Genomic DNA, 198,118 nt, shown 5'->3' on the forward strand with positions numbered 1-198,118 from the left:
CCGCCGCGCTACCCGGGGCCGCCGCCCCACACCCCCGAGGGCCCGGACCACTGCCGCAGTGGTCCGGGCCCTCGGGGTTCTCAGTCGGTCACCTCGGGAGCAGGACCGCGTACTCGCGGATCAGCGCCGCAGTGCCGTCCTCGATCCGGGCGAAGACGAACACCTCGTCGAGCGACCCGAAGGAGCCGAGTTCCTGTCGCGCCGCCACGATCCTTTGGGCCGGGGCGGGTTCGATCGAGCAGGCCTCGGCGATGGCGACGGCCGGTGCGTGGTTGAGGTCGATGAGACCGCCGTCGTCGTACTCGCGCGACAGGTCGGGGCGCCCGATGTGGAGGTCGCGGGCCAGCACCGGGTCGGTCTGCGCCAGTGACCGCGCTTCGTCGCGGCGGGCGCGGGCGGCGAGCCGGGCGGCGACCACCGGATCGGCCGTCGCGGGGTGGGCCGGCTGTGCCGGTCCGGCGGCGAGGCCGAAGACCTCGCGGCGGAGCGGCACCAGCTGGTAGCAGGCCGTCACGATCGTGGCGATGAGCAGCAGGACGGAAAGGCCGCTCAGCAGGTTGCCGCCGGCCCCGACCGCGTGGCCCTGGGCGTCCTTCGGGGCCAGTGAGGAGAGCGCTCCGAAGACCACCACGGCGGCGGCGTAGCACCCGGCGCGGACCAACAGGTCCCTGCGCTGGAGCCGGGCGGCCGCGTGGGCGAACGGGACCGCACTGAGCACCCCGGCCGACAGCAGGACGATCAGGAAGTACCAGGCGCCCGGGCGCCGTTGGCGACCCGTCGGGGCGGAGGCCGGGGCGGAGGTCGGGGCGGCCGTCGCGTGCGAGCCGTCCGTCGTCGACCGCGACGTGCCGCCGCTGGTGGTGGAGTGGCGCAGGCCGGTGCCGGGGACGGAGAGGGTCGTCTGTACCCGCCCGTCGCTCCGTCTGGTCACCCGGGCGCCCTTCACGCCGGCCGAGTAGCTGAGGCCCGACTTGGAGGCGGTGACGCGGAACGGGCCCGCCTTGAAGCTCTTGCGGGAGGAGAAGCCCATGCGATTGGTGTCCTTCGATGGTTCGCCGAGGGCGCCAGCCTTCCAGACCGGTCCGGTTCCGTGACGGTCCGTTGTCGAGTTGTGATGGTCGTGTGGCGGCCGTCGGCCGGAGCCGACACGAGTCGGTGTCCGGCGGGGCCGGCGGGGCCGGCGGGGTCCGGTCCCCTGCGGCCTTCCTCCTCCGCTACGCCGCGCCCGTGCGCAGCGTGAGCAGGGTGATCTCGCTCGGCGCGAAGACGCGGAAGGGAGGCCCCCAGAAGCCGGTGCCCCGGCTGGTGTAGAGCTGGGTCCGCTCGCCGTGCCGGCTCAGGCCGTGCACCACCGGCTGGTCGATCCGGACGAGGAAGTTGAACGGCCAGATCTGCCCGCCGTGGGTGTGCCCGGAGATCTGCAGGTCGATGCCGGCGGCCGCGGCCTCGGGCACGTACTTGGGCTGGTGGGCGACCAGCAGGACGGGCAGTGCCGGGTCCGCCCCGGCCAGCGCGTCCGCCAGGTCGGCGCGGTGTCCGGCCAGGCCGGAGTGCGCCGCGGTCACGTCGTCGACGCCGGCCAGGACCAGCTGGTCCCCGCCGCGTTCCACCACGACGTGGCGGTTGTGCAGCGGCTCCCAGCCCAGGTCGGCCATCCGGTCCAGCCAGCCCTGGGCCTCACTGCCGTACTCGTGGTTCCCGGTGACGTAGACCTTGGCCAGCCGGGAGCGGATCGTGCCGAGCGGCGCGGACTGCTCGCGGCGCTGGGCGGGGGTGCCGTCGGCGATGTCCCCGGCGTGGACGACGACGTCGGCGTCCAGCGCGTTGACCGCCTCGGTGACCCGGGCCGACCAGTCGGCCCGGTCGATCGGCCCGTAGTGGGTGTCGGCCAGCACCACGACCCGGGTGCCGTCCAGACCGGCGCCGAGCCGCGGCAGGTGGACGTCCAGCCGCCGCACCCGGGGCACCCGCATCGCCTCGTGGTGCCCCCAGCCCAGCAGCACGGCCGCGACCACGGCCACCGCCAGGGCCACGCCCCTGGCCCGGCCGGTGCCGCCGAGGTCGAGCCCGCCGAGCACCAGGTCCACCAGGCCGCCCAGTACGGACCAGGTGAACAGCACCCAGATCACGCCGAGGCTGGTGTCCGCGATCCGCGCGGCCCGGTCGTTCCGTCGCCGGCCGTGGCCCGCGACCATGAGGAACGGGAACGACACCATCCAGCCGACCAGCACCAGTGCGCCGATCAGGAGCACCGGGGACGGCCAGCCGGCGGCGGCGAACAGCGTCCACCAGGGCGGGAGGCACAGCAGCACGAGGACGAGCACGAGCACGGCCAGCCGCCGCAACGGCAGCCGCCGCCTCGCCCCCGCCCCGGGCGCTGCGCCCGTACCCGGCTCCCCGGAGCCCCCGCCCTCCGGCCGGAGCTCCGGGTCCAACCCGATGGATTCGCTGTCAGCCACTTCGCCGCCCCTCACGTCTGCTCCCCCCATGATGGCCCCTGGGGCGGAGGGACCGGCGGGCGGCTTCGATCAGCGGGCGCTGCCGAGGTTCCGGTCGGCTTCGGCGCCCTGGAGCATCAGGGTGGTCTCCTCGATGCGGCGGAACCGGCCGTCGGCGGCGAGCGCGGCGAACAGGTAGACCTCCATGCGCACGGTGGTGCCGTCGGTCTTGCGGACGTCGACGATGTGGCGGTCGGCGTAGCGGTCGCCCTGGAGGAGTTCGTCCAGGACGCGGATCTCGCCGCCCGCGACGACGGTGCGCAGGTGGGCGATGTGGGTGGTGAACTCCGCGTGGTCGTCCCAGCGGCCGTCGGTGCGCTGGCGGTAGTCGGGGGTGAAGTGCCGGTCGATGGCCTCGGCCAGGTCCAGGCCGGGGGTGAAGAGCAGGTCGGTGAGGGCGGCGGCGATGTCGGGGCGGGCGGTCTCGGTGGTCATGGGTGTCCCCTTGGTCGTGGGTGGTGCGGTCGGTGAAAAAGCGTGCGTTGAGCACGCATCTGCACCGTACTACGAAATGCGTGCGCTGCGCACGCTAAACTGGACCCATGCCGAACGACGCGGAAGTGGGACACGAGATCGCCGACGCCCTGGGGGCACTGCTCAAGCGCGGCACCCGCGCCCAGCTGTACCGGCGCCTGACCGAAGGCCTGGGTCCGGCCGTGGACGAGGCCACCTACCCCGTCCTCAGCGGCCTCGCCCGCACCGGCCCGCTCAGCGCCGCCGACCTGGCCGGTGAGATCGGCCTGGACCGCTCCGGCGTCACCCGCCGCGCCACCCGCCTGGAGGAGGCCGGCCTGCTGCGCCGCGACCCCGACCCCGCCGACCGCCGTGCCACCCTGCTCGCCCTGACCGACACCGGGCGCCGGGCCGTCGACGCCACCCGGGAGCGCCTCGCCGCCCACATCGAGGAGTCCCTCGCCTCCTGGCCGCCCGGCGAGGCTCGGGCGTTCGCCCGCCAGCTCCACCGCTTCGTCGCCACCGGCCCGTTCGCGGAGTCCTGAGCCGTGGAGCCCTGAGCCGTGGAGTCCTGATCTGCGGGCTGTTGCGGGCCGCGGAGTCCTGGGCCCCGGCGCCGCTGCGGGCTGCGGACTACTGCGCCGTCGCCGGCCGTCCCGACGGCGCCGGGCGGAGTCGCGACCGGACGTGCCGCGGCGTCAACAGCCGCTGGTCCGTGAGGACTTCGAGGAGGGCGCCGGTCACCGGATCCGGCGTGGTGCGGGTGTACGCGGTCAGCGGGCGGCTGACCGGTGGCTGCGGCCGCAGGACGGCGCCGGCGAAGTGCGGCGGGATGGTGTTGGCGGGGACGAGGGAGGGGCCGAGGCCGGTGGCGGCGTAGTTGGCCGCCGCCGGGGCCTGCTCGGTGCGGACGGCCACCCGGGGGCGGAAGCCCGCCGCGGCGCAGGCCTGGTCGAGCAGGTCGGCCAGGCCGCTGTCGGGGGTGAAGTGCACCCATTCCCGTTCGGCGAGGTCGGCCAGCCGGACCTCCGGCGCGTGCTCGGAGCGGGCTGCCGGGTCGTCGGCGCGGGTGACGACCAGGAACTCCTCGGTGCCGAGGTGGCGCACCGGCCCCTCCCAGCCGGCCGGCGGCGGCCCGACCGCGACATCGGCCTGACCGGCCGTCATGGCCGCGGCCAGTTCCTCCGCCCGCCGGTGCTCGAACAGCCGGACCCGCACGCCCGGGTGGTGGTCGCGCCAGGCGCCCAGGGCGGCGGGCAGCAGGCCGTAGCTGATCGAGTAGAGGGTGGCGAGGTGCAGCTCACCGGTGGCGAGCCCGGCGGTCCGGCGGGCGGCGGTGGTGGCGCGTTCGGCCTCGGCGAGGGCGGCGCGGGCGTGCGGGAGCATGGCCCGGCCGGCGGGGGTGGGGCGCACGGTGCGGGGGAGGCGCTCCAGCAGGGGGCCGCCGATCTCCCGTTCGAGGGCCTGGAACTGGTGGGAGAGGCCGGGCTGGGTGATGTGCAGGCGCTCGGCCGCCCGGGTGAAGGAGCCCTCGTCGACGATGGTCACCAGGTATTCGAGCTGTCGCAGCGTTGGCATGCGTCCAGCCTATGGGTCGGATAGAAAACAGTCCTTGGACGCATGGGCGGCCGGACGCGCAGGATCGGTGGTGTCGCAGGCGAGGGCGGTTCCGAGTACTCGCCGACTTCCCCCGTACGAGGAGTTACTGCCATGTCGAACGCATCCGGTGCCGCTGTTCTCGCGGTCTTCAGGGCGGCCGAGCACGCCACCGAGGCCGACTTCGCGAAGGTCATCGACGCCGAGCTGGCGCGCGCCGCCGAACTGGTCGAGCAGGGCGTGATCGTGCACGGCTACCACCGCGCGGACCTCGTCGGCGCGGCGCTGGTGCTGGACGCCGCGACGGTCGAGGAGGCGCGCGCGATCTTCGCGACCTTCCCGGCGGTGGCGGCGGGTCTGATCGAGGCCGAATCGGTGATCCCGCTGGTCCCGCTCCAGCTGCCGCAGGCCTGACCACCCGCCGGGCGGGCACCCGGGCGGGCGGCCACAAGTCCGCCCGGCCCGTCCGCCCGCCCGTCCGCCCGGCCCCCGGAGGAACCCCGTGCCCCAGCCACCACCCCACCCACCCGTGCCGGTCCTCGACCCCGCCGCCCGCGCGCTCGTCGAGGAGGCGGCCGCCGGGCCCGACCCCCGCCGGCTGCCGCTGTCCGAGCTCCGCGCCCGGCTGGACCGGGCCCAGTCCGGTCCGGTCGAGCGCCCCGCTGCCCGCATCGAGGACCTCTCCGTCCCCGGCCCCGACGGACCGGTGCGCGTCCGCCTGGTACGACCTCCGGCGCCCGCCGCGCCACCCCGGCCCGCCGCGCCGCTGCCGGTGATCCTCTACCTGCACGGCGGGGGCTGGGTGGCCGGCGGAACGGCGAGCCACGACCGCCTGGTACGGGAGTTGGCGACCCGGGCGGAGGCGGCCGTGGTCTTCGTGGACTACCGGCTCGCCCCGGAGGCCCCCTACCCCGCCGCACTGCGCGAGGCCCGCGCGGTGGCCCGCTGGGTGGCCGACCACGGCGCCGGGCACGGGCTGGACCCGGACCGGACGGCGGTGGCCGGGGACAGCGCGGGCGGCAACCTGGCGGCGGCGCTGACCCTGGAGGCCGGACAGCACGGCGGGTTCTCCTTCCGCCACCAGGTCCTGATCCACCCGCCCCTGTCGGCGGACTGCGACACCCCGTCCTACCGGCAGTTCGCCCGCGGCGGCTTCCAGACCGCCGACTACCTGCGCTGGCTCTGGCAGCAGTACCTGCCCGACCCGGCCCGGCGGAGCGAGCCGGCTGCGGCGCCGCTGAACGCGGAACCCGGTCAACTGGTCGGCCTGCCACCGGCCTTGGTGGTCACCGCCGAGGTCGATCCGCTCCGGGACGAGGGCGAGGCCTACGCGGCCGGGCTCCGTGCGGCCGGCGTGCCGGTGGCCTGCGTGCGCTACCAGGGCACGGTCCACGGCTTCGTCGTCCTCGACGCGCTGCGCGGGACGGCTGCCGCCCGGTCCGCGCTCGACCTGATCGCCTCGACGCTGCGCGGGGCGCTCCACCCCCGATCGGAGACACCGTGAGCACGACGATCACCGTGGGCAACATCGCCCTGTCCTTCCACCGCGCCGCCGCGGCCGTCACCCGTCGGGTGCTGGAGGCGCACGGCCACCGGGTCGAGAGCGTCGAGGCCCCGCACGAGCAGCTCTTCCGGCTCCAGCAGGACGGCCGGGTCGACGTCCTGGTCTCGGCCTGGCTGCCGTCCAGCCACGACACCTACCTCTCCGGCTACCGCGACCGGGTGCACCTGCTGGCCCCGCACTACCACCCGTACTGCGTGTGGGCGGTGCCCCCGTACGTGCCCGCCGACGAGGTGCGCGAGGTCGCCGACCTCACCCGGCCCGAGGTCGCCGCCCGGATGACCCGCACCGTCGACGGCATCAACCCCGGTGCCGGCATCAGCCGCTTCTCCGCCCGGATGATCACCGCCTACGGCCTCGACCGCGCCGGCTACGGCTTCGCCCCGGGAACGGAGGCCGGCTTCATCGCCCGGGTCGAACAGGGACTGGCCGACCGCGAGTGGTTCGTGATCCCGCTGTGGCGCCCCCAGTACCTCAACCGCCGGCACGGCCTGCGACCGCTGGTCGAGCCGAAGGGACTGCTGGGCAGCGTGGACGCCGCCCGCCCGGTCGTCCACCGGGCGAGCCTCGACCGCATCCACCCCGCCGCCCTGGCCCGTCTCGACACGCTCGACCTGGGCAACGACGGCGTCGAGGAACTCGACACCTGGATCAACGCCGACGGCCTCACCCCCCTCCAGGCCGCCGACCGCTACCTCGCCACCCACCACCCGGAGACACCGTGACCACCGACCGCACGCCCGCCGCCCCTGCCCCCGCGCCCGCCACCCCCGCCATCACTCCCACCATGCCCGCCGTCGCCTACCGCACCAGCCTGCCGATCGACGACCCGGCCGCCCTGGAGGACCTCCGGCTCCCCGTCCCCGAGCCCGGCCCGCGCGACCTGCTGGTCCGGGTGGAGGCCGTCGCCGTCAACCCGGTCGACCACAAGGTCCGGCAGAACGCCGACCCGGGCGGCGAGCCCCGTGTGCTCGGCTGGGACGCCGCCGGAACGGTGGTCGCGGTCGGCGAGCAGGTGACCCTCTTCCGGCCCGGCGACCACGTCTACTACGCCGGCGCACTCGACCGCCCGGGCACCAACGCCCGCTTCCACGCGGTCGACGAGCGACTGGTCGGCCCCAAGCCGGCCACCCTCTCCTTCACCGAGGCCGCGGCCCTCCCGCTCACCGCGCTGACCGCCTGGGAGGGCCTGTTCGAACGCCTGGGCCTGCGACCCGACGCCCCGGAGCAGACCGGCACCCTGCTGGTCACCGCCGCCGCGGGCGGCGTCGGGGCCCTCGTCGTCCAACTCGCCCGCGCCCTCACCGGCCTGACCGTGATCGGCACCGCCTCCCGCCCCGAGACCACCGCCTTCGCCCGCCGGATGGGCGCCCACCACGTGATCGACCACCGGCAGCCCCTGCTCCCGCAGTTGGCCGTGACGGCACCGGACGGCGTCGACCACGTCTTCGGCACCGTCGGCACCGACCGCAACCTGCCCGCCTACGCCGAAGCCCTCAGGCCCTTCGGCCGGATCGTCGCCATCGACGACTTCGACACCCTCCCGGTCGGCGCGCTCAAGGCCAAGAGCATCTCCTTCCACTGGGAGTTCATGTTCACCCGCTCGATGTTCGCGACCCCGGACCAGGCGGCGCAGCACCGCATCCTCACCGAGGTCGCCCGGCTGGTCGACGCCGGCCGCCTCACCACCACCGCCACCCGCGACCTCGGCCCGGTCACCGCCGCCAACCTCCGCGAGGCACACCGCCTCCAGGAATCCGGCACCACCATCGGCAAGACCACCCTCACCGGCTTCTGACCGCAGCCCCGACTCCCTGTCCCGCCCCCGAAAACGACGAAGGCCCCGACCGGCGAACCGGTCGGGGCCTTCGAGCTGCCCCGGCGGGCAGAAGGCGGAGGATCCGAGACCCGAACTCGTGAGGGGTCGCCCCCAACGTGCCTTCCCGCGCGCGGGTCTCCCAGCGGATCTCCGGCCCTACGTGCCGTAGTGGTAACGGCATGCGATGACGCACAGGGTGTCGGCCTGCTCGTCAAGGACGTAGACCAGCCGGTGCTCCTGATCGATCCGGCGGGACCACGCCCCGGCTAGCTCGTGTCGCAAGGGCTCGGGTTTCCCGATGCCGTCGTTGCCGTTCCGGCGGACGTCGTCGATCAGCAGGTTGATGCGCTTGAGGAGGCGGCGGTCGTCGGCCTGCCACGACAGGTAGTCGCTCCAGCCGCGCTCGGTGAACTGGACCTTCACGGGCTCTGCTCGGCAAGGTCTTCGGGGTCGATCAGTTCGCGGGCCACTGCCCGGCCCTCCCGGTACTCCTGCAGGGAGCGCCGGAGGTGATCGGCGTTGGCCGGGGAGCGCAGCAGGTAGTCGGTCTCGCGGAGCGAGGCGTACTCGGCCAGGGAGACGACCACCAGCGGCTCGTGGCCGGCGCGAGTGATGACGAGTTCTTCGGCGTCGCTCTCGACGGCATCGAGCGCGGCGGCGAGGTTGCCGCGGAGCTCGGTGGCACTCATCGTCTTCATGACGTACAGAATAACGTACATCCATCGATGCGAGCCAGAGGGCGAACGACGAAGGCCCGGACCGCGTGATGCGGTCCGGGCCTTCTGCCGGCGGAGGATGCGAGATTCGAACTCGTGAGGGGTTGCCCGCAACACGCTTTCCAACTGTCCATCTGGACGTCCGGGGACGACCACAGGCATCCTGACCTGCGGCGGATCGGCGCACTGGCCGGGTTGTGAACGGCGCTGGACAGCGGTGAACGCAACCAGAACTGCAACCGCGCGGCGGCGGCCTCATCGAATTCTCAGGATGCTTCGTCCAGGCTTGTGCACCATGCGAAACGATCTCCGTGAAGCGCCCCCGCCGACCCGCCGCGTGCTCGGGCAGCCGGGCGGGCCGGTGGCGTTCGCCGGGTCCGAGTGCAGGACCGATCGACGCCACACCTCCTCTTCTTGAGCCCTGGGCGAGGAGCGGACCGACCATCACCATCCGTGAAAGGACCAAAGGACCTGATGTCCAGCAGTCACCGACCACGCCCGCGCATGTCGGGCACCGCTCTTCGAGCGGCCGTTGCGGCGGCCCTGGCACTCGGACTTGCCGCCTGCACCGGCCATGAGCTCGGGGCGGCCGCCGACTCGGCCTCGTCGGCAGGACCCAGCCCGTCGTCCTCCTCCGCTTCGTCGGCACAGCCCAGCCCGTCGTCCTCCTCGGTCACGAGCCCCGGAGATCCGGGAAATCCGATCAACCCCGCTCCCAGCGGAGGGACTCCGGCGGGCACGCCGAGCGGCGACGGCCCGAAGCGCACGACACCGGCGCTGGAGGCGTGGGTATACCCGGGCTCGACCGGCGAGCCCACGTGCCAGGCGCCGGCGGAGTACAGGGACGGCCGGCTGCGCGACGGCGTCCTCAAAGCGGAGTACTGGCAGGTCGGCAAGGACGGCGGACTGGTCCAGCAGACCGCCGACAACCTGCCCTGCAACGGCTTCAGCGACGTCGCCGCGGCCGACATCAAGGCGCACTCGGCAGCCCAGTACGTCTCCGTCTCGGCCATGGACCGGCCCACCGTCGCCGCTCTCGTCAACGATCCCGCGCGCCGGACCGAAGCCGTCTCGCAGCTCACGCAGTTCACCCAGAAGATCGGCTTCACCGGCGTGGACATCGACTTCGAGGACTTCTGGAACTGGTCCCAGGACGACGAGCGCGGCTACGAGGCATTCATCTCGGAGCTGGCCCGCAGCCTCCACTCGACCGGGCTGCGCCTCCAGATCGACGGCCCCGTCGAGGTCCGGGACGGCGACTCGCCGTTCAACTACACCGCGCTGATGACGGCCGGGGCCGACCAGTTGGTCATCATGGACTACGGCCGGATGTTCAACACCACCGGCGGCCAGTGCCTGGCCATCTCGCCCCACGACTGGGTCCGCGACGGCGTCAAGTTCGCCCAGTCCAAGGTGCCGGACCCCGACCGGCTGGTCATCGGCCTGGCATCGTACGGTTTCAGCGCGCCCGACCCCTGCGACACCGGCAAGATCAAGGACAGCGTGCCCGTCGCCGACATCCGCAAGCAGGCCGGTTACAGCGACGACCCCGCCACGGTGGCCGCCCGCCGGGACGCCGGCTCCGGCGAGGTCCGCTGGAGTGACCACGGCACGCTCTACGACTACACCGACCAGGCAGGCATGGACGCCAAGCTCGCCGTGCTCAAGGAACTGGGCGTCACCCGCGTGTCGGTGTGGGTCCTCGGCGGCAACCCCTGGTTCTCCGCGGCCGCACTCGGCCGGTGACAAGCCCGGCGGGTCGAACCGATTGCGGGGACCGGCAGGCATGTGCGGCGGTGACGGTGGTCGGAAGGCGGGCTGCTGCCCTCAGTGCGTGCGGGTGCGACGCGAGACCGAGGACACGAAGTCTCGGGCCGGTCGCCGACCGATCCCGCTCCCGGACGAGCTGATCAAGCTGTTCCGTCGAGGCCGCCCGGCCGACGCACCGGAAGGGCGGCCCTGAAAGGGCCGACGGAGACGGAGAATGACGAAGGCCCCGACCGGGAACGGTCGGGGCCTTCGAGCTGCCCTGGCGGGCAGAGGCGGAGGATACGAGATTCGAACTCGTGAGGGGTTGCCCCCAACACGCTTTCCAAGCGTGCGCCCTAGGCCTCTAGGCGAATCCTCCGTGGGAGAGCTTAGTACATGTTTCGGGGTGCTCGCGACCAGCTATCCCGCAGGCCGGAGGGTGGGGGTGGCCTGTGGATCGTCGGGGCCCGGATCCGGTAGTGTGGGGGTCAGCCCCTCGTGTGGCGTCATCTCTCTGAACCCCCCCAGGGCCGGAAGGCAGCAAGGGTAGGAGGGCTCTGGCGGGTGCACGGGGGGTCTTTGCGTTCCCGGGCGCCGTACGGGACCCGCAGCGCCCGCGGTGCCCACAGCGCCCGCAGGGCCCGTGGAGCGGGCGGAGCCGGGGGCCCGGGGTGAAGGGGCGACGCGTTTGTCGGTCCGTCCCGATATCGTCGGGGGTGTGTCCCTAGCCCTGTACCGCCGCTACCGCCCCGAGACCTTCGCGGAGGTCATCGGGCAGGAGCACGTGACCGCCCCGCTCCAGCAGGCCCTGCGCAACAACAGGGTCAACCACGCGTACCTGTTCAGCGGGCCGCGCGGCTGTGGAAAGACGACGAGTGCGCGCATCCTGGCCCGCTGCCTGAACTGTGAGCAGGGGCCGACCCCGACGCCCTGCGGGGAGTGCCAGTCCTGCCAGGACCTCGCGACCGGCGGGCCCGGCTCGATCGACGTGATCGAGATCGACGCCGCCTCGCACGGTGGTGTGGACGACGCGCGCGAGCTGCGCGAGCGGGCCTTCTTCGCGCCGGTGCACAGCCGGTACAAGATCTTCATCCTGGACGAGGCGCACATGGTGACCTCGGCCGGGTTCAACGCGCTGCTCAAGGTGGTCGAGGAGCCGCCGGAGCACCTCAAGTTCATCTTCGCGACCACCGAGCCGGAGAAGGTGATCGGGACGATCCGGTCCCGGACCCACCACTACCCGTTCCGGCTGGTCCCGCCCGGCACGCTGCGCGACTACCTGGCGGACGTCTGCGGCCGTGAGGGCATCCAGGTCGAGGACCCGGTGTTCCCGCTGGTGGTGCGGGCCGGCGCGGGCTCGGTGCGTGACTCGATGTCGGTCATGGACCAGCTGCTGGCCGGTGCCGCCGAGGGCGGCGTGACGTACCAGATGGCGACGGCGCTGCTCGGGTACACCGACTCGGCGCTGCTGGACGAGGTGGTGGACGCCTTCGCCGCGCACGACGGGGCGACGGTGTTCCAGGTGATCGACCGGGTGGTCGAGGGCGGGCACGACCCGCGCCGCTTCGTCACCGACCTGCTGGAGCGGCTGCGCGACCTGGTGATCCTCGCCACCGTGCCGGAGGCGGGGGAGAAGGGGCTGATCGACGCGCCGGCGGACCGGGTCGCGGTGATGCAGGCGCAGGCGGACGCCTTCGGCGCGGCCGAGCTGAGCCGGGCCGCCGACATCGTCAACACCGGGCTGACCGAGATGCGCGGCAACGCGGCGCCGCGGCTCCAGCTGGAGCTGATCTGCGCCCGGGTGATGCTGCCGGGCGCCTACAGCGACGAGCTGTCGCTCCAGGCGCGGCTGGACAAGCTGGAACGCCGGGCGGCCGCGGGCGGCTTCGCCGCGCCGGGCGCTATGGCAGGCACGGCAGGCATGGCCGGGGCGGCGCCGATGGGCGCTCCGGTGGCCGTCCCGGCGGCCCCGCCGATGGAGGCGCCCGCCCCGGTGCCCGCTCCCGTCGCCGCACCGCCTGTCGCCGCACCGCCCGTCGCCGCCCCGGTCGCGGTCGCCCCGGCCCCCGTCCAGGCGGCTCCGCCGGCGGCCCCCGCCGGGCCCGCGCCGGGCGCTTGGCCGATCCCGCGCAGCTTCCCGCCCGCCGGCGGTGCCCCGGCCCCCGCCGCTCCGCAGCCGCAGGCCGCACCGGCTCCGCCGTCGGCCCAGTCCGCCCAGTCCGCCCAGCCCGCCCAGCCCGCCCAGTCGGCCCCACCGGCTCAGCCGGCCCCGCAGCCCGTCGCCGCCACGCCGCCGGCCGCCGCGCCCGGCGGCCAGCCCTCCGCCGCTGCCCAGCAGGGCGCGGGGCAGGTCCGGCAGCTGTGGCCGCAGATCCTGGAGGCGGTGAAGAACCGCCGCCGTTTCACCTGGATCCTGCTGAGCCAGAACGGCCAGGTGGCCGGGTTCGACGGCAGCACGCTCCAGGTCTCGTTCATCAACGCGGGCGCCCGGGACAGCTTCGTCGGCAGCAACAGCGACGACGTGCTGCGCCAGGCGCTGTCCGACGCCTTGGGCGTGGACTGGCGGATCGAGTGCATCGTCGACCCGTCCGGCGGCACGGGCGCGGGGGCCGCTCCGGCCGCCGCCGCCCCGTCCGGCGGCGGCTGGGGTGCCCCGGCCAGGCCGGCGGCCGCCGCGCCGCCGGTGGCCGCGCCCGCCCCGGTGCAGCCGGCTCCGCAGGCCCCGCAGCCCGCCCCGGCCCCGTCGGCGCCCCAGCCCCCCGCCCAGGCCCGGGTGCAGGCCCCGGCCCCCGCGCCGGTGCAGGCCCCGCCGCCGGTGGCGGCGCCCCCGGCCCGGCCGGTGCAGTCGGTGGCTCCGGAGGACGACATCCCGGAGGAGGACGACCCGGACCTCAACGAGGAGGCGTTCTCCGGCCAGGAGCTGATCATCCGCGAGCTGGGTGCCACGGTGCTGGAGGAGATCCACCACCGCGGCAACTGAGCGGGCCCCGGGCCCGTAGGCTCGACGTGACGAACGAACGACCGCGTGACAGCAAGGAGTGAGCCGTGTTCCCCGGTGGTGGTCAGCCCAACATGCAGCAGCTGCTCAAGCAGGCGCAGAAGATGCAGCAGGAGCTCGCGAAGGCCCAGCAGGAGCTGGCCGAGGCGAAGGTGAACGGTACGGCCGGCGGCGGCCTGGTCGAGGCGACGGTGACGGGCTCGGGCGAGCTGGTGGCGCTGTCCATCGCCCCGGCCGCGGTCGACCCCGAGGACACCGAGACGCTGGCCGACCTGATCCTGGCGGCCGTCCGGGACGCCAACCAGGCGGCCCAGAAGATGCAGGCCGAGCGGATGGGTCCGCTCACCCAGGGGATGGGCGGCGGGATCCCCGGTCTGCCGTTCTGACCGCACCGGACCGTTCGGACGGGACCGACGGGTCCTGACCGCACCGGACGGTCTCGACGGGGCCGGACGGTCCCGACGGGGCCGGACGGTCTGGAGTTCAGACGACGGTTCCATGTGATTTCGATGGGAGTCGGGCGTCGGCCGGTGTGTCCGACGCCCGATTCGTTGGATGATGGCACCGGAGCACCACCGACCATCCGAGGGAAGGCGCGACGTTGTACGAGGGCGTGGTTCAGGACCTGATCGACGAACTGGGCAGGCTGCCCGGCGTCGGGCCCAAGAGCGCCCAGCGGATCGCCTTCCACGTGCTGCAGTCCGACCCGGTCGACGTGCGCCGGCTGGCGCACGCGCTGCTGGAGGTCAAGGACAAGGTCCGCTTCTGCGCGGTCTGCGGCAACGTCGCGGAGGCCGAGCAGTGCCGGGTCTGCCTGGACCCGCGTCGCGACCTCGCCGTCATCTGCGTGGTCGAGGAGCCCAAGGACGTCGTCGCCATCGAGCGCACCCGCGAGTTCCGCGGCCGCTACCACGTGCTGGGCGGCGCGATCAGCCCCATCGAGGGCGTCGGCCCGGACGACCTGCGGATCCGCGAGCTGCTCGCACGCCTCGCGGACGGCACGGTCACCGAGCTGATCCTGGCCACCGACCCCAACCTGGAGGGGGAGGCGACCGCCACCTATCTGGCCCGGCTCTGCAAGCCGATGGGCCTGAAGGTGACCCGGCTGGCGAGCGGACTGCCCGTCGGCGGGGACCTGGAGTACGCGGACGAGGTCACCCTCGGTCGCGCCTTCGAAGGGAGACGACTGCTCGATGTCTGACCGGACGATCAACCAGCAGCCCCACGGCCCGCAGTCCCACACGGAGCCCGGGGGCCACGCCCCGCACGGCACCGCCCTGCACGGTGGTGCCCCGCACACCCACGGCCACGGCTCCGAGCCGGACGACTTCGCCGTGCAGATCGCCGACTCGGTGGAGAGCTTCGTGCTCGCCGTCACCGAGGTCGCCAAGGGCGACGAACCGGGCAGCGCGGTCTCGCTGCTGCTCCTGGAGGTCTCGCAGCTGCTGCTGGCCGGCGGCCGGCTGGGCGCCATCGAGGACGTCGTCCCGGAGGACCGCTTCGAGCCCGACGCCGGGCCCGAGCCGGACGGCGAGCAGCTGCGCGAGCGCCTGGCCGGGCTGCTCGCGCCGATCGACGTCTACCACGAGGTCTTCGACCCGTACGGCCCGCCGGAGAAGCCGAACGCCTTCCGGATCTCGGACGACCTGGCCGGTGTGGTCAGCGAGCTCCAGCACGGCCTGACCCACTACCGCGAGGGCCGGGTCAGCGAGGCGCTGTGGTGGTGGCAGTTCTCGTACCTCTCCAACTGGGGCACGACCTGTACGGCGGTGCTGCGGGCGCTGCAATCGTTGATCGCCCACGTCCGGCTGGACAGCCCGCTCGGTGCGGCGCCGGACGGCGCGGACACCGACGACGACGGGCTCACCGACGAGCAGCTGGAGCAGCAGGCGGGCGACCTGATGGCGGCCGAGCTCGGCCTCGGCCGCTAGCCGGACCGCCGGGTCCCCGGCTGAACCCCGGCCTACCCCCGGCCGCGGTGCTGAGCGGTGCTGAGCGGTGCTGAGCGGTGCTCGCCGAACGGCGTCCGCCGCCGGGCGATCGGCGCATGTGACGAATGCCTCAGCAATCCGACCGGAAAAGAAATCCGGCCGCAGCACCGGGCATTCGTCCGGGGATTCTTCGGAACCGCGCCGAAAGCCCCGCAGACCTGCCGGTGGAACCGCCCCCACCGGCTTCCACGTGCTGAAACGCCCGTCTCATCATATGGAAAGCGCCGGTCAGGGCACCCCTGCTCGGTAGACTGGCGCGGACCGCACACCCCTTTCCCCCGGGGGTACGGGGGCCTGACGCCCCCGGAAAACGACACTAGTCGAGGAGCGCACGTGGGCCTTGTCGTGCAGAAGTACGGCGGCTCATCCGTTGCGGATGCCGAAGGCATCAAGCGCGTTGCCCGCCGAATCGTTGATGCCAAGAAGGCCGGCCATGAGGTCGTCGTCGTGGTGTCCGCGATGGGCGACACGACGGACGAGCTCATCGAACTCGCGGAGCAGGTGTCACCGCTTCCTGCCGGCCGTGAGTTCGACATGCTGCTGACCGCTGGAGAGCGCATCTCCATGGCGCTGCTGGCCATGGCGATCAAATCGCTGGGACACGAGGCCCAGTCCTTCACGGGAAGTCAGGCCGGCGTCATCACCGACTCCGTCCACAACAAGGCGCGCATCATCGACGTGACGCCGGGTCGCATCCGGACCGCCCTGGACGAGGGCAACATCGCGATCGTGGCCGGTTTCCAGGGGGTGTCGCAGAGCAGCAAGGACATCACCACGCTGGGTCGCGGCGGCTCGGACACCACCGCCGTCGCGCTGGCCGCCGCGCTCAAGGCCGAGGTCTGCGAGATCTACACCGACGTGGACGGCGTGTTCACCGCCGACCCGCGCGTGGTGAAGAAGGCGCGCAAGATCGACTGGATCGCCTACGAGGACATGCTGGAGCTGGCCTCGTCCGGCTCCAAGGTGCTGCTCGACCGCTGCGTCGAGTACGCGCGGCGCTACAACATCCCGATTCACGTACGCTCGTCCTTCTCGGGTCTTCCCGGGACGATCGTCAGCAACGACAACCCGCACAAGCCCGAAGGGGGCGAGATGGAGCAGGCCATCATCTCCGGGGTCGCCCACGACACCTCCGAAGCCAAGGTCACGGTCGTCGGCGTGCCCGACAAGCCGGGCGAGGCCGCGCGGATCTTCCGCGCCATCGCCGACGCCGAGGTCAACATCGACATGGTGGTGCAGAACGTCTCCGCCGCGTCGACCGGTCTGACCGACATCTCCTTCACGCTGCCGAAGGCCGAGGGCCAGAAGGCCATCGACGCGCTCGGCCGGGTCAAGGAGGGCATCGGCTACGAGTCCCTGCGCTACGACGACGCGATCGGCAAGATCTCGCTGGTCGGCGCGGGCATGCGCTCGAACCCGGGCGTCACCGCCGCCTTCTTCGAGGCGCTGTCCGCCGCGGGCGTCAACATCGAGCTGATCTCCACCTCGGAGATCCGCATCTCGGTCGTCACCCGCGCCGACGACGTGCCGGAGGCGGTCCGCGCCGTCCACAGCGCCTTCGGGCTGGACAGCGAGAGCGACGAGGCCGTCGTCTACGGCGGCACCGGTCGATGACCCGGCAGCCGGGCGGGGGCACCGGGCGATGACCCGGCGTCCCGCCCTCGCCGTCGTCGGCGCCACCGGCGCGGTCGGCGAGGTGCTGCTCGGCCTGCTCTCGCTGCGTCAGGACATCTGGGGCGAGGTCCGACTCGTCGCCTCCCCGCGCTCGGCCGGCCGGACGCCGGTGGTGCGCGGGGAGGCGGTCGAGGTCGTCCCGCTGACCGAGGAGGCCTTCGCCGGGATCGACGTCGCCGTGTTCGCCGTCCCCGACGAGGTCTCCGCCCAGTGGGCGCCGATCGCGGCGGCCAAGGGCATCGTGGTGGTCGACGACTCGGCCGTCTTCCGCACCAGCGGGGACGTCCCGCTGGTCGTGCCCGAGGTCAACGCGGCCGCGCTGCGGATCCGCCCGCGCGGCATCGTGGCCAGCCCGGCCGGGCCCACCCTCGCGCTGGTCACGGCGATCGGCGCGCTGCACGCCGAGTACGGGCTGGAGCAGTTGGTGGTCGCCACCTACCAGGCCGCCAGCGGCGAGGGCCGGGCCGGCGTGGCGGCACTGCGCGAGCAGACCGCGCTGGTGGCCGGCACCGAGGTCGGCCGGCAGACCGGCGACCTGCGCGCGGTGGTCACCGACGAGGGCCCGTTCGCCGCCCCGCTCGCCCTCAACGCCGTCCCCTGGACCGGCGGGCTGCGCGACGGCGGCTGGTCCGCCCAGGAGCTCGGCCTGCGGGACGAGGCCCGCAAGGTGCTCGGCCTGCCCGCCCTGAAGGTCTCCGCGACCTGCGTGCGGATCCCGGTCGTCCGCACCCACGCGCTGTCCGTGCACGCCCGCTTCGAACGCGAGGTCAGCCAGGAGCACGCCCAGGACATCCTGCGCGAGACGCCCGGCGTGGTCCTCTACGACGACCCGGCGGCCGGGGAGTTCCCCACTCCGAACGACGTGGTCGGCACCGACCCGGTCTGGGTCGGGCGGGTGCGCCGGTCGCTGGACGAGCCGGACGCCCTGGACCTCTTCCTCTGCGGCGACAACCTGCGCAAGGGGGCCGCGCTCAACCTGCTGCAGATCGCCGAGCTGGTGGCCGGTGAGCTGACGGTGGGGCAGGAGTAGGGCGGGGCCGGTGAGTCCCTTGTGCCCCTTGTTGTCCGGTCCTGTGTCCGCTCCTCGACACAATCTGTCCGGAATCCCGTGGGAATCCCCTGGAGGCCTCTTCCGCCGATGCGGAAGAATGGCCCCCGGGCTGGGCAACCATGACAGGGGATCGAGTGTCCAACGGGCGTGGCGAACGTGATGGTGGGGGCAAGGACGGGCATCCCGGCGAGGGCCGTGGTGACCTTCCCTTCGCGTACCCCGTGGTCTTCGAGTAGGCCGGAAGACGACCAGATGACGGCGGCCGCACCCGGTGCGGCGGACTCCGGTGCCGGTACCGACGCGGGTACCAGCGAGGACCTGCTCACCGAGACCTACCAGGCGCACTACCGCTCGCTGCTGCGCCTCGCCGCGCTGCTCCTGGACGACCTCTCCACCTGCGAGGACGTCGTGCAGGAGGCCTTCATCCGGGTGCACGCGGCCCGGCGCCGGGTGCGCGAGCCCGAGAAGACCCTGGCCTACCTGCGGCAGACCGTGGTCAACCTGTCCCGCTCCACGCTGCGCCGACGGATCCTCGGTCTGCGACTGCTCCAGAAGCCCATGCCTGACATGGCCAGTGCAGAAGAAGGTGCTTACGATGCCTTGGAGCGCGACCAGCTGAAGGCCGCGCTGAAGGGTCTGCAACGCCGTCAGCGGGAGGTTCTGGTGCTGCGTTACTTCGTGGACATGACGGAGGCGCAGGTCGCCGAGACCCTGGGCATCTCGCTCGGTTCGGTGAAGGCGTACGGCTCGCGCGGACTCGCCGCCCTCCGGGTCCAGATGGAGGCCGGACATGGCTGACGGCGCCCGCCGGCTGCCCGGCGACGACGAGGTCCCGGGCCTCTCCGTCGAGGAACGGGCGCTGCGCGAGCTGATGCGCCACGCGGTGGACGGGATCCAGCCCGGCGTCGGCGCCCTGCCCCGGATCCGCCAGGCCGTGCCCCGGCGGCGGGCCGCCCGACGCGGGGCCTGGACCGGTGCGGCGGCGCTGGCGCTGGCGGTCGCGATCGCCCTGCCCGTCCTGCACGAGGGCGACCGCCTGGGCCTGTCCGGCGGCCCCGGCTCGGCCCAGGCCGCCGGCCCGACCCTGGCGGCCCCCAGCGGCGGCGCCGTCGGCGGAGGGGCCGCCGGCCCGGGCCCGCACGCCGGCCTGCCCGGCGGCGAGGGCACCGCCACCCCGACCGGCTCCGGCAGCGCCTCGCCGAGCCCCGGCGCGGACCCGAGCCGCCCCGGCACCGCCACCCCTCCCGCCGTCCCCGGCGCCGCGGACGGCGGGATCGTCCCGCTGTGCACCCGGACGGACCTCGGACAGGGCACCGCCCAGATCGGCGCGGCCGACGCCCAGGGCCGGATCTACGGCTCCTTCACGGTCTACAACGTCTCCGGGCACAGCTGCCGGGTCGGCGGGCCGGGCGCGGTGGCCGTCACCGGCGTCAGCGGCGCCGACCGCAGCCGGGTCCGCACCGCCGACCACGCGCCGGGCGACCCGGCCGCCGGCCTGCCCGCGATGGACGCCGAGCCGCCGGTGCTCTCCCCGCAGGCCGGCTACAAGGTGCCCTTCGCCTGGATCCCGGACCAGGGCTGCGGCACCGGCGGCTCCACCGGAGCGCCGACCAACGGCGCGAACCAGATCTCCCTGACCACCCAGGCGCCCCCGGTGGGCTCCTCGGGCGCGGCCCCGGACACCGGCACCTCGGCGGCGCCGAGCGCCAACCCGCAGGCCAGCTCCTCGCCCACGTCCGGTCCCACCCCGGCGCCGAGCCCGACCCCCACCCCGTCCGGCAACCCCACCGCCCCCCAGCCCACCGCCACCATCGCCCACACCCCGGCCCCGGGCAGCCCGGCCGCCGCCACCGCCTCGCTGCCGGTCGAGTGCGGCGGGACGCTCTACCGCGGCGGGGTGCAGCCCGCGGGCGGCCCGGCGGCCCAGCCCTCGGGGACGCCCGCGGCGCACTGACGGGTCGGCCCGCCCGCGGGCCGGGCGGCCCGGCGGCCGGCCTTCGGCGGACCCTGTGGTCCGGCCCGGTGTGAGGAGTGGTTACCGTGGGGGGTGTGTACCGGTTCCTCCTGACTCCGCGCTGGCTGGGCGGCACCGCCCTGGCCGTGGCGGCCGTGGCGGTCTGTCTCTGGCTGGGCTCCTGGCAGCTCGGCCGCTTCGAGGACCGGGTCTCCACCCATCAGGAGACCAAACAGTCGCTCACCGCTTCGAGTGAAGCCCGGCCGATCGACGCGCTGCTCGGCACGGCCACCCCGCAGGTGACCACGGAGACCGTCGGCAAGCCCGTCACGGTGACCGGCAGCTACGACACGGAGCACCAACTCCTCGTCCCCAACCGGGTGCTGGACGGCAAGCAGGGCTACTACGTGCTCACCCCGCTGCGCACCGCCGACGGACACGCCGTCGCCGTGGTGCGGGGCTGGGCGCCCGGCAACCCGTCCGATGCCGCCGCCGCGGCCGCCGCCGCGGCCGGGCCGGCGCCCGCCGGACCGGTGACGGTGACCGGCCGGCTGCAGGCCAACGAGTCGGTGGGCAGCAACGGCGCGGTCGCGGGCGGCCTGCCCGCCGGACAGCTCGGCATGATCAACCGGGCCTCGCTGCTGAACGTGCTGGAGTACGACGGCTGGTACGACGGCTGGGTCGCCGCCGACCAGGTGCCCGCGGGACTGACCGCCGTACCGACCGTGCAGCCGCAGGGCGGGGACGGGCTCACCCTGCGGGCGTTCCAGAACCTGGGCTACACGCTGGAGTGGTTCGTCTTCGCGGGCTTCGTGGTCTTCATGTGGTTCCGCCTGGTGCGCCGGGAGGCGGAGGCGGAACAGGACCGGGCCCTCGGACTGGACCCGGTCCTGGACTGACGTCCGGGGCGACCCGGCAGGGTTGTCTACCGGGACGTCCTGCCGGTGGCGGGGGCCTGTGGCACGGTCGGTGCCGGTGTCGGCGTCGCCGTCCCGTCGTCCGCCGACTCCGCGCCGCCGTGGCAGCGGCCGTGACCGCGACCGCCGACCACGTCGTCCGAGCCGTAGCGGTCGATGTGGTGGTGCGTGGTGCGACCGCCCTGGGAACCGGACGACCCCTTCGTGCCGGACGACCCCTTGCCCCCGCTGGAACCGTGCGAGCCGCTCGAACCGTGCGGGCCGCTCGAACCGCCGGCCCCGCCGCGCCGGGCGAGGTCACCGTCCGGGACCGCACTCTCCGCCGGGCCCGCGCTCTCCGCCGGCCCCGAGCCGTAGGCGGCCCGGACCACCAGCGACCCGCGCCCCGGCCCGCCCGGGTCCGGCGCGCTCGCGCCCGTCGCCGAGCCGGTGGGGGCGGGGGCGGGCGTCGCGGCGCCCGGCCCGGCGGCCGACGGGCTCGCCGACCGCGGACCGGCCGGGGGCGGCGGGCAGGCCACCTCGTCGCCGTGCGAGCCCGAGCAGCCGCCGAGCACCAGCACCCCGGCCACCGCCGCCCCCGTGAGCGTCAGCGGACGTCTCACCCAGCCCCTCCGGCGCCGCCGCCCGGAACGCCGAGGTGCCGTCGGACGAAGTCGATCTCCAGCCGCAGCTGCTTGATCCGCTCCTCCACCACCAGCGAGCCGTGCCCGGCGTCGAAGCGGTACACCTCGTGCGGCTTGTCGAGCTGCTCCAGCCGCTCGACGTAGTTGTCGATCTGCCGGATCGGGCAGCGCGGGTCGTTGACCCCGGCGCTGATGTACACCGGCACCCGGACCTGCTCCACGTAGCTGAGCGGCGAGGAGGCGGTGAAACGCTCCGGCACCTCCTCCGGGGTGCCGCCGAACAGCGTGCGGTCCAGGGACTTCAGCGCCTCCATCTCGTCGGCGTACGCGGTGTGGTAGTCCGCGACCGGCACGGCGGCGATGCCCAGCGACCAGCTGTCGGGCTGCACGCCCAGGCCGAGCAGGGTCAGGTAGCCGCCCCAGCTGCCGCCGGTGAGCACCAGCCGCGCGGGATCGGTCAGGCCGTCGGCGACCGCCCACTCCCGGACGGCCGCGATGTCCTCCAGCTCGATCAGGCCGACCCGCTCGTGCAGCGCGTCGGTCCAGGCCTGGCCGTAGCCGGTCGAGCCGCGGTAGTTGACCCGGACCACCGCGAAGCCGTGGTCCAGCCAGGCGGCCGGCCCCGCCGCGAAGGAGTCGCTGTCGTGGTGGGTCGGGCCGCCGTGGATCTCGAAGACGGTCGGGTACGGACCGGGACCGGCCGCCGTCGGGCGCTGCACCAGGGCGTGCACCCGCCCGCCGGGCCCGTCCACCCAGACGTCCTCGACCGGCACCGAGCCGGGCGGCACCGGGCCGGGCGCCCGCAGCACGACCGCGCCCGCCGTGGACCGGACCGCGGACGGCTCGGCGGCGGAGGACCACAGGTACTCGACCGTGCCGTCCGGGCGGGCGGTGGCGCCGCCGACCGTGCCGCGCGGGGTCTCCAGGCGGGTCAGCAGGCCGTCCGCGAGGGAGTACGTGAACAGTTCGCTGCGCGCCTCGTACTCGTGCTCGACCAGCAGCGCCTCCGCGCCGGGGCGCCACTGCGCGGAGACGTCGCCGGGCAGCTCGCGGCCCTGCTCGTCGCGCAGCGGCAGGGCGGTCTCGGTGCCGTTGGCGACGTCCCAGATCATCGGCTCCCAGCGGCCGGTGCGCTGGTGCGCGACCAGCAGCCGGGTGTCGCCCTCGACCGGGGCGAAGCCCAGGCAGGCGACGCCGCGGGGCTCGTCCCGGCCGGTGACCTCGTCCAGCTCGGCGACGGTCTCGACGGCGCCGTCGGTCAGCCGGACCACGCGGATCGCCGAGTGCATCGCGTCGCCGTGCTCGGTGTGGTCGATGGCGAGCAGGGTGGCGTCGTGGCTGAGGTCGCCGACGCCGCCGTACTCCTCGTGCCGGTAGATCTCGACCGGCTCGGCCGCGCCCGGACGCCGCAGGTGCAGGGTGGTGCCGTCCTCGTCGGTGGACCGGCCGACGACCACCGTGCCGTCGCGGCCCAGGGCCAGGCCCGCCGAGTAGGAGGCGGCGAGGCCGGGCACGGCCTCCTCGTCCGGGCCGCCCGCGAAGGGCTGGCGGCGCCAGACCCCGAACTCGTCGCCGTCCTGGTCGTCGAACCACCAGACCCAGGAGCCGTCCGGGGACAGCTCGGCGTCGGTGGTGCCGTTCGGGCGGTCGGTGACCCGGCGGTGGGTGCCGGTGGCCCGGTCCCAGGCGTACACCTCGTAGGTTCCGGTCGAGTTGGACACGTACAGCGCCCGGTCGGGGGCGTCCTCGGCCCAGTCGGGCAGCGACACGCGGGCTGCCCTGAACCGCTGCTCCCACGCCGGTACGGCGCTCTTCTCCTCGCTCATCCGACCATCCAACCCGATCCGGGGGAGCGAACGGAACGGGCGGGTCGGGGTTCACCCCCGCCCGCCCTTCGCGCCCGCGCGCCGTGCTCCTCAGGCGCGGCGTTCTCCAGGGACACCGTTCTTCGGGTACGCCGTTCTTCGGGCACGCCGTTTTCCGGGTACACCGTTCTTCAGGTTCGGCGCGGCAGCAGCCGGACCAGCCCCACCAGCACCAGCTCCAGCACCGCCAGCGCCGTCACGCTCCGGCCGAAGGCCGCGGTCGGGTCGCCGGTGCCGTAGTAGACCAGGCCGATCAGCGCGATCCCGACCGCACCGCCGACCTGCTGCACGGTGGCCACCACCCCGGCCGCCGCGCCGGCCAGCTCCGGCTCGACGGCGGCCAGGGCCACCGCGGTGACCGGGGCGATGACCAGGCCCATGCCCAGGCCGTCGACGAACAGCCCGGGCGCCAGCCACCACACGCTGCCGTCCGCCGTGCCGTACGCGGCGAGCGCGAGCAGGCCCAGCCCGAGGGCCATCAGCAGGCCGCCGACGGTGATCGTGCGGGGCTCGCCGAGGCGGGCGGTGACCCGGTGGGTGGCGTTCGAGGTGAGCAGGTAGCCGAGCCCGATCGCGGTGAACACCAGCCCGGCGCCGAGCGCGTCCAACCCGCGGCCCAACTGCAGGTGCAGGGCGAGCACCAGGAAGAAGGAGGCCTGGCCGAGCCAGAAGACCAGCTGGGCGAGCAGCCCGGTGCCGAAGGCGCGGCCGCGGAACAGCCGGGTGTCGACCAGTGGGGTGCCGGTGGCCGTGGTGCGGTGCTGGTGGACGGCGAAGGCGGTGAGCAGGACGGCCGAGGCGACCAGGCAGAGCACCGTCCACAGCGGCCAGTCGAGGCCCGGGCCCTGGATCAGCGGCAGCACCAGGGCGGTCAGCGCGGCCGTCACCAGCAGCACGCCGGCCGGGTCCAGGCCCGGCCGGTGCGGGGCGCGCGACTCCGGCAGGCAGCGGCGGACGGCGGCCAGCGCGGCCAGGCCGATCGGCAGGTTGATCAGGAAGCAGCTGCGCCAGCCGAGGCCGAAGACGTCCGCCCTGATCAGCAGACCGCCGATCAGCTGGCCGAACACCGCTCCCACCCCCATGGTCAGCCCGTACCGGGCGAACGCCCGGGCCTGGGCGGCGCCGTCGAAGGCCGTCCGCAGGATCGCCAGCACCTGCGGGCCCATCAGCGCCGCCGCCAGGCCCTGCGCGACCCGGGCACCGACCAGTGCGGCGGCGGTGGGGGCGAGCCCGCAGCCCGCCGAGGCGAGGGTGAACAGGGCCAGGCCGAGCGCGAACACCCGGCGGCGGCCGTACCGGTCGCCGAGCCGGCCGGCGGTCACCAGCCCGACGGCGAGGGCCAGGCCGAACCCGGCCATCACCCACTGGACGACCGCCGGGCCGGCGCCCAGATCGGCCTGGACGGAGGGGACCGCGACGTTGACGACGAAGGTGTCGAGGGCGGTCATGAAGGTGGCGGTCAGGACGACCGGCAGCAGGCCCCTGGGGGCGGGTGCCACTTCCGGTAGGGCCGGCCGTCGGGTTTCCACTGCGGTGGTCATCTCTGCTCCTCCTCCGGGGGTGGGGCGCCGCCGTGGGGGTGCGGCGCCCCCGGGACGCGGTTCGGTGCTGGATTGTTCGGCGTCGGGCCCGTACGGTGCGGGGCCGTTCGAGGTCAAGTCCGTTCGGTGCGGGCCCGACGCCGGACGGTCCGTTCGACGTCAAGCCCGTTCTGCGTCGGGCTCAGACGCCCGGCACGCGGTCCAGGAACCCGTGCACGGTGCCGATCCGCCCCTCCGGGGTGGCCGCCAGCACGTCGAAGCCGATCACCACCGGCTCGGCGCCGGCCGGGCCGAGGTTCCAGGTGAACCGGGCGATGTCGTGGTGGGCGTCCACGGGCCCGAGGGTGAACTCCAGCCCCGGGAACTGGGCCTGGGCCGCGCCGATCAGCGCGTCGATCGCGTCCCGGCCGACGACGGCGGCCAGCGGGTCGGTGTAGCGGCCGTCCTCGGCCCACACCTCGTCGATCAGCTTGCGGCGGGCCGCCGGGTCGGTCTCGTTCCAGACCGCGAGGTAACGCTCGGCGAGCTGCTGGAGGGTGGTGGCGGTGATCCCGGTCATGGTCGTCTCCCGTGTTCCGGTGGGTGGTCGGCGGGTCGTTCCCGCTGCTCACCAAGGTAGGGACGGGCGGCCGCAGCCGAATCGGTCATGGATAGGCATCGGCGTACGTAACCGGCCGCCGGGCCCACGGAGGAGGTGTCCGCACGTCCCGCGTGGGCCGTTGCGCCGGAGTGCCGGCGGCCGGCTCGATAGGGTCGGGGCATGCTGTACGGGAGGGAACACGAACAGGCCGCCGTGGACGAGCTGTTGGCGCGGGCGCGGGACGGCCGCAGCGGCGCGCTGCTGCTCCGGGGAGAGGCGGGGATCGGCAAGACCGCCCTGCTGGACGACGCGGTCGACCGGGCCGGGGCGGCGTTCCGGGTGATCCGGGTGGCCGGCGTCGAGTACGAGGCCGAACTGCCCTACGCCGGGCTGAGCCTGCTGCTGGCACCCGCCCTGGACGACGCCTCCCTCCGCTCCCTGCCCGGTCCGCAACGCCGTTCCCTGGAAGGGGCGTTCGGCCTCGGCGATGATCTGGCCGGCGGGTCCCGGCCGACCGAAGCGCCCGCCGACCGGCTGCTGGTCGGCCTCGCCACCCTCGGACTGCTCGCCGAACTCGCCGCCGAACAGCCGCTGTTGTGCGTGCTCGACGACGTGCAGTGGTTGGACCGGGCCTCCCTGGACGCTCTGCTGCTGGCCGCCCGCCGGCTCCAGGCCGAGGGCGTGGCCCTGCTGCTCGCCGCCCGCACCGAACCCGGCAGGCCCGTCGACCGCGGCCTCGGCCTGCCCGAACTGCGGGTGACCGGACTGGCCGAGACCGACGCCACCCTGCTGCTGACCGAACGGGCCGGCACCGACCTGCCCGCCGCCGTCCGCGACCGGCTGCTCGCCGAAGCCGCCGGGAACCCGCTGGCGCTCACCGAACTCCCCGTCACCACCGGCCCGCAGGCGTCCACCGCGGGCGGCCTGCCGCTCACCAGCCGGCTGCTGATCGCCTTCCACGGCCAGGTCACCGCCCTGCCCCCGGCCACCCAGACCCTGCTGCTGGTCGCCGCCGCCGAGGAGAGCGGCGAACTGGACGTCCTGCTGCCCGCCGCGGCCGCGCTCGGCGTCGGTGCCGAACACCTCGCCCCCGCCGAGGAGTCGGGCCTGGTCACGGTCGGCCCCGACCGCCGGATCGCCTTCCGCCACCCACTGCTGCGCTCCGCGATCCTGCAGCGCGCCCCGCACCACCAGCGGTTGACGGTCCACCGGAGCATCGCCGCGGCCCTGCCCGAGGGCGACCGCCGCACCTGGCACCGCGCCCTCGCCGCCACCGCCCCCGACGCCGAGCTCGCCGAGGCGCTCGAGCTCACCGCGGTGCGCACCGGGCGGCGCGGCGGCCACGGCGGCGCGGCCGCGTACGAACGCGCCGCCCGGCTCACCCCGGACCGCGACGGCGTCACCCGGCGCCTCGTGCTGGCCGCCGAAGCCGCCACCGAGGAAGGCGAGTTGGAGCGCGCCGAGACGCTCGCCGACGAGGCCGGGTCCCGTACCGACAGCGTCCTCGCGCACGCCCTGCTGGACGCCGTCCGGGCCACCGCGCACTTCTGGCGCGGTTCCTATCCGACCGCCCACCGGCTGCTGCTCGACGCCGCCGGCGCGCTCGTCGACCACCCCGACGCGGCCGGGGCCGTCGAACCCGCCCACGCCGCCCGGATGCTGTTCCAGGCCTTCCACGCCGCCTGGTACGCGGGGGAGGAGCCGGTGGCCGAGGTGCTCGACCGGCTCGCCGCCGTCCCGCTGGCCGCCGACGACCCCGTCGCCCCGCTCGCCCGCTACCTGCCCGCCGCCGTCCTCCCGGCGCTGGGCCGACCCGTCGCCGCCCCGCCACCGGCCCGGACGGCCGTCGAGGCAGCCCGCCGGGCCGGCGCCGAGAGCCCCGCCGACCTGGTCCAGCTCTGCGGCGCCACCCTCGTCCTCGGCCGCGACGAGGAGACCCTCGACCTCGGCGGCGAACTCGTCGCCGAAGCCCGAGCCAAGGGCACCCTCGGGGTGATGCCCACCCTGCAGTTCTTCCTCGCCGAGGCCGAGCTCTTCCACGGCCGCCACGCCGACGCCGAACTCACCGCCACCGAGGCCCTCGCACTCGCCCAGGACACCGGCCAGCACCAGTGGGTCAGTCAACTCAGCGCGCTGCTCGCCTACCTGGCCGCCCTCGACGGCCGCACCGAACGCTGCACCGAACTGGCCACCACCGCCCTCGCCACCACCGGCCCGCAGACCGCCGCCCCGGCCGCCGGCCGCCCCTGGGCCCACTGGGCGCTCGCCCTGCTCGACCTCGGCCAGGGCCGGGCCGCCGGCGCCGCCGACCGCCTGCACGCCCTCACCACCGGCCCGCACCGCCACCACGTCAGCGCCACCCGGTCCGTCCCCGACCTGGTCGAGGCCGCCGTCCGCCTCGGGGCCCCGGACCGCGCCGCCGAACCCTACGAACGCTTCGCCCGCTGGACCGCCGCCGCCGACCGCCCCTGGGCGGAGGCCCTACGCCTGCGCTGCCAGGCCCTGCTCGGCCCCGACGAGCTCGCCGAACCCGCCTACCGCGCCGCCCTGGACCTCCACGCCACCGCCGACCGCCCCTTCGAACACGCCCGCACGGCCCTCCTCTACGGCGAATGGCTCCGCCGCACCCGCCGCCGCACCGACGCCCGCCCCCACCTCACCGCGGCCCTGGAAACCTTCGACCGCCTCGCCGCCCACCCCTGGTCCGCCCGCGCCCGCACCGAACTCTCCGCCACCGGCACCCCCGCCCCGGCCTGGACCACCCCCACCGCCCCGAACTCCCTCACCCCCCAGGAACTCCAGATCGCCCGCCTCGCGGCCGCCGGCCTCACCAACCGCGACATCGCCGCCCAACTCTTCCTCAGCCCCCGCACCGTCGCCCACCACCTCTACAAGGCCTACCCCAAACTCGGCATCACCTCCCGCACCGCCCTCCCCACGGCCCTCTGAGCGCGCACGACTTGGGCCCCGCCGATTCAATTCCGGCGGGGCCCTGGGTAGCTCAGTTCGTGGTGTCGTGCTTCCAACCCTCTGAGTGGTGGTTCCGGTGGTAGGCCAGGTGAGTCTGGTCCATCCGGTGGTTGGGAGCCTCGTGCAACTTCCCGATCTCCGCACCCGTGGAGTGATCGGTGATCGTGAGATCGTCCGCGATGGTCAGCATGCCGAAGTCGAAGAGCGCGTGGTGGTTGGGGCACAGGCACAGGACGTTCGCCGCGACGTCCGGGCCGTCGTGCGGGCGACCGAGCGCGCGGACGTGCGCCGCTTCTGCGTAGGCGCCCGTGCGGGTGACGAGTCGGATACCGCACACCTGACACGTGAAGTCGTGGGCTCGCTTGACGTGGTTCGCGACCTTGGTGCTTCTGACGATCCGCTGGACCGTGGCTTCCAAGCGGGTCGGGGTGCTCTGCCCGGCTGGTTCCCTGAGCGGTGTCACAGGGGTCTGTGCTTCACCGGTTGAGACCTGCTCCAGACGGTAACGCCAGACCAGGAAGCCGGACTTGCCGCTGGCGTGCCAGTAGTCCACGACCCGAAAGAGCCCGTCATAGCGGTAGTGCATGCTGCCGGCGCGTCCGGAGCCGTCCGGCTCGCCCCGGACGACCCGTACCGGAACACTAGTGGTCCTGCTGGTGACCAAAGCGGCGTTGCCGAGGGTGAGCGGCTGGTCGAAGGTCTGGATGCGTTCGTCCTTCTTCCGACCGCCCTGGCCGGTGTAGACGATCACGTCACCGTAGTCCTCGTCGTCCTCGTAGCCACCGGACACGACGATGGATTGAGCTCCCCGCTCCTCCGTGCCGCAGATTCCTGCTTGGAGCTGTCGATGGACGCGTGCATCGAATGCAGCCCGGCGATTGGCGAAGACGTGTCCGACCGCTACTCCGGGCACGTGTCCGAAGCCGTCGAAATCGGCAAGGGCGTCGAGATGGGTTTCCTGCAGCAAGTCCTCAGGTCTCTCTGTGTCGAAGAAGCGGCTCGCCAGAGCGCGGTCAGCGGGCAGCGCAGCGGCCTTGGGGTGCTAGGTGACTCACCGAGCTTAGACATACGGCTTGCTACTCCCAGACCTTGGCGTCTGCACCTGGCCAAGCGACCACCACCCCAGCCCGTTCGCAGATGCCCAACCAGCGCTCCTCCAGCGGTGTGCGCTCCAACCATAGAACTCCACGAACTTGCGTTGCCCGCGCGCTGAGTTGGTCTACATAGTCAAGCAACTGGCCTATTCCAGTTCGCAGTTGATGAGACTCGTTCTCCGGCCGCAGGGATTTCACCTCGGTCACTGTTAGCGTGTCGCCGTCGTGCCATGCGATATCAAAGGCTGGGTCAGCTGGACTCGGCGACAACGGCTCCATGCCGCGAGCTCGCACCTGTTCGGCGAGTGCGTTCTGGAGCTCTCGATGCTTGCTGAGGTTCCGACCCATCAGTGCTGGGTCCGGAGCACTTGGGATGGCTGGCTTCGGAACCGTGGTCTCGTCCTCGACTCGGTAGGCACTGCCCACGGGCACGCCGGGAGCGGTCACCGCGGCCCCCACCCGGATGAGGTGGAAGTGGATGACCTTTCGCTCTGGTCCGCCGTTCGTGGACTTGGCGCGCCCCCATGAGTACGGCTCTCCAGGATCGAGGATCCACTCGCCCGCGTAGCGGACCGTTCCACGGCTGCCGATGAAGAGGCGAAGGTGTCGACCGTCCTGAAGGTGGTCCCGGATGGCCTTGTTGCCCTTGGTGAAGACTTGATCGGCGGTCTGTCCCTGACCGGTGTAGCGGAAGCGGTCGTCGGATTCCCAGACGTCGTCGTAGCCGTGCTGTTCGCCCGTGCTGGCGTCGGTGAAGATCAGGACGTTCTTTGACTGCACCGACGGACTAATACCTCCTTGGCGGATGCCCCCGTAACGGTCGTGAAGCTCGACTCGGCGAATCTCTTCCCCAGGTTGAAGGTGCCAGTCATCGTCTGCCGGCATCGCACCGCTCGGTCCTGAGGTCACTGTTTGCTGGGCTTCAGCGGCTAGTGCTTCCCATTGTTCGTCCGTCAGCCGGTGGGGGTTTCCGGCGAACGGCTGGGACAGAATCCCAGCACCGGCAAAGGTGTGGTTGCCCCTGAACCACTCCCGTGGGATCGGGGATTCCAACCACCTCTCCACCTTCAGCGGCACGGCCTCCCGCGGCCCAGGCGGTTCGTCCCAGTACTGATCGTCGGCCTCCTCGCCTTCGTCCCAATAAGGCTCTCCGGTGAGCTCGCCAATCGCGACCACACCACCCCCTGGGCCGCTCACCCACAGTGCGAACGGATCGCCCGTCCGCATCTCCTTCAGGTAGCGCCGGACCGTCCACGAGTCCAACTCGCTACCTTCTGCTCGAAGGTCATTGATACGGAACCGTGCCGGGTTGCACACCAGTATCCATGCCGTCAAGGCACCCACCCCTTCCCCTACTGTTGTCGAGCCACAGCGTAGCTACGTGGCGCAAACGGGTTCGGGATGTCAACGGGTCCGGGTGCCCCGGCATTACAAGGATTGACCTGCGATACCTGTCCTGACCTGCCCCGCGTCCACGCCGCCGCTTCCGGGCTGCCTTCCCACTGGCATCCTCGACTGACCGTCACATGCCGCCGGGTCTGGGATGCCTGGGCGCGGTCTTCGGCGCCGGCTGCCAGTGCTCCGAAGAAGCCGGCTCCCACGTAGCCACAGCCACTCGATCACAGCCGGTATCTGCCGGGATCGCACGATTTGCCAGTCGGATTGATAACTTGCCTGCAAGACAAGCGAGTTGTTCGATGGTGACGGCGATCAAGTCGCCGTCTCCCGCATTCGGGAGCTGACAAGTGTCGCCGTCGCCCTCCAGCTGGGTGCTGACACGCAAGGAGAAGGTCATGTCCGCCAAGGACTACAGCTACGGCATCCCGGACCACCCGATCACGTACGACAAGATCGATCCGAGATCCATCAAGTTCGATTCCCGGGCCCAGCGCAACCTCAACAAGGCTCGCGCGATGGCTATCGCCGAGAAGCTGGTTCCCACGGCTCTCGGGACGCCGATCATCTCGCAGCGCGCCGATGGTCAGTATGCCGTCGACGGCATGCACCGGGTTTACGCATGCCAGCTCCTCCTGGCTGGGAAGGTGACGGTCTCGGAGGAAGTCCTCCAAGCCGTCCAGAGCATCACCTGCGAAGTCCACTCCGACTTGTCGATGGCCAACGAGGCATCCCTGTTCATCATCAAGAACAAGGAGTCCTCGAAGGTCGGTCCGAACGACGAGTTCAGAATCGGCGTGCTAGCTGGCCATCCGCTCTTCGTGGACACCAACACCGTTCTGGAAAAGCATGATCTCAAGGTTGGTAGCCGCACCACGAACGGCGTAAGGGGAATCAAGGGAATCCTCGGCATTGTCGAGGAGTATGGCCCGGAGATCCTGGACCAGTCACTTGCCATCGCCGAGGCCGCTTGGGGGCGCACCCCCGACACGTGGCACTCCGTCACCATAGGTGGTATTGCCATCGTGGTGTCCAAGCATCCGGACTTGGTCAAGCCCCAGGAGCTGGCACAAAAGCTCAAGCGTCAGGGCGATCCCCTTTCCTTCAAGGCCAAGATCCAGACCATCGCGACGAACAACAACACCCGAGCCGATGGCACCAAGGGGCGACTGGAGGCAGCTCATCTGGCAGTTGCGTCGGCTTGGAACTCCAGCCGGCGTGTCAACCGCATTCCCGTCCCGAATATCTTCGAGTAGTCCCGCCCGGCAAATACGTTGCCCCGCGCTGGCTCTCCCATGCGGGGCAACGCTGCGCCTTACCACCGCCCCTCCCGAGGCTACGGCTTGAACTGAGCGAGTGGTTCCCCAGTGGTTCAGGAGGCCGGGAACCAACGCCGGATCTCAGGTCTGCCGTCGATGTGCCGTCCCCTGGGCTCGGCCCGTCGCCCCGCCGAGCGGAGCGAGGTCTTGAACCAGTAGCGGAGCTCGTAACAACCACCCTCGCCATCGCTCGGCCAGCTCTCTCCCAACCCCTCCGGGGCGCTGGCTGGACTGGCCCGCCTGGCTGACTCTCCGCGTTCCTGCTGATCGCTACGTGGGCATGCTGGCTTTGGTCAGGGAGGGCGGGCGAAGGGGGACGCGTGATGGAGCTGGTGGTGAAGCCCTGGCGGGTGCCGGGGAAGGAACGGCTTTACGTCAACAAGGCTGGTCCCCGTGGCGAATCGGTGGCCTGGCTGGACTGCAAAACCGGGGTAGTCACGGTGGAAGTCCCCGAGTTCGAGAACTTCGCTCTGGCCAAGATCGAGGAGTGGTGTCGCTCGTCAGGCAGTCACGTACCGCCGCGTACCGTTCAGCGCCGAGGTGAGAGGCAGCCACCGGCGAAGACGGTCCCTGCCTCGGTACCGCAACCTCGGGCGGGGGTCCCGTTCCTTCCTCCGATGCGGGAGGAGGATGACCTCGCTCGTAACCTTCCCGGTGCAGGACTGGAGAGCCTGGTGCGTGAAGGCGAAGAGAGGTACGGGCTACTCGTCCGGCTCGCTGCCAAGGTGTCCGGTCAGCGCCTCGGTGATTCGAGCACGCTTCGAGGCCTGGAGGGCGAGCAGATCGTCGGGGCCCGGCTGGAGCCGCTGAAAGCCGCTGGCTGGAAGGTCCTGCACGGGGTTCCGCTGCCGTCAGGGGCCGACATCGACCACGTGGTGGTCGGCCCGCCAGGCGTCTTCACGATCAACTCGAAGCACCACCCGGGCGCCACGGTCTGGGTCGGCGAGAAGATAGTGAAGATCAACCGGAACAGTTTCCCGTACCTGGAGAACTCGGAGTTCGAGGCGAGCCGTACCGCCAAGCTGCTCACCGAGTGGTGTGGCTTCGAGGTGCCCGTTCATCCAATCATTGCCGTTGTCGGCGCCCAGAAGATCACTCTCGGTGCGACGTCGGGAGTGACGGTCGTTGATGGTGAGCAGATCGCGTCGGCTCTGCCCTCCCGGCCGGCAGTCCTGTCCCCGAACAGGGTGGACCGGGTCTTCACCATCGCCCGCCATCGGCATGTCTGGAGCCAGCTGGGGAAGCGCGGCAAGAAGAGCAGCTGACTCAGCTCGCCTGCGGCGTGTCGATGAGCGTCCGGCCGTCGTGGGGCCGGACGTGCGGAGCTGCGTCGCCCTGAACCGCGTCGAGCAGGCGGATGGCCTAGACCTCGCCCATGCGGTCGGAGATCTCCTCTGGGGTGAGCCACGCAACGGCGGTCGACTCGTCGGGCAGCTGCTCGCTGCCGCCCTCAGGGTGGCACCGGAACACCGGGGCAACGATGCCGCGGGTCACGTTCTTGTAGACCCCGGCGAGCCGTTCCACAGAGGCCTTGGTACCGGTCTCCTCGTACACCTCACGGCGCACGCCGTCCTCGAGCGTCTCCGAGAGCTCCAGCACTCCGCCGGGCGGCTCCCACGTGCCGTTCTCACGCACCACCGCCCCGGCCACGAACACGGGGTGGAGAGGCGTTGAAACCTTCTTTGCGGCGCTGGTACTCATGTACAGAGGAACAGGAGACCTTCCAGCACCATGGTGAGCGGGCGAGGCCGCGCCGACGGCGAAAGCGAGGTTTCAGCGGATTGCGGACGACCCGGCATCGCAGATCCGGACCGGGGTCCTGGCTCCCGGCGGGATAAGGCCCCGATGGCGCTGAGCCCCGGATCCCCGGTGATCCACCTCGTCCGAGACGCCGTGTCCCTTGCCGACCGCGTGGTTGAGACCTGTGACACCGTGATGGCCGCTGGCCAGTTCGTTCTGGACTATCGCCTCCCAGCGCGCGACTGACGCTAGCTCGACTCTCGCAACCGGTCGCACGATTCTTCGGCCAGGGAGGAGGTCTACCGGAAGCAGATCCCGCCCGGTAACCCAGGCAGGCGCCACGGTGCTGGACGACATCTTCAAACAGGGCGCTGAGGCGTAGTCACTCAGTCGGTGGCACAGAACGAGGAAGGGCCCCACCGGATTTCTCCGGCAGGGCCCTTACCTGCAACTACTGGGTCGGGGTGGCGGGATTTGAACCCACGGCCTCTTCGTCCCGAACGAAGCGCGCTACCAAGCTGCGCCACACCCCGGTCTTTCTGTTTGTCGCTCCGTCTCCTTCGCGACGAGTAGAACTCTACCGGACGCTCGCCGAGACACGAAATCCGGTTTCGTGCGGGCGTCCGGTCGGGGTCAGCGGGGGGCCGGGGTGAGGGTGAGGAGGGTGGCTTCCGGGGGGCAGGCGAAGCGGATCGGGGTGTAGCGGTTGGTGCCGCAGCCGGCGGAGACGTGGAGGTAGGAGCGGTGGCCGCCGGCCTGGTGGGTGGAGAGGCCCTTGACCCGGCGGGTGTCGAGGTCGCAGTTGGTGACCAGGGCGCCGTAGAAGGGGATGCAGAGCTGGCCGCCGTGGGTGTGGCCGGCGAGGATCAGCGGGTAGCGGTCGGCGGTGAAGGCGTCGAGGACGCGCAGGTAGGGCGCGTGGACGACGGCGAGGGAGAGGTCGGCGTCGGCGGAGGGGCCGCCGGTGACCGCGGCGTAGCGGTCGCGGCGGATGTGGGGGTCGTCGAGGCCGGTGAACTCGAGGTCGAGGCCGTTGAGGGTGAGGCGGCCGCGGGTGTTGGTGAGGTCGAGCCAGCCGGCCGCGTCGAAGCCGTCGCGGAGCTTCTCCCAGGGGTTGTGCACGGCGCCGCTGATGCCGCGGTTGCCGGTGCCGTCGGGGTTGTTCATGCCGTGCACGCCGGTGCGCAGGGCCTGGAGGTAGCGGGCGGGGTTCTTGCGGGCCGGGCCGTAGTAGTCGTTGGACCCGAAGACGTAGACGCCGGGGAAGTCCATGAGCGGCCCGAGCGCGTCGAGGGTGGCGGGGACGCCGAGCGGGTCGGAGAGGTTGTCGCCGGTGTTGACCACCAGGTCGGGGCGCAGGCCGGCCAGGCTCTGCAGCCAGCGCTGCTTCTTGCCCTGTCCGCTCACCATGTGGATGTCGGAGACCTGGAGGACCCGGAGCGGCTTGGCGCCCGGGGGCAGGACGGGGACCTCGACCCGGCGGAGCCGGAAGGCACGTACCTCGTACCCGACGGAGTAGGCGAGGCAGGCGGCGCCGGCGGCGGCGACACCGAGGGGAACGGAGTACAGCGGTCGCATCGGTCCATGCTCTCAGACGGTGGATCAGGTGGTGAACGTCCGGTGGGGCGGTGCGGTCACGGCCGCCGCGACGTGCGAGGGACGGGCCCTGCGATGATCCGGACCGCGTCACCGGACTGGGCGGTTACGGACCCACCGGGAGCGCTCCGGGCCCGTAAAGGCAAGCGACGGATTGCCGCAGATGGGAGACTCGTGGCCATGACCACGCTCAAGGAGCAGTTGCACGAGGACCTCACGGCTGCCATCAAGGATCGGGACGAGCTGCGCTCGTCCACCATCCGGCTCACGCTGTCCGCCGTCACCAGCGAGGAGGTCGCGGGCAAGCAGAAGCGCGAGCTGTCCGACGACGACGTGCTGAAGGTGATCGCCCGCGAGGCGAAGAAGCGCCGCGAGGCGGCCGAGGCCTTCGACCAGGGCGGCCGGGCCGAGCAGGCCGCGCGGGAGCGCGCCGAGGGCGAGCTGCTGGCGGGGTACCTGCCGAAGCAGCTCTCGGACGAGGAGCTGACCGCGATCGTGGCCGCCGCCGTGGCCGAGAGCGGGGCGAGCGGCCCGCAGGCGATGGGTGCCGTGATGAAGCTGGTGAAGCCGAAGGTGGACGGTCTGGCCGAGGGCGGCCGGGTGGCCGCCGCGGTGAAGGCCGCGCTGGCCTGACCAGGGGGCGGCAGACGCCGCCCTGCGGCGCAGCAGTACCCCAGCGGGGCAGTACCCAGGGCATACGCCGAGGGGCGCCCTCCGGAAGATCCGGAGGGCGCCCCTTCGCCGTGGTACGGGCCCGGTCAGTGCCGGCCGCCGTTGCCGTTCCCGTTGCCGTTCCCACCGCCGCCGATCATGCCCGGCGGGAGGGTGAACCCTCCTCCTATCACCCCACCCGGGCCGTTGCCGTTCCCGTTGCCGTTCCCGCCGGCCGTGGCCGGCGGCGGCGGGTTCTGCCCCGGCTGCTGCTGCGGCTGGGCGTTGGGGTCGGCCGGCGGGGTGGCGCCCGGCGGGGGAGTGGCCGGCTGCGGGTCCGGGATGTTGGTGGTCTGGATGGTCTCGAGCGGCGATCCCTTGAGCGCCTGGTTCATGGCCAGCTGCCAGATCGGGCCGGGGCCGTCGGCGCCGAACACCTCGTCGAAGTGCTTGCCGCCGATGTTGATGTTCTTCATCTTGACGCCGCCGGCCGGGCCGCCGAGCCAGACCGCGGTGGCCAGCGACGGGGTGTAGCCGTCGAACCAGGCGGCCTTCTTCTCGTCGGTGGTGCCGGTCTTGCCGGCGATCTTGCGGCCGTCGTCCAGGCCGAGGGCGGCCGCGGTGCCCTTCTCGGTGACGTTGAGCAGGACGGTGTTGAGCGAGTCCGCGGTCGACTCGGAGAAGGCCTGGCTGCACTGGGACTGCGGGACCTTGAGGTCCTTGCCGTCCACCGTGGTGATCTTGTTGATCGCGATCGGGGTGCAGTACTTGCCGCGGGCGGCGAAGGTGGCGTAGACGTTCGCCATGGTCAGCGGGGAGAGCTCCAGGGTGCCGAGGACCATCGAGGGCACCTCCTGGAACTGGTCGCCCTTGGCGGACTGGGTGATGCCCAGCTTGTTCGCCATCTGCTTCATCGCGCAGAGGCCGACCTGCTGCTCCATCTCCACGAAGTAGGTGTTGACCGAGAGCGCCATGGCCTGCTTGAGCTCGTACGGCCCGACCTCGCTGGCCGACTCGTTCTTCACCGTGGCCTTGGGCTTGTCGGTGTTCTTCCAGGTGCCGTTGCAGGTCGAGATCTGGGGGTAGTCGATCTTGTTCTCGGACGGGAACGACTGGGTGTTCGACATGCCCGACTCCAGCGCCGCCGCGGCGAGGATCGGCTTGAAGGTCGAACCGGTCTGGAAGCCGTTGCCGCCGCCCATCGAGGAGTCGACGTTGAGGTTGACGACGGTCTGGTTCTTGTTCGGGTCCAGGCCGTAGGGGCGGGTCTGGGCCATGGCGAGGATCTTGCCGGTGCCGGGCTCCATCATGGTCGCCGCGGCCGACACCTGGTCGGTCACGTTGACCTTCTTGGTGACGGCGTTCTGGGCGGCGGCCTGCTTGTCCGGGTCCAGCGTGGTGTAGATGTTCAGGCCGCCGGTGTCCCACAGCTTCTTGCGGTCGTCGGCGTTCTTGCCGAAGGCCGGGTCCTGCTTGACCACGTGGCGGACGTAGTCGCAGAAGAAGCCCATGCCGGCCTGGGCGGTGATGCAGCCGTTCTGCGGGTCCTTGTACTTCAGACCCAGCGGGGCGGCCTTCGCCTCCTTCGCCTGGTCGGCGGTGATGTGCTTGTTCTCCAGCATCTTGTCGATGACGACGTTGCGGCGCTTCACCGTGTTGTCCGGGTAGCGCACCGGGTCGTACTGCGACGGGTTCTGGACCACGCCGGCCAGGGTGGCCGCCTCCGCGATGGTCAGGTCCTTGTTGCTCTTGCTGAAGTAGCGCTGGGACGCGGCCTCGACCCCGTAGGCCTGGTGGCCGTAGAAGGTGATGTTGAGGTAGTTGGTGAGGATCTGATCCTTGCTCAGGTCCTCCTCCAGCTTGATCGCGACCTTGAGCTCCTGGATCTTGCGGCCCAGGGTCTTGCGCTGCGCCTCCAGGACGGCGGCCTGGTCGTCGCCGGCCTTCTCCACGTTGACGTTCTTCACGTACTGCTGGGTCAGCGTGGAGGCGCCCTGGGAGGTGGTGCCGCTCTCCGCGTTCTTGCCGACCGCGCGCAGGATGCCCTTGAGGTCGACGGCGCCGTGCTCGTAGAACCGGGCGTCCTCGATGTCGACCTGGGCGTGCCGCATGTACGGCGACATCTGGTCGGCGGTGATGACCGTCCGGTCGCGCTCGTAGACCTTGGCGATCAGCCCGCCCTTGGCGTCGAAGATCTGCGTCGCCTGGGTGAGCGGCGGGGTCTTGAAGTCGTCGGGGATGTTCTGGAAGCTCTCCGCCGTGTCCTTGGCGGTCAGCCCGATGGCGCCGACGGCGGGCAGGGCGAGGCCTGCCAGCAGGACTCCGGAGAGCACGCTGACGCCCAGGAACTTCACGCCGTTGCCGACGTGGTCCATCGGTGATCCGCTGCTCTTGCGGCGCGGAGCCCCGGGGTTGCCTGGGGGCGGGGTTGCCTGAGGGCGCTTCGGTGCCATGGGGAGAACCCTACGTCCCCGATTCCCGCACATAGGGGCAGGTGTTCGCCTAGGCTTGTCACAAGCTTGCGACAGCTTCGGTGCGTCAACATCACTCACTCTTGTGAGTGCGGAGAGTTGCCCGAATTGCCCTCCCTTGTCGGGGTTTTGAGGCGACTGGGGCCTGTTGTGTTCACGTGAATGGTCGCACTCCGTGACGGCGCCTGTGGCGAGAGTGGGGGCCTCGCGGGTGGCAAGGGCTGCGACCTGCGATCACTCCAACGAGTGAGATGACCGATACCCATAGTCCGATCGGGTCATTCGAGATTGAGCCCGAAGGGGCTGTTGCAAGCTGCCCTTCTTCCGTAACGTCCTCAACTGGCAACGGTGAATATGCCGTTGCCGCCGTGGGGGAGCTCCGAATCATCGGGAGAGGACGGCGCCGGCATGGGCTGGGTTGACGACTGGAGTGCGCAGGCCGCCTGCCGCACGAGTGATCCGGACGAACTGTTCGTCCAGGGGGCGGCACAGAACCGGGCGAAGGCGGTGTGCAGCGGCTGCCCCGTGCGGACGGAGTGCCTCGCGGACGCGCTGGACAACCGGGTGGAGTTCGGCGTGTGGGGCGGGATGACGGAGCGCGAGCGCCGGGCGCTGCTGCGCCGCCGCCCGACGGTCATCTCGTGGCGCAGGCTGCTGGAGACGGCCCGCACCGAGTACGAGGAGTCCCTCGCGACCGGCGTGATACTGACGGACTACGCCCAGGCGGGCTGAGCCCGGCCGGGATCACGACCGGCCCGGGGTCAGGACCGCCCGGGATCACGACCGCCCGGAAGCACGACCGGGTCAGAGCCGCAGCCGGGTCAGGACCACGACCGGCCCGGAGCCGACGACCGTCCGGGCACTACGCCGCGCCGCTGAGCCGCTCCCCGATCGCGCGCAGCCCGTCCAGGTCGTGCACGTCACCCGGCAGCGCGGCCACCTCCACGATCGGCACGTCCGGGTAGACCGAGACGAAGCGGTCCCGGGTGCGCCGCTCGCGCCCCATGATCTGCATCCGCTCCGCGTGCAGCCGCAGCAGCCCGGCCGCGAGCAGCTCCGCCTCGGGCGAGGAGTGCTCCGAGCCGTTCTCCTCCAGCGCCTCGGCGGCCGCCAGCGCCCGCTCCGCCGTGAGCTGGGGCGCCCCCGTGCTGTGCACCCGGTTGAGCACCAGCCCGGCCAGCGGCATCCGGTCCGCGGCCAGCCGGTCCACGAAGTACGCCGCCTCGCGCAGCGCGTCCCGCTCCGGCGCCGCGACCACCAGGAACGCCGTGCCCGGCGCCTTCAGCAGCTGGTAGGTGCGGTCGGCGCGCTCGCGGAAGCCGCCGAACATCGAGTCCATCGCGCTGACGAAGGTCTGCACGTCGGTGAGCAGCTGGGCGCCGAAGATCTTGCCCAGGGTGCCGGTGAGCAGGCCCATCCCGGCGTTCAGGAAGCGCATCGCGCTGCGGCCGCCGACCTTGGCGGGCGCGGTCAGGATCCGGATCACCCGGCCGTCCAGGAAGGAGCCGAGCCGGTTGGGGGCGTCCAGGAAGTCCAGCGCGGAGCGGGAGGGCGGGGTGTCCACGACGATGAGGTCCCACGCCTCGGCGTCCCGCAGCTGCCCGAGCTTCTCCATCGCCATGTACTCCTGCGTGCCCGCGAAGCCGGCCGACAGGGACTGGTAGAACGGGTTCTCCATGATCGCCTTGGCCCGTTCGGGCTCGGCGTGGGCCAGCACGACCTCGTCGAAGGTCCGCTTCATGTCGAGCATCATGGCGTGCAGCTCGCCCGCCGGCCGCGCGTCGGCGCCCCCGTCCTCGCCGCCGCCCCCGTCCCCGTCCCGGGTGTGCAGCGGTGCCCCGGCCATCGCGGTGACGCCCTTGACCACCCGAGGGGTGTTGTCGAGTTCGTTCAGGCCCATCGACTGGGCCAGCCGCCGGGCCGGGTCGATGGTCAGCACCACGACCTTGCGGCCGCGCTCGGCGGCCCGCAGGCCGATCGCCGCGGCGGTGGTGGTCTTGCCGACGCCGCCGGAGCCGCAGCAGACGATGATCCTGGTCTTCGGGTCGTCGATCAGCCCGTCCACCGCGAGTCGGCTGCCGGTCCCCCGGACCCCGCCGTGGGCCGGAGCCGTTCCGCCGTGTGCCCGAGCCGCCCCGCTGTTCGCCGAAGTCACGCCGCCCCCTGCCGCTTCAGTTCGCCCGCCAGCCGGTACAGCCCGCCGAGGTCCACGCCCTCGCCCAGCAGCGGCAGTTCGTACGTCGGTAGCTTCAACTGCTGGAGATCGGTGCGCTGTTCGCGTTCCAGCTCGACCCGCTCGGCATGCTCCCGGGCCTGCTCCAGCAGCGGGTCCAGCAGCGGCTCCACCGTGGCCCGGACCGTCTCCGCCTTGCGGGAGCGGCCGCCCAGCCCGGCCTCGCCGAGGGCCAGCGCCACCTCCTCGCGGTGGTCCCCGTCCACTGCGGACACCGCCGCGGCGTCCAGCACCGGCGGCCGCACCATGTTGACCATCACCCCGCCCACCGGGAGCTTCGCCTCGCGCAGCTCCGCGATGCCGTCGACCGTCTCCTGCACCGGCATCTCCTCCAGCAGGGTGACCAGGTGCACGGCGGTCTCCGGGGACCGCAGCACCCGCATCACGGCCTGCGCCTGGGTGTGTATCGGGCCGATCCGGGCCAGCCCGGCGACCTCGGAGTTGACGTTCAGGAAGCGGGTGATCCGCCCGGTCGGCGGGGCGTCCATGACCACCGCGTCGTACCGGCGGCGCCCGTCCGGGCCCTTGCGGCGGGCCGCCTCGCAGGCCTTGCCGGTGAGCAGCACGTCCCGCACGCCGGGGGCGATGGTGGTGGCGAAGTCGACGAAGCCGACCTTCTGCAGCGCCTTGCCCGCCCGGCCGAGCTTGTAGAACATCTCCAGGTACTCGAGCAGCGCCTGCTCGGTGTCGATCGCCAGCGCCAGGACCTCGCCGGGCCCGCCCTCCCCGGCCGGCAGGCCGAGCTGGGGGCGGGAGACCGAGGCGATCCGGCGCTCCTCGTACGGGAGCGCGGCGATCCCGAACAGTTCGGCGATGCCCTGCCGCCCCTCGACCTCGATCAGCAGCACCCGGCCGCCCTCGGCGGCCAGCGCCAGGGCCAGCGCGGCGGCCAGCGTGGTCTTCCCGGTGCCGCCCTTGCCGCTGACCACGTGCAACCGGACCCCCTCCCAGTCGGGGTCGCGCCGGGTCGCCTGGCCGGGGGTGCGTGCCACGCTGCGTCTCCGTCCGTCTCCGTCCCTGCGGGCGTCCCCTCCCACGAGGCGCCCCTCCGAGAGGGCACCCGGTCGTGCGGGTGCCCTCTCGCGAGGGTAACCAGGGAGCGCGCCCGATGCCCGGAGCACCGGGGGTGCCAGGACTGAATCATGCCCCCTTTGTGTCCCACCTCACACGCCGGTCGGCGGGCGGCGGCGATCGCCGGGACGGCTCGTCTAGAGTCTGGCCATGACCAAGTGGGAATACATGACGGCGCCCCTGCTCGTGCACGCCACCAAGCAGATCCTGGACAACTTCGGCGAGGACGGCTGGGAGCTGGTCCAGGTCGTGCCCGGCCCGAACCCGGAGCAGCTGGTGGCCTACTTCAAGCGGGAGAAGAACGCATGAGCCGGGTCGAGTCCAAGCTCACCGAGCTGGGCCTGAGCCTGCCGCCGGTGGCCGCCCCGGTCGCCGCCTACGTGCCGGCCGTGCAGTCCGGCGAGTTCGTGTTCACGTCCGGCCAGCTGCCGGTCGTCGACGGCAAGCTGCTGAACACCGGCAAGGTCGGTGCCGAGGTCTCCCCGGAGGAGGCCAAGGAGCTCGCCCAGCGCTGCGCGCTGAACGCCCTGGCCGCCGTCAAGTCGGTGATCGGCGACCTGGACCGGATCGAGCAGGTCGTGAAGGTCGTCGGCTTCGTCGCCTCCGCCCCCGACTTCACCGGCCAGCCGGCCGTGGTCAACGGTGCCAGCGAGCTGCTCGGCGCGGTGCTGGGCGAGGCCGGTGTGCACGCCCGCAGCGCGGTCGGCGTCGCGGTGCTGCCGCTGGACGCTCCGGTCGAGGTCGAGCTCCAGGTGCGCGTCAAGAGCGCCTGAGCGTGATCGTGAAGGCGGGGTCGGGCCTGTCCAACCCCGCCTTCGTGCGCTTAGCATCCGGGCATGGACCATCGAGCAACGACGCTCCCGATGCCGCCCGGCTGGCCCGCCCGGATCCGGGCGGTCGACTCCGGCCTGCTCACCCCGGTGACGCCCCGGCCCGCCGCGACGGTCGTGCTGCTGCGCGACCGCGCCGACGGGCCGGAGGCCTACCTGCTGCGCCGCCGCACCTCGATGGCCTTCGCGGGCGGGATGTACGCCTACCCGGGCGGCGGGGTGGACCCGCGGGACGCCGAGGTCGAGCCGGGCTGGGCCGGGCCCCCGCCCGAGGAGTGGGCGCGCCGGCTCGGGGTGGACGTCCGGACGGCGCGCGCGGTGGTCTGCGCCGCCGTGCGCGAGACCTTCGAGGAGGCCGGCGTGCTGCTGGCCGGTCCGGACCGGGACAGCGTGGCCGCGCCGCGCGACTGGTCCGCCGAGCGGGCCGCGCTGGAGGCGCACGAGCTGTCCTTCGCCGACTTCCTCCGGGAGCACGGCCTGGTGCTGCGCAGCGACCTGCTGGGCGGCTGGGCCCGGTGGGTCACCCCCGAGTTCGAGGAACGGCGCTACGACACCTGGTTCTTCGTCGCCGCCCTGCCCGCCGGCCAGAGCGCGGCGCTGGAGGTCGGTGAGGCCGACCGGGTCGCCTGGCTGACTCCCGCCGAGGCGGTCCGGGGCCACCGGGAGGGCCGGTTCGGCATGATGCCGCCGACCGTGACGGTGCTGCGCGAACTGTCGTCGGTCCGGAGCGCGGCGGAGGCGCTGGCCGCGGCCGCGGACCGGGCGCTGGCACCCGTACTGGGCCGGGCCGAGGTCCACGGCGACCGGATGACCGTCCGCTGGCCCGGGTACGACGAACTGACCATCGACGGGGAGTTCCCCGCCGACCCCGCCGGCCCCGCCGACCCCGCCGACCCCGCCGCAGGATCCTGACCGCGGCGCCGGAGGACGGCCCACCGGCGCCGCGACCGACCACGCCCGGACCGTCGTCGGCCCGGGACACCGACCGGACCGGATCCGGGAGACCGACCCGACCAGAGAGGACCGACCCCCGATGACCCACGCCGACGTGGTCCGCCGGACGGCCCGCGAGCTGCCCGCCCGCCGAGTGACCCCCCGTTCCGCGGCCTGCGACAGCCCGGTCCCCTTCGTCGAGGTCGCCCAGCGCGCCCTCGTCCGGACGCTGCCGCTGCGGTCCCTGCCGCCGCGGGCCCTGCACCGGGACGGCGAGGGCGACCGGTGAGCGGGTTCCTGCCGGGCGACCCGGCCGGCGCGGTCGGCGGCGAGGCCACCGCTCGGGCGCTGTGCGTGCTGGCCCCGAACCCGTCCCCGATGACGCTGGACGGCACCAACACCTGGCTGCTCGCGGAACCCGGATCGGACCTCGCGGTGGTGATCGACCCGGGCCCGCTGCACGAGGGCCACCTGCGCCGGGTGGTCGAGCTCGCCGAGGAGCGCGGCCAGCGGATCGCGCTCACCCTGCTGACCCACGGCCACGCCGACCACTCCGAGGGCGCGGCCCGCTTCGCCGAGCTGACCGGCAGCGAGGTGCGGGCCCTGGACCCGGCGCACCGGCTGGGCTCCGAGGGCCTGGTGGGCGGCCAGCGCCTGGACGTCGGCGGCCTCGACCTGCGGGTGGTCGCCACGCCCGGCCACACCTCGGACTCGCTGACCTTCCACCTGCCGGACGACGGCGCGGTGCTCACCGGGGACACCGTGCTCGGCCGCGGCACCACGATGGTCGCCCACCCCGACGGCCGGCTCGGGGACTACCTGGACTCGCTGCGCCACCTGCACACGATGGCCTCGGAGCACGGTGTGCGGACGGTGCTGCCCGGCCACGGCCCGGTGCTCGCGGACGCGCTCGGCGCGGTCGACTACTACCTGGCCCACCGGGCCACCCGGCTCGCCCAGGTGGAGACCGCGGTCGAGGCGGGCTGCCGGACGGCCGCCGACGTGGTCGCCCGGGTCTACGCCGACGTGGACCGGGCGCTCTGGCCGGCCGCCGAGCTCTCGGTGCGGGCCCAGCTGGAGTACCTGACGGAGCACGGGCTGATCCCCGAGCGGGACTGATCCGCGACCGGGGCTGATCCGCGCCGGCACGCCGGAGGGCCCGTCGCGGTGATCGCGACGGGCCCTCCGGGCGTACGGGCGTCAGCGGGAGCGGCGGGACAGTCGCTCGACGTCCAGCAGCACCACCGCGCGGGCCTCCAGCTTCAGCCAGCCGCGGCCGGCGAAGTCGGCGAGCGCCTTGTTGACCGTCTCGCGGGAGGCGCCGACCAGCTGGGCCAGCTCCTCCTGGGTGAGGTCGTGGGCGACGTGGATGCCCTCCTCGGACTGCACGCCGAAGCGGCGGGAGAGGTCCAGCAGGGCCTTGGCGACGCGGCCGGGCACGTCGGAGAAGACCAGGTCGGACATCACGTCGTTGGTCCGGCGCAGTCGGCGGGCGATGGCCCGCAGCAGCGCGATGGAGACCTCGGGGCGGGCGTGCAGCCAGGGCTGCAGGTCGCCGTGGCCGAGGCCGAGCAGCTTGACCTCGGTGAGCGCGCTGGCGGTGGCGGTGCGCGGGCCCGGGTCGAACAGCGAAAGCTCGCCGATCATCTCGCTGGGGCCGAGCACGGCGAGCATGTTCTCGCGGCCGTCCGGCGAGGCACGGTGCAGCTTGACCTTGCCCTCGGCGACGACGTACAGCCGGTCGCCCGGGTCGCCCTCGTGGAACAGCGACTCACCACGGGCGAGGGTGACCTCGGTCATGGAAGCGCGCAGCTCGCCGGCCTGTTCGTCGTCGAGTGCCGCGAAGAGTGCGGCGCGCCGCAGAACGTCGTCCACGTGCTTCCTCCTTCTCGGCCGTCCGGCGGGTGGGCCGTCCGGCGCAAGTTCCGTTCAGTGTTCTGCATCACCAAGCATGGCGCATGTCGCTCCGATCATATGAGGAGGGGGTGTGTCGGGGTGTGCCGTGCGGGGCCATTCGTACCGGCGGGTCATGGGTCGGAGGGCCCGGCGACGGTCATCCGGTCGAACTCCTGACCGTCCGGATCGAACAGGGAGTCGCCCAGTGCGGTGCGGGCGGAGAGGACGGCGTGCCCGGCCCGGTGGGCACTGGTCAGGCCCGCCGTACGCAGGGCGGTGAGGTGCTGCGAGACGGCGGCCGGGGACAGCCCGGTCCGGCGGGCCAGCTCGCTGGTCGAGGCCGGGGAGCCCAGCTCGGCCAGCAGCCGGGCCCGGGACCGGCCGAGGACGGCGGCCAGCGCATCGGTGCGCGCCGCCGAGCCCGGCCGCTCCTCCCAGAGCGCGGCCGTGCCGCGCGCCGGGTAGACCAGCTGCGGCGGATCCGGCGGCAGCACCCGGGTGAGCACCCGCGGCCAGGCGAAGACCGACGGTAGGAGCAGCAGCCCGGCCCCGGCGGTCAGCCGGGCGACCCCGCAGTGCCGCTGGTCCAGCCGCAGCGCGGTGCCGTCCCAGCGGACCGTCCCGTGCAGCTCGTCCAGCATCCGCGCGGTGCCGTGCTCGGCGGCCTGCCGCGAGCGGTGGAAGACGTCCGCCGCCAGCAGCGCCCTGATCCGGGCCCAGTGCGGGGCGAGCGCCAGCTCCCAGTAGGCCTCGATCTCGGCGGCCAGCCGGGGCAGCTGGCCGGCCGGGTCGCGGTACAGCGGCGTCAACGCGGCCGGCAGCCGGCCGCCCGCCTCGGCGGCCACCAGATCGAGGTCGGTCCGGACCTGCCGGTCGCCGGTCGCGGTGATCACGGCCAGTTCCTCGGCGAGCCCGGGGGAGAAGCCGGGCGGGGCGGGGTTGAGGAAGTCGGGCAGGTGGCCTTCGGGCGGGACCATCGCGGCCAGCCGGCCGCGGTCCAGCCCGGCGGCGGCCAGCCGCTCGCGGACCCGGCCGGCCCAGCGGCGGTGCAGTGCCGGGACGGGCGAGCGGGCGAGCGCGCGCAGGCTGGTGACCACCTCCTGCATCGGACTGACGGCGAACCGGGTCAGCGCCAAGTCCCGTGCCGAGAAGTGGAGTTCCGTCCGCACCTGAGAGCCCCCTCGGGAAGATTCGGCCCCAGCTTAAACACTGGCGGCCGGTGCGCGGCGCGGCGCAGGATGCCTGCGTCCCCACCGATCCGTACGAAAGCCGGTGACCGAACATGTCCACCACCCCCGAGGCCCGCGAGCGGGCGCTGCGGCTGCGCGGGCTCGTCGCGCAGGGCGTTCTCGTGCTGCCCAACGCCTGGGACGCGGGCAGCGCCGCGGTGATCGCCTCGGCCGGCGCCCGGGCGATCGCCACCACCAGCGGCGGCGTCTCCTGGTCGCTCGGGCACGGGGACGGCCAGCGGATGGACCGGGCCGCGGCCGTCGCGACGGCCGCCCGGATCGTCGCGGCGGTCGACCTGCCGGTCACCGTGGACGCCGAGGGCGGGTACGGGCCGCGACCGGCCGACGTGGCCGCGACCGTGACCGAACTGGTCGGCGTCGGCGTGGCCGGGGTCAACCTGGAGGACTCGACGGCCGTCGGCGGGCCGCTGTTCCCGGTGGCCGACCAGGCCGAGCGGCTGCGGGCGGCCCGTACCGCGGCCGCGGCGGCCGGACTGCCCGAACTGCTGGTCAACGCCCGAACCGACGTGTTCCTGTTCGGGCTGGGCGGGCTCGACGACGTGCTGGCGCGGGCCGAGGCCTACGCCGGGGCGGGCGCCGACGGCCTGTTCGTCCCCGGGCTGCTGGACCTCGACGTCCTCGCCGAGCTGTGCCGGCGCGCTCCGCTGCCGGTGAACGCGATGGCCGGGGCGGGCGGGCCGACCGTCGCCGAGCTGGCCGCCGCCGGGGTGCGGCGGGTGAGCGTCGGCACCGGCCTCGCCCAGGCCGCGTACACGGCGGCGCACCGGGCCGCCGCCGAACTCCTCGGCGCCGGAACGCTGACGGAGCTGGACGGCGCGCTGGGCTTCGGGGAGCTGAACGGGCTGTACCGGTAGCCGGTAGCCGGTAGCCGGTAGCCCGTCCGCCCTCCGGCCGGCCGGAGGGCGGACGGGCGGGCGGTGATCAGCCCTCGAAGCCCAGCTCGGCGAGGTTCTGCTCGATCCGGGCGTGGTGGGCGGCCTCCCAGTCGTCCAGGGTCTCGGCGGCCTCCTTGGCCAGCTTCGCCCGGGCCGCCTCCAGGGCCCGCGCCCGGTCGGCGGCGGGCACCACCACGACGCCCTCCTCGTCGGCCACCACGATGTCGCCGGGGGACACCAGCACCCCGCCGCAGCGCACCGGGACGCCGTGGCTGCCCAGTCGCTTCTTCGACCCGGGGATCGGGATGACGCCGCGGGCGATCACCGGGAAGCCCCGCTCGCGGACCTCGCCGAGGTCGCGGATCAGGCCGTCGGCCACGAAGGCGGCGACGCCCCGGCGCTGGGCCACGGCGCAGACGTTGCCGCCGGCCAGCGCGTAGTCCAGGTCGCCGGACTCCACCACGATCACCGCGCCGGGCTCGGCCCGGTAGATCGCGGCGTGCAGCATCAGGTTGTCGCCGGGCGGGCACTGCACCGTGAAGGCCGGTCCGGCCACCCGGGGCATGCCCGCCCAGAGCGGGCGCAGGCCGGTGTCCATGACCTGGGCGCGGCCCAGGTCCTCGGCCAGCGTGGTGGTGGGAATGTCCGCGAAGTCCTTGAAGTCCCCGTGCATGCTTCCTCTTTCTCCGTTCGTCAGACCACCGGAAGACTAGGGCGAGGACGTGAACGGCGGTTCACCGGCCCGGCGTCCGGGCGCGGGGGTGCTCAGGCGTAGAACTTCAGCAGCTCCGGCACCAGCGCCTCGGCCGCCACCTCGTGGGTCTGGTCGGCCAGCGTCCGGTACTCGGCGCCCGGTACGGCCCCGGCCACCGCGCGGCAGGGCGCGCGCAGCAGTTCCGGGCTGGCGCCGCCGTCCAGGACCAGGGTCGGCACGGTGATCGTGGCCAGCAGCCCGGTCGGCACGGTCGCGCCGGTCTGCGCGCCGAGTGCCGCCGCGTCGTACGCCAGGGTCGGGGCGACCGCCTCGAACACCGGCCACACGGGGGCGGAACGCATCCCCGCCACCATCTCGCCGGGCATCCCGACGAAGGTCATGAAGCTCGCGACGGCGTCCCCGCGCCGCCCCTCGGCGAGCGCCGCCGCCAGGTCGGTGACGTACCCGACGAACCGCTCGCTCTGCTCCTCGTCGGTGCTGAACGGCGGCTCGTAGACGGCGAGTCGGGTCATCCCGACCCCCGCGGCGGCGGCCCGCAGCGCGAGCGCGGCGCCGGAGGAGATGCCGAAGACCGCGGCCGCGCCGCCGGCCGCCGCGATGACGGCGGCCAGGTCCTCGATCTCGCGCTCCACGGCGAAGGGCGCGGTGTCCCCGCTGCCGCCGCGGCCGCGCCGGTCGTAGGCCCACACGGTGTGGTGGGCGGACAACTGCTCGGCCACCGCGACGCCCGGGTCGAAACCGCGGTGGCCGATCGCGCCGTCCACCAGGACGACGGCCGGGCCGGAGCCGGTGACGGTGCAGGCGAGGGTGGTGCCGTCGGTGGAGACCACGGTGCTCATGGGCGGTTCCTTCTGTCTGTCGTCCGAGTCTGTCGTAGGGGTGGACCGCGGTTCGTCGCAGAACTCATCGCTCCGGACGGAACATTCTTCGGCGGATTCCGGGCCGGCGGGGGAGACCGGCGGCGCGGGGCCACTCCGTACCGCTATATGTTTCACGGGTAAATTACCTGCTAATCTTCTCTTCATGGCCACCACCGCCCAGTTCCGACAGGCACTCCGGGTCGGCCCGCCCGGGGACATCTGGCACAAGCCCGCGCTCAGCGCCGTGGCCACCCTCGGCGTCCTCAACCTCACCCTGCTCGCCCTCGGCCGGCTCGACCTCGCCCTCTACACCTCGGCCGGCGGACTCGGCGCGCTGTACGGGCACGGCCTGCCCTACCGGGCCCGGGCCCGCACCCTGGCCGGTGTCCTGCTCGGCACGGTGCTCAGCACCGCCGCGGCCCTCACCGCCGCCGCGCTGACCCACGACGCCGTGCCGCTGGTCGCGGTGGCCGCGGTGCTCGCCGCCCTGCACCGACTCGGCTGCGACGCCGCCCGGATCGGCCCGCCCGGCAGCCTGATCATCACCTTCACCACCGCCAGCTGCGCCTTCGTCCCGCAACGCCCCGCCGACCTCCTGCCACACCTGGCGCTCACCGTGCTCGGCGCCGCACTGGCCTGGCTGGTCTGCATGGCCCCCGCCCTGCTCCGCCCGTACGGGCCCGAGCGGATCGCCACCGCCCGCGCGCTGGAGGCCGCCGCCCGGCTGGTGCGCACCCGGCCCGGCCCGTCGGACGCGGCCGCCCGTACCGCCCTGGTCGGCGCGGTCGACGCGGCCCGGCAGAGCCTCGCGCTGTCCTCCCCGGCCCGTCGGCGCGCCCTCGGCGACGCGCCCGAGCGACTGCTCGTCCACGCCGAGGCCGCCCTGGCCCTCCCCGCCGTTCCCGGTCCCTCCGCCCTCGCCGCCGCCGACCCGGCCGCCCCCGGCCCGGCCGCCGCCGAGCGGTACGCCGGCTGGGCCCGCGACCTGCGCCGGGGCCGTCCGCTGCCGCGGCTCGACCTCACCGAGGCGGAGGCCGCCGAACTGCGCGCCGGCCGCCCCCACCCCCGTCCGCCGCTGCGCCGGGCGCTGCGGCCGGGCTCGGCGCTGCTGCCGATCGCGCTGCGGGTCGCGGTCGGCTGCGCCGCCGCCGGGTGGCTCTCCCTGGCCCTGGGCGTCGGCCGGCCGTACTGGGCGGTGGTCACGGCGGCCTCGGTGTTCCAGGCCAACAGCACGCTCTCCTGGCAGCGCGCGCTGCAACGGGTGCTCGGCAACCTGCTCGGGCTGGCGCTGTTCACCGCCGCCCTGCCCGTCGCCCACTCCGGTCCGGTGGCGCTGATCGGGCTCGGGCTGCTGTGCCAGTTCGGCGCGGAGGCGACCATCGCCCGCAGCTACTGGCTGGCCACCGTCTTCGTCACCCCGATGGCGCTGATGATGACCGAGTTCGCCGGCCGGCAGCCCGCCGCGACCCTGGTCGCCGACCGCTGGCTGGACACCTGCGTGGGCGCGCTCACCGGCCTCGCCGCCTGCCTGCTGGTCACAAACCGCCGCACCGCCACCCGGCTGTCGCACGCCCTCAGCGGGGCCGAGACGGCCGCCAGGGAGGCCCGCGCGGCCGTCGGGGCCGACGGAGCGGTCGGTACCGTCGGAGCGGCCGGAGCGGCCGGAGCCCGCGCGGTGTCCGGGGTCGAGACGGCGGCCCGGACCGGCCTGGCCGCCGCCCTGCTGGAACTGCGCGAGGCCGCCGACGCCGCCACCGGCGAATGGCGCCGCCCCGCCCTCCCGCACCAGCGCGCCGCCGACACCGAACAGCACGCCCACCACCTGCTGGCGACCCTGCTGGAACGGCGCGGCGCCGGAGCACGCGCCGTCTAGGATCGACGGACGGTCGGTCGCGGAACGGGAGCAGCGCACGTGGAGGACGTCGTCGCAGGTGTGCTGCGCCAGTGGGAGCGCGCCTACCCGGGCCTGGACACCGGCCCGATCGCCGTCCTCGGCCGGATCAACCGCTGCGCGGCCCTCCTCCAGCAGACCCCCGACCCGCTCACCCGGGCCGGCCTCACCCGCGCCGAGTTCGACATCCTCGGCGCCCTGCGCCGGGTCGACCGCGAGCTGACCCCCACCCAACTGGCCCGCGAGAGCTTCGCCTCCGGCGCCGCCGTCACCAAGCGGCTGCGGCTGCTGGAGGCGCGCGCCCTGGTCAGCCGCCGCACCGACGCCCGGGACCGCCGGGTCGCCCACCTCTCCCTCACCGACGCCGGACGGGACCTGGTCGACGGCCTCATCCAGGAACTCGTCAGCTACGACCGCGACCTCCTCGCCGGCCTCACCCCGGACGAGCAGACCCGCCTCGCCGACGCCCTGGCCGGCCTGCTCAACACCCTCGAGGGCACCATCGGCCGCCCGCCGCGGTGACCGTCCCCGCCCGGAACGCCGCCCATGACGCGACGGCCGTCCCGGGAGGCCCTGCTTCCCTCCTTGATCGGCCCCGAGCGGTCGGCCGCTCGGCGTAGCCTTCGTGCATGGCAGAGAGCAAGGTCCGGAAGGCGGCGGCGTCGAAGCCGGCCGTGAAGAAGGCGGCGGTGAAGCCGAGGAAGCCGGAGTCGCACCTCGCGATGGTGCGGCGGGCCCGGCGGATCAACCGCGAGCTGGCGGAGCTGTACCCGTACGCGCACCCGGAGCTGGACTTCGATAACCCGTTCCAACTGCTGGTCGCCACCGTGCTGTCGGCGCAGACCACCGACCTGCGGGTGAACCAGACCACCCCGGCGCTGTTCGCGAAGTACCCGACGCCGGAGGACATGGCGGCGGCGAACCCGGAGGAGCTGGAGGAGATCATCCGGCCGACCGGGTTCTTCCGGAACAAGGCGAAGTCGCTGATCGGCCTGTCGACGGCGCTGCGCGACGAGTTCGACGGCGAGGTGCCGGGTCGGCTGGCGGACCTGGTGACGCTGCCCGGGGTCGGCCGCAAGACCGCGAACGTGGTGCTCGGCAACGCCTTCGGAGTCCCCGGCATCACCGTGGACACCCACTTCGGGCGGCTGGCCCGGCGGTTCGGCTGGACCACCGAGGAGGACCCGGTGAAGGTCGAGCTGGCCGTCGCCGAGATCTTCCCGAAGTCCGAGTGGACGATGCTGTCGCACCGGGTGGTCTTCCACGGCCGCCGGATCTGCCACTCCCAGAAGCCCGCGTGCGGCGCCTGCCCGATCGCACCGCTCTGCCCCGCCTACGGGGAGGGCGAGCTGGACCCGGAGAAGGCCCGCAAGCTGCTCAAGTACGAGATGGGCGGCCAGCCCGGCCAGCGGCTGAGGCCGCCGTCGGACTTCCCGGGCGAGGCGGCCGCCCGCGCCGACGCGGCCGCGCACCGGGGGAAGGCCGCCGACCAGGGGGTGGAGGCGTGATCGCGGGGGCCGTCGAGCGGGACGGTCTGCCGGGCTGGCTGGAGCCGGTCCGGGACGCGGCCGAGCGGGTGCTGCCGGAGCAACTGAGCCGCTTCCTGCCGCCGGCCGAGGGCGGCCGGGCGGCGGCCGTGCTGATGCTGTTCGGCGAGGGCCCGGACGGGCCGGACCTGTTGCTGATCGAGCGGGCCCGCTCGCTGCGCTCGCACGCCGGCCAGCCGTCCTTCCCGGGCGGCGCGCTGGACCCGGAGGACGGTGACCCGGACGGCCCCGGCCCGGTCGCGGCGGCGCTGCGCGAGGCCTGGGAGGAGACCGGCCTGGACCCGGCCGGGGTGCAGGTCTTCGCCGCGCTGCCGCGGCTGTACATCCCGGTGAGCCGCTTCGTGGTGACCCCGGTGCTGGGCTGGTGGCGCGAGGAGTCGCCGGTGCGCCCGGTGGACCGGGGCGAGACCGGCGCGGTGTTCCGGGTGACCATCACGGAGCTGGCCGACCCGGCGAACCGGGTCCGGCTGCGGCACCCGTCCGGGCACGTCGGGCCGGCCTTCGCGGTCGCCGGGCGGCTGGTCTGGGGGTTCACCGCCGGGGTGATCGACCGGGTGCTGCACCACAGCGGTCTCGAACTGCCCTGGGACCCGTCCCGGGTCGTGGACCTGTCGGACGACGCGCTCGCGCTCGTCCAGGGCGACCTCGAACACTCCCGTGCCCTGCCGGGCGGCGATGCCGAGGGTTCGTGACGGTCCGTCGGCGCGACACGGTCGCGAAGCGTGGGAGGGTGTCGGAGTGAACGTGCTGGATGTGCTGCTGGTCCTCGCCGCCGTCGGATTCGCCATTTCGGGCTACCGGCAGGGCTTCGTGGTGGGCGTCCTGTCGCTGATCGGCTTCCTCGGCGGCGGCCTGCTGGCCGTCCAGCTGCTGCCGCTGCTGCTCGACCACGTCAGCCCCGGCACCACGGCCTCGGTGGTGGCCGTCGTGGTGGTGATCGTCTGCGCCGCGATCGGCCAGGCGGTCACCGCGCACTACGGCTGGAAACTGCGCGGCCACATCGACCGTCGGCCGGCCCGGGTGCTGGACGCCTCCGGCGGTGCGGTGGTCAACGTGATCTCGATGCTGCTGGTGGCCTGGCTGATCGGTTCCGCGCTGGCCGGGACGTCGCTGCCGACGGTCTCCAAGCAGGTCCGCTCCTCGGCGATCCTCGGCGGCGTCCAGGACGCGCTGCCCGGCGACGCGCCGAACTGGTTCTCCGACTTCTCCAAGGTGCTCGCCCGCAACGGCTTCCCGCAGGTCTTCAACCCCTTCGAGCACGAGCCGATCACCCAGGTCGACACCCCCGACCCGGCCCTGGCCAACAGCCCGGCGGTGACCAGGGCCCGGCAGAGCCTGGTCAAGGTGGTCGGCACCGCCACCTCCTGCGGCAAGACCCTGGAGGGCAGCGGCTTCGTCTTCGCCCCGCACCGGGTGATGACCAACGCCCACGTGGTCGGCGGGGTCGACGAGCCGACCGTGCAGATCGGCGGGGTCGGCCAGCTGTACGACGCCACCGTCGTCCGCTACGACTGGCAGCGCGACATCGCCGTCCTGGACGTGCCCAAGCTGAACGCGCCCCCGCTGACCTTCGCGGGCGAGGCGAAGACCAACGACAGCGCGATCGTCGCGGGCTTCCCCGAGAACGGCGCCTTCAACGTCCAGCCCGCCCGCATCCGCGGCCGGATCCAGGCCAACGGTCCGGACATCTACCACCGCGGCCAGGTGGTGCGCGACGTCTACTCGGTGCGTTCGCTGGTCCGCCAGGGCAACAGCGGCGGCCCGCTGCTCACCCCGGACGGCCAGGTGTACGGCGTGGTGTTCGCCAAGTCCCTGGACAGCGCCGACACCGGGTACGTGCTCACCTCGGCCGAGGTGCGCGAGGACGCGACGGCGGGCAGCATCGCGAGCACCAGGGTGGACACCCAGGGCTGCGCGCTCTGACCCTGCGGGCCGTGACGCCAGGGGCCCCCGGGGCCCCGACGCCTCGCCGGTGCCGGCGGTGCTGCCGGTGCGTTATCCGTCGTACCGTCAGTCCGCCCTGATAGCCTCGGCCGCGCTCACCCGTTCGGCTCAACCGGGTTGCCGTCCCGGAGTGAGCTCAACGGGAGGTCGTGGTAGTCCGATGATGGGTCATTCGCACGCGGTGAGCGGGGCGATGCTGTACGCCGCCTCCGCCCCGTTCCTGCCCCCGCTGCTGCTGCACACCACGCTGCAGCCGGCGGACATACTGATGGGCACGGTGCTGTGCGCGGGCGCGGCACTGCTGCCGGACCTCGACCACCACGACGGTTCGATCGCCAACTTCCTCGGCCCGATCTCCAAGGCGCTCTGCCGCTTCGTGGCCTGGATCTCCGGCGGGCACCGGCACGCCACCCACTCGCTGCTGTTCGTCGCGCTGATGGGCGGCGGCACCTGGGCCGGCGTCACCTTCCTGGGCCGCTACTTCACCCTCTCGGTGACGTTCTTCCTGCTGGCGCTGGCGATCAAGGCACTGCGGCTCTGCCCGCCGAGCAACGGCCCGGAGGCGTGGATCACCGTCATCGGCCTGGCCGCGCTCGGCACCTTCGGCATGAACACCTGGATGCCGAACGCGCCGGGCTGGCTGCCGTACGCGGTCGGACTGGGCACGCTGGCGCACCTGTTGGGCGACTGCCTGACCAAGAAGGGCGCGCCGCTGCTGTGGCCGCACAAGGAGCGCTACGAGATCGTGCTGATCAAGCGCAGCGGCAACAACGTCGAGACCAAGGTGCTGGTGCCGATCATGTCGGTGGCGACCTTCGTCCTTCTCTGGTTCACCGCGCTGTCGCCGACGATCGTGAACTGACCGCGCTCCGACGCGGGCGGCCCCGACGAAGCGGCGCGAGGCCTCAGGTCTCGCGCCGCAGTCGCGCGCCGACCCACCGGGCGCGCCGGCCGAGGATGCGCGGGATGCCCATCTGCCGTTGCACCCCGCGCTGCCGACGGTCGCCGCCGTCGAAGCCGAGGTCCTCCGCCCGGTCCGGGCGGTGTGCGGAGCGCTGGGGACTGTTGTGGCGTCGGCCGCGCGGGGCGTCGCCGCGATCGGGCATCCAGGTCATACCGGAATGGATGCCCCTGGGCCGGTGGGAGTAACCGCACGGGTTCGGCGAAACCGGTCCCCGTAGTTGTCATATGAGCGCAACGTCAAGGGAGTTGGGACGTTCGACCCTTCGGGAAGGGGCCTCCGCCGGGCCCCGGCCGTCACTCCTTGTGGCGACCGACCCAGTCCAACAGCTCGGCGGTGAACTCCTCCGGGGCCTCCTCGTGCGGGAAGTGCCCGACCCCCGGCAGCAGCCGCCAGCGGTACGGCGCCGCCACGTACTCCCCGCCGCCGAGCGCGGTGTGCGACAGCAGCACCGGGTCCGAGGCGCCCTGGACGTGCAGGGTCGGCGCGGTGATCGGCTTCTTCATCCGCCGGGCGAACTGGATGCCGTCCGGGCGCGCCATCGAGCGCAGCAGCCAGCGGTACGGCTCGATCGAGCAGTGTGCGGTGCTGGGGATCTGGATCGCCTGCCGGTACGCGTGCACCGCCGCCTCGTCGAGCTTGCTCGGCCCGGTCCACTCGTCCAGGTAGCGGCCGACCAGCGCGGCGTCGTCGGCGACCAGGCGGCGTTCCGGTATCCACGGCCGCTGGAAGCCCAGGACGTGGTCGAAGGCGGCGGCCTGCTTGCGGTCCGTCAGCAGCGCCCGGCGGAGGTCCCGGGGGTGCGCCGCGGAGACCACGGTGAGGCTCTGGATCACCGACGGGCGCATCACCGCGGCCACCCAGGCCAGCGTGCCGCCGGAGGCGTGCCCGACCAGGTGCGCCCGGGGCTCGCCGAGCGAGCGGATCACGCCGGTGATGTCCAGGGCGAGGTTGCCCGGGTCGTAACCGCGCGGGGTGCGGTCGCTGCCGCCGATGCCCCGCAGGTCGAGCGCCACCGCGCGGTAGCCGGCCTCGGCGAGCGCGGTCAGCTGGTGCCGCCAGGCCCACCAGTACTCCGGCCAGCCGTGCACCAGCAGCACCAGGGGGCCGGAGCCGAGCTCGGTGATGTGGAAGCGGGCGCCGTTGGCCGCGAGGTCGCGGTGCGTCCAGGGGCCGGGCTGCCGGATGCTCCAGGCCTCGGCCACGCCCCCGCCCCCGTCCACGCCCTTGCCCCTGTTCCTGCTCCCGGCCGTGTCCTCGACGGCTCCGCGTCCGCCTTCGCCCTCGGAGCCCCGGACGCCCTGGGCGCCTTCGACGCCTTCGACGCCTTCGACGCCTTCGCCGTCCTCCGGTCCGGCGTCCGGCTCGGAGCCGGGTCCGGGGGACGGCGCGGGGCGGGTACCGGGGCCGGAGTCAGGGCTGGAGCCGGGGCCGGAGCCGGCGGACGGCTGCGCGGTCACGGGCGTCTGGTCGAGCGGCATACCGAGAGCGTGTCACATTCACGCGCCGGACACGTGCCCGGCACTCGCTGTCGGTGGGCCCGGAGGCCCTCCCGTGGTTACGGGATGCGGCCCAGACCCCGGTCGATCTCCTCCTGGGTGGCCGGCCGCGGCCGCGCGTTCTTCAGCACCTCGGCCGTCTTCTGGGCCCCCTCGATGGCGCGGTGCGGCGGCTCGATCTTCTTGAACGAGCGGTAGGCCAGCACCCCGAGCAGGACCGCGAGCAGCAGGTAGGCGCCCGCCACGACGAGGAAGGACCAGCCGAGCGACAGGCCCAGCGCGTGGATGCCGAAGGCCGCCGCGGCGCTCAGCATCGGCACCGCGAACAGCGCCACCGTGGCGGCGACCAGGATCGAGACCCCGCCGGAGACGCCGCGCTTGACGTCCTTGCGGATCTCGGCCTTGGCGAGCGCGATCTCGTCGTGGACGAGCGCGCTCAGGTCGGCGGTGGCCGCCGCGAACAGCTGCCCCACCGAACGCTCGCCCTCGTAGGGCGCCCGGCCGTTGCTGGACGGGTCTGCGGCTCCTGCGGGCATCAGCGGTTCTCCTCTGCGGCTGCTGCGGCGTGACGCCGTCGCGGTGTGCGGTTTCCGGGGCCGGTGGGGGGTCCGGAGGCGTCAGTGGTGTGTCGACAGCTCAGAATCATGCCCCTACCGGTCAGTCGGACACCACTCCGGGGCCCCGCCGGAGGGACGTGTCCTGGCTTCGCAAGGCCGGCGGGAGCCCCTCCTGGACGGCTCAGCCGCCGGTTCCGGGCCGTCCGTCGGATCGTCCTTCGGGCTGTCCGTGGGGCCGTCCGTCGGCTCGTCCCCGGGTGGCGTCGCCGGTCTGCGCGGGGTTGCCGACCGTCGTGGTGCCGGCTGCCTCCGCCGGGGCGGCGGCCTTCGCCGGGGCGGCGGTCCGGGCCTGCCAGGCCGGATCGTCCTGCTGGTAGACGTCCGGGATGCCGTCGCCGTCCTCGTCCCGGTCCTCCTCCTCGCACAGCGCGCGGTAGTGCCGGTTGCGCAGCTTGAGCAGCACGGTGGCGACCACCGCGCAGAGCAGCGAGCCGACCAGGACGGCCGTCTTGGAGCGGTCGGCGAGCGCCAGGTTGTCCGGGAAGGCCAGTTCGCTGATCAGCAGCGAGACGGTGAAGCCGATGCCGGCGAGCACCGAGACGGCGAACAGGTCGGCCCACTTGAGCTGGGGGTTCAGCTCGGCCCTGGTGAACCGGGCGGCCAGCCAGGTGCCGCCGAATATGCCCACCGTCTTGCCGACCAGCAGGCCGATCACGATGCCGAGCGGGGTGGCCTGGGTGAACACCTCGCGCAGCGCGGGCCCGGAGATCGTCACCCCGGCCGCGAACAGCGCGAACACCGGGACGGCCAGTCCGGCCGAGAGCGGGCGGACCAGGTGCTCGATGTGCTCGCCGGGGGAGTGCTTCTCGTCGCCCTCGCGGTGGCAGCGCAGCATCAGGCCCATCGCGACACCGGCGACCGTGGCGTGGATGCCGCTCTCGTGCATCAGCGCCCAGACCACGACGGCCAGCGGGACGAACAGGTACCAGCCCTTCACTCCGCGCCGGTGCAGGAACCAGAACAGCACCAGGCCGGCGAAGGCCAGGCCGAGCGCCCAGAACTTGATCCCGGAGCTGTAGAAGACCGCGATGATCAGGATCGCGATCAGGTCGTCGACCACCGCGAGGGTGAGCAGGAAGGCGCGCAGGGCCGAGGGCAGGTGGCTGCCGACCACGGCCAGTACGCCGAGGGCGAAGGCGATGTCGGTGGCGGTCGGGATGGCCCAGCCGCCGGGGTGGCCGCCGCTGCCGGAGTTGATCAGGGCGAAGAGGATCGCCGGCAGGGCGACCCCGCAGATCGCGGCGATCACCGGTAGCGCGGCCGCGCTCGGCGTGCGCAGCTCGCCCGCGACGAACTCGCGCTTGAGCTCGATGCCGGCCACGAAGAAGAAGATCGTCAGCAGACCGTCCTTGGCCCAGTCGGCCAGGGTGAGGTCGAGGTGGAGCGGGGCGGACGGGCCGATCCGGAGGTCCAGCAGGTTCTCGTACGCGTGCGGCCAGACGTTGGCCCAGACCAGCGCGACCACGGCGGCGGCCAGCAGCAGCATGCCGCCGACCGTCTCGGTGCGCAGGGCGTTGGTGATGAAGGTGCGCTCGGGCAGTGACAGCCGGCCGAGGAACTGCCGGCGGCGGGTCGTCGGCTCGTGGACGGGCGGCTGGTCGGTCACGGGGACCTCCTGGGGCTGGGAGCGGCAACGGATGCACGGGTGGTGCAGTTGCCGACCAGACTTCCCGGCGCGCCCTGTGACGCCCGCGACTCCTGCTCAAGGATCTTGATGCGTCCTTAACAGTCTAGCGGGACGTTCGGGTGACATCCGGATTGTCCTTATTAAGGACTTAAGCCCTGCGGGCCGGTTCTGCACTCCCGAGGAGCAGCGGACCGGCACTCGAACGGGTCAGGCCGGGTGCAGTCGGGTGAACCGCTCCCTAATGTCGGTCGCAGGCGCCCGCCCGTTCCGGGCCGGTGCGCATCCCCCTACGCCCTTTCCGTTCCGCTGTACTTGCTGGAGGCACGACCATGCCCGGTGGCGGCACCGCCCTGCCCCAACCGCCCCTGTTACCCGGTGAGCCGGCCGCGCCGAGCGGCCCGGGGCTCCTCCCGGAACCCCTCCCCGGTGACCCCTGGGGAGCTTCCCCGGACGACCGCCGGGGCGTCCCCCGGGACGAACACCCCGAGGTCCCCGCCGATCTCGAACGGCTGCTCCGCCCGCTGTTCCGCGCCGCCGGGCCGGACGGCGGCGTCGCCGTCGCGGTGATCCGCGGCGACGAGCGGGTGGTCGCCTGCCGGGGACGGTCCGACCGGCCCGGCGAGCGCCCCGTGCGGGCCGACACCCGGTTCGAGCTCGGGTCGGTGACCAAGACCTTCACCGGGCTGCTGCTCGCCGAGATGGCCGCCCGCGGTGAGGTCCGGTACGACGACCCGATCGACCGCTACCTCCCCGCGAACGCCGTCCCCGGCTATCCGCACGAGCGGCCGATCACCCTGCTCCACCTGGCCACCCACACCTCCGGCCTGCCCCGGCTGCCGGTCGGCGTGCTGCCCGCGGTGGCCCCGCGGTGGTTCTCCCGGCCCTACGCCACGTTCGGCCCGGCGCACCTGCTCGGGGCGCTGCCGCGGACCCCCGTCCGGGGGACCCCGGGCACTCAGGTGCGGTACTCCAACCTCGGCTGCGGACTGCTCGGACTGCTGCTGGCCAACGCGGCCGGACAGCGCTACGACGACCTGCTGGCCGCCCGGGTCTGCGGGCCGCTCGGACTGGTGGACACCTCGTGCGGCCCCGGCCGGGAGGACGCCGGCGGGTACCGGCGCGGACGCCGGGTGCCCTCCTTCCGGCTGCCCGCCCTCCCGGGCGCCTCCGCACTGCGCTCCACCGCCGACGACATGCTCCGTTACGTGCAGGCGCACCTGTCGCTGGACGCGGTGCCGCTGCCCGAGCGGGCCGACGAGGCGGCGTTGCGCACGGCCCTCGGCGAGGTCCGCCGGCCCAGGGTGGGGCGGCGCCGGGGCGGTGGCCTGCGGCTCTGCCTGGGCTGGAACCAGCGCGGACCGGCGGGGGCGGCCGACGGGCCCGGGGAGGCCGGGGAGGCCGTCGGCGGCGGCCGGGTCGGCGGCGTGCTCGGGCTCGGGATCGGTGCTGCCGCCGGTGCCGGTGCCGGTGGCGTCGGTGCCGCGGACCCGGTCGGGGCGGCGGACAGCGATGAGCTGGTGTTCCACGCGGGATCGAGCCGGGGGGCCAGCGCCTTCGTCGGATTCAGCCCGCGGGCCCAGGTCGGGCTGACGGTGCTGGCCAGGACACGGCCGGGGGTGCGGAACACCCGCGGCCGGGCTCTGGTCCAGAGCGCGTACGAGGTCCTGCGCACCCTGGCCGCGCAGCGCGGTACGGCGAGCGGCGCGGCGGCCCCGGGGGTGTGACCCCGGCGGCCCCGTGCGGACACGGGGACGGGGCCCCGGGCGGTGTTCTCACCGCCCGGGGCCCCGTCACTGCCGCGGTCTGCTCCGGCGACCGCTCGCGGACCGGCGACCGTCAGGTTGTCGGACCGTCAGGTTGCAGGGGTCGCCGGGTTGCCGGTTCGCCTGTGTTGGCTGCTCAGCCGTTGGTGCCGTTGGACGGCAGCTGGGCCTGGATGGTGGCCATGACGGTGCTGTCGGCGAGGGTGGTGGTGTCACCGACCTCGCGGCCTTCGGCGATGTCGCGCAGGAGGCGGCGCATGATCTTGCCGGAGCGGGTCTTGGGGAGCTCGCCGACGACCTTGATCTGCTTGGGCTTGGCGATGGGACCGAGGGTGCGGCCGACGTGGGCGCGCAGTTCGTCGACGAGTTCCGGGGTTTCGGTGACGCCCCCGCGCAGGATGACGAAGGCGACGATCGCCTGGCCGGTGGTGGGGTCGGCGGCGCCGACGACGGCGGACTCGGCGACGGAGGGGTGGCCGACCAGGGCCGACTCGACCTCGGTGGTGGAGATGTTGTGGCCGGAGACGAGCATGACGTCGTCGACGCGGCCGAGGAGCCAGATGTCGCCGTCCTCGTCCTTCTTGGCACCGTCGCCGGCGAAGTAGCGGCCGGGGAAGCGCGACCAGTAGGTGTCGATGTAGCGCTGGTCGTCGCCCCAGATGGTGCGGAGCATGGAGGGCCAGGGCTCGGTGAGGACGAGGTAACCGCCGGAGCCGTTGGGGACCTCGTTCGCCTCGTCGTCGACGACGGTGGCGGCGATGCCGGGCAGGGCGCGCTGGGCCGAGCCGGGCTTGGTCTCGGTGACGCCGGGCAGGGGGCTGATCATGATCGCGCCGGTTTCGGTCTGCCACCAGGTGTCGACGATGGGGCAGGTGCCGGCACCGATGTGCTCGCGGTACCAGATCCAGGCTTCGGGGTTGATGGGTTCGCCGACGCTGCCCAGGACACGCAGGGAGGACAGGTCGAACTTGGCGGGGATGTCGTCGCCCCACTTCATGAAGGTGCGGATCGCGGTGGGGGCGGTGTAGAGGATGGTGACCCCGTACTTCTGGACGATCTCCCAGAAGCGGCCCTGGTGGGGGGTGTCGGGGGTGCCTTCGTAGATGACCTGGGTGGCGCCGTTGGAGAGGGGCCCGTAGACGATGTACGAGTGCCCGGTGACCCAGCCGATGTCGGCGGTGCACCAGTAGACGTCGGTGGCGGGCTTGAGGTCGAAGACGGCGTGGTGGGTGTAGCTGGCCTGGGTGAGGTAGCCGCCGGAGGTGTGGAGGATGCCCTTGGGCTTTCCGGTGGTGCCCGAGGTGTAGAGGATGAACAGCGGGTGCTCGGCCTCGTGCGCCTCGGGGGTGTGCTCGGTGGACTGACGGGCGGTGATCTCGTGCCACCACACGTCGCGGCCCTCGGTCCAGGTGGTGTCCTGGCCGGTGCGGCGCACGACGAGGACGTGCTCGACGCTGTCGGTCTTGGTGAGGGCCTCGTCGATGGCGGGCTTGAGCGCGGAGGGCTTGCCGCGTCGGTAGCCGCCGTCGGCGGTGATGACGAGCTTGGCCTGGGCGTCCTGGATGCGGGAGGCGACGGCGTCGGCGGAGAAGCCTCCGAAGACGACGGAGTGGGTGGCGCCGATGCGGGCGCAGGCGAGCATCGCGATGACGGCTTCGGCGATCATCGGGAGGTAGACCGCCACGCGGTCGCCCTTGCGGACGCCGAGTTCGATCAGGGCGTTGGCCGCGCGGGAGACCTCGTCCTTGAGCTCGGCGTAGGTGATCGAGCGGCTGTCGCCGGGTTCGCCTTCGAAGTGGATGGCCACGCGGTCGCCCAGGCCGTTCTCGACGTGGCGGTCGACGCAGTTGTAGGCGACGTTGAGCCGGCCGTCGGCGAACCACTTGGCGAAGGGCGGGTTGGACCAGTCGAGGGTCTGGGTCGGTTCGGTGTCCCAGCTGAGGCGGCGGGCCTGCTCGGCCCAGAAGCCCAGGCGGTCCTCGGAGGCCCGGGCGTACGCGCCCGCGTCGACGTTGGCAGCAGCTGCCAGCTCTGCCGGCGGGGCGAAACGCCGCTCCTCCTTGAGCAGGTTGGCCAGACTCTCGTTGCTCAACGCGCACTCCTCATCAAGTCATGATCCGGGCGATCCCGTGCGTGGGGATTGTCCCGTGTGTCCCAGCACACAGCTCACCAGGGAAATGGGCCACTTGACAAGAGGCTGCTTGGAATTGGTGTAGACCTTTGACCGAACATCGAACGACCGGCCGGGCGGCCGCCGCGGAAGGGCGGCAGGCCGCCCGGCGGCCGGTGGGCCCGTGCCCCGGCCCGCCCGGCGGGGACACGGACCCGGCTCTTCAGGCGGCCAGCTGAGGGCCCTCCTCGCTGTCGGCGGCCGACACCAGATCGCCCTTTCTCACCCGTTCGGCCGAATCATCGTCAGTTCGGCGGTCGGAGCGGGCCTCGACGGGGCTGAACGTCCCGGCGGCGCGGTCGAGGACGAAGGCCTGCGCGGTGGCGAAGTCGAAGTACATCCCGACCAGTCGCAGGCTGCCCTCCTCGACCCGGCGCTCCACCGCCGGATTCGCCATCAGCTGGTCCAACTGCTGGACCACGTTGGTGAGGCAGAGCTGCTCCGCGAGGTCGAGCACCGGCCGGTCGGCGAACTCGGCCGGGGCCCGTCGGAGCCGGTCCAGCGAGCCGCGGCCGTTGCGCAGCCAGCGGGTCAGCGGGGTGGGCGGCCCGGGGCGCTCGTGCACGCCGTCCAGCAGTGCCTTCATCGCGCCGCAGCCGGAGTGTCCGCAGACCGTGATCGAGCGGACCTCCAGCGCCTCGACGGCGTACTGCACCGCGGCGGCCACCGAGTCGTCGGCCGCGCCGGGCTCGAACGGGGCCGGTACCAGGTTCCCCACGTTCCGGACGGTGAACAGGTCGCCCGGGCCGCTGTTGGTGATCATGCTGGTCACCATCCGGGAGTCCGCGCAGGTCAGGAAGAGCTGGGAAGGCGTCTGCCCCTCCCGTGCCAGCCGGGCGAGTTCGGGCCTGATCAGCGGGGCGGTGTGCTGCTGGAACACCCGGACGCCGTCCAGCAGCCGACCGTGCGGGTCCTCCTGCTGCTCGATGCAGTGGTGGCCGACCCAGGGGGTCCAGGCCCGGCAGCGGTGCGGACCCGGCGAACTGCCCGCGCGGACGGTGCCGTCGGGGTCGAGCACCTCGTCCTCCTGGCGCCGCGTCACCAACGAGACCCGCCCGCCCGCGGCCTGGTGCCCCGTCCGCCAGTCGTGCAGCGTCTCGTACGCGGCGTGGTCCAGGAAGGAGCCGTCGTGCACCACGGTGACCTCGGCGCCCGCCGGGATCCCGGTCAGCGCCCGGCTCAGGCGGGGGACGGCGGTGAAGGTGAGCGGCCCGTGGGTCTGGACGGTGACCGAGCCGTCGGGGCCGGTCCCGACGTCCACGTGGGCGCGGGTCAGCCGGTACAGCGCGAGCAGGACGGCGGTGCCGGCGCCGAGGCCGACGCCCCACAGCACGCCGAAGGCCACCACGGCGAGCAGGGTGGTCAGGTAGACCGGGAACTCGCGGTGCCGGTGCACGTTGCGGATGTGCGCGAAGCTCACCATCTGCAGGCCGACCACCAGCACCAGCGCGGCCAGCGCGGCGAGCGGGATCCGGCGCAACCCGCCGGTCAGCGCCAGCGCGGCGGCGAGCACCCAGACCCCGTGCAGCACCGAGGCCCATCGGGTCTGCCCGCCGGACCGGACGTTGGCGGTGCTGCGGACGGCGCCGCCGGCGATCGGCAGTCCGCCGACCAGCCCGCTGACCAGGTTGGCGAGGCCCTGTCCGCGCAGTTCGCGGTCGAGGTCACCGGTGCGCTGGGACATCCGGTCCACCGCCACGGCGGACAGCAGCGACTCCACGCTCGCGACGGCGGTGACGGTGAGGACGGCGGCCAGCACCCCGGCGAGCGAACCGTGCGGCAGCGCGGGCACGAGCGACTGCGGCTGCCAGGCGGGCAGTTCGATGTGGGCGAGTCGGAGGTCCAGGGCGAGGACGAGCAGGGTGGCGGCCGCCACCGCGACCAGCGGGCCGGGCACCTTGACCAGGCGCGCGCCGAACTCGCCTGCCCGGCCCGGGAGTCGGTTGAGCCGGGGCCAGGCCAGCAGGACGGCCACGGTCACCGTGCCGGCCAGCAGCGCGGGCGGGTGCGGCCCGGCCAACTGCCCGGGAAGCGCAAGGAGGTTGGCGATCGCCGAGCTCTGCGGGGAGCCGCCGAGAACGACGTGCAACTGGGCGATGGCGATGGTGAGCCCGACCCCGGCCAGCATGCCGTGCACGATCGCGGGCGAGACCGCGAGCGCCGTCCGGGCCACCCGGCGTGCGCCGAGCAGGAGTTGGAGCAGCCCGGCGGCGGCGGTGACGGCGCAGGTGGCCCGCCAGCCGTACTGGGTGATCAGCCCGGCGGTGATCACGGTCAGTGCGGCCGAGGGGCCGCTGACCATGAGCGAGGTGCCGCCGAACAGTCCGACCACGATGCCGCCGACGGCCGCGGCGGCCAGCCCGGAGGTGAGCGGGGCGCCGGTGGCGAGCGCGATGCCGAGGGAGAACGGCACGGCGATCAGGAAGACCACCAGGGAGGCGGAGACGTCCCGGCCCCAGCGGGCTCGGGTGGTGGGGCCCGGTGGTGCGTGGTCGGTGGTGTCGGAGGCGATGGGTGCGCTGGAGATGTCGAGGGTCATGGTCTTCCCGTCTGTCCGGGGGAGCGAACGCAGTCAGGTCCGGTGGTGAGTCCGGGGTGGGGCTCGGGGGCGGATCGGCTGTCGTGGGTCGCGACGGTGTGGCGGGATGGCGTGGGCTCGGCGGGGGAATGCGGGTGTCACCGGCCGGCGTCGACCATCTGACCCGCCAAGGGCCAGGGCGAGCTGCGGGATTTCTCGCCGAGGGCCATCGGGACGGGTCATCAAGACTCGGTAAACCGAGGGTAATGAAAGCTTTGCACAGCGTCGCTTCCGGAGGGAAGCGGAAAATCCCCGGTTCACCCCATTGGGTGGTGTTCGAACCGACGGGAATCTGCTGGTGGGCGGCTCGCACGGGCGGACCCGGCCACTGCGCCGACAGGGCGGACGGGCCGCGGCCTCCCCCGGGGTGAGGGGGAGGCCGCGGCCCGTCCGGTCCGTGGCGGCCCGGCCTGTCGGTGTGTCAGATGGTGTATCGCGAAGGCGTGGACGGCGTCAGGCGGTTGCGCCCGCCGGGGTCGCCGGGGCGCCGTCGGTCGCGAGGCCGCCCGGGAACCCGCCCGGGGCGAAGCCCTCGTCGACCTGGGAGGTGAGGTCGATGCCGACCTTGGCGTTGGCCCAGCTCTCCGCGTTGCGCCGGTGGAACAGCACGGCCTGCTCGGTGTAGCGGCGGTCGTCGCGCAGCCCGTACGCCGCCTCGGCCTCGGCCCGCAGCTCCTCCAGTACGGCCCGGTTGGCCGGTTCCAGCGACTTGAGCGGCGGCTCGGCGCCCTGCTCCAGCCGGCGCACCCAGTCCGACTGCCCGAAGGTGGTGAGCAGGTCGTCGCCGACCTCGCGGCGCAGGAACGCCAGGTCGTCCGGGCCCTGCACCTTGTTGCCGATGACCCGCAGCTGCACCCCGAAGTCCCGGGCGTAGTCCTTGTACTGGCGGTAGACCGAGACGCCCTTGCGGGTCGGTTCGGCGACCAGGAAGGTCAGGTCGAAGCGGGTGAACAGGCCGGAGGCGAAGGAGTCCGAACCGGCCGTCATGTCGGTGACCAGGTACTCGTCCGGCCCGTCCAGCAGGTGGTTGAGCAGCAGCTCCACGGCGCCGACCTTGGAGTGGTAGCAGGCCACCCCGAGGTCCTCCTCGGTGAACGCGCCGGTCGCCAGCAGTCGGACCGAGCCCTCGTCGAGGGCGATCGGACGGGCGCAGGCGGAGTAGACCGGGTTCTCCTCGACGATCCGCAGCAGGCGCGAACCACGGCCGGGCGGCGTGGTTTTGATCATCTCGTCGGCCGAACGGATCAGCGGGTTGCTGCCGCGCAGGTACTCCTTGATCTCCGGCAGGTGGGCGCCGAGCGAGGGGAGCTCGGCGGCCTGGTCGTCCGTCAGGCCGAGGGCGGGGCCGAGGTGCTGGTTGATGTCGGCGTCGACGGCGATGACCGGCCGGCCGATGGCGGCCAGGTGGCGGATGAACAGTGCGGACAGCGTGGTCTTCCCGCTGCCGCCCTTGCCGACGAAGGCGATCTTCATCTGGGGCTCCGGCTCTCGCTCTGGGCCCTGGGGAGGGGCCGCGTGCTCAGGGGCGCGCGTGCGGGGGCGCCCTCTAATTGGAAATCGTTATCGTCTCCGATAGTGGCCATGCTAGCCGGGGTTTGGGCTCCGCCGGGGGAGGGAAGTGAGGATTGCCTCTAACGGGTGATGCGGGGTTGCTGTTCCGGGAGGGGGTCGCTGTTCATTACTCTCGGGTAGGTGAGCACTGGAACAGATCCCCTCGCCCCGTTGGCCCAGCTCCCCGGGGTGCCCGACGCGGTGGCCGAGGTGCGCAAGGCCGTCGACCGGCTCTACGGCCACCGGGTGATGCGCCGCCGCGCGGCCGAGGTCACCTCCGAGTCCGCGCTGCGCGGCGCCCGCGCATCGGCGGCCGTGGCCGGAGCGGACTGGCCGCTGGAGGAGGTCCGGCGCCGCACCGACTTCGGTGCGGACACCGAGGCCCGGACGGTCGGCGCGGCCCTGCGGATCGCCGCCGAGGCCGGGCAGCTGCTCAGTGTCTGGCGGCACTCGCCGCTCCAGGTGCTGGCCCGGCTGCACCTGCTCGCGGTCGGCGACGCCGACCCGGCCGCGGGTCGGCCGCGCCGGGCGGGGGAGCGTGCGGAGGAGCTGTTCCCGCTGGAGCTCAAGCCGGTGGAGAGCGTCGAGGTGGAGGCCGTCGCCGGGCCGCTGCCCGCGCTGCCGACGGCGCCGGACGCGGAGGAGGTCGCCGCCCGGCTCGACCAGCTCTCCCGGCTGCTGGTGGCCCGCGCGGAGGGCCACGGCGTGGGCACGCCGGCCCTGGTGGTCGCCTCGGTGGTGCACGGCGAACTGCTCGCCCTGCGGCCGTTCGGCAGCCACAACGGGCTGATCGCCCGGGCCGCCCAGCGGATCGTGCTGATCGCCGAGGGCCTCGACCCGAAGTCGATCTGCCCCGCCGAGGTCGGCCTGGCCGAACTGGGCACCGACTCCTACCGGCACGCCCTCGCGGGCTACCTGGCCGGCACGCCGGAGGGGATGGGGGCCTGGATCGCCCACTGCGGGCGGGCGCTGCGGCTCGGGGTGCGGGAGAGCACGGCGGTCTGCGAGGCGATGCAGCGCGGAATGGCCTGACCGGGCCCGAACAGCGAGATGCGGCGGCACCTGATCCTGACGGGTGCCGCCGCTGGTGCAGATACCGGGTGACCAAGCATGCACCGGAAGTGCCGATCAGACGGGGATCCTGCCCGTTCGTCTGGTCCGGCGGCCCGACAGCGGGTCGGCTGCATGTGGGTGCTCGGATACCTGTACACGCGGTCCGTGGGGCCTGAACTGCGTTGTCGGTTTGACCTCTTCGGTCCTGACCGGGTCTCGCGGGCCGTGCTTCCTTTGTATCGCGTTTCGGCCGAAAGGGGAACCCGAAACGAGAAGTCTGTGCCGAATGCCCGTTTTGGCGGCCTTCGTGTCGGCCGAGGCTCCCGGTGGTCGCCTCAGGCCGCGGGGCGGCGGCGTCGGGCCAGGTACCAGATCACCCCGGCGGTCACCGCCGCCGTCCCGACCGCCACGGCGGTCAGCACCGAACCGCTCGGCGCGGCGAACCGGGGCAGCCGCCGTCGCAGTTGCACCGGCCGGTCGAAGACCAGCACCGGCCACTCCCTGGCCTGCGCCTCCTTGCGCAGCGCGCGGTCGGGGTTGACCGCGGAGGGGTGGCCGACCGCCTCCAGCAGCGGCAGGTCGGTGGAGGAGTCGCTGTAGGCGTAGGACTCGGCCAGCTCGTACCCCTCCGTACGGGCCAACTCCCGGATGGCGGCGGCCTTGTTCTCGGCGTAGGCGTAGTACTCGATCTCGCCGGTGTAGCAGCCGTCCTCGACCTGCAGCCGGGTGGCGATCACGTGGTCCGCGCCGAGCAGTTGGCCGATCGGCTCGACCACCTCGGAGCCCGAGCTGCTGACGATCACCACGTCCCGGCCGGCCGCGTGGTGCTGTTCGATCAGTGAGGCGGCCTCGTCGTAGATGATCGGGTCGATCAGGTTGTGCAGGGTCTCGGCGACGATCTCGCGGACCTGCTGGACGTTCCAGCCCCGGGTGAGCGAGGAGAGGTACTCGCGCATCTTCTCCATCTGGTCGTGGTCCGCGCCGCCGACCAGGAAGACGAACTGGGCGTACGCGCTGCGCAGTACGGCCCGACGGTTGATCAGGCCGCCCTGGTAGAACGGGCGGCTGAAGGCCAGCGCGCTCGATTTGGCGATGATGGTCTTGTCGAGGTCGAAGAAGGCTGCCGTGCGCAGTCCGTTCGGCCGGGGGCGGGCGGGTGCGCTCGGCTCCTCGGGCCCGGTGCGGTCGCCCTGGGACTCGTCGGCGTGGTCGTCGGCGTTCTCGGTGGTGTCCACGGGAACCGAGGATAGAGGGAGCCGCAAAACACCCCGCCATTCGGCGTACTCGTGGGCGTGCGGGTTTGTGTTTCTGGCCGCTCGGGTACACCATGGAAGTCACGGATCGTTCGCGACCGTGCTAACCCGGTCCGGCTCCTCCCCCCCGAGTCGGGCTGTGGATAGACGACCCCCGCTCTCCCCCCCGGCGGGGGTCGTCGCACGTCCGGGGCCATTTTCAGGGCTTGAAGGCCCTCTGCGGGGGCTTTCGCGAAGGTCTCGCCGACGGTGTGCAGGTGGTGTCGACGGCTCCGTCCGTCCACCATCTTTCGTCACTCTGCGTCGCCGATTGCTCATGGCGCGCACGGCTCCCGCGGCTGGTTCCGAGAGGGTCCCCGGAGCCGTCCGGCCGGTGCGGAGGAAAGCCGCGGGGTGGTGCGGGGGCGGTAAGGGTGGAGGAGCGGTGGACGGCCGGTTCGTCTCCGTGACCCCCTTTCGTCAATTCTTCACCGATTGAGCCCCCCGCCCGGGTGAACGTTTTCCTCCACAACCCCCGAGTTATCCACAGGCAATCGGAACCCGGATGACGGAATCCGGATCTCCCCCCACCGTGATGGTCGGCGGCGGTCGCCGGGCAGGGCCTCATCCCCCTTCCTCTCCCAGAGGTCTGCCTGGCGGCCGTCCGTCGGAACCGTCCGACGCGCGCCGCGGCCGCCCTGGTGGCCCACGGCGCAGAGGGGAGAACACCATGTCGACGCCGATCACCGACCAGGTCACCACCGCCGGTCCTGCGGCCGTCGGCCCGCTCGTCATCACCGGGGACGAGGGCCTGGCCGAGCACCTGCTCCGGGTCTGCGCGGCAGCCGGTACCGAACCGAGGCTGATCAGAGGTGCGCCGCCGCCGCGCGAGCTGTGGGAGGGCGCCCCGCTGGTCCTGGTCGGGGACGACCGGGCGGAGGACTGCGCCGGGCTGGGCAGGCGTGCCGGGGTGCTGCTGCTCGGGCTGGACCTCGACGACCCCGGGGTGTGGGTCAGAGCCGTCCAACTCGGCGCCGAGCACGTGCTGTTCCTGCCCGACGCCGAGGCCTGGCTGCTGGACCGGATCGCGGACGCCGCCGAGGGGGTCGGCCCCCCGGCCCTCACCGTCGCCGTGCTCGGCGGCCGGGGCGGGGCCGGAGCCTCGACCCTGGCCTGTGCCCTCGCGGTCACGGCCGCGCGGACGGGGCGGCGGACGATGCTCCTCGACGGCGACCCACTGGGCGGGGGCCTGGACATCCTGCTCGGCGGCGAGACCGCCCGCGGGCTGCGCTGGCCCGACCTCGCCGGTTCGCGCGGGCGGGTCAGCGGGGCCGAGCTGGTCAGGGCGCTGCCGGCCCTGAAACGGCTGTCCGCCCTGTCTTGCCTGTCCTGGGACCGCGGCGACACCCTGACCGTGCCCCCGGAGGCGATGCGCAGCGTGCTGGCCGCCTCGCGCCGGCGCGGGGGGCTGGTGGTGGTCGACGTACCGCGCCGGCTGGACGCGGCTGCCGGGCAGGCGCTGGAACAGTCCGACCTGGCCCTGCTGGTCGTCCCGGCCGAGCTGCGGGCGGTGGCGGCCGCCGACCGGGTCGCGGCGGCGGCCCGGATGCGTCTCGGCGACGTCCGGGCCGTGGTCCGGCCGGTGCGGGCCGGCGGGCTCGCGGCGCACCGGATCGCCCGCGGGCTGCGGCTGGAGCTGGCCGGGGAGCTGGAACCGGAGCCGGGCCTCGCCGAGGACGCCGAGAAGGGCGTCCCGCCCGGCCTGCGGGACGGCGGCCCGCTCGCGCGCTTCTGCGCGACCTTCCTGAACGAAGTCCTGCCGCCGGTTCCGGCGGTCGAAGGAGGTGTGTACTGATGGTCCGTCTGCGCAGGACAGGTCTTCGGAGCGTGGTGCCCGGTCCGGGCGGCGGTGCGCGGGAGCACCGGCCGCTGAGGAGCGTGCCCCCGCCCGGCGAACAGCCGCAGGCCGAGCACGGGCCCTGCCCGTACGGCCGGACGGCCCGCGAGGAGCGGGCGGCGGAGCTGGTGGACGCGGTCCGGCTGCGGCTGGCCGAGTCGGGCGCGGCCCCGACGGCGGGCTCCGTCGCGGCGGTGCTGCGGGCCACCCGGCCCCCGCTCGGCGGGGACGAAGTGTTGGACACCGTGCGCTCGCTGCGCGCCGAGCTGGTGGGTGCGGGCCCGCTGGAGCGGCTGCTGGCGGCGCCCGACGTCACGGACGTGCTGGTGAACGGTCCGGACGAGGTGTGGGTCGACCGTGGCGGCGGCCTGCACCGAGCCACCGGAGTCCGGTTCGCCGACGCCGAGGCGGTGCGGCGGCTGGCCCACCGGCTGGCCACCGCGGCCGGGCGGCGGCTGGACGACGCCCGGCCCTGGGTGGACGCCCGGCTGCCGGACGGCACCAGGCTGCACGCGGTGCTGCCGCCGATCGCGGCCGGCTGCACCCACCTCTCGCTGCGGGTGTGCCGGCCCAGGCCGTTCACGCTCGACGAGTTGACGGCGGGCGGCGCGCTGCCGCCGGAGGGCGCCGAACTGCTGGCTGGCATCGTGCGGGCCCGGCTCTCGCTGCTGGTCTCGGGCGGGACGGGCTCGGGCAAGACCACCTTGCTCGCGGCGTTGCTCGGCCTGGTCGGGCCGGACGAACGGATCGTGATCGCCGAGGACTCCGCCGAGCTGCGACCGGCCCATCCGCACGTGGTGCGGTTGCAGAGCAGGCCGCCGAACCAGGAGGGGTTGGGAGAGTTCACCCTGCGGGACCTCGTCCGGCAGGCCCTGCGGATGCGGCCGGACCGGCTGGTGATCGGCGAGGTGCGCGGAGCCGAGGTCTCGGACCTGCTGGCCGCGCTCAACACCGGGCACGAGGGCGGGTGCGGGACCGTCCACGCCAACACGGCGGCCGACGTGCCGGTCCGGCTGGAAGCCCTGGGGTCGCTCGCCGGGCTCGACCGACCGGCCCTGCACAGCCAGCTGCGGGCCGCGCTGGACGTGGTGGTGCACCTCGCCCGGGATCCGGGCTCGGGGCGGCGCCGGGTGGCGGAGATCCACACGCTGGCCGGGGACGGCGCCGGGTTGGCCGTGACCACTCCCGCGGTGGAGTTCCCGGCCGCGGGCGGGGCGGTGCCCGGGGCGGGCTGGGAGCGGCTGGTGGAGCTGTTGGCAGCGCGCGGGGTGGTGCTCGGGGCGGGGGTGCCATGAGCGTGGCGTCGGTGGCTTCGGTGGTGTCGGCCGCGTCGATGGCGGTGGCGGTGGTCATGGCCGGGCCGGTGGCGACGGCTGGGCGGGCGGCACGGGAGCTGCGGGTGGTGGAGATCGGTTTCGTGGCGCTCCAGGCCGGGTGTGCGGCGGGTGCCCTGGCGCTGCTCGGGGTGCGGGGCCGGAAGGGGCGGAAGCGTGGAGGTGAATGACATGACGCAAGGTCAGTTCGATTTCGCCTGGGCGACGGTGGTGTGCCTGTCGGCCACGGCCGGGTGGCGAGCGGTACAGGAACAGCTGCCGGGTGGTCGGCGCTCCAGACTGGTTCTGGCCGGCAGCGGGCCCCCGGTGAGTGAGCCGGGGTCGGAGGTGATGCTGCGGGCGAGGCGTCGGTGCCGACGGCTCATGGTGCCCGAACTGCTCTCCCTCCCGGCGGGCTTGGTGCTCGGACAGGCCACCGCCTCGCCGGTTCCGGTGCTCGCGGGCGCGCTGGCCGTGCTGCCGCTGCGGAGGTGGCGGCTCCGACGGCGCCTGGCAGCGGAGGCCGATCGGAGGGCCGTCGCCGTGGTCGAGCTCTGCGCCGCACTGGCCGGGGAGTTGCGCAGCGGGGCAACGCCCGAACAGGCCCTGCACCTGGTCACCGTGAGGCTCGCCGCGTCCCCGGACGGGGTGCGTCGGCTCGGTGTGGAGGCGGTGGCCCGGCTGGCGGCGGGGCGTTACGGCGGGGACGTCCCGGCGGCGCTCCAACTGCTGGCCGAACTGCCCGGCGGCAGCGGGGCGGCGGCGATCGCGGCCTGCTGGCGGGTCGCCTCCGGCGGCGGGTCGGGCTTGGCCGACGCGCTGGATCGGGTCGCGGAGGCGCTGCGCGGCGAGCGGGCGCTGGCGGAGGAGGTCGCCGGGGAACTGGCCGGGCCCCGTACGACGATCGCGGTCCTGGCCGCCCTGCCCGGCGCGGGGCTGCTCCTGGGCGGGGCGCTCGGAGCCGCTCCGCTGGACGTCCTGCTGCACACCTCGGCGGGGCTCGGCTGTCTCGGGGCGGGGGCGGTCCTGGAGGGTCTGGGGGTGTTCTGGACGGCCCAGATCGTCCGGGCGGCGGCCCGGGGTGCGCTGGAGGCTCCTCGGGGCGATGTCGCGGGCCGGCCCGGGGCGGGCTCCGCCGGACGGGACGGGAGCGGTGGCGGGCGACGGGGGGCCGGGCGGGTGTGGCCGGTCGGCGCCGGAGCGGGGGCCGGATGATGCGGGGCGTCGGGTGGGTGTCGACCGGGGTGCTGTCGGCGGTGGGGCCGGTGGTGGTGGCCGTGATGGCCGCGCTGGTGTGGCGTCGGGGTGGGCGTCGGGCGTTCGTCCGGGAGCGGGAACGGTATCGGGTGCGTCGGGAGCGACGGTGGTTGCGGTCGCGGGAGGAGGTGCAGGGGCCAATGGATCGGAGGGCCAGGGGTGTTGGGCCGGGCCGGCGGGTGGCGACGGCCGTCGGTGCGGGGCTGGCGGCGGCGGTACTGGTCGGCGGTGGCGCCGGAGTGGTGGTCGGGGCGCTGGCGGCGGTGGGTGCGTACCGGTGGACGGCCCGGGCCCGGTCGCCGACGGACCGCCGTGCGGCACTGGAGGAGGAGCTGCTGACCAGGCAGCTCCCGCTGGGTGCCGAACTGCTGGCGGCCTGTCTCGGAGCAGCGGCCCTGCCCTCGGCGGCGGTGGCGGCGGTGGGCCGGAGCCTGGGCGCGCCGCTGGGGCCGAGGCTGGTGGCGATCGGGACCGAACTGGCCCTGGGCGCACCGCCGGAACCGTGCTGGACCAGGCTGGGTGATCAGCACCCGCCGCTGGCGCCGCTGGCGCGCTGCCTGGCCCGGACGAGCCTCAGCGGGGCTCCCGCGGCCGGCCCGCTGATCGTGCTGGCCCAGGCGCAGCGGACGGCTGCCACCCATGCGGCCCACACCCGGGTCCGCCGGGCCGCGGTGCTCGCCACCGCGCCGCTCGGGCTCTGCTTCCTCCCGGCCTTCGTCCTGATCGGGGTGGTGCCGGTGGTGATCGGCCTCACCGGCCGGTTCGCCCAGATGAGATGAGGCGGGTGGGTGAGCGGGGGCAGATGCCGCGCCGGGCCCGTGGGGATCCACGGGAGGCGCCGGAATCGGTCCGAAGAGGTGCACATCCGAAGAGGTGCACAGGGGTCCGGGGACGGCCCGGACAGTCCAGGAATGACCGGAAGAGAACGGACAGGAGAGAACCATGACTGCAGTGATCGCGATCAGGCTCGGCACCGGATGCCCGCCGCGGCAGCTGGCCGGGGTACGGCGACGGAGGAGGTACGGGACGGTGGGTCGGGCGTGCACGGTGGTGCGGCGCCGGGGCCGCTCGGATGCCGGGATGACGACGGCCGAGTACGCCGTCGGGACGCTGGCGGCGTGTGCCCTGGCCGCCGGGTTGTACAAGGTGGTGACCAGTGAGGCCATCACCGGGGCGCTGACCTCGATGCTGGAGCGGGCGCTCCATGCGACGTAGCGCCCGTGGGCCGGCCCGCGTCGCACCGGCCTGTACCGGCGGCGCCGCGTCCGGTTCCCTTGAGGATCACGGGAGTTCGGCGCCGGGGTGCGGTCGGGAGGGCCGGCGGCCGGTGCGGCGTGGGGACGCGGGCTTCGTCACGGCGGAGACGGCGGTGGTGCTGCCCGCGCTCGTCCTGCTCGCGGCGATGCTGGTCTGGGCCGTGCTGGCGGCAGCCGCGCAGATCACCTGCGTGGACGCGGCCCGGATCGGGGCCAGGGCGGCCGCGCGTGGGGAGTCGGACGCCGTCGAACTCGCCCGGGCGGCGGCCCCTCCGGGCGCACGGGTGCGGATGGCGGTGGCGGCGGACACGGTGCGGATCGACGTGGACGCCCCCTGCGTGGCGCCGGGCCGGCTGGGTGGTCTGCTCGCGGTGCGGGTCGGTGCGACGGCCGTGGCCGCGCGGGAGGACGTGCTCGGCGGCGTCGCGGAGGGAGGTGGCGGTCAGTGGCCCGCCTGACCGGCCTCCGGTGGGCGGCGGAGCGGGCGGTGCTCGTCCGTACCCGTCGAACGGCGGTACCCGGTGGGCCCGCTGCACCAGGTGGGCGCGCTGCGTCCGGGGCGTGCGGGCCGGGGTACGGGCCGGACGCCGGTTCGGCGACGGTCTGGCTGCTCGCCCTGGCGATGCTGGGCACGGTGGCCTTCGCGGCGACGATCGCGCTCGGCGCGGTGGTGACCGCCCGTCACCGGGCGGAGGCGGCCGCGGACCTGGCGGCCCTCGCGGCCGCGAACCGGCTGCTGTGGGACCAGGACGGCGGCTGTGCCCGGGCGGCCGGTGTCGCGGCGGCGCAGGGGGCCGGTCTGGTGTCGTGCACGGTGGACCGCTCGGCGGACGCGGTCGAGGTGGTGGCCGAGGTGCCGGTCGGCGGGATTCCGTGGCGGCTGCCGGTCGGACCGGCGCGGGCGAGGGCCCGGGCCGGGCCGGTCCGGGCCGCGGTCACCACGGCCGGGGACGGCCCCGGCGAGCCGCCGGGCGGCACGGCGGACTCATGAACTGCGCCCGAGGAACGGGGGTCTTGTCGAACGGAGGTCTTGTCGAACGGGGGCTTGATGGAAGGGCATTGGCTCAGGAGGCGGTCGGCACCCCGTCGTCCGTCCCCGTGGCGGAGTCCGCGCCGGGGGCTCCGGCCAGCAGGACGTCGAGCAGTTGGACGGCGGCGGCCTTGTCCAGCGGGTCGTTCCCGTTGCCGCACTTGGGCGACTGGACGCAGGACGGGCAGCCGCGCTCGCACTCGCAGGCGGCGATCGCGGCCCGGGTGGCGGTCAGCCACTGGACGGCCCGCTGGAACCCCCGCTCGGCGAAGCCGGCCCCGCCCGGGTGGCCGTCGTAGACGAACACCGTGGGCAACCCGGTGTCGGGGTGCAGCGGGACGGAGACGCCGCCGATGTCCCAGCGGTCACAGGTGGCGAACAGCGGGAGCAGACCGATCGAGGCGTGCTCAGCGGCGTGGGCCGCGCCGGGCAGTTGGTCGAGCGGGAGGTCGGCGTCCAGCAGTTGGTCCTCGGTGACGGACCACCAGACCGCGCGGGTGCGCAGGGTGCGGGGCGGGAGGTCGAGCTTGCTCTCGCCCATGATCTCCCCGGTGGAGATCCGCTTCCGGAGGTAGCCGACCACCTGGTTGACCACCTCGACGGAGCCGAAGCTGAGCCGGCCCTCGCCCCAGTGGACGGTGGTGTCGGTGTCGAGGACGGAGATGGAGGTGATGTCACGGGCGGCCGTGGTGTACGGCGGGTCGGCCGGTTCGACCAGGGCGACCGAGTCCTCCAGGTCGAGCTCCCGGACCAGGTAGGTGCGGCCCTGGTGGAGGTGGACGGCTCCGGTGTGGACGGTGGTGTGGGCGGCCGCGGCGTCCACCGTGCCGAGCAGTCGGCCGGTGTCGGCCTCGATGATCTGCACCGGGCTGCCACCGCTGCCCCGCAGGTCGACGGCGTCGGCGGCGCGCTCCCGGCGGGTCCAGTACCAGGAGCCGTCGGAGCGCCGGCGCAGCAGGCCGCGCCGCTCCAGCACCGGCAGCAGCGGTGCGGTGGAGGGGCCGAACAGCTCCAGGTCGGTGTCGGTGAGCGGGAGTTCGGCCGCGGCCGCGCACAGGTGCGGGGCGAGCACGTGCGGGTTGTCGGGGTCGAGCACGGTGGCCTCGACGGGCGTCGCGAACAGGGCCTCCGGGTGGTGCACCAGGTAGGTGTCCAGCGGGTCGTCCCGGGCGATCAGGACGGCCAGCGCCCCCTGGGCCTCACGGCCCGCCCGGCCCGCCTGCTGCCAGAGCGAGGCCCGGGTGCCGGGATAGCCGGCCATCAGGACGGCGTCGAGGCCGGAGATGTCGACGCCGAGTTCGAGGGCGGAGGTGGAGGCGAGCCCGAGCAGCCGGCCGGAGTGCAGATCGCGCTCCAGGGCCCGGCGTTCGTCGGCGAGGTAGCCGCCGCGGTAGGCGGCCACCCGTTCGGCGAGCGGTCGGCCGAGTTGGTCCTGGGCCTGCAGGGCGACGAGTTCGGCGGCCCGGCGGGAGCGGACGAACACGACCGTCCGGGTCTGCCGTTCGACCAGGTCGGTCAGCAGGTGCGCGGCCTCGGCGGTGGCGGTGCGGCGCACCGGGGCGCCGTGCTCGCCGACGTTCTCGGTCAGCGGTGGTTCCCAGAGGCCGAACACCATCGGTCCGCGCGGCGAGCCGTCCTCGGTGACGGCCACGGCCGGCAGGCCGGTCAGCCGCTCGGCGGTGGCGGCCGGGTCGGCGGTGGTGGCGGAGGCGAGCAGGAAGGTGGGTGACGAACCGTAACGGGCGCAGATGCGGCGCAGCCGCCGCAGCACCTGGGCGACGTGCGAGCCGAAGACGCCCCGGTAGCTGTGGCACTCGTCGATGACCACGTAGCGCAGCACCTTGAGGAAGGAGGACCAACGGGCGTGCGCGGGCAGGATGCCCCGGTGCAGCATGTCCGGGTTGGTGAGCACGTAGGAGGCGTACTGGCGGACCCACTCGCGCTCCTCCGGCGGGGTGTCGCCGTCGTACAGGGCCGCCCGGACCCTCGGCGGGGCGAGTTCGGCGGCGCGGCGGCGCTGGTCGGCGGCGAGCGCCTTGGTCGGGGCCAGGTAGAGCGCGGTGGCGCCGCGGCCGTTGCGGGCCTCGGTGCCGTCCAGCAGGTCGCTGAGCACCGGGGCCAGGTAGCCCAGCGACTTGCCCGAGGCGGTGCCTGTGGCGATCACCACAGTCTGGCCGCTTTTGGCCAGGTTCATCGCTTCTGCCTGGTGCGCCCAGGGCTGTTCCACTCCGACGTCCAGGGCCGAGCCGACGATCTCCGGTCGGATCGACTCGGGCCACGGCGAATAACGCGCAGGTCGGGCGGGAAGGTGCTCCGTATGGGTGAGCCGGTCGGCCCGCCCCCGACCGGTGGACAGGGTCGCGAGCAGTGCCTCGGGCAGGCTGTGTCGGGGCGGCATGGGGACCCAGTGTGTCACCGGCGTGACGCAGAATCGTCGTAAGCCATCGTGCGGGCATGGTCGCAGGTGGTTGAATGTGGCGGTGACGGCCGTACGGCCGTGGGTCGCAGCGCTGAGGCTTGCCACGCGTTGGCTTGGCGCGTCCGGGCTCGCGACCATGCGGTGGCGGCCGTCCGGCCGAGGATCGCACATGACGTAGCAAGGCAAGGTGCTGGAGGTTCCGTGGACCTGTCCCTGTCGACCCGTGCAGTCGGCGATCGTACGGTCGTCGAGGTTGGCGGCGAGATCGATGTGTACACCGCCCCGAAGCTGCGGGAGCAGCTGGTCGAGCTCGTCAACGACGGCAAGTACCACCTCGTCGTCGACATGGAGGGCGTCGATTTCCTCGACTCGACCGGCCTCGGCGTGCTCGTCGGGGGTCTGAAGCGGGTGCGTGCCCACGAGGGCTCGCTGCGCCTGGTGTGCAACCAGGAGCGCATTCTCAAGATTTTCCGGATCACCGGTCTGACCAAGGTCTTCCCGATCCACACCTCGGTGGACGACGCGGTCTCCGCGACCGACTGACGCGTCCGGGCCGGTCCCTGCGGCCGGCCCGCCCGTTCCACGCGTCCGGGGTGTGCCGGGGTCCGTGCGGCCCCGTGCTCCCCGGGCGCCTCAGGGCCGGTCCAGCCGGTCCGCGGGGCCGACTCGTCGGCCCCGGTCGGAGCACCCCGAGGGGGAGAGATGGCAACCGTCGAACTTCGATTCAGCGCGCTTCCCGAGCACGTGCGGACGGCCCGGCTGGTCGCCGCGGCCGTCGCCAGACGGGCCGGGGTCGACGAGTCGGTGCTCGACGAGGTACGGCTCGCGGTCGGTGAGGCGTGCTCCCGTGCGGTCGGTCTGCACCAGCGTGGTGGCATCGGCGGCACGGTACGGGTCGCCTTGACCGATCAGGAGAAGCGTTTCCTCATCGAGGTCGAGGACGAGGCCGGTCCCGCCGGCGTCCCGGCCCCCGGCGCTGCCGAGGGCGGCGACCCGGACGAGGACACCCTGGGCCTCGCCGTGATCACCGGTCTGGTCGAGGACCTCGAGGTCACCAGTGGTGCCGACGGTGGCGTGATCCGGATGAGTTGGCCGGTTTCGGTCGCCTCCGTCGCGGTCTGACCTCACCGGGCGGGTCCTGGCCCTGGTCCGGAGTCTGGGTCGAGGCCCGAGGCCCGAGGCTGAGCGCCGGGCGCAGGCGCAGGTGCGGAGGTGGAAGCGGTCCGACGGCCGCTTCCGCGCCGTGCCCTGGATTCCGCTCTGTATCCGTTCCCCGGACACACATTGACAGATTGTTGAGCCTGGCGGTTCGCTGCTTCCGGCACGACCGGGTCCGATCGACGATCGGATCTGTCGCGGAAGAGGAACCACATGCGGATCCGCATCCTGTGGCCGGCCGGGCAGGCCACCGCCACGCTGGCGACCACCCCCACCACCGAAGCGCTCCTGGCCGAGTTGCCGATCAGTTCGACGGCCGAGACCTGGGGCGAGGAGGTGTACGTCGGCACGCCAGTCAGCGTGCCGCGCGAGGGCACAGCCCGGCAGGTGGTCGAGCCCGGCACGGTCGCGTTCTGGACCGACGGTGACAGCCTCGCGCTGCCGTACGGCCCGACCCCGATCTCGCGGGACGGCGAATGCCGACTGGCCGCCCCCTGCAACGTCCTCGGCCTGCTGGACGGGGACGCCCGGGTGCTGCGCACCGTCCGGTCGGGCGATCCGGTCCGGGTCGAACGGGCCTGAGCGACGGCCGAGCCGTGCTGCCCGGGACGGGAGTTCGGAGCGGGGGTCGGGAGCGGAGTTCGGGCGTGGGGCTTGGGACCGGGGGTTCCGGGCGGGGGAGTCGGCCGTGGAGCGGCCGGGAACCGGGTGCACGGTGACGGCCGTGTAGGTTCGACGACCGAAGACGACCGAAACCGAAAGGCATCTCCCGGTGAACAAGCGACTGCTGGCCGTACCCGCCCTCGGCGTGCTGCTCGCGTTCGGCGCCGTCGGCTGCGGCGGCGACGACAACAGCAAGCAGCTGGAGGCCTGGGCGTCCAACGTCTGCGGCGCGGCCAAGGACCCGATCGCCCAGGCGCAGAGCGCGCTCGCCGACACCGCTCAGGTGAAGACCGGCGAGGGTCCGGCCGACCTGCAGAAGCGGCTCTCCACGGACATCGGGCGACTGGCCAAGACCAACCAGGACATCGCGTCCGCGGTCGACGCGGCCGGTGCCCCCAAGGTGGACAACGGCGCGACCCTCCAGAAGGACACCGTCGACGAACTGAAGAAGGCGGCCGACGGCTACCTGGACGTCCAGAAGAAGCTGGACGCGCTGCCCAACAACGACCAGGCGAAGTTCGCGGACGGGCTGAACAGCGTCGCGGACCAGCTGCGGCAGCTGTCCTCGCTGTCCACCCAGGCGCAGGGCAAGCTGCAGCGCGGCGACCTGGGCGCGGCGATGGCCAAGCAGGAGGGCTGCAAGCCCACCCAGGTCACCCCCGCCCCCGGTGCGAGCGCCGGGGCCGGCGGCTCCCCGGCGGCCGGGAGCGCGGGTGCGACCCCGAGCGCCGGGGCCTCCGCCTCGGCCGGTGCCCCCAGCGGCACCCCCGCACCGGGCGCGACGGACAGCGCCGGCCCGGCGGCCTCCCCCTCGGCGGGCGCCAGCACTCCGGCGGCCCCGGCGTCGAGCCCGGCCGCGCCGTCGCCCAGCGCGAGCTGATCGAGGGCGGCACGGGACAGGGCGCGGCAGGACGCGCACGGCAGGACACGGCAGGACGAGGCGCGGCAGGACACGGCGGGTCGCGCCCGGGATGCCGCAGCGGGGCCGGGGTCGCTCGAAGGGGCGGCCCCGGCCCCGCCGTGTTCCCGGGCAGTGGGCGCCGGGCGGCGGGCGCCGAACAGCGGGTGCGGCGGCCGGGGCCGATCTCCTGGGCCGGCAGACGGGGCGTCGCGGCGGTGGCGGGGGCGCAGGGACGGGGGCGCGCTCCCGGCGGTGTCCGCGGGTCGGCGCGGTTGGGTGCGGGCCGGTGGGGCCGGGCCGGGGTCGGGCGGGGGACAATGGCGGGGTGATCAGTAGTCCCGTTCTCGACCCGACCCGTCTGGCCAAGCTGCGCGAGGCGCTGTTGGCCGCCTCGTTCACCGCCGACGGCTGCCTCGACCTGCTCGGGCCCACCGGCTACGCGGCGTTGGCCCGTAGCGAGGCCGTCCCGGCGCTGCGTGCGACGCGCGGCGGCAGCCCGCTGGAGACGTTGGTGCGGTTGTTCCTGCTGCAACAGCCGGTGCCGTACCGGGCGGCGGCCGCCGCACTGCCGGTGGAGGACTGCCTGGCGGACGGCTGGCTGCGCCCGGACGGGGATCTGGTGCGTGCCACCGTGGACGTCCGGCCGTACGCCAACGAGGTGGCCGGGATGCCGAGTTCGGACGCCTGGGTGGTCTCCGACCTGGGCTGCGCGGTGGGTGGCGCGGGCGGGATCGGATCCGGCGAGACCGCGCACGGGGTGGCCCGCAAGGACCTGGTGCTGGGGGTCGGCGGGGCGTCCACGACGCTGGCCAACATCACTGTGCGTCGTCCCGTCCGGGCGGCGCTGGACCTCGGTTCGGGCTCGGGCGTGCAGGCCCTGCACGCGGCCCGGCACGCCGGGAGCGTCACCGCCACCGACCTCAACCCGCGTGCCCTGCGGTTCACCGAACTCACCCTGGCGCTCTCCGGGTTCGACAACACCGAGGTGCACACCGGGAGCCTGTTCGAGCCGGTCGGGGAGCGGAAGTTCGACCTGATCGTCTCCAACCCGCCGTTCGTCATCTCGCCCGGCGGCCGGTTCACCTACCGTGACGGCGGGATGGCCGGGGACGACCTGTGCCGCAGCCTGGTGCGGTCGGCCGCCGAGCACCTGGAGCCGGGCGGCTACTGCCAGTTGCTCGCCAACTGGCAGCACGTCGAGGGCGAGGACTGGCACGAGCGGCTGGCAGGCTGGGTGGCCGGCACCGGGCTGGACGCCTGGGTCGTCCAGCGCGAGGTCCAGGACGTGGCCCAGTACGCCGAGTTGTGGCTGCGCGACGGCGGTGACCACCGCGGTCCGGGCGGCGACTACCAGGCCCGGTACGGCGAGTGGCTGGACGCCTTCGAGGCGGGCCGGGTCGAGGGCATCGGGATGGGCTGGATCACCCTGCGGGCGAGCGGCGCGGAGCGTCCGACCGTGCGGGTGGAGGAGTGGCCGCACCCGGTGGAGCAGCCGCTCGGTCCGCACATCGACGAGTGGTTCGACCGGCAGGACTTCCTGCGTTCGCACGACGACGCGGGCCTGCTCGCGGCCCGTTACGTGCTGGCCGACGAGGTGGTCCAGGAGCAGGTCGGCGCGCCGGGCGCGGAGGACCCCGAGCACGTGGTGCTGCGGCACAACCGGGGCATGCGACGGGCCACCAAGGTGGACACCGTCGGCGCCGGGTTCGTCGGGGTCTGCGACGGGACGCTGTCGGCCGGCGAGATCGTCGACGCCATCGCGCAACTGCTCGGCGAGGACCGGGTGGTGCTGCGGGACCGGGTGCCGGAGTCGCTGCGGCTGCTGACCGAGCAGGGGTTCATCGACCCGGTGCGGTGACCCCGCGTTCCGGCTAACCCCACGCTCCGGTGCCCCCGTGCTCCGGTGATGCCGTGCCCTGGGGGCGCCGCGTCCCGGTGACGCCGTGCCCCGGGCGCCCTCCGGTTCACCCGGCCGTACCTTCTGGTTCGTCCGGCGGTCCCCGTCCGGCCGCCCCCCGTTGGTCGGACGCTGTGAGGCTCTGTCCACAGGCTGTGGACAGAGCTGGGGAGCCGGGGGCCAGGGGTGGACACGACGACGGCGGCCGTGGGCGGGACGGTGCTCGTCCTCTTCGGTGGCGTGCTGCTGCTCTGGTGCGCCGCCGAACTGCGCCTCCGCCACCGGGTGCGCCGCCGGGGGGTGCCGGCAGTGGCCACGGTCGTCGCCGAGAACGACGTGCACGGTCAGCTCGACAGCGCGCCGCTGCTCTCCTTCTCCGTGCTCCCGACGATCGGCGGGCCGCACGCGGCCGGGACGGGCGGAGCGGTGGGGACGGGTGGGTCCGGCGCCGGCCGGATCGCGGAGCTCGTGCTCACCCGGCCGCGCGGGCACACGCCGTTGCGCCGTCCGGAGCGCTTTGCGCCGGGCGCCTCGGTGCGGATCTGTTACGACCCGGACCGTCCCTGTCGGGCGGTGCTGGCAGCGGGCGAGACCGGCCGGGGGGCGGCCGTCGACCTGTTCTGGAGCGCCCTGGGCGTGGCGTGTCTGGGGGCGGGAGCCGGGCTGCTGGCGGCGATCGGCCGCTGAGGCCCGCGGCCGTCGGCCGGTCGTACCCGGCCGCTTCCGCCGCCCCGCCGCTCCGACGGCCCCACAGCCCCACGGCCGCCTGCCCCGCCGCCCCTGCCCGTCCCGGCCGCCCCGCCGCCCCTGCCCGTCCCGGCCGCCCCGGCCGTCTCCGGCGCGATCCGGAAGGCGCGGTACCGCAAGCGCGCCGATTTTTCCGTTGACAGATCTTGAAATCCGTCATTCCATCCTCCGGAACCTGCCGAAGCCCCCCTCCACGGGGCGCGAACCTCCGTCATCGGGTTACCGTTCGAGTGGCGTCGGTGAGCCCGGCAAGCGAAAAAGCGGTAACCGTCCGTTTGACAAGGGTGGCCGGGGTACGGTCACACTCCGCTGGTGGGGTGTCGTACAGCGGCAGCCCCGGGACGGTGGAGGGGTCGGGCGGAGCGCAGCCCGTGCGCCCGGCGCCGACCAGCCACATAAGGACCGGGAGAGAAGAGCGAAGGTGTCCCCGAGCAGCGAGACCGCGCACGGACAGCGACTCGTCATTGTCGAGTCGCCGGCCAAGGCGAAGACGATCAAGGGCTACCTGGGCCCCGGCTACATCGTCGAGGCGAGCGTCGGGCACATCCGCGACCTGCCCAGCACCGCGGCCGAGGTGCCGGACAAGTACACCGGTGAGGTGCGCCGCCTCGGGGTGGACGTCGACCACGACTTCGCGCCCATCTACGTGGTCAACGCGGACAAGAAGTCGCAGGTCAGCAAGTTGAAGTCGCTGCTCGCGGAGTCCGACGAGCTCTTCCTCGCCACCGATGAGGACCGCGAGGGCGAGGCCATCGCGTGGCACCTCCAGCAGGTGCTGAAGCCCAAGGTGCCGGTGCACCGGATGGTGTTCCACGAGATCACCAAGACGGCGATCCAGGAGGCGGTGGCCAACCCGCGCGAGCTGAACCAGCGCCTGGTCGACGCCCAGGAGACCCGCCGCATCCTCGACCGCCTGTACGGCTTCGAGGTCTCGCCGGTGCTGTGGAAGAAGGTCATGCCGAAGCTGTCGGCGGGCCGGGTGCAGTCCGTGGCGACCCGTCTGGTGGTCGAGCGGGAGCGCGAGCGGATGGCCTTCCACACGGCCTCGTACTGGGACCTGGTCGGCACCTTCGGCACCGGTCGCACCCCCGCGGACGCCGCCAACCCGGAGACCTTCGGTGCCCGGCTGGCCTCGGTGGACGGCAAGCGGATCGCCAGCGGCCGGGACTTCGGCTCGGACGGCCGGCTCAAGGCCGGCAGCACCAACACCCTGCACCTGGACGAGCAGGCGGCCCGTCAGCTGGCCGCCGCCCTCGAGCAGACCGCGTTCAGCGTCCGCAGCGTCGAGTCCAAGCCCTACCGCCGCTCGCCGTACGCGCCGTTCCGCACCACCACGCTCCAGCAGGAGGCCAGCCGCAAGCTGGGCTTCGGCGCCAAGCGGACCATGCAGGTGGCCCAGAAGCTGTACGAGAACGGCTTCATCACCTATATGCGAACCGACTCCACCACGCTGTCGGACACCGCGGTCGCCGCGGCCCGCGCCCAGGTCACCCAGCTGTACGGCGCCGACTACCTGCCGGACGCCCCGCGCACCTACGCCAGCAAGGTCAAGAACGCCCAGGAGGCGCACGAGGCCGTCCGCCCCTCCGGCGACCGCTTCCGCACCCCCGCCGAGACCGGCCTGACCGGCGACGACTTCCGGCTGTACGAGCTGATCTGGATGCGCACCGTCGCCTCCCAGATGAAGGACGCGGTCGGCCAGTCGGTCACCGTCAGGGTCGGCGGCGCCTCCGCCGACGGCCGGGACGTCGAGTTCTCCGCCTCCGGCAAGATCATCACCTTCCACGGCTTCCTCAAGGCCTACGTCGAGGGCGCGGACGACCCGAACGCCGAGCTCGACGACCGCGAGCGCCGGCTGCCGCAGGTCACCCAGGGCGACCCGCTGGCCGCCGAGCGGATCACCCCGGAGGGCCACGCCACCAAGCCGCCGGCCCGCTACACCGAGGCCTCGCTGGTCAAGGAGCTGGAGGACCGGGAGATCGGTCGCCCCTCCACCTACGCGTCGATCATCGACACGATCATCCAGCGCCGCTACGTGTTCAAGAAGGGCACGGCGCTCGTCCCGTCCTTCCTCTCCTTCGCCGTGGTCAACCTGCTGGAGAAGCACTTCGGCCGGCTGGTCGACTACGACTTCACCGCGAAGATGGAGGACGACCTCGACCGGATCGCCGCCGGTGAGGCGCAGTCCGTGCCGTGGCTGAAGCGCTTCTACTTCGGCGAAGGCGAGGGCGAGGGCGCGGCCGGTGCCGCCGCCGAGGCCGGCAACGGTGACGGTGACCACCTGGGCGGCCTGAAGGAACTGGTCACCGACCTCGGCGCGATCGACGCCCGGGAGATCAGCTCGTTCCGGATCAGCGACTCCATCACCCTGCGGGTCGGCCGCTACGGCCCGTACGTCGAGCGCGCCTCCGAGGTCGAGGGCGAGCCCGGCCAGCGCGCCGACATCCCGGACGAGCTGCCGCCGGACGAGCTGACCGTCGAGCTGGCCGAGGAGCTGCTGGCCAAGCCCAGCGGCGACTTCGAGCTCGGCCCGGACCCGGTCAGCGGCAACATGCTGGTCGCCAAGGACGGCCGCTACGGCCCGTACGTGACCGAGATCCTGCCCGAGGGCACGCCCAAGACCGGCAAGAACGCGGTCAAGCCGCGCACCGCCTCGCTGTTCAAGACGATGTCGCTGGACACCGTCACCCTGGAGGACGCGCTGCGGCTTCTCTCGCTGCCGCGGGTGGTCGGCACCGACGCCGAGGGCGCGGAGATCACCGCGCAGAACGGCCGCTACGGCCCGTACCTCAAGCGCGGCACCGACTCGCGCTCGCTCACCAGCGAGGACCAGCTCTTCACCATCACCCTCGACGAGGCGCTGGCGATCTACGCCCAGCCCAAGCAGCGCGGCCGGGCCGCCGCCGCCCCGCCGCTCAAGGAGCTGGGCACCGACCCGGTCAGCGAGCGCCCGGTGGTGGTCAAGGACGGCCGCTTCGGCCCGTACGTGACCGACGGCGAGACCAACGCCACGCTGCGCAAGGACGACGAGGTCGAGACCATCACCCCGGAGCGCGGCTACGAGCTGCTCGCCGAGAAGCGGGCCCGCGGGCCGGTGAAGAAGGTGGCGAAGAAGGCCCCGGCGAAGAAGGCGGCGGCCAAGAAGACCACCACCGCCAAGGCGACGGCGACCAAGACCGCGGCCAAGAAGACGGCGGCGAAGAAGACCACCACGACCAAGACGGCGACGGCGAAGAAGACGGCCGCGAAGAAGAGCGCGGCCGCCCGGACCACCGCTGCCGACGAGGGCTGATCCGCCGGTCGGGCGATCCGTCCCGACCCGTCCCGCCGGTCGGGGCGATCCAACCCACCGACGGCAGGTGCCGGGCCCGTGCTCCCCACCCGGGGGCGCGGGCCCGTGGCCTGTCCGGGGGAGTCCCCGCTCCGGCACCCGGCGATCCCCGGGACCGGATGGGCCCAGGAGCCGCCCCGGACGGCTCCTGACCTGCACCGGACCGTCACCTGGCCCGCACCGGAGCGTCCCGGGGCTGTGCAGGGATCGTCACGGGCCGGTGATGAGCGCGAACCGGAACCCCGTTCGTCTCAATCGGGCAAAGCCCAGCCCGCTACGCTGACCGTATGACGAGCGAGGAGCAGCCCACCCCCAGCGCCGCCCCGGCCGCCAGAGCCGTCGGGCCAGAGCTGCCCGAGGTCGCGCCCGCCGGAACCCCCGTGGACCGGGCCCGGGCGCTCTTGCGGACCCGGCCCTACCGGCGCCTGTGGACCACCCAGCTGATCGGCGGCACCGCCGACCGGCTCGGGCTGCTGGTGCTGCTCGCGCTGACCGTGATCGCCGCCGCCCAGGGCGGCTCGCTCGGCGACCTGCCGCGCAGCCTCGCCTTCGCCGTCGCCGCCGTCCTCGCCGCCCGGGTCGCGGCCACCGGGCTGGTCGGCGTGGCGCTGCTGGAGCCGGTGCACCAGCTGGTGGCCGGGAAGCTGGACCGGCGCTGGACGCTGTTCGGCGCGGACGCGCTCTGCGCCCTGCTGATCGGCATCGCGCCCTGGTGGACGGTCTGGCTGGGCTCCGGCCCCGAGCCCTCCGGCGGGGCCTTCTACGCGCTGCTCGCCACCGTGTTCGTCACTGGTGCCGCCGAGCGGGTCCGGGGGATCGCCAAGGCCGCCGCCGTCCCCGGCCTGCTGCCGCCGGCCAACCCGTACGCCCCGGTCGCCGAGCAGCGGCCGGCCGCCGCCAACCTGGACACCGTCCGGAGCATCGACCGGTTCACGGGCTGGGTCACCGTGCCGCTCGGCGCCGTCGCACTGATCGCCCTCACCCTGGTCAACAACATCGGTGCGGCGGTCGGCTCCGACTGGCTCCGCGCCCACCAGCTGACCTTCGCGGCGCTCGGCGCGGCCGGCCTGTTCGCCGCCGCGGCCGTCCGCGGCTACCTCCAGCAGCTGCCCGGCGGTCCGGTGACCGTCGCCCCGCACTCGCCGCTGACCGGCCTGCGGGCGCCCACCGACGCCGCCCCCGGTCCGGCGCTGAGCAAGGGCCGCACCGGCAGCGCCCCGTACTTCACCTTCGCGGTCGCCGCCGGGTTCGCCTCGATGGCGGGCGTCGCCGCCCTGGCGCTGCTCACCGCCGTCGAGCACCGGGCCGGGCCGATCGGCTACGGCCTGGTCGTGCTCGCCGCGGCCGGCGCCCCCGCCCTGGGCGCCCGGCTCACCCGGGCCACCCTGCCCTCGCTCTCCCGCCGCCGCCTGCTCGCGCTGGCGCTGCTCACCGAGGGCGTCGCGCTGATCCTGGCCGGGCTGGTGCTGGACTTCGTGCTGGTCCTGCTGCTCACCGTGCTGGCCGGGCTGGCCGCCGGGATCGTCGTCTCGGCCGGGCGCAACCTGCTCGCCCAGGAGGTCGAGGAGGCCCGGCTGGCCAAGGTCACCGAGCACCTGTACGCGGTGCTGCGGGTCGTGGTCGGGGCCGCGCTGGTCGCCGTCCCGCTGATCGCCGCCGGGTACGGGGACGTCGAGTACGGCACCGTCGAGCCCGGCTCCTTCACCTTCATCCACGGTGGCGGCGCCCTCGCCGTCGCCACCGCGGGACTGCTCACCCTGGTGCTCGCCGCCGTCGTGCTGCTGCGCACCGACGACCGGCGCGGCACCGTGCCGTTCGGCCGGGACCTGGTGGACGCGGTGCGCGGCGGCAGCGGCCCGGTGCCGCACCGGGGCACCGGCACCGGCTTCTTCATCGCCCTGGAGGGCGGCGACGGCGCCGGCAAGTCCACCCAGGCCCAGGCGCTCGCCGAGTGGATCCGCGGCAAGGGCCACGAGGTGGTGCTCACCCGCGAACCCGGCGGCAGCCCGGTCGGGCAGCGGCTGCGCGGGCTCGTCCTGGACGTCGGCAACACCGGTCTGTCGCACCGCGCCGAGGCGCTGATCTACGCCGCCGACCGCGCCGAGCACGTCGAGAACGTCATCCGGCCGGCCCTCGCCCGCGGCGCCGTGGTGATCACCGACCGGTACATGGACTCCTCCATCGCCTACCAGGGCGCCGGGCGCGACCTGGCCGCCACCGAGGTCGCCCGGATCTCCCGCTGGGCGACCGGCGGGCTGCTGCCCGACCTGACCGTGGTGCTGGACGTCGACCCGACCCGCGCCCGGGAGCGCTTCACCGAGGCGCTGGACCGGCTGGAGTCCGAGCCCACCGAGTTCCACCAGCGGGTCCGGGCCGGCTTCCTCGCCCTCGCGGCCGCCGACCCGGCGCGCTACCTGGTCGTCGACGGCAGCCAGGCCCCCGGCTTCGTGACCACCGCGATCCGGCACCGGCTCGACCGCGAGCTGCCGCTCTCCGAGCAGGAGAAGGCCGCGCGGGCCGAGCAGGAGCGGCTGGCGCGGGAGGAGGCCGAGCGGCGCGCCGCCGAGGAGGCCCGGAAGAAGGCCGAGGAGGAGGCCGCCGAGCGCAAGCGCCAGGAGGTGCTGGCGCAGCTGCGGGCCGAGCAGGCGGAGCAGGAGCGGCTGGCCAAGGAGGAGGCCGAGCGGGTCGCCGCCGAGGCGCGGCGCAAGGCCGAGGAGGAGGCGCGCCGCCGGGCCGAGGAGGAGGCGAAGCGCAGGGCCGAGGAGGAGGCCGAGCGGCGCCGGGTCGAGGAGGCCCGGCTGGCCGCGGAGGCCGCCGAGCGCAAGCGGATCGCCGACGAGGCGGCCGCCCAGGCGGAGCTCCAGCGGCAGCGGGAGCTGGCGCGCGAGGAGCAGCGGCGCCGGGCGGAGGAGGCGCTGCAGCGGGCCGAGGAGGCCCGGCTGGCGCAGGCCGCGGCGCTCGCGGCGGCTGCGGCTGCGGCGGAGACGGCTTCGGACCGGGCGGGTGCGGAGCGGGACGAGGGCCGGGGTGGCGAGGGCCGCGGTGGCGAGGGCCGGGGTGGCGATGGGCGCGGCGCGGGCTCGGCTCCGGCCGGGGACGCGACCACCACGGAGCTGCGGACGGGCGGCGGGACCGCGCCGGACTCTTGGGGTTCGCAGGACGCTCGGGATTCGCGGGATTCCGGGAATTCGCGGGATTCCGGGGACTCTCGGGATTCGCGGGACGCGCACGGTTCGTGGGACCACCGGGACCCGCGGCCTTCGGCCGGGGGGCTCGGGGACGAGTCGACCCGGGAGCTGACGCTGCGCGACCGGCAGGCGGCCGTCCGGGCGGCGGAGGCCGTCGAGGCGACCGCCCGGCTGCCGCGGGTTCCGTCGGCTGCTGCGGACGAGACGGCGGTGCTGCCGCGCATTCCGGCGGTCGAGGAGACGGCGGTGCTGCCGAGGGTGCCGGCCGTGGAGGAGACCGCGGTGCTGCCGCGGATCGGGTCCGGGCGTCCCGAGGAGCCGGTGGACAGCACCCGGGAGCTGCCGGTGGTGGACGACCGACCTGCTGCCGCAGGGCCGCGCCGGGCGGCTGAGCCGCGGCCCGCTGCCGATTCGCGGCCCGCCGCAGAGCGGCCTCGGCCGGAGTGGGCCGAGGAGACGCCGATGGACGACCTGCCGAGCCTGACCGACACCCTGCTCGGCTCGCGTGACGAGTGGGCCCAGTGGGACCACAACGGCGACCAGGGCGGGCCGGGCTCGCACGAGGGTCGAGAGGGCCGTGGCGGGGACGACCAGGGCCGGGACGGCGGCAAGGGCAAGGCCCGGCGCTGGGGGCGTCGGGGCTGAGTCGTCGGGGCCGAGCGGGCCCGGGCCGGTGGAGCCGGCTCGGTGGAGCCGGGCAGGACGGCTGACGAACGGGTGGGCGGTGTCGCCGGGGCGGTGGTCCCGGGTGGCGCCGCCCGTCCTTCGTTCCGGGGCCGCCCCGGGCCGCCCCTGGGCCGCCCCCGGGGCGATCCCCGGGCGTGACCCGGACGGAGCAGTGGCTGTCGGAGCGGAGACGTATGCTCGACGGCGGGGAATCGGCGCCGGGAGCGCTGCCGTACGGAGCTTGGGAGCAGCAGTGGCCGTCTGGGACGACCTGGTGGGCCAGGATCGGGTGGTCGACCAGTTGACCGCCGCGGCCCGGGCGGCCGGGGCGACGGTCGAGGCCGGCCGCGGCGCCGCCCCGGAGCAGGGCGGCAACGCCTCCCTGATGACCCACGCCTGGCTGTTCACCGGCCCGCCCGGCGCCGGTCAGGTCACCGCCGCGCGCGCCTTCGCCGCCGCCCTCCAGTGCACCAGCCCCGACCTCGCGCTCGGCGGCACGCCCGGCTGCGGGTTCTGCGACGGCTGCCACACCGTGCTGGCCGGCAGCCACGCCGACGTCAAGTACGTGCGGACCGACGGCCTGTCCATCGGCGTCGGCGACATGCGCGACCTGGTCCTGCGCGCGTCCAGCTACCCGACCGGCGGCCGCTGGTCGGTGATCCTGGTGGACGCCGCCCACCGGCTCACCGAGGCCGCCGCGAACGCGCTGCTCAAGGGTGTGGAGGAGCCCTCCCCCCGCACCGTCTGGCTGCTCTGCGCCCCCTCCGTCCAGGACGTGCTGCCGACCATCCGCTCCCGCTGCCGCCTGCTGGTGCTGCGCACGCCGGCCGCCGAGGCGGTCGCCGACATGCTGGTCCGCCGCGACGGTGTCGACCCGGAGACCGCCCGGCTGGCCGCGCTCGCCGGGCAGGGCGACATCGAGCGCACCCGCCGCCTCGCCGTGGACGAGCAGGCCCGCACCCGCCGGGCCGAGGTGCTGCGGATCCCGCTGGAGGTCGCCGACATCGGCGGCTGCCTGACCGCCGCCCAGCGCCTGGTCGACACCGCCAAGGCCGACGCCGAGGCGCTCGCCGAGACCCAGGACGCCAAGGAGACGGACGACCTGAAGGCCGCCTACGGCGCGGCCGAGGGCAGCAAGGCCCCGCGCGGCATGGCCGGGGCGGTCAAGGAGTTGGAGAAGCGGCAGAAGAGCCGCGCCACCCGTACCCGCCGGGAGACCCTCGGGGTCGCGCTGCTCGACCTGCTCGGCTTCTACCGCGACGTGCTGGCGATCCAGCTCGGCTCCACCGGCGCGCTCGCCAACGAGGACCAGCGGCAGGCGCTCAACCGGGTCGCCCAGGGCGGTACGGCCGAGGGCACGCTGCGCCGGATCGAGTCGGTGCTGGCCTGCCGGGAGGCGCTGGACCGCAACGTGGACCCGCTGCTCGCGGTCGAGGCGATGACGGTGGCGCTGCGGGCGGGCTGAGGTCGGTCCGGGGCTTCTGACGGTCCGGGGCTTCTGACGGTCCGGGGGCCGGGCGGGGCCGGTTCGTCGCTCGAGCGGTCCCGGGTCGGAGCCGTGCGTCGTCCGGCGGCCGGGCGGGGCCGGTTCGTACGCCGCCCGGAGGCGTCCGGGGTCGGCCCGGCGTCCCACCTTCGAGTGAACGGGCGATACTCGCCGGGCACACCCGCGTGTGACGGCGTGCCCGTTGTGCACGCTGGGGGCCGACTGCGCCCCGGCCGTACCCGGGCCTCCCCGCCGGGACGGCCCGCCGCCGGAGCGGTCGCCTCCCGCACGGCACCGGGTCCGGTCCGGCGCCGGCGCTCGTCCCGAGGTGGTGCGTTCCGTGGTTCGTCCGCTGCTCGTCATTCCCCTGCTGGCCGCCGCCGTCGGCGGGATCTGGCTGGCGCGCGGCGCGCTCCAGCGCTGGCGCGACCTGCGGGCCGCCGAGACCTACGAACTGGCGGGCGACCGCTGGCCGATGCTGGTGCGGGCGGGCGGGGCGATGGTCTGCGGGGTCTGCGTCACCGCGTTGACGGTGCTCACCGCGCTGGGGGCGTTCGGCGGTCTGAGCCGCGGCGGGCAGGGGACGGACCGGGCGGAGACCGCCGCGGACGCCGCGGCGGCGGGCGCCTGGGCGGGCCCGGCGGGTCGGCAGCAGGCGGCTCCGCCGGCCGCCACCGATCCGGCCGCGGCCCAGGGTGCGGCGGGCTCGGCCGCCGGTGCCGCGGCGACGGCGGCCGTGGCCAGCCACTTCGACAGCGTCGGGCACCCGGGCGGCGGCGAGCTGCTGCAGTCCGCCGTGCTCGGACCGGACGGGAAGCCCCGCAACGTCCGGGTCTGGCTGCCCGCGCAGTACGCCAAGGAGCCGAACGCGCGCTTCCCCGTCGTGGTGATGCACGCCGCCACGCCGCGCAAGACCGCCGACGCCGAGGTGCCGGACGTCTTCGAGGGCGTCAGTGCGGCGCTCCAGGCCGGCCGCGCCCGGCCGTTCATCCTGGTCGCCCCCGAGGCCCCGAACGGCACCGCGCACCCCTGCGAGCTGCTCGCCGCCGCCCCGGCCGCGGTCGCCGACGACGCGACGCTGCGCGCCACCGTCGCGGCCTCCTTCCGCACCCTCCCGCCCGGCCCGGCCTCCTGGGGCACCCTCGGCGTCGAGGGCGGCGCGCCGTGCGCGGCCGCCGCCGGGCTGGCCCGCCCCGACCTGTACGGCGCGGCCGCCGCGGTCTCCGGACGGTACGACGCCGCCGCCCTCACCCAGACCGGCGCCGAGGCCCCGGCCGGCAGCTCGGCCAAGCTGCTGCTGGCCGCCGCCAAGGGCGACTCCGCCGGGCTGGACGCGGCTCGCAAGCTGCAGGGCGCACTCAAGGCCGGCTCCGGCGCGGCGGCCAAGGCCGAGGTGCGGATCTCGGACAACGTGCAGGACTACACGGCGGACCGGGAGCGGCTGCGGCTGGTGCGGCAGGCGGCGCAGTTCCTGGCCGAGGCGCTGGCCAAGGCGTCCTGAGCGGCGGTCTCCTGATCGTCGGTCTCCTGAGCGTCGGCCGAGCCGGCGATACGCTGCCCGGTATCCAGGAGGGGTACCGGGCAGCGGCGTTTCTTCGTTCTCGTACTTTTCCCGGAGCGGTGGAGAGGAAGCGGATGAGGGCCTTCGGGCGGATGCGGCCGGTTGCCGCGGCACTGGCGGTCGGGCTGCTGGCGGTCTCGGCGGGCGGGTGCGGCTCGGACTCCCCGGGACCGGCCGGGGCGGCCCCGGCGAGTGCGGCCGGTGGCGTCGGCGAGGCCGGAGCGGCCGGTGCCCGCCCGTCCCGTTCCGGCGCGGCTCCGGACACCGCCGTGACCCCGCTGGAGCCGCTGCCCGCCGCCGTACCGGCCGCGCTCGCCCCGTACTACGCGCAGCGGCCGACCTGGCAGCCCTGTGACGGCGGGTACGAGTGCACCACCTTCCGGGTGCCGATGGACTACGACCACCCGGGCGACGGCGACCTCACCCTCGCGGCCGCCCGTGCGGCCGCCGAACCGGGCGACGCCGGCGGAGCACCCCGGCTCGGCTCGCTGCTGCTCAACCCGGGCGGCCCCGGAGGCTCCGCCGTCGAGTACCTGGAGTCCGTCAGCAGGACGTACGACCGGACCGTGCGCGCCCGGTACGACCTGGTCGGCCTCGACCCGCGCGGGGTGGGCCGCAGCAACCCGGTCAGCTGCCTGAACGGCGACCGGATGGACGCCTACACCGCCGCCGACCTGGCCCCCGGTGACCAGCGGGCGGTCGACGCGGTGGTCGCCGCCGACCGGGAGTTCGCCGAGGGCTGCCGCCGGCAGGCCGGGGCCGCGCTCGGCCACCTCGGCACCGTCGAGGCGGCCCGCGACATGGACGTGCTGCGCGCCCTGCTCGGCGACGAGCGGCTGAACTTCGTGGGGAAGTCGTACGGCACCTTCCTCGGCGCCACCTACGCCGGGCTGTTCCCGAGCCGGGTCGGCCGGGTGGTGCTGGACGGCGCGATGGACCCGTCGCTCGACGCGGTCGCCGGCAACCGCACCCAGGCCGGCGGCTTCGAGACCGCCTGGACCGCCTTCGCCGAGGACTGCGCCGGGCGCGAGGACTGCCCGCTCGGGCGCACCGTGCAACAGATCGGCGACCGGCTCACCGCCCTGCTCGCGGCCGTCCGCGCCCACCCGCTGCCGAGCACCGACAACGGGCGCCGGCTCACCGGGTCCCAGGCGACCACCGGCGTCGTCCAGGCGCTGTACGCCGAGTTCCTGTGGCCCAAGCTGCGCACCGCGCTCACCGACGCCGGGGCGGGCGACGGCACCGGGCTGCTGAAGCTCTCCGACGCCTACTACGGGCGCACGGCGGACGGCTCCTACGCCAATCTGATGTTCGCCAACACGGCGGTGAACTGCCTCGACCTGCCCGCGCCGTTCCGCTCGCCCGAGGACGTCCAGCGCGCCCTCCCGGACTTCGAGCGGGCCTCGCCGCACTTCGGGCGCGAGATGGCCTGGATGGCGCTGACCTGCGGGTACTGGCCGGTCCCGGCCACCGGCGCGGCGCACACCGTCCGGGCCGCCGGCGCCGCCCCGATCGTCGTCGTCGGTACCACCCGCGACCCGGCCACCCCGTACGACTGGGCCCGGTCGCTGGCCGGGCAGCTGGAGTCCGGCCGGCTGCTCACCTACGACGGTGACGGGCACACCGCCTACGGGCGGCACGACCCCTGCGTGGACGGCGCGGTCAACCGCTACCTGCTCACCGGCGAGGCCCCGGAGCCGGGCACGCGCTGCGGCCGGTAGGCGCTGCTCCCGCCCGGTCAGGCGGAGGAGACCGCCAACTTCGCGGCGAAGCCCGCGAACAGCACGGCGACGCCGCTGGTCAGGGTCGCGGACAGCCGCCGGCGGCGGCGGAAGGCGGTGGCCAGCGTGGTGCCGGCGAAGATCAGCAGGGAGAGGTAGAGCAGGCTGAAGGTCTGCAGGATCCCGCCGAGCAGGATGAAGGACAGCGCGGGCTGCCCGTACGACGGGTCGACGAACTGGGTGAAGAACGACAGCAGGAACAGGATCGCCTTCGGGTTGAGCAGGCTGATCACCAGCGCCCGCCGGAACGGCCGCTCACCCGTCTCCGCGACCGCCTCGGCGTCGGTGCCCGCCGGCTCGGCCTGGGCCCGGTGCTCGCGCCACAGCTGGCGGGCGGACCGCAGCATCCCGAACCCGATCCACAGCAGGTAGGCGGCCCCGCCGAACTTCACCACCGCGAACACCGCCGGGTTGGCCTTCAGCAGCGAGGCGGCCCCCAGCGAGGTCAGGCTGATCAGCGTGAGGTCGCCCACGAACACGCCCGCCGCTGCCTGGTACCCGGTCCGGATGCCCTTCCGGGCCGCGACCGACAGCACGTACAGCGAGTTGGGGCCGGGCAGCAGGATGATCACGAGGGCGCCGAGGACGTACGTCGCCAGGTCGTTGACACCGAACACGGTGACTCCGGAGGTGGGGAAGGGTGGCAGGGGGCGCTCATCGTAACGTCGTACCGGTGATCGACTGAAGCGAGATTCATCCGCCCCCTCTCCGCCCCCATCCGCCCCGGCTACGGATCACCTGCGAACCTGTGTAGACTGGCCCGCGTTGCCACCACACGTGGCGACGGTGCCGCCTTAGCTCAGTTGGCCAGAGCAACGCACTCGTAATGCGTAGGTCGCGGGTTCGAATCCCGCAGGCGGCTCAGATGTGGGAAGGCCCGGTCAGAGGTTCTGGCCGGGCCTTTTGCGTGGGGGCGGGGAGGCCGTTTGGTGGGGGGTGGGGGTGGTAGACCGTTGGGGGAGCGGGCTGGTGGGCGGTGAGGGGAGGGCCGCGTGCGGGTGTGGCGGGTGGCGGGGGACGGGGCGGGGTTCTTCGGGCGGGCCGGGGACGGGCGCGGGTTGAGCGGGTGCGTCGGGGTGGCGGAGGGGTCGGGGGAGGCGCTCCGGCTGGGGTTCGGGGGCGGTGGCGGGCACGTGCTGGTGGTCGGGCGGTCCGCGGAGGCGGCGCTCGGGATCCTGGCGATGATGCTGTTCGACCTGGCGACGCAGATCGTCGGGGCGGCCGACCGGGGGAGCGCGTACACGACGCCGCCGTTCAGCGTGATGGACTTCCACGGGGGCGAGGGGGCCCGGGTGTTCGGGGAGGCCGCGATGGCGCTGCCGTTGCCGGTGAAGCTGGAGCGGGCCACCGACACCGCGATGACGACGTTGAGCGACTTCCAGTACGAGTTGGGCCGGCGGGCGGAGCCGGGGGCGCCGCGGCCGGCGAAGTTCCTGTTCCTGTGCGGCTTGCAGTCCGCGCACGGGATCCGGTCCCGGGGGTCGTACGGGGAGGACGGGGTGAATCCCGGGGCGGCCCGGTTCGGGCGGCTGTTGCGGGAGGGGCCGGCCAACGCGCTGCACCTGGTGGCCTGGTGCAACAGCCTGGCCAACCTGGAGCTGACGGTGGCGGGCGGGCTCGGGTTCTTCCGGCACGTGATCGTGCTGGAGGGCGGGCCGGACGGCGGGGCGCGGTACACGGACGCGGTGGCGGGGCGGTCGGTGGCGGTGACGCCGTTCGGGCTGCCCTCGGCGCAGTGGTGCGAATCCTTTGCCCGGGGCCTCGGTTGAGGCGGGCACGGCTGATCGGGAGGGGGCCCGGTGCGGCACATCAAGGTCTTTCTGTCCTCGCCGTCGGACGTCCGGGAGGAGCGGGCGGTGCTGCGGAAGGTCATCAGCGACCTGCCGTACGACGCGTTCCTGCGCGGCCTGGTGGAGCTGGAGGAGGTCTCCTGGGACCGGCCGGGGGCCGGGGTCCCGCTGTTCGCCTCGCTGCCGCCGCAGGAGGCGGTGAACCGGGGGCTTCCGCGCCCCAGCGAGTGCGATGTCGTCGTCATCGTCCTGTGGAGCCGGATGGGCACCCCTCCGCACGTGCCCGCGTTCTCGGACGACGGCCGGGTCTACCGTTCCGGTACGGAGTGGGAGTTCTTCGACGCGGTCCGGGCCGAACGGCGGACCGGGCGCCCGAAGGTCCTGCTCTACCGCCGCACCGCCGACCTGTTCGTGTCGTTGAAGGACCCGGAGTTCGAGCAGAAGAGGTCCCAGCAGCAGCTGGTCGACGCCTTCGTCGCCGAGATCACGGACGCCGCGAACGGGATCCCGGTCGGGGTCAACCAGTACGTCGAACTCGGTGAGTTCAGACCGCTGGTGGAGAACCACCTGCGGCTGGTCGTCAAAGAGATCATGGATGAGGAGTTGACGTTGGAGACGGGCTCCGGAGCGCGCCGCGATTTCTCCCTCTCCCCGTTCCCCGGGCTGCGGCCGTTCACCGACGAGGAGTCGTTGGTGTTCTTCGGCCGGGAGCACGAGACGAGCGAGATCATCCAACGCCTCGGTGATCAGCGGCACCGCTTCCTGGCCGTCATCGGGGCGTCCGGGATCGGGAAGTCCTCGCTGGTCAACGCGGGTGTGATGCCGGCGCTGCGGGCCGGGGCCATCCCCGGGGCGGAGAGCTGGCGGGTGCTGCGCTTCACCCCGGGCGAGATCGAGGGCGACCCGTTCCTGGCGCTGGCCGCGAAGCTGTCCGAGCACGGCCGGACGCCCTGGCCGGTCACCCCCGCGGAGCTCGCCCGGGAGCTGGAGCGGGATCCGGCGGGCGTCGGCCGGGCCGTCGACCGGGCGCTGGCCGGAGTGCCCTCGTGGGCCCGACTGCTGGTGGTCGTCGACCAGTTCGAGGAGCTCTTCGGCTCCGGGGTCGAGGAGGACCGGCGGGCCCGCTTCGTCGAACTGCTCACCGCGGTGGTGGCGGCCGAGCGGGCGATCGTGCTGGTCACCCTGCGGGCGGACTTCTACGCCCACTGCCTGAACCACCAGCAACTCGCCGAACTGCTGCGCACCGGCTCCTTCCCGCTCGGCGGGGTCGGCCTCGGGGCGCTCTACCGGATGATCGCCCGCCCGGCCGAGATCGCCGGGCTGCAGTACGAGGGGGACCTCGCCGAGCGCATCCTGGAGGACGCCGGGGCCGAGCCGGGGAGTCTGGCGCTGATGGCCTTCGCGCTCAACGCGGTCTGGCAGCACGTCAGTTCGGACGGACTGCTGCTGCTCGCCGAGTACCGGCGGATCGGCGGGATCCGCGGCGCCGTGGCCACCCGGGCCGAGGAGATCTTCGACGAACTGGCCGAGGCCGACCGGGAGCAGCTGCCCGCGCTGTTCCGGAAGCTCACCGACGTGAGCGAGTCGGACGCGCCGGTGCGCCGGCGGGCGAAGCTGGCCGGCCTCTCGGCCGACCCGGCGACCCGCCGACTGGTCGATCTCCTGGTTCGGGCACGGCTGTTGGTGGTCAGCGACGACGAGTACCGCGAGCCGACCGTGGAGGTCGCCCACGAGGCGCTGTTCGGCTCCTGGCCGCGGCTGGCCGAGTGGATCCAGCAGACCCAGGACGACCTCACCCTGCTGCGCCAGCTGCGCCGGGCGGCGGTGGACTGGGTGAAGGCCGACCGCCCCGCCTCCTTCCTCTGGCCGCACGAGCGGCTCGTCCTGGTCGAGGCGATGCTGCGCAACCTGGACCCCGAACTCGACCGGGAGGTCGAGACGTTCATCGTCCCGGAGGCGGTCCGCATCCTGGCCGAGAGCGCCGAGCCGGCGACCAGCCACCAGCGCCGGGCGAGCCTCGGCGACCGGCTCTGCGAGATCGGCGACCCCCGGCCCGGGGTCGGGCTGGACGCCGACGGGCTGCCGGAGATCCGGTGGTGCGAGGTGCCGGGCGGCCGGGTCCGGCTGCGGGACGTCGGCGAGGTCGACGTCCCCGGCTTCCGGCTGGCGGCGTACCCGGTGACCCACCGGCAGTACCGGGCCTTCCTGGACGACCCGGGGGGCTTCGCCGATCCGCGCTGGTTCGAGGGCCTGGCGGTGCGGCCGGACGGCCCGGGCGGTCAGTTCCGCAAGCTCGGCAACCACCCGGCGGAGAACGTCTCCTGGTACGACGCGGTGGCCTTCTGCCGGTGGTTCGGCGCCCGGACCGGCACCGAGGTGCGGCTGCCGGCCGACTGGGAGTGGCAGCTCGCCGCCGCGGGGCCCGGGGACGGGAGCGGCTACGCCTGGGGCGGCGGCTGGGAGGACGCCCGGGCCAACCTGCTGGAGAGCGGCCTGGGCCGGACGGTCGCGGTCGGCCTCTACCCCGACGGTGCCACCGGCGCGGGCGTGCACGACCTGCACGGCAACGTCTGGGAGTGGTGCCGCAACCTGCTGTCCGACGCCGGCGGGGCCGCGACGGACCACGGGTCGACCGGCGCGCGGGTCGTCCGGGGCGGGTCCTGGCTGGTCTCCCGGTCCTTCGCCCGGTCCACCTTCCGCGGCTGGGACGATCCCGAACTGCGCTACCCGGGCCTCGGGTTCAGGCTGCTGAGCGCAAGCTGAGCGGTCGCACCCGCCGCGGGCCCACCGACCTTCGCACGTCCGTACGCCGGTTCGATCGGGAGGGGAACTCATGGACGCCGGAGCCCAGGCCAGGTCCTTTCTGTTGCGCAACGACGCCCACGCCGTCGACGGGGTCGTCTTGGGGCGGCCCCACCCCGCGGTGCTCGGGGTGATCATCGGGGTCACCCCCGGCGAGACCACGCCGGAGACCGAGTACGCGAAGGCGGTGCGCGCCGTCGCCCAGGGGGCGCACACGCTCACCGACGTCACCACCGACGGCGGTCCGACGCTGCGCCGCCGCGTCCTGGAGAGCCTGAACACGGTCTACGGGACGGTGCCCACCTACGAGGTCTTCCGCAGGATCCGGCGCGGCCGGCAGGCCCCGCGGGACGCGGTGCTGGCGGTGCTGGAGGAACAGGCGGCCGAGGGGGTGGACTTCTTCACCGTCCACGCCTCCGCCACCCCGGAGCAGGCCCGGGCGCTCGGGGCCTCGGACCGCGTCATCCCGGTCACCAGCCGGGGCGGCGCCATGATGGTCGAGGTGATGGACGCCCTGGGCGTCGGCAACCCGTACGCCGAGTGCTTCGACGAGGTGCTGGACCTGTGCCGGGCCACCGGCGCCGCGCTCAGCCTCGCCGGGACGTTCCGGCCCGGGAGCATCGCGGACGCCCTGGACGCGACCCACCTGGCCGAGGTGGAGGTGCAGGCCGGGCTGGTGCGGCGGGCCCACGCGAAGGGGGTGAAGGTCTCGGTCGAGCTGGTCAACCACGTGCCGGTCCACCTCATCCCGGCCTACTGCGCGCTGGGGCGGGAGCGGCTGGACGGTGCGCCGTTCGGGGCGCTGGGGCCCTCCCCGACGGACATCGCGATCACCCACGACCACGTGGCCGGGGCGATCGGGGCGACCACCGCGGCGCTGCACGGCACCTCCTGGGTGACCTGTGTGACCGCCGGGGAGCACTGCCGGATCCCGGACGCCGAGGACATCGTGACGGCGGTCAAGTACTTCCAGATCGCCCTGCACATCGCCGAGGTGGGCCGCACCGGGGACGTCGCCCGGGACGCCAAGCTCTCCCGGGCGCGCAACGACAACGACTGGACGGCCATGGCCGAACTCGCCGTCCACCCGGCCGACGCCCAGGAGTTGGTGGCGCGGCAGGGCTACCACCACGGCGAGGCGTGCACGATGTGCCGGGGCACCTGCCCGCTCGTCCGGGGCAAGGCGATCCGGGCCCGGCAGGGTTGACCGGCCGGCCGAACCCGGCTGCCGCGCAAGGCCGTTCGGCCGTGTCAGACTCACCGCGACGGCGGTGTGGTCCGGTGCTGTGACCCGAGGGGATGCCCATGATCGGCGCGGTTCGGTGGAGTGCGGAGTTCGCGGAGCTGCCCGTGGCGGCGATCGGCGGCAAGGCCAAGGGCCTGGGCACGCTGATCGCCGCCGGGCTGCCGGTGCCGGCGGCCTTCTGCGTCACCGTGGCGGCCCGCCGGGCGGCCCTGGCCGGCGCCGGGGCGGAGGTGGACGGGGAGATCCGGCGGGCGCTGGCCGGACTGCGGGCCGCCGGGGCGGACTCCTTCGCCGTCCGGTCCTCGTACCTGTCGGAGGACACCGCCGGGGCGCTCTCGCCCGGGGTCTACCGCAGCGAGGTCGGGCTCGGCGGGGACGAGGAGGTCCTCGCCGCGGTGCGCCGGGTCTGGGGCTCGGCCGGTTCCGCCGCGGCCGTGGACTACCGGCGGGCCATGGGGCTGGCCGGCGACGAGGACGCCATGGCGGTGATCGTCCAGCGGGCCGTCCCGGCCCTGGCCGGCGGGGTGGTCTACACGCTGCCGCCCGGCGGGGACCCGGCGACGGTGCTGATCGAGTACGCGGCCGGGGCCCCCGGGAACGTGACCGACAACCTGGTGCCGCCGCTGCGGAGCGTGCTGGGCAAGCGCGACCGGTCCGCACCGGCGGTCCCCGAGGACGGCCCGGTGAGCGGGGAGCGGCTGCGGACGCTGGCCGACTGGGCGGCCGGCCTGGAACGGGAGCTGGACGGCCCGCTCGACCTCGAATGGCTGCTGGACGGCGCCGGGGAGCTGTTCCTGCTGCAGGCCCGGCGGCTGCCCCACCCCGTCACCGCGGCCGCGCCGCCGTACGTCGCCCCGGCGGTCGGGACGGCGCTGCGCAGCGACAAGCTGCGGCCCTTCCGGCTGCGCGGGCAGGTCGAGTTGAACACCGTGGAGGCCGACCTGGTGCTGCCCTCGGCCTTCGCCGCGTACCGGGCCACCGGGCGGGTGCCCGGGGAGTGCCGGGAGGTGTTCGCCCGGTACGCGGCCCGCGGGCCGGTGTCGGTGCGGTCGGTCTACTGGTCGGCGCTCGGCTCGGGGGACATGCTCCCGCAGTCGCCGCTGCTGACCTCGGTGGCCGACTTCGAGGCGCACCTGGAGCACTACTGGCGCTACGTGCTGGAGCACGGCAAGGCCGACTACTCGGCCGAGGTCGCCCTGCTGGTGGCCAACTGGACCGACCTGCGGGCCTCGGTGATCGCGACCGCCGGGACGGACGGCCGGATCGAGATCGGCGCGCTGTACGGCCAGTTGGAGGGGCTGGAGAGCTGCGCCCACGACCGGTACACGGTGGCGGCGGGCCCGCTGCGGACCGAACGGGCCGACGTGCCGCACAAGCCGGTGGCGGTGACGGAGCCGCGCCGTCCGCCGCGGCCGCTGCCCGCGGAACTGCGCGACCGGCGGGTGCTGGACCGGCGGGAGGTCCGCGCGGTGGCCGCGACGACGGCGCGGCTGGCGGAACGGCTGGGGCCGGTGCGGGTCGAGCTGCTGGTGCTCAACGGCACCGGGGACGCCGCCGAGCGGGTGGTCGCCTGGCAGGTCACCGAGCTGCGGGAGACGGCCGGGCTGCGCTACTTCCGGGTGCGCCCGGCCGGGGCCGGCGGCGCGGGCCCGGAAGCGGTCGCCTCCGGGCGGCTGACCGTCCTCGGGGCGCCGGCCGACCTCGGGGCGCTGGACGGCGCGGGGGAGCGGGTGGTCGCGCCCGACTTCGAGCGGTTGGACCTGCGGGATCCGGAGCTGGTCGGGGCGGTCGCCGGGGCGCTGCGGGCGGCCGGCCACCCGGTGCTGCTCCGGGGCAGCGTGCTGTCGCACTTCGCGGCGCTGCTGCGGGAGTACCGGGTGCCGGTGTACCCGGTGAACGCGGTGCCGGCCGGGCTCGGTGACGGGGACCCGGTCGAGGTGCTGCCGGACTGAGCGGGCCGGGCGGCTACTGGTCGAGGTAGGCGAGGACGGCGAGGACGCGGCGGTTGTCGCCGTCGGTGGGGAGGAGGTTGAGCTTGGTGAAGATGTTGCTGATGTGCTTGGCGACGGCCTTCTCGGTGATGAAGAGGCCCTGGGCGATGCCGGCGTTGGAGCGGCCCTGGGCGACCCATTCGAGGACTTCGCGTTCGCGGGTGGAGAGGGCGGCGACGGATTCGTCGCGCTCCTTGCGGATGAGGAGCTGGGAGATGACCTCGGGGTCCATGGCGGTGCCGCCGTCGGCGACCCGGCGGATCGAGTCGAGGAACTGGGAGCCGTTGGTGACGCGGTCCTTGAGCATGTAGCCGACGCCGCGGCCGCCGCTGGCGAGGAGTTCCCGGGCGTAGAGGGGTTCGACGTACTGGGAGAGCAGGAGGACGGGGAGGCCGGGCATGGTGCGGCGGGCGGTGAGGACGGCGCGCAGGCCCTCGTCGGTGAAGTTGGGCGGCAGCCGGACGTCGACGACGGCGACGTCCGGCCGGTGTTCGGTGAGGGCGCGGAGGAGGTCGGCGCCGTTGTCGACGGCGGCGGCCACCTCGTGGCCGTAGGCCTGGAGGAGGCGGATCAGGCCGTCCCTCAGGAGGAAGTGGTCTTCGGCGAGGACAATGCGCACGGGAGCTCCATGGTGACCATGGTGGGGCCGTTGAGGGGGCTGCTGACGGCGAGGACGCCGTCGAAGGTGGCGAGCCGCCGTTCGATGCCGCGCAGGCCGGTGCCGCGGGTGGCGTCCGCTCCGCCGCGGCCGGTGTCCGTGACGGTGATGCGCAGCATGCCGTGATCGTAGCGAATGTCGATCCAGGCGCGGTCGGCGTGGGAGTGCTTGGAGACGTTGGTGAGGATCTCCGAGATGGCGAAGTAGGCGGCCGACTCGACGGGCATCTCGGGGCGGCCGGGGAGGTCCACCGCGACCTCGGTGGGGACCGGGCAGACCATCGCCAGCGCCCGTACCGCGTCGGCGAGTCCGCGGTCGGCGAGAACCGGCGGGTGGATGCCGCGGACCAGGTTGCGGATCTCCTCCAGGGCCTTGGAGGAGGACTCCCGGGCCTCGATCAGCAGGGCGCGGACGGCGTCCGGGTTGGTCTCCAGCAGGTGTTCGGCGGCGTCCAGGGTCATGCCCATCGCGACCAGCCGGGCCTGGGCGCCGTCGTGCAGGTCGCGTTCGATCCGGCGGATCTCGGCCATCTGGGTGTCCACCGCGGTGGAGCGGGTGGTGGTGAGGTGCTCGATCCGGCTGGCCATCAGCTCCTGCTCGCTGGGGGCGAGCATCGACCGGGTGTAGAGGGCGTGCCGGCGCACCGCGCGGGGCGCGGCCCAGAGGGCGAGCGGGAGTTGGAGCACGCCGAGCACGCCGGCCAGCACGGCGGTGGCCTGGCCGTCGATCGGGATGAACTGGTACCAGAGGCCGTCCCACTCGAGGGACAGCGGGACGCCGAAGAAGGCCAGGAAGACGCCCCAGAGGCCGCTGAGGACCAGGGCGAGCGGACCGAAGGCGAGCAGGCCGCCGGCGACCGGGTCGGTCAGCAGCCAGGTGAACTCCCGCCGGGTCTGCGGGTCGCCCATGATCCAGCGGTAGCGGGCGATCGTCCCGGTGGCGCCCTCGGGGGCGGGCGGCAGCGGTCCGGGCGGCCCGGGGATCCGCACGCCCGACCAGTCCTCGGCGAAGCCGCGCTGACGGGCCGCCAGGGCGCGCACCCGCTCCATCGACCGGGGGACCAGGCCGAGGCCCGGGCCGATCAGGGAGATCGCGGTGGTGAGCGCGAGCGAGCGGCCGAAGGCGGCGACCGACATCCAGCAGAGCGTCAGCGCGCGCCGTAGTCCGACGAGTCCGGCGGCGGCGGAGAAGCCCCTGATCTCGACCGGTGCCGGGTCCGACCCGAGCTGCATCGTGCGGTCCATGGCCGCGCTCCTCTCTGGTGCCTTCGTGCTGCCCGGCCGTGGTGGCCGTGGGACCATTCTGGCGGGGCCGGGGCGACGAAATCGGTAGTACTAACTCCCCTCTTGGACCGCGGGGTTCGGGTGGGCGAGGAAGAGCGACAGGGTGTCCGCCACGCAGGCCGCCCGGGGCTCGCCCTCGATCTCCACGGTCATCCGCACCGCGGCCAGGTGGCCCATCGGGGTCTCCCGCACGCTGGTGACCCGGGCCCCGCCGCGGACCCGGGTGCCGACCTTCACCGGGTGCGGGAAACGGACCTTGTCCAGACCGAAGTTGACGCCCATGGTGACGTCCTCGATCTCGAAGATGGCGCGCATCATCGCGGGCAGCAGGCCGAGCGTCATGTAGCCGTGCACGATGGTGGCGCCGAACGGGCCGGTGGCCGCGCGCTCCGGGTCCACGTGGATCCACTGGAGGTCGCCGGTCGCCCCGGCGAACCGGTCCACGCTGTCCTGGGTGACTTCGAGCCATTCGCTGTAGCCGAGGTGCTCGCCGGTCGCCTCGGTGAACTCGGCCAGGGTCGCAAAGGATCTCATGGGGTGATTCTCCGCCCCGCCTGCTGACGCTCAACTGACGCGCGGCTGACGGCGGATGGGCGGGTGCGTGGCGGACGGGCGGGGGCGTGGCGGATGCCCGCCCCGGGGGCCGGGGCGGGCATCCGGGGCGGGCCCGGTCAGCCGTAGCGCTTGAGCTCGTGGAAGAAGCCGGGGACGGTGTGCAGCTGTCCGGCGGCCAGGACGTGGTCGTAGACGTGCTTGGCGACGGCGAGGTCCAGCACCCCGAGGCCGAACGGCGAGAACACCACGGTCTGTTCGGCGGGCGGGGTGATCGCGCCGGTGAGCACCTCGTGCAGCGTGCCGGCCACGAACTCCCGGTGGCCGACGCGCTGTTCGGCGAGGTGCGGGGAGGTACCGGCCTTCAGGCAGTGCTCGACGTCGTCGACCACGTTCCACGCGCCGAGGACGATCTCCGGGGAGAGGTCGCGCAGCGAGACGTGCAGCACCAGCGGGTGGTGGGCGAACCAGGACGGGTCGGTGACGTGGGGTTCGCCGGCCACCGTGGCGAACACCAGCAGGTCCGCGGAGCGCACCAGGTCCTCGGGCTTCTCGTGGACGGTGACGGCGGGGCCGCCGTCGCCGGACCGGCGCAGGTAGTCGGCGAAGCCGTGCGCGTGGTCGGCGGCGAGGTCGTGCACCCCGGCCTCGGTGAACTCGAAGCCGTTGGCGACCAGGTAGGTGTGGACGTAGCGGGCGATCAGGCCTACCCCGAAGAAGCCGACCCGGCGCGGGCGTTCGCCGCGGGCGTCGGCCAGCCGGGCGGCGGCCAGGGCGGCGGAGGCGGCGGTCCGGGCCGCGCTGATGATGGAGCTCTCCAGGCAGGCGAAGGGGTAGCCGGTCTCCGCGTCGTTGAGGACCAGGACGGCCGAGGCGCGCGGCAGCCCGGCCGCCACGTTCCCCGGGAAGCTGGAGATCCACTTGACGCCGTGCACCCCGACCCCGCCCTTGACCGAGGCGGGCAGGGCGATGATCCGGTCGGCCGGGCGGTCCGGGAAGCGCAGGAAGTACGAGTCCGGGTTCACGGTCTGCCCCTCGCCGTGCAGCCGGTACGCGGCCTCGACGGTGGCGACGACGTCCCGTTCCCGGCCGTGCAGCGCCTCGTGCACCTGGGAGCCGGGGATCACGGCGAAGGTGGGGGCCTGGGCGGCGGCATGGGTCATGGCAACACTGCTCCTGTCGGGAGACGGGCGTCGGGAGATGGGCGTCGGGTCACGGACGTCGCGAGGCGGGCGTCGGGCGTCGGGTCACGGACGTCGGGAGGCGGGCGGAGAGGGGTTCAGCCGATCCGGGCGAGGCCCTTGGCGTCCCGCCGGGCCCGGCCGCGGGAGACCAGCAGCGGGTCCCAGCCCGGGCCGCGGACGGGCAGCCGGGCCGGGTCGCCGAGCACCGCGCCGGCCGCCACCTCGGACAGCAGCGGGCGGCCCAGCAGCTGTCCGGCGGCGACCATCCCGGTGGTGGCGACGGCGTTCAGCCCGCTGCCGTAGCGGACGCTCTGGCCGACCACGTAGAGGCCGTCGACCTCCGTGCGGACGTCGGGCCGGCGGCCGATGCTGCCCCAGGTGGCCATGCCGTACGGGGTGCCGCCGGAACTGCGGGTGTAGCGCTCCTGGCTGAGCGGGCTGGCCAGTTCGAGGTGGCTGATGTGCTCGCGGAACGGGCCGATCACCTTCTCGGCGGTGGTCAGCATCAGTTCGGTGAACTGGCGCTTGCGGGCCAGGTAGGCGGCGTTGCGGCGGTACGGGGCGCCGTCGACCGCGCTCCCGCTCAGGCCCCAGAAGTCGTAGCCGGGCGGGCAGCCGGTCAGCAGCTGGAAGTTGCTGTGCCCGGGCGGGCAGACCGCGCCGGCGCCCGGGTCCTTGAGGGAGGCGAAGGAGAACATCAGGTGCGGCAGGGAGTCGAGCACGCCGTCGCGCTCCCAGCGGTCGACCATGGCGGCGTGCGCGGCCTCCAGGTCGTCGCTGTCGTGCCACCAGATGTTGGCGTTGGGCAGGCCCGGCAGTTCGGTGTCCAGTGCGACGTACAGCGCGACCACGGCGCCGCGCATGGTGGCGTCGCGGGTCCGCTCGACCACGTCGGCGGGGAAGGCCCGTTCGCCGCCGCACAGGTCGAGCACGGTGCGCCGGTAGTCGGCGTTGGAGATCACCAGCGGGGCGGACAGCCGGGTGCCGTCGGCGAGTTCCACGCCGGTGGCCCGCGGCGGCCGTCCGGCCCCGGCCCCGGCTCCGGCCTGACCGCCGCCGTCCCGGTCGGCGGCGCCCGGTTCGATCAGGATCCGGCGCACCTCGCAGCGGGTGCGCAGCTCGCCGCCGTACGCCTCCAGCGCCTCCACCAGGGCGGCCACCACGACCTGCCCGCCGCCCTCGGGGTAGTAGGCGCCGCGCAGGTAGTGGTCGAGCATGCCGACGTGCTCGCCGAAGGTGATGCCGGCCGGCATGGTGCCGTAGTTGCCGGCCTGGGCGGCCAGCAGGGTGCGGGCCCGGGCGGAGAGGCCGCAGTGGTCCAGGGCCTCGGCGAAGGTGCGGGTGCGGCGGGTCCAGCGCATGGTCTCCGGGGAGGCCCGGAACAGGTCGACCACGGACTTGCCGAGCAGGCCGTCCCGGTTGGCGCCGGCCACCGCCCGGGCCAGCTCGACGTAGCGGTCGATGCCCTCGGTCTCCTCGGGCAGCGCGGCGCACAGCCGGTCGCGGTAGGCGGCCCAGCCGGCCGGCACGTCCAGTGTGGCGGTGGGGGTGATGATCCGGTCGAAGCCGTGCTCGTTGTCCATCGGCCGGAAGGACACCCGGTCGCGGACGCCGAGTCCGGACAGGATCGCCGGGATGATGCCGTCCGGCCCGCAGTCACCGAGGTAGTGGGTGCCGACGTCGAACTCGTACTTGCGCCGGCGGCGGAAGACGTGGGCGTTGCCGCCCGCCACGTCGTGCTGTTCGAGGACGAGCACGCTGCGCCCGCCGGCGGCCAGGTAGGCCGCGCTGACCAGTCCGCCGAGGCCGCTGCCGACCACGATCACGTCGTACCGGCCGCCGCCGTCGCCGTCGGCTCTCGGCCCCTGCCCTGCGCGCATTTCCGCCCCCACTCGTCGGACCATCAGAACGTGCCGCCGCCGTGGATCTCGAAGACCGACCCGCTGATGTACGCCGCGCGGTCGGACAGCAGGAAGGAGACCAGGTCGGCAACCTCCTCGGGCTTGCCGACCCGACCGAGCGCGATGGTGCCCAGCATCCGCGCCACGGCGGCCTCGGACATGTCGCCGACCATGTCGGTGGCGATCAGCCCCGGGGCGACCACGTTGGCCCGGACGCCGCGCGGGCCGCACTCCTTGGCCAGGGACTTGGTGAACCCGATGATCCCGGCCTTCGAGGCGGCGTAGTTGGCCTGCCCGACGTTACCGTAAACACCGGACACCGACGAGAGGTTGACGATCACTCCGGTGCGGCGCTTGCTCATCGAGAAGGCCGCGGCGCGGCACACGTGGTAGACGCCGTCCAGGTTGGTGCGCAGCACCGCGTCCCAGTCCTGCTCCGGCATCAGGATCACCGGACGGTCCCTGGTGATGCCGGCCGAGGTGACCACGGCGTCGACCGGGCCGAGTTCGCGCTCGGTGCGGGTGTACCAGTCGCGGACCTCGGCGGCGTCCGCCACGTCGCAGCGGGTGGCGGTGATCCGGGTGCCGGACTTCCCGGCCTCCTCGACCAGGCGTTCGGCGGCCCCGGCGTCGGAGCGGTAGCAGAAGGCGACGTCGTAGCCGTCCTGGGCGAGCCGCAGCACGACGGCCCGGCCGATGCCCCGGGAGCCGCCGCTGACCAGGGCGATCATGCCGCGTCCCGGTGCGGGGCGAGCAGCCGCAGCACGGCGCAGCCCACCGCGCCGTCCCGGTCGATGGCGGTGACCAGGGCGGTCCGGCCGGCCGCGGCCGGCTCGGCCTCGGCGACCGCCAGCAGGGCCTGGATCTGGAAGGTGGCGGCGGCCGCGCTGGTGTCGCCGAGCAGCGTCATGGACGGGACGGCGGTGAGCGCGGCGGCCGGCAACAGTGCGGCCAGCGCGTCCTGTTCGGCCCGGCCGGCCGCGGTCTGCGCGGCGCTGGGGACGGCGGCCCACACCTCCTCGGCGGTGGCACCGGCCCGGGCCAGGGCGCGGCGCACGCAGGCGGTGACGGCGGCGCCTGGGTCGTCGTCGACGTCGACCCGGGTCTCGACCGCCAGCACGGCGGCGAGGGCCGGGCGTCGGGCGGTGCCGGCCGGTTCGACCACGAGCAGGCCGCAGCCCTCGCCGAGCAGCGGCGCCGGGTCGCCGGGGGCGACGGCGGCGTGCTCGAACCAGGCGTGGGCGGCGGAGAACTCCTCGGCGGAGCCCACCAGGTACCTGGTCGCCCGGCCCTGGCCGAGCAGCCGGCGGGCGTAGTTGAGCGCCAGCAGTCCGCTGACCCGGCCGCCCGCGAGGGTGGTGTTGGGGCCGACGAGGCCGTGCCGGATCGCGGTGGCGCCGGCGGCGTGGTTGAGGCTGCCGAAGGGGATCCGGCCGGCGTCCACGTGGAAGGGCAGCGCGTTGGTGTACGACTGCTTGAGGAAGTTGGTGACGTTCTCCAGGCTGCCCATCGAGATGCCGAGCACCACGCCGGTGCGCTCGTCGGTGGCCACCACCCGGTTGCCGTCCTCGTCGTTCAGCAGGCCGTCGGAGGCGACCAGGGTGAGCGCGGTGAGCCGGTCCATCTTGGCGGTGCCGGTGGGGCCGAGCAGGCCCTTGATGTCGAAGCCGGGCACCAGGCAGGCCTGGGGCGCGGGCAGCGGCCCGTACGCCTCGGGCGGCTCGGCGGCGGTCCGGGCGCCGGCCCGCAGGCCCTCGGCGAAGGCCCGGCGGGTCAGGCCGTACGGGGAGACGGCCGACCAGCCGGTGATGACGGGGGTGTCGGGGGCGAGGGGGGCCTCGGGGGCCGCGGGGTGCTCGCGGTGCTCGGGGGAGCGGGTGGCGGTGGTCATCAGCGGACTCGCTCTCCGTACGTGCCCAGGATCAGGATGGCGTTGTTGCCGGCGAAGGCGCTGGAGTTGTTCTCCACGATCCGGACCTCGGCGTCGACGGCCCGGTTGGGAACGACGTCCAGCGGGCAGTCCGGGTCGGTCTCCTGGTGGTTGATGGTCGGCGGGATGAACTGGTGCTCGATGGCGATGCCGCAGGCGATCGCGGCGAGTGCGCTGGCCGCTCCCATCGAGTGGCCGAGCATCGACTTCACCGCGACGGTGCGCGGCGGGCTGTCGCCGTACACGTCGAGGATCGCGGCGGACTCCGTCCGGTCGTTGGCCTTGGTGCCGGTGCCGTGCGCGGAGATGAAGTCGACCTCGTCGCGCTCGACCCCGGCGTCGGCCAGGGCCAGCCGGATGCCGCGGGCGATGCCGTCCCGGTTGGGGGCGGTGGCGTGGGCGGCGTCGCAGCTGAGGCCGTAGCCGAGCACCTCGGCGTAGATCCGGGCGCCCCGGGAGAGCGCGGACTCCAGGCTCTCCAGGACGAGGATGCCCGCGCCCTCACCGGTCAGGATGCCCTGGCGGTTGCGGTCGAACGGGCGGACCACGTCCGGGGTGAGCGCGCCGAAGCGCTTGAACAGGGCGAAGGCCTTGCGGCAGACGGCGTCGGCGCCGCCGCACAGCGCGATGTCCACCTCGCCGGAGCGGATCGCGTCCAGGCCGTAGCCGATCGCGTAGTTGCCGGCCGCGCAGGCGGTGGTGATGGTGGTCGGCTCGACGTTGGGCATCCGCAGCTCGCGGGCGATCGCGGTGCTCAGCCGGCCGGCGTTGATCCGGCGGGCCAGCACCGGGTCGATCGCCTTCGGGTCCCCGGCGGCGAGTTCCTGCTCGACCAGCAGCCCGATGTCGTGCGACTCGCCGTCGGTGGTGCCGACGCTGATCACGGCCTGGCGCTCACCGAGGTCGTCCTCGGTCAGCCCGGCGTCGTCCACCGCCATCCGGGCCGCCGCCACGGCGAACTGGCCGGCCCGGCCCACCTCCTGGAGCGGGACCCGGTGGATCCAGCGCTCCGGTTCGAAGTCCGGGACCTCGCAGGCGGTGTTCTGGCCGAAGCCGGTGGTGTCGAAGCGGGTGATCGGGCGGGCGCCGGAGCGCCCGGCCCGCAGCCCCGCGGTGTACTCCTCGACGCCCGTACCGATGCTGGAGATCGCCCCGAGGCCGGTGAGGACGACCCGGCGGCGCCCGGCCGGCGTGCCGGACCGGGGGGCCGCTGGTGACTGTGCGGTGGAGTTCATGGACCTCTCCTGGGGTTCCTCGAGCGGTGGACGGCGGGAGGGGCGGGTGCGGGGCGGGCGGCCGGTGCCAGGGCGGCCGGCGTGTGGGCGGCTACCAGCCGGCCGCGGCCGCCGTCACCTGGTAGGTGGTCGTCACGTTCACCATCTTCGGCAGCTCGTTCATGTCGATGACGATGGAGTACTCCATCTCCAGCGCGCTCAGCACGTCGATCAGCTTGAGCGAGTCGGCGCCCAACTCGTCGACGAACAAAGCGGTGTCGGAGAACTCGGTGTGCACGTCGATGTTCTCGGCGATGATTTCGCGGATACGGGTGAGGCGCTCCGGCGCAACCGTCGTCATGCTCGTTTCCTCCGTTTTCCAGATGCCCGGGAATCTGCTTCCGGCGAGAAAACTAATCAGCGCCGATGACGGGTCGATGACGTCCAACTGACCGTTCACTGACGGCAGTCGGGGGGTGGCAACGGGCCTGGTGGAGACCGGTCCCGGGGGAAACGGAAACGGCCGCCCGCCGCACCGGGTGGACGGGGGCTCCACGGTGCGGCGGGCGGTGTCGGCGGGGCCGGGGCGCCGGGGGTCGGGCAATTCCCGGGCGGGCGGCGGGTGTTCAGTCCTGGCGTTGCAGACTGAGCGGGCGCAGGTCGGTCCAGTTGGCCTCGATGTGGGCGACGGCGGCGGCCCGGTCGGTGGCGTCCAGCGCCACCGACCAGCCGGCCGGGACGGCGGCGAAGGACGGCCAGAGGGAGTGCTGGCCCTCCTCGTTGACCAGGACGAGGAAGGTGCCGTCTTCGCGGTCGAAGGGGTTCGCCATGCTGGTTCGCTCCTGTGGGTTCGTCCGTCGGGGTGCGGGGTGCGGGGTGCGGGGTGCGGGGTGCGGGGTGCAGGTGCTGCGGGTTGCGCGGGTGCTGCGGCGGCTTACGGGTGGTCGGGGGCGTCGGCGAGGGCGCGGTCGAGGACGGCGCCGATCGCGGCGGCCGGACCGGGGTGCAGGAGCTGCTGGTGGCCGGCGTCCACGTCGTGCGCGCGGACGGCCGAACCGAGGTACGGCTCCCAGCTCTTGAGCTTGAGCGCGCGTTCCTCCGGGGTGGGGCGGCGGGGGCCGCCGACGGCCAGGAAGAGGGTCATCGGGCAGTCGTCCAGGCGGCGCGGGGTGAAGCGCTGGAACAGCGTGAGGTTGTTCCGCATGACGGCCAGCAGGCGTTCCAGCAGGGCGGGTCGGAGACCGGCCAGCGGGCCGGCGGTGCGGGCGAGGTGGGCGGCGACCGAGCGGGGGGTGAGCGGTTCGGGGTCGGCCGGGTCGGCCGGTTCGGGCAGGTCGGCCCCGGCCTCGGTCAGGAAGTCGGCCAGGAACTCGGCGTCGGTGGGGTGGGCGCCGCGGGCGTCGTCGGGGTAGGCGTCCAGGTTGGCCAGCAGGGCGACCGGTTCGCCGGCGGCGCGCAGTCGCACCGCCATCTCGTGGGCGACCAGCCCGCCGTAGGACCAGCCGAGCAGGTGGTACGGCCCGTGCGGCTGGATCGCCCGGACCCGGGCCAGGTACTCCTCGGCGACCTCGCCCAGCCCGGTGGGCAGCGGGTCGTCGTCGGACAGGCCGCGGGCCTGGAGGCCGTAGACCGGTCGGGACGGGTCGAGGTGCTCGGCCAGGGCGGCGAAGGGCAGCGCGAAACCGAGGCCGCCGTGCACGCAGAACAGCGGCGGGCGGCTACCGGTGGGGCGGATCGGCAGGACGGGGGCGAGCGGGTCGAGGGCCCGGGAGTGGTCGCCCACGGTGGCGGTGGCGGGGGTGACCGTGGCGGCCAGGGCCTCCAGGGTGCGGTGCTCGAAGACCGCGCCGAGGGTGAGCGGCAGGCCGGCCCGGGCGGTCGCGTTCACCAGCCGGATGGCCTTGAGGCTGTCCCCGCCGAGCGCGAAGAAGGAGTCGTCCGGGCCGACCCGGGGCAGCGCCAGCACCTCCCGGACGGCGGCGCAGAGCAGGCGTTCGGCGGCCGTCCGGGGGGCGCGGGTGGAGGCGGGGGCGGTGGTCGGCTCCGGCAGGGCGCGGACGTCCAGCTTGCCGTTGGCGTTCAGCGGCAGCGCGGGCAGCACGGCGTAGGCGTCCGGGACCATGTGGTCGGGCAGCGAACGGGCCAGGTGGCGGCGCAGCTCGGCCGGCCGGGGGGCGGGCCGGCCCTCGGCCGGGACGAGGTAGGCGACCAGCCGGCGCTGGCCGGTGGCGGCGTCGGCCGGGGCCAGTACGGCGGCCCGGGCCACCGCCGGGTGGGCGGCCAGCAGGCGTTCGACCTCGCCGGGCTCGACCCGGTGGCCGCGGATCTTGACCTGCTGGTCGGCGCGGGCGACGTACTCGAGCCGGCCGTGCCGGTCCCAGCGCACCAGGTCCCCGGTGCGGTACATCCGGGCGCCGCCGGGCTCGAACGGGCAGGCGACGAAGCGTTCGGCGGTCAGCACGGGCCGGGCGAGGTAGCCGCGGGCCAGGCCCGGGCCGGACAGGTACAGCTCGCCGACCACGCCGCGCGGCACCGGGTGCAGCGCCTCGTCCAGCACGTAGGCGGCGGTGTCGCCGATCGGCCGGCCGATCGGGACGGTGCCGTCGGCCCGGCCGAGGTCCTGGCCGGTGGCGAAGGTGGTGGCCTCGGTGGGGCCGTAGACGTGGAGGACGGTGGTGCCGGGCAGGGCGGCGCGCAGCCGGTCCAGGTGGTCCCGGGAGTGCGCCTCGCCGCCGGTGAGCAGGGCGCGCAGCGGGGCCAGGGCGCGGGGGCGGGTGTCGGCCAGGGTGTTGACCAGCTGGGTGGTGAGGAAGGCGACGGTCACCCCGGCCCGGGCGAGGAAGTCCGCCAGGGCCTCCGGGTCGGCCGGGCCGGGCGGCTGGACGGCCAGCCGGGCCCCGTGCGCGAGCGCGCCCCAGATCTCGAAGGTGGAGGCGTCGAAGGCCACCGGCGCGAAGTAGAGGAAGGTGTCCTCGGCGGCCGGGGCGAGCTCGGGCAGGCCCAGCACCAGCCGGACGGCGGCCCGGTGGGTGACCGCGACGCCCTTGGGGCGGCCGGTGGAGCCGGAGGTGTAGATCACGTACAGCAGGTCGTCGGGGCGGACGGTGACCTCGGGGGCGGTGGTGGGCCGGGCGGCCAGGTCGGCCGCCGTGCCGGGGTCGTCCAGGACCACCGGGGCGACGTCCGGGGGCAGTGCGAGGCCGGCCAGCGAGCGCTGGGTGACCAGCAGCCGGGCGCCGCTGTCGGCGAGCATCCCGTGCACCCGCTCGGCGGGGTGGGAGGGGTCGATCGGCAGGTAGGGCGCGCCGGTGCGGGCGATCGCCAGCAGGGTGCGGACCGCCTCGGGGCCGCGCTCCAGGCGCAGCGCGACCGGTCGGTCCCGGTGGGCGCCGCGGGCGGTCAGCAGGTGGGCGAGGCGGTTGGCCCGGGCGTCGAGGTCGGCGTAGCTGGTGTACCGCAGGCCGTCGGGGGCGTCGGGGGCGTCGGGCGCGTCCGGGCCGGCGGCGGCGTCCGGGTCGGCAGGGGCGTCCGGGTCGGCAGGGGCGTCCGGGTCGGCAGGGGTGTCCGGGGCGGTGTGGACCAGGGCGACGGAGTGCGGGGCGGCGGCGATCCGGCGGTCGACCAGGGCGGTGAGGGTGCTGTGCGGGGTGCCGAGCCGGTGGGTGCCGAGGGCGAGCAGTTCGGCCTGTTCCTCGGGGGTGGTCAGGGCCGGGCGGGAGAGCGGGGCGGTGGGGTCGGCGAGGAGGTCGGCGAGCAGTCGCAGGTAGGCCCCGGTGATCCGGCGGGCGGTGGCGGGCTCGAAGAGGTCGGTGCGGTGTTCGAGGGTGAGGGTGAGCGAGCCGTCGGGCCGTTCGGTGAACTGGAGGAAGAGGTCCCACTTGGCAGTGTGGACCGGGACGGGTTCCTCGGCGATGTCGAGTTCCGGGTCGGGGGCGGGGGCCGGTGCGTCGCGGTGGTGGCCGATCATCACCTGGAACAGCGGGTGCCGGGCCGTCGAGCGCTCGGGGTTGAGCACCTCGACCAGCTTCTCGAAGGGCAGGTCCTGGTGCTGGTGCGCGGCCAGGTCGGACTCCCGGACCCGCTCGACGAGCGCCCGGAAGGACGGGTCGCCGGAGGTGTCGGTGCGCAGCACCAGGGTGTTCACGAACATGCCGACCAGGTCGTCCAGTTGCTGGTCGGTGCGGCCGGCGACCGGGCTGCCGAGCGGGATGTCGGTGCCCGCGCCGAGCCGGGTGAGCAGGGCGGCCAGGGCGGCGCGCAGCAGCATGAAGGGGCTGACCGACCAGTCGGCGGCGGTGCTCCGCAGGCGGTCGGCGAGCTGTGGGGGGACGGTGCTGCGGTGGCGGGCCCCGCGGTGGTCGGTCCGGGTGCCGCGCGGGTGGTCGAAGGGCAGCGCCAGCTCCGTCGGGAGGTCGTGCAACCGCTGCGTCCAGTAGTGGAGCTGGCGGGAGAGCCGGCTGTCCGGGTCGCGTTCGGAGCCGAGCAGTGCGTGCTGCCAGAGGGTGTGGTCGGCGTACTGGACGGGCAGCGGCGGGAGTTCGGCGGTGCGGCCGGCGCGGCGGGCCCGGTAGTGGGCGGTGAGGTCCCGGGTGAGCGGGGCGAGCGACCAGCCGTCGGCGGCGATGTGGTGCAGGACCAGGGAGAGCACGTGCAGCTCCGGTCCGAGGGCGAAGAGCCGGGCCCGGACGGGGAGTTCGCGTTCCAGGGCGAAGCCCGGGGCGGCCTCGGCGGCGAGGGCGGCGGGCAGCTCCGCTTCGGTGGTGCGGCTGACCGGGAGCGGGAGGGTGGCCTCGGCGGGGGCGAGCACCCGCTGTTCCGCGGTGGCGGTGGTGCTGCTGTCGTCGGGGTCGGTGCCGGCCCGGCGTGGGAAGACGGTGCGCAGTGCCTCGTGCCGGGCCAGCACGTCCTGGAGGGCGGCGGCGAGCGCGAAGGCGTCCAGCCGGCCGGTCAGCCGGACGGCCAGCGGGATGTGGTAGAGCCCGCCGGGGGCGCCCAGTTGCTCGACGAACCAGAGCCGCTGCTGGGCGGGCGAGAGCGGGAGCACGGCCGGGCGGGGCGCCGCGGTGAGCGGGGGGCGGTGCGCTGCGGTGCCGCCCAGTCGGGTGGCGAGCCGGGCCGGGGAGGGGGCCTCGAAGAGGTCCCGGACCTGGAGTTCCGTGCCGAGTTCGGCCCGGACCCGGTTGACGATCCGGGTGGCCAGCAGGGAGTGCCCGCCGAGGGCGAAGAAGTCGTCGTCGGGGCCGATCCCGGCCAGGCCGAGCACCTCGGCGAAGACCGTGCAGAGCAGTTGCTCCTCGGGGCCGCGCGGGGTGCGGGCGGAGGTGGCGTACACGGGGGCGGGCAGGGCGCGGCGGTCGAGTTTGCCGTTGGCGGTGAGCGGGAGCGCGGGCAGTGTGACCACGGCGGCGGGGACCATGTGGTCGGGCAGCCGGTCGGCGGCGAACGCCCTGACCGCAGCGGCGAGTTCCGCACGGCGCGGATCGCCCGGGGCGGTGGCGTCGGGGGCGGCGGCGTCGGGGTCGGTGTCGGCGGCGTCGGGGGCGGCGGCGTCGGGGTCGGCCGGGACGACGTAGCCGACCAGCCGCTGGTCGCCGGGGCGGTCCTCGCGGGCCAGCACGGTGGCCTCGGCGACCAGCGGGTGCCGGCCGAGGACGGCCGCGATCTCGCCCAACTCGATCCGGAAGCCGCGCAGTTGTACCTGCTCGTCGATCCGCCCCAGGTACTCCAGGGTGCCGTCCGGCCGCCACCGGGCGAGGTCTCCGGTGCGGTACATCCGGGCGCCGCCGGGCTCGAACGGGCAGGCGACGAAGCGTTCGGCGGTCAGCGCGGGCCGGGCGAGGTAGCCGCGGGCCAGGCCTGGGCCGGTGACGTACAGCTCGCCCGGCACCCCGGTCGCCACCGGGCGCAGGGCGCCGTCCAGCAGGTGCGTCCGCAGGTCGGGGATGGCCCGGCCGATCGCGCCGGCGGCGCCGGCGGGGGCCGGCCCGGGGCTCAGTTCGTGCGCGGTGACGTGCACCGTGGTCTCGGTGATGCCGTACATGTTGACCAGCCGGGGGGTGCCCGCCGGGTGCCGGGCGAACCAGTCGGCGAGCCGGCCCTCGTCCAGCGCCTCGCCGCCGAACACCACGGTGCGCAGCGCGAGTTCGCGCGGGCGGTCGGCGTCGGCGCGGATCAGCTGGTAGAAGGCGGACGGGGTCTGGTTGAGCACGGTGACCCGTTCGGCGGCGAGCAGGGCCAGGAAGGCGTCGGGGGAGCGCGAGACGTCGTACGGGACGACGACCAGCCGGCCGCCGGACAGCAGGGCGCCCCACAGCTCCCAGACGGTGAAGTCGAAGGCGATCGAGTGGAACAGCGTCCAGACGTCCTGCGGGCCGAAGCCGAACCGGGGCGCGGTGGTGTCGAGCAGCCGGACCACGTTGTGGTGCGGCACCACCACGCCCTTGGGGCGGCCGGTGGAGCCCGAGGTGAAGATCACGTAGGCCGGGTGGTCGGGCCCCGGGCCGGTGGCGGGCGCGGTGGCCGGGGCGGCGGCGAGCTCGGCGGTGGTCCCGGGGGTGTCGAGGTCGATCCTCGGCAGGGCCGCGTCCGGCAGCAGGCCGGTGGTGCTGACCAGCAGCGCCGGGCGGGCGTCGGCCAGTGCGTGGCCGGTCCGTTCGGCCGGGTGGGCGGGCTCGATCGGCAGGTAGCCGGCGCCCGCCTTGAGCACGGCGAGGACGGCGACGACCAGGTCGGCGCCGCGCGGCAGGGCGACGGCGACGTAGCGCTCCGGTCCGGCGCCGCGCGCCGCCAGCAGCCGGGCCAGCCGGTTGGCGCGGGCGTCCAGCTCCCGGTAGGTGAGGTCGGCGTCGGGCGCGGTGACCGCGACGGCGTCCGGGGTGCGGGCGGCCTGCTCGGCGAAGAGCGCGGGGAGGGTGGTGGGCCGGGCCGCCGGGACGGCGGGGGTCTGCGGGACCGGGGCGGGCTCGGGCGCGCCGAGGTGGGCGAGCAGGGTGTGCGGGTCCTCGGCGACCCGCTCCAGGATGCCGGTCAGCCGGTCGAGCAGCCGCGCCGCTCCGGCCGGGTCGAGGGCCGAGGCGCGGTGGCCGAGCTGGAGGTCCAGCCGCTTGCCGGGGAAGACGGTGAGGCTCAGCGGGTAGTGGGTGGCGGAGTGGATGCGGGCGGAACTCACCGTGCCACCGGACTCCCGGTACAGCGCCGCCTCGTCCATCGGGTAGCTCTGGAAGGCGAGCACGGTGTCGAACAGTTCGCCCCGCAGCCCGGAGGCGGCCTGGACCTCGGCCAGCGGCAGGTGCTGGTGCGGCATCATCGCCAGCTGCTGGGCGGCCAGCGCCGCGAACAGCTCGCCGGCCCGTCGGTCCGGGCGCAGGTCGGCGCGCACCGGAGAGGTGTTGGCGAACAGTCCGATCATCGCCTCGACCTCCGGCACCTCGGCCGGACGGCCGGAGGTGACCGAGCCGAACACCACGTCCTGGCGGCCGGTGAGCCCGCCGAGCAGCAGCGCCCAGCAGCCCTGGACGACGGTGTTCAGGGTGAGGCCCTGGCCGCGGGCCCAGCCGGAGAGCGCGGCGGTGGCCGCCGCGTCCAGCAACCGGCGCTCGGTGCGGGGGAGTTCCGGCGACGGGCCGACCGGCGGCAGCGCCCGCACCGGCCCGTCCAGGCCGGCCAGCAGCTCCGCCCAGGCGGTCCGGGCGGCGGCGCGGTCGCGGCCGTTCAGCCAGGTGAGGAAGGACCGGTACGGTGCGGGCGGGGGCAGGGCGGCGGCTCGGTCCGGGTCCCCCAGCAACCCCAACTCCCGTACCGCGAGGGGGAACGACCAGCCGTCCAGGACGATGTGGTGCACCGACCAGAGGAAGCGGTGGCGCCCCGGGCCGAGCCGGATCAGGGTGAACCGCATCAGCGGCGGCCGGGCCGGGTCGAACCGGCGCAGCCGGTCCTCGTCGGCCAACCGCCGTGCCTCGGCGTCGCGTTCGGCCTCGGGCAGGCCGCTGAGGTCGTGCAGTCGCCACTCCGGGTCGGCGTCCCTGGGCACCACCTGGACCGGTTCGCCGGTGCGGCGGTGCCGGAAGCAGGCCCGCAGGTTGGGGTGGCGCTCCAGCAGGGCGGCCGCGGCGGTGCGCAGCCGGGCGGCCAGCCGCTCGCCGTCGGCGGCGCCCGGGCCGTCCAGCTCGGCGACCAGTTGGAGGGTGTAGAGGTCGGGCGCGGACCGGTCGTAGGAGGAGAGGAACAGCAGGCCCTGCTGGAGCGGGGAGAGCGGCAGCACCTCGCTGATCCTCGCTCCGTTCCCGGCCGGGGTCGGTCTGGGGCCGCTTGTCACGAGAGCTCCTCGTTCAACTCGAATTCCAGATCGGCCAGTTCCTCGTCGGAGAGTTCGACCAGGCGGCCGGCGGGCTCCGCCGGGGCGGGTTCGGTGCCCTCGGCCCCGGCCTCCTCGGCGAGCCGGGCCAGGGCGGCCGCGGTCTTGTGGGTGAAGACGTCCCGGGTGGTGAGGGTGAGCCCGGCCTTGCGGGCCCGGCTGACCACCTGGATGGAGCGGATGGAGTCGCCGCCGAGGGTGAAGAAGTCCTCGTCGATGCCGACGGCGGCGGTGCCCAGCACCTCGGCGAGGATGTCGCAGAGGATGCGCTCCTGCTCGGTGCGCGGGCCGCGCCGGGCGTCCCCGGCGGTGGCCTCGGGCCGGGGCAGGGCCTTGCGGTCGAGTTTGCCGTTGGGGGTGAGCGGCAGGGCCTCCAGGACCAGCCAGGAGGCCGGGACCATGTACCCGGGCAGCAGTTCGGCCAGCCGGTGGCGGACCCGCTCGGCGTCGACCCCCGGGCCGGTGAGGTAGGCGACGAGGCGGGGGTTGCCGGAGGTGTCGGGGAGGACGGCGACGGCGGCATCGGTGACGGGATGGAGGGTGCGCAGGACGGCTTCGATCTCGCCGGTCTCGACCCGGCGGCCGCCGATCTTGACCTGGTGGTCCCGGCGTTCGATGAACTCGAGTTGTCCGTCGGGGCGTTGGACGACGCGGTCGCCGGTGCGGTACATCCGGGCGCCGTTGCCGGTGAAGGGGTCGGCGGTGAAGGTGGTGGCGGTGCGGGCCGGGTCGTCGAGGTAGCCGCGGCCGACGCCGGCGCCGCCGACGTAGAGTTCGCCGGGGACGCCGACGGGGACGGGCTGGAGTTCGTCGCTGAGGACGTAGAGGCGGGTGTTGCGCACCGCACCGCCGATCGGGACCCGGCCGTCGAGTTCGTCGTCGACGGCGATGACGGCGTGGGTGACGTCGTCGGAGCATTCGGTCGGTCCGTAGGCGTTCATCATCGGGACGTCGGGGTAGCGGCTGTGCCAGCGTCGGCACAGATCGGCGGGCAGGGCCTCGCCGGTCACCACCAGCCAGCACAGCGAAGGCAGTTCGGGCGCGCCGCCGTCCAGGTCCCAGGCGTCCAGGGCGGCCCGCAGCAGGGACGGGACGACCTCCAGGACGGCGATCCCCTCCTCCCGGACCAGCGTGAACAGCGCCGTCGGGTCGGCCGCCGTCGCCGTTCCGGCCACCCGGACGCTGCCGCCGACGACCAGCGGGGCGAGCATCTGCCACACCGAGACGTCGAAGGTCAGCGGCGCGTTCTGGACCACGGCCTGGCCGGCGGCGAGGTCCAGGTCACCGACCTTGGCCCAGAGGTGGTTCATCATCCCGGAGCGCTGCACCATCGCGCCCTTGGGCCGCCCGGTCGAGCCGGAGGTGAACATCACGTACGCCAGGTCCGCCCCGGTGCCGACCGGCTCCGGCAGGGCGGGTGCGGCGAGCGACTGCTCCAGCCCGAGCACGGCGACCCCGCTGCCCTCCGGAGCCCGCTGGCCGGCGCCGAGCAGCAGGTGGCCGGCGCCGCTGTCGGCGAGCAGCGCGGCGTTGCGGGCAGCCGGCGCGGCCGGGTCCAGCGGCAGGTAGGCGGCACCGGCACCGAGGACACCGAGCACCCCGGCGACGAACGGCGCGCCGGGTTCGGCGAGCATCGCCACCACCGAACCGCGGCCCGCCCCCGCCCCGGTCAGCAGCGCCGACAGCCCGCCGGCCGCCGTCACCAGGTCCCGGTAGCGGAGCGGCCCGTCGGCGTCCGTCACGGCGACCGCCTCGGGGGTGCGCTCGGCCACCGCGCGGACCCGCTCGACCACGCCGAGGCTCTCCTCGGGCAGCGACTGGTCCCACTGGCCGAGCAGGCCGCCCAGCTCGCCGGGGGTGGCGGTCCCGGTGAGGTCGGCCGGGGCGGTGACGTCGATCCGGGCGAGCGGCAGGTCCGGCCGCTCGGCGACGGTGCGCAGCAGGTGCAGCAGGATCCGGGCGATCCGCTCGGTCCCGGCCCGGGTGAACAGCGCCGGGTGGTGGTCCAACCGCAGGCTGAGCGCCTCGCCGGGGTGGACCACCAGGCTGAGCGGGTGGTGCCGGGCGTCCCGGGCCTCGGCGCGGACCACCCGGGGGCCGTCGCCGCCGGTGCCGGTCAGGTGGCGTTCGTCCAGCGGGAAGTTCTCGAACAGCACCACGGTGTCGAAGGCCTCGCCGGTCAGCCCGGCGGCCTGGTGGATCGCGGCGAGCCCGAGGTGCTCGTGCGGGAGCAGCGCGCTCTGCTGGTCCTGGAGGGTGTGCAGCAGTTCGGCGAGGGGGGTGCCGGGGTGCAGCCGGACCCGGACCGGCACGGTGGTGAGGAACATGCCGATCATCGCCTCGACCTCCGGCACCTCGGCCGGACGGCCGGAGGTGACGGCGCCGAAGAGCACGTCCTGGCGGCCGGTGAGCCGGCCGAGCAGCAGCGCCCAGCAGCCCTGGACGACGGTGTTCAGGGTGAGGCCCCGGCCGCGGGCCCAGCGGGTGAGGGCGGCGGTCTCCCCGGGCGGCAGCGCGGTGTGGACGGACTGCGGCAGGGCGGGGGCACGGCCGTGGCCGGGCGGGGCCACCAGGGTCGGCCCGTCCAGGTCGGCCAGCGCCTCGCGCCAGGCGGTCCGGGCGGCGGCGCGGTCCTGGGTGGCGAGCCAGGCGAGGTAGGAGCGGTAGGGGGCCGGATCGGGCAGCGGGGCGGGGCCCGGACCGGGAGGACCGGGGACACCCGGGGTGCTGAGCGTGAACAGCTCCCGCACCAGCAGCGGCATCGACCAGCCGTCGACCAGGATGTGGTGGCTGGTCCAGACGAAGCGGTGCCGGCCCTCGCCGTGGGTGATCAGGGCGAAGCGCAGCAGCGGTGGGGCGGCCGGGTCGAACCGGCGGGTGCGCTCGGCCTCGGTGAGCCGGTCCAGCTCGGCGGCCCGGGCGGGCTCCGGGAGTTCTGTCAGGTCGGCCTCCGACCAGGGCAGCCGGGCCTGCCGGGGGACCACCTGGACGGGTTCGCCGGCGGCCCGGGCGCGGAAGGCGGCGCGCAGGTTGGGGTGCCGGTCGAGCAGGGCCTGGCCGGCGGCGCGCAGCGCGGCCGGGTCCAGGTCGCCCTCGAGGTCGGCGACGATCTGCAGGGTGTAGACGTCGACGTCCTGCTCGGACGCGGCATCGTGGTCGGCGTGGAAGAGCATCCCCTGCTGGAGCGGGGTGAGCGGCAGGATGTCCACCAACTCCGTCCCGGCGGCCGCGAGTTCGGACTCGTACTCGTCGATCTCCGACTGTTCGAGCCGGACCAGCGGCAGGTCGGAGGGGGTGTGGCCGCCCCCGCCGGAGCGGCGGGCGAGCAGCTCCAGGGCACGGAACCAGGTCTCGGCGACGTCCCGGGCGTCCTCCTCGGCGACGGCGAGGCCGGCCCAGGACCAGTTGGCGATCAGGTGCGGGCCGTCCGGCCGGTCCTCGGTGGCCGGGGTGACGTCCAGCAGGTGCGGCAGCGGCAGGTCGGGGTGGGCGCCGGTGCCGACCACGCCGTCCCCGCCGACCGGCTCCCAGTGGCCGGTGCGCCGGGCGTCGAAGCGGCCCATGTAGTTGAAGCCGATCTGCGGGCCGGGCCGGCCGGCCAGCACCCGGGCGGCGTGCGGGTTGAGGTAGCGCAGCAGGCCGTAGCCGACGCCCCGGTCGGGCAGGGCGCGCAGCTGCTCCTTGATCCGCTTGAGCGCGGTGGCCAACGCGGGGCCACCGGACCACAGTTCGTCCCAGTCCGGCGCGCCGGGGTCGAGGCGGACCGGGAACGCGGCGGTGAACCAGCCGACGGTGCGGGAGAGGTCGAGGTGGTCGCTGAGCTGCTCCCGGCCGTGGCCCTCCAGTTCGATCAGCGTCCGGGGGTGGTCGGGGTGGCCGTGGCGGCGGCGCCAGTCGGCGACGGCGATGGCGAGGCCGGTCAGCAGGACGTCGTTGACCTCGGCGTGGAAGGCCGCCGGGAGGTCGGTGAGCAGCGGGCCGGTGACCTCGGGGCCGAGCTCCAGGCGCAGGGTGCGCCGGGTGCCGTGCACATCGGTCGCCGGGTCCAGCCGACGGGTGCCGATCAGCGGGTCCGGACCGTCCAGGGTGCTCTGCCAGTGGGCGAGTTCGGTGCCGCGGTGCTGGGTCCGGGCCTGGTCGGCGAGCAGCCGGGACCAGGCGCGGTAGGAGGTGCCGACCGGGTCCGGGGCCGGGGTGCGGCCGTCGGCGAGCGCGGCGCAGGCGGCGGCCAGGTCGGGCAGCAGGATGCGCCAGGAGACGCCGTCGATGACCAGGTGGTGGGCGCAGATCAGCAGGTGGGCGCTGTCGGCTCCGGGGGCGGCGGGGATCAGGACGGCCTGGAGCATCACGGCGGCGCCGGGGTCGAGCCGGGCGTGGGCGGCGGCGGCCTGGCGTTCGGCGGCTTGTCGTTCAGTGGCTTGTTGTTCGGTGGCCTGTGGTTCGCTGGGGGCGGCGGCGGGCTCGGGGTCGGGGGCGGGCTCGGGTTCGGCGGTGGTGGCCAGCCGGACCCCGGCCAGGGCGCCGGGCGGCAGCGCCTCCAGGTGCCACAGGCCGGGGGAGGGCTCGGTGGCCCGGGTGCGCAGCGCGTCGTGGTGGTCGACCAGGGCGTGCAGGGCGGTGTCGAGCAGGTCGACGTCCAGCCCGGCGGGGACCCGGACCACCACGTACTGGCCGTAGCCGGCCACCGGACCGTCGAGGCGGCCGGTGTCGGCGTGCAACTGGGCGCTGATCGGGGTGAGTTCGTACGGGCCGGTGCCGCTCTCCCGCTCCCGGGCGGCCGGGTCATCGGAGCTGCCGGAGGCACCGCGGGGGGAGGTGTCGTCGCCGGCCGCGATCCGGGCCAGGGCGGCGGCGGTCTTGTGGGTGAACATGTCCCGGGTGGTGAAGAGCAGTCCGGCCTTGCGGGCCCGGCTGACCACCTGGATGGAGCGGATGGAGTCGCCGCCGAGGGTGAAGAAGTCCTCGTCGATGCCGATGCCGGTGGTGCCGAGGACCTCGGCGAGGATGTCGCAGAGGATGCGTTCGCGTTCGGTGCGCGGTCCGCGGTGGCTGTCCGGCGCGCCCGGGTCGGGCTGGGGCAGGGCCTTGCGGTCGAGTTTGCCGTTGGGAGTGAGCGGCAGGGCGTCCAGGACCAGCCAGGAGGCCGGGATCATGTACGCGGGCAGCAACTGGGCGAGTTCGGCCCGGATGTCGGCCGGACGGACGCCGGGGCCGGTGAGGTAGGCGACGAGGCGGGGGTTGCCGGAGGTGTCGGGGAGGACGGCGACGGCGGCGTCGGTGATGGGGTGGAGGGTGCGCAGGACGGCTTCGATCTCGCCGGTCTCGACCCGGCGGCCGCGGATCTTGACCTGGTGGTCCCGGCGTTCGATGAACTCGAGTTGTCCGTCGGGGCGTTGGACGACGCGGTCGCCGGTGCGGTACATCCGGGCGCCGTTGCCGGTGAAGGGGTCGGCGGTGAAGGTGGTGGCGGTGCGGGCCGGGTCGTCGAGGTAGCCGCGGCCGACGCCGGCGCCGCCGACGTAGAGTTCGCCGGGGACGCCGACGGGGACGGGCTGGAGTTCGTCGCTGAGGACGTAGAGGCGGGTGTTGCGCACCGCACCGCCGATCGGGACCCGGCCGTCGAGTTCGTCGTCGACGGCGATGACGGCGTGGGTGACGTCGTCGGAGCATTCGGTCGGTCCGTAGGCGTTCATCATCGGGACGTCGGGGTAGCGGCTGTGCCAGCGTCGGCAGAGGTCGGCGGGCAGGGCTTCGCCGGTGACCACCAGCCAGTGCAGTTCGGGGAGTTCGGGTGCGCTGCCGTCGAGGTCCCAGGCGTCCAGGGCGGCCCGCAGCAGGGACGGGACGACCTCCAGGACGGCGATCCGCTCGTCGCGTGTCAGCGTGAACAGCGCGTTGGGGTCGGCGGCCGTGTCGGCGCCGGCGACCCGGATGCTGCCGCCGACGACCAGCGGGGCGAGCATCTGCCACACCGAGACGTCGAAGGTCAGCGGCGCGTTCTGGACCACGACCTCACCGGCGGCGAGTTCCAGGTCGTGGGCCTTGGCCCAGAGGTGGTTCATCATCCCGGAGCGCTGCACCATCGCGCCCTTGGGGCGGCCGGTCGAGCCGGAGGTGAACATCACGTACGCCAGGTCCGCCCCGGTGCCGAGCGACGGGAGTTCGGCGGTGCAGGCGGAGTCGGCGGGCTCGCTCAGCGGGAGGACGGCGGCCCCGGTGCCGTCCGGTGCCGCGCAGTCGGTGCCGAGCAGCAGGTGGTGGGCGCCGCTGTCGGCGAGCAGTGCGGCGTTGCGGGCGGCCGGCGCGGCGGGGTCCAGCGGCAGGTAGGCGGCGCCGACGGCCTGGACGGCCAGCACCCCGGTGACGAACGGCGCGCCGGCTTCGGCGAGCATCGCGACCACCGAGCCGCGGCCCGCCCCGGCGGCGGACAGCCGGGCGGCGACTCCGGCGGCCCGGGTGAGCAGTTGGCGGTAGCCGACCCGCTCCCGGCCGTCCCGGACGGCGACCGCCTCGGGCTGCGCGGCGGCGACGGCGCGCACCTGCTCGACCAGGCCCCGGTCGGGGGCGGCGGCGGTGTCCCACCGGCCGAGCAGCCCGAGCGGCTCACCGGCCGCGCCCAGCCCGACCTGGCCGAGCGGGCGGTCGGCGGGCATGGTGGCGAGGGTGCCCAGGAAGGTCGCGAACCGGGCCAGGTGGGTGGCGAGTTCGGCGGCCGTGTAGAGGGCGGGGTTGCCGTCGAGGTGGAGCTCCACGGTGCCGTCGGCGGCGTTCAGGACGGTCAGGATGAGGTCCTTGACGATGCCGGTGGAGAGGTTGACCACCACACCGCGGCAGTCCGGCCCGAAGGCCAGCTCCGGGTCCTGGTCGAGCACGTTGATGAACGGCCCGAAGGCGCGCTGGTCGTCGATCCGCAGGCCGATGTCGCGGCGGATCCGGTCGCCGCGGTAGCGCTGGTGCTGGAGCGCGCGGGCGACCTCGCGCCAGGCCGCGCGCAGCAGCTCGGTGCGGGTCAGCTCCGGCCGGATCCGGACGGCCAGCGGCAGGTAGTTGGCGAGCATGCCGGGGATCGATCGGCTGAGCGCGCCGACCCGGCCGGTGACCGGCAGGGTGAGCAGCGGCGCCGCGACGCCGGTGACCCGCTGGGTGTAGGCGGCCGTCGCGGCGACCATCAGCACCGGCAGGGTGACCTTGCCGTCCTGGGCCAGGGCGTGCAGGGCGGCGGTGGTCTCCGGGGAGAGCCGGACGGTCTCGCGCAGGGCGACCCGGGCGGGGGCGGGCTCCTGCTCGGAGAGCGAGACCAGCTCGGGCCGCGGGCCGTGCCGGTCGGAGGTGAGGCGGTCGGTCCAGTAGGCGCGGTCCTTGCCGACCATCTTGGAATCGAGGTACTTGCGTTCGGCCTCCAGCAGCCGGTGGAACGGCGGCATCACCTCGGCGGTGGGGTCCTCGGTGGCGGGTGCCGGGGCGGTGGGGTCCTCGGTGGCGGGTGCCGGGGCGTCGGGGCCGGTGCCCAGCCGGGTGTAGAGGCCGGAGAGCTTGGGGTAGAGCAGCCCTCGGCTGAAGCCGTCGGCGAGGATGTGGTGCATGCACAGGTAGAGCAGGTGCCGGTCGGCGCCGAGCCGGAGCAGCGCGCCGCGGAACAGCGGGAAGTCGGTGATCTTGATCGGGTCGGCGTGGTCCTCCCGCATCCACTGCTCGGCGGCCGCCAGCGGCTCCGGTTCGCCGCTGAAGTCCAGTTGCAGCAGGGGGAGCCGGGCGAGCGGGCGGATGATCTGACCGGGCCCGCCGTCCTCCTCGACGAACTGCACCCGCAGCCCCTCGGCCTCGTGGCCCAGGCGTTGCAGGGCCCGCCCGAGCCGTTCCGGGTCGAGCGGGCCGCGCAGGTCGATGTAGTCCGCCATGTTGTAGGCCAGCGGCCCGGCGGCGAACTGCTCGTCGAACCAGATCTCGGCCTGCGCCGCGGTGAGCGGCAGGACCGCGCCCCGGTTCGTCGTCGTTGCCTCGTTCTCCGTCATCCTCGCCTCAGCCCGCGTCGACAACCCGGGGAAACCCTCGGGAACTTCATGAATTTCGGAATTTTCGGAACAAACGGAACTCTTGGAACATCAGGAAGACCCGGAAGACCCGGAACCTGCGGAACGGTCGGAACCCACCGAACCCACGGAACGCACCGAACGCGCCGAACCCATGGAACGCACCGAACCGCCGGAACCCGCGGCGCCACCGGTTCGGTGCGTTCCGTGGGCTCAGCCCGTCACCGCGGGCACCCCGGCGCCGTGGCCGGTCCCGTGCTCCGCCCCGCGGTCCGTACCCGGGCCGCCGCGCCCGACGCCCGGCAGCAGGCCCTCCGGCCCGATCGAGCGGGTCACCCACTCGTCGTGGTAGACGGTGTCGAGGTAGCGCTCGCCGAGGTCCGGCGCGATGGTCACCGCCGTCACCCGCTCGCGGACGCCGCCCGCGCCGTCGCCGTGGTGCTCGTCCAGCCAGCGCAGCGCCCCGCTCACGGCGGTGCCGGTGGAGCCGCCGAACAGGAAGCCGCCGCGCATCAGCTCCCGGCAGGTGCGCACGGTGTCGCGCTCCTCGACGTGGATCGCCCGGTCCACCAGCGAGTCGTCCAGCAGCGGCGGGCGCACGCTGGTGCCCAGGCCCGGGATGTGCCGGGTGGCCGGCGGGGCGCCGAAGGTGACCGAGCCGACGCTGTCCACCGGCACCACCCGTACCGAGGGCCGCCGTTCGCCGAAGTACCGGGCGCAGCCCATCAGGGTGCCGGTGGTGCCGGCGCCGACGAACAGCACGGTGAGGTCGGGGAACTGGCGGGCGATGGCGGGCGCGGTGGTGCGGTAGTGGGCCATCCAGTTGCCCGGGCTGAGGTACTGGTTGAGCCAGACCCGCCGCCCGTCCTCGGCCAGCAGCGCCTGGACGTGCCGGATCCGCGCGCCGAGGAAGCCCTCGGTCGGGTGCGGCTCGGTGAGCACGTGCACCTCGGCGCCGTAGGACGTCATGGTCCGCCGGGTGGCCTCGTTGCAGCGGGAGTCGGTGACGCAGACGAACCGGTAGCCGCGCGCCGCGGCGAGCACGCTGAGCGCCACGCCCATGTTCCCGGAGGAGGACTCCACCAGCGTCGAGCCGGGCCGCAGGACACCGGCCGCCTCCGCCTGGGCGACCATTTCCCGGGCCGCCTTCAGCTTGATGGAACCGGCGAAGTTGAATCCCTCCACTTTCAGGAAGAGGCGGTGCCCGAAGATCGGCTGAAGATTCACGAAGAGGTCGCTGACCTCGAATTCGTGCGACGCGGAAATGACCGGCACGGGGACTCCTGGCCTTCGGTGACGAATTAGCCTCGCCGGCAAGACTCCCGCCGTTCGCTGACGAGGTGCTGACGGATTGCTGACGGTCGTCGCCGTCCCGGGCGTCGGCCCAGCTCGGCGCGGTGCGTCAGCCGTCCGTCAGCTGCCGGTCAGTTGCCCGTCAGCGGGATCGGAAAACGTTTGTTATTCCGTACGTGCACCGCACTGCACCGCACTTGTGCGGGCCTTCCGTGAGGAGCCCGGTTTGAATCGGCCGTCCGCCATCAGTGAAGTCCTTCCGCTCTCGCCGCTGCAACAGGGACTGCTCTTTCTCTCGGAGTACGACCGCGCGGGGACGGACGTCTACACCATTCAGCTGGTGCTCGACTTCGAGGAGCTGACCGATGCCGGGGCGGGCGCCCTGCGCGGCGCGGCGGAGGCGCTGCTGGAGCGGCACCCGAACCTCAAGGCCTGCTTCCGGCACCGCAGGAACGGTGAGGCGATCCAGGTGCTGCCCACCTCGGTCGCGCTGCCCTGGCGGGAGGTCGAGGTGGCGGCCGCCGGGCCCGACGCGGACGCCGGGTTCGAGCGGCTGGCCGAGGAGGACCGGCTGCGCCGCTTCGACCTGGCCCGCCCGCCGTTGCACCGGCTGACGCTGGCCCGTGCCGGGGACGGGCGGTGCCGGCTGGTGTGGACGGTCCACCACATCCTGGTGGACGGCTGGTCGATGGTCACGCTGCTCGGTGAACTCGCCGAACTGGCGGCCGGATCGACGCCCGGCCCGACGTCCGCTCCGGCGGCCGGTTCGACGGCTGCGTCGGCGGTCGAGCCGTCGCCCGGGGCACCCGTCGCCCGCTACCAGGCCCACCTCGCCTGGCTCGGCGCCCAGGACCGGGCGGCGGCCCGTACGGCCTGGACCGCGGCACTGGCCGGGGTGACCGAGCCGACCCGACTGGTGTCGGCGGGCCGCGCCCCGGCGCCGGACACCGCCGCCCACACCGCCGACCAGGCCGCCGCCGGTCACGACGGCACGGCCCAGGAAGGCACCCGAGCCGTCCCGGACGGGCTGCCCCGGTCCGTCCCGCTGGACCTCGCCCCCGCCGTGTCGGAGGCGCTGACCGGCTTCGCCCGGGCCCGCGGCCTGACCGTCAACGCGGTGGTGCAGGGCTGCTGGGCCCTGCTGCTGTCCCGGCTGACCGGCCAGTCCACCGTGCTGTTCGGCGCGGTGAGTTCCGGCCGCCCGGCCGGGCTCGCCGACGTCGAGCGGATGGTCGGGCTGTTCGCCAACACCCTGCCGGTCCGGGTGGACGTCGATCCGGCGCTGACCCCGGCCGAGTTGTTCGCCGCCGTCCAGCGCGGTCAGACCGCGCTGCTGCCGCACGAGCACCTGACCCTGGCCGAGGTGCAGCAGCTCACCGCCGTGCGCGGCGAACTCTTCGACACCGCACTGATGTTCCAGAACTACCCGATGGGCAGTCTGCGGCTCGACCCCGGTGAGGGGCCGAAGGTGACCGGGGTCGACATCCGCTCGGCCACCCACTTCCCGGTCACCCTGACGGTCTTCCCCGGCAGTCCGTTCGGCCTCGCCGTCAACCACCTGCCCGCACTGGTCGACGCCGCCGGGGCCGAGCTGATCGGTCGGCGCTTCGCCCGGCTGCTGGCCGCCGCCGTGGCCGCGCCCGACCTGCCCTGCGGGCGGCTGGACGTGCTGGACGGAGCCGAGCGGGCCCGGATCGTCGAGGGCCGCAACGCCACCGCGACCGAGCCGCCCGGCCCCTGGCTGGCCCCGCTGCTGGCCGCCCAGGCCGCCCGGACCCCGGATGCGCCGGCCGTGCGGTGTGCCGGGCAGCAGCTGAGTTACCGCGAACTGGACGGGCAGGCCGAGGAGTTGGCCGCACGGCTGGTCGCCGCCGGGGCCGGGCCCGAGCGGGTGGTGGCGATCGCCCTGGACCGCTCGACGGACCTCGTGGTGGCCGCCCTGGCCGTGCTCAAGTCCGGCGCGGGCTATCTGCCGCTGGACCCGGACCACCCGCTGGAGCGGCTGCACCACATGCTCCTCGACGCCAGCCCGGTGGTCACCCTCACCCACCGCCGGGTGCGCGAACTGCTGCCGGCGGGTGGTGAGGTCTGGGTCCTGGACGAACCGGACGGGCTCCCCCCGGCCCTCGGGCTCCCGCTCGCGCCCGGCCCCGGCCCCGGCCGGGCGCGGGAGCCGCGCCGTGAGCCGTCGCCGGACCACCCCGCGTACGTCATCTACACCTCGGGCTCCACCGGCCGCCCCAAGGGCGTCGTGGTGCCGCACGGCGCCCTGGTCAACCTGGTCCGGGACATGGCCGCCCGCTTCGCCGTCACCCCGGCCGACCGGCTGCTCGCCGTCACCACCTTCGGCTTCGACATCGCCAACCTGGAACTGTTCGTCCCGCTCGTCACCGGCGCCGAACTGCTGCTCGCCGACCGGGAGACCGTCCGCGACCCGGCCGCCCTGGCCGCGGCGGTCACCGGCCTGGGCGCCACCGTCCTCCAGGCCACCCCGAGCCTGTGGCAGTCGCTCGTCGCCGACCACGCCCCCCGGCTGGCGGGCCTGCGTGCCCTGGTCGGCGGCGAGGCGCTGCCCGAGCCGCTGGCCCGCACCCTCACCGCGCACTGCGCCTCGGTGACCAACGTCTACGGGCCCACCGAGACCACCGTCTGGTCCACCGCGGCCGACCTGTCGGCGGACCTGTCGGCCGGCCCGGCGGCGGCCCGCCCCGGCCCGCCGCCGATCGGCACCCCGATCGCCAACACCCGGGCGTACGTGCTGGACGGCGCGCTGCGGCCGGTCCCGGACGGCACCTTCGGGGAGCTGTACCTGGCCGGTGCGGGCCTGGCCCGGGGGTACCTGGGCCGTCCCGGCCTGACCGCCGAGCGCTTCACCGCCGACCCGTACGGCCCGCCCGGCACCCGGATGTACCGCACCGGGGACGTCGTCCGCTGGGACCCGGCCGGCCGGGTGCTGGAGTACGCCGGGCGCAGCGACTTCCAGGTGAAGATCCGCGGCCACCGGATCGAGCTGGGCGAGATCGAGTCGGTGCTGGCCGCGCAGCCCGGCGTCCGACGGGCCGTCGTCACGGCCCGCGCCGACCGGGCGGGGGACGCCCGGCTGATCGCCTACGTCGTCCCGGCGGCGGTCGACCTGGACGGCCTGCGGGAGCGGGCGGCCGCGCTGCTGCCCGCGCACATGCTGCCGGCCGGTTACGTCCGGTTGGACGAGCTGCCGCTGACCCCCAACGGCAAGGTCGACCGCAAGGCCCTGCCCGACCCGTCGGAGGAGCGGTCGGGCGGTGGGCGGCCGCCGGCGGGGGAGCGGGAGGAACTGCTCTGCGCGGCCTTCGCCGAGGCCCTCGGGCTGGAACGGGTCGGTGCGGACGACGACTTCTTCGCGCTCGGCGGGCACTCGCTGTCCGCGACCAGGGTGGTCAACCGGCTGCGGTCCGCGCTCGGCCGGGACGTCCCGGTGCGGGCGCTGTTCGACGCCCGGACGGTCGAGGCGCTGGCCCGCGCACTGGAGCCCGCGGCGGCCGGAACCACGGACGGAACCGCGACCGGAACCGCAGCCGCAGCCGCAGCCGCGACCGGAGTCGGAACCGCGACCGGAACGGCTGCCGCCACGGCCCGCGCCCGGCCGGTGCTGGGCGCCGCCGAGCGGCCCGCCACCGTGCCGCTGTCGCACGCCCAGGAGCGGCTCTGGTTCCTGGACCGGATGGACGGCCCCGGCGGGACGTACCACATCCCGCTGGCCGTCCGGCTGACCGGGCCGCTGGACCGGGCCGCGCTGGCCGCCGCCGTCGGCGACGTGCTGGCCCGGCACGAGAGCCTGCGCACCGTCTTCGCGGAGGCGGACGGCCTGCCCTCGCAGCTGGTGCTGACCGTCCCCGAGGCCGAACTGGCCGGTGCCCGGCTGGAGTCGGTGGAGCTGCCGGCGGCGGAGCTGACCGCCGCGCTGGCCGCCGAGGCCGCCCGGCCGTTCCGGCTGTCCGCCGACGTCCCGCTGCGGGCCCGGCTGTTCGTGCTCGGCGCGGAGGACCACGCGCTCGCGCTGACCGTGCACCACATCGCCGCCGACGGCTGGTCGCTCGGCCCGCTGGTCCGCGACCTCGCCGCCGCCTACCGGGCCCGGGCCGAGGGCCGCGGGCCCGACTGGCCACCGCTGCCGGTGCAGTACGCCGACCACGCGCTGTGGCAGCGCGCCCTGCTCGGCGCCAAGGACGACCCGGACAGCCTGGCGGCCGCCGAACTCGCCCACTGGCGGAAGGAGTTGGCGGGCATCCCGGAGGAGCTGGAGCTGCCCGCGGACTTCCCGCGCCCGGCCCGGGCCGGTCACCGCGGCGCTGAGGTCGGCCTCGAACTGCCCGCCGACGCGCACGCCCGGCTCGCCGAACTGGCCCGGGCCGACGGCGCGAGCCTGTTCATGGCCGTCCAGGCCGCCCTGGCCGCCCTGCTCACCCGGCTCGGCGCGGGCACCGACATCCCGCTCGGCAGCCCGGTCGCCGGACGCTCCGAGGAGGGCGTCCGCGAGCTGGTCGGCTTCTTCGTCAACACCCTGGTGCTGCGCACCGACACCTCCGGCGACCCGTCCTTCCGCGAGCTGCTCGGACGGGTCCGGGAGACCGACCTGACCGCCTACGCCCACGCCGAACTGCCCTTCGAGCACCTGGTCGAGGAGCTCAACCCGGCGCGCTCGATGGGCCGCCAGCCGCTGTTCCAGGTGGTGCTGGCCTTCGAGACCGCCCCCGAGCCGCTGCCGTCGATGCCCGGTCTGACCGCCGAGGTACTGCCGGTCGCCACCACCACGGCCAAGTTCGACCTGTCCTTCCAGGTCCGCGAGCGCACCGCGCCGAACGGGCCCCCCGGCGCCGACCGCGGCCCCGGCGGCTCCGACCGCTCCGACCGCGGCTCGGGCGGCGCCCCCGCCCCGGCCGGGCTGGACATCCTGCTGGAGTACCGCGAGGACCTCTTCACCGCCGCCACCGCCGTCCGGCTGGCCCGCTCGCTGGCCACCCTGCTCGACTCCGCCGCCCGCACCCCGGACGCCCCGCTCAGCACCCTGGCGCTGCTCACCACCGAGGAGCGGCGGGTCCTGCTGGAGGAGTGGAGCGGCCCGGCCGCCCCGGCCGTCGGTGCCCGCACCCTGCCCGCCCTGCTGGAGCGGGCCGCCGCCACCGCGCCGGGGCACCCGGCGCTGGTCGCCCCCGACGCCGTCCCGGCCGGACCGGACACCCTGCGGCTGGACCACCGGGAGCTGCACGCCCGGGCCAACCGGCTCGCCCACCTGCTGCTGGCCCGCCGGATCGGCCCCGGGGCGGTGGTGGCGCTCGCCCTGCCGCGCTCCCCGCAGCTGGTGGTCGCCCTGCTGGCGGTGCTCAAGACCGGCGCCGCCTACCTGCCGGTCGACCCGCGCTACCCGGCCGAGCGGATCGCCCACATGCTCGGCGACGCGGCGCCCGCCCTGGTGCTGACCGTGGACGGGGTCGCGCTGCCCCCGACGGGCGCCGACCCGCTCCGGCTGGACGCCCCCGGGACGGCGGCCGAACTGGCCGGGCAGCCGGACACCGACCCGACCGATGCCGACCGCACCCGCCCGCTGACCCCGCAGGACACCGCCTACGTCATCTACACCTCGGGCTCCACCGGCCGTCCCAAGGGCGTCGCGGTGCCGCACGCCGGGGCGGTCAACCTGGCCTCCGACCTGGGCGGACTGCTCGGGCCGGGCCGCCGGGTGCTCCAGTTCGCCTCGTTCAGCTTCGACGCCACGGTGTGGGAGCTGGCCGCCTCGCTGTGCGGCGGCGGCACCCTGGTGTTCGCCACCGAGGAGAGCCGGCTCGCCGGGGACCAGCTGGCCGCGCTGCTGGCCGAGCACGGGGTCGACCACGCGATCCTGCCGCCCCCCGTCGCGGCCGGTCTGCCGGACGACGCGCCGCTGCCGGCCGGCCTGCTGCTCGCGGTCGGCGGCGAGGCCTGCCCGCCCGGCCTGGTCGACCGGCTCGCCGGGCGGATCGACCTGCGCAACGCCTACGGGCCGACCGAGGCCTCGGTCTGCGCCACCTGGAGCGACCGGCTGCACCCCGGCCCGGGCCCGCAGCGGGCCGACGTTCACACCGCGCCGTCGGATCCGCCGCCCGCCGCCCGACCGCCGATCGGCCGCCCGATCGGCGGCCACCGGGCGTACGTGCTGGATGCCGCGCTGGCCCCGGTGCCGGTCGGTGTCACCGGGGAGCTGTACCTGGCCGGTGCGGGCCTGGCCCGGGGGTACCTGGGTCGTCCCGGCCTGACCGCCGAGCGCTTCACCGCCGACCCGTACGGCCCGCCCGGCACCCGGATGTACCGCACCGGGGACCTGGTCCGCTGGCGGGCCGACGGCACCCTGGACCACCTCGGCCGGGCGGACCACCAGGTCAAGCTGCGCGGCTTCCGGATCGAGCTCGGCGAGATCGAGGCGGCGCTGGCCCGGCACCCGGTGGTGGTCCAGAGCGCGGTGCGGGTCCGCCCGACGCCGGCCGGGGTCCCGCAGCTGGTCGGTTACGTGGTGCCGCTGCCCGGGGTGGCGGCCGTGGACGGGCCGGTGCTGCGCGCCTTCCTCGGCGAGTCGCTGCCGGCGCACATGGTGCCGGCCGCCCTGGTGACGCTGCCCGCGCTGCCGCTGACCGCCAACGGCAAGCTGGACGTCGGCGCGCTGCCGGAGCCGGGGACCGTCCTCCCGGGCGCTCCGGAGCGTGGGTCCCGGCCGCCGGGCACCCCCGCCGAGGAGGTGCTCGCGGCCGTCTTCGGCGAGCTCCTCGGCCTCGAAGGGGTCGGTGCGGACGGGGACTTCTTCGCGCTCGGCGGTGACAGCCTGCGCTCGGTGCAGGTCGTCGTCCGGGCCGCGAAGGCCGGGCTGACCCTCTCGCTGGCCGATGTGTTCACCCACAAGACGGTGGCGGCACTGGCCGCCGTCGCCCGCCCCGCCGTCGCCCCGCCGGGCCCTGTCCGGCCGAGCCCCGTCCCGCCGGGGCCCGTCCCGGCGGCGATGCTGGAACCGGTGCTGCCGATCCGGCCCGGTGGCGGCGCCGAGCCGTTGTTCTGCGTGCACGGCGGGGTCGGCTTCGGGCTGCCGTACGCCGAGCTGGCGCCGCACCTGGACCGGGACCGGCCGGTCTACGCGCTCCAGTCCGAGGGCATCGCGGCTCCGGCCGGGCAGTGGCGCAAGCCGGTCGGGGTAAGGGAGTTGGCGGCCGACTACCTGGCCCGGATCCGGCAGGTGCAGCCGCACGGCCCGTACCACCTGCTGGGCTGGTCCTTCGGCGGACTGGTCGCGCACGAGCTCGCCGTCCAACTGCGGGCGGCGGGCGAGCCGGTGGCCTTCCTGGCGGCGCTGGACGTCCACCCGGTGCGCCCGGAGGACCCGAACCCGACCGACGAGCAGATCCGGTCCGCCTTCCTGGCCCACCACGCGGCCGGGACGGGCATCGACCCGGCCGAACTGGACCGGCTGATGGCGGTGATGCGCCACCACACGGACATCGCCCGGGAGTTCACCCCCGGTCGGTTCGACGGCCCGCTGCTGCTGTTCGTCGCGGACGAGGCCGGGCGGAGTACCGAGGCCGGGAGGCGCACCGAGGCCGGGCAGGGCGCCGGGGCCGATCGGGGCACCGGGGCCGGGCGGAGCGCCGAGGAGGCCGTCGCACGCTGGCGGCCGCACCTCGACGGCCCGGTCACGGTGCACCGGGTGCCCTGCGGCCACGAGGAGATGCTGAACAAGGAGGCGGCCGGGCGGATCGGCGCGATCACCGATGCCGTCCTGCGCCGCCTCCGTTGACGGTCCGGCGGTCCTGCCGTCGGGGTCCCGTCCGCTGGTCGGTCCGACGCCCGGGGTGAGCTGCCCTCACCCCGGGGTCACAGCGACGGGTCCTGCATCAGGATCGCCTGGTACAGGTGGTGGAGCCGGCGGCTCGGCTTGAGCCCCAGCTCCTCGTCCAGCCATCTGCGGGTGCGGTGGAAGATGTCCACCGCCTCCGACTGACGGCCGCAGCGGTACAGTGCGATCATCAACTGCTCGCTGAACCGCTCCCGTTCGGGGTACTGGGCGAGCAGCTGTTTGAGTTCGGCGACCACCGTGCCGGCCTCGCCGGCCTGGAGCTGCGCGGCGATCAGGTCCTCGCGGGCGGTCTTGCGCTGTTCGTCGAGCCGCAGCGCGACGGCCCGGCACCACGGCCCGTCGCTGGTGTCGAGCAGGGCCGGTCCGCGCCACATCGCCAGCGCCGACCGGAGGGTGTCCATCGCTTCGTACGGCCGGTGTTCGACCAGCCCCGCGCCCTTCTCCGCCGTCCGCAGGAAGCGGTACGCGTCGACCGCCCCCTCCGGGACGGTCAGCATGTAGCCGTTGTCGACGGTTCTGATGAGTTCCTGGTCCGGGCCCTCCAGGCCGAGCTCGGCCAGGGATCTGCGCATGCGTTTGACGTTGGCCTGGAGGGCGTTGCGCGCGTTCTTCAGTGGCGCCTCGCCCCACAGTTCGTCGATCAGTTCGTCGAAGGCGACCACCTGACCGGCGTTCAGAGCGAGCATGGTGAGCATGACGCGGTTCTTCTTGGCCCGTAAACCGACGGTGCGTCGCCCGTCGCCGATCAGTAGCGGGCCCAGTATGGAGATGTGCACCAAATTCCCCGTCCCTAGCGATGAACTCCAGCCACAAGCTTTTCCGTTGAGCCCTCGGGGTGCCACCACCGGCAGCGGTCGACTTGTTTGAAGGGGACTGAAAAAGGGGAAAAGCCCGGGTATCATTCGCGCCGGTCAAGTATCGGACACCGGTGGCTCGTCCGGCCATGTACCTTCGTACATGAGTTGGTGGACTTGGGCCACCAGGCCTGCCTGGAGCCGGGACTCCACCCCCAACTTCGCCAGGATACTGGCCACGTGGGCCTTCACGGTGCGCTCGGTGACGTGCAGCCGGTCGGCGATCCCGCGGTTGGAGTGGCCGGCGCCGATCAGCGCGAACACCTGCCGCTCCCGGCCGGAGAGCGTGCCCACCCGGGCCAGTTCGTCGCGCCATCGCGTCGAGGCGAGGCCGCTGTCACCGTGCATGCCCCACCACATCCGCCCCCGCCTCCGTGGCGCGTCCGGTCGCCGTTGCGCCCACCCCGGGAGGCTGCCCGCGCATCGACGAACGCGTTTGCGATTCTACAACTCAGGTAACAAACCACCGCGGGCCGGGCGCCGTCAAACCCCTTGTCATGACCGGCCGTTGGCCCCGTGTACGGACGAAGCGGCCGGGGCGGGCGGCGGCCCGGCCCCGACCGTCCGGCCGGTTGTCACCATTGTTGCGGGAGGGCGTGACAGGACGTCAGGGGCGGTGCGGCAGCGTCGTTCGGGCCGCCGCCGAGGCCGTCGCGGCGACGACGATCGAGGGCAGCCGCGGAGTCCGGGTGACCGACTGGCGGGCCAGTCGGGAGGGCCACCAGGTCTTCCAGCCGAGCAGGGTGATCATCGCCGGCAGCACCACGATCCGGATCACCGTCGCGTCCAGCAGCACGGCACAGGCCATCCCCACGCCCAACTGCTTCATCTCGATGAAGTTCAGCGAGGCCAGCAGGGCGAACACGCAGACCATCACCACCGCGGCGCTGGTGACCACCCCGGCGGTACGGGTGAGGCCCTGCTCGACCGCCTCGCGCAGCGACAGCCCGCCGCGGGCCGCCTCCCGGATCCGGCTGACCACGAAGACGTGGTAGTCCATCGAGAGCCCCAGCAGGATCACGAACAGCATCAGCGGCAGCCAGGCCACCACCCGCCCGGTGGACTCGAAGTGCAGCAGCTCCTCGGCCCAGGTGTGCTGGAAGATCAGCGCGAGCACCCCGAAGGAGGCCGCGGTGGACAGCAGGTTGAGCGCCACGGTGATCAGCGCGAGCACGATCGAGCGGAAGGCCAGCGCCATCACCAGGAAGGTCAGCGCCAGCGCGACCCCGAGCACCCAGGGCATCTTGTCCATCACGTTCGCCCGGTAGTCCACGTCGTAGGCCACGTCGCTGCCGCCGACCGCGAACTGGGCACCCGGGACCGCCCCGAGGGTCCGCGGGGCGAGGTCCTCGCGCAGCCGGGCCAGTGAGGCGCGGGCCTGCGCCGAGCCGCTGTCGAACTGGGTGCCGATCGCCACCGTGGCCACCGTGCCGTCCGCCGAGGTCCGCACCACCGGCGCCGGGTCGTGGACGAAGAGCTCGTCGGCCAGCGCGTCCCGGACCAACGCGTGGACGGCCGCGCCGAGTTCGGCGGAGCGGCCGGGCGGGACCCGCACCGCCACGGTGTGGGTGTCGGACTGGCTCGGGAAGGAGTGGGTCAGCCGCTCGTACGACTGCATCGCCGGGATCGACCGGGGCAGGTCGTCGATCCCGGTGGCCTTCAGCTTGAGGCCCAGCGCGGGCAGCGCGAGCACCAGCAGCGCCCCGACCGAGGCGACCAGCGCGATCACCGGGTGGCGCAGCGAGGGCTTGAGCATGGTCGACCAGAGCCGGGGCTTGACCCCGCCCTTCTGGGTGAGCCGCCACACCAGCGGCACCCGGGGGGCGTCCAGGTAGCGGCCGAAGCGGGACAGCATGGCCGGCAGTACGGTCAGCGAGGAGATGATGGCGATCGAGACCACGATCACCGCGCCGGTGGCCATCGACTCGAAGGCGACGTGCCCGCCGAGGTAGAGCGCGCCCATCGAGACCAGCACCACCACGCCGGAGACCAGCACCGAGTGCCCGGAGGTGGCGGCCGCGATCTCGATCGCGTCGATGTTGTCGGCCCCCAACGCCCGTTCCTCGCGCTGGCGTTTGAGGTAGAACAGCGAGTAGTCGACGCCGATCGCCATGCCCATCAGCACGATGAACTGGGTCACCGGCCCGGGATCGGGCACCACCTGGGAGGCGGCCCCCCACAGCCCGAGCCCGGCGAGCACCGAGGACAGCCCGAGCACCACCGGCACGCTGGCGGCGACGATCGCGCCGAAGACGAAGACCATCACCAGCAGGGTGACCGGCAGGCTGAGCACGGTCGCCTTGCCGAGGTCCCTGCTCAGCATCTCGTTCAGCCCGGCCTTGATCGAGCCGGCGCCGACCAGCTCCATCCGGACGTCCTCGTGCCCGGGCCGGGCGGCCTCGACGCTGTCGAGCAGCGGCTGCACCCGGTCGGCGGCGGTCTCCGGGTCCCCGGCGAGGGTGACCGGGACGAGCACGGCGGACCCGTCCGGGGCGGACTGCGGCTGGCCGATCGAGGCGATGCCCGGGAGCCCGCGCAGCCCCCGGGTGGCGTCGTCCAGGGCCGACTGGGCCCGGGCCGGGTCGAGCCGCCCGCCGCCCCAGGAGCTGACCAGGAGGTTCTCCACGGCCCGCTCCTGGAGGCCGCCGGCCCGGGCGATCGAGGCGGCCCGGCCGGACTGGCCGATGGAGAGGTCGGAGTTGGTCGCCTGCCGGGTGCCGGTGAGGCCACCGACCACCAGCGCACCGACCACGAACGCCACCCAGAGCGCGATCGCCCACCAGGGGTGGACCGCGCTCCACCGAGCCGCCCTGGTGATCACGTTCCTGCCTTCCACGATCACGTTCCCCTCCTCCTCGGTGCGATCGCCGGCGGTGCGGCGTGCGTTCCCACCGAAGAAATCTAGTGACGATCCGACCCGTGATCACGGGTACAACTACGCCGGTTCGAGGGGGAGTTTCTTCTACTTGACACCTGTGCTCGGCGCTCCGTCGGCGGTCCGCGCGTCCCGCCCGCCCCGTGTGCTCCCCGCGGTCCGCCCGATCCGTCCGGTCGCCCCCGGCCGGGCGGGCCACCCGGTCGGTTCCGGCCAGGCGGGCCAGGACACGGCGAAGGCGCCGTCGCCCAGCAGCGCGACGGCGCCCGCGTACGGTTCCGGCTCGCCCGGCAGCGGCAGGTCGGCGACCCTCCAGGGGCCGGCCGGTCCGTCCGGGAGCGGGCCGTCCGGGAGCGGGCCGACCGGGACGGTGCCCTCCGGGACCGCCCCGGTCGGGGGTGGGGCGTGCACGGTGGCCTGGGCGGCGGTGTGGGCGACCGGCAGTGCCAGGCCCTCGGTCAGCCGCCCGCCCGAGGCCTTCACGCAGGCCTCCTTCCGGGTCCACAGCCGGGCGAACGCCGGACGGCCGCCCCGGGCCACCAACTCCCGCTCCGGGCAAGGGAAGAAGCGCCGGGACAGCCGGTCGACGTCCCGCCCGGAGCGGACCAGCTCGACGTCCACGCCGACCGGTCGCGGGGCCACCGCGAGCAGCGCCAGCTCCCCGGAGTGGGACAGGCTGAAGTGCAGTCCGGATGCGTCCACGACGGCCGGCTTGCCCCAGCGGCCGCGGCGGAAGCGCAGCTGCTCCGGCGGGCGGCCGAGCCGTGCGCCGAGCAGGATCCGGGTGCCGGCGTGCGCCAGCACGAAGCGGCGCCGCAGCCCGGGCCGCAGGGCGCTGCGGGCCCGGGCCCGCTCGTCCGGGTCGAGCAGCGCCTCCAACCGTGCGAGGTCCGGCGCCGTCCCGTCGGGCGCCCGCGCGCCGGACAGCGGGATGCGCCAGACCTCGACGGCCTGTTCCGTCCTGTTCAGAGCGGGTCCACCTTTCCGGTGTGCAGCCCCTGGAAGAGGTTGAGCTTCTGGATGTTCCGGGCCCCCTCCATGAACTCCACGCCCCGGGCGTCCCGGGCGAGTTTGTCCAGCAGGGGGTGGTCCAGCCGGGCGCCGGGGCCGAAGAAGCCGGCCGCGTGCAGGGTGACGTCCTCGGCGACCTGGCAGGCCCGCGCCTTCGCCGCCGAGGCGAGGTACCCGTCGGTGGGCCGGCGGTCCACCGCGAGCGCCGCGCGGTAGGTCAGCTGCCGGGCCGCGTCGATCCGTCGGCCCAGTTCCTCGTACCGGTCCCGCTCCGCGCCGCGGAGTTCCTTGCGGTTCTCGCCGACGTAGTCGTGCGCGGACCGGGCGATGCCGAGGGCGATCGCGGCGACGCTCGGCCGCAGCCGGTTGAAGACCGAGACGATGCCCCACATCCCGCGCCGGGTCGGCGGCAGGTGGGTGCCCAGTACCCGGTCGGCCGGGACGTGCACCCGGTCGAAGGTGACCCGGCACAGCTGCACCCCGCGCAGGCCCAGGGTGGGCAGCGGTTCGGCCCGGTAGCCGGCGTCCGCGGCGTCCACCAGGACGGCCAGCACGCCCAGCCGCTCGGTGCCGGCGACCCGGGCGAAGACCACGCCCAGGTCCGCCCGGGCCGCGTTGCCGACGTAGCGCTTCTCGCCGTCGAGCAGGTACGAGCCGTCGCCCAGCGGGGTCAGGGCGGTGGTCATCTCGCCGATCGCGGAGCCGCGGTCCGGCTCGGTGAGGGCGAAGGAGGTCCAGCGCGGGCGTTCGGCGAGGCGGCCGTACACCCAGTCCCGCTGGGCGGGGCTGCCGAGGACGCCCAGCAGCACCCCGGTCATCGAGGGGCCGGGGGAGCCGAGCATCATCCCGGCGTCACCGCGGGCCAACTCCTCGCTCAGCACGGCCCGTTCCAGGGTGGCCAGGCCGTGCGCGGGGCCGCTGCCGGGCTCGGAGCCCGCGCGCTCCCAGCCCGGGGGCGTGAGGTGGCCGGCCAGGAAGCGGACGGCGGGCAGGTCCAGGTAGCGGTGGACGGCCTCCGGGTCGCGGTCCAGTTCGAGTGCGCCGGCCCGCAGCTCGTCGGCCCACTCGCGGACGTGGCGGTGCACGCTCCGGAGCGGGCCGGGCAGGGCGCTCACCCGTCGATCCCGGTGGCTCTGCGGTCGGTCGCGTGGTCGGGGCCGCGGTCGCTGCCGTGGTCGGCGCCCTGGTGGGTGGCGTGGCCGGTCCGGTGCTCGATCCCGTGCTCGATCCCGTGGAGGGCGTGGTGCCGGTCGCCGTCGACGTGGCCTCCGCCGTCGGGCGTGCAGGGCTCCGCGGCGCCGGGCCAGCCGCAGTGGACGTCGGCGAGCAGTTCGGAGGCGTGGGCGTCCCGGCCGGGCCCCTCGGCGGTGAAGCCGTGGGCGCCGAGCAGCCGCAGCAGGGCGCGGTCCACCTCGGTGATCTGCGCCTGGAGCCGGGTGAGGGCCCGGGCGTCCAGCGGATGGCAGGAGAGGAACGGGTCGTCCGGCCGGTCCGGGCCGGCCAGTTCGTCGAGCACGCCCGCGATCTCCAACTGCTCGATCAGGGCGTCCGCGAGAGCCCCCTTGACCATTTGCTGCAACAGCAGCGAGGTGCCCTCGACCGTACGGGCGGCGAGGTAGGCGACGCAGGCGGCGCGCAGCCGCTCGGAGTGTCCGAGCCGCAGCCAGGCCAGTCCGGTGCCCCACAGCTGCGGGTCGGGGGCGGGCCGGGGCCGGGGGCCGGGCTCGGGCGGCAGGACGGCGAGACCCGGGAGCGGGTCGGGTGTGTCGGGTTCGGCCAAGTCGCGGTACTCCTCCAGGAGTTCGCGCGGCACCACGGCGTGTCCGCGCGGGCCGCGCGGCGGTGCGCCGGGCGAGAGCGCGCGGGACAGCAGGGTCAGGGCGGGCACGAGGCCGTCGTTGCGTGCGCTCGCCCTCGCCTCCCGCCAGTGCTCCCGCACCTCGGCCGGAACGGTCATCTCGGTCTCAACTCCCCCGTGTGGAGCGTGCAGTAGGCCAGGGCCCCGCGGTCCCGGTCGTAGTCGGCGACCACCACCGGCCGGTCCCCGCCGCCGGGGCCGGTGGCCCCGGTGCCGGTGGCGGTGCCGGTGCCGGTCGCGCCGTGGTCGTCGGCGGTCGTGTCGTCGTGGTCGGCGGTCGCGCCGAGCGGGGCCGCGGTCGCGTCGAGCAGTGCGGTCCAGCTCCCGGTGGCCGGCCGACCGGCCGGCCCCTCGGTCAACGGGCCGTGGTGCACCGGAAGTTCAGTGCAGTCGGCGAGCCCGGCGCCGGCCGCCAGGGCGGCGTCCACGGGCCACTGTGCGAACAGCCCCGGCGCGGGCCGTCCCTGGCCCTGGCCGCCCAGCGGCCGGTCGCCGCCGTCCCAGCGCAGCAGCAGTGCGACCGCCGCGTCACCGCTCAGGTCGGCCGGGGACGGCCCGGCGGGCAGCGGGAACGGCTGGGTGCCCTGGTCCACGGCCAGCAGCAGCAGCCGCGACCAGCCGCACCGCCGGGCGTACTCCACCGCCACCCGCAGCGCGCTGAACGGCGTCAGCCGGCCCTGGTCGGACACCGCGAAGGCGAGCGGCCCGCCCGGCAGCCGTCGTCGCAGGCAGGAGGCGACCAGCGCGGTGTGCTCGAAGTCCGGCGCGGCGTAGGCGACCACGGCCAGTTCGGGGGCCTCGTGGGCCTCCAGCGGCCCCAGCGCGTCCAGCGCGCCGTACGCCAGCTCGACCGAGGTGCGCCGCCCGGCGGCGCCGAACTGGGCGCGGTCGAAGGACGCCCGGTACGGCGCTCCGAGCTCGTCGTAGTACTCCTCCCGCGCGTCGCCCGGGCGGTACGGCGCACCGCTGCCCGGCGGGGCGTACCCGGCCGCCCGGACCAGCAGGGGCAGGGCCGCCGGTCCGGCCGGGTGCGGGCGCCGGACCGCCGCGGTCGCGCGGAACATGCTCAGGCGCCCGCTTCCGCGGCGACGAAGCCGGCCAGCGAGCCCACCGTCTCGAAGTGGGTCATGTCCAGCTCGTCGGCGTCGAACTGGACGTCGAGGATCTCCTCGATGGTGATCAGCAGTTCGAGCGCGCTGCTGGAGTCCAGGCCCAGTTCGTCGAACAGCCGGACGTTCTCGTCGGCGCCGGAGACGTCCTTGTTGAGGACCTCGGTCAGGCCCTTGCGGACGGCCTCGACGAACCGGGGGTCGGTCGCGGTCTCGCTCATGGGGTGCTCCTCACTGGGGGTCGGATGTGGTGCCGGGGTGTGCCGGAGGCGGCCCGGGTGGGCCGGGTGGGCTGGAAGTGGTGCCGGGGCGGGCCGGAGTCGATGCCCGGGTGGGGCCCGAGGTGGTGCCCGGGTGGGCCGGGGGTCAGTCGTCCTGCCCGACGGGTCGGTACAGCCGCTGACCGGCCAGCAGCGCGTCCGCGTCGTCGCGTTCGCGGACCAGGTGCGCCCGCCCGTCCAGGACGAGCACCTCGGCCGGGTAGCCGTGGCTCAGGAAGTGCACCGGCGAGGCGGTCGGCCCGTACGCGCCGGAGCGCTGCACGCCGATCAGCTCGCCGGCCCGCAGCGGCGGCATCGGGACCTTCTTGCCGATCACGTCGTTGGGCGTGCACAGCGGCCCGGTGATGTGCCAGGGCTCGGTGGCCGGCTCGTCCAGCCGTTCCAGCGCGGCCATCGGGAAGTTGCGCTTGACGTACGAGCCGATGCCGACCGCCGCCATGTGGTGGTTGGTGCCGCCGTCGGTGACCGCGAAGTTCTCGCCCATCGAGGTCTTGGTGTAGCGCACCCGGGTGACGTAGGTGCCGGCGGCGGCGACCAGGAAGCGGCCCAGCTCCATGATCAGCCGGGTGCCGGGGTGGCGCGCGGCGAAGTCCTCGACCAGCGGGTTGAGCCCGGAGGTCAGCACACCGAGGTCGAGGTCCTTCTCGTTGTCGAAGTAGGCGATGCCCAGGCCGCCACCGACGTCCACCGTCTCCAGCGGGAAGTCCAGCTCCGCGGCCAGTCGCTCGGCCAGGTCGAGGATCCGCCGGGTGTTCTCCACCACCGACTCCTCGGACAGGATCCGGGTGCCCAGGTAGACTTGGACGCCCATCAGCCGCACGTGCGGGTGGCGGGCGGCCAGGCCCCGGCCCTCGGCCAGCAGCAGCTCCTCGTCGGTGCCGAACTGGCGCGGTTTGCCGCCCATGGTCAGCCCCGAACCCTTCACCTGGAAGCTCGGGTTGACCCGCAGCGCGACCCGCGCGGTGGTGCCGCGCTCGGCCGCGACCGCGTCGATCAGGGCCAGCTCCTCGACCGACTCGCAGACGATCGCGTGAACGTCCTGGTCCAGGCAGGCCACCAGCTCCTCGCGGCTCTTGCCCGGGCCGAGGAAGATGACGTCCTCCGGGCGCACCCCGGCCCGCCGGGCCGTGACCAGCTCGGTCAGCGAGGACACCTCGGCGCGGGCGCCGCAGCTGTGCAGCAGGGCGCAGACCGAGATGTTGGGGTTGGCCTTCAGCGAGTAGAAGATCTCCATCGCGGGGTGCAGTGCCGCGCGCAGGCCCCGGAAGCGGGTGGTGATCTCCTCGCCGTCGTACAGGTACAGCGGGGTGCCGAACTCCTCGGCCAGTTCGGTGATCCGCAGGCCCTGCACCTCGAATGCGATGCTCACGCTCAGCTCCGTTCCGGGAAGGCCGCGAGGCGGCGGGTGATGTCGGTGTCGAGCTCCGCGAGCTCCGCGTCGGAGGCGCCGACCAGCACGCCGTAGAGCCGGCCCTCGAAGCCCTCCGGGCCCTCCGCAGCCGTTCCGCGCGCGGTGGCGGTGGCGGTGGCGGTGGCGGTCGCGGGGGTGGTGGGGGCGACGCCGGTGGTGCTCCACGGGGCGGCGGCGTTCACGGTGGCGTAGTTGTTGACGAACAGGCCGCGCGGCCGCACGCCCCGACCGGCCAGCAGCAGCCCGTCCAGTCGCTCGGCGAGCGCAGCGAAGGGCAGCGGGCGGGTCAGCCGCAGCGGGTAGTGACGGGCCACGGCGACCTCGTCGGGCCCGGCCAGACCGCCCTCGTGCACCACGTTCTGGTACGTGGACATGTTGTTGCGGGCGTTGATCTCGATCACCGGGTACAGGCCCTCGTCCGGGTCGACCATCGCGTCCACCCCGACCACGCCGTAGTAGCCGTCGGCCGCGAGCCGCTCTCCGAGCCGCAGCGCGGTCCCGGCGATCTCCTCGACCTGCCGCTCGGAGAGCCGGGCCGGGATGCGGTGGCCCTTGTGCACACCGCCCTCGGTGAGCAGCTCCTTGACGAAGTCGAAGTGCACCGAGCCGTCCCGGCCCACCGTGAACTGGTAGTTGAGGTCGCAGCGCTTGGCGACCCACTCCTCGAGCACCAGCGCGGTGCGCGGTTCTCCGGCCCCGCCCTGGGCGGCCTTCTCGGCCTGCTGGACGGCCATCCGGTGCAGCCGGCCCAGCCGGGCCGCCGAGTCCAGCACCACGATGCCCTTGCCGGACACCCCGAAGGCGTCCTTGAGCACCACCTTGCGCCCGGCGTCGAGCAGTTCACCGGCCGCGGCGACCGCTCCGGCCAGCTCCTCCAGGGTCTCGCAGGCCCAGCCGCGGGCCTGGCGGATGCCCAACTCGTCGGAGAGGCGGCGGCTGTACACCTTGCTGTTGACCCGCTTGCAGACGGCGGCGGCCGGGGCGGCCAGCGGGAGCCCGGTGCGGGCGGCGAGCTGCTCCTCGACCACGGAGATGCCGTGGGCGCTCAGTCGGGCACCCTCGGCGGCGAGGCCGGCCAGGGCGGTGAGCAGGGCCGGGTCGGCGAGGGCGTCCTCGCTGACGGTGCGCTGCGGGTCCTGGCCGGCCACCACGTGCACGGTCGGCAGGGCGAGGCCGAGGCCCTCCAGGTAGTCGCGGTAGCCCTGGTCCGGCGCGGTCTTCAGCACGACGTGGTCGCCCTTGCCACCGAGGAGCAGGGTGAACTCGTCCATCCGGTTGACCACCGCGCTGCCGGCGTGCGAGGCGACCCGGGGCAGGGCGGGCTCGCCCTGCGCCCAGTGGTTCTCCACCTCGAAGTTGCCGAGGAACACCAGCGGGGTGTCAGCGGATCCGGTCACCGCGCGCTTGAGCCGCGCGCTGAAGCCGGCGGAGGGAAGGTGCATGTCGACCTCGTCCATTTCTCGTGTGCGCTCGGGCGGCGGGGCGGTCGGTGTGGTCGGGGCGGTCGGGGCGGGCGCCTCCGGGCGGTGCCCCGCAGCCGTCAGTGCTCGAGGACCATGGCGGCGAAGGTCGCCCCGAGCCCCACGCTGGTCATCAGGTAGCGGTCGCCGGGGCGCAGCCGGCCCAGCTCGGTGGCCTTCTGCAGGTTGATGAAGGGGTCCGCGCAGAAGCAGTGGCCGGTCTCGCCGACCAGGTCCAGGAAGACCCGGTCCAGCGGCAGTCCGAGCTCCTTGCAGACACCGATCCAGGACAGCCGGTTGACGTTGTGCGGCAGGACCAGCGCCAACTCGTCCAGCCCGCAGTCGGCTTCGGCCAGCGCCGCCTCGATCACCTCGCACAGCCCCGGCCCGTACAGGTCCTGGAACTCCTTGGCGGCGACCTCGCTCATGATGAACTCGTCGCCGAACCGCGGGTAGGTGCGGGCGGCGTAGCCGGTCATCCGGTCCGGGCCGGAGCGGTCCGCGCTCACCAGGAAGGCCGCGGTGCCCTCGCCCATGACGGTGACGTCCGGGATGGACTGGGTGTGGGTGGTGCAGGCCTTCTCCCCGGCGACCACCAGGGCGAGCGCGGTCGGGTCGGGGTCGGCGGCGAGCAGGGTGCCGGCCAGGTCGAGGGCGAGCAGGCCGGAGGCGCAGGCGTGGTGCGAGACGACGAACGCGGCGGCGTGCTCCAGACCGAGTTCGGCCTGGAGCGGCCCCAGCGAGGTCAGCGGGTACGGCAGCGGCGAGGGCATGGTGCGCGCCTGGAGGACGTACTTGACGCGCTGTTCCTGGCCGCGCAGCTCGACCAGTTTGGTCGCGGCGCGCAGCAGCAGTTCGGTCTCGGTGGCCGCGGGGTCACGGCACACCTCGTTGAGCCCGTAGAAGCGCTGGTAGCGCCGCAACTGGACATCCGTCAGCTGGAGTTGCTGTTGGAAGCGGGCGATCGGAATGGTGTCGGGAAGGCAGCTGGAGACCGCCGTGATCGACGTCATGCCCACTACGGTCGCGCGCGGCGCTGACGCTCAGCTGACGCCGGGCTGACCGGCGGCCGGGGCCGCTCCCGGGGCCGCCGTCGGTGCCGGCGCTGGTGCCGGCGCCGGTGCCGGTGCAGTCGGGAAGGCTACCGGTGCAGGACGGTGCCGCCGTCGATGATCCAGAGGCCGGCCGGGATCGGGGTGCAGCCGGTCACCCTGGCCAGCGCCTCCGGGTGCTGGTAGTCGGAGGCGGCCCAGCCGACCCGCCGCTCGCCGCTGCCGTCGGCCGGGTAGTAGGTCAGCCCGGCTAGCGGCCCCCAGGAGGGGCGGGAGACGACCGGCCGGTCGCCGCGCCGGGTGACGGTGACGGACTCGATCGGCCCGGTGACGGTCACCGCGCCACTGCCGTCGACGGTCAGGCAGTTGACGGTGAACTCGACCCGGACGGCGCCGTCCGCGTCGAACACGTGCTGGACCACGGCGTGGCCCCGGGCGGGACCGGCGTGCACGCCGCCCTGGTCCGCGCGCCCGCCGTCCTCCTGCCTGCCGTCCCCGTGCCGGCCGTCCCCGTGCCCGTCGACCGTGCGGGCGTCGACCCGGGCGGTGAGCCGCTCGCCCGGGTTGGGGCCCGGGCCGTGCTCGTTGAGCAGCGTCCAGCTGTGCAGGGCGAGCCGGCGGGCCGCCGGTACGGCGCCGGCCGGCCCGGGTGCGGCTGCGGCGGTGCCGGCCGTCCCGGCCGCGAGGGCCGTGACGGCGGTGGCGAGCGCGAGGGCGGTGGTGAGCTTGCGCATGGTCGATCCTTCGCGGTGGGTGGGGAGGTCGGGCGATCGCCCGACCTCTCCAAGCTCCCAGCCCGCCCCCGCCCGTGGCCTCCGCCGCTCGGAGGGACCGGCTCCCCCCGGCGGGGGAACCGCGCCTCCTCCGCCGGTGTCAGCGGGCGGCCCGGCGTATCGCGTCCAGGGCGAGGGCTGCCGCGGCCAGGGCGGCGGCGAGGCCCGCGACCGCGACCGGGGCGGGGGCGCGGCCCCCGGAGACGCCGGGGAAGTCCAGCCCGGCGACGTGGGTGACCATCCCGTACCAGAGCACCGGGTAGAGGCTCTGGAACAGTCGGGGGCCGCGGCTGAGGCTGCCGCAGAGCAGCGCCAGGGCGGGGACCAGCAGGGCGCCGGCCACGGCTCCCAGCGCCGCCCGGGACTGTCCGGCGGCGGCCAGCCGCAGCGCCGGCGCACCGGCCGCCGCGAGGGCCGGGACGATCCCGGCGAGCAGCCCGGCCAGCCCCCGGCGCAGTGGGGACGGGCAGGCGGCGAGCAGGTGGTCGATGCTGCCGCCGTCGGCCCGGTGACCCATCCGGGACCAGAGCGCCACCGGCCAGAGCATCGCGAACGGCAGCACCGCGTGACGGGGCCCGTCCGGTGCGACGGAGGCCGCGGCCACGGCGAGCGCGGCCGCCCCGGCCCACCAGAACCGCTGCCCCCGCACCAGGATCCGCACCTCCCCGAGCAGCGTGTCGAACCCGCCGCGCCCCGGTCGGGGAGCGGTCAGCCGGGCCGGGTCCAGGGCGAAGCCCGCCGGTTCGGACGGGGGTACGGCGGCTCCCCCGCCGGAACCGGCAGGATGCCCCGGGCGGCCCGTACCGCCCGGGCCGGGCCCCCGGGCACCCCCGCGGCCCGGGGACCCGTCGAAGCGCCGGAACCAGAGCCCCCCGAGCAGCGCGATCCCCACCGCCGCGCCGACCAGCAGCACCCCCGTGGCCGCCGGTCCGGCCGCCTCGCCCGGCCCCAGCCCGGGCCAGTCGAAGCTGCCGAGCACCCGGTTGTCCGCCGTGAGGCCCACGCCGAACTCCACCCCGCCGACCGGCCGCCCGTCCGCCGCGAGCAGCTCCCGGATCGAGGCGGTGATCCGCCGCAGGCCCAGCAGGTCCGGCCCGCCGCCGGTCTGCGCGCCGAGCACGAGGACCAGCCAGACCACGAACCAGACCCCCGCCCCCGGCCCGCCGCGCAGCCCGGGCACGGTGTCGAACAGCACCGCGCACCCGGCCACCGCCGCCAGCAGCGGCAGGGTGATCAGGACGTACGGCAGCAGCAGCCGCACCACGTCGACCCGGGCCGAGTCCCCCTTGACCAGCTGTACCGCGAGCGCCGTCCCGGCCAGTGCGAGCAGCATCGAGCCGAACAGCAGCAGGTTGCCGGCGAACTTGCCCGCCAGGTAGCCGGTCCGGCTGAGCGGGGTGGCGGCGAGGAGCGCGCCGACCCCGCTGCGTTCGTCCCGCCCGATGCCGCCCCGGACGATCCCGAATCCCGCCAGCGAGAGCCAGACCGCGCCGCCGAGTGCCGTCACCGTCCCCACGTAGCCGCTGGTGTAGCGGCCGTGCAGGTCGGTCACCTGGAACACCTCCCAGCGGGAGTCGCCCACCGGCGCGGCCAGCAGCCCGAGCGCGAGCGTGCCGAGCAGCACCACCAGGTAGCCGGGCCGCCGTCGGCGCTCCCGGAAGTCGGCCAGGGCCAGTGCCCCGATGCGCGTCACCACGTCGTCACCTCCGCCGCCGGCCCGGGGGCGGACCGGCCCGCGGCCGCGGTCAGCAGCAGGTAGGCGTCCTCCAGCCGGGGCGGTACGGGCTGCGCCCCGGCGGCGGGCGGGTGCCGGGACAGCACCCGCGCCCGGACGCCCCGGGGCGTCCGGGTGGTGCCGCCGAGCAGGAACCGCGAGCGCAGCGGCGGGAGTCGGTCGGCCGGGACGGTCAGCTCCCAGACCGATCCCTCGGCCTCGCGCAGCAGTTCCTCCGCGCTGCCGTGGCGCAGCAGCCGCCCGCCGCCCATCACTGCGATCCGGTCGGCGCCGGCGGCGACGTCCGGGACGATGTGGGTGGACAGCACGACGATCCGTTCGGCGCCGAGCCCGCTGAGCAGGCTGCCGAAGCGCAGCCGCTCCTCCGGGTCCAGCCCGACCGTGGGCTCGTCCACGATGAGCAGCGCCGGATCGTTCAGCAGAGCCTGGGCGATGCCGACCCGTTGGCGCATCCCGCCGGACATCGCCCCCAGCCGCTGCCCGCCGGCGTCGGCGAGGTTGACCAGGTCGAGCAGTTCCTCGATCCGGGCCCGGGCGGGGCGCCGCCGCAGGCCCTTGGCGGCGGCCAGGTAGGCGAGGAACTCGCGGGCGGTGAGCTGTGGGTGGACGCCGAAGTCCTGCGGCAGGTAGCCGACGGTGCGGCGCAGCGGGCCGGGGCGGCGGGCGATGTCCACCCCGTCCCACAGCACCCGCCCCGAGCTGGGCCGGGTGACCGTGGCCAGGATGCGCATCAGGCTCGACTTCCCGGCGCCGTTGGCCCCGAGCAGGCCGAGGACGCCGGGCCGGAGCGTCAGCGTGAAGGAGTCCACGGCGCGTCTGCCGCCGCGGTACTGCTGGGTGAGGTCGAGGATCTGGAGTTCGGTCACGTCCGGAATGCTTCCGTGCGCGCCGCCGCCGCACATCTGCCGTTCGGCAGATATCCGCAGGCTTCCGGTGCGCAGGAACGCCTGAGGGGTGGGCCTTTCGGCACACCCCTCAGATCATCGACTCTCAGGTCGTCCGTTCACCTGACCGCGCGTCACACCGGCGCGGCCCGGCGTCAGTCGTCGTCCCCGAGGTCCCCGAAGTCGCCCCCGGCGTCGCTGCCGTCCGGGGTGCCGCTGATCGCGTACCCCTGGCGGCGCGCCTCGTAGCAGGCCACCGTCGCCGCCGCCGAGACGTTCAGCGAGCCGACCCGGCCCAGCTGCGGCACGAACACCACCTGGTCGCAGAGCGCCAGCGCCTCGGGCGTGATCCCGCGGTCCTCGTGCCCGAGCACGAAGGCCACCGCCGGGGTCAGCTCGGCGGCGAACATCGGCACCGCGTCGTCCGCCAGTTCCAGCCCGACCACCTTGAAGCCGTCGGCCTTGGCCGCCGCGACCGCCTCGGCGACGGTCGGGAAGTGCTCCACCTTCAGGTACTTGTCGGTGCCCATCGCGGCCTTCTGCGCACCGCTCGACCGCACCGACGGGGTGTCCCCGGCCAGGTACAGCTTCTCGGCGCCCATCGCCGCCCCGGTCCGGACCACCGAGCCGACGTTGAACGGCGACTGGAGGTTCTCCAGGATCATCGCGAGCCGGAACTCGTTGCTGCGCCGCCACGAGCGGTGCAGTCGCTTCAGTTCGGTCCCGCGCAGCTGCTTCACGACGTCGTTCCCCGTCCACTCTCAATGCCCTCGCCCGCATCCGGGCGGGGCCGCGCTTCCAGAATCCGGAACCCGTTGACCGACGTGACCCGGGAGGTCGGGTACCCCTGCTCGTTGAGCCACTTCTGCAGCGAGTCCGAGCCCAGGTGCTTCTGCACCACGAGGAACGCCGAGCCGTCCGGGGTCAACCGGCCGAGCCAGTGCGTCAACAGCCCGCGCAGCTCGGCCTTGCCGATCCGGATCGGCGGGTTGGAGTAGATGGTGGCGAACCGGAGGTCCGCCGGGACGTCGTCCGGCAGTGCGGCCTGGACGTTGCCCAGGCGCAGCGCCTCCGCGTTCAGCCGGACCAGGCCCAGCGCGCGCTCGTTGACGTCCACCGCCCACACCGGCAGCCGCTTGCGCCGGCTCGCCCAGGTCAGGGCGATCGGGCCGTAGCCGCAGCCGACGTCCAGGATCGGGCCGCGCACCCGCGGCTGCGGGGCGTGCTCCAGCAGGATCCGGGTGCCCTGGTCGAGCCGACCGTGCGAGAACACCCCTGCGTCGGTGGTCAGTTCGAGGGTCAGGTCCGGGAGCGAGACCGTGATCGGCCGGCGCTCGCTGGCGACCTCGGGTGCACTGGAGAAGTAGTGCGAGCCGGACATGATTTCCCTGTTTCCCTGTCGTTCGTGCGGGCCGCCGCTCCGGGGGCCGTCGTTCGTGACGGCCGCGGGCCGTCGGGGCCGCCGGTGGGTGCGGTGGGGCCCTGGGTACGGCACCGATCGTACCCCCGGTGGCCCGGGGCCCGTTCCGCACCGGCCCGCTGGTCAGCGCGTGCCCGGGGTCTTCCGGGTGGCGATGTTGATCCGGTTCCAGGCGTTGATGGTGAAGCACACCGAGATCAGCTGGGCCAGCTCCGCCTCCGCGAAGTGCGCGGCCGCCCGGGCGTACACCGGGTCCGTGACCCCGCCGCCGATCCGGGCGATCTCCTCGGCGAGCGCCAGCGCGGCCCGCTCGCGCTCGCTGTACACCCCGGCCGGGGCCTCGTGCCAGACCGGCAGCAGGTAGATCCGCTCGTCGGTCTCGCCGGCCTTGCGGGCGTCCTTGACGTGCATGTCCAGGCAGTACGCGCAGTTGTTGAGCTGCGAGGTGCGCATCTGCACCAGCTCGACCAGCGCCGGGTCCAGGCCCTCGCGGGCGGCGGCGTCCAGGGCGATCATCGCGCGGAACACCTTGGGGGCGGTCCGGGCGTACTCGAGGCGGCGGGGCGCGGCGGTCGCGGCACCGGTGGCGGCATCGGCGGTGGTGGCGGTGAGGGAGTGCGTCGTCATGGCTACGACCCTAGGCGCGGAATGAACCCCGTTCCCGGGCCATTCACGAGCGGGATCCATGGGTCAATTCCGGCCCCGGCGGCACGCCGGAACGGCCCCGGCACGTCGCGTCGGCGGGCCCGTCGGCGGATACTGCGAGTACCGCCATCCGGGCCCTGGGAGCCTCCCGACAGTGAGGACGGACGCCATGCCGCAGAATCACGAGGACTACCTGATCGACGAGGTCGTCGAGACCGTCGAGCCCGACGCGGACGAGCCCGCCGGGGACGAGCCCGCGGGGGACGAGTACGACGAGGTCGCCGAGCGCCGGGCCCTCGGCGCGGACCCGGCCACCGACCTCGCGGACGCCGCCGAGCAGAGCCGGGTCGTCCAGCTCGACGAGGACGACTACCGCGAGTAGCAGCGGCCGCCCGCCGCCGTGCCCGGCCCGCCACCGGGCTGCCCGGCCCCGCCCGGTCCGCCCGGCTGCGCGGTGTCCGACCCCGCCTGCCGGCGCCGTGTCCAGCGGGCCGGCCCCACGGCTACAGCGCCTTGCGGCGCCGCAGCCAGCTCATCGCCGCCCAGCCCGGCAGCACCGGCAGGATCAGCGTCAGCAGCCGGTACAGCGTCACCGCCGCCGACGCCCCGCCCTGCTCCATCGAGGCCGACTGCTGGAGCCCGTAGATCAGCGCCATGTCCAGCGGGCCGGCCCCGCCCGGGGTCGGCGCCGCGTTGCCCGCCGCGTTGCCCACCAGGAACACCACCGCCACCGCGGCGAAGGACGGCTCCCGGCCGATCGCGCGGACGCAGCAGTACAGGCAGGCGATCAGGCAGAGCGACACCAGCAGCTGCCCGGCGACGCCCACCGCCAGCCGTCCCGGGTTCCGCAGCAGGTCCAGCAGCCGCGGCAGCACCTCGGCCGTCAGCGGCCGCAGCCGGGTCGCCAGCCAGTGCCGGGTCGACGGGATCGACCACACCACCGCCAGCAGCACCGCGGCCACCACCAGCCCGACCACCACGGTGGGCAGCGCGTCCAGCTCCGAACCGCCCGGCTGCGCGTCGACCAGGTAGACGAACGCCCCCAACTGCAGGAGGTGCAGCACCAGTCCGATCAACTGCCCGACCCCGACGCTCGACAGCGCCTGCGCCATCGGCACGTTGGCCTGCTGCAACAACCGGGTGTTCAGGGCGATCCCGCCGACGCCACCGGGCGACACCAGCTTGACGAACGCCCCGGCGACCTGGGCCAGCACCACGTTGCGGAAGTTCAACCGCTCCGGCACGAACCCGACGAACCCCATCGCCGCCGCCACGTGGCTCGCCCCGGCCGCCAGCAGTGCCAGCAGCAGCCACCACGGGTCGGCGTCCGCCAGCGCCGCGACCGGGTTGTCCTCCACCGCGAAGAACTGCGGGATCAGCAGCGACCCGGCGACCACGCCGCCGACCACGGCCAGCAGGGTCCGCGGCCGCAGCCGCTCCAGCCGCACCGGCCGCCCCACCACCTCGGGGCGCCCCCGCGACACCTCCGCCCGGATCTCCTCCAGCAGCCCGCCGTCCGGACCGGCCGGGTCGCCGCCGGTCGTTGCCCCGATTCCGGCCGTCCCGGCGGTCCCGGCGGTCGCGGCCTCCGCGGCCCCGGCACCCGCCCGGCGCTTGAGCGCCTGCCGGGTGGAGCGGGCCAGGGCGATCGGCTGGAGGAGGGGAAGGGCGGCGCCGAGCAGCTCGGGGCCGAGGACGGTGGTGGCGGTGCGGACGGCGCGGGCGGCGCCGGCGCGGAGGGCGAGGGTGGTCAGGAGCTGGGCGATGTCGCAGCGCAGGACGAGTTCGCTGGCGGCGATGTCCCCGTCGGCGAAGTCGACGAGGTGGACGGCGCCGGTGCCGTCGATCAGCAGGGAGCCCGGGACGAGGGCGCGGTGGGCGATCTCGCGGCGCTGGAGCAGGGCGAGCTGGTGCCAGGCGTCGGTGAGGAGGTCGTCGGTGATCTCGTCGTCGTCGAGCTGGTCGAGGGTGCGTCCGGCCAGGTGCTCGTACGCGATGAGGGCGGTGTCGTGGCCGAGGCCCGCGGTGGCGGCGATCCGGCGGGTGCGGACGCCCGCGGCGAGGGCCGCGTAGGTGACGAGGGCCTCGTGTTCGAGCCCGGTGCGCGGCGAGCGCAGGGCCCGCGGGTGCGGGGCGGTGCGCAGCCGCAGCCGGCGCCAGGCGCGCTGGACGGCGGCCGCGGTGACGGCCTGCCGGTCGAGGAGCTGGATGTCGAGCGCCGGCCGGCCGTCGGTCTGCCGGACCCGGTAGCGGTCGGGCCCGGCGGAGACCGCTTCGACGGGCCGCAGCCCGCTGTCCCGCAGGGCGCGCAGGACTTCCCCGGGGCGCGGCCGGGGGTCGGGGGTGCCGACGGCGTAGAGGGTGCCGTGGGCGCCGGTCCAGCCGATGAGCAGGCCGAGCAGGAGGGCGGTGGGGGTGGCGTAGCCGCCGGCGAGTCCGGCGAGGCCGGAGAGGGCGAGGACGGTCCAGGGCAGGCGCCGTTCGCGGTTGCCGGAGGCGGTCATGAACGCGAGGACGGGCGCGAGGTAGCCGTAGACCGGTTCGGTGTGTCCGAGCCCGAGGACGTCGCCGGGCAGCCGCTGGGTGAGCGCGGCGACCAGGGTGGACGGGGCGAGGTCGTCGGCCCACAGGTCGAGGGCGAGGGTGGCGCCGTACGCGGTGACGGCGGCGAGCAGCCCGTCGGAGACCTGTTGGAGGGCGCGGCGGCGGTCCGGGCCGAGGAGGCGGAGGACGGCGAGGCCGACGGGGAGCAGCAGCACGGCGGCGGTGGTGAGCCCGCCGGCCAGGCTCGCCAGCGGCCGGGGCACCAGGGTGGCCGCTTCGGCGACGTCGGCGGCGAAGCCTCCGGTGGTGGCGCGGGCGTAGTCGGCGAGCAGCAGGGTGACCGCGATCGCGACCAGGCCGGTGAGCAGCCGGATGAGGGCGACGGGCTGCCGCACCCGGCCGGCCTCGGACAGCGGTCGGGCCCGTCGCAGCGGGCCGCCCGGCTGCCGGGGTATGCCCCCGCCGGTATCCGCCCGCCCCGGTATGTCCGCACCGGCACCGGTACCGGTATCTGCACTGGCACCGGTACCTGCACGGGCACCGGCGCTGGTGCGCACGCTGCTGCCGCCGCCCCCGCCGGTACCGTCGCTCGTTCTCCCCGTCACGATCCCCACGGGTGGCATGCTCCCATGCCAACCCCGGCGCGGGAGCGGGGATCCCGCCGCACCCGCCCGGCCGCACGACCGCCCCGCGACCGGTCCGCGAGCCGCGAGCCGCGACCCCGCCCGCCCTGCCCCGACCCGTCCGCGCCCCGCGACCGGTCCGCGACCGCTGCTGGGCGGGCGCCCCGGCCCGGGCCGTCATAGCCTTCGACCATGAGCGCCTGCGAAGACCTCGCGATGGCCCCCCGGGACATCGCGCCCGTCCCGCCGACCGACGGCTGCGCGGACTGCCTGTCCCAGGGCCGCCGGGACTGGGTGCACCTGCGGGTCTGCCTGGACTGCGGCCACATCGGCTGCTGCGACAACTCGCCGCAGCGGCACGCCACCACGCACTTCCACAACTCCTCCCACCCGGTGATCCGTTCGTACGAGCCGGGGGAGGACTGGCGCTGGTGCTACGTCCACGAGGTGATGGGCTGAGCCCCGGCTCCCGAACCGGGCCCCGCCCCGGCTCCCGGACCCGGCCCCGCAGTGGCACCGGCCCGCAATCCGACTAAAATCCGGACATGACGCCCGTGCGGCCCCTCCGGCCGGTATCCGTCCGGCCGCGGCCGCCGAAGGGAGGCCGACGATGACCAAGCGAACGGCGGGCAGTACCGCCCAGCTCCGCCGGGGCACCCAGGAACTGCTGGAGCGCCGCGGCATGGCGAGCACGCCGGCCCGGCTCGCACCGGAGCCGCAGTCCGGCCTGGTGTCCGCGGCCGCCGGGAGCCCGCCCGGCGACCGGTTCCGCCACGGCGGGAGGGACGCGGCGTCCGCCGTGCCGCACTCCGCCCCGGCGGCGCACGCGGAGCTCAAGGGGCACCGGCACCGCGGCGCGGAGAAGCACTCGGCCCACTGAGCCCCGGGTCCGTCCGCACCCCACCGCCCCTCCGCGCCGGGGGGATTGTCGGTGGGGTGCGCTACGTTCGTCCCGTTCGGCAGTGCACGGCAGTCACGGCCGTACGCGGCAGTGCACAACAGTCACAGCAGTTCACGGCGGCAGGACGGGGGCATCATGGCCGAGGTGATCACGGAGGAGCCGGTCGAGCTCCAGCTGGAGCGGTACCGCACCGAACTCACCGGCTACTGCTACCGGATGCTCGGCTCGGTCTTCGAGGCCGAGGACGCGGTGCAGGAGACCATGATCCGGGCCTGGCGCGGGCACCGGGGCTTCGAGGGCCGGTCCGCGCTGCGCTCCTGGCTGTACCGAATAGCCACCAACGTCTGCGTCGACGCGCTGAACGGCCGCAACGGCCGGGCCCGTCCGATGGACCTCGCCGGCCCGGTGACGGTGGAGACCGCGCACGGCACCCAGCTGCCCGAGGTGACGTGGATCGGTCCGGCACCGGACGGCCGGGTGCTCCCCGAGACGGGGGACCCGGCCGAGGTGGCCGCTCAGCGCGAGTCGGTGAAGCTGGCCTTCGTCGCCGCGCTGCAACGCCTCGCGCCCCGCCAGCGCGCGGTGCTGGTGCTGCGCGAGGTGCTCGGCTGGAAGGCCGCCGAGGTGGCCGAACTGCTCGGCGTCACGGTCGCGTCGGTCAACAGCGCGTTGCAGCGGGCGCGCGCGGTGCTCGGTTCGGACGCGGCGGCCGCCCGCCCGGCCCCCGCACTGGACGCGGCCCACCGGTCGCTGCTGGACCGCTACGTCCGGGCCTTCGAGGCGTACGACATGGACGGCCTGGCCGAGTTGCTGCACGAGGACGTCACGCTCAACATGCCGCCGTACTCGATGTGGCTGCGCGGGCGGCAGGAGGTCCGGGCGTGGATGCTGGGCCCGGGGCACGGCTGCCGGGGCTCCCGGCTGCTCCCGGTGACGGCCAACGGCGGTCCGGCGCTGGCCCAGTACCGGCCGAGCCCGGACGGCGGGCACGAGCCGTGGTCGCTGATCGTGCCGGAGGTGTCAGGGGGCCGGATCACCGGGCTCACCAACTTCCTCGACACCGACGTGCTGTTCCCGCTGTTCGGCCTCCCGGCCCGGCTCCCGGCCGAGTAGGGCGTCCAGCGGGTCGACGGCCTCCGGCAGCAGGGCCACGAGCCCGCTGAACTCGAACAGTTCGCGCAGCGGGCCGCCGACGTTCAGCAGCACCACCGCCACCCGGTGCCGGGCGGCGGCGAGCCGCAGCCGGGCGAGGGCGTCGACGACGGCCAGGTCGGGGGCGGTCAGGGCGCCCAGGTCGCAGGTCAGGACGGCTTCGTTCGCGGTGCTCTCCATACGGGTTGGACCGTTCCCGGGCCCCGGACTCATCGGTCCGGTCCGGCCCGGTGGTGGAGCGCGGTGGCAGAGTGGGGACCGACCGAACCGCCCTGCCCCAGGAGGAACACCGTGACGGCTGAGCCCTTGAGAACCCGCGAGGAGTGGCTGGCGTCCCTGCCCCGGATCTACGCGGCGGCGGGCTGCCTGCTGCGTGACGAGTCCGGCCGGATCCTGATCGTGAAGGCCGGGTACCGCGAGTACTGGCAGTTCCCGGGCGGGACGATCGACCGCGGCGAGGGCCCGGTCGAGTGCGCCGTGCGGGAGTTGGAGGAGGAGACCGGGATCGTCAAGGAGGCCGGTGACCTGCTGGCCATCTCCTGGACCCACCCCTCCGACGAACTCGACCACCCGGCCGAGCACTTCATGTTCGACTTCGGCAGCGTCCCGGACGGCACCCCCGTGACCGTCCCGGCCGGCGAGCTGGACACCCACCGCTGGGCCCCGCTCGACGAGGCCCTGGAACTCCTCGGCCCGGCCCGTTCGGCCCGGCTGCGGGCGGCGCTGGAGGCGGCCGTCGACGGCCGGGTCCGGATCGTCTCCACCGTGGTGTCCGGCTTCTAGTCCGTTAGTCCGTCCGGTCCGTCCGGTCCGCCGCCGAGTGCCGTGCCCCGGGCGCCGGTTCGGCCCCGGGCACGGCCGGTGCGCAGCGGTCGGCGCCGCGTCAGCGCCGCTTCACTGCTGCTCGGGCCCGGCGGCGTCCCGGGCGGCGATGATCGCGGCGATGGCCTCCGAGACGAAGGTCTCCGTCTCGGGCTTGTCGACCGCGAGTCCGGACAGCACGCCCTCGCCCGCCTCCAACTCCAGCAGCGCGAGCAGGATGTGCTCGGTGCCGACGTAGTTGTGCCCGAGCTTGAGCGCCTCACGGAAGGTCAGTTCGAAGACCTTCTTGCCCTGGGCACCGAACGGGATGAGCGCGGGCACCGTCGCTTCGACGGCGTCCGGAAGTGCGGCGGCGGCCGCCGTCCGGACGGCCTCCGGGGTGATGCCCTGGGCGGCGAGCGCCTTGGCGCCGATGCCCTCGGGCTCGGACAGCAGGCCGAGCAGGATGTGCTCGGGGGTGATCTCGGCGTTGTTCGCCTTCCGGGCCTCCTCCTGCGAGGCCACCACGACCTTGCGGGCCCGGGGGGTGAACCGGGCGAAGCCCTGGCTGGCGTCGAGGTCGTTCACGGCGCCCGGGTCCTTGGGGACGAAGCGCTTCTGGGCGGCCTGCTTGCTGACGCCCATGCTGCGGCCGATGTCGGTCCAGGAGGCGCCGGAGCGCCGGGCCTGGTCGACGAAGTGGCCGATGAGGTGGTCGGCGAGTTCCCCGAGGTGGTCGGCGGCGATGACCGCGTCGGAGAGCTGGTCCAGCGCGTCGGGGTGGACCTTCTTGATCGCGGCGATCAGGTCGTCGAGGCGCAGCGGAGTGGTGCTGGGGACAACGGGATTCTCCATGCGTCAACCGTAGGTTGTCGATCCGAGGATCGTCAACCATCAGTTGACGCTTACCGTCGGGTAGCTTGCGGCCGGGTCCCGGGTCCCGGGTCCCGGGTCCCGTCGGCCGCGGCCGTCCCCTGCCCCGCGCCGCCGCCCCGCGCGCCCGCCCTACGCCCCCGTCAGCAGCCGGTCCCGGACGGCGGCGATCCGGGCGGGCGTGACCCCCGCCGCGAGCAGGTAGCCCGCCGGGTCGAGGCCCTCGAGCGTGGCTCCCAGGGCGGCCTCGGCGGTGGTCCCGGCCCCGGCCAGCACCGCGTCGATCCGGCGGTACGGGTCCGGCAGGCCGAGCATGCCGTACAGCGGACGGACGTTGGGGCCGCTCAGCAGGTAGTCCTCGGCGATCGCGGCCCGGTCGACCCCGGCCAGGGCGAGCAGCAGCAGGGCGGCCAGGCCGGTGCGGTCACGGCCGGCGCCGCAGTGCACCACCACGCCGCCGGGGCGGGCGTCCGCGATCGCGGTGACCAGTGCGGCGGCGGCGTGCGGGCAGTGCTCCAGGTAGGGGCGGAAGGCCAGCGGGGTGCCGTCCAGTCGTCCGTGGGCCTCCCACCAGGCGGGGCCGGCCAGTTCGTCCAGCGGGACGCGGACCAGCTCGACGTCCTCGGGGAGCGGGAGGAGCGGCTTGTACTCCTCGGCGTTGCGCAGGTCGACCACGGTGCGGACACCGTGGTCGAGGAGGGCGTCCCAGCCCTCGCGGGTGAGGCGGTCCAGGTTGTCCGCCCGGGCTATCGCGCCGCGGGCGGTCGGTCGGCCGGAGGCGGTGGGGAGTCCGCCCAGGTCGCGGACGTTCAGGCAGCCGTCCCAGACGAGGGTGCGGTCCTCGGTGGTGGTCAGCGCGTCGGTCCGCATGGGTGGGCTCCCCGTTTCGTCGGCGGGGGCCCGTTACCCCCTCGTTATCAGGACTCCCGGGAGATCCGGATGGTTCCTGATCGTTCGAACCCCGGACACCGGCCGTACGTTCGGCGGAGGCGGAGGCGGAGGCAGAGGCAGAGGCAGAGGAGCCGGAGGACCGGCGGACCGCCGGTCGGCTGTCGGCCGGCTCAGGCGGCGGTCGGGGCCTCGGTCTCGGCGGCGAGCAGCTTCTCCATCGGGTCGGCCGCGATCTGGCCGAACAGCGAACCGGCCACGATCGCGCCGATCATGAACACGGTGGACAGCCAGGCCATGGTCGACACCGGCAGGGTGAAGGCGCCGACCACCCGGGCCGTGCACTCGGCCAGCAGCGCGGTGCCCCAGATCGCGGAGAACACCCGCTCGTGGCGGTGGAAGGTCCGCGAGGCGGCCGCCCGGCCCTCGACCAGCCGCTGCCAGGCGGCCGAGCGGTCCTGCTTGCCCTTGGTGAGGAAGGGCATCAGCACTGAGGTCATCACCGGTCGGCCGAGCGCCGCGGAGACCAGGACCACCAGGGCCACGGTGCCGCTCAGCCCGCCGTCCTTGGCGATCATCATCCGGGCGTCGCCGGTGACGAAGGTGAGCGCCAGGCCCGCCAGGTTGACCGTCAGCATCAGCGCGGCCCACAGGTTGAGCCTGCGCTCGCCCAGCAGGCCGAGAACGGTCCGGGCGGCCGGGAAGACGCTGCTCCAGGCCAGTGCGGCGAACTCGCTCAGGCCGCAGGTCGAGTGCAGCAGGTAGTACCCGACCAGCGGGGCGGCCACGTCCAGGGCGAGCGGGCGGAGCCCGGAGGCCAGCGGGTTCGGCTCCTTGCCGTGCGCGGTGAACTCGGCGGTGGCCAGGACGTCCTGGACGGGGGCGACGGGGGCGACGGGGGCGACGGAGGCGGAGGCGGCGGCGCTGACGGTCTGGCTGCTCATGGTGGTTCCTCCCGGACTGGTGGTCGCGGGCCGCTGCCCGCGTCGTGCCTCCAGTCTTTCCGTCCGACCCTCCGTCAGAGCAGTGCCGTCCGTTGCCGGATCCGCATGACAGGTGTCATGGTGCGGCCCGTGACACCCTCGCTGAACTGCGGTTCTCCGCAGGCCTCAGGGGAAGGTCCACAGGGGGCGGCCCAGGGTGTCCAGGCAGTGCACGCTCGCGAACCGCTCGTCCCCGGCAGACAGGAACCCCTGGGCGGCCCCGGCCAGGACGGTCCGGGCGACGCCGTCGCCCCGGGTCCAGGCGCCGGTCAACACCAGCGCTCCGTCGGCCAGTTCGGCCCGTTGCACGCGGGCCACCGCGGCGGTCAGCAGCGCGGCGTTGACGCCCTCCAGCTCGGCGGGGGAGAGGTACGGCCCGCCGGTGGAGGTGCGGTCGGCCCCGGCGCGGCGCCGCAGTTCCGGCAGCCCGTAGTCGCGGACGGCGGCGACGGCGTCGTCCAGCGGCAACTGCCAGCGCGGTCCGGGCAGTACCTCCCACCAGACGTCCTCGCCGACCGGCAGCACCTCGCCGATCCGGGCCCGCCAGACCTCGAAGCCGTACCGCACGCGCGGGTCGGGACGGTCCTCGGGCGCGGCCGTCCGCGCCCAGTCGGAGTGGCGGACCAGGCTGAGCCCGAAGGTGAAGGCGATCCGGTCGGCGGTGGGGCGCTCGACCAGGCCGAGCAGCATCCAGTGGGTGGCGTCGGGCAGGTCGAAGGTGTGCAGCCGCCCGCTGAGTCCCAGGGTCCGCAGGGCCGGCGCGAGGTGCTCGCGCAGTCCTCTCGCGTGGAGCTCGTGGGCGGTCGTCATGCTGTTTTCCCTGCTGGTCACGGTGGTCGGTGGTGCGGTCCTCCCGGGGGCGCCCGGCCGTGGCCGGGCGGGCACCAGGAAGACGGACGCGACGGCTCCGCGGGGTCACGGGCCCGTCGGTCACGGGGGACGGCGCCGCCGTTCACGGGTGCGGCTCCGCTGGTCAGGCGGCACGGCGCCGCCGTTCACGGGGTCACGGGGGGTCACGGCGGCGCAGGCCCCGGACGCGTCGGCGGGCCCGGGTGTCCGGACGCGTCGGCGGGCCCGGCGTCCGGACGCGCCACGGCGGGCCGGAACGATTCGCCTACCGACAAGGTAGGCGGGGCCGGAACCCCCGGGCTGCGGGCGAAGGACAGCCGCCGACGGGACCTTGGCCCCGGCCCGGCCGGCCCTTCGACCGGAGCCGACCCGTTCGCCCGGATGGCGCATCATGTGGCGGGTGCAGAGTGCAGAACGCCCCGGAGCGGGCACCGGCAGCCCCCTCGGCCGGTCCGGACCAGTACCGCCCACCGGCCCGCCACCGGGCGGGAGTCCCGCTCCCGTCGACCTGACCGAGGCGGTCCGCGCCGCACAGGAGGGGGACGAACAGGCGTTCCGGCTGCTCTTCCGGACGGTCCAGCCGGGTCTGCTGCGCTACCTGAGGGTGCTGGTCGGCGGGCGGCCCGAGTCCGTCCAGGACGCCGAGGACATCGCCTCCGAGACCTGGCTCCAGATCGCCCGTGACCTGCGCGGTTTCACCGGCGACGGGGACGGCTTCCGCGGCTGGGCGGCCACCGTCGCCCGCAACCGGGCGATGGACCACCTGCGCGCCCGGCGCCGCCGACCGGTCGCCGACCTGCCCGTCGAGTTCCTGGTCGAGCTGGCCGCCGGGGACGACACCGCACGCACCGCCCTCGCCACCGTCGGCACGGCCGACGCGCTGGCGCTGATCTCGCGGCTGCCGCGCGACCAGGCCGAGGCGGTGCTGCTGCGGGTGGTCATGGAGCTGGACGCGGAGAGCGCCGCCCAGGTGCTCGGCAAGCGGGCCGGCAGCGTCCGGATGGCCGCCCACCGGGGGCTGCGACGCCTGGCCAAGCTGCTGGACCAGCCGCTCGCGGCGGGGATCCCGGCGGCCCGGCGGGCGGCGGCGGGCGCAGCAGCCGGGCCCGGGGGCGGAACCGGAACCGGTGGCGGGCCCGGGGGCGGGTCCTCGGACCGGACGGGCCGGGCGGCCGGGGAGGGCACGAAGGAGGCCGTGGGGGAGTCCGTGGCGGGACCCGCGCGGAAACCCGCGGAAAAAACTTCTCCGCAGGGTGTGACAGAACGCCGGGCCGCGACGCTGAAGGACATGAGATGAGCACCAACCGATCCCGCCGGATCGACCGTGATGCCGCCGAGCAGCTGCTCGGCGGTGCCGTGGGCGGCCCGTCGGCCGGGCAGGACGCCTCGCTCACCGGACCGGACGGTCCCGGGCAGCTCGCCCGGGTGCTGGCCGCGGCCGCCGCCCCGGCGACGGCCGCCGAACTGGCCGGGGAGGAGGCCGCCCTGGCCGCGTTCCGGGCGGCGAGTCTCACGCCCGACCCCGTAGTGACCCCCGTCCGGAGACGATCGATGGCAACCGCCGCGCTGGCCAGGGCCTTCAGCACGAAGGCCGCTGCCGCCGTGCTCGGCGCCACCGCGCTGTGCGGGGTCGCGGTCGCCGCCGGCACCGGGAACCTGCCCGCCCTGGGCGGCGGTCCGTCCGAGCCCGAGCACCGGGTGGCCGCGTCGGGCGGCCCGGCGGGCTCCCTGCGGGGCGCCCCCGAGGTCTCCGCCCAGGCCTCTCCGTCCACGGGTGGTTCCGCCCGGCCGTCGACCGGTGGCCGGAGCGACCCGCACCCGGTCCTGCCGTCCGTCCCCGCCGAGCCCGACGACCCCACGGGCGACGGGCACGCTGACCACCCCGCCCCACCCGCCGCGCTGGTCCCGCTCTGCCAGGCCTTCGCGGACCGCACGGGCCGGGGCGACCGCCCCGGCGGGCTGGCCGGCGACCCGGCCTTCGCCCCGCTGATCGCGGCGGCCGGCGGAGCGGACGGCGTCGCGGACTTCTGCGAGGGCGCCCTCGACGGCGGGGAGGGCGACCAGGGCGGTGACCACCAGGGCGCCACCACGGCACAGGGCGGCCCCGGCCGGAACGGCTCCGGGCCCGGCTCCGGCTCCGGCTCCAGAACCGGCAACGGTGCCAAGCCCGATCACGGTGCCAAGCCCGGCGAAGGCGCCAAGCCCGGCAAGGGCGGCGGCGACGGCGGCGACCAGGGCCGGGGCAACACCCGCGACGGCGCGCACGGTGGCGGGAACGGAGGCGGCGGCGGGAACAGCCAGGACGGCGGCGGCAACGGCACCAGACCCGGCAAGGGCGGCGTGACCCTCCCGGCCCCCTCCACCGCCCCCACCCTCCCGGACGTCCGCCCGAGCAGGACCCGTGTCTCCGAGGACGAGCAGTCGGCCCGGAGATGACCCCAGAACTCCGGGTGGGCGGCGAGCGACTCCCCCCGGGCTCGTCGCCCACCCGGATCGGACCACCCCGCAGGAACCGCAGGACCGCAACACCGCAACACCGCAACACCACCCGAACTCGGGTGGCCGGTCGGCTCCCCCGTGCCCGCCGTCCACCTGGCCCGGCTCCGGCCGGACCGGCAGGCGCTCTCCCCGGATGCGCCGTCGGACCGGCCGGCCCGGAACGTGCGGCCCGCCCTCCCGCAGTCAGGGCGGGTCGCACTCCCGACCGGCGGTCGGGGGATCGCTGCCCGGTCCCCCGGCCGCCCCCCTCCGACCGCAGACCGCGACCGCAGACCCCGGCCAACGGCCCTGAGCCACCGGCCCTGAGCCACCGGCCCCGAGCGGCCCGCCCGGGCGGCCCCGCCCCGGGTCCCGCAGGCCTGCCGCCCCCCGGCTCGCCTTCCCCCGCCCGCCCTGGAACCCCTTCACCACCCCCGGCCATCCCCCAAGGGGAGGCGGCTATCGTGCACAGGTGCACGAGGCGGCCCGGGACCCCGGGCGCCGCACGTGAGGGGAGTTCCAGGTGATCGGACGGGCGCTGAACGGGCGTTACGAACTGGTCGAGATACTCGGCGTCGGCGGCATGGCCACCGTCTGGCGCGGGCTCGACCGCGTGCTGGGCCGCCAGGTGGCCGTGAAGGTCCTCAACGGGGGCCTCGCCGACGATCCCCGCTTCGCCGAGCGGTTCAGCCGGGAGGCGCAGCACGCCGCCATGCTGGTGCACCCGAGGATCGTCATGGTCTTCGACTCCGGCGTGGACCAGGGCACCCCGTTCATCGTCATGGAACTGGTGCACGGCCGCTCGCTCGCCGCCGTGCTGGCCCAGCAGCCGCAACTGCCGGTGGAGCGCGCGGTGGGCATCGCGGCGGCGGTCTGCGAGGCGCTGGCGGTGGCGCACGCGGCCGAACTGGTGCACCGGGACATCAAGCCCGGCAACATCATGATCACCGACGACGGCGGCGTGAAGGTGGTGGACTTCGGCATCGCCCGGGCCGGTTCGTCCAACAACCTGACCCAGACCGCGAGCGTGCTCGGTACGGCCGCCTACCTGTCGCCCGAGCAGGCCACCGCCTCCGCCCTGGACGGCCGCACCGACCTCTACGCGGTCGGCTGCGTGCTGACCGAAATGCTCACCGGCGAGACCCCGTTCACGGCCGAGACCCCGGTGGCGATCGCCTTCAAGCACGTCAGCGAGCAGCCGCTGCCGCCGTCCGTCCGGCGCCCCGGGCTGCCGCCCGCGCTGGACGCGGTGGTGCTGCGCCTGCTCGCCAAGAACCCGGCCCACCGGCCGGCCGACGCCACCGCGGCACGGGCCGAACTGCTCTCCACCGTCCCGGGGTTGGCCGTCGGCGACCCGACCGCGGAGCTGCTCGCCACGGCCGCCGCGACGCAGCTGCTGCCGCCCGTGGCCCCGCTGCACCCGCACCAGCAGGCGTACCTGGGGCACCCCGACCAGCAGCACACCACCCTGCTCCCGCCCCAGGCACCGGCCCCGGCGCCCACCTCGGTGATGGCCCCCCTGCCCGCCATGCCGCCCGGCATGTCACCCGGCATGTCACCCGCCGGGCCGCCCACCGGCCCGCGTTCCGGCCGGCAGGCGGCCGCCCCGGCCCGGAGCCGACGCCGCAAGCCCCTCGTCCTCGGCGCCCTGGGGGTCGTCGGCCTCGCCGGGATCACCGCCCTGGCCGTCACCGCCTTCGACGAGCCGGCCGGCAACGCCGCGGCTCCGGCCACCAAGAAGGCGGCCGCGCCCGCCGTCTCCTCGGCCGCCCCGCCCGCCCCCACGACGGCCCCCACCCGGGCTCCCTCCCAGGCCCCCACCCAGGCCTCGGCCGCCCCCACGGCCGCCCCCACGTCCCCGACCGCGCTGCCCACCGCGGCCGCCACCCAGGGCGTCCCGCGCAACCAGCCCGCCGCGCTCCAGGTGCAGTCCTTCCGGCAGGCGGTCGCCCAGGCGCCGATCACCAAGGAGCGGGACAAGCAGGCCGACCTGCTGCGGACCCTGGACGACGTCGCGGCGAGGCTCAACGAGGGCAGCCCCGACGACGCCGCGCAGGAACTCCGGGGCGCCCAGAAGACCATCAAGGACCTGGGCAGGAAGCACGCCATCGACGTGCCCACGTACGCCAACTGGAACGCCCGCCTGTCCGCGCTGTACGCGACGCTCCACACCGCGGCCGACTTCCAGCAGGACGACTACTGACCGATTCCGCCACAATGGCGGGATGCTGACGATCGGTTCCCTCGTCCTCGGTGTCTCCGACATGCCGCGTGCCGTCGCCTTCTGGACGGCCGCCCTCGGCTACGTCCCGCGCGGCGGCCCGGTCGAGGACGACTGGACGGTCCTCGAACCCGCTCCCGGCCGGGCCGGCGTCCAACTCGCCCTGGGCCTCAGCGAGTCTCCGGTCCAGGAGTACCCGCGCGTCCACCTGGACCTCTACGCCGGGGACGCCGCCGCCCAGGCCGCCGAGGTCGCGCGCCTGCTCGCCCTCGGTGCGCGGGACGTCGCCTGGGACCGCTACCCGGAGGACCCGGACTTCGTGGTCCTGGCGGACCCGGACGGCAATCGCTTCTGCGTCATCGACACCAGCCGCGCCTGAATGCACAGGGGTTGTCCACAGCCTGTGGACAACCCCTGTGCATTGCGGGCCCGTAGAAGCAGCCGGATCAGGCCAGGACGTTCCCCGGCTCGTCCAGCCACGGCAGGTGCTCGCCCGCCACCGTCACGGTCATCCCGAACCGGGTGAGGCCGGGCCTCCCGCAGTGCACCCACCGGTCGTGCGCCGCCGTCACCTCGTCCCACAGGCGGCGCGGGCCCGACCGCGACACGGCGTGCCGACCGTCCCGGTCCGCCAGGCGGCAGTGGGCGTACGACTCCCCGTCCCAGACCTCGGTCCGGCCGGTGCCGAACCGGTCGTATCCGGCCCGGACGGTCCGGCGGAACAGCTCCGGCATCCACAGGCCGACGGCGAAGGCGGCGTCGGTCTGCTCGGCCACGGCGGCGGGGTCCATGCGGGAGGGGCCGTACCGGACGTCCTCGACCTCGAACTCCCCGCTGTCTGGCCGCTGGTCGCGCACCCACATGAACGACACGTCCTCGACGAACGGGCCGGTCGCCGACCGCCCGTCCTCGGCCACCGTGAGCCGCAGCAGCGCCCCGTTGCAGAACGGCGTCCCGTACGGCGCCAGGATCACCCCACCGGGGGCCGTCTGCTCGATGATCGCCGACGGCAGCCGCCGCACCGCCGCCGTGACCTGCACCCGGTCGAAGGGAGCCCCCTCGGCGTGGCCGAGCATCCCGTCCCCGGCCAGCACGGTCGGCCGGAGCCCGGCCGCGCGCAGCCGGTCCCACGCCCGGCCCGCGAGCCCGGGATCCACCTCGACACTGGTCACCCCGTCGTCGCCGGTGCGCCGGGACAGCAGCGCGGTCGTCCACCCCGTCCCGGTGCCCACCTCCAACACCCGCATGCCCGCGGAGAGATCGAGGTGCCGGAGCATCTGCGCGACCACCGTCGGCATCGAGCTGGACGACGACGGCGTCCCGGTCCCCTCATACACCTGCGTCACCAGCGGAAGGTCGGACGTCACCAACTCGTCCCAGCGCCGCGGCTGTTCGCCCCGGTCGACCCACGCGCCGTCATCGAGGACCCGATCCGGGGTGAACAACTCCCGCGGAGTGCCCCGGAAGACCTTCTCCCAGTCACCCGACAGCGCCCCGCTCCGGAGAAGCCCGTCGGTCAGTCCATCCCAGGTCATGAATTCCCCTACGGCTTGGACGGCTTGGGAAGATTCGTCGGCGCCGCGTCCCGCTGCCCGTCCTGCGGCGCGGTGTCCGGCTTCCCGGAGTGGCTCCCGCCACAGAATAGGAGGGTTCCGGAGAGGCGCTCAACGGTATTCCCGATGTCGACTAAAGATCTCGATAACGGTCCGCCCACTCGCCCAGTTTGGTGCGGGAATCCTCGCCGAACAGGGCGAAATCCTCGAACATTGCGAAGATCTCACGATAGTGCAGGACATCCCGCGGATCCCGGAACACTATGCGGCCCGTCAACGACTCCATGGTGACCAGGCGGTCGTCGTACACCGTGAACGTGTTCATCGGCCCCCGAGTGAGGGGCGTCCCCTGCGGAATCACTCCGATGCGGACCGCCGGCAGATGGGAGAGCGACGAGAGCCGGTCGATCTGGACGGCCAGGGCGGGCGGTGGAATCAGCGCCCCTTCACGTACTCCTCGAAGGGCACCGATTCGGCGATTGCGATCCGCTGGTACTCGAGGTAGGGGCCGATGTCGCCCTCGAAGACGGTGCGGTCGATCTGCGTTCCGTCGGGGAGGTAGTTCATGAGCACGACCTCCCTCTTGTCGAACATCCAGTAGTCGGTGACGCCGGCCAACGGGTTGGGGCGATCGGTGAGGTCCATGATGCGGATGTCCTCCCCGGCCCAGGTGTGGGGCAGGTAGTACATGAACTCGTAGCGGAGGTACTCGGACAGCGGGCGCGTGACGATGTGCACGCGTCCCTTCACCTTCCCCTCCTGTCGCACACGCCGGAGGTCCTCCGTGTAACTGTTGGAATGCGCGTGCGGGTCGATCCGCTCGCCGATTCGGAACGCCCGCAACTCGTCTTCCTCCTGCGGGACGTTGTAGGCCGGGAGGGTCTCAAGCCGCCATGCTTCGGTCGAGAAGTCGCGGAACCTGGCCTGCCAGGTCTCGCCATCCAGGCGCAAGGCTGCCTTGCTCATCTCAACTCCCGAAGCATCAGTACATGGTGGACCAGGTGTGCGTGACGTTGGAGACCTGTCCAGCAGTTGTCCACGGCACCCGGAAGGTATTCCCGTATCCGACTAAAGATCAGCCCGAGGCGCCTTTCCCGGTGAGAAGGCCCGTGCGCAGGAAGTCGGCCCGCCCGACTTCCTGCGCACGGGACGGGTCAGACGGGCGGGAGCAGGTCGCTTCCGCTGATGGTGTACGTCAGTTCGGGGTAGCTGAAGTCCGTCTCGTCGTTCTCGCGGCGCCGCAGCCGGTAGAACTCGCGGCTCTGTTCGTCGTCGGCCCGCCGGAGGCGCGCGCCCAGCGGAAGACGGGCGTGTCCGTCGTGAAAGCGGATGAGGGTCTTGGACGTTCGGAACGTCACGCCGAGCCACTGGTTGTCCGCCGCCTCAGCGGGCCCGTCCAGGATGATCCGGTGCCTGTGCCGACGGTTGGCGTCGACGGAGAAGACGACGACGCCGTGGTGGGCGAGGGGGATCTCGAACGTGTCGCGGCCGGGCCCCTTGGCTTCGACGATGAGCTTCCTCGACGGGCCCGCTGCGGGATGCCGGTAGCAGGAGAAGACGGCGATGGACGAGTCCTCGGCCAGGTCGAGGGCCTGGTCGGAGTGGCCGCCCATGGTGCGGTAGGCGTTGGTGTAGGTCTCGACGAGGGCGTTGTTGAAGCCGGTCGGGAGCCCCGCGTGCTCCTGGATCCGTTGCGCCAACTGCTCGTGGACCGGCCGGAAGCGCTGCGTCGGGTTGCCGTAGCGGGTGGTGGTGCGGACGAGGGGCACGCCGCCGTCCTCGCCGACCCTGGCGAGGACGGCGCCCTGTCGGCCCTTCCCGACGTCCTCCCAACTGGTCGCCGCGGAGAGCCCGGTGAAGAGGTTCTGCTCGAACGGGACGGTGAGGGAAAGGAATTCAGGCGCGGGGCGCAAGGTAGTCCCCCGTGTTCATGCTGAAGCGGAAGCGGTCGCCGTAGTCGATGGAGGAGGTGGTCCTGTTCTCCTCGGCGTACAGCCCGCGCAGTTCGTCCAGGCCTGCCTGGGTGGGCGGTTCCAGCGGTACCAGTCCATCGGTGAGTTGGAGGAAGGTGCGGCCGGCCCGGTGGACGGCCTCGGTGTTCGAGCAGCGCACCACGTATCCGAGGCGGGTCGGCAGGAGTTCGGCGTCCAGCATCGAGGAGCGGATCTCGTGGGTGTAGAGGCGGTTGGTGGACAGCGGCATGAAGAACACGGACCCGGGATGGAGGGGCACGGTGAACTGTGCGGGCAGCGCGGTGTCGTGGGGGGCCGCGGTCGGGTCCTTGCGGCGGAAGTGGAGCTTGGTCAGGCCGCTGACCCCCTTGAGGCCGTGGTCGAAGGGGTCTTCGGCCAGCGGCTGGAGTTTGTCGAGCCGGTCGTAGAAGGTGCAGAAGGCCATGACGCCGTTGGCGGGCATGTCCTTGGTCTTGTCGGCGTGGGCCGAGATCTTGGCCTTGGACTGCTTGCGCCCGGGGGCGGCAGGGGTGTTGTGGTAGATCTGCGCGAGGACGTGGTTCAGCGGGGCGTGGCCCTGGAAGACGGTGGCGGCCTCGCGGTTCAGGGCATCGACGACGGCGGTGTCGGTCGGGCGGAAGCCCTCGGTCGGGCCGGAGAGGTTCGTGGAGCACCGGAGCAGGTGGAAGCGCAGGTCGTCGCCGTCGCGGGTGACGGGGGTGAGGTAGATGCCGCTGCGGTGCGCGGTCCCGGGCTTGGTGGACTCGGTGAGTGACTGGAACTCGTGCTCCGCGCCGATCCGGCCGAAGTGGTCGGCGCCGGGGTCGAAGAAACGGCGGTAGTGGACGCCGACGCCGTGGACACGGACGGGCACCCGGCCGAGGCCGACGAGCGGCCAGGGCGAGTCGGCGGCGTAGCCGTGCGAGAGCTCCCGGACGACGAAGACCCGGGCGGCGGCGTGGAGGTGGCGCGGGTCGATCGCCGACAGGTCGCCGCACAGGTAGACGGTCTTCCCGGCGAGGTCGGGTGGGCCGGAGGCGAGGCCTTCCGGGGTGATGGTGGTCCCGAAGAAGTCCTCGATCGGTGGTGAGGACGCCACCAGGAGGTTGCTGTTGCCGTCGATGCGGGCTTCTGCTGGAGCTGGTGCGTGCATCGAACGGTACCCCCGGGTGCGTGGTGACTTTCGAGGAATTATGACTGCGCAGGAAGTCGGACGGGCCGACTTCCTGCGCGAGGGAGTGCTGTTAGGCGTGGTGGTCGAATTCGCCGGCCTTGAGCCCGTGGAGGAGGGCAGCAAGGGCGGCGGGGGTGGTGCGGAGGATGGTGCCGCCTTCGTCGGACTCGCGGAGTTCGACCGCCCCGTCGGCTGTGCGGACCTCCACACACTCGTTGTTCGCGGCGCTGTAGCTGGACTTCTGCCACGCGGTGTCGGTCATCTGGGCTCCATCGGGGAGTTTTCGGCTCCTAGCGCAGTTGGGGCGAAGGGCTGGGGTTCAGGCGTGGTGGTCGAATTCGCCGGCCTTGAGCCCGTGGAGGAGGGCAGCAAGGGCGGTGGGGGTGGTGCGGAGGATGAGGTGGCCTGTGTCGGACTCGCGGAGTTCGACCGCCCCGTCGGCCCTACGGACCTCCATGCAGTTCTCGCTGGAGCCACTGAAGGTGGACTTCTGCCACTCGGTGTCGGTCATCGTGGGCCTTTCACAGGTTTCGAGCGATCTTGCGAATCAAATCGCGCGAACCACTCTCACTCAGGGCGAGTGATTCGGTCTGTTCGAAGATGGATCGATAGCTGGTGAGCTCGCTGATCGCGTCGAGGTGCACGGAGTCGTATGACGACTCCCGCTCGACCGTGTCCAGCTCTGGGATCGCGCCGAACGAGTAGGTGAGGTTCTCGACGGCTCCGGGAAAGGTCTCGATGTCGAAGGGAACGACTCGGATGGTCATCCAGGGCAGCTCGGAGTCTTCGAGCAGCGAGGCGAATTGTTCCTTGAGGATCTGGCTTCCACCGAAGCGGGTCCACAGCACCGACTCGTAGATGAAGGCCGTGAGCGGCTTCGGATTGCGCCGCAGGTCGGCCTTGCGCTGCATCCTGAACGCTGTGCGTGCCTCCAACTCGTGGCGGGGGAGCGGAGGGAAGACTCGTCCGAAGACTGCCGAGGCGTAGGCGATGGTCTGGCAGGGGCCGGGCATGTGGGTGAGGACCCAGAGCATGAGTTCGCGGGAGGCCCTCTCCAGCTCCGCGTTCTCGAGGTTGCCGTCCGGGACGGTCCCTCGATACTCCTCCCACCAGCCCTTCGAACGATCCTGGACCATGCCTTCCAGGGCGTCGATCAAGGGCTCGTTCATGCACTTGCAGGCTGCGGCGAAGGAGCGGAGCCGCTCCGGGCTGACGCCGATCTTGCCCGATTCCACCTGGCTGATCTGAGTCCTGTCGATGCCGAGTGCTCTGCTCAGCGTGGAGGTCGACAGGCCCGCAGCCTCCCGCATCTTTCGAAGCTCGGCGCCGATCCGGCGTTGACGGAGTGTCGGGTTCGGTCGTGGCGGCATGGGGCCCTTCCTTGCGGTGTGCCTCAAGTCTGCCGTGCCGCTCGGGCGTGGGTCCACCTGGAGCGGGCGGTAGCACGTGGGAGTGAACGTATCCGATTTCTGTTAGACCCGTAATACGGGGGCTGTATGGTCTGTGGCATATCGATCCGACGGATCGTCAATAGTGAGTGCTCCGAAGGATCTCCACCCCACCTCGCGCCGGGAGATCTCCCATGCGTCAGTGCAACACGCCCACCCTCGCCCTCGCGATCGCGATCGTCGCCCTGGGCGTCGTCACCGCCCTCAAGGCGGCGCCACCGGACGAGGACGACTGACCGACTGCGGACGTGCGGCGGGTCGCGTGCACAGACCCGCCGTGCCGCACAGCGCACTCACCCCTGTCGATGGATCCGCTTCTCCACGTTCCCCCGGATCGCCCGCGATGCCGTCCCGGCCGCCGCCGCGATGAACACGAAGTTGTACCCGATCTGCAGCACCACCACGAGCCGCGCCGCCTGCCCCGCGGGCGTGATGTCCCCGTACCCGACGGTCGCCAGCGTCACGACGGTGAAGTACAGCGCGTCCAGCCGCGTCTCCAGCCCGGCGAACTCCGCCTTGTGCGCGCCCAGCACGTAGTACGTCGTCGAGAAGATCGTCACCGCCAGCCAGATCAGGAACGCCAGCCAGAACACCGGCCGTTTCGCCGTCCCCCGGATCAGCCCCGCGATCTTGCCCAGCAGCAGCCCGCTCAGCCCGGTCAGCGCTCCCGCGAACAGCGACCAGCTCAGCAGCGGCCGCCGGGCGCCAAGCCACTCCAGGGGCAGCGTGAAGTACAGGACCATCAGCACCGCGAACGCGCCCAGCAGCCAGAGCCAGGCGCGCGTGTCGACGGGTGGTGGTGGCGCGTTCTCGGACATCCCGCCCAGCCTGCCCCGCCCGACCCCCTCCCGCCCGCCGACGACGACCGTCCGGGGCAACCGTCCGGGGCAACCCTCCTGGGCAACCGTCCGAGGCGGCCGTCGGACCCGTCGGACCCGTCGATCCCACCCGCAGACCGCAGCAGGTGCCCCCGGACGCAGTTGAGCCCCCGGTGGCGATCCACCGGGGGCTCAACAGGGACTACACGAGACCCGACTCCTGGGAGCCGGCTGCTCGGACGACTCAGGCGGTCGTCTCGGGGCGCTTCGCCTCCGCGGCCGTCGTCACGTGGGTCGGCGTGACGGCCGGGCGGTCGGCGGGCTGCGGCTGCGGGGCAGCCGTGCTCTGCGCGGTGCCGGCGTCGGCCGAGGGGTCGTCCTCGCGCATCGCCTTGGTCTCCGCCTTCAGAATGCGCATCGACTTACCGAGGCCGCGCGCCATCTCCGGCAGCTTCTTCGATCCGAACAGCAGGACTACGACCGCCAGCACCACCAAGATGTGCCAGGGCTCAAGACCGTTCCGCAGCATCCCTGGCCACCGGTCCCTTCTTGTCTAGAGTCACGGGAGGGCGCGAGCGCCCATGCTCGCCAGTATGCCTGGCCCTCACGCCGAACGGATACACCGGTCGGGAAACGCTGGCCGAAAACCAGGTGCTGTTCGAGCGGACCGCGAGTGGCGTGGGCTTTCCGGTGGCCTGGCTCACACCCCTGGGTGACGTCGGTGCGATCAGTAGACGAACGGCACGAGGCGCTTGGATTCCCGCTGGTACCGGGCGTACGCCGGGCCGAACGCCGCCAGCAGCAGCCGCTCCTCGGCGGCGATCCGCCAGCCGTACGCGCCGAGCAGCAGCGCCGCGACCACCAGGGCCGCCGCCCAGCCGGCCGCGCCGAGCGCGTAGCCGGTCCAGACCAGCAGGCTGCCGGCGTACCCGGGGTGGCGGATCAGCCGGTACGGGCCGTTGCGGACCACCTCCTGGGTGTCCACGGTGCGCAGGGTGCGGGTGTAGAAGCGGCCCAGGGTCCGCATGCCCCAGGCCCGCAGGGCCAGCCCGGCGACCACCGCGGCGACCCCGAACCAACCCGCCCAGAGCGGCAGTTCCCCGACCGAGCCGCGGGCGAACAGCACCACGGCCAGGACTGACGCCGCATAGCAGGAGAGCAGCAGCCGGGTCGAGCCGCGGTCGCGGTCGTCCGCGCGCCAGGTGCCGGCCGCGGCGTCCTCCCGGCGGCGCAGCAGCAGCTCGTAGCCGATCCAGCAGAGCAGTCCGAGCAGGGAGAGGAGGGCGGGTGCGGACATGGGGCGACTCCTGACGGTCGTGGGTACCCCTCCACGGTCCTCCGGTCGGGCCACCGCGGCACGCACCCGGAGGTGGACGTCCCCGCGTCCACCCCCGGGTGGACCGTCGCGCGGGCCCGTCCACGGGGCGCCGTCGAGCGGTGAACGACCGTGAACGACCCTGGGCGGACGGCTGCGAAGCGGCTGCTGGGGTCGCCCGCCCGGCAGCCGGGCGGGCGGACGGCCAGTCGGATATGCAACAGATGTACAACTGCTACATTGATGGCATGAGTGAGCCAGTGATCGAGTCGATGGCCGAGGTGCGGAGTCACCTCGCGGACGTGATCGACCGGGCGCGTCGCGAAGAGACCCCGACGATCATCACCAGGCGCGGCAAGCACGAAGCCGTGGTGATCGACATCGCCGAGTACCAGCGCCTCAAGGAGCTGGCGGAGCGGGCCGAGGACGAGTGGCTGAACCGTCTGGCCGACGAGGCCGAGGACGAAGGACTGGAGGGCTCCGTCTCCCTGGAGGAAATGGCCGCCATGATTCGCGACCACCACGGCTGACCGCGATGGGGTACGTCACGCGATTCACCTCGGGGGCCCAGCGCGAGCTCCTCAAGGTGTCGCAATCGGACGCGGTCCGGATCCTTCAACGGCTCACCGAACTGCAGCGCGCACTGGACTTCGGCGACACGTCGGCACTCGACATCAAGGCTCTCAAAGGACACGCGGCTCGGTGGCGGCTGAGGGTCGGGGACTACCGGGTCGTCTACACCGTGGAGAACGGGGCCCTGATCGTCTGGGTCCTGTCGGTGGGGAACCGCCGCGACGTCTACCGGGGCCTGTAGGTCCAGCTGTTCCGGAGCGGCGGAGAGCCCCCGCCCGAGGGTTCGGGCGGGGGCTCTCGATGACTCGCGTGGATCGGGGCGGTCGGCCGTCGCGGGCCGGGGCCGGTCAGGCGGCGGCGGGCTCCGCGGCCGGCTCCGGGGTGACCGGAGCGGCGGCCGGAGCGGCGGCGGGGAGGTGGCGCAGGAGGCGGTAGGCGAGCAGGGCCGCGCCGAGGGCGAAGACCAGGCCGACGGCGGCGGCGACGTGCAGGCCGTCCGTGAAGGCGCTGCGGGTGACCTCCAGCAGGTCCGGGCCGAGCCGGCCGGGCAGGTGGGCCGCGACGGAGACCGCGCCGCCGAGGGTGTCCTGCGCGGTGTGGGCCGCGGCGCCGTCGAGGCCCGCCGGGAGGGCGCGGTCCAGCCGGTGGTGGTAGACGGCGGCGCCGGCCGCCCCCAGCAGGGCGATGCCGAGCGAGCTGCCGAGTTCGACGGCGGTCTCGGAGGTGGCGGAGGCGGCGCCGGCCTGCTCGGCGGGGGCGGCGGAGACGACCATCTCGGCCGTCATGGTCATGGTGCCGACGGTGCCGGCGGCCAGCACGCCCGCCGCGACGAGGATGAGCGCCAGCGGTGAGTGCGGGCCGACCAGGGTCATCATCGCGAAGCCCGTCGCGCCGATCACGAAGCCGCCGCCCATCAGGGCCGCCGGGCGGACCTTGCCGGCCAGGGCCGAGCTGGTCCCGACCGCGGCGCCGACGCCGACGCTCGGCACCAGCGACCAGAGCGAGGCGGTGAACGGGCTCATGCCCTTGACCAGCTGCAGGTACTGCGAGGTGAAGAGGGTGAAGCCCATCATCGCGAACATCGCCAGGGTGTTGACGCTGATCGCCCCGCTGAAGGTGCGGATCCGGAACAGGCTGAGGTCGAGCAGCGGGTCGGCGGCGGTGCGCTGGCGCCACACGAAGGCGCCGGCCGTCAGCAGCCCGGCCGCGGTGGCGAGGGCGGGCAGCGGGCTCCAGCCGTCGACGGCGAGGGTCTTGACGCCGTAGACCAGCGGCAGGATCGCGGCGAGCGAGAGCGCGGCGCCGAGCAGGTCGAAGCGGCGGGTGCGGCCGGGCTCGGCGGCGACGCGGTACTCGGGCAGCAGCACGGGGGCGGTGAGCAGCACCACGACCATCACCGGGACGGCGACCAGGAAGGCGGAGCCCCACCAGTAGTGGTCGAGCAGCAGCCCGCCGGCGACCGGGCCGAGGGTGGCCCCGGCGGTGAGGACGCCGCCCCAGGCGCCGAGGGCGATCTGCCGCTGCTTGGGGTCGTCGAACATGTTGCGGATCAGCGCGAGGGTCGAGGGCATCACGGTCGCCCCGGCGGCGCCGAGCAGGGCGCGGGCGGCGATCAGCTGTTCGGCGCTGCCGGACCAGGCGGCCAGCAGCGAGGCGCCGGTGAAGCCCGCGGCACCGATCATCAGCAGCCGGCGGCGGCCGATCCGGTCGCCCAGCGCGCCCATGGTGATGAGCAGCCCGGCCAGCAGGAACGAGTACATGTCCATGATCCACAGCTGCTGGGTGCCGCTGGGTGCCAGCTCGGTGGAGATGTACGGGACGGCGAAGAACAGCACGCCCATGTCCATCGAGAGGACGAGCGTCGGGAGCAGGAGGACGGCCAGGCCGGTCCATTCGCGACGGCCTGCGCGGCCGGTGGTTGCGGTCATGGGGAAGACAGTACGGATGTGTCAGACGCTTGTCTAGTACGAGCGTCCAAAACATTCGTGCCAGACATAAGTGTCAGACATCAGTGCCAGACGTACGTGCAAGACATTTGTGCAGACCTTCCGTAGGATCGGCTGCATGGGAAACCGCGAAGACCTGATGGCCGGCGCCAAGCGCTGTCTGTACGAGAAGGGCTACGGCCGCACCACGGCGCGCGACATCGCGACGGCCTCGGGGGTCAGCCTGGCCGCGATCGGCTACCACTTCGGCTCGAAGGACGCGCTGCTCAACGCCGCGATGATCGAGGCGATCGGCGAGATGGGCGAGGCCCTGGGGGCCGTCGTGTACGGCGCCAACCAGGTGTCGGCGGATCCGGAGGTGCGGTTCGCGGCCGTCTGGAACGGCCTCCGGGACGTGTTCGTCGAGCACCGCGGGCTCTGGGCGGCCCAGTTCGAGGCGCTCGCCCAGGCCGGGCACAACCCCGAGCTGGCCCGCGCCTTCGAGGAGGCGCAGAAGGAGGGCCGGCTCGGGCTCGCCGCGGTCTTCCAGGGGGTGGCCGAGGTCCCGGACACCGAGGAGGAGCTCGCCCGCGGCACCTTCTACCAGATCCTGCTGGCCGGTTACGTCGCCCAGTGGCTGGCCGCGCCCGAGCTGGCCCCGAACGGGTTCGAGTTCCTCCGCGGGCTCCGGCTGGTCAGCGGCACCGTGCTGGGCACCCCCGACGCGCCGTGACGACGACCCGTAGCAACGCGCCGTAGCAACGTGCCGTGGCGACGGCGCGTCCCGCGACGGCGCCCTACGCCGTGACCACGGTCAGCAGCACCACCGAGTCGACGTGCGCCACCAGCCCGTGCCGCTCCTGCGGTACGGGCTCCAGCGCGCCGGCGGCCAGCTCCAGCCGGCGCCCGGTGATGGTCAACGAGACCCGCCCGCGCAGCACCTGGACGCTCCCGGCGGCCGGCGGGGCGTGCTCGTCCAGCGCGGTGCCGGCGGTCAGCGCGATCACGGTCTGCCGCAGCACCCCGTCGTGCAGCACCAGGTGGGCGCTGCGCCCGTGCGGGCTCTCGGCCGCCCGGGCGGAATGCTCCACGGCGAGCCGTTCGAGATCGGGCATCGCGCCGCCTCCTCCTCGGGCCGTGTGCCCAGGTTCGCGGACGCACCGGCGAGCCGCACCCGGAGGGCGCCCGTCGGACTGTCGGAGGCCGTCCGGCGAACTCCCGGGGCGCCCCCGGAGCGGCCCGTCCGACGTGCAGCCCCCGCGGACTGCCCGCATCGTGGAGGCATGGCGATCAACCAGAAGATCTTCAACGGGCTCCAGGTCAACCGCTCGCTGCTGGCCGGCGGCGTGGTGCTGACCGGCATCGGCTCGGTGCTCGGCGCGGCCGGGGCGGCGCTGGTCTGCGCGGCACTGTTCACCGCGGGCCGCGACTGGGTGCGCAGCATGGAGACCGCGCCGACCACGCTCGCCCAGCGGGCCCTGCACGAGGCGAAGGTGGCCTCCTCGGCCGGCTGGGAGGCCTGGCGCGCGGAGCACGGCTCTCCCAACTGAGCCTCCCCGCAGACCCCGAGGCCCTGAACCCGCTAGCCCCCGCAGCCCCTACAGCCCCAGCGACTTGGCGATGATGCTGCGCATGACCTCGCTGGTGCCGCCGTAGATCCGGAACACCCGGTTGTCGGTGTAGAGCCGGGCGATCGGGTACTCCAGGATGTAGCCGTAACCACCGTGCAGCTGAAGGCACTTGTCGATCACGGTGGACGCCGACTCGGTGCAGAACAGCTTCACGGCGGCCGCGTCCGCGACGCTCAACTCGCCGTTCTGGTACAGCTCCAGCGCCCGGTCCACCATGGACTGCTGGGCCAGCACCTGGGACTGGCAGTCGGCCAGGGTGAACTTGGTGTTCTGGAACTCGGCCACCGCCTTGCCGAACACCTTGCGGTCCTTGACGTACTGCACCGCGAACCGCACCGCCGCCGCGGCCGCCGCGTACGCGCCGACGGCGATCGCCAGCCGCTCCTGCACCAGGTTGTGGGTCAGGTAGGAGAAGGCCTTGCCCTCCTCGCCGAGCAGGTCCTCCACCGGCACCTTGACGTCGCTGAACGCCAACTCGGCGGTGTCCGAGGTGCGCAGGCCGATCTTCTGGAGCTTGCGCCCGACCGAGTAGCCCGCCGAGGTGGTGTCGACGCACAGGATGGAGAGCCCGGCCCGGCGGTTCTCCGGGTCGTACGGCGCGGTGCGGCAGACCACCAGGACCAGGTCGGCCAGCACCCCGCCGGTGATGAAGGTCTTGGCGCCGTTGAGGACGTAGTGGGTGCCGTCCTCGGAGAGCCGGGCGGTGGTGGAGATGCCCGCGAGGTCGGAGCCGGCGCCCGGCTCGGTCATCGCGATCGCGGTCATGATGTCGCCGGAGACGAAGCCGGGCAGCCAGCGCCGCTTCTGCTCCTCGTTCGCGTACTCCAGCAGGTACGGCAGCACCAGCCCGGTGTGCACCCCGGAGGAGCCGAAGCTCACGCCCGCCCGGGCGGTCTCCTCGGCGATCACCGCCTGGTACTTGAACCCGCTCTCGCCCGCGCCGCCGTACTCCTCCGGCACCTCGATGCCGTAGACCCCGAGTTCGCCGAGCTGGCGGTAGAAGTCGCGGGGCGGGTGGCCGTCCGCCTCCCAGCTCTCGTAGACCGGGACGACCTCGTTGGCGATGAAGTCCCGGATGGTCTCCCGGAAGGCCTCGTGGTCCTCGTTGAACACGGTGCGGCGCACGGCGGCGCTCCCTTCGACGGTGCCGGCCGGCGGGCCGGCGGCGGCGGAACGTACCAGGTGGTGGCCCGACAAGTTAATCCCGGGTAGCCTCGACTGTCCAGCGTCCGAGGGCCCGGAGATCCTGCTCGGCAGGGCCGTGAAGTGAATCCTTGCTAGCCTGCGGGCGGGCTCGGCAGGAGTGCGGGGACGAAGCCGGAGGGAGGCGCGCCATGGTGGTCCGACGGCCGCCCGACCGGCGCGCCCAGATCCTCGCCGTGGCGGCCGAGTGCTTCCACCGCAGCGGCTACCACCAGGTCTCGATGACCGAGGTGGCCGCCGGGGTCGGCATCACCGCGCCCGCCCTCTACCGGCACTTCCGGGGCAAGCCCGAACTGCTCGACCGCGCCGTCCGGGCCGGACTGGAGACGCTCTCCGAGAGCCTGCGCACGGTCGACGGCACCACCGAACTCGCCTCCGCCCTGGCCGCGGTGGCGGTCGGCCACCGTCCGCTCGGCACCCTGGTGCAGCGCGACGCCCGGCTGCTGCCACCGGCCCGCCGGGCCGCACTGCGCCGCGAACTCCGGTCGGACGTCGCCCTGATGACCGCCGTGCTGTGCGCCGAACGGCCGGAACTCGGGCTGCCGGATGCCGAGTTGCTCTGCTGGTCGGCGCTCTCCGGCTGCGCCGGACTGTCCTACCAGTCGGCCGTGCCGCAGCCCCGCCGGGCGGAGGCGCTGCTGCGCGAACTGGTCACGGCCGTCCTCGCGGTCGACCTGACCGGCCCGAGCGCCGGCCCGAGCACCGGCCCGAGTGCCCGTACGAGCGTCGGCCCGAGTGCCGGCCCGGGACCGGCCGGGTCGCCGGTCTCGCCGCCCAGGCCGCAGGCGCGCCGGGAGGAACTGCTCGCGGCGGCCGTCCGGTTGTTCCACCGGCGCGGCTTCGACAACGTCAGCACGGACCAGCTCGGTGCCGCCGTCGGCATCTCCGGCCCCAGCGTCTACCGGCACTTCGACAGCAAGGCGCACCTGCTCGCCGCCTCCCTGGTGCGCAGCCGGGAGCGGCTCTGGCACGAGGTGGACGGTGCGATCGGGACCGCGGCCGACCCGCCGGCCGCGCTGGCGGCCGGGCTCGGCGCGTACGTCGACTTCGCGTTGCGCAACGGCGACTACCTCGGCGCGATGCTCAGCGAGACGGAGCGGCTGGCCCCGCCGGACCGCCGGGCCGCGGTGGACTTCCGGCGCGACTTCCTGCGCACCTGGGTCGGTCTGCTGCGGCAGGTGCGCCCGGAGGACGACGCGGTGGCCGCCCGGACCCGGGTGCACGCGCTGTTCTCACTGGTCAACGACGGGGTGCGGAACGCCCCGCACAGCGCCAGGCCCGACCTCGGGGACTGCCTGCGGCGGATCGGCCGGGCGGCCCTGGGGGTTCCGGGGTTGCCGGAACCGCCCGCCCCGCCCGCCCCGCAGCAGTAGCGGAGGCGGCAACGCGCCGGGCCGGGCGCCCGCCCCGTGTCGAACGGGAGCGGGCGCCCGGCCCGTGGGGGTGGCCGCCACCGGGGGAGACCCGGTGGCGGACCGGCTGCCGGGAGCGGCTGCTAGTAGAGGACGTGCGGGTAGTAGACCCGGGCGTCGAAGTTGCCGTTGCCCTGCACGGCGCCGATGGTGCCGGCGTTGCCGGCCGCGGCGAGCCCGTTGTTCTGGTTGCTCGCACCCGAACCGGTGGCGGTCTGCTGGGTGTTGACCACGTTGCCGTGGACCGAGCCGATGACGTTGCCGGAGCCGACGTTGCTCACGACGCTGCTGTTGGAGTGGTCGAGAGCGCCGGCGTCGTTGTCGGCGTGCGCGGTGGCGGCACCGAGGCCGACCAGGAGGAAGGCCCCGAGGGCGGTGACGGCGGCGGCTGCGCGGATACGGGACACGATGGTCTCCCTGAACTGGAAGTGCGAATGTGGCGCGATCCGGAGTGGCCGCTCCGTGGCGCCGTTGCCTGACGTCGCACGACCAGCATTCACCAGTGACGCGGGCGAACTCCACCAAATGGGTGGCATTTCCCTCGATGGTGGGGGACCGGTCAATTCCAGTTGACCAGAATCCGTCATTTCGTCAGGCGGGCTCCCGCTGTGGGTGCCGAGAAGACTGATACATAGAAAGAAATGGTCGACGGATTGTCGCACTGGCACACTGAGGACCCATGTCTGAAGGTGCCCCGACCGAACCCACTCCCGCCGAGCCCACGCCGGCCGACGACCTGCGCACCACCGAGGTCGACCTCGGTGGCCTGGTGAACGTCCTCGCCACCCACCTCTACTCCACGCCCCTGGTCGCGCTGCGCGAACTCGTCCAGAACGCCCACGACTCGCACACCCGGCGGCTCCTGGAGGACCCGGACGGCGAACACCGGCCGCGGATCAGGGTGCGCGCCGACTCCGCCCGGCGGACCGTCGCCATCGAGGACACCGGAGCCGGCCTCACCGAACCCGAGATCCACGCCTACCTCGCCACCGTCGGCACCGGCTACACCCGGATGCTGCGCGAACTGACCGGCAACCAGGAGCTGATCGGCGCCTTCGGCCTGGGCTTCCTGTCCGCCTTCTCGGTCGCCGACGAGGTGACCGTCACCACCACCTCGCACCGCGAACCCCGGCTCGGCCACCGCTACCGCAGTCGCGGCGGCGAGCAGTACCAGGTCGAGCCGGTGCCCGCCCGCCCGGAGCCCGGCACCGTCGTCGAGTTGGCGCTCAAGACCGAGCACGCCCACCTCGCCGACGAGCAGGCGCTGCGCGAAATCCTCGGCCGCTACTGTGTGTTGCTGCCGATCCCGGTCTTCGTCGGCGAGGACACCGAGCCCGTCAACGCCGTCCGGGTGCCCTGGCGTCAGCAGGACCCCGGGGACCAGTACGCCGCCCGGATGGCCTTCGCCACCGCCTTCGGCCGCCGCTTCGAGCCGCTCACCGCCTTCCCCGTCCAGCCGGCCACCGGCGGGACCGGCCCCGGCACCGGCACCCACACCGCCACCGGCACCCACACCGCCACGGACGCCGGCGCCACCGACGCGATCGGCCTGCTCTGGGTCCAGGACGGCGGCACCTACGGCAGCAGCGACAACCGCGACCTCGCCGTCTACCTGCGCGGCATGCTGCTCGCCGAGGACGCCCGCGACCTGCTGCCCAGCTGGGCCGGGTTCATCGGCGGCGTGATCGAGTCCAACCGGCTCACCCCCACCGCCAGCCGCGAGGACCTCCAGCGCGACGAGCACTACCGCGCGCTCCAGCAGGCCCTGGTCCAGGCCATCGTCGACGGCCTGTACGAGACCGCCCGGCTGCGGCCCGCCGCCTGGCGCCGCATCCTCACCCGGCACGGCCAGGACCTGCTGGGCGCCGCGCTCTGCGACGAGCGGCTGTTCACCCTGCTCGCCGACGACGTCCCGGTGCCCACCTCGCAGGGCGACCTCACGGCCGGCGGCCTGCGGGCGGCCGGCGGCGGGGCGGTGCACGTCGCGCTCGGCAGCGGGGGCGGCTTCGAGGAGATGCTGTACCGGGCGATGCGGGTGCCGATCGCCCGCGGCGACCGCTACGCCGTCCTGCCGTTCCTGCGCCGCTACGCCCAGCTGCGCGGCTGCCGGCTGGTCGAGCTCGGCAGCGAGCAGGGCAACCGCGAGCTGTTCCGCGACCCGGAGCGCCCGCTGCCGCCGGAGGAGGCGGCCTGGCTGTCCGGCGCCCTCGCCGACGAGGGCGAACAGCTCGTCCCGGCCCGCTTCGACCCGCCCGGCCTGCCGCTCGTCCTGGTGCCGGACCGCGAGGCCGAGTTGAAGGCCCGGATCGAGGACGACCAGGCCGACGCCCGGATCCCGTCCGCCGCGCTGCGGCTGGCCCGGGCCTTCACCGCCCGCACCGACGGCCGGGTCAAGGCCCGGCTCTACCTCAACCTGGACTGCCCGGCGGTGCGGGACCTGCTGGCCGCCTACCGCGCCGGGCACACCGGCAGCGCCACCGCGGCCGGGCTGCTCCGCTCGCTCAAGGTGATCATGGCGGCGGCCTCCACCGGCCCCGCCGAGGGCGACCTCGGGGCCGCGCTGGCCGGCATCGGCACCGCCGTCTCCGCGCTGACCGCCGCCGTCCCGGCCGGCCTGCCGGACGTCCCGGACAGCCCGGGGGCGCTCCCCGGCGATCTCCCCGGGGACCTCCCCGGGGAAGCGTGACCGCCGCCGTCCCGGCCCGCCCGCCGGTTCGCCCGGGCCGCCCGGACCGCTCGGAGGACGGACTGTCAGTGGTCCGCGATAGACCATCCATCAGCACGACGCAGGGGGAACGACCATGACCACCGACATCTGGGCCTGGGTGCGCGACACCCACCAGCAGCTCCACGAGTCCGGCCACGTACGACTGGCCGAGGCCATCTACGAGCTGCCCGAGCACGCCACCGAGGGCCGCAACGAGCAGCTCGACGCGGCCTACCCGGAGGCCGTCGCCTCCGCCCGCGCCCTCGGCCTGCCCTGGGTCGAGGTCTACCTGCGGCACTGGCGGATGCAGAACCTGCTGAACAAGCGCCAGCAGGGCGAGTCGGTGATGCCCGAGGTGGTCGACCTGCTGGAGTTCGCCCACCGGGAGGAGACGGCCGGCTGTCCGCAGTCCGTCTGCGTGGTGCAGGACTTCGCGATCTGCCACGCCCGGGTCGACGGCCCCGGGTACGTCCAGGAGCGCCTGGAGGTGGTCGGCGAGACGCTGGACCGGATCGAGCCCGGCCGGGCCTGCTTCGACTGCCTCTCCCGCGAGTACTCCGACGCCCTGGAGGACGACGACCGCGCCGCCGACGCGCTCGCCCACCTGGACACCGCCGCCGCCCGGATGCAGGCCGCCGGGCAGCCGGTCTCGCTCCGCTTCCACCGCGCCCGGGCCGGCACCCTGCACCTGCTGGGCCGGCACGAGGAGGTGCTCGCCCTGCTGGACACCAGCGAGCGGACGGCCCGGGCCCGGAACGAGGACCTCGACGAGAGCGACCGCCGCTGGGGCGCCCTGCTGCGCGCCCGCGCGCTCGCCTCGCTCGGCCGGACGGCGGAGGCGCTCGAACTGCTGCCCGCGCGGGCCGAGGCCGAACGCCACGCCGACCTGCGCGAGGCCTGGACGCGCACGGTCGAACTGCTGGTCGCGGCCGGAGCCCTGGAGAACGACGCCGAGCTGGGCGCCGCAGTGGCCCGCTGGGTCGGCTACCTGGACGGCACCGGCTCGCACCGCCCCTGCGTGGACCTGTTGCTGGCGGCCGGCCGGCTGGCGCTCGCCCGCGGCGCCCGCACGGTGGCCCTCACGCTCGCCGCCACCGGGGAGCGCAAGCTCACCCGACTGCGCCGCACGGAGGGCGTGGCCGGGGAGGTCGCCGCCCTGCGCGCGGCCGCGGAGGCGCTCCCGGTACCCGGGCTGCCCGTCCCGCCCGGCGCGCTGGCGGCGCACCTGGCCGAGGCCGAGGTGCCGGTCGAGACCGCCGCCGACCTGCTCTCCGCCGCCCTGGACGGGTACCGGGGCGAGCCGGCCGGCGCCACCGAGCTGGCCGTGCTGCTGGCCAACGTGCTCGGCGGCCTCGGCCACGCCCGGGCCGCCGCCGACCTGCTCTGGCAGCGGCTGGAGGCCGACCCGGGCAGCCAGGCGCTGGTCGGCACCCTCGGCCAGGCCCTGATCGAGGCCGGGGACGCCGAGGGGGTCCGTCGCCTCGCCGACCGGCTGGCCGCCACCTCCCCCTCCGACGGGCACTGGATACGCGCCCGCTGGGCCGCCGCCGAGGGCCGCTGGGCCGAGGTGCTGGAGCAGTGCGGGGCGATCCTGGCGCTGGAGGCGAACCGGATCAACACCCGTCGGCTGGCCGCGACCGCCGCCACCGAGCTGGGCGACCACGCGACCGCGCAGCGGCTCTACCAGGAGCTGCTGGAGCACGCCCTGCCCGCCGAGGAGGCGGGGGAGGAGGAGCGGCACCGGACGGTCCAGGAGCCCGATCTCTGGCACCTGATCACCGCGGCCAGCGCCAACCGGGACTGGGCCGTGGTCCGCTCCACCGGTGCCCTGATCGGCATCGAGTTCGACGAGCCCGAGGGGCCGGTGGACGAGGAGTGGCAGCTGATCACCGTCCGGGCCACCCGCGCCAACGGCTCGCCGGTCGACCTGCCCGCCGTCCGGACGGGCCCGGCCACCGCCCGGATCCTCCCGGTGCTGGGGCCGGACCTCACGTTCAACCACGGCGACGTGGTGGTCTTTGCCCCGGCCCTGCTGGAGCGCCCGCCCGCGGAGGACGCCACCGAGCAGGAGCGGGCCGCCTGGCGCCCGGCCTTCGCGCCGCTGACCCTGCTCGACCCGGCCGGCTACACCACCTACTGGATCGACGGCGCCTGGCCGGGCGACGAGACCTGGTCCGGCTTCCGGGACGCCCTGCGGGAGGCCGGCTACGCGCTCTGGACGTACAGCGGGGAGCAGTACCGGGTCACCGACCCGGCGGAGGAGGGCGAGGACCTGGCCGGCATCTACGCCGCCCTCGGCGTCCCGCCGACCGCGTCGGCCCGGACGGCCGACGCGCTGCTGCAGCGGCTCACCGCCGACTGGACGCACCCGCTCGCCTGGCTCGACCTGGCCGAGGCGGCGGAGGCGGACCTCGACCCGCACCGGGAGGTGGTCGAGCGCTACGGCCTCTGAGCGGTTCGACCCGGGCGGTCCGACCCGGACGGGTCCGATCAGGGCGGTTCGACCCGGGCGGTTCCCCGGCCGCAGGTGCCGGTCGGGGAACCATCCCGCACCCTGGCGAGTCTTTGTCATTGCTTTACCCTTGCATTGCCAAGACTCGACCTCCAGGAGCGCCCGCACCGTGACCAGCCTCGCCCTCGGCCCGTCCTGGCTCGATCCGACCACGCTGATCTCCACCTTCGGCCTGATCGGCATCCTGGCGATCGTCTTCGCCGAGTCCGGCCTCCTGATCGGCTTCTTCCTCCCCGGTGACTCGCTGCTGTTCACCACCGGCCTGCTGGTGGCCGGTGGCACCTACCTGCACCAGCCGCTCTGGCTGGTCTGCACGCTGATCGTGCTGGCCGCGATCGCCGGGGACCAGGTCGGCTACCTGTTCGGCCGCAAGGTCGGACCGAGCCTGTTCCGCCGCCCCGACTCCAAGGTCTTCAAGCAGGAGAACGTCGAGAAGGCCGCCGCCTTCTTCGACCGGCACGGCCCCAAGGCGATCGTGCTGGCCCGCTTCGTACCGATCGTGCGCACCTTCACCCCGATCGTCGCCGGGGTGAGCAGGATGAACTACCGCAGCTTCGTGGTCTTCAACGTGGTCGGCGGCGTGCTGTGGGGCGCCGGGGTCACGGTGCTGGGCTACTTCCTCGGGCAGATCCCCTTCGTCCGGGACAACATCGAGGCCATCCTGGTCGGCATCGTGCTGGTCTCGGTGGTCCCGGTGGTGGTCGAACTGCTCCGGGCCCGCCGCTCCGGAGCGGGCTCCACCGCAGGCCACCGCGCCGGGTAGGCGCCCGGGGGGCGGCACCGTGCGACGTCCCGTACATGTGCGTCCGGCTGTTCGATCAGGCAAGGTGTAACCCGAGATCGAACGGTGGCCGGCGGCCGCCAGGGGTGGCAAGGAGTGGAAGTGCCTAAGCGGGGCCGACCGGGTGCGGGCAAGCGGGCGAGGGGAGGCCGGGCGGTCCGCCAGGTGCGGCAGACACCGCCGAGGCCGGTGCACCCCGCCGAGGCGCCGCCCACCGAGGGCCTGCTCGGCCACCCGGCCCCGGTCGCCGAGCCCGTCACCGTGGTGCCGCTCGTCCCGCCCGTCCTGGAGACCAAGGGCCTGCTGGCCCCCGAGCCCGAACCGACCCCCGCGCCGGCTCCCGAACCGACCCCCGCGCCGGTCCCCGCGCCGACCCCGGAACCGGCTCCCGCGCCGTCGGCCGCGCCGTCCCCGGGGCCGGAGCCGCACCCCGAGCTGACCATCGACGTACGCCCCCGGGACGCCGGCCCCGAGCCGTCGCGCCCGGCCCGGCGCCGTTCGGTCGCCGAGGACACCCTCACCCCCGAGGAGTGGCGCGCCGCCGGCTACACCCCGCCCACCGGCATCCCGATCCCGGAGCTGACCGCCGGCGCCCCCGGCGAGGCGCCCTGGCCGGACCGGATGCGCACCCTGCTGCGCACCCCGATGTCCGAGCGCCCCGCCTTCGAGCGGACCGCCCGCGAGATGCACCCCGCCGCGGCCACCGCCCGCAACGTCCCGCGCATCCTCGACCTGACCCTGCGCATCGGCGAACTGCTGCTGGCCAGCGGCGAGGCCGCCGAGGACGTCGAGGCGGCGATGCTCGGCATCGCCCACGCCTACCGGCTGGACCGCTGCGAGCCGCAGGTGACGTTCACCCTGATCGGCATCTCGCACCAGCCCTCGCTGGTCGAGCCGCCGGTCACCGCCGACCGCGTGGTGCGCCGCCGCACCTCCGACTACACCCGGCTGAACGCGGTCTACGAGCTGGTGGCGGACATCACCGCGGAGAAGGTGACGGTCAACGACGCCTACCGCCGGCTCGCCGAGATCCGCCGCAACCGGCACCCGTACCCGGCCTGGTTCCTCGCCCTGACCACCGGCCTGCTGGCCGGCGCGGCGACCTTCCTGGTCGGCGGGCGGATCGACGACAAGGCCTGGCTGGTCTTCGCCAGCGCCTTCGTCGCGGCGGTGCTCGGCGACCGGCTGGCCTCCGCGCTGGCCAAGCGCCGGCTGCCGGAGTTCTACCAGTTCGTGGCGGCCGCGATGCCGGCCGCCGCCTCCGGGATCATCCTGTCCTTCAACGACTGGGGCCTGCGCGGCTCGGTGGTGATCACCGGTGGGCTGTTCGCCCTGCTGCCCGGGCGCGCCCTGGTCGCCGCCGTCCAGGACGGCCTGACCGGTTTCTACATCACCGCCGCGGCCCGGCTGCTGGAAGTGGTCTACCTGGTCGCGGGCATCGTGATCGGCGTGATCATGATCCTCTACCTCGGTGTCGGCTTCGAGGCGAAGCTGAAACCGGACGAGAGCCTGGTGGGCAACAGCTACCCGCCGGTCCAGATGATCGCCGCGATGGTGCTCACCCTGGCCTTCGCCACCCTGCTGCAGACCGACCGCCGCACCCTCGCGCTGGTCACCCTCAACAGCGGCATCGGCTGGGCCAGCTACGGCGCGCTGGTGTACAACGCCCACGTCAACCCGATCGCCGCGACCGGCGTGGCGGCCGGCCTGGTCGGCCTCTTCGGCCAGCTGATGGCGCGCTACCGCAACGGCTCGGCGCTGCCCTACGTGACCGCCGCGATCGGCCCGCTGATGCCCGGTTCGGCGCTCTACCTGGGCATGCTCGCCTTCGCCCAGGGGCACTCCAGCGCCGGCCTGGTGTCGGTCTTCCGGGCGGCGGCGATCGCGATGGCATTGGCCGTCGGCGTGAACCTCGGCGGGGAGATCGCCCGGCTCTTCCTGAAGCTGCCGGTCGGCGCCGAGCTCCCCTCGCTCTACCCGACGGTGCCGCGTCGGGCGGCCAAGCGCACCCGTGGGTTCTGACCGCGCGTTGGGATCCGTGACGGGATCCGCAACGGGCCCGGTGTTGGGCCGGTATTGGGCCCCGGGCCATGTCACGGCAGGCAGGACGCAGGACCAGGAACGAAGGTAAGACCCATGACGACACTGCTGGACAGCTACCGCGAGCACATCGTCAACGCGCACAAGCAACCGCTGTTCCTGCTGCTGGTCGGCTTCATCACCTCGTTCGTCTTCATCCGCTTCAGCGTGCGGATGATCCGGGCCCAGGTGCGCTGGTGGCCGGGCAACGTCACCCCCGGCGGCCTGCACATCCACCACATGGTGTTCGGCCTGGGCTTCCTGCTGGTCGGCGGCATCGGGGTGTTCGCCGCCTACGGCGGGACCCCGTGGATCGACTGGTTCGGGCTGCTCTTCGGCATCGGCTGCGGCCTGGTGCTGGACGAGTTCGCGCTGATCCTGCACCTGGACGACGTCTACTGGAGTGAACAGGGCCGCAAGTCGGTGGACGCGGTGATCTTCGGCATCCTGTCCACCGCGCTGCTGCTGATCGGGTACGTGCCGTTCGGCGCGCTGCCGGGCGAGGACACCCGGTGGGGCCTGATCACCGTGATCTCGGTGAACGCCCTGGCCTCGGTGATCACCCTGCTCAAGGGCAAGGTGTGGACGGGCCTGCTCGGGATCATGATCCCCGGCCTGTCCTGGATCGGCGCGATCCGGCTGGGCCGGCCGACCAGCCCGTGGGCCCGCTGGCGGTACTCCACGCGCCCCCGCCGCCGGGCGCGTGCGCTCCGGCGCGAACGCCTGCTGCACCGGCGTGCGGACCGCGCCCGCACCTGGCTCTTCGACCTGATCGCCGGCGCGCCCGACAAGGTGCCCGCCAACCACCCGGCCGCCCACCGGGTCGCCGAGCGGATGTCGGCCCGGGCCACCGCCCACCTCGACGCCCACGCCGCCCGGGCCCTGGCCCGCCGTCAGGCGCGGCTCGCGGACCGCCGCTCGGCCGGGGTCTCCGCCTCCTCCGCCGCCCGTCCGCAGCAGACCGAGGAGCCCGCCGCGGGCGTCCCGGCCCGTTCGGCCGGGGCCCGGCAGCGCCGCCGCACGGTCCGCGCCGGACGCAACCGGACGTACGCGGTCAGCCCCACTGGTACGGAGACCCGCCCCGGCCGACACCCCCACCTGCGCACCAGGACCCGCCGGATCCACCGCTAGTTCGTATACCCTGTGCCCCTGCGCGGAGTTGACGCGTGATCGGATCATCGGATGGTCACCCGACCGGCGGAGCGCGTTTCCAGGTGTGAAAACCGTCGGAGTTGAGAACATGATCGGCGAGTGACCGTTCTGTCACGTGATGGGATGATTCGTCGGATCCCGCCGACTCGACCGCGACCCCGGTGGCCGCGCGCCGCCCGGCCCCCGCCGCCGTCCCCTCCGGACCGTGAGAAGGGATGTCTCGTGGCGCGCAGGATCCTGCCGACCCTCCTGTTGTCCCTCACCGCCCTGCTCGGGCTGCTCCCCGCCGCCCAGGCCGCCCCGAGGGACCCCGACCCGGCCGCCGGCAGCCCGCGGGCGGGCCAGGAGCCGTACCCCTCCACCGAGGAGATCGACCGCGCCCGCGCCGAGGCCGACGGCAAGGCCGCCTCGGCGGCCGCGCTGGAGGCCGCGCTCACCGCCGCCCGGACCGAACTCGACCGGGCCGGCCGCAGCGCCGAACAGGCCGTCGAGGCCTACAACGGAGCCCAGCTCGCCCTCACCCGGGCCCGCGCCGAGGAGACCGCCGCCAACCGGCGCTCGGCCGCGGCCGAGGCCGACCGCTCCGCGGCCGCCGAGGACGCGGCCCGGCTCGCCGCCGAAACGTACCGCCAGGGCGCGGGCGCCGAACTGTCCGCCCTCAACGCCCTGCTCGGCGCCCACGGCCCGCGCGAGGCCGGCGACCGCGCCGCCGTGATCGGCGTGGTCAGCCAACGCACCCGGCAGATCCTGGACGCCGCCACCTCCACGGCCGCCGCCGCCCGCACCGCCTCCGCCGCCGCCTCGGCCGCCACCCACGCCGCCGAGCAGGCCGCCACCGAGGTCGGCGCGGCCCGGACCAGGGCGCAGCAGCGGCTCGCCGCCCAACAGGGCGAGGTCGCCGCCGCGGTCGGCCACCGCGAGCGGCTGCTCGCCGAACTCGCCGCCGCCCGGAACACCACCGTCGAGCTGGAGCGCCGACGCCGCGAGGCGCTGGAGGAGATCGCCGCCCGCGAGGCGGAGGTGGCCGCCCGGGCCGCCGCCGAACAGGCCGCCCGCGAGGCCGAGGCCGCCGCAGCGGCGGCCAAGGCCCAGGCGGCACCGCCCGCCGCCCGCCCCTGGTCCGCCGAGGGCGCGGCCGCGGCCATCGCCTTCGCCAGGTCCAAGATCGGCCTGCCGTACATCTGGGGCGGCGAGGGCCCGGAGGGCTACGACTGCTCCGGGCTGACCATGATGGCCTGGCGCGAGGGCGGCCGACAGCTCAACCACTTCGCCGCCGACCAGTACGCCCAGTCCACCCCGGTCAGCTACCGCCAGCTGCGCCCCGGCGACCTGGTCTTCTGGACCGACACCGGCCGCTCCGCGGACATCCACCACGTCGGCCTGTTCATCGGCGACGACCAGATGATCGAGGCGCCGCGGGTCGGCATGCCGGTGAAGCAGGCCAGCCTCTGGATCATGGGCACCCCGGACTACTACGCCCGGCCGTAGCAGCACGGGCCGGACACCGGCCGCAGGGTCGCCTCCGGGGTGAGCACGTACCCGGTCGCGGCCGTCGGCCTCCTCGCCTCCTCGCCGTCTCGCCGTCTCCGCGGTCCCACCGCTTCCGCCGTTTCCGCCGTCCCGCCGTCCGCCCGGCGATGTCCGGGGCACGGGCTAGGGTGGCCGTTCCCGACCACCCCGAGGAGGCACCGTGCGGCTGCGGAACATCGAAGCGGGCGACATCGAGGCGTACGTCCGGATGAAGTGCGACGAGGTGATGATGGCCGAACTGGGCGGCCCGCTGCCCCGGGAGAAGGTCGAGGCGCGGCTGCGCAAGGACCTCGCACTGGCGGCGGCGGACGAGGCCTGGATCAAGGTGATCGTCCCGGACGACGACGAGCCGGCCGGCGCCGGGAGCGGCACGGCGGCCGGCCTCGTCGTGCTCTGGCAGGACCAGGAGGACGGCGTCACCGTCTCCGAGATCGGCTGGATGGTGCTGCCCGAGTTCCAGGGCCGCGGCCTCGCCAAGGCGGCGACGGGCCGGGTGCTGGACGCCGCGGCGGCGGACGGCCGGTGGGGCGAGGTGCACGCCAACCCCGGTGTCACCAACGGGCCCTCCAACGGGGTCTGCCGTGCACTCGGCTTCCGGCTGCTCGGCGAGCGGGACCTCGACTTCGACGACCGGATCCTGCGCACCAACCACTGGGTCGTCCTGCCTGGTCAGCACGGCGGATCGGCCACGGAATAATCGGATGCCCCCGTCCGGCCGCCGCCGTACGGTGGCTGGATGGGCAACAACACCGATGACCCGACCGTCGACACCGTGAGCGGACTCCAGGTGCGGGCCGTCTCCGTGGACGAAGTGGAGGAGTGGAACCGGGCGCTGAACTTCGGCTTCCTGCGCCCGCACGCCGGCGTCTCGCCGGAGCTCCGCCGGCGGCAGTGGGAGCCGGGCCGGATGCAGGCCGGCTTCGACGGCGACCGCCAGATCGCCACCTTCCGCAGCTTCGACGTCGAACTGACCGTCCCCGGCGGGGCCGTGGTCCGGGCCGACGCGATCACCAACGTCACGGTCAGCTCCACCCACCGCCGCCGGGGCCTGCTCAGCGCGATGATGCGCCGGGACCTCGAAGCCGCCGCCGGCCGGGGCTGCGCGGTCGCCGTCCTGATCGCCGCCGAGTTCAACATCTACGGCCGGTTCGGCTTCGGCCCCGCCACCGTCGGCTGCGGCTGGCACATCGACCTCTCGCGCACCCGCGGGCTGCGCGAGGGCCTGCCGGGCGTGCCCGGCGGCCGGATCGACTTCGTGACCCTGGCGGAGCAGCGCGAGCTCGGCGCCGCGCTGTACGAGCGCTGGCGGCTCACCCAGCCCGGTGCGATCGCCCGGGACGCCATCTGGTGGGAGCGCAACACCCGTCTGATCCAGGTTCCGGGGGACGACTTCAAGGAGCCGTTCACCGCCGTCCACCGGGACGCCGACGGCGAGGTCACCGGCCTGGTGGTGTACCGGGTCGACAGCAAGTGGGACGGCGCCCGCCCCGATGCCACGCTCACCGTGGACGAGCTGATCGCCCTCGACCTGCCCACCGCCGTCGAGTTGTGGCGCCTGGTGCTCGGCGTCGACTGGGTGCGCAAGGTGACGGTGAAGGGCGTCGCCCCGGACGACCCGCTGCCGCTGCTGCTCCAGGACCCGCGCGCGGCCACCGCCGACAAGGCGAACTCCGACTTCATGTGGCTGCGCCTGCTGGACGTCGAGGCCGCCTTCGACGCCCGCTCGTACGGCGCCGCCGGCCGGGTGGTGCTGGAGGTCGAGGACCACCTCGGCTACGCCTCCGGCCGCTTCGCGCTCGAGGTCGCCGCAGACGGCACCGGCCGCTGCGTGCGGACCACCGACGACGCCGATCTCGCCCTCGGCGCCTCCGAGTTGGGCTCGCTCTACCTCGGGGCCGAGACGGCCCCGCGGCTGGCCGCGGCCGGCCTCCTCACCGAACTGCGCCCCGGCGCGGCCGCCGCCGCCGACCTCCTGCTGCGCACGCCGCTGCGCGCCTGGACGCCGACCGATTTCTGAGCCCGTCCGTCCCGACGTCGGGGGTGGCGCGGGAGCGGCGGCGGGACCGCGCCCGAGCGCGGCGTTGACCACAAACCACCCCCCCGCCGCACCAGCCGCGACCCCAA

The 198,118-nt window shown here is 74.2% G+C and carries 161 protein-coding genes, 3 tRNA genes, 1 other RNA gene and 1 pseudogene; 82 read left to right on the top strand and 84 right to left on the bottom strand.

Features of this window, described 5'->3' with window-relative positions; all coding sequences use genetic code 11:
- Window positions 1-88 precede the first annotated feature (88 nt).
- From AB0O91_RS10810 to AB0O91_RS10820, 3 genes are all read right to left on the bottom strand, one after another.
- Window positions 89-1,030, bottom strand: a complete 942-nt coding sequence (locus AB0O91_RS10810) for a DUF4236 domain-containing protein (protein ID WP_363430156.1) — start codon at window positions 1,028-1,030, stop codon at window positions 89-91.
- Window positions 1,031-1,214: 184 nt separating this feature from the next.
- Window positions 1,215-2,351, bottom strand: a complete 1,137-nt coding sequence (locus AB0O91_RS10815; protein WP_363430444.1) for a metallophosphoesterase — start codon at window positions 2,349-2,351, stop codon at window positions 1,215-1,217.
- Window positions 2,352-2,528: 177 nt separating this feature from the next.
- Window positions 2,529-2,933: a nuclear transport factor 2 family protein gene (locus AB0O91_RS10820; RefSeq protein WP_363430158.1), complete on the bottom strand. Its 405-nt coding sequence runs from the start codon at window positions 2,931-2,933 to the stop codon at window positions 2,529-2,531.
- Window positions 2,934-3,040: 107 nt separating this feature from the next.
- Between AB0O91_RS10820 and AB0O91_RS10825 the strand changes: the two genes are divergently transcribed.
- Window positions 3,041-3,496, top strand: a complete 456-nt coding sequence (locus AB0O91_RS10825; protein WP_363430160.1) for a MarR family transcriptional regulator — start codon at window positions 3,041-3,043, stop codon at window positions 3,494-3,496.
- An 88-nt stretch (window positions 3,497-3,584) separates the two neighbouring features.
- Here AB0O91_RS10825 and AB0O91_RS10830 read toward each other — a convergent pair whose 3' ends face one another.
- Window positions 3,585-4,529 carry a LysR family transcriptional regulator gene (locus AB0O91_RS10830; RefSeq protein WP_363430162.1) on the bottom strand — a complete coding sequence of 315 codons (945 nt, stop codon included), beginning with the start codon at window positions 4,527-4,529 and terminating at the stop codon, window positions 3,585-3,587.
- A gap of 132 nt (window positions 4,530-4,661) precedes the next feature.
- Between AB0O91_RS10830 and AB0O91_RS10835 the strand changes: the two genes are divergently transcribed.
- The 4 genes from AB0O91_RS10835 (at window position 4,662) to AB0O91_RS10850 (ending at window position 7,906) form a co-directional block, all read left to right on the top strand.
- Entirely contained in the window at window positions 4,662-4,961 is a 300-nt protein-coding gene (locus tag AB0O91_RS10835) for a YciI family protein (RefSeq protein ID WP_363430164.1), read from the top strand.
- An 88-nt stretch (window positions 4,962-5,049) separates the two neighbouring features.
- A complete protein-coding gene (locus tag AB0O91_RS10840; protein ID WP_363430166.1) occupies window positions 5,050-6,051 on the top strand; it encodes an alpha/beta hydrolase in 1,002 nt (333 codons plus the stop codon).
- Window positions 6,048-6,833 (top strand): glycine betaine ABC transporter substrate-binding protein, encoded by a 786-nt coding sequence (locus AB0O91_RS10845; protein WP_363430168.1) that lies wholly within the window; start codon window positions 6,048-6,050, stop codon window positions 6,831-6,833. Before AB0O91_RS10840 ends, AB0O91_RS10845 begins: the two co-directional genes overlap by 4 nt.
- A 62-nt stretch (window positions 6,834-6,895) precedes the next feature.
- Window positions 6,896-7,906, top strand: coding sequence for a zinc-binding alcohol dehydrogenase family protein (locus AB0O91_RS10850; RefSeq protein WP_363430447.1), 1,011 nt, complete (start codon window positions 6,896-6,898; stop codon window positions 7,904-7,906).
- A gap of 177 nt (window positions 7,907-8,083) precedes the next feature.
- Here AB0O91_RS10850 and AB0O91_RS10855 read toward each other — a convergent pair whose 3' ends face one another.
- The gene (locus AB0O91_RS10855; RefSeq protein WP_363430170.1) at window positions 8,084-8,350 is read right to left on the bottom strand and encodes a Txe/YoeB family addiction module toxin; all 267 of its coding nucleotides are present in this window, start codon (window positions 8,348-8,350) and stop codon (window positions 8,084-8,086) included.
- The gene (locus AB0O91_RS10860) at window positions 8,347-8,625 is read right to left on the bottom strand and encodes a type II toxin-antitoxin system prevent-host-death family antitoxin (RefSeq protein WP_363430172.1); all 279 of its coding nucleotides are present in this window, start codon (window positions 8,623-8,625) and stop codon (window positions 8,347-8,349) included. The genes AB0O91_RS10855 and AB0O91_RS10860 overlap by 4 nt, the downstream gene beginning before the upstream one ends.
- A gap of 522 nt (window positions 8,626-9,147) precedes the next feature.
- On the opposite strand from AB0O91_RS10860, the gene AB0O91_RS10865 reads away from it, so the two are divergent.
- The gene (locus AB0O91_RS10865; RefSeq protein ID WP_363430174.1) at window positions 9,148-10,389 is read left to right on the top strand and encodes a glycosyl hydrolase family 18 protein; all 1,242 of its coding nucleotides are present in this window, start codon (window positions 9,148-9,150) and stop codon (window positions 10,387-10,389) included.
- Between the two features lie 297 nt (window positions 10,390-10,686).
- Here AB0O91_RS10865 and AB0O91_RS10870 read toward each other — a convergent pair.
- Window positions 10,687-10,771: transfer RNA gene (locus tag AB0O91_RS10870), tRNA-Ser, on the bottom strand.
- Window positions 10,772-10,882: 111 nt separating this feature from the next.
- Between AB0O91_RS10870 and ffs the strand changes: the two genes are divergently transcribed.
- The 10 genes from ffs to AB0O91_RS10920 all read left to right on the top strand — a co-directional run bounded on the left by ffs (window position 10,883) and on the right by AB0O91_RS10920 (window position 20,959).
- Window positions 10,883-10,973, top strand: an RNA gene (gene ffs / locus AB0O91_RS10875) — signal recognition particle sRNA small type.
- 137 nt (window positions 10,974-11,110) lie between these two features.
- On the top strand, window positions 11,111-13,372 hold the full coding sequence (locus tag AB0O91_RS10880) for a DNA polymerase III subunit gamma and tau (protein ID WP_363430176.1): 2,262 nt from the start codon (window positions 11,111-11,113) through the stop codon (window positions 13,370-13,372).
- Between the two features lie 65 nt (window positions 13,373-13,437).
- Window positions 13,438-13,776 carry a YbaB/EbfC family nucleoid-associated protein gene (locus AB0O91_RS10885; RefSeq protein WP_363430178.1) on the top strand — a complete coding sequence of 113 codons (339 nt, stop codon included), beginning with the start codon at window positions 13,438-13,440 and terminating at the stop codon, window positions 13,774-13,776.
- Window positions 13,777-13,991: 215 nt separating this feature from the next.
- Window positions 13,992-14,591, top strand: coding sequence for a recombination mediator RecR (recR, locus tag AB0O91_RS10890; protein WP_030060035.1), 600 nt, complete (start codon window positions 13,992-13,994; stop codon window positions 14,589-14,591).
- A complete protein-coding gene (locus AB0O91_RS10895) occupies window positions 14,584-15,321 on the top strand; it encodes a DUF5063 domain-containing protein (RefSeq protein ID WP_363430180.1) in 738 nt (245 codons plus the stop codon). The genes recR and AB0O91_RS10895 overlap by 8 nt, the downstream gene beginning before the upstream one ends.
- A 393-nt stretch (window positions 15,322-15,714) precedes the next feature.
- Window positions 15,715-16,995 carry an aspartate kinase gene (locus AB0O91_RS10900; protein WP_363430182.1) on the top strand — a complete coding sequence of 427 codons (1,281 nt, stop codon included), beginning with the start codon at window positions 15,715-15,717 and terminating at the stop codon, window positions 16,993-16,995.
- Window positions 16,996-17,023: 28 nt separating this feature from the next.
- Window positions 17,024-18,085, top strand: coding sequence for an aspartate-semialdehyde dehydrogenase (locus tag AB0O91_RS10905; protein WP_363430184.1), 1,062 nt, complete (start codon window positions 17,024-17,026; stop codon window positions 18,083-18,085).
- 273 nt (window positions 18,086-18,358) lie between these two features.
- The gene (locus AB0O91_RS10910) at window positions 18,359-18,904 is read left to right on the top strand and encodes a SigE family RNA polymerase sigma factor (protein ID WP_363430186.1); all 546 of its coding nucleotides are present in this window, start codon (window positions 18,359-18,361) and stop codon (window positions 18,902-18,904) included.
- Window positions 18,897-20,060, top strand: coding sequence for a hypothetical protein (locus AB0O91_RS10915; RefSeq protein ID WP_363430188.1), 1,164 nt, complete (start codon window positions 18,897-18,899; stop codon window positions 20,058-20,060). The genes AB0O91_RS10910 and AB0O91_RS10915 overlap by 8 nt, the downstream gene beginning before the upstream one ends.
- 95 nt (window positions 20,061-20,155) lie before the next feature.
- On the top strand, window positions 20,156-20,959 hold the full coding sequence (locus AB0O91_RS10920; RefSeq protein ID WP_363430190.1) for an SURF1 family protein: 804 nt from the start codon (window positions 20,156-20,158) through the stop codon (window positions 20,957-20,959).
- Between the two features lie 26 nt (window positions 20,960-20,985).
- On the opposite strand, the gene AB0O91_RS10925 is transcribed toward AB0O91_RS10920, so the two are convergent.
- The 4 genes from AB0O91_RS10925 to AB0O91_RS10940 all read right to left on the bottom strand — a co-directional run bounded on the left by AB0O91_RS10925 (window position 20,986) and on the right by AB0O91_RS10940 (window position 25,565).
- A complete protein-coding gene (locus AB0O91_RS10925) occupies window positions 20,986-21,579 on the bottom strand; it encodes a hypothetical protein (RefSeq protein WP_363430192.1) in 594 nt (197 codons plus the stop codon).
- On the bottom strand, window positions 21,576-23,426 hold the full coding sequence (locus AB0O91_RS10930; protein ID WP_363430194.1) for a prolyl oligopeptidase family serine peptidase: 1,851 nt from the start codon (window positions 23,424-23,426) through the stop codon (window positions 21,576-21,578). Before AB0O91_RS10930 ends, AB0O91_RS10925 begins: the two co-directional genes overlap by 4 nt.
- Before the next feature lie 170 nt (window positions 23,427-23,596).
- Window positions 23,597-25,006 (bottom strand): MFS transporter, encoded by a 1,410-nt coding sequence (locus AB0O91_RS10935; protein ID WP_363430196.1) that lies wholly within the window; start codon window positions 25,004-25,006, stop codon window positions 23,597-23,599.
- A gap of 181 nt (window positions 25,007-25,187) precedes the next feature.
- Window positions 25,188-25,565: a nuclear transport factor 2 family protein gene (locus tag AB0O91_RS10940; RefSeq protein ID WP_363430198.1), complete on the bottom strand. Its 378-nt coding sequence runs from the start codon at window positions 25,563-25,565 to the stop codon at window positions 25,188-25,190.
- A 201-nt stretch (window positions 25,566-25,766) separates the two neighbouring features.
- On the opposite strand from AB0O91_RS10940, the gene AB0O91_RS10945 reads away from it, so the two are divergent.
- Complete coding sequence (locus AB0O91_RS10945) at window positions 25,767-28,535, top strand: AAA family ATPase (RefSeq protein WP_363430200.1); 2,769 nt, start codon at window positions 25,767-25,769, stop codon at window positions 28,533-28,535.
- A gap of 52 nt (window positions 28,536-28,587) precedes the next feature.
- On the opposite strand, the gene AB0O91_RS10950 is transcribed toward AB0O91_RS10945, so the two are convergent.
- Both AB0O91_RS10950 and AB0O91_RS10955 read right to left on the bottom strand, forming a co-directional pair.
- On the bottom strand, window positions 28,588-29,523 hold the full coding sequence (locus AB0O91_RS10950) for a YDG/SRA domain-containing protein (protein WP_363430202.1): 936 nt from the start codon (window positions 29,521-29,523) through the stop codon (window positions 28,588-28,590).
- 109 nt (window positions 29,524-29,632) lie between these two features.
- Window positions 29,633-30,994 (bottom strand): EVE domain-containing protein, encoded by a 1,362-nt coding sequence (locus tag AB0O91_RS10955; protein ID WP_363430204.1) that lies wholly within the window; start codon window positions 30,992-30,994, stop codon window positions 29,633-29,635.
- Window positions 30,995-31,443: 449 nt separating this feature from the next.
- Between AB0O91_RS10955 and AB0O91_RS10960 the strand changes: the two genes are divergently transcribed.
- Window positions 31,444-32,301: a DUF6551 family protein gene (locus AB0O91_RS10960; RefSeq protein WP_363430206.1), complete on the top strand. Its 858-nt coding sequence runs from the start codon at window positions 31,444-31,446 to the stop codon at window positions 32,299-32,301.
- 386 nt (window positions 32,302-32,687) lie between these two features.
- A complete protein-coding gene (locus AB0O91_RS10965) occupies window positions 32,688-33,629 on the top strand; it encodes a nuclease-related domain-containing protein (protein ID WP_363430449.1) in 942 nt (313 codons plus the stop codon).
- A 1-nt stretch (window position 33,630) separates the two neighbouring features.
- On the opposite strand, the pseudogene AB0O91_RS10970 reads toward AB0O91_RS10965, so the two are convergent.
- From AB0O91_RS10970 to AB0O91_RS10980, 3 genes and pseudogenes are all read right to left on the bottom strand, one after another.
- Window positions 33,631-34,065, bottom strand: a pseudogene (locus AB0O91_RS10970) (NUDIX hydrolase).
- 498 nt (window positions 34,066-34,563) lie between these two features.
- Window positions 34,564-34,637, bottom strand: a tRNA-Pro gene (locus tag AB0O91_RS10975).
- Between the two features lie 100 nt (window positions 34,638-34,737).
- Window positions 34,738-35,682: a metallophosphoesterase gene (locus AB0O91_RS10980; RefSeq protein ID WP_363430208.1), complete on the bottom strand. Its 945-nt coding sequence runs from the start codon at window positions 35,680-35,682 to the stop codon at window positions 34,738-34,740.
- Window positions 35,683-35,880: 198 nt separating this feature from the next.
- Between AB0O91_RS10980 and AB0O91_RS10985 the strand changes: the two genes are divergently transcribed.
- Window positions 35,881-36,333: a GatB/YqeY domain-containing protein gene (locus tag AB0O91_RS10985; protein WP_363430210.1), complete on the top strand. Its 453-nt coding sequence runs from the start codon at window positions 35,881-35,883 to the stop codon at window positions 36,331-36,333.
- 125 nt (window positions 36,334-36,458) lie between these two features.
- Here the strand turns inward: AB0O91_RS10985 and AB0O91_RS10990 are convergent, their stop codons facing one another.
- Window positions 36,459-38,726, bottom strand: a complete 2,268-nt coding sequence (locus AB0O91_RS10990; RefSeq protein ID WP_363430212.1) for a transglycosylase domain-containing protein — start codon at window positions 38,724-38,726, stop codon at window positions 36,459-36,461.
- Window positions 38,727-39,230: 504 nt separating this feature from the next.
- On the opposite strand from AB0O91_RS10990, the gene AB0O91_RS10995 reads away from it, so the two are divergent.
- Window positions 39,231-39,554, top strand: coding sequence for a WhiB family transcriptional regulator (locus AB0O91_RS10995; protein ID WP_030240986.1), 324 nt, complete (start codon window positions 39,231-39,233; stop codon window positions 39,552-39,554).
- Window positions 39,555-39,684: 130 nt separating this feature from the next.
- On the opposite strand, the gene AB0O91_RS11000 is transcribed toward AB0O91_RS10995, so the two are convergent.
- Window positions 39,685-40,887, bottom strand: a complete 1,203-nt coding sequence (locus AB0O91_RS11000) for an ArsA family ATPase (RefSeq protein ID WP_363430451.1) — start codon at window positions 40,885-40,887, stop codon at window positions 39,685-39,687.
- Between the two features lie 86 nt (window positions 40,888-40,973).
- Window positions 40,974-42,047: an ArsA-related P-loop ATPase gene (locus AB0O91_RS11005; RefSeq protein WP_363430214.1), complete on the bottom strand. Its 1,074-nt coding sequence runs from the start codon at window positions 42,045-42,047 to the stop codon at window positions 40,974-40,976.
- Window positions 42,048-42,276: 229 nt separating this feature from the next.
- Here AB0O91_RS11005 and AB0O91_RS11010 point away from each other — a divergent pair, with 229 nt between their 5' ends.
- The 5 genes from AB0O91_RS11010 to AB0O91_RS11030 all read left to right on the top strand — a co-directional run bounded on the left by AB0O91_RS11010 (window position 42,277) and on the right by AB0O91_RS11030 (window position 45,008).
- Complete coding sequence (locus AB0O91_RS11010) at window positions 42,277-42,435, top strand: DUF4177 domain-containing protein (protein ID WP_094743074.1); 159 nt, start codon at window positions 42,277-42,279, stop codon at window positions 42,433-42,435.
- Window positions 42,432-42,899 (top strand): RidA family protein, encoded by a 468-nt coding sequence (locus AB0O91_RS11015; protein WP_363430216.1) that lies wholly within the window; start codon window positions 42,432-42,434, stop codon window positions 42,897-42,899. The genes AB0O91_RS11010 and AB0O91_RS11015 overlap by 4 nt, the downstream gene beginning before the upstream one ends.
- A 63-nt stretch (window positions 42,900-42,962) precedes the next feature.
- On the top strand, window positions 42,963-43,868 hold the full coding sequence (locus AB0O91_RS11020; protein ID WP_363430218.1) for an NUDIX hydrolase: 906 nt from the start codon (window positions 42,963-42,965) through the stop codon (window positions 43,866-43,868).
- Between the two features lie 121 nt (window positions 43,869-43,989).
- On the top strand, window positions 43,990-44,178 hold the full coding sequence (locus tag AB0O91_RS11025; RefSeq protein ID WP_363430220.1) for a hypothetical protein: 189 nt from the start codon (window positions 43,990-43,992) through the stop codon (window positions 44,176-44,178).
- Window positions 44,175-45,008 (top strand): MBL fold metallo-hydrolase, encoded by an 834-nt coding sequence (locus AB0O91_RS11030; RefSeq protein WP_363430221.1) that lies wholly within the window; start codon window positions 44,175-44,177, stop codon window positions 45,006-45,008. The genes AB0O91_RS11025 and AB0O91_RS11030 overlap by 4 nt, the downstream gene beginning before the upstream one ends.
- Window positions 45,009-45,089: 81 nt before the next feature.
- Here the strand turns inward: AB0O91_RS11030 and AB0O91_RS11035 are convergent, their stop codons facing one another.
- A complete protein-coding gene (locus AB0O91_RS11035) occupies window positions 45,090-45,764 on the bottom strand; it encodes a Crp/Fnr family transcriptional regulator (RefSeq protein WP_030288117.1) in 675 nt (224 codons plus the stop codon).
- A gap of 152 nt (window positions 45,765-45,916) precedes the next feature.
- Window positions 45,917-46,954 (bottom strand): winged helix-turn-helix domain-containing protein, encoded by a 1,038-nt coding sequence (locus tag AB0O91_RS11040; protein ID WP_363430223.1) that lies wholly within the window; start codon window positions 46,952-46,954, stop codon window positions 45,917-45,919.
- Between the two features lie 113 nt (window positions 46,955-47,067).
- Between AB0O91_RS11040 and AB0O91_RS11045 the strand changes: the two genes are divergently transcribed.
- Entirely contained in the window at window positions 47,068-47,889 is an 822-nt protein-coding gene (locus AB0O91_RS11045; RefSeq protein ID WP_363430225.1) for an isocitrate lyase/phosphoenolpyruvate mutase family protein, read from the top strand.
- Between the two features lie 67 nt (window positions 47,890-47,956).
- On the opposite strand, the gene AB0O91_RS11050 is transcribed toward AB0O91_RS11045, so the two are convergent.
- Both AB0O91_RS11050 and AB0O91_RS11055 read right to left on the bottom strand, forming a co-directional pair.
- A complete protein-coding gene (locus tag AB0O91_RS11050; RefSeq protein ID WP_363430227.1) occupies window positions 47,957-48,583 on the bottom strand; it encodes an RraA family protein in 627 nt (208 codons plus the stop codon).
- A 92-nt stretch (window positions 48,584-48,675) separates the two neighbouring features.
- On the bottom strand, window positions 48,676-49,464 hold the full coding sequence (locus AB0O91_RS11055) for an alpha/beta fold hydrolase (RefSeq protein ID WP_363430229.1): 789 nt from the start codon (window positions 49,462-49,464) through the stop codon (window positions 48,676-48,678).
- A gap of 184 nt (window positions 49,465-49,648) precedes the next feature.
- Here AB0O91_RS11055 and AB0O91_RS11060 point away from each other — a divergent pair, with 184 nt between their 5' ends.
- The 6 genes from AB0O91_RS11060 to AB0O91_RS11085 all read left to right on the top strand — a co-directional run bounded on the left by AB0O91_RS11060 (window position 49,649) and on the right by AB0O91_RS11085 (window position 55,729).
- Window positions 49,649-51,358 carry an FUSC family protein gene (locus AB0O91_RS11060; RefSeq protein ID WP_363430231.1) on the top strand — a complete coding sequence of 570 codons (1,710 nt, stop codon included), beginning with the start codon at window positions 49,649-49,651 and terminating at the stop codon, window positions 51,356-51,358.
- 39 nt (window positions 51,359-51,397) lie between these two features.
- Entirely contained in the window at window positions 51,398-51,898 is a 501-nt protein-coding gene (locus tag AB0O91_RS11065) for a MarR family transcriptional regulator (RefSeq protein ID WP_363430233.1), read from the top strand.
- A 200-nt stretch (window positions 51,899-52,098) separates the two neighbouring features.
- Window positions 52,099-52,884, top strand: a complete 786-nt coding sequence (gene nth / locus AB0O91_RS11070) for an endonuclease III (protein WP_363430453.1) — start codon at window positions 52,099-52,101, stop codon at window positions 52,882-52,884.
- Window positions 52,881-53,615 carry a CoA pyrophosphatase gene (locus AB0O91_RS11075; RefSeq protein ID WP_363430235.1) on the top strand — a complete coding sequence of 245 codons (735 nt, stop codon included), beginning with the start codon at window positions 52,881-52,883 and terminating at the stop codon, window positions 53,613-53,615. The genes nth and AB0O91_RS11075 overlap by 4 nt, the downstream gene beginning before the upstream one ends.
- Before the next feature lie 46 nt (window positions 53,616-53,661).
- Window positions 53,662-54,846, top strand: a complete 1,185-nt coding sequence (locus AB0O91_RS11080; protein WP_363430237.1) for a MarP family serine protease — start codon at window positions 53,662-53,664, stop codon at window positions 54,844-54,846.
- Window positions 54,847-55,027: 181 nt separating this feature from the next.
- Window positions 55,028-55,729 (top strand): metal-dependent hydrolase, encoded by a 702-nt coding sequence (locus AB0O91_RS11085; RefSeq protein ID WP_363430239.1) that lies wholly within the window; start codon window positions 55,028-55,030, stop codon window positions 55,727-55,729.
- 43 nt (window positions 55,730-55,772) lie between these two features.
- Here AB0O91_RS11085 and AB0O91_RS11090 read toward each other — a convergent pair whose 3' ends face one another.
- The 4 genes from AB0O91_RS11090 to nhaA all read right to left on the bottom strand — a co-directional run bounded on the left by AB0O91_RS11090 (window position 55,773) and on the right by nhaA (window position 59,550).
- Window positions 55,773-55,982 (bottom strand): hypothetical protein, encoded by a 210-nt coding sequence (locus AB0O91_RS11090; RefSeq protein WP_363430241.1) that lies wholly within the window; start codon window positions 55,980-55,982, stop codon window positions 55,773-55,775.
- 142 nt (window positions 55,983-56,124) lie between these two features.
- Entirely contained in the window at window positions 56,125-57,051 is a 927-nt protein-coding gene (locus AB0O91_RS11095; RefSeq protein WP_363430455.1) for an alpha/beta hydrolase, read from the bottom strand.
- Window positions 57,052-57,386: 335 nt separating this feature from the next.
- Window positions 57,387-57,863: a phage holin family protein gene (locus AB0O91_RS11100; RefSeq protein ID WP_363430243.1), complete on the bottom strand. Its 477-nt coding sequence runs from the start codon at window positions 57,861-57,863 to the stop codon at window positions 57,387-57,389.
- Between the two features lie 202 nt (window positions 57,864-58,065).
- Window positions 58,066-59,550, bottom strand: a complete 1,485-nt coding sequence (gene nhaA, locus AB0O91_RS11105; RefSeq protein ID WP_363430245.1) for a Na+/H+ antiporter NhaA — start codon at window positions 59,548-59,550, stop codon at window positions 58,066-58,068.
- A gap of 350 nt (window positions 59,551-59,900) precedes the next feature.
- On the opposite strand from nhaA, the gene AB0O91_RS11110 reads away from it, so the two are divergent.
- Entirely contained in the window at window positions 59,901-61,295 is a 1,395-nt protein-coding gene (locus AB0O91_RS11110; protein WP_363430247.1) for a serine hydrolase domain-containing protein, read from the top strand.
- Window positions 61,296-61,470: 175 nt separating this feature from the next.
- Here AB0O91_RS11110 and acs read toward each other — a convergent pair whose 3' ends face one another.
- From acs to AB0O91_RS11125, 3 genes are all read right to left on the bottom strand, one after another.
- A complete protein-coding gene (gene acs / locus AB0O91_RS11115) occupies window positions 61,471-63,426 on the bottom strand; it encodes an acetate--CoA ligase (RefSeq protein ID WP_363430249.1) in 1,956 nt (651 codons plus the stop codon).
- Window positions 63,427-63,667: 241 nt separating this feature from the next.
- Entirely contained in the window at window positions 63,668-66,043 is a 2,376-nt protein-coding gene (locus AB0O91_RS11120; protein WP_363430251.1) for a SulP family inorganic anion transporter, read from the bottom strand.
- A 492-nt stretch (window positions 66,044-66,535) separates the two neighbouring features.
- Window positions 66,536-67,555: an ATP-binding protein gene (locus tag AB0O91_RS11125; RefSeq protein ID WP_363430253.1), complete on the bottom strand. Its 1,020-nt coding sequence runs from the start codon at window positions 67,553-67,555 to the stop codon at window positions 66,536-66,538.
- Between the two features lie 219 nt (window positions 67,556-67,774).
- On the opposite strand from AB0O91_RS11125, the gene AB0O91_RS11130 reads away from it, so the two are divergent.
- Complete coding sequence (locus AB0O91_RS11130) at window positions 67,775-68,665, top strand: oxidoreductase (RefSeq protein ID WP_363430255.1); 891 nt, start codon at window positions 67,775-67,777, stop codon at window positions 68,663-68,665.
- Between the two features lie 356 nt (window positions 68,666-69,021).
- Here AB0O91_RS11130 and AB0O91_RS11135 read toward each other — a convergent pair whose 3' ends face one another.
- Window positions 69,022-69,819, bottom strand: a complete 798-nt coding sequence (locus AB0O91_RS11135; protein ID WP_363430457.1) for an HAD-IB family hydrolase — start codon at window positions 69,817-69,819, stop codon at window positions 69,022-69,024.
- Between the two features lie 829 nt (window positions 69,820-70,648).
- Here AB0O91_RS11135 and ssd point away from each other — a divergent pair.
- The 8 genes from ssd to AB0O91_RS11175 all read left to right on the top strand — a co-directional run bounded on the left by ssd (window position 70,649) and on the right by AB0O91_RS11175 (window position 76,632).
- Entirely contained in the window at window positions 70,649-71,773 is a 1,125-nt protein-coding gene (ssd, locus tag AB0O91_RS11140; RefSeq protein WP_363430257.1) for a septum site-determining protein Ssd, read from the top strand.
- Between the two features lie 167 nt (window positions 71,774-71,940).
- Window positions 71,941-73,110 carry a TadA family conjugal transfer-associated ATPase gene (locus AB0O91_RS11145; protein ID WP_363430459.1) on the top strand — a complete coding sequence of 390 codons (1,170 nt, stop codon included), beginning with the start codon at window positions 71,941-71,943 and terminating at the stop codon, window positions 73,108-73,110.
- On the top strand, window positions 73,107-73,319 hold the full coding sequence (locus tag AB0O91_RS11150; protein WP_363430259.1) for a hypothetical protein: 213 nt from the start codon (window positions 73,107-73,109) through the stop codon (window positions 73,317-73,319). Before AB0O91_RS11145 ends, AB0O91_RS11150 begins: the two co-directional genes overlap by 4 nt.
- 193 nt (window positions 73,320-73,512) lie before the next feature.
- Window positions 73,513-74,343 (top strand): type II secretion system F family protein, encoded by an 831-nt coding sequence (locus AB0O91_RS11155; RefSeq protein ID WP_363430261.1) that lies wholly within the window; start codon window positions 73,513-73,515, stop codon window positions 74,341-74,343.
- 221 nt (window positions 74,344-74,564) lie between these two features.
- Window positions 74,565-75,164 carry a type II secretion system F family protein gene (locus AB0O91_RS11160; protein WP_363430263.1) on the top strand — a complete coding sequence of 200 codons (600 nt, stop codon included), beginning with the start codon at window positions 74,565-74,567 and terminating at the stop codon, window positions 75,162-75,164.
- A gap of 163 nt (window positions 75,165-75,327) precedes the next feature.
- The gene (locus AB0O91_RS11165) at window positions 75,328-75,600 is read left to right on the top strand and encodes a DUF4244 domain-containing protein (RefSeq protein WP_363430265.1); all 273 of its coding nucleotides are present in this window, start codon (window positions 75,328-75,330) and stop codon (window positions 75,598-75,600) included.
- 112 nt (window positions 75,601-75,712) lie between these two features.
- Window positions 75,713-76,099, top strand: coding sequence for a TadE family type IV pilus minor pilin (locus tag AB0O91_RS11170; protein WP_363430267.1), 387 nt, complete (start codon window positions 75,713-75,715; stop codon window positions 76,097-76,099).
- Window positions 76,087-76,632: an Rv3654c family TadE-like protein gene (locus tag AB0O91_RS11175; protein WP_363430269.1), complete on the top strand. Its 546-nt coding sequence runs from the start codon at window positions 76,087-76,089 to the stop codon at window positions 76,630-76,632. Before AB0O91_RS11170 ends, AB0O91_RS11175 begins: the two co-directional genes overlap by 13 nt.
- Window positions 76,633-76,705: 73 nt before the next feature.
- Here AB0O91_RS11175 and AB0O91_RS11180 read toward each other — a convergent pair whose 3' ends face one another.
- On the bottom strand, window positions 76,706-79,069 hold the full coding sequence (locus AB0O91_RS11180) for a DEAD/DEAH box helicase (RefSeq protein WP_363430271.1): 2,364 nt from the start codon (window positions 79,067-79,069) through the stop codon (window positions 76,706-76,708).
- A gap of 222 nt (window positions 79,070-79,291) precedes the next feature.
- Here AB0O91_RS11180 and bldG point away from each other — a divergent pair, with 222 nt between their 5' ends.
- The 11 genes from bldG to AB0O91_RS11235 all read left to right on the top strand — a co-directional run bounded on the left by bldG (window position 79,292) and on the right by AB0O91_RS11235 (window position 96,409).
- Entirely contained in the window at window positions 79,292-79,633 is a 342-nt protein-coding gene (gene bldG / locus AB0O91_RS11185; RefSeq protein WP_030289397.1) for an anti-sigma factor antagonist BldG, read from the top strand.
- A 159-nt stretch (window positions 79,634-79,792) separates the two neighbouring features.
- Entirely contained in the window at window positions 79,793-80,212 is a 420-nt protein-coding gene (locus tag AB0O91_RS11190; RefSeq protein ID WP_363430273.1) for an ATP-binding protein, read from the top strand.
- A gap of 249 nt (window positions 80,213-80,461) precedes the next feature.
- The gene (locus AB0O91_RS11195) at window positions 80,462-80,830 is read left to right on the top strand and encodes a cyclophilin-like fold protein (protein WP_363430275.1); all 369 of its coding nucleotides are present in this window, start codon (window positions 80,462-80,464) and stop codon (window positions 80,828-80,830) included.
- A 190-nt stretch (window positions 80,831-81,020) separates the two neighbouring features.
- Window positions 81,021-81,791, top strand: coding sequence for a small secreted protein (locus tag AB0O91_RS11200; protein ID WP_363430277.1), 771 nt, complete (start codon window positions 81,021-81,023; stop codon window positions 81,789-81,791).
- Window positions 81,792-82,137: 346 nt separating this feature from the next.
- Complete coding sequence (locus AB0O91_RS11205; protein WP_363430279.1) at window positions 82,138-83,670, top strand: methyltransferase; 1,533 nt, start codon at window positions 82,138-82,140, stop codon at window positions 83,668-83,670.
- Window positions 83,671-83,895: 225 nt separating this feature from the next.
- A complete protein-coding gene (locus AB0O91_RS11210) occupies window positions 83,896-84,396 on the top strand; it encodes a DUF3592 domain-containing protein (RefSeq protein ID WP_363430281.1) in 501 nt (166 codons plus the stop codon).
- Window positions 84,397-84,877: 481 nt separating this feature from the next.
- The gene (topA, locus tag AB0O91_RS11215; protein WP_363430283.1) at window positions 84,878-87,748 is read left to right on the top strand and encodes a type I DNA topoisomerase; all 2,871 of its coding nucleotides are present in this window, start codon (window positions 84,878-84,880) and stop codon (window positions 87,746-87,748) included.
- Window positions 87,749-88,074: 326 nt separating this feature from the next.
- Window positions 88,075-91,620 (top strand): dTMP kinase, encoded by a 3,546-nt coding sequence (tmk, locus tag AB0O91_RS11220; protein WP_363430285.1) that lies wholly within the window; start codon window positions 88,075-88,077, stop codon window positions 91,618-91,620.
- Between the two features lie 274 nt (window positions 91,621-91,894).
- A complete protein-coding gene (locus AB0O91_RS11225; RefSeq protein WP_363430461.1) occupies window positions 91,895-93,106 on the top strand; it encodes a DNA polymerase III subunit delta' in 1,212 nt (403 codons plus the stop codon).
- A 361-nt stretch (window positions 93,107-93,467) separates the two neighbouring features.
- Window positions 93,468-94,628: a hypothetical protein gene (locus tag AB0O91_RS11230; RefSeq protein WP_363430287.1), complete on the top strand. Its 1,161-nt coding sequence runs from the start codon at window positions 93,468-93,470 to the stop codon at window positions 94,626-94,628.
- A 134-nt stretch (window positions 94,629-94,762) separates the two neighbouring features.
- On the top strand, window positions 94,763-96,409 hold the full coding sequence (locus AB0O91_RS11235; protein WP_363430289.1) for an alpha/beta hydrolase: 1,647 nt from the start codon (window positions 94,763-94,765) through the stop codon (window positions 96,407-96,409).
- Window positions 96,410-96,426: 17 nt separating this feature from the next.
- On the opposite strand, the gene leuE is transcribed toward AB0O91_RS11235, so the two are convergent.
- Entirely contained in the window at window positions 96,427-97,086 is a 660-nt protein-coding gene (gene leuE, locus AB0O91_RS11240; RefSeq protein ID WP_363430291.1) for a leucine efflux protein LeuE, read from the bottom strand.
- A gap of 171 nt (window positions 97,087-97,257) precedes the next feature.
- On the opposite strand from leuE, the gene AB0O91_RS11245 reads away from it, so the two are divergent.
- The 5 genes from AB0O91_RS11245 to AB0O91_RS11265 all read left to right on the top strand — a co-directional run bounded on the left by AB0O91_RS11245 (window position 97,258) and on the right by AB0O91_RS11265 (window position 104,259).
- Window positions 97,258-97,331, top strand: a tRNA-Thr gene (locus AB0O91_RS11245).
- A gap of 130 nt (window positions 97,332-97,461) precedes the next feature.
- Window positions 97,462-98,238: a hypothetical protein gene (locus AB0O91_RS11250; RefSeq protein ID WP_363430293.1), complete on the top strand. Its 777-nt coding sequence runs from the start codon at window positions 97,462-97,464 to the stop codon at window positions 98,236-98,238.
- Between the two features lie 30 nt (window positions 98,239-98,268).
- Complete coding sequence (locus tag AB0O91_RS11255; RefSeq protein ID WP_363430295.1) at window positions 98,269-101,022, top strand: SUMF1/EgtB/PvdO family nonheme iron enzyme; 2,754 nt, start codon at window positions 98,269-98,271, stop codon at window positions 101,020-101,022.
- Window positions 101,023-101,092: 70 nt separating this feature from the next.
- Entirely contained in the window at window positions 101,093-102,268 is a 1,176-nt protein-coding gene (locus AB0O91_RS11260) for a phosphomethylpyrimidine synthase ThiC (RefSeq protein ID WP_363430297.1), read from the top strand.
- A gap of 98 nt (window positions 102,269-102,366) precedes the next feature.
- Window positions 102,367-104,259 (top strand): PEP/pyruvate-binding domain-containing protein, encoded by a 1,893-nt coding sequence (locus AB0O91_RS11265; RefSeq protein ID WP_363430299.1) that lies wholly within the window; start codon window positions 102,367-102,369, stop codon window positions 104,257-104,259.
- A 13-nt stretch (window positions 104,260-104,272) separates the two neighbouring features.
- Here AB0O91_RS11265 and AB0O91_RS11270 read toward each other — a convergent pair whose 3' ends face one another.
- The 13 genes from AB0O91_RS11270 to sbnA form a co-directional block, all read right to left on the bottom strand.
- Window positions 104,273-104,917 carry a response regulator transcription factor gene (locus tag AB0O91_RS11270; RefSeq protein ID WP_363430301.1) on the bottom strand — a complete coding sequence of 215 codons (645 nt, stop codon included), beginning with the start codon at window positions 104,915-104,917 and terminating at the stop codon, window positions 104,273-104,275.
- On the bottom strand, window positions 104,881-106,200 hold the full coding sequence (locus AB0O91_RS11275; RefSeq protein WP_363430303.1) for a histidine kinase: 1,320 nt from the start codon (window positions 106,198-106,200) through the stop codon (window positions 104,881-104,883). Before AB0O91_RS11275 ends, AB0O91_RS11270 begins: the two co-directional genes overlap by 37 nt.
- Before the next feature lie 90 nt (window positions 106,201-106,290).
- Window positions 106,291-106,773 carry a MaoC family dehydratase gene (locus AB0O91_RS11280; RefSeq protein ID WP_363430305.1) on the bottom strand — a complete coding sequence of 161 codons (483 nt, stop codon included), beginning with the start codon at window positions 106,771-106,773 and terminating at the stop codon, window positions 106,291-106,293.
- A gap of 137 nt (window positions 106,774-106,910) precedes the next feature.
- Complete coding sequence (gene sbnB, locus AB0O91_RS11285; protein ID WP_363430307.1) at window positions 106,911-107,954, bottom strand: 2,3-diaminopropionate biosynthesis protein SbnB; 1,044 nt, start codon at window positions 107,952-107,954, stop codon at window positions 106,911-106,913.
- 116 nt (window positions 107,955-108,070) lie between these two features.
- Complete coding sequence (locus AB0O91_RS11290) at window positions 108,071-109,855, bottom strand: NAD(P)/FAD-dependent oxidoreductase (protein ID WP_363430309.1); 1,785 nt, start codon at window positions 109,853-109,855, stop codon at window positions 108,071-108,073.
- Window positions 109,856-109,878: 23 nt separating this feature from the next.
- On the bottom strand, window positions 109,879-110,607 hold the full coding sequence (fabG, locus tag AB0O91_RS11295) for a 3-oxoacyl-ACP reductase FabG (protein WP_363430311.1): 729 nt from the start codon (window positions 110,605-110,607) through the stop codon (window positions 109,879-109,881).
- Complete coding sequence (locus AB0O91_RS11300) at window positions 110,604-111,767, bottom strand: beta-ketoacyl synthase N-terminal-like domain-containing protein (RefSeq protein WP_363430313.1); 1,164 nt, start codon at window positions 111,765-111,767, stop codon at window positions 110,604-110,606. The genes fabG and AB0O91_RS11300 overlap by 4 nt, the downstream gene beginning before the upstream one ends.
- Complete coding sequence (locus AB0O91_RS11305) at window positions 111,767-113,041, bottom strand: beta-ketoacyl-[acyl-carrier-protein] synthase family protein (RefSeq protein WP_363430315.1); 1,275 nt, start codon at window positions 113,039-113,041, stop codon at window positions 111,767-111,769. Before AB0O91_RS11305 ends, AB0O91_RS11300 begins: the two co-directional genes overlap by 1 nt.
- A gap of 91 nt (window positions 113,042-113,132) precedes the next feature.
- Window positions 113,133-113,381, bottom strand: coding sequence for an acyl carrier protein (locus AB0O91_RS11310; protein WP_363430317.1), 249 nt, complete (start codon window positions 113,379-113,381; stop codon window positions 113,133-113,135).
- A gap of 265 nt (window positions 113,382-113,646) precedes the next feature.
- Window positions 113,647-113,850 (bottom strand): MbtH family protein, encoded by a 204-nt coding sequence (locus AB0O91_RS11315; protein WP_363430319.1) that lies wholly within the window; start codon window positions 113,848-113,850, stop codon window positions 113,647-113,649.
- A gap of 104 nt (window positions 113,851-113,954) precedes the next feature.
- On the bottom strand, window positions 113,955-121,334 hold the full coding sequence (locus tag AB0O91_RS11320) for an amino acid adenylation domain-containing protein (RefSeq protein WP_363430321.1): 7,380 nt from the start codon (window positions 121,332-121,334) through the stop codon (window positions 113,955-113,957).
- Window positions 121,331-129,385: an amino acid adenylation domain-containing protein gene (locus AB0O91_RS11325; protein ID WP_363430323.1), complete on the bottom strand. Its 8,055-nt coding sequence runs from the start codon at window positions 129,383-129,385 to the stop codon at window positions 121,331-121,333. The genes AB0O91_RS11320 and AB0O91_RS11325 overlap by 4 nt, the downstream gene beginning before the upstream one ends.
- 231 nt (window positions 129,386-129,616) lie before the next feature.
- Window positions 129,617-130,678, bottom strand: coding sequence for a 2,3-diaminopropionate biosynthesis protein SbnA (gene sbnA, locus AB0O91_RS11330; RefSeq protein ID WP_363430325.1), 1,062 nt, complete (start codon window positions 130,676-130,678; stop codon window positions 129,617-129,619).
- Window positions 130,679-130,922: 244 nt separating this feature from the next.
- On the opposite strand from sbnA, the gene AB0O91_RS11335 reads away from it, so the two are divergent.
- Complete coding sequence (locus AB0O91_RS11335; RefSeq protein WP_363430327.1) at window positions 130,923-138,488, top strand: amino acid adenylation domain-containing protein; 7,566 nt, start codon at window positions 130,923-130,925, stop codon at window positions 138,486-138,488.
- A 77-nt stretch (window positions 138,489-138,565) separates the two neighbouring features.
- Here the strand turns inward: AB0O91_RS11335 and AB0O91_RS11340 are convergent, their stop codons facing one another.
- From AB0O91_RS11340 to AB0O91_RS11420, 17 genes are all read right to left on the bottom strand, one after another.
- Entirely contained in the window at window positions 138,566-139,324 is a 759-nt protein-coding gene (locus tag AB0O91_RS11340) for an AfsR/SARP family transcriptional regulator (protein WP_363430329.1), read from the bottom strand.
- Between the two features lie 135 nt (window positions 139,325-139,459).
- Complete coding sequence (locus AB0O91_RS11345) at window positions 139,460-139,750, bottom strand: helix-turn-helix transcriptional regulator (RefSeq protein WP_363430331.1); 291 nt, start codon at window positions 139,748-139,750, stop codon at window positions 139,460-139,462.
- A 259-nt stretch (window positions 139,751-140,009) separates the two neighbouring features.
- Entirely contained in the window at window positions 140,010-142,244 is a 2,235-nt protein-coding gene (locus AB0O91_RS11350; protein WP_363430333.1) for an MMPL family transporter, read from the bottom strand.
- Window positions 142,245-142,364: 120 nt separating this feature from the next.
- Window positions 142,365-143,156 carry a 4'-phosphopantetheinyl transferase superfamily protein gene (locus tag AB0O91_RS11355; RefSeq protein ID WP_363430335.1) on the bottom strand — a complete coding sequence of 264 codons (792 nt, stop codon included), beginning with the start codon at window positions 143,154-143,156 and terminating at the stop codon, window positions 142,365-142,367.
- 86 nt (window positions 143,157-143,242) lie between these two features.
- Complete coding sequence (locus AB0O91_RS11360) at window positions 143,243-144,403, bottom strand: acyl-CoA dehydrogenase family protein (RefSeq protein ID WP_363430337.1); 1,161 nt, start codon at window positions 144,401-144,403, stop codon at window positions 143,243-143,245.
- A complete protein-coding gene (locus AB0O91_RS11365) occupies window positions 144,400-145,245 on the bottom strand; it encodes a hypothetical protein (protein WP_363430339.1) in 846 nt (281 codons plus the stop codon). The genes AB0O91_RS11360 and AB0O91_RS11365 overlap by 4 nt, the downstream gene beginning before the upstream one ends.
- Entirely contained in the window at window positions 145,242-146,210 is a 969-nt protein-coding gene (locus AB0O91_RS11370; RefSeq protein WP_363430341.1) for a hypothetical protein, read from the bottom strand. The genes AB0O91_RS11365 and AB0O91_RS11370 overlap by 4 nt, the downstream gene beginning before the upstream one ends.
- A gap of 2 nt (window positions 146,211-146,212) precedes the next feature.
- Window positions 146,213-146,476 carry a phosphopantetheine-binding protein gene (locus AB0O91_RS11375; RefSeq protein WP_363430343.1) on the bottom strand — a complete coding sequence of 88 codons (264 nt, stop codon included), beginning with the start codon at window positions 146,474-146,476 and terminating at the stop codon, window positions 146,213-146,215.
- A 145-nt stretch (window positions 146,477-146,621) separates the two neighbouring features.
- A complete protein-coding gene (locus AB0O91_RS11380) occupies window positions 146,622-147,905 on the bottom strand; it encodes a type III PLP-dependent enzyme (RefSeq protein ID WP_363430345.1) in 1,284 nt (427 codons plus the stop codon).
- Between the two features lie 2 nt (window positions 147,906-147,907).
- Window positions 147,908-149,389 carry a hypothetical protein gene (locus AB0O91_RS11385; RefSeq protein WP_363430347.1) on the bottom strand — a complete coding sequence of 494 codons (1,482 nt, stop codon included), beginning with the start codon at window positions 149,387-149,389 and terminating at the stop codon, window positions 147,908-147,910.
- Between the two features lie 98 nt (window positions 149,390-149,487).
- Window positions 149,488-150,420, bottom strand: a complete 933-nt coding sequence (locus tag AB0O91_RS11390) for a 3-oxoacyl-[acyl-carrier-protein] synthase III C-terminal domain-containing protein (RefSeq protein WP_363430349.1) — start codon at window positions 150,418-150,420, stop codon at window positions 149,488-149,490.
- Window positions 150,421-150,548: 128 nt separating this feature from the next.
- Complete coding sequence (locus tag AB0O91_RS11395) at window positions 150,549-151,193, bottom strand: hypothetical protein (RefSeq protein ID WP_363430351.1); 645 nt, start codon at window positions 151,191-151,193, stop codon at window positions 150,549-150,551.
- 139 nt (window positions 151,194-151,332) lie between these two features.
- Window positions 151,333-152,928, bottom strand: a complete 1,596-nt coding sequence (locus tag AB0O91_RS11400) for a hypothetical protein (RefSeq protein WP_363430353.1) — start codon at window positions 152,926-152,928, stop codon at window positions 151,333-151,335.
- A complete protein-coding gene (locus tag AB0O91_RS11405) occupies window positions 152,922-153,869 on the bottom strand; it encodes an ABC transporter ATP-binding protein (RefSeq protein ID WP_363430355.1) in 948 nt (315 codons plus the stop codon). The genes AB0O91_RS11400 and AB0O91_RS11405 overlap by 7 nt, the downstream gene beginning before the upstream one ends.
- Before the next feature lie 137 nt (window positions 153,870-154,006).
- Window positions 154,007-154,591 carry a TrmH family RNA methyltransferase gene (locus AB0O91_RS11410; RefSeq protein WP_363430357.1) on the bottom strand — a complete coding sequence of 195 codons (585 nt, stop codon included), beginning with the start codon at window positions 154,589-154,591 and terminating at the stop codon, window positions 154,007-154,009.
- Window positions 154,588-155,232: a methyltransferase gene (locus tag AB0O91_RS11415; protein ID WP_363430359.1), complete on the bottom strand. Its 645-nt coding sequence runs from the start codon at window positions 155,230-155,232 to the stop codon at window positions 154,588-154,590. The genes AB0O91_RS11410 and AB0O91_RS11415 overlap by 4 nt, the downstream gene beginning before the upstream one ends.
- Window positions 155,233-155,394: 162 nt before the next feature.
- A complete protein-coding gene (locus AB0O91_RS11420; protein ID WP_363430361.1) occupies window positions 155,395-155,898 on the bottom strand; it encodes a carboxymuconolactone decarboxylase family protein in 504 nt (167 codons plus the stop codon).
- Between the two features lie 187 nt (window positions 155,899-156,085).
- Here AB0O91_RS11420 and AB0O91_RS11425 point away from each other — a divergent pair, with 187 nt between their 5' ends.
- The gene (locus tag AB0O91_RS11425) at window positions 156,086-156,298 is read left to right on the top strand and encodes a hypothetical protein (RefSeq protein WP_363430363.1); all 213 of its coding nucleotides are present in this window, start codon (window positions 156,086-156,088) and stop codon (window positions 156,296-156,298) included.
- A 121-nt stretch (window positions 156,299-156,419) separates the two neighbouring features.
- On the opposite strand, the gene AB0O91_RS11430 is transcribed toward AB0O91_RS11425, so the two are convergent.
- Entirely contained in the window at window positions 156,420-158,855 is a 2,436-nt protein-coding gene (locus AB0O91_RS11430) for a lysylphosphatidylglycerol synthase transmembrane domain-containing protein (protein WP_363430365.1), read from the bottom strand.
- A 420-nt stretch (window positions 158,856-159,275) separates the two neighbouring features.
- Between AB0O91_RS11430 and AB0O91_RS11435 the strand changes: the two genes are divergently transcribed.
- The 3 genes from AB0O91_RS11435 (at window position 159,276) to AB0O91_RS11445 (ending at window position 161,097) form a co-directional block, all read left to right on the top strand.
- Window positions 159,276-159,542 (top strand): UBP-type zinc finger domain-containing protein, encoded by a 267-nt coding sequence (locus AB0O91_RS11435; RefSeq protein WP_363430367.1) that lies wholly within the window; start codon window positions 159,276-159,278, stop codon window positions 159,540-159,542.
- Between the two features lie 151 nt (window positions 159,543-159,693).
- The gene (locus AB0O91_RS11440) at window positions 159,694-159,963 is read left to right on the top strand and encodes a hypothetical protein (RefSeq protein ID WP_363430369.1); all 270 of its coding nucleotides are present in this window, start codon (window positions 159,694-159,696) and stop codon (window positions 159,961-159,963) included.
- 156 nt (window positions 159,964-160,119) lie between these two features.
- Window positions 160,120-161,097 carry a sigma-70 family RNA polymerase sigma factor gene (locus AB0O91_RS11445; protein WP_363430371.1) on the top strand — a complete coding sequence of 326 codons (978 nt, stop codon included), beginning with the start codon at window positions 160,120-160,122 and terminating at the stop codon, window positions 161,095-161,097.
- Here the strand turns inward: AB0O91_RS11445 and AB0O91_RS11450 are convergent.
- Complete coding sequence (locus AB0O91_RS11450; protein WP_363430373.1) at window positions 161,005-161,316, bottom strand: STAS domain-containing protein; 312 nt, start codon at window positions 161,314-161,316, stop codon at window positions 161,005-161,007. The two genes, AB0O91_RS11445 and AB0O91_RS11450, sit on opposite strands and share 93 nt — an antisense overlap.
- Window positions 161,317-161,427: 111 nt before the next feature.
- Here AB0O91_RS11450 and AB0O91_RS11455 point away from each other — a divergent pair, with 111 nt between their 5' ends.
- Window positions 161,428-161,919: an NUDIX hydrolase gene (locus AB0O91_RS11455; protein ID WP_363430375.1), complete on the top strand. Its 492-nt coding sequence runs from the start codon at window positions 161,428-161,430 to the stop codon at window positions 161,917-161,919.
- Between the two features lie 111 nt (window positions 161,920-162,030).
- On the opposite strand, the gene AB0O91_RS11460 is transcribed toward AB0O91_RS11455, so the two are convergent.
- From AB0O91_RS11460 to AB0O91_RS11475, 4 genes are all read right to left on the bottom strand, one after another.
- Window positions 162,031-162,792 carry a Clp protease N-terminal domain-containing protein gene (locus AB0O91_RS11460; RefSeq protein WP_363430377.1) on the bottom strand — a complete coding sequence of 254 codons (762 nt, stop codon included), beginning with the start codon at window positions 162,790-162,792 and terminating at the stop codon, window positions 162,031-162,033.
- A 150-nt stretch (window positions 162,793-162,942) separates the two neighbouring features.
- Complete coding sequence (locus AB0O91_RS11465) at window positions 162,943-163,680, bottom strand: tyrosine-protein phosphatase (RefSeq protein ID WP_363430379.1); 738 nt, start codon at window positions 163,678-163,680, stop codon at window positions 162,943-162,945.
- Between the two features lie 191 nt (window positions 163,681-163,871).
- Entirely contained in the window at window positions 163,872-164,642 is a 771-nt protein-coding gene (locus tag AB0O91_RS11470) for a VC0807 family protein (protein ID WP_363430381.1), read from the bottom strand.
- 165 nt (window positions 164,643-164,807) lie between these two features.
- Window positions 164,808-165,491, bottom strand: a complete 684-nt coding sequence (locus AB0O91_RS11475) for a hypothetical protein (protein WP_363430383.1) — start codon at window positions 165,489-165,491, stop codon at window positions 164,808-164,810.
- A gap of 547 nt (window positions 165,492-166,038) precedes the next feature.
- On the opposite strand from AB0O91_RS11475, the gene AB0O91_RS11480 reads away from it, so the two are divergent.
- The 4 genes from AB0O91_RS11480 (at window position 166,039) to AB0O91_RS11495 (ending at window position 170,608) form a co-directional block, all read left to right on the top strand.
- Window positions 166,039-166,827, top strand: coding sequence for an RNA polymerase sigma factor (locus AB0O91_RS11480; protein WP_363430463.1), 789 nt, complete (start codon window positions 166,039-166,041; stop codon window positions 166,825-166,827).
- A complete protein-coding gene (locus AB0O91_RS11485) occupies window positions 166,824-167,966 on the top strand; it encodes a hypothetical protein (protein WP_363430385.1) in 1,143 nt (380 codons plus the stop codon). The genes AB0O91_RS11480 and AB0O91_RS11485 overlap by 4 nt, the downstream gene beginning before the upstream one ends.
- Window positions 167,967-168,531: 565 nt before the next feature.
- Window positions 168,532-170,211: a protein kinase gene (locus tag AB0O91_RS11490; RefSeq protein WP_363430387.1), complete on the top strand. Its 1,680-nt coding sequence runs from the start codon at window positions 168,532-168,534 to the stop codon at window positions 170,209-170,211.
- 22 nt (window positions 170,212-170,233) lie between these two features.
- Window positions 170,234-170,608 (top strand): VOC family protein, encoded by a 375-nt coding sequence (locus tag AB0O91_RS11495; protein ID WP_363430389.1) that lies wholly within the window; start codon window positions 170,234-170,236, stop codon window positions 170,606-170,608.
- Between the two features lie 67 nt (window positions 170,609-170,675).
- Here AB0O91_RS11495 and AB0O91_RS11500 read toward each other — a convergent pair whose 3' ends face one another.
- From AB0O91_RS11500 to AB0O91_RS11550, 11 genes are all read right to left on the bottom strand, one after another.
- On the bottom strand, window positions 170,676-171,764 hold the full coding sequence (locus AB0O91_RS11500; protein ID WP_363430391.1) for an rRNA adenine N-6-methyltransferase family protein: 1,089 nt from the start codon (window positions 171,762-171,764) through the stop codon (window positions 170,676-170,678).
- Between the two features lie 151 nt (window positions 171,765-171,915).
- A complete protein-coding gene (locus AB0O91_RS11505; protein WP_363430465.1) occupies window positions 171,916-172,254 on the bottom strand; it encodes a Scr1 family TA system antitoxin-like transcriptional regulator in 339 nt (112 codons plus the stop codon).
- Window positions 172,218-172,733, bottom strand: coding sequence for a DUF6879 family protein (locus AB0O91_RS11510; RefSeq protein ID WP_363430467.1), 516 nt, complete (start codon window positions 172,731-172,733; stop codon window positions 172,218-172,220). Before AB0O91_RS11510 ends, AB0O91_RS11505 begins: the two co-directional genes overlap by 37 nt.
- Before the next feature lie 203 nt (window positions 172,734-172,936).
- Complete coding sequence (locus AB0O91_RS11515) at window positions 172,937-173,695, bottom strand: hypothetical protein (protein ID WP_363430393.1); 759 nt, start codon at window positions 173,693-173,695, stop codon at window positions 172,937-172,939.
- Window positions 173,679-174,887 carry a hypothetical protein gene (locus tag AB0O91_RS11520; protein ID WP_363430395.1) on the bottom strand — a complete coding sequence of 403 codons (1,209 nt, stop codon included), beginning with the start codon at window positions 174,885-174,887 and terminating at the stop codon, window positions 173,679-173,681. Before AB0O91_RS11520 ends, AB0O91_RS11515 begins: the two co-directional genes overlap by 17 nt.
- A gap of 91 nt (window positions 174,888-174,978) precedes the next feature.
- The gene (locus AB0O91_RS11525) at window positions 174,979-175,170 is read right to left on the bottom strand and encodes a DUF397 domain-containing protein (RefSeq protein ID WP_363430397.1); all 192 of its coding nucleotides are present in this window, start codon (window positions 175,168-175,170) and stop codon (window positions 174,979-174,981) included.
- Window positions 175,171-175,227: 57 nt separating this feature from the next.
- Window positions 175,228-175,419 (bottom strand): DUF397 domain-containing protein, encoded by a 192-nt coding sequence (locus AB0O91_RS11530; protein ID WP_363430399.1) that lies wholly within the window; start codon window positions 175,417-175,419, stop codon window positions 175,228-175,230.
- 10 nt (window positions 175,420-175,429) lie between these two features.
- On the bottom strand, window positions 175,430-176,278 hold the full coding sequence (locus AB0O91_RS11535) for a helix-turn-helix transcriptional regulator (RefSeq protein WP_363430401.1): 849 nt from the start codon (window positions 176,276-176,278) through the stop codon (window positions 175,430-175,432).
- Between the two features lie 371 nt (window positions 176,279-176,649).
- On the bottom strand, window positions 176,650-177,174 hold the full coding sequence (locus AB0O91_RS11540; protein ID WP_363430403.1) for a potassium channel family protein: 525 nt from the start codon (window positions 177,172-177,174) through the stop codon (window positions 176,650-176,652).
- A gap of 244 nt (window positions 177,175-177,418) precedes the next feature.
- Window positions 177,419-177,703 (bottom strand): Sec-independent protein translocase subunit TatA, encoded by a 285-nt coding sequence (gene tatA, locus AB0O91_RS11545; RefSeq protein ID WP_363430405.1) that lies wholly within the window; start codon window positions 177,701-177,703, stop codon window positions 177,419-177,421.
- A 198-nt stretch (window positions 177,704-177,901) separates the two neighbouring features.
- A complete protein-coding gene (locus AB0O91_RS11550; protein WP_363430407.1) occupies window positions 177,902-178,471 on the bottom strand; it encodes an isoprenylcysteine carboxylmethyltransferase family protein in 570 nt (189 codons plus the stop codon).
- Window positions 178,472-178,737: 266 nt separating this feature from the next.
- Between AB0O91_RS11550 and AB0O91_RS11555 the strand changes: the two genes are divergently transcribed.
- A complete protein-coding gene (locus AB0O91_RS11555) occupies window positions 178,738-179,019 on the top strand; it encodes a type II toxin-antitoxin system Phd/YefM family antitoxin (RefSeq protein ID WP_363430409.1) in 282 nt (93 codons plus the stop codon).
- A 5-nt stretch (window positions 179,020-179,024) separates the two neighbouring features.
- Entirely contained in the window at window positions 179,025-179,303 is a 279-nt protein-coding gene (locus AB0O91_RS11560; RefSeq protein WP_363430411.1) for a type II toxin-antitoxin system RelE/ParE family toxin, read from the top strand.
- Between the two features lie 106 nt (window positions 179,304-179,409).
- On the opposite strand, the gene AB0O91_RS11565 is transcribed toward AB0O91_RS11560, so the two are convergent.
- Window positions 179,410-180,990 carry an MFS transporter gene (locus AB0O91_RS11565; RefSeq protein ID WP_363430413.1) on the bottom strand — a complete coding sequence of 527 codons (1,581 nt, stop codon included), beginning with the start codon at window positions 180,988-180,990 and terminating at the stop codon, window positions 179,410-179,412.
- A gap of 136 nt (window positions 180,991-181,126) precedes the next feature.
- Between AB0O91_RS11565 and AB0O91_RS11570 the strand changes: the two genes are divergently transcribed.
- Complete coding sequence (locus AB0O91_RS11570; protein WP_363430415.1) at window positions 181,127-181,720, top strand: TetR/AcrR family transcriptional regulator; 594 nt, start codon at window positions 181,127-181,129, stop codon at window positions 181,718-181,720.
- Window positions 181,721-181,784: 64 nt separating this feature from the next.
- Here the strand turns inward: AB0O91_RS11570 and AB0O91_RS11575 are convergent, their stop codons facing one another.
- Window positions 181,785-182,102, bottom strand: coding sequence for a cupin (locus AB0O91_RS11575; protein ID WP_363430417.1), 318 nt, complete (start codon window positions 182,100-182,102; stop codon window positions 181,785-181,787).
- A gap of 168 nt (window positions 182,103-182,270) precedes the next feature.
- Between AB0O91_RS11575 and AB0O91_RS11580 the strand changes: the two genes are divergently transcribed.
- Window positions 182,271-182,537: a hypothetical protein gene (locus tag AB0O91_RS11580; protein ID WP_363430419.1), complete on the top strand. Its 267-nt coding sequence runs from the start codon at window positions 182,271-182,273 to the stop codon at window positions 182,535-182,537.
- A gap of 48 nt (window positions 182,538-182,585) precedes the next feature.
- On the opposite strand, the gene AB0O91_RS11585 is transcribed toward AB0O91_RS11580, so the two are convergent.
- A complete protein-coding gene (locus AB0O91_RS11585) occupies window positions 182,586-183,743 on the bottom strand; it encodes an acyl-CoA dehydrogenase family protein (protein ID WP_363430421.1) in 1,158 nt (385 codons plus the stop codon).
- 209 nt (window positions 183,744-183,952) lie between these two features.
- Here AB0O91_RS11585 and AB0O91_RS11590 point away from each other — a divergent pair, with 209 nt between their 5' ends.
- Window positions 183,953-185,194, top strand: a complete 1,242-nt coding sequence (locus AB0O91_RS11590) for a TetR/AcrR family transcriptional regulator (protein ID WP_363430423.1) — start codon at window positions 183,953-183,955, stop codon at window positions 185,192-185,194.
- A gap of 122 nt (window positions 185,195-185,316) precedes the next feature.
- On the opposite strand, the gene AB0O91_RS11595 is transcribed toward AB0O91_RS11590, so the two are convergent.
- Window positions 185,317-185,640, bottom strand: a complete 324-nt coding sequence (locus tag AB0O91_RS11595) for a hypothetical protein (RefSeq protein ID WP_363430425.1) — start codon at window positions 185,638-185,640, stop codon at window positions 185,317-185,319.
- Between the two features lie 272 nt (window positions 185,641-185,912).
- On the opposite strand from AB0O91_RS11595, the gene AB0O91_RS11600 reads away from it, so the two are divergent.
- The 8 genes from AB0O91_RS11600 (at window position 185,913) to AB0O91_RS11635 (ending at window position 198,011) form a co-directional block, all read left to right on the top strand.
- A complete protein-coding gene (locus AB0O91_RS11600; protein ID WP_363430427.1) occupies window positions 185,913-187,919 on the top strand; it encodes an ATP-binding protein in 2,007 nt (668 codons plus the stop codon).
- 115 nt (window positions 187,920-188,034) lie between these two features.
- On the top strand, window positions 188,035-190,392 hold the full coding sequence (locus tag AB0O91_RS11605; protein WP_363430429.1) for a hypothetical protein: 2,358 nt from the start codon (window positions 188,035-188,037) through the stop codon (window positions 190,390-190,392).
- Window positions 190,393-190,561: 169 nt separating this feature from the next.
- Complete coding sequence (locus tag AB0O91_RS11610; RefSeq protein ID WP_363430431.1) at window positions 190,562-191,215, top strand: VTT domain-containing protein; 654 nt, start codon at window positions 190,562-190,564, stop codon at window positions 191,213-191,215.
- 183 nt (window positions 191,216-191,398) lie between these two features.
- Window positions 191,399-193,255, top strand: a complete 1,857-nt coding sequence (locus AB0O91_RS11615; protein WP_363430434.1) for a threonine/serine exporter family protein — start codon at window positions 191,399-191,401, stop codon at window positions 193,253-193,255.
- A 114-nt stretch (window positions 193,256-193,369) separates the two neighbouring features.
- Window positions 193,370-194,443 carry a hypothetical protein gene (locus AB0O91_RS11620; RefSeq protein WP_363430436.1) on the top strand — a complete coding sequence of 358 codons (1,074 nt, stop codon included), beginning with the start codon at window positions 193,370-193,372 and terminating at the stop codon, window positions 194,441-194,443.
- Between the two features lie 243 nt (window positions 194,444-194,686).
- On the top strand, window positions 194,687-195,952 hold the full coding sequence (locus AB0O91_RS11625) for a C40 family peptidase (RefSeq protein ID WP_363430438.1): 1,266 nt from the start codon (window positions 194,687-194,689) through the stop codon (window positions 195,950-195,952).
- A 202-nt stretch (window positions 195,953-196,154) separates the two neighbouring features.
- Window positions 196,155-196,691 (top strand): GNAT family N-acetyltransferase, encoded by a 537-nt coding sequence (locus AB0O91_RS11630; protein WP_363430440.1) that lies wholly within the window; start codon window positions 196,155-196,157, stop codon window positions 196,689-196,691.
- Between the two features lie 39 nt (window positions 196,692-196,730).
- Entirely contained in the window at window positions 196,731-198,011 is a 1,281-nt protein-coding gene (locus AB0O91_RS11635) for a GNAT family N-acetyltransferase (protein ID WP_363430442.1), read from the top strand.
- The last annotated feature ends 107 nt before the right edge of the window (window positions 198,012-198,118 follow it).

It is taken from the genome of Kitasatospora sp. NPDC089797 (assembly GCF_040684795.1).
In the GTDB taxonomy this organism is placed as follows: domain Bacteria; phylum Actinomycetota; class Actinomycetes; order Streptomycetales; family Streptomycetaceae; genus Kitasatospora.

Coding starts and splice junctions, on each gene's coding strand:
- AB0O91_RS10980 (WP_363430208.1), bottom strand. CDS start 35,682: ATGCGACCGCTGTACTCCGTTCCCCTCGGTGTCGCCGCCGCCGGCGCC.
- AB0O91_RS11180 (WP_363430271.1), bottom strand. CDS start 79,069: ATGCCGCCCCGACACAGCCTGCCCGAGGCACTGCTCGCGACCCTGTCC.
- AB0O91_RS11300 (WP_363430313.1), bottom strand. CDS start 111,767: ATGACCACCGCCACCCGCTCCCCCGAGCACCGCGAGCACCCCGCGGCC.
- AB0O91_RS11580 (WP_363430419.1), top strand. CDS start 182,271: ATGGCGATCAACCAGAAGATCTTCAACGGGCTCCAGGTCAACCGCTCG.
- AB0O91_RS11325 (WP_363430323.1), bottom strand. CDS start 129,385: ATGACGGAGAACGAGGCAACGACGACGAACCGGGGCGCGGTCCTGCCG.
- AB0O91_RS11550 (WP_363430407.1), bottom strand. CDS start 178,471: ATGTCCGCACCCGCCCTCCTCTCCCTGCTCGGACTGCTCTGCTGGATC.
- AB0O91_RS11440 (WP_363430369.1), top strand. CDS start 159,694: ATGACCAAGCGAACGGCGGGCAGTACCGCCCAGCTCCGCCGGGGCACC.
- AB0O91_RS10930 (WP_363430194.1), bottom strand. CDS start 23,426: ATGAGCGAGGAGAAGAGCGCCGTACCGGCGTGGGAGCAGCGGTTCAGG.
- AB0O91_RS10990 (WP_363430212.1), bottom strand. CDS start 38,726: ATGGACCACGTCGGCAACGGCGTGAAGTTCCTGGGCGTCAGCGTGCTC.
- AB0O91_RS11315 (WP_363430319.1), bottom strand. CDS start 113,850: ATGGCGAACCCCTTCGACCGCGAAGACGGCACCTTCCTCGTCCTGGTC.
- AB0O91_RS11045 (WP_363430225.1), top strand. CDS start 47,068: ATGTCCACCACCCCCGAGGCCCGCGAGCGGGCGCTGCGGCTGCGCGGG.
- AB0O91_RS10865 (WP_363430174.1), top strand. CDS start 9,148: ATGTCGGGCACCGCTCTTCGAGCGGCCGTTGCGGCGGCCCTGGCACTC.
- tmk (WP_363430285.1), top strand. CDS start 88,075: ATGACGAGCGAGGAGCAGCCCACCCCCAGCGCCGCCCCGGCCGCCAGA.
- AB0O91_RS11345 (WP_363430331.1), bottom strand. CDS start 139,750: ATGCACGGTGACAGCGGCCTCGCCTCGACGCGATGGCGCGACGAACTG.
- AB0O91_RS11500 (WP_363430391.1), bottom strand. CDS start 171,764: ATGACCTGGGATGGACTGACCGACGGGCTTCTCCGGAGCGGGGCGCTG.
- AB0O91_RS11415 (WP_363430359.1), bottom strand. CDS start 155,232: ATGTCCGGCTCGCACTACTTCTCCAGTGCACCCGAGGTCGCCAGCGAG.
- AB0O91_RS11465 (WP_363430379.1), bottom strand. CDS start 163,680: ATGCGGACCGACGCGCTGACCACCACCGAGGACCGCACCCTCGTCTGG.
- AB0O91_RS11395 (WP_363430351.1), bottom strand. CDS start 151,193: ATGCGCAAGCTCACCACCGCCCTCGCGCTCGCCACCGCCGTCACGGCC.
- AB0O91_RS11305 (WP_363430315.1), bottom strand. CDS start 113,041: ATGAACTCCACCGCACAGTCACCAGCGGCCCCCCGGTCCGGCACGCCG.
- AB0O91_RS11055 (WP_363430229.1), bottom strand. CDS start 49,464: ATGAGCACCGTGGTCTCCACCGACGGCACCACCCTCGCCTGCACCGTC.
- AB0O91_RS10960 (WP_363430206.1), top strand. CDS start 31,444: ATGTCCGCCAAGGACTACAGCTACGGCATCCCGGACCACCCGATCACG.
- AB0O91_RS11190 (WP_363430273.1), top strand. CDS start 79,793: ATGGCAACCGTCGAACTTCGATTCAGCGCGCTTCCCGAGCACGTGCGG.
- AB0O91_RS11475 (WP_363430383.1), bottom strand. CDS start 165,491: ATGACGACCGCCCACGAGCTCCACGCGAGAGGACTGCGCGAGCACCTC.
- AB0O91_RS11110 (WP_363430247.1), top strand. CDS start 59,901: ATGCCCGGTGGCGGCACCGCCCTGCCCCAACCGCCCCTGTTACCCGGT.
- AB0O91_RS10895 (WP_363430180.1), top strand. CDS start 14,584: ATGTCTGACCGGACGATCAACCAGCAGCCCCACGGCCCGCAGTCCCAC.
- AB0O91_RS11450 (WP_363430373.1), bottom strand. CDS start 161,316: ATGGAGAGCACCGCGAACGAAGCCGTCCTGACCTGCGACCTGGGCGCC.
- AB0O91_RS11100 (WP_363430243.1), bottom strand. CDS start 57,863: ATGCCCGCAGGAGCCGCAGACCCGTCCAGCAACGGCCGGGCGCCCTAC.
- AB0O91_RS11265 (WP_363430299.1), top strand. CDS start 102,367: ATGATCGGCGCGGTTCGGTGGAGTGCGGAGTTCGCGGAGCTGCCCGTG.
- AB0O91_RS11275 (WP_363430303.1), bottom strand. CDS start 106,200: ATGGACCGCACGATGCAGCTCGGGTCGGACCCGGCACCGGTCGAGATC.
- AB0O91_RS10965 (WP_363430449.1), top strand. CDS start 32,688: ATGGAGCTGGTGGTGAAGCCCTGGCGGGTGCCGGGGAAGGAACGGCTT.
- AB0O91_RS11150 (WP_363430259.1), top strand. CDS start 73,107: ATGAGCGTGGCGTCGGTGGCTTCGGTGGTGTCGGCCGCGTCGATGGCG.
- AB0O91_RS11570 (WP_363430415.1), top strand. CDS start 181,127: ATGGGAAACCGCGAAGACCTGATGGCCGGCGCCAAGCGCTGTCTGTAC.
- AB0O91_RS11390 (WP_363430349.1), bottom strand. CDS start 150,420: ATGACGTCGATCACGGCGGTCTCCAGCTGCCTTCCCGACACCATTCCG.
- AB0O91_RS11435 (WP_363430367.1), top strand. CDS start 159,276: ATGAGCGCCTGCGAAGACCTCGCGATGGCCCCCCGGGACATCGCGCCC.
- nth (WP_363430453.1), top strand. CDS start 52,099: ATGGTGCGGCGGGCCCGGCGGATCAACCGCGAGCTGGCGGAGCTGTAC.
- AB0O91_RS11375 (WP_363430343.1), bottom strand. CDS start 146,476: ATGAGCGAGACCGCGACCGACCCCCGGTTCGTCGAGGCCGTCCGCAAG.
- AB0O91_RS11460 (WP_363430377.1), bottom strand. CDS start 162,792: ATGGAGAATCCCGTTGTCCCCAGCACCACTCCGCTGCGCCTCGACGAC.
- AB0O91_RS11635 (WP_363430442.1), top strand. CDS start 196,731: ATGGGCAACAACACCGATGACCCGACCGTCGACACCGTGAGCGGACTC.
- AB0O91_RS11015 (WP_363430216.1), top strand. CDS start 42,432: ATGAGCCGGGTCGAGTCCAAGCTCACCGAGCTGGGCCTGAGCCTGCCG.
- AB0O91_RS11120 (WP_363430251.1), bottom strand. CDS start 66,043: ATGACCCTCGACATCTCCAGCGCACCCATCGCCTCCGACACCACCGAC.
- AB0O91_RS11310 (WP_363430317.1), bottom strand. CDS start 113,381: ATGACGACGGTTGCGCCGGAGCGCCTCACCCGTATCCGCGAAATCATC.
- AB0O91_RS11060 (WP_363430231.1), top strand. CDS start 49,649: ATGGCCACCACCGCCCAGTTCCGACAGGCACTCCGGGTCGGCCCGCCC.
- AB0O91_RS10985 (WP_363430210.1), top strand. CDS start 35,881: ATGACCACGCTCAAGGAGCAGTTGCACGAGGACCTCACGGCTGCCATC.
- AB0O91_RS11165 (WP_363430265.1), top strand. CDS start 75,328: ATGACTGCAGTGATCGCGATCAGGCTCGGCACCGGATGCCCGCCGCGG.
- AB0O91_RS11155 (WP_363430261.1), top strand. CDS start 73,513: ATGGTGCCCGAACTGCTCTCCCTCCCGGCGGGCTTGGTGCTCGGACAG.
- AB0O91_RS11025 (WP_363430220.1), top strand. CDS start 43,990: ATGACCCACGCCGACGTGGTCCGCCGGACGGCCCGCGAGCTGCCCGCC.
- fabG (WP_363430311.1), bottom strand. CDS start 110,607: ATGATCGCCCTGGTCAGCGGCGGCTCCCGGGGCATCGGCCGGGCCGTC.
- AB0O91_RS11535 (WP_363430401.1), bottom strand. CDS start 176,278: ATGCCGCCACGACCGAACCCGACACTCCGTCAACGCCGGATCGGCGCC.
- ssd (WP_363430257.1), top strand. CDS start 70,649: ATGTCGACGCCGATCACCGACCAGGTCACCACCGCCGGTCCTGCGGCC.
- AB0O91_RS10835 (WP_363430164.1), top strand. CDS start 4,662: ATGTCGAACGCATCCGGTGCCGCTGTTCTCGCGGTCTTCAGGGCGGCC.
- AB0O91_RS11560 (WP_363430411.1), top strand. CDS start 179,025: ATGGGGTACGTCACGCGATTCACCTCGGGGGCCCAGCGCGAGCTCCTC.
- AB0O91_RS11280 (WP_363430305.1), bottom strand. CDS start 106,773: ATGAGATCCTTTGCGACCCTGGCCGAGTTCACCGAGGCGACCGGCGAG.
- AB0O91_RS10860 (WP_363430172.1), bottom strand. CDS start 8,625: ATGAAGACGATGAGTGCCACCGAGCTCCGCGGCAACCTCGCCGCCGCG.
- AB0O91_RS11470 (WP_363430381.1), bottom strand. CDS start 164,642: ATGAGCAGCCAGACCGTCAGCGCCGCCGCCTCCGCCTCCGTCGCCCCC.
- tatA (WP_363430405.1), bottom strand. CDS start 177,703: ATGCTGCGGAACGGTCTTGAGCCCTGGCACATCTTGGTGGTGCTGGCG.
- AB0O91_RS11405 (WP_363430355.1), bottom strand. CDS start 153,869: ATGTGCGGCGGCGGCGCGCACGGAAGCATTCCGGACGTGACCGAACTC.
- AB0O91_RS11195 (WP_363430275.1), top strand. CDS start 80,462: ATGCGGATCCGCATCCTGTGGCCGGCCGGGCAGGCCACCGCCACGCTG.
- AB0O91_RS11425 (WP_363430363.1), top strand. CDS start 156,086: ATGCCGCAGAATCACGAGGACTACCTGATCGACGAGGTCGTCGAGACC.
- AB0O91_RS10935 (WP_363430196.1), bottom strand. CDS start 25,006: ATGACCACCGCAGTGGAAACCCGACGGCCGGCCCTACCGGAAGTGGCA.
- AB0O91_RS10910 (WP_363430186.1), top strand. CDS start 18,359: ATGACGGCGGCCGCACCCGGTGCGGCGGACTCCGGTGCCGGTACCGAC.
- sbnB (WP_363430307.1), bottom strand. CDS start 107,954: ATGACCCATGCCGCCGCCCAGGCCCCCACCTTCGCCGTGATCCCCGGC.
- AB0O91_RS11370 (WP_363430341.1), bottom strand. CDS start 146,210: ATGTTCCGCGCGACCGCGGCGGTCCGGCGCCCGCACCCGGCCGGACCG.
- AB0O91_RS11600 (WP_363430427.1), top strand. CDS start 185,913: ATGTCTGAAGGTGCCCCGACCGAACCCACTCCCGCCGAGCCCACGCCG.
- AB0O91_RS11485 (WP_363430385.1), top strand. CDS start 166,824: ATGAGCACCAACCGATCCCGCCGGATCGACCGTGATGCCGCCGAGCAG.
- AB0O91_RS11085 (WP_363430239.1), top strand. CDS start 55,028: ATGATGGGTCATTCGCACGCGGTGAGCGGGGCGATGCTGTACGCCGCC.
- AB0O91_RS11605 (WP_363430429.1), top strand. CDS start 188,035: ATGACCACCGACATCTGGGCCTGGGTGCGCGACACCCACCAGCAGCTC.
- AB0O91_RS11090 (WP_363430241.1), bottom strand. CDS start 55,982: ATGACCTGGATGCCCGATCGCGGCGACGCCCCGCGCGGCCGACGCCAC.
- AB0O91_RS11010 (WP_094743074.1), top strand. CDS start 42,277: ATGACCAAGTGGGAATACATGACGGCGCCCCTGCTCGTGCACGCCACC.
- AB0O91_RS11020 (WP_363430218.1), top strand. CDS start 42,963: ATGGACCATCGAGCAACGACGCTCCCGATGCCGCCCGGCTGGCCCGCC.
- AB0O91_RS10945 (WP_363430200.1), top strand. CDS start 25,767: ATGCTGTACGGGAGGGAACACGAACAGGCCGCCGTGGACGAGCTGTTG.
- AB0O91_RS11555 (WP_363430409.1), top strand. CDS start 178,738: ATGAGTGAGCCAGTGATCGAGTCGATGGCCGAGGTGCGGAGTCACCTC.
- AB0O91_RS11565 (WP_363430413.1), bottom strand. CDS start 180,990: ATGACCGCAACCACCGGCCGCGCAGGCCGTCGCGAATGGACCGGCCTG.
- AB0O91_RS11495 (WP_363430389.1), top strand. CDS start 170,234: ATGCTGACGATCGGTTCCCTCGTCCTCGGTGTCTCCGACATGCCGCGT.
- AB0O91_RS10825 (WP_363430160.1), top strand. CDS start 3,041: ATGCCGAACGACGCGGAAGTGGGACACGAGATCGCCGACGCCCTGGGG.
- AB0O91_RS10810 (WP_363430156.1), bottom strand. CDS start 1,030: ATGGGCTTCTCCTCCCGCAAGAGCTTCAAGGCGGGCCCGTTCCGCGTC.
- AB0O91_RS11365 (WP_363430339.1), bottom strand. CDS start 145,245: ATGACCGTTCCGGCCGAGGTGCGGGAGCACTGGCGGGAGGCGAGGGCG.
- AB0O91_RS11290 (WP_363430309.1), bottom strand. CDS start 109,855: ATGCGCGCAGGGCAGGGGCCGAGAGCCGACGGCGACGGCGGCGGCCGG.
- AB0O91_RS11590 (WP_363430423.1), top strand. CDS start 183,953: ATGGTGGTCCGACGGCCGCCCGACCGGCGCGCCCAGATCCTCGCCGTG.
- AB0O91_RS11530 (WP_363430399.1), bottom strand. CDS start 175,419: ATGACCGACACCGAGTGGCAGAAGTCCACCTTCAGTGGCTCCAGCGAG.
- AB0O91_RS10830 (WP_363430162.1), bottom strand. CDS start 4,529: ATGCCAACGCTGCGACAGCTCGAATACCTGGTGACCATCGTCGACGAG.
- AB0O91_RS10995 (WP_030240986.1), top strand. CDS start 39,231: ATGGGCTGGGTTGACGACTGGAGTGCGCAGGCCGCCTGCCGCACGAGT.
- AB0O91_RS11540 (WP_363430403.1), bottom strand. CDS start 177,174: ATGTCCGAGAACGCGCCACCACCACCCGTCGACACGCGCGCCTGGCTC.
- AB0O91_RS10905 (WP_363430184.1), top strand. CDS start 17,024: ATGACCCGGCGTCCCGCCCTCGCCGTCGTCGGCGCCACCGGCGCGGTC.
- AB0O91_RS11385 (WP_363430347.1), bottom strand. CDS start 149,389: ATGCACCTTCCCTCCGCCGGCTTCAGCGCGCGGCTCAAGCGCGCGGTG.
- AB0O91_RS11620 (WP_363430436.1), top strand. CDS start 193,370: ATGACGACACTGCTGGACAGCTACCGCGAGCACATCGTCAACGCGCAC.
- AB0O91_RS11525 (WP_363430397.1), bottom strand. CDS start 175,170: ATGACCGACACCGCGTGGCAGAAGTCCAGCTACAGCGCCGCGAACAAC.
- AB0O91_RS11125 (WP_363430253.1), bottom strand. CDS start 67,555: ATGAAGATCGCCTTCGTCGGCAAGGGCGGCAGCGGGAAGACCACGCTG.
- AB0O91_RS11420 (WP_363430361.1), bottom strand. CDS start 155,898: ATGACGACGCACTCCCTCACCGCCACCACCGCCGATGCCGCCACCGGT.
- AB0O91_RS10850 (WP_363430447.1), top strand. CDS start 6,896: ATGCCCGCCGTCGCCTACCGCACCAGCCTGCCGATCGACGACCCGGCC.
- AB0O91_RS11445 (WP_363430371.1), top strand. CDS start 160,120: ATGGCCGAGGTGATCACGGAGGAGCCGGTCGAGCTCCAGCTGGAGCGG.
- AB0O91_RS10940 (WP_363430198.1), bottom strand. CDS start 25,565: ATGACCGGGATCACCGCCACCACCCTCCAGCAGCTCGCCGAGCGTTAC.
- AB0O91_RS10915 (WP_363430188.1), top strand. CDS start 18,897: ATGGCTGACGGCGCCCGCCGGCTGCCCGGCGACGACGAGGTCCCGGGC.
- AB0O91_RS11575 (WP_363430417.1), bottom strand. CDS start 182,102: ATGCCCGATCTCGAACGGCTCGCCGTGGAGCATTCCGCCCGGGCGGCC.
- AB0O91_RS11260 (WP_363430297.1), top strand. CDS start 101,093: ATGGACGCCGGAGCCCAGGCCAGGTCCTTTCTGTTGCGCAACGACGCC.
- AB0O91_RS11050 (WP_363430227.1), bottom strand. CDS start 48,583: ATGCACGGGGACTTCAAGGACTTCGCGGACATTCCCACCACCACGCTG.
- AB0O91_RS11235 (WP_363430289.1), top strand. CDS start 94,763: ATGAGGGCCTTCGGGCGGATGCGGCCGGTTGCCGCGGCACTGGCGGTC.
- AB0O91_RS11520 (WP_363430395.1), bottom strand. CDS start 174,887: ATGCACGCACCAGCTCCAGCAGAAGCCCGCATCGACGGCAACAGCAAC.
- AB0O91_RS10820 (WP_363430158.1), bottom strand. CDS start 2,933: ATGACCACCGAGACCGCCCGCCCCGACATCGCCGCCGCCCTCACCGAC.